Raw genomic sequence first — 230,686 nt, 5'->3', positions numbered from 1 at the left:
AGTGTAAACGGTTGTATTCGCGGAGCAACTCGCCACGCCATAGATCAGGCGGCGTTCTCCTCCTGGCGGCGCCAGCGGATGCCGGCATCGATGAAGGAGTCGATTTCTCCGTCGAAGACGGCATCGACGTTTCCGGTCTCGTAGTTGGTGCGCAGGTCCTTGACCATCTGATAAGGGTGCAGCACGTAGCTGCGCATCTGCGAGCCCCACGAGTTGCCGTCCGACTTCAAGGCGTTCATCTCGGCCTCGCGATCGAGGCGGGCCTTCTCCAACAACCGGGCCTGCAGGACGCGCAGCGCGGCAGCCTTGTTCTGAATCTGGCTCTTCTCGTTCTGGCAGCTGACGACCAGTCCGGTCGGCAGATGGGTGATGCGCACCGCAGAGTCGGTAGTGTTGACCGATTGGCCGCCTGGTCCGGAGCTGCGGAAGACGTCGACGCGGATGTCTGCTTCGGGGATGTCGATGTGGTCGGTTTCCTCCACCACCGGCAGGACCTCGACGCCCGCAAAGCTCGTCTGGCGACGTCCCTGGTTGTCGAACGGGCTGATCCGCACCAGCCGGTGGGTACCCTGTTCGACCGACAGTGTGCCGTACGCGTAGGGCGATTTCACGGTGAAGGTGGCCGACTTGATGCCGGCTTCTTCGGCGTAGCTGATGTCGTAGACCTCGGTCGAGTAGTCATGCCGCTCGGCCCAGCGTTCGTACATCCGAAGCAGCATGGACGCGAAGTCTGCCGCGTCCACGCCCCCGGCTTCGGAGCGGATGGTCACCAACGCATCTCGTTCGTCGTACTCGCCGCTCAGCAGCGTTCGCACCTCGAGTGCTTCGATCTCCGTCTTCAGTGCGCCGACCTCACGCTCGACCTCGGCGGACGAGTCCTTGTCGCCCTCCTCGGCGGCGAGTTCGAGGAGCACCTGTGCATCGTCCAGCCGCTGCCGCAGGCCTTCGACGCGTTCGACATCGGCCTGAAGCCTGGACAACCTGCTGGTTACTCGCTGCGCGTTCGCCTGGTCGTTCCACAGGTCGGGGGCGGCGGCTTCCTTCTCAAGCCTGGAGATCTCGTCCTTCTTCTTCGCGGGGTCGACAACGGCCTCGATCGACGTCAGCGACCGGTCGAGTTCATGGATGGTATCGGGGAGATCTGCAACTGCCACGAACCGAAAGTCTACCGTCTGCGCATAACCGCAACCAGTACACGATCTGGCCCACGTAAAAGTTCCAGGAGCACGTAGAAGGTGCGGGAGCACGTAGAAGGTGCGGGAGCTGGCGTATATCTCAAATGAGAATGTCCGCATAGCCCGTCAGGCTCTCAGACCACGTCGGCAAGGCGATCCGCGCCACCAGCACGAAAGGGTGCTGCAAGCCGAGTCACGCCTCGCAACGTGGTTCAATCCAGGAGGCCTCCTCCCGCACTCCTGCCGGGCTGCGGTCAGGCATCGACTGTTGTCATGCTTACGCTCCCCCGCTGCACGACTCGAACGAACTCCTGCGGTCGGGGTGGGATCGAACGTGAAACAATGGACGGTGCCGTCTCGATTGAGGAGAAAACCCGTGGGTGATATCAAGAATCAGTTGCGCAAGGATCTGACTACTGCGATGAAGCAGCGCGATGATTTCGCGAAGTCGACGATCCGGATGGCCCTGGCGGCAATTCAATACGCCGAGGTCGCCGGTGATGAAGCTCATGATCTGAGTGAAGCCGAGGAGATCAAGGTACTGACCAAGGAGCAGCACTCGCGCACGGAATCCGCCGAGACTTACGCCGCTGCGGGGCGTCCGGAACTCGCCGAGAAGGAGGCCGCCGAGGCAGAGTTCTTGGGACGCTATCTGCCCAAGCAACTCAGTGAGGCGGAACTGACCGCGATCGTGGACGCGCAGATGGCCGCTACCGAAGCCGAGCTTGGAGCGAAGCCAACCATGCGTCAGATGGGCAGCATCGTGAAGGCCGTCAATGAGAAGGTCGCGGGCCAGGCGGACGGCAAGACCGTCGCCACCCTGGTGAAGGCGCGCATCAACATCGGCTAGTATCTAGCGCGCGGGGCGCATAGCTCAGTTGGTTAGAGCAGCTGCCTTACAAGCAGCAGGTCGTTGGTTCGAGTCCGACTGCGCCCACCAAAATTGCTTTATTCGAACAACCGACATCGGCGGAGCTCTGTGCTCACGCCCGGCTACGGCCGGGCTCTGCAGACGCGAAAGAAGTCATTTCAAGATCTCATTCGCTCGCATCCGTTAAGCGACCTCGCGACGCAGCCTGGCAATTCATCATCAACTGTCGGCTCCCCGCTGCTCGCCCCGATCCTCTCACCAGGATCCCTCCGGATGACCTCGACGGTTGATCCGGAACAATTCCCGGCTTTGTGACGGCCATCTCGGACGGGCCGGAGGTCGGCACCTCTGCCCGTCGGCGCGGTAGGTGAGATTATTTTTCCAAAAAACCTGTGCAAATTACTCGTCGGCGGCTTAAGGTGTGCTGATCGGTACCCAATCAGTACGGCTTCTTACCGCGAGACATCGTCGGTCGGCACGGAAGGTGGATCTGGCGTGAGCATCAACGGCAAGGGTCTCCAGCAGCCCTCGAAGGCAGAGATCGCGATCTCGAAGGCATGGGTTCAAGGTGTCGCCTTGGTACTGATCTTCGGGTTCTTCGTGATGGGAGTGCTGGCGTTCCGCACCTACAGCGACTCCATGCCACAACCGCGGCAGGTGGTGAGCTCCGACGGCGAGGTGGTCTTCACCGGTGACGACATCACCGCAGGCCAAGAGATCTTTCTACGGCGTGGCCTCCAGCAGTTCGGCTCCATCGTCGGTCACGGCGCCTACCTCGGGCCCGACTACACCGCCGAGTATCTGCGCACGTCGAGTGAACATGTGCTCGCAGCACTGCGGGAACAAGGCGTGGCCGACCCGGCCGAAGCAGTCGTCGACATGATGCGCACCAACCGCTTCGACGAGACGACCGGCACCCTGGTATTCACCGAAGAGCAGATCAGTGCCTTCGAGGCGGCCGTGGAGTACTACGCGGAGTACTTCGGCGTCCCCACCACCGAACATGGGCTGATCCCGTCGGTGGTCACCGACCCACAGGAGATCCACGAGCTCACCAGCTTCTTCGCGTGGACGGCATGGGCGGCCGCGGCGGAGCGTCCGGGCCACAACTACTCATATACGAACAACTGGCCGGCCGAGCCGCGCGTCGACAATCGACCATCAGCAGACATCCTGGTCTGGTCCGCGATGTCCCTGATCGCCCTGCTTGCGGGCCTCGGTGCCCTGTTCGCGCTTTACGGCCGGTGGAGCAAGTCCATCGGCTGGCACGGCAGCGAAGCACCGACTCTTTCCTTCCTCCAGCCCGGTACCGTCGGAATCACCAAGACGCAGCGGGCCACAGCATGGTTCTTCTTCGTCGTCGCCCTGCTATTCCTGGGCCAGGCCCTCCTCGGAGCTGCGGTCGAGCACTACCGGGCCGACCTGTCCGGCTTCTTCGGCCTGGATCTCGCCCAACTCCTGCCGTACAACCTCGCCCGGACCTGGCACGTCCAACTCTCCTTGTTCTGGACGGCAGCGGCCTTCCTTGCCGCCGCACTCTTCCTGGCCCCGATCATCTCGGGCCGCGAACCGCGCCGACAGCATGTGCTGGCCTACGGTTTGCTCGGGGCGTTGGCGATAGTCGTCGGCGGCACTCTCGCCGGAACCGCGATCAGCACCTTCGGCCCCGACTGGGCCAAGGGATCCATCTTCTTCGACCAGCAGTGGGAATATCTCGACCTGCCACGGTTCTGGCAGATCCTGCTGGTCGTCGGGCTGTTCCTCTGGATTCTGATGATCTATCGCGCCATCCGATCGCGGCTGCGAACCGAATCCAAGTTCAGCATGCCGTGGCTGTTCCTGTACGCGGGGCTGGCAATCCCGGCCTTCTATGCCGTCGGCCTACTCGCCACGAACGACAGCCACCTCACCGTCGCCGAGTTCTGGCGGTTCTGGGTCGTCCATCTGTGGGTTGAGGACTTCCTCGAACTGTTCACCACGGTGATGGTCGCCTACATCTTCGTCATGCTCGGCGTGGTACGGCGCAAGATCGCGATCCAGATCATCTTCCTCGACGTCATCCTCTACTCGGTGGGTGGGGTCATCGGCACGATGCATCACCTGTACTTCTCCGGGACGCCGGTCGAGCACATGGCGCTGGGCGCGTTCTTCTCCGCGCTCGAGGTCATCCCACTGACCTTCCTCACGGTGGAGGCCTGGACCTTCCTGCAACTCGGATCGCGGCAGGAAGCCCACAGCAAGGCCCCGTTCCCGCACCGATGGGCGGTGATGTTCTTGGTGGCTGTCGGCTTCTGGAACTTCGTCGGGGCAGGCATCTTCGGCTTCCTGATCAATCTGCCGATCGTCTCGTACTATCAGATCGGGACCGCACTGACCGCCAATCACGCACACGGCGCAATGATGGGCGTCTACGGGATGCTCGCGGTAGGTCTCGCGCTGTTCGCCCTGAGGTACATCGTCCCGCCCGAGCGGTGGTCCGACCGCCTCGCCAAGTTCTCGTTCTGGTCACTGAACCTCGGCCTGGCCTGGATGGTGTTCGCAACGCTGCTGCCACTCGGCGTCCTGCAGCTGTGGCATTCGGTGAGCGAGGGATACTACGAAGCCCGCAGCCTCGGCTACATCGCCCAGCCAGGGAATGCCGTGCTGGAGTGGATGCGGCTACCCGGTGACGTGCTCCTCCTCCTCGGCGTCCTGCCGTTCCTGTGGCACGCCTGGCTCGGCGTCCGATACGGAATCAAGGCGACCGTCACCCGGATGGAACCCGAGACCCTGTTCGTCGAAGAACACCAGCAGGCCCGCCATGACCGCACCGGTGAGGCGAAGTCCTCATCCAGCGGCTATGCCTCGGATCGCCGGAGCGGGGCCAAGGAGGAACCGGCGCCATGAACAGCGTGGAAGTGATGGCTTGGCTGGCTGCCGGCTATGGCATTGTGCTCGTCCTCATCGCGTACGGCATCGACCTGCTTTCCCGGCGCGCTCACCTCACTCTGGAAGACACGCGGGCACCCGGGTTCAAGTATCACAAGGAGCATGACGCGTGGCTGTGTCCCGAGGACCAATGGCTGTGGGCGCAGTCCTTCGACCCACAGAACCGCGTCATGCGCTATCGGGGAAGCCCGAGCGTGTGCAACTCCTGCCCGGTCAAGGGCTCCTGCACCGACTCCGACGATGGCCGCGAGATGCGCCGTGAAGTGGACACCTGGCCCGCGTCGGAATCGGCACGATTCCACCGCGGTATCGCGTGCGCGGTCACGGTGCTGGCGGTGCTCTGGCCGCTGGTCACCGCCTTCAACGTGGACCATTGGAGCAGCCAGGCTCTGCTGCTGGCCGTAGCCCTGGTGAATGGTTTGATCTCGCTGCCGTTGTGGGCACACCTGCGTCGTACTCCGGCCGACCCTCATGGCGTCCTGCTGAAATCAGTGGACGAGAATGCCGAGGACCGGACGGCTGCAGCCATTGCTCTCGCGCGCCGCCGCACCACCTATGCCTCCGATCGAAGGGAACCTGAGCACCATGCCTAGTCAATTCATCGCTGCCATCGTGATCGGGGTTGTCCTCGTCCTCTTGGCGGTCGTGTCGTTGCGTATCGTGCGCGAGTATGAACGCGTGGTCGCATTCCGCCTGGGCCGGCTGCGCGGGGCACTCGGGCCGGGGATCGTGGTCGTGCTGCCCTTCCTGGACAAGATCGTGCGGGTGGATTTGCGCGTCGTGACGCTCACCATCCCCCCACAGGAAGTGATCACGCGCGACAACGTGACAGCTCGCGTCAATGCCGTCGTGATGTTCAAAGTCGCCGACCCGGTGCAATCGGTGATGTCGGTCGAAAACCACGCCGTCGCGACATCGCAGTTCGCCCAGACCACGCTCCGCTCCGTCGTGGGCCGCGCCGACCTGGATACCCTGCTCGCACACCGCACCGACCTCAATGAGGACCTGGCCCGATCGATCGCCCGGCAGACCGAATCCTGGGGCGTCGAAGTGTCTGTGGTGGAAATCAAGGACGTCGAGATCCCGGAGATCATGCAGCGCGCCATGGCCCGCGAGGCCGAGGCGGAACGGGAGCGCCGGGCCAAGGTGATCAGCGCACACGGTGAACTGCAGGCCTCCAAGGAGCTGCGGGACGCAGCGCTGACGCTCAGCGAGGCACCGTCATCGCTGCAGCTTCGCTACCTCCAGACCCTGCTGGAATTAGGGGCCGATCAGAACTCCACCGTTGTCTTCCCACTGCCGATGGACATTGTCGGACCGCTGGTGAAAGCAGCGGAGCAATTCAATACCCACCCTGCTACGGCAGCCGAGAACAAAGAGATGCCCGAGACCACGCCCGAGCAGCACAACTTGGCCGTGGTCGATGATCGCGCGGAAGGTCGATCCCGATGAGTGAAGAGAAAGCTCCGTCCGCGGCACCAGGACGACCGGTCCGGCTGATTCCGGCCCTGCCGGGCTTCTGGACGACCATGCTGGGCGTGGCAACCGCAGCCATCGCCCCCTTGTTCGGCTTCCTCATCGGCTCCATGGTGCGGGCGCCCGGCGATACGACGCTGAGTCCGATCTACTGGGGCCTGTTCATCGGCATTGTCATCGGCGGGGTGGGCGTCCTGGCCGCGGTAGTGGGAGGTCTCCGCCTCTGGCGGCACCTGCATGGCAACAAGGGTGGTGCGTCGTCATGAACGTGCCCGTCGAGGTAGCTGCCGTCCAGACCGCCAAAGCGCCGGCGTACCGATCGGACGGCGCCGCAGACCGATTCATGCGACGGCTGCTCCGGGTCCGGGAGCTGGACCGAAGCTCTGGTCTCGCCGCGCATCGCGCCTTCCGCATCTCGGTGCTCGTGTCCGGCGTCCGATGCCTGATCACCTACTTGCTCATACCTGTGCTGGTGCCGATCGTGGGCCTTGCCGGCTGGGTCGCGGCGCCGATCAGCCTCGCGCTCTGCGTGCTGGCCTTCGTCAACGGCATCGTCAGCGCCCGCCGGTTCTGGAAGTCGGACCATCGCGACCGGTGGCTGTATACCGCATTCATCACCGTCGTCTTTGTGATCCTGACCATCGCACTGGCAACAGATCTGGCTCGGCTGGGGGTGATGATATGAGCACGGACGCCGAATTCAACTCCGAAGGCGAGGAGACCCGTCCCAACGTCAACCCGCTGCAGGAAACCAGCCTGGAAGACGCACCACCACGAGAACTCGAAAGCGCGCTGCTGAGCGTGGCGCTGTTCGGCGGCCTCATCCTTTTCGGCATCGGCTGCATGGTGTTCGGATGGAACTGAGGAGCCGGAATCACTCGCTGGGACAGATCGTCTCCGCACTGCTCGAAGCAGGACTCGTCCTCGACTCATTCGAAGAGGACGGCCATGCCGCGTGGTGCCCATGGCCCGGCCTGATGGTTCACGATGATCGCGGATGGCGGCTGCGTGACGACCCCGATCGTGTGCCGTTGCAGTTCGTGCTGACCGCGCATCTCCCGAAGTAGTCCCGGATCAGTCCTCGTCCCGACCCACCCCGCGACTGCCACATCAGGAGGATTCTGCCAACTGCAACACGCGCTCGGGTGTGACGCCCATCAACGTTGCTACGTCCCGCACCAAGATCGCCCTTGCGAATACCCCGGTCGCAGTCTTTCTGTGTGTTGCATACTCACAACAGTTCGCCTATGCTCGAATTCGTGATCAGCAAGGGCCGGCACCCGAAGAATGCGATCAACAAGGTCCTCTACGAACTGAACGATGCTTGGTTCGAAGTCGTTGAAGTTCATAAGGGTCATCGCTGGGGCAAAGTCGTCTGCCGCGAATGCGGCATGACCGTCCCGATCTGGTCGACCCCACGCGTGCCCGAACACAATGCTGACGCCATCCGCCGTTTCATGCACAACCACAAACACTGAAAGGAGCCTGAGATGCCTCTGCAGGAATTTACGATCCACCTGGATCGCCAGCCGACCGACGATGAACTCGACCTGCTGTACGAGGTCGGCTTCGATGACTCGAGCCCTGAGATCGGCAACGGCCGCGCCATGATCCACGTGACGCGCGAGGCCGACAACCTTATCGATGCGATTCTCTCAGCGGTCGAGCAGATCCAAACCGCCGGGTTTCGGGCTACTGCCATTGAGGACGAGGATCTCGTCTCACTCAAGACGATCGCCGAACGTGTCGGACGAAGCTACGAGAGTGTTCGACTCCTTTCGACCGGCAAACGTGGGCCCGGGAGATTCCCTCCCTCACTGTCTGGTGACGGTTGGTCGATGTACTCGTGGGCAGCGGTCAGTACATGGTTCGCACAGCACTATGACACGGCGGCAGAAACCGATGAACGGGTACGTGTTCTCGCGGCCGCCGACCTACTCCTCCGCGCCCGCGCGCTCGTCCCCGATCTTGGGCCGCTCGCCAAGCTCGCCGCGTAGCCGATACTTTCCCAGGACAGGGCAAGGACGCCGGCACTGCGGCGCCAGGAAGGCTCAACCAAGCTGGCGCAGAGGCGTCCAACCGTTGTGAGGCTCTCCGGCTCCAAGCCGACCAAAAGGGCAAGTTGGTTGCCAGCGGACGAAGTTCGGCAAGGGCGGCAACCAACAGCTGCCCGATGGCATCTCTCGCTATGATCGGCCCAGAAGCCGGTTGGGCTGATACCGGCTTCACGCCACAGCCGGTATGCCGACGGTGATCGGCATCAGCCAGAAGAGGTTCCATGCCAACCTTTCCGTACACTTCGCGCCAGGAAGCTCTCAAGCAGACCTTTGCCCAGCTGCGCAAGAGTGCCCCGGCAAGGATCAACGCCGGCTATCTGCGCCAGTTCGATATCGCCACCGCAAATGAGACCTACATCCTCTCGATCCTCAGATTCCTCGGCATCATCGACGACCACGGGTCCCGACGCAACAGTGAAAGTCGTTATCTGTCGGGATCCGAGGAGGTATTCGCGGTCGGACTTGAGAAAGCCGTACGGGCCGCATATTGGCAGCTGTTCGACGAGGTGAGCGATCCGTTCCCTGCAAATCGCGACAGTCTTATGCGGTGGTTTCGCCGAACGGACAAGACATCAGCCCTGGTGGGCCAGCGCCAAGCGACGACCTTCCTGACCCTTGCCGCGCTGGCGACGCCTTCTGAAACCGGCTCGGATCATGCCGATCGGCAACCGTCACCACATCGCGCGCCCCCAGCCGCCAAGCGGACGTCAAGTGCTCAGAGTTGCAGCGCGCCAGCGAAGCTGCAGATCTCTTCAACAACGCCCTCGGTGGCTCAAAGCGCGCCCACGCAGCCCGACGGCATTGGACGCGACGCCGGCTTATCGGTTCACATCGAGGTCAACCTCCCGGCGAACGGCGACGCAGCAACCTACGACGCGATATTCGCCAGCATCAAGAAACACCTGATGTCATAGTGCGCTCCGGCTGCCCGGTTCTTTGCCATCGAGCAGATCTTGCCGATTCGGGCATAAAAATGTGGTGGCGAGCCGCCTCATCAGAAACGACTCGCCACCACGTACTTCATGAACGGATCCAGAAACTCCCACTCGCGTCCAGCTCGATTGCCGTACGCCGAGTGCAGCCAAGATCCTCATTATTCAGTTATCCAGCGCTCGCGGCGCAGTCAGCAATCGTCGCGCGGCAGCCGGGCAGTCCGAATGGCCTTGAGGACCCTCCGCTCCCTTAGTTCTGGACGACAGGCTCCGACTCGGATTCGACCTCGCCGGCGACCTTGTTGCTGCCCTGGGTAACCTTCACCTTGCGCGGCTTGGCCTCCTCGGCGACCGGGATGGTCAGCGTCAGCACACCATCGGTGTACTCGGCGGTGATCTCAGCCAGGTTCAGGCCCTGTCCCAGCGTCAACTGACGTGCATACGAGCCGTAGCTGCGTTCGCGGCTCACCCAGCTGTGGTTTTCCTCATCGGTGTGGACATTCTCCTGCGTCCGCTCGGCACGAATGCTCAGGGTGCGGTCATCAACGTCGATGTCGATGCTGTCGGGGTTGACACCTGGCAGATCAACCTTCACGACGAATTGGTCACCATCACGGTAAAGATCCATGGGCATCGTGCGTGCCTCAGTAGCAGCAGTGCGCGCAAGCTGAGTGAATACACGATCCATGTCACGGAACGGATTGTAAGTAGTGCTCACGGTAACTCCTTCTATCTCTTGAGCGCCTCCACGGCGCTTACAGGAATCATAACGCGAGCGAGCTGCCACCTATTCCAGAGTTGAGCCGACTTCACTCAACTTTTTCGCCAGCCTCTGAATGCCAGCCTCTGACTGGTTGCGCGCCGACCTGGCACACGACGCTCGCTGAAAGTCTCGGCAGCCCGCCCCAAGCAAGTGCGCCCCTGTTGCAACAGCAGCAGACCGTCGTCGGGTGAGTGATGTGCACGCCCGCGAGCCATGTCTACCGATGGCGAGCGGATGAAGAAAAATCTGCCTGGAGGAAGGAGCCTGGGCCGATTAAATGTGTCAGCGCTGAGTGATCAGCGTCGCGCGCCCCGGGGACGCACGATCTTGCGCGCCTGCCAGTCAGGGCAAACCTCGATCACGCTGGTCTGTGCCAGGCCGGCGGCCTGCGCACCTTCATCGATATCGGCCGGATCGACGTAGCCCGGACGGCCGATCTTCGGCGTCATCAGGCAGATCCAACCCGTATCCGACAGATCTCGTAGTGCATCCACCAGATCGTCGGCGACATCGGCATCATCACGGTGCCATAGCAAGACCACATCAACGGCTTCGACGGCGTCCTCGATCAACTCGCCATCAATTGCGTCCATGATCTCATCGCGTAGATCCTGGTCAACGTCGTCGTCCCAACCGACTTCTTGAACAACCATTCCTTCGTGCAAGCCAAGCTGGTCGACACCATTTGATCCAGGCTGCTGAGCGGGTACCACCATTCCTCCACTTCACCACACAACTCCCAGGCACGCCAACCGGCGTGTGATACAAGATTGCCAGAGGTACAAGCGCGGCGCACACACGCCCGCAGCTCTTGCACGTTTCAGCCATTCACCGGGGCTTCTTACGCTCGAGCCGCCATCGTCTTCGCTGCCGCGCCTGATCAGCCAACGGTGTCCACGCCCCAACAAAACGCATACGAATATCGGTCCCTCCCGCGAATCCGAGAAAGATCGGCCACATCTGCGTCCGCGAAACACGTGTGGCGCGGACTCTGCTATCAGAGCCCGCGCCACACGTGCATTCTAACGGCCGAAACGACCGACTATGAATCCCCGCCGACCTCACCGGAGGCCCCGGCATTGACATTGTTCAGGTCGTAGCGATCGATCGCCTGCCGCACAACCTCACGTGGCAGCTCACCACGATCGGCCAGTGCCTGCAGCACTCGCACCACGATCGAGGGGCCATCGATCTTCAGGTGACGCCTGGCCGCTGCCCTGGTATCCGAGAAGCCGAACCCGTCGGCACCCAGCGGGTAGTAGTCGGTCGGCACCCAGGGACGGATCTGGTCCTGCACCGCACGCATGAAGTCGCTGACCGCCACCGCAGGTCCCTGATGTCCGGAGAGCTGCTGAGTCACGAACGGAACCCTGCGCTCGGCCTCCGGGTTGGCGAAAGCCTCCTCGTCGGCGGCCCGGCCGTCGCGAGCCAGCTCATTCCAGCTGGTCACCGACCAGACGTCGGATTCGACACCCCAGTCATTCTTCAACAGTTGCTGAGCCTCGAGAGCCCACGGCACCGCGACACCGGACGCCAACACCTGGGCACGCTTGTCGCCCTGGCTGCCTTCCGAGATCAGGTGGATGCCGCGACGGATGCCCTCGGCGTCCACATTCTCCGGCTCGGCCGGTTGCACCATCGGCTCGTTGTACACCGTCAGGTAGTACGAGATGTCCTCCGGCTGATCGCCGTACATACGGCGCAGGCCGTCCTCCACGATGTAGCTGATCTCATACCCATAAGCAGGGTCGTAGCTGACGATGCCCTCATTGGTCGAGGTCAGCATGTGCGAATGGCCATCCATATGCTGAGTGCCCTCACCGGTCAAGGTGGTCTTGCCCGCCGTCGCGCCGATGTAGAAGCCGCGCGTCAGCTGGTCGGCGGCCGCCCACCACATATCGGCCGTGCGCTGAATACCGAACATCGAATAGAAGATGTAGATCGGGATCATCGGCTGGCCGTGCGTGGCATAGCTGGTACCAGCTGCGGTGAAGGCCGCGGTGGCACCGGCCTCATTGATGCCGACGTGCATGATCTGCCCGTTGGTGGCCTCGCGATAGGCCAGCATCAGGTCGTTGTCGACCGGGGTGTACTGCTGGCCGTTCGCGTTGTAGATCTTGATCGTCGGGAAGAACGAGTCCATGCCGAAGGTACGGGCCTCGTCCGGGATGATCGGCACAATGAACGGTGCCACTCCCTTGTCACGCAGCAGATCCTTGAGCAGCCGGACGAAGGCCATCGTGGTGGCGACCTTCTGATGCCCGGAGCCCTTACGCGTCGACTTATAGACCTTCGCGTCGGGAAGCTGCAGCTTCTTACCGTGATTTCCGCGGCGCTCGGGCACGAACCCGCCGAGTTCTCGGCGCCGCTCCAGCAGATACTGGATCGCCGGGTTCTGCGAGCCGGGGTTAAAGTACGGCGGCTGATACGGATCGGCCTCCAGCACCTCGTCGGCTACCGGGATGTGGCAACGGTCGCGCAGGCCCTTGAGATCATCGATCGCCAGCTTCTTCATCTGGTGGGTCGCGTTGCGCCCCGCGAAATGGCTGCCGAGGAAGTAGCCCTTGATGGTGTGCGCCAGAATAACGGTCGGCGCACCGCTGAATTCGGTGGCCGCCTTGTAGGCGTTATAGATCTTCGTGTAATCGAGACCGCCACGGCGCAGCGCCCAGATCTGGTCGTCCGTCCAATCCGCGACCATCTCGGCGGTGCGCGGATCCTGGCCGAAGAAATGCTCGCGTACGTAGGCGCCATCGTTGGCCTTGAAGGTCTGATAGTCGCCGTCACGGGTGGTGTTCATCACATTGACGAGCGCGCCCTCGGTGTCATTTTCCAGCAGCGGATCCCAGTTGGCACCCCAGATCAGCTTGATGACGTTCCAGCCGGCTCCCCGGAAGAACGACTCCAATTCCTGGATGATCTTGCCGTTGCCGCGTACCGGGCCGTCCAGCCGCTGCAGATTGCAGTTGATCACGAAGGTGAGGTTGTCGAGGCCTTCGTTGGCGGCCAGCTGAAGGGCGCCGCGCGACTCGACCTCGTCCATCTCGCCGTCGCCGAGGAACGCCCAGACATGCTGGTTGCCGGTGTCCTTGATGCCGCGGTTGTCCAGATACTTATTGAAGGACGCCTGGTAGATCGCGTTGATCGGCCCGATGCCCATCGACACGGTCGGGAACTCCCAGAAGTCGGGCATCCGACGAGGGTGCGGGTAGCTCGGCAGGCCGCGTCCACCCATCGGGCGGCTGAACTCCTGACGGAAGCCATCCATGTCGTCCTCGCTCAGCCGGCCCTCGAGCAACGCACGGGCATACATGCCCGGCGAAGCGTGGCCCTGGAAGAAGACCTGGTCGCCGCCGCCCTCGGCGTCCTTACCGTGCCAGAAATGCATCAGGCCGACTTCATAGAGGGTCGCCGCCGACGCGTAGCTGGCGATGTGGCCGCCCACTCCCACGCCGGGACGCTGCTGGCGGTGCACCTGAATGGCTGCGTTCCAGCGCAGCATGTGGCGAACTTGCTGCTCAAGTTCGGGATCGCCCGGGTAGGCGACCTCTTTCGATTTCGGAATGGTGTTGACGTAGTCGGTCGACACCAGCGACGGCACTCCGATGTGCTGATCACGGGCTCGCTCGTTCAGCCGGAGCATGACGTAACGCGCCCGGTTGCGTCCACCTGATTCAATCAGCCCATCCAGCGACTCCAACCATTCATCGGTTTCGTCGACATCGGTGTCTGGAAGGTTGGTCGGCAGGCCATTGAGCAGAGGGCCGGGTTGCTCGCGAGGAATCACGCTGAGTCCTTTCAAATCACGACAGATGTCATTTCAACACCAGGATCGTTTTCAATCTTCCCCCGAATCGCGCTGTTTCGCCAGCGGTCCGCCAATTACCGGACGCAATACCCGCCCTTGTCAGCCATCAGAGAACAGCACGGCTGATGATTCGGCCGGTTGCCGAGCTTGGCAACAAATCCTCGGCGTCAGTGGCAGCCGCTAGAATCCCGGGCATACGCCCGCGGCGCTGCGATGCTCACGACGTGTCGCAAGCGGCGTGGTTCACGATCTCGAAAGGCAGCACATATGAAACTCCGTGAGGACGCCAAGTGGTCGATCGTCATCCCGACCAGCATGGGAATCCGTATCTGTCCTGAAGATGCCCAGCCTGTGCAGACCGCGAATCGCTTTACCATGCAGGTCACCTCGGCAGAGAGCAATGTCGGATCCATCTCCAGCTACCTCGGCGAGCCGGTCAAGATCCTCACCAACTTCGTGCAGGGCAGCCCGATCTCGATGATGATCAAATCAAACCTGGCGTCGCGGTTCATGGCTTTCGAAGGCCCCGATCTGCCGCAGGGCGGCGCTTGGGGATATCGCCATCAGTTCAACATCGCCGACTCCGGCTACGGCAACCGCGGCGCCCGGGTGTGGAATGACCGCGCCGGTGAGGTGGGCCTGCAGCTCGACGCCAAGGACTTCGACTTCGACCGCATCTTTGGCGACGAGGGCGCGAAGATCGTCCACATGTCAGGGCTGATCGCAGCGCTTTCCCCGAAGACCTTGCAGTTCTGCTTGGATGTCGCTCACGAGGCTAAGAAGCATGGCGCCGCGGTCAGCTTCGATCTGAACTTCCGCGCGTCCTTCTGGGCCGGACGCGAAGAAGAGTTGCGCGCGGGGTTCACCGAGATCGCCAACAACTGCTCGATCCTGATCGGCAACGAGGAGGACTTCCAGTTGGCTCTCGGCCTGGAGGGCCCCGATGCCGGCGGCAAGGGCATCGGCGCGAAGATCGAGGGCTTCAAGGCCATGATCAACACCGCCCACGAGAGGTTCCCGGGTGTCGAGGTGTTCGCGACCACGCTGCGTGAGGTCGTCAACGCCAACCATCACCTGTGGGGCGCGATCTTGTGGGCGGACGGCGAGTTCCACGTCGCCGAGCCGCGCGACATCGGCGTGCTCGACCGCATCGGCGGCGGCGATTCCACCGTGGGCGGCATCCTGTATGGCCTGCTCAAGGGCTGGGAGCCGGAGAAGTGTCTGCAGTTCGGCTGGGCGTCCGGTGCGATCACCACCACCTTCCTCACCGACTACGCGGTGCCTGCCGATGAGGAGCAGATCTGGTCGGTGTGGGAGGGCAACGCTCGCATCAAGCGCTGAGTTGTCCCGCTGATCGAATTGGGCTCCGATGGGTGTCGTACCCGCCGGAGCCCAGTTCTTTTCGGAAGGTCCTTGGGCCCCTCCGGAGTCAGGTCCTTGGCGGCGCGGCGCCGAGCGGTAGAGTGCGCGAACAACAAGTGTTCAGGAGGTCCGATGGCTGCAAAATCCTCGATCGGAGGGGCGCGGTCGTTCTTGCCTGCTGCCCGCACCCGGGCCGCCATCGCCAAACGGTTGGCCGCCCAGGCCGGCAGAATGAGCACGGCGGTCGTCAACGAAATGGAGATCCGGCACCCCTGGTACACCAACCTCAGCGCCGAAGAGCGCTCCTGGGTCTCCATGGTCGCCAACGAAGGCATCAACGGCTTCGTGGAATGGTTCGCCGATGACGACGCATCCGAACTCGATCCGGCGCGCATCTTCAACGTCGCACCCCGCTCGCTGACCCGCAAGATCAACCTGCACCAGACCGTCGATCTGATCCGCACCACCATCGACATCGTCGAAGAGCAGATCGGCAAGCTGATGCCGCGCGGTGACCGCGGCGTGCTGCAAACCGCCATCCTGCACTACTCACGCGAGATCGCCTTCGCCTCGGCGGAGGTCTATGCCCGGGCCGCCGAATCCAGGGGCAGCTGGGACGAGCGGATCGAAGCCCTCATCGTGGACGCGGTCGTGCGCGCCGACTCCAACGAAGACCTGTTGTCCAGGGCTTCTGCCTTGGGCTGGCACACTCAGGCCCCGGTGACGGTCGCGGTCGGCGCCGCTCCCGGCGATGACGACTTTGCGGAGTTGCGCAAAGCTGCCGAGCGCCTGGGGCTGGTTGCGATGGCGGCTTTGCACGGCGATCGACTCGTCGTGGTGCTCTCCCCCAGCTCACCGGACGCCGAGCCCGACGAACAGAGCACCCTCGACTGGCTCGCCAAGCTCGCCCCTCATTTCGGTGACGGCGCGATCGTCGTGGGTCCCCTGGTTGCCGGGCTGCATCGCGCCAGTGAGTCGGCACGTGCTGCTCTTTCGGGCGCACGATCAGCAAAGGCCTGGCCCGAGGGCCCCAGAATCCTCACGGCGCGCGATCTTCTGCCGGAGCGGGCCCTGGCGGGCAACGGCCAGGCTCGCCGTGAATTGGTCGAGACGGTGTTCAAGCCACTCGTCGCCGCCGGCGGCGATCTGCTCGAAACCTGCGTGAGTTTCCTCGACCAGGGCGGATCTGTCGAGGCGACCGCCCGGGCGCTGTTCGTCCACCCCAACACGGTGCGGTACAGGCTCAAACGCATCGCCGAAGTCACCAAGCACTCCCCCAGTGCCGCCCGGGACGCCTACGTCTTGCGGCTAGCGATCACTTTGGGCCGCCAACACTCCTGAGGTTCGGATGGCGCGGAATCCCCGGCTGGGTTGCCCGGTCCGGGTTTGTATCGGATTCATAGTTGCCGCGGCCACCACTCGGCGCAGTTTGTAGAGTACGGACAATGTCCGTGTAACAAATTAGTCACGCTGCACCGCACCGGTCGTCCTATCGAGAAGGCAGGATGAAGGGGTGCTTGTAATCGCAGCTCCGGGCCAGGGTGCCCAGACCCCCGGATTCTTGTCCGAATGGCTGAAGATCGACAGCTTTGCCGATCGGTTCGCCTGGCTTTCCGCAGCAGCCGACCTCGATCTGCCCCACTACGGCACGCAGGCCGACGCCGACACCATCCGCGACACCGCGGTCGCTCAACCGTTGCTGGTCGCTTCGGCGATCGCGATCGCACACGAGTTGTTTCCGCACTCCGAATATGGTTGCGGGTCCGCTGCCATGGTGGCCGGCCACTCCGTCGGCGAGATCGCCGCGGCCGCACTGAGCGGCGCGATCACTCCCGAAGCGGCGATGATCTTCGTCCGCGAGCGTGGGCAGGGCATGGCCGCCGCCTCTGCCGTGCTACCCACCGGCATGTCGGCAGTGATCGCAGGCAAGCCGGACGAAGTACTGGCAGCCATCGAAGCAGCCGGGCTGACCCCCGCGAACTTTAACGGCTCCGGACAGATCGTTGCGGCCGGCACCCTCGAACAACTCAAGGCTCTGGCCGAGAATGCTCCGGCACGTGCCCGCGTCATTCCGTTGCAGGTCGCGGGCGCCTTCCACACCGTTCATATGGCCCCCGCATCCAAGCGCCTCGAGCTGCTGGCGCGCTCGATCTCAACCTCACGTCCGGTGACCGAACTGGTGTCGAACCGCGATGGCCAGGTCGTTGCTTCCGGCGCCGAGTATCTGGAGCGGATGGTCGCGCAGGTCACTCACCCGGTGCGCTGGGATCTGTGCATGGACACGATGGCCACCGAAGGCGTCACCGGCCTGCTCGAACTGGCACCGGCCGGCACCTTGACGGGAATCGCCAAGCGCAACCTGAAAGGTGTCGAACTGTTCAATCTCAACACCCCCGACCAATTGAACGAGGCACGCGAGTTCTGCGCGCGCCACTCGGAAGCGAAGTGAGGACGATGAGTTCCCCCATCAAGGTCTCGCAAGGCGCGACATACTCCCGGATCCTCGCCGTGGCCGGCGCCCGCGGAAACCGGGTCGTCGACAATGCAGAGATGTGCACGATCATCGACTCGTCCGATGAATGGATTCAGCAGCGTACCGGCATCATCGAGCGTCGCTGGGTCGACGACGGCCAGAACGTGCTGAGCCTGGCAATCGCAGCGGCCCGAAAGGCGGTCGAGCGCTCCGGTGTTCCGGCCGAGCAGATCGACGGGGTGCTTGTTTCGTCAGTCTCGAACACCCGCCGCTTTCCGTCGTTGGCCACCCAGGTCGCCTCGGCCCTCGGCCTTCCCAATCCGGCTGCCGCCGACCTGTCGGCTGCCTGTGCAGGCTTTTGCTACGGCATCAGCCTCGCCGACTCGATGGTGCGCACCGGGTCGGCGCACCACGTGCTCGTCGTCGGTGTCGAGGTGCTGAGCAAACAAACCAACTACACCGACCGCTCCACCGCCTTCCTCTTCGGTGACGGAGCCGGCGCAGTTGTCATCGGCCCCTCCGATACCCCGGCCATCGGGCCCGCGGTCTGGGGATCGGAGATCAACACCGCAGAGATCATCCACTCGGACGACTTCGAGGCGGGTATCGCCGGCGGTTTCGAGCCGATGATTCACATGGACGGTCACTCGGTCTTCCGCTGGGCGACCTCCTACATCGTCGAGAAGACCGTCGAGGTTCTGGAGGCGTCCGGCCTGCGACCCGATCAGCTCGACGTCTTCATCCCGCACCAGGCGAACAACCGCATCACCGATGCCATGCTGCGTCGCCTCAAACTTCCCGAGAGCGTCGTGGTGAGCCGCGACATCAAGCACATGGGCAACGCATCCGCGGCGTCCATACCGATCGCGATGGACGCCTTGCTCGAATCGGGCGAGGCCAAGTCCGGCGACAACGCCCTGGTCATCGGCTTCGGCGCCGGGCTGGTCTTCGCCGGGCAGGTCGTCGTCCTCCCCTGACAGATCAATCCGGCAACGAGCAACCGAGTGTGCTCGAGGGGCTGAAGCCCAACGGGTTCAAGGCGCGAAGCGCCGAGCGTACCTAACAAATCCACCATCCAGGCCTATCGAAAGGACAACCACCATGGCCACCACCGAGGAAATCCGCACCCAGCTCGCCGACATCGTCAACGACGTCGCCGGCGTAGACCAGGCAGACGTGCAGCTTGAGAAGAACTTCGTGGACGACCTGGACGTCGACTCGCTGTCGATGGTCGAGATCATTTACGCCTGCGAAGAGGCCTTCAACATCTCGATCCCCGATGAGGACTCGAAGTCGTTGAAGACCGTCGGCGACGCCGTCTCGTACATCGAGAAGGCCCAGAACTGAGCACTCACCTTCTTTTTCACCCACTCGGGAGCCTCCTATGACAGACATCGTCATCACCGGATTCGGCGCCATCAGCCCTCTCGGCAACGATGCACCCAGCACCTGGCAAGCACTCCTTGCCGGACGCAGCGGCATTCGTCGTATCGAGGCTGACTGGGCCCAAGATCTGCCCGTGCAGATTGCGGGCCAGATAGACACCGACCTCACTCCATGGATCTCCCGGGTGGAATCCCGCCGCCTCGACCGCGTGAGCCAGCTGGCGCTGGTCGCGGCGCGCGAGGCGTGGGCGGACGCCGGATTCGGCCTGGGCAAGGACAACCAGACCGATCCGGAACGCCTCGGTGTTTCGGTTGGCAGCGGCATAGGCGGGCTGGTCACCACTCTTGCCCAGTGGGACATCCAGCGTGAAAAGGGCGTCCGGCGGGTGAGCCCGTTCACCGTGCCGATGCTGATGGCCAACGCCCCGGCGGCCCATGTGGGCCTGCTGGTCAATGCGAAGGCCGGTATCCATGCCCCGGTGTCGGCGTGTGCTTCTTCGAACGAAGCCATCGCGCTGGGCGCCAACATGTTGCGTCTGGACGAAGCGGACGTTGTTGTGGTGGGCGGCTCCGAGGCCGTCATCCACGCGATGCCCATTGCCGCTTTTGCGCAGATGCAGGCGCTCAGCCGCCGCAATGACGAGCCCGAACGGGCTTCGCGTCCGTGGGATGTGGACCGCGACGGATTCGTCATCGGCGAGGGCGCGGCCATGATGGTCATCGAAACCCTGGCCTCGGCCAAGGCACGTGGCGCCAAGATCTACGGCACGCTGGGTGGCTACGGCATCAGCGCCGACTCACACGACATCGTGCAGCCCGAGCCCACCGGCCACGGGCAGCTGTCGGCAATGAACAAGGCACTGCGCAACGCCGGTCTGGAGCCGAGCGACATCAAGCACGTCAACGCCCACGGCACCTCGACCCCGCAAGGCGATGTGACCGAAGCGAAGTCGATAGCGGAGGCGCTCGGTTCAGCGGTCGGCGATACGGTGGTGACCTCCACCAAGTCGATGACCGGGCACCTGCTGGGTGGCGCCGGAGCTCTGGAGACCTTCGCCACCGTGATGGCGCTGCACGAGCGCGTATCGCCGCCCACCATCAACCTCGACAACGAGGAGCCCGACCTCGAGATCCAGATCGCCGGCAACGTGAAGCGTGCGCTTCCCGCAACCGGCCCGCTGGCAGCCCTCAACAATTCGTTCGGTTTCGGTGGCCACAACGTGGCGCTGGCCGTGACCAACGACAACGTCACCGACTGAGCAGGTTCAATCGGACGATAAAGGTGGCTCGACCCGGGATCCCCGGCCGAGCCACCTTTTCATTTTGTTCAGCGTGTAATAGAGGCTGTTGCAGAATGCGCATTTGCCGTAGCCTGGCCCTGATATTCGGGCCCTGAAGTGCAGCCGCTTGGCGCATCTAGTTGTCGTGACTGGTTGTCGTGACCGGTCGAAACCGCAAAAGCTAGAGGTTCATCAGCGAACCGTTGCGTCACCTCCTGATCCGGTATCTGGCCGCGCTGTTATCGGTTAAGACGCCGCATCGTCATCAGTGAAGACGACGTGCTTCACCGACTGCATCTGACGGACTGGCATCGCGGCCACAAGTGAGGCAGAATCAATAAGTAAATCGAACATCGCGTTCCATCACCAGGTCGCTCGCACAGGCTGCAGGGGAAGGCACACCTGAAGCGAGAGGAGCCGGGATGGGAACCATGTCGCGTGGAGTCGTATTCGTGCACTCGGCGCCAGCCGCGCTGTGCCCGCACATCGAATGGGCGATCGGCGCGGTCGTCGGCATGCCTGTGAACCTGGAATGGATCGAACAGCCGGCAGAACCCGGGATGTTGCGCACCGAATATTCCTGGACAGGTCCGCAAGGCGCCTCAGCAGGTCTGGCGAGCGCGCTGCGCGCCTGCCAGCGCGTCCGGTTCGAGGTGACCGAGGACGCCACCCCCGCCGAGGAGGGGCAGCGCTATGCCTTCACCCCTGAGCTCGGTGTTTTTCACGCCGTCACGGGCCCGCACGGAGATATCCAGATCTCTGAACACAGGCTGCGGACAGCCATGGCCACGGCCGCTCACGGAGGCATCAGCCTGGAAGACACACTGAGCGAGTTGCTCGGCGAACCGTGGGATGACGAGCTCGAAGTCTTCCGCTATGCAGGCGAGGACACGCCGGTTCGTTGGCTGCACCGAGTGGGCTGAGCGGCGCTCTGGCGCGAGAAGGCCGCCTGAATAGATGACTCGGACTTCGGTTATGCAGACGAGAACGCGCAGGTTCGTTTGGGCCGCACCGAGTGGGCTGAGCGGCGCTACGGCGCGGGAAGCTCGTCCGGGTAGACGATCTGGATCTCGGTGATCGTTTTCGGAAAGTCTCTCCGGTTATTGGTGATGAAGCGCTCGGCACCGGAGACCACCGCAGCGGCGAGATGCGTGGCATCTGCCACCCGCAGCCCGTACGCAACTGCGAATGTCAAAGCCAATCGCGCGGTTGATTCATCGACCGGATAGAGATCGAGATGGCCGAGCAAGTCGGCGAGGATGCTCAGCTCGTCCGACTGAGGGTCACGACGCAGAGGCTTAGCCAGCACCTCGGTCAGCAGCAGCAAAGATCCACAACCAGCAGAATCGTCAGCGCATGCTTCGATAAGCCGCCGTACGCGCGTTCCCAGCACATGTCGTGGTGCCGCTGCATAGATGATCACGTCGGCATCGAAGGCAGTGAGGGCGGTCACTCCGCCGCGGCCCTGTCGGCATAAATGCCTTGAACCAATTCTTCTGCTCGCTCGGGACTGATCGATGCATCGCCTATAGGCCTCGTACGGGCCTGCGCGAGCATCTCGCCGATCTGATCGGCCTGTTTCCAGGCTTCTCGAGCGCGATGTCGGCTCGCGAATTCGGGGCTGACCAACACAGCGACCACTCGTCCATGACGTGTAATGGAAACCTCCTCACCGGCCTCCACCAAATCGAGCTGAGCGGGTAACGTCTGGCGGGCCACCGTTGCGCTGATCGTCGTCATGCGGCAATTGTACAGTAACGTACACATCTGTACGTAGGGTGAGACGTCCTACCGGACCGTCACTGACGGCCCGAGTTCTGTCGGGCTTTGCGCTAACTTGGGCCACATGAGCACCGCCGATCAGCAGCCGATCATTGCCCCTTATGGTTCGTGGAAATCACCCATCACCTTGGACGAGGTGATCGCCGGCGGTGCGTCCATCAGTGAATTGGTCGCAGATCAGGGCGCGCTCTACTGGCTCGAGTCGCTGCCCGACGAGAACGGACGCACCACGGTGATGCGGCTGGACATCACCCCAGCTGTCGGTGACACCGAGCAGCAGCCAGAAACCGGCCTGAATCACAACCGGGACTCAGCGACGCAACCGGCCGTCCTGGATTCGTCGACCCGGCCCCGGCAAAGGGACGATCACGGAGCTGCACCAGGAAGATGTGAGCAGCTGACCCCCGCCGCATCGGTGCGCTCCAGAGTCAACGAATACGGCGGCGGCGCCTATGACGTGCACGGCGGATATCTTGCCTGGTGCGATGACAATGACCAGATGGCGAAGCTGCGCTTTCCGGACGGCACCGTTACTGCCCTCACCAGAAGCGACGGCGACGTTCGCTACGGCGACCTGCGGGTCTATCCCGAGATCGCCGCGGTGCTGGCAGTTCGCGAGGACCACCGGGTTGTGGGCGACGCGAAGACCACCCTGGTCGCTCTGCATTGGCCGGACCCCGGCGCATTCGGGCCGGTGGACGATGATCCGGACGAGAACGACGTCCAAGGACAAGCTCCGATCAACCGGTCAGCTGAGACACCCGGAAGATCGGATGCAGCGGGCTTCGGGCCCCAACCGCACGCCGGCCCATCAGGCACGGTGTTCGCCGGTTCGGAAGCGAATCAACCGGTGCGCGAACACGTCCTCGCCCAGGGGGCCGACTTCTACGCCAACCCCGCATTGTCATCCCACGGGCGCCTGGCCTGGCTGGAATGGAATCAGCCCGCAATGCCGTGGGACTCCACCGAGCTCAAGGTCGCTCGTCTCGACGCCTCCGGCGATCAGTGGCGGCTCGACGGCATCCAACTGATCGCAGGCATCCCCGATGCGGGCCTCGACGGCATCGCCGTGCAGCACCCGCGCTGGAACGCCGATGGCAGCCTTATTTTCGCCAGTGATCTGAGCGGCCATTTCCAGCTTCATGAATGGTCCGAGGATCCGGCGCGCTGTGCCCAGGTGCGGCAACTGACCACCGGCCCGGCCGATCACGACCTGCCGATGTTCGTGCTCGGCAACCATGCCACCGCTGCGCTCGGCGACGACCAGGTGCTGACCTGGCGTTTGGACGACGGCCTGTGCCACCTGGAGATCGTCTCGCGCGCTGGTGAATCTGCCAGGAGGCTTGCGGGCGTTTCGGCAGTGGAATCGGTCGCCAGCTCGGGCGGCGCCGGATACGCGATCGTCCAACGTGCCAACGGGCATACCGCCCTGGTGCACGTCGAGCCTGACGGCTCGCTCGAGGTCGTGCATTCGGTCGGAGATCGGCCCGATCGCGCCGTCACGTCGATTGGACGCTCGCTGAGCTTCGATGGTCGGCAGGGCGCCGTCCAGGCCTGGTACTACCCGCCCACGAACGACGATTACCTGGGCCCGAAGGGCCGTCGTCCACCCGCCGTGCTGCGAGTACACGGCGGGCCCACCGCGATGGCAACCAACGGCTACTACCCCACCATCCAGTTCTGGACCTCACGCGGCATCGCCGTCATCGACGTCAACTATTCGGGGTCGGCAGGTTTCGGGCGCGACTGGCGCAACCGGCTGCGAAACAACTGGGGCGTGGCCGACGTGCAGGACTGCATCGACGCCGCCGACGCCGCCATCGACGCGGGGCTGATCGATCCCGGACGCATCGCCATCGCCGGTGGTTCGGCCGGAGGTTTCACCGCACTGCGCGCCCTGATGGACAGCGACCGGTTCGCCGCCGGCATCACCCGCTATGGTGTGACCGATCTGAAGGCCCTGGTGGGAGGCCACAAGTTCGAGGCGCGCTACCTGGATTCCCTGATCGGCCCGTGGCCCGACGACGAGGCCGTCTACGAGCGGCGCTCCCCCATCAACACGCTCGACCGCCTCAACAAGCCGATCCTGATCTTGCAGGGCACCGATGATCCGGTCGTTGCGTTGAGCCAATCGACGGCGCTCGCCGAGGCGGCCAGAAGCCGCAAACTGCCGATGGCCATCAGGATCTACGAAGGCGAGGGACATGGCTTCCGCGGCGCTGACGCGAAGCGCGACTCGCTGGCTGCCGAACTCAGTTTCCTCGCCCAGATCTTCGGGTTCACTCCCGCGGACGATCTGCCCGACCTGACGATCGAGAACCTGCGCTGAACTAGGGCCAGCGGGCGGCCAAGGAGATCACCCCGGCACCGGCGAGCACGCTCAGCAGCAGCGCATACATCGCGAACCGATCGGTGACCTCGACGAGTTCTTCGTCGTAGCCGATCGAGCTGGCGATGGTCTGATAGACCCCGCGCAGGTCGCCGATCGATTCGGCCGAATATTTCTTGCCCCCGGAGTTCTTCGCGATCTGCGACAACTCCGCATGATTCACCGGAACCGGGACGCGCACGCCTTCCTCGTAGACGTAGCCGCCGGCGGTGCCGTAGGCGATGGCATAGATCGGAACATTCTGTTCCTTCGCTTCGGTGGCGGCATCGGCGGAATCGCGTCCGATATTGGTGTAGCCGTCCGATAACAGCACGATCGCGCCGGGGGCCGGATCGTCCGGGTGGTCGGGGTCGGGCGGGGCGAGCTGCAGCGTGTCGAGCGAGGTGTAGATGGCTTCGCCGATCGCGGTGGCGGGTTCCAGCTCGATGGCATCGATGGCCGATTTCACGGCCGTGTGATCGGTTGTCGGGGCCGCAGCGATCTGTGCCGTGCCCGAAAACGTCACCAACGCGATGTTGAAGCTCGCCGGCACCATATCGACGAATTCCTTCGCCGCCGTCTGGGCCGCCTCGATCCGGCTCGGCGAGACATCCTCTGCCCTCATCGATCTCGAAATGTCGATCGCGACCACCACGGTGGCGCGCTCCCGGGGCACCTGGGTGATGTCTTGCGGCTGCGCATAGGCCAACACCAGTGAGGCCATCGCCAGCAGCGACGCCCCCACAGAAATGTGCCGCTTCAGTGCGGAGTCTTTCGGTATCACCAGATCCAACCGGGTCTTGCCGCGGCGCCTGGTGCCGGTTTGCAGTCTGCTCCCGACGATCAGGTAAAAGACCAATACCGCGGCCACCAGCAGCAAAAGCCACAGCCTGCCGGGATGCATGAACTCCAACATCGGTATCATCACGGCCACCTAGCTGCCATCGAGACTGCGCCCAGCGACGCGACGAAAGCAAACGCCAGTGCATATAACGCCCACCGCGCGGTCACTTCCTTCTTCACATCTTCATAGGTGACATCGGAGTTCATCTGATCGTAGGCGTCGTTCAGATCGCCGGCCGACTTCGCGTCCACCGCGGTTCCCCCGGACTCGCTCGCGATCGAACTCAGCAGCTCGGTGTCGGGGGCCACGTTGAAACGTTGCCCGTCGAGGTCCACATACCCGTTCATGGTGCCGAAGGCGATCGTATTGATCGGCACCTCTTGTTCTTTGGCGCTCGCGGCCGCCTGATTCGGATCCGTCTCGCCGCCGGTGTTGCCGCCATCCGAGAGCAGGATGATCATGCCCGGGGCGGGGTCTTCGCCCTCCTCGCCGGGTGCGTGCGCGATCGCGTCCAGACTCGCCACGATAGCGTCGCCGATGTTGGTGCCATCCTCAAGCTCGAGAGCATCGATGTAGCGAGTGATCGAACCACGGTCATTGGTGGGCTGCGCCAGCACCCTAGAGTTGCCGGAAACCGCGACCAGCGCCACGTTGTAGGACGCGGGAAGTTGCGCGATGAAATCCTTCGCGGCCTGTTTCGAAGCGTCCAGCCGGTCGGGATCGATGTCCGTCGCCTGCATCGACTGCGACAGATCAAGGGCCAGCACGATCGTCGCCCGTTCTCTGGGCACCTTCTCGGTGCCTGCCGGCCGCGCCCACGCGCCGCCGATGGCGACCAGCGAGCACAACGCCATCGCCACCGACACATGTCTGCGCCACTGGGACTGCCGGGGCAACACCGCACCGACGATGCCGGTCTGGGTATAGCGCATGCCGCGGTTGCGCTTCAGCCGGAGCAAGAAGATGTAGGCGATGATCAGCACCGGCAGAATCAGCAGCGCCCACAGGCGTCCCGGGTTGAAGAACTCCCACAACCAGACCTGGGTGGTGTCGCCGGTCACTTGCTCACCCCCTGCGGAGGCTGATGCAGCACGGCGGCGGTCTGCCGGTAGGTCAGCACGAAGCGTGCGATATCGGTCACCCAATCTCGGTCGGTTTGCAACTTGATATGCCCGACACCTGCGCGCCGCATCGCGGCGGCCGTCCGCTCTCGTTGGGCCGCCGATGCCCGGTCGATCACCTTGCGGGCCCTCGGATCAGAGGTATTGACGAACCGGGCGAAGTCGGTCTCCGGATCACGGATCAGCAGCTCGCCCACATCGGGAAACTCCATCTCACCGGCGTCGATGACCTCGACGCACAGCACCTGGTTGCGCACCGCGAGCCTGCGCAGCGGACGCTCCCAGCTCGGCGGGGCCTGGGGATCGAGTTCTTCGTCCCCCGGATCGAGGAAGTCGGACACCACGACCCGCATTCCGCGGCGGCGCTGCGTCCGGATCAATGCCTCGATGCCCTCCGGCAGGCCGAGCGTGGCCGGCTGATTGTCCTTTTCGATCGGGTCTTCCAGCAGCTTACCGAGCAAACCGTAGAGAGCTTGTCGTCCGGATCTCGCGGGAAAGCGCTTCACCGAATCGGAGTGCATTACCATGCCACCGAAGCGGTCGCCCATCTTCTGGCTGATGAATCCGAGGGTGGCGATGGCGGCGATGCCGAGGTCTCGTTTGGTCACGCCTGCAGTACCCCAGTTCATCGACGGGGTCGCGTCGAGCAGCGCCCAAACCTCGAGTTCGCGGTCAGCCATAGTGTCGCGCACGTGCGGCACGGTGGTGCGGGCAGTGACCGCCCAATCCATCCGGCGCACATCGTCTTGGCCCGGCACATACAGCCTGGCGTCGTTGAGATCGGAGCCCGGGCCCGGCAGCAGACCCAGGTGGTCGCCCTGCAAGAAGCCTTCGAGCCGGCGGACGACGGTCAGCTCCAAGCGGCGCAATGCGGCTTCCGGGGCGAGTTTGTTCAGCGGGACGGTCGGGCCGGTGGGTTCGCGCAGCACGCTGCCGGCCGCCCCCACATCGTGGCGTCCGTTGGCCTTGGTGGTCCCGGTCTTCGAGACGGTGAAATCAGGTCCGCTCATCTATCGCCCGAAGCTCACTCGTAGCTCGGCTGGTGACGGTGCTGGGTGCGGGCCTGAGCGCGCTGTTCCTGATTCCAGACCGGCGTCGGCGCGGGCACCATGGCAAGAATCCGCTCCACGACCTGCAAGGCAGAAATATTGTCGGCGATGGCGTCGAAGCTGAGTACCAGCCGGTGAGCCATCACGTCCTTGGCGATGGCCTGCACATCGGTCGGCAGCACGTAGTCGCGCCCATGGATCAGTGCGACGGCTCGCGATGCCGCGGTCAGGCCCAAGGTGGCGCGTGACGAGTTGCCGATCTGGATCACCCGTTCGAGGTCGGGCATGTTGAATTCGCCGGGGTTGCGGGTGGCCAGCACCAGCCGAACGATGTACTCGGCGACCAGGTTGTGCACGAAGACGTGCGAGGCCATGTTCTGCAGTTGGAAGGTGAGCCCCGGATTGAGGATCTGCCGGGGCACCGGGGCACTCACCGACATCCGGCGCAGAATCTCGAACTCCTCGTTGCCCTTCGGGTAGGGCACGTCGACCTTGAGCAGGAAGCGGTCGCGTTGCGCCTCGGGCAGCGGATAGACACCTTCGGATTCGACCGGGTTCTGGGTGGCGATCACGATGAACGGCTTCTTCATCGGGTAGGTCTGGCCGGCGATCGATACCTGCTTCTCGGCCATCAGTTCGAGCATTGCGGATTGAACCTTGGCGGGCGCGCGGTTGATCTCATCGGCCAGCACGAAGTTGGTGAAGACCGGGCCGAGCTCGATGTCGAAGGTTTCCTTGGACGCCTGATAGACGCGGGTGCCGACGATGTCCGAGGGCACCAGATCGGGGGTGAACTGAATGCGGGCGAAGGATCCGCCCACGACCGTGGCGAAGGTCCGCACGGCCAGCGTCTTCGCCGTGCCGGGGACGCCTTCCAGCAGGATGTGGCCTTGGGCCAGCAGCCCGGCCATCAACTGCTCGACCATGTGCTCCTGGCCGACGATGACTCGCTGTACTTCGGCGATCGCCTCCCCCACAGCCTTCGCGGCATCTTGGGTGGACAGCGGGGGCTGATTGCCTGGCGTGCTCGTCAACGTTCTCTCCTGTGGCTGAGTGGCCGCGTGGTGGGCGATCTCATCGAACCCGGGTCCGGGTTAAGCGTCCCTGCCACGATACCCCGCCCGAGACCAGGCCCGGGAGCGTGATCGGTTGAATGATGGTCCTTCACTTCGGGATAGCCCGTAAATGTGGTGAGATTGGCTCGATGTCCGATTCGCCAGTTGATCAACCCGGCAGCCCGTCGCCTGCACGCGGCCCGAACGCGTCTGCGTCCGCGCCCGGACCCGAGGCGCTGCAGGCCGTTCCGCTGCTGGTCAGCGATCCGCCGAAGATCGGCGACTTCTGGTTGGACGCCCGGCTCACCGGCCGCGAGTCCGGTGTGGTCTACCTCGCCCATGCCGATGATCAGCCCGAGGTGATGCTGATCGTGCTGGCCGAGGGCGCTTCCCGTGATCCTGCGGCACGTGACAGGTTGGCAGGCGAGGTCAATAAGCTGCATGCCGAATCGGTTGCGGCTCGCGGCGGCGACGGGCAGGACGGCGGCCGTCTCGGATACAAGTACCGTAGTGAGGCCGATGATCCGGTTTCTCCGGAGGATTCCCCGATTGCGCCGTGGGTGGCGCTGTTCTACGACGGCTCGACAGATGCGAGGGCCGAAGCCGATCGGTTGCTGCGTTCGGTCGACCTGTCGAGCACCCCGGAGTTGGGTAGCCCCGCCGGCCCCGACTATCGCTTGCACTGGCTGGACGACTCGCGTCCGGGAGCCTGGCGGGTCTGGCCCGCCGTGTGGCCGGGCCGCCACGACCGTACCGGCTGGGTTCCGTTGGCGGTGTCCTGGTCGTTGACGATTCTCTTGTGTGGGCTGGCACTGCTGATCGCGGTGCTGCTCTTCCAGAATTCTCCCCCCGAGTCACCGCAACCGCCGGTGCCGACCAACCAGAGTCAAAGTGCCTCCGGAGGCGGCTCGGGTTCTGATTCCGGCTCGCCGGAGGAATCTGGTTCGGAATCAGGATCGCCCGAAGAATCGGGTTCCGACTCGGGATCGCCTGAATCCAGCGGTTCGGACGCCAGCGGCGGCGAGAGCTCTCCGGGTGAGGATGGCTCCCCCAGCAAGGAACCGTCGATGGGCACCGGTGGTGAGGGATCGGCTACCGATACCCAGCCCCCGACTTCGGCGAATACCAGGCTTTGATCAGCGCCATGAATCCGTTCGGTCTCAATGCTCCCCTCGTCACCGGCGTTCAGCAAGAGCCGTGTCCTCCGGCTGGGTCCTTGGCGACCGATTGGCTCGGCGGCCTCCTCGTCGCCGGTGTTCGGCCGGGCGTGAGGCGGACAGGATCGGCGGCCTGCACTCCATGAATCCGTTCGATCTGATCGCCACCGATTTGGACGGCACATTTCTCGATGACGCCAAGCGGATTCCCGAGATGAACGCGCACGCGATTCAGGTGGCTGCCGCTCGTGGCATACCGACGGTCTTCGCGTCCGGTCGTCCGTTGCGCTGGTTCGGGGTCTTGGACGACCTGACTGCGGGGCTGGGCTGGGCGATAGCCGCCAACGGTGCCGTTACCTTCGACCTGGCTTCCGGACAGGTGGCGCACGTTCGTCCGATGGACCCCGAGGCGACGCTGCGGGCCGCACTGCTGCTCCGTGAGCGGGTACCCGATGCGGTCTTCGCGGCCGAATACCTGACGGATTGGGGAACCGAACCCGACTTCGCAAGCTTTACCCGCGAGATCGATGCCGACTTCCAAGCTCCACTTGAGGCGTTGCTGGCACGAGGGCCGATCGTCAAGCTGCTCGTGGTCGATCCGCGCACCCGCACCGATGAGCTGGCCGCCATCGCCACTCCGCTGATGGCAGACCACCTGACCGTGACCTTCAGCTACATCTCCGAGGTCGGCATGCTGGAGATGTCGGCACCGGGGGTCAGTAAGGCGCTCGCGCTACGCGAGCTGCTTGCCGATCTACGGCTTGCGCCCGAGCGGATGCTCGCCTTCGGCGACATGCCCAACGACCTGCAGATGCTCGATCTGGCCGGCCTCGGCTACGTGATGGAGACCTGTCACCCGGCGATGCTGGACGCGGGCTTCCCCATCGCCGGCGATAACAACTCGGGTGGGGTCGGACGCACGATTCTGCGCCTGCTGGGTGAGCAGTAAAGAAGGTGCCCGCCGCCCTGTTGCTGGACGACGGGCATTCCTTGAACTGACCTACAGCATCCTGGTCATCTGCTGTTCTCGGTTTTGGGATGGTCGTGCCTGCCCGGAAGCAAACCTCTGTTTTCGGTTTGCGCCGGCAACCATCACCATCCTTCACCAGACAAAGTAGCGGCTGCAGTCAAGATTCAGCTGATTCCGGATAGGGGCGGTCGTGGTTGCCGGAAAGCAAGCGTCTGTTTTCGGTTTGCGTCGGCAACCATCACAGCCCTTCACCAAGTTCAGCGGATGTCGAAACGATCCAGATCCATCACCTTTGCCCAGGCGGCGACGAAATCGCGGACGAATTTCTCGGCCGCGTCGTCCGAGGCATAGACCTCGGCGACCGCGCGCAGTTCGGAGTTCGAGCCGAAGACCAGGTCGGCGCGGGTGCCAGTGAACCTGCGCTCACCGGTGGCGTCGTCAATGGCCTCGAACGCGTACGAGCCCGGGTCGAGTGGTTTCCAGGTGAGTGTCATGTCCAGCAGATTCACGAAGAAGTCATTCGTCAACGCACCCGGACGATCGGTGAGCACACCGTAGTCGGAGCCGTCCCAGTTGGTGCTGAGCACCCGCAAACCACCGATCAGCACGGTCATCTGCGGAGCAGACAGCGTCAGCAGATTGGCCCGATCGACCAGCAGGAACTCGGCCTGCTTGCTCATCGCGCGACGGCTCTGATAGTTGCGGAAACCATCGGCCCACGGCTCCAAGTAGCCGAACGATTCGACATCGGTCTGCTCCTGGGTGGAATCGGTGCGGCCCGGAGTGAACGGCACCTGAATGTCGTAGCCGGCCGCCTTCGCGGCCTGCTCCACCCCGACATTGCCGGCCAGCACCACCAGATCGGCGAATGACACCTGCTTGCCACCGGAGGCCTGAGCATTGAAGTCGGCCTGAATGCCTTCCAGCACGCCGATGACCTTGTTCAGCTGCTCGGGATTATTGACCTCCCAGCTGCGCTGCGGCTCGAGACGGATGCGTCCGCCGTTCGCGCCACCACGCTTGTCGGAGCCGCGGAATGAGGACGCCGCAGCCCACGCCGTCGACACCAGCTCGCTCACCGAGAGGCCGGAACCGGCGATCTGCTGCTTGAGCTGTGCGACGTCGGCAGCGTCGATCAGCTCGTAGCCGCGAGCCGGTATCGGATCTTGCCAGATCAGGTCCTCGTCGGGCACGTCGGCGCCGAGGTAGCGCGACTTCGGGCCCATATCGCGGTGGGTCAGCTTGAACCAGCCGCGACGGTAAGCCTCGGTGAAGGCTGCCTGATCGTCCTTGAAACGCCGGGAGATCTTCTCGTAGGTCGGGTCGACTCGCAGCGACAAATCGGTGGTGAGCATGCGCGGCTCCCGGCGTCCATCACCTTGGGCCATCGGCACCATGTCGGAGCCCGCACCGTCTTTCGGACGCCAGTGGTAGTGGCCGCCCTCACCGGTGGTGAGCTCCCATTCGTAGGCGAACAGAATGTGGAAAAACTCGTTGTCCCAGCGAGTCGGGTGATAGGTCCAGGTCACTTCGAGGCCCGAGGTGATGGCGTCGTTACCGCTGCCTTCGCCGTAGTCATTCGACCATCCCAGGCCCATTTTCTCCAGGGGCGCGCCTTCGGGGTTCGCGGCGACATGCTCACCATCAGGGGCAGCACCGTGGGTCTTGCCGAAGGTGTGGCCTCCGGCGATCAGCGCGACGGTCTCTTCGTCGTTCATGCCCATCCGGGCGAAGGTCTCGCGGATGTCGATCGCTGCCTTCACCGGGTCGGGCTCGCCTTCCGGGCCTTCCGGGTTGACGTAGATGAGGCCCATGGTGGTCGCACCGAGCGGCTTCTCCAGGTCGCGTTCGCCGGTGTAGCGCTCTTCGGTGCCCAGCCACGACTTCTCCGAGCCCCAGTAGACATCGTCGTCCGGCTCCCACGTTTCGGGACGACCGCCGCCGAAGCCGAAGACGGGCATGCCCATGTGCTGGTGGGCGACGTTTCCGGCCAGAATCATCAGGTCGCCCCACGACAGCGACTTGCCATACTTCTTCTTCACCGGCCACAGAATCCGGCGGGCCTTGTCGAGGCTGACGTTGTCGGGCCAGCTGTTCAGCGGGGCGAACCGCTGCTGGCCGGTGCCCGCTCCACCGCGTCCGTCGAACACGCGGTAGGTGCCGGCGGCATGCCAGGCCATCCGGATGATCAGCGGTCCGTAGTAGCCGAAGTCCGCGGGCCACCAGGGCTGCGAGTCGGAAAGCACGGCGTCGATGTCTTTCTTGACTTCTTCGAGATCGAGCGCCTCGAAGGCCTGTTTGTAGTCGAAGTCGGCCCCCTGCGGGTTCGCCACATCGGGGTTCTTGGCCAGGATCTTGAGGTTGAGCCGGTCGGGCCACCAATCCCGGTTCGTCGTGCCGTATTCGCCGCCGTGCTCGGGCTCATCGCCGCCACCGATGACGGGGCATGTCATCTCGTCGCTCAACTTTTGTCCTTCCGTGAGGTGTTGTTTTCAAAAATGCGCATAACGATCCTCACCGTAGTTGTGTTGAATGGCCGGGCAGTTCCGAATTCACCACCAGCGGAACGTTGAGGGCCATCGCCCCGCGGACGAGCTATGACCGGACCCAAGAATTGTGCCCCAAGCCGGCTTGAGGTGGACAGGGCCATATCACAGCATCCGCGCATGGACAGGGTGCTCGCCCTGGCATGGGCGAGAACCCTGTCGAAGACCATGAATTCGTGCGGATTCTTAAAGTCTCAATACCCGATGGAGACGCTGCCGTAGGTCGTATCGATGCTCCGCCGGACTTCTGAGGTTGCGCAACCTCTTATGCGGTCACCGGACCGACGGTCAGCAGCTTGATATCTTCGTTCTTGCAGCCGGCCGTTCCGGTGTACTCGGCGAAGACGGCTTCGGTTTGATCAGGCGGGTAGATACGGAAACCTTCGACAGGTTCCGCATCGCATTCATCCGGGTCGTAGGTGCCGAATTGGCCCACCTGTAACGCGGCGGAGGCCGACCCACCGGGGGCCAAGGTCACCGGTGCAGCTTGCTGGGATTCGTCGCGTTCGGCAGGAGCGCCGATCTGGGTCCCGTTGCCGCCCCCGACGAAGGAGACGCCGGGGAAGCCGTTCATCGTGCACTCGATGTCGGAGGTATTGGTCAGAGTGATGGTCATGCCGAAGGTGCCGGCGGCACCGCCGCCTTCCGCGGTCGCAGCGCTCGCGGTGAGCTGGCTGGCGGCACAGACGCCTTCAGGAGCAGGCTCCTGCCCCCCTGTCCCAGTCGGCTCAGCGCTTGGTGCCGGCGATTCGGTCTCACTGGGCATTGGCGAGGACGCCGATGGCGACACCGCGGTGGAGGACGCGGATGGGCTCGGTGAGGCGGAATCGCCCGTATCGGACGACGAACAACCCGCCGCTCCCAGCACCATAAGCGATGCCGCAGCGATGGAAAATCCTGTCTGCATCGTTTTTCTCATGGACCCACGTTACGACGCTGAAGCCGATATTTCTTCCGCGGCACGAAGCTCGACATAGCGGGCGTCATCGAACTTGTTGGTGGTTTCGGACATCATGAGCCTTAGACTCCGGGATCGATCTCCCACTGGCCGATGGATTCGAACTGACCTGTGCTGGCTTCAACGATCAGCACCGACGGGCCGGGATCAAGCGTGATGGACGCCGCAGCCGAGCTGCCACCGCTGATCGGTGCCTGATCGAGCAGCGTGGTCGAGGCGCCATCGGTGATCTGCCGCACGGTCACTTCGGTACCCACGCCGTCCGGCGGCACGCCGTCGCCGCCGCTGATCGTCCGCGTCTCTCCGAAGCCGCCGTAGATCATGCACCGTTCGCCCTCCCCCGCATTGCCGAGCCTGGCCACCCCCAGCTCGAGGCACTCAGAAATCGGCATCACAAGCACTTCGAAATGAACGAGCGTCGTGACGGATACCTTGGCCGCATTCTCCAAATCGGAGCCCGGCAATCCGAAGGTAAGCGGGCCATAGTCCAGCGCGTCCATCTGCGCCAGCTCCCGCCCCTGATCGTCCTTGATCGTCAACGTGAAATATGATCCGTCCGCCATCTGAGTGATCACACCGGCGTCAGGCAGATCGAATTCATAGTCTTGTTCGTCCTCGATCACGATGTCATCGAAACCGCCGTAGATGTCGTCAATCGCAGCTTTCAGAGCATCTTCCTCCAAGGGAGGAGTATGAGCCGGAGCAGACCCACCCGATCCGCAACCGCTCAGCCCGGTAGCGATCGCCAACCCAAAGGCCACCAAAACCGCCCTGAACCGCAACCTGTGAGATTTCTGCTGCGAGCGCATCAGTAGGGGCTCCTATCGAAAGGCTGTGACGTCACTGTCTACGGCCCAGCGTTTCACACCCATAATCCAGCGTCAACGCGCTTGTCACGCAACACTCGGGTCTCAGATCTTCTGTGAGTATTCGGGGTGTTCCTTGACCGGGATCATCACTATCAAGCCGAGAATCAGCACCGCCACGATGCCGAGAATGCCCCAGTACTGGGTGTTCTGCTGCCCAGTGATACGGGCTCCGAGCCAGATCGCGACACCGAACAGAGCCGGCGACAAGAACGAGACCACTCGTCCGGTCGTGGCATATAGACCGAAAACCTCACCCGATTTGCCTTCGGGAATCAGCCGCGCCAGGAAACTCCTGGACGCCGACTGAGCGGGCCCGACGAACATGCACATCACCAGACCGCCGACCCAAAACACCATCGGACCATGCGAATGCAGCACGAAGATCAGCGATCCGGTCACCGCGAGCACCGACAACGAGATCAGGATGACCCGCTTGGGGCCGAGCTTGTCGTCCAGCAGGCCAAGAGCGATCGTCGACAGCCCGGCGATGATATTGGCGGCGGCACCGAAGATCACCACATCGCCGCTACTGAACCCGAAAGTTCCAGCTGCGATCACCGCACCGAAAGCGAAGACGCCGGCCAACCCATCGCGGAACAGCGCCGATGCGGCGAGGAAGAACACCGTGTGGCGGCTGGCCTTCCACAACCGGAGAACGGTATTGCCAAGTTCAGAATATGAGGCCGCTACCGGACCCAGCCACGCCCAGATGAAGCGCGGCTTGCGGCCTGCGAATTTCTTCGCCGCCGGCATCGGTTTGCGGAGCGGCGCTGGGCGATCGTGAATATTCACGAAGGTTGGGATGGTGAACAGCAGCGTCCACAAACCGCAGACGATCATTGACACGCGAATATCCATGCCGTCGTCGCTGGTGATGCCGAACCAGCCGACATCGGGCTGAATGAGGCCGAAGTAGATCACCAGCAGCACCACGATGCCGCCGAGATAGCCCATCCCCCAGCCGAATCCCGACACCCGGCCGACGTTCGCTTGGCCCGCGACCTCGTCGAGCAGCGAGTTGTAGTTCACCCCGGCGATCTCGCTGACAATCGATCCCACCGCCAACAGGCCGAGGCCCAACCACAGATAGGACGGGTCGGGTTTCACGAAGAACAGTGCCGCCGAGATCAGCGCCAGCGACCAGGTGAGCCCTTTCAGCACCGTGACTGTTCGTCCGCTGCGGTCGGTCGTCTGCCCCAGCACAGGAGCAGCCAGCGCAACCATGAGGCCAGCGATCGTGGTCGACACCGAAAGCGCCTGCGAGGTGTGGTTGGTTTCCCCGAAGGCCGAGCCGGTGATGTAAACAGCGAAGACGAACGTGGTGATGACCGTGTTGAACGGCTGGGTGCCCCAATCCCACATCGCCCAGCTGATGATCTTCTTTTTGGAGACGCTCTTCGGCCGGCCCAGCGCCGTCGCGGGTTCCAATGATCCGCCTGCGGCGCTAGTCACTGCACTGCCACCTTCGCGTCAGCACAACGGAGCTTAACCAGGTAATCCCTGGCCACCACGCCGCTACGGGCCCGAAACGTGTGCTTGCGCGAACGGTCACGTGGATAGCAGGACCCGGCTTCGCTATTACGCGACTTGCCGGACCCACACGGCATCATCGCCTGACTGTCCGACTCGGCATCCTCACTACGTGGAGCACCGACGTGCTCTGGATGCCGCCTGGCGAGCGCCCGCCTCATGCGTCAATCCGTTCATCGTCGAGTTGGTAGGCGCCCTCGATGATGAACTCCTTGCGGGGCGCGACCTCGTTGCCCATCAGCATCTCGAAGGTGCGCTCGGCCTGCGCGGCGTCGTCCACCGTGAGCCTGCGCAGCAGTCTGCCGCGCGGGTTCATCGTGGTGTCGGCCAGCTGGTCGGCGTCCATCTCACCGAGGCCCTTGTAGCGCTGCGGCTCCTTGAAGGACTGGCCCTTCTTGGTGAGTTCGGCCAGCTTGCGCTGATATTCCGGGTCTGAATAGGTGTAAATGAACTTTTCCATGCCCCGCTTCGGATTGATCAGCTCGAAACGATGCAGCGGCGGCACCGCAGAGAACACCCTGCCGGCCTCGACCATCGGACGCATGTAGCGGAAGAACAAAGTTGCCAGCAGGCAGCGGATGTGTGCGCCATCGGAATCCGCGTCCGCCATGAAGATGATCTTGCCGTAGCGGGCCTGATCAAGGTCGAAGGTCTTGCCCGAACCTGCTCCCACCACCTGAATGATGGACGCACACTCCTGGTTCTTCAGCATGTCTGCCACGCTGGCCTTCTGCACGTTCAAGATCTTGCCGCGGATCGGCAACAGCGCCTGAAAATTGGAATTGCGAGCCCTGCTGGCCGTGCCCAATGCCGAATCGCCCTCGACGATGAACAATTCGGCGGAATCAACCGACGGCGAGTGGCAGTCCTTCAGCTTCGGGGGCATGCTCGCCGATTCGAGCGCGGTCTTGCGGCGCTGATTCTCCCGGTGCACGCGGGCGGCGACCCGGGCGCGGGAGGCATTGACCACCTTCTCCATCAGGGTGCGGGCCTGAGCGCGCTCATTGCCCTTGGTCGAGTTCAAGAAACTGCCGAGTTGCCGCTCGACTATCTGGGCCACCAGCCGGGCGACCGGCGGGGTACCCAGCGTCTCCTTGGTCTGCCCCTCGAACTGCGGCTCCGGCAACCGGACCGTGATGACCGCGGTCATACCTTCCAAGACGTCGTCCTTGGTGACGTCGTCGCCATTCTTCAGCAGCCGAGTGCCGTCGAGCCCGGCCAGAAATGCCTTGAGCAGGCCGCGCTCGAAGCCCTGCACATGAGTGCCACCCTTGGGTGTGGCGACGATGTTGACGAATGATCGTTCGGTGGTCTCGTAGCCGTTGCCCCAGCGCACCGCGATATCGACGAAGAGATCGCGGTCGACGTCGGTCGGGGTCATTGCCCCGTTGTCGTCAAGCATCGGCACGGTCTCGGTGAACGACGCATCGCCTTGAATACGCAGCACCTCAGTGACCGGCTGATCCTTGGCCAGATAGTCGGTGAATTCGGAGATGCCGCCATCATGCTTGAAGGTCTCGGAGTCGGTGAACTCGCCGCGTTCATCGGTGACCACCAGTTCGAGCCCCGGCACCAGAAAACTGGTCTGCCGAGCACGATCGAGCAGTTGGTTATAGGAAAGCTCTGCGCCCTTGAGGAAGATCTGCCGATCAGCCCAGTAACGCACCCGGGTCCCATTGACCTGGCGGCCGACCTTCGCGATCTTGCGCAGCCCATGTTCAGGCGTGAACGGCGCGTCCGGGCCTTCGCCGTCGAAGACACCGGGGATACCTCGGCGAAAACTCATCGCCCAGGTGACGCCGTTGCGGTCGACCTCGACATCGAGGCGGGAGCTCAGTGCGTTCACCACCGAGGCACCCACACCGTGCAGGCCACCTGCCACGTTGTAGTTGCCGGTGCCGAACTTACCGCCGGCATGCAGTTTGGTGTAGACCACCTCGACGCCGACCAGCCCCGTGCGAGGCTCGATGTCCACCGGAATGCCGCGTCCCCGATCGGCGACGAAAACCGAACCATCGGCATTCAGCTTGATCTCGATCGAAGTGCCGAATCCGGCGAGCGCTTCGTCCACCGAGTTGTCGATGATCTCCCACATGCAGTGCATCAGCCCGCGGGTGTCAGTCGAGCCGATGTACATGGCCGGACGCTTACGCACGGCCTCCAACCCTTCGAGGACGAGCAGGTTCTTCGCCTCGTAGTCCCGGCTGGGTGTCGCATTCGTTGGCTTGTTATTACTGCGTGGTGGCACGAACTGAAGAATACAGACGATTGAGCTGAGCGGACTGCAAGCTTGCTTGCGAGTCCCGAAGCGATTGAGTCTGTTGACGCAGGCCGTGCAAAACCTTCCACGATCCCGGCCCGGGCGGGTCAGCCATCGGCGTGTCATGGCTGACCTGACTCAATCGCGGAAGGTTTCGCACATCACAGCCGGACCACCGAAGCGGCCGGCCTTCATTGATCGCTGATGCCGTCATACCCGAATCGCCATGAACCCACGACTTGACTTGTGCTGGCGGCGAGTAGGCTTCAAGGCAAGGGAACAAAGTTCACGTCTTGCGTGTTAACCGAGCGACCGGAACGATCCCCGGATAGTGAGGAGACAAAATTGAACGCGACAGTCATGAGTGAAAAGCCGCTGACTGCAGCCGATCGTTGTGATCGCTGTGGTGCGCAGGCATACCTTCGCGTAACCCTCGCATCTGGTGGCGAATTGCTCTTCTGTGCACACCATGCACGAATGCATTCTGACAAGCTGAAGCAGGTTGCTCTTCAGATTCATGATGAGACCGACAGGCTCAGCTGATCTGACAGTACGTATTTCTGCGGTCCGGCTCCCAGAGCCGGGCCGCAGTTGTTTTGGAGAGGGCTTGCTTAGACTCAGCCGGATCATCCCAGAAATCTGTGGCACATCCATGGCTGACCGAAATCTGTTGGTGTCAACAACGTGAACGCCATCACCGTTACGAACCGGCGATACCGAAGAAAGGGCTGATCGTGAGTGAACAGCGGGCGCTGAACGCCTTACGTGAACTCGGTCTGGAGCAGACCATCACCCGGCACGGGCCGGTGAATTCGCTTGCGGAGGCCGCCGAAGCGCGTGGTATTGCGCCTGCGGACATCGTCAAGACCCTGGTCGTGCGCCGTGGCGAGGACGACTATCTGTTCGTGCTGGTGCCCGGGGACCGTACTTTCAGTTGGCCGAAGCTACGGGCACTGCTGGGCGTCCATCGGCTCTCCATGCCGGACGCCGCGACCGCGTTCGACGTCACCGGGTACGTTCGCGGCACCATCACCCCGTTCGGCGCCACCCACCCATGGCCGGTGATCGCCGATTCGTCGATTCAAGGCAAAAGAGTGTCCATGGGTTCGGGCGCACCGAATGTGGCGATCGAACTGGACGCCGACGCGATGATCACCGTGCTGAACGCGACCGTGGCCGATATCAGCGACTGATGATCTGTCACGATAGCCACCGAGTGCTTTTCGGCCTGTCGGTTGGCTGGTATCTGGTCGCCCGGCTTCCGGAATCGAGCCGCGCCGACAATCCTCCTGCGGCATGCGACCTCGTCGCCGCGATGACTCAGGCCGGTAAACGTTACGCCACGGATCGAAGCAAGCTATGAAATTGCCGAACGACGCCGTTGTCACCGCATTCGGACGCCAAGCCTTGTCGTTGATCGCCCAGGAACTCCGGGCACGGACGATCACTTCTTTGCTCGCCCCTGACTACTACTGCCCCACCATGGTGCTGCCTTTCACCTTGGAAGGCATCAGCGTCCGTTTCGTCGAGACCGACACGCATTGTCTGATGGTCCCGGCCGCGCTCCGATCGGCTCTGGCCCGGTCACCGCGCAGCGCGGTGCTGCATTGCGAAACCTTCGGCAACCAGGCCTCTGCTGCGCTCGCCGACGTGCTGCAATCCGGACGAGAGGCCGGCAGCACCCTCATCATCGACCGGACGCACAGCTGGCCGCACCCACTCAGCACCAAGGCCGACTACGTGACCGCGAGCCTGCGAAAGCTGCTTCCCGTGACGGACGGCGCATTCGTCACCGGACTGGGGCAAGCCACACTGGTGCCCAGTAGTAGTTCCGAGACGACCCGTGCCATCGCAGCGCGACGACGCTACCTGGATCGGCCGAGCATCGCGACCTTCGAGGACGCCGAGGACGCAGCCGACCAGGCGTGGGTTCCGGCGCCGCCGAGCACTGCGTCCATGCGGCTGGTCGATGGGCTGGATGAATGCGCTCTGTTCGCGAAGCGTCGCCACGTCATGCAACGACTCGCTCGCGCACTCGCCGCACATCAGATCCCCTGGCTGAAAATGCTCAACCCCCCAGCCTCCGGTTTGCTCGCTCTGCGGCATCACCACGCCGATCAGATCATGGACGACCTGGCCACCCATGGCGTCTTTCCGCCGGTCTATTGGGGAAAGCCCCGTCATCTTGCCCCTGGACATGGCTGGCGGACGGATATCTTCACGATTCCGCTCGACCACACCGTGGCGGGCCGCGAGGATCGCGTCGCGGATTGGATCTGCCGGGCGGCCACGGCAAATTGCCACGGCGAGATGGCAACACGAGGAATCATTACGCCGGCATAACCGTTGTGCTGCCGGACACCTTGAGAGGCGCGGCGGGCAACGTGGGCGAGGCAGCAATGGTCTCGACCGGCGGATGGCACTGCGCTCCCAAGGTCTAGCATGAGCAGTCGGCAAGCTGCTACCCGCGGCCCCAGAAGGATCGAGTAACTCACAGATGTGGTGCAGGCTATACATCGATTTCGCGCTGACCTTCAGCGCAGCTTGTTGCTGACCTCTTTTTCGTCGGTGCTGGCGCCGGAAGCGTCGTAGCTCACGCAAGCACCCGCTCAGCCGGCAACCACACGCCCGATTGGGCGCGTCCGTCGAGGACCTGTCAGACCGCCATCACCGTTGCGGACACCGGTTGGACGGGCAAAACGACAAGCCGGATGCGCCCGGATCTCGGCTTGGACGCCCCGCCGCTCGACCACCGACTTATCTCCATTCATCCACCAACCGGCCAGGCCCCACTCGACCGATCGCAAACCGATTGAGCGCACCCGGCCCACACCCAGGAGAAACATGTCCGTCGACACAGATCAACCAACAAAGCACAAGATCAAGGCGCCCTCGTTCGGCGTACAAGTCATCATCGGCCTGGTTATCGGCATCCTGCTCGGCGCATTCGCCCGCAGTGCCGAACTCGATTGGCTGACCGAGGTCCTCACCCAAGTCGGCAGCATCTTCGTCCAGCTGCTTCGCGTGGTCGTCGTCCCGCTGGTCTTCTTGGCCCTGGTGGTCAGCATCTCCCAGCTGCGCAAGGTTACCAATGCGGCGAAGCTCGCCGCACAGACCCTCGAGTGGTTCGCGATCACCGCATTCATCGCCGTGGTGATCGGTATCGGTATCGGCCTTTTGACCAATCCGGGCCAGGGCACCGGCATCGATATTTCGCAAGCCGAAGCCTCCTCCACCCAGGGTGGCTGGCTCGACTTCCTCAAGTCGATCGTTCCCGCCAACTTCCTCGGCATGAGCGTCAGCTCCACCGCCGAGGTCGCGGACGCAGAGGTCGCGGTGACCAGCTCGGTCAGCTTCAACGTGTTGCAGATCGTCGTGCTGGGCATCGCCGTCGGCGGTGCCGCCCTTGCTGCCGGCACGAAGGCCGAGCCCTTCCTCAGATTCTCCGAGTCGGCGCTGGAGATCTTTCAGAAACTGGTTTGGTGGATCATCCGCTTGGCACCGATCGGTTCGGCCGCTCTGATCGGCAAGGCCGTGGCCAGCTACGGCTGGGATCTGGTTCGTCCGCTCGCCGTCTTCACCGTTGACGTCTACGTCGGTTGCGCTCTGGTGATGTTCGCCGTCTATCCGGCGATCCTGAAGCTGAACGGGTTGAGCGTCAAGCGCTTCTTTGCCGGCGCGTGGGAGTCGATCACCTTGGCCTTCGTGTCGCGTTCTTCGGTGGGCACCCTGCCGGTCACGCAGCGCAACATGACCGAGAATCTCGGCGTGCCCAAGGAATACGCAGCCTTCGCCGCCCCGCTGGGCGCCACCACCAAGATGGACGGCTGCGCCGCCATTTACCCGGCGCTTGCCGCGATCACCGTCGCGCAGATGTTCGGCATCAACCTCTCGATCACCGACTATCTGTTGATCGTCTTTGTGGCCGTGGTCGGCTCGGCCGCGACCGCCGGCCTGACCGGCGCCGTCGTGATGCTGACCCTGACGCTGTCGACCTTGGGCCTTCCGCTGGAGGGCGTCGGGCTGCTGCTGGCCATCGACCCGATCCTCGACATGATGCGCACCGCCACCAACGTGGCCGGTCAGTCCCTGGTCACGGTCGTCGTCTCGAAGCGCAACGCGATCTTGAACCGCGACCGCTATGACGGCCCGAACCCGTCCACAGAATCGGACGCCGAGGCTCGGCCCGCGCGGGAACCTGCGACCGTCTGATCGGCGGGATTTTTCGGACTGACGTAAGAAGGGGCCACCATCGGAAATCCGGTGGTGGCCCCTTCCCTATGCCCGTGGCGTTCAGGATGTCTGCAGCGCTCAGATCACCAGAGATTGAGGACACTCGCCGTAGTGGACACTCGCGCTGATTTTCAGCCGCTCGCCGCAAGCAAGTTCACTGCTGTTGCAACGCAGGCGAACTAAGTTTGGGTGAGCGGAGTGCAGGAGGGGCGGGCGATACATGCGAACGGCGAGCATCCCCGGCCTGGCATGCCACCACCCGCGCATGCGAAAGGTGGGTGAAGTTGCCGGGAAGCAATCCTCTGTTTTCGGTTTGCGACGGCAACCTCACCCGCCCTCAAAGCTTTCGCGCTACGTCGAGAAGTGAACTGCTCGCTGACTCACTCCAGGTAGTCGCGCAGGATCTGCGAGCGCGACGGGTGGCGCAGCTTGCTCATCGTCTTCGACTCGATCTGGCGGATCCGCTCCCGGGTTACGCCGTAGACCTTGCCGATCTCGTCCAGGGTCTTGGGCTGGCCATCGGTCAGGCCGAAACGCATCGACACCACGCCGGCCTCGCGCTCGCTCAACGTGTCGAGCACATCGTGCAGCTGCTCCTGCAGCAGCGTGAAGTTCACCGCGTCCGCTGGGACGATCGCCTCGGAATCCTCGATCAGGTCACCGAACTCCGAATCGCCGTCCTCGCCCAGCGGGGTGTGCAGCGAGATCGGTTCGCGTCCGTACTTCTGCACTTCGACGACCTTCTCAGGGGTCATGTCGAGTTCTTTGGCGAGCTCTTCGGGCAACGGTTCGCGTCCGAGATCTTGCAGCATCTGGCGCTGTACCCTGGCCAGTTTGTTGATGACCTCGACCATGTGTACCGGAATGCGAATCGTGCGAGCCTGGTCGGCCATCGCACGGGTGATGGCCTGCTTGATCCACCAGGTCGCATAGGTCGAGAACTTGTAGCCCTTGGTGTAGTCGAACTTCTCGACCGCACGAATCAGACCCAGATTGCCCTCTTGGATCAGATCGAGAAAGAGCATGCCGCGGCCCGTGTAACGCTTCGCCAACGAGACGACCAACCGCAGGTTCGCTTCCAGCAGGTGATTCTTCGCGCGCCGGCCGTCTTCGGTGATCCACTCGTAATCGGAGTGGTCCTTGTCGGCCACGTCACCGGCATTGACGCGTTCTTCGGCAAAAAGGCCGGCCTCGATGCGCTTGGCGAGCTCGACCTCCTGAGCCGCGTTCAGCAGGGCAACCTTGCCGATCTGCTTGAGATAATCCTTCACCGGATCGGCGGTGGCACCCGCGGAGACGACCTGTTGCTCCGGCTCGTCGGCGTCGTCGGAGTCCGACAGACTGAAGCCCTCACCGTCGCCGACCAGCTCGGCTTCGTCCTTGGCCGCGGCCTTGTGATCGAACTTCGAGTCATCGACATCGTCGAGAGTGCGTTTCTTGCCACCGACGGTCAACACCAGATCGTCGCCGTCACGCTTGACCGTGACGTCGACGGTGCGACTCGCGACCTCCTCGACGGTGGGCTCCTTGGCCTTGGACGAGGACTTGGTCTTGCGCGCGGTGGATTTTTTGGCCCTGGTGGAGGGCTTCTTGGCTGCGGCAGCCGAAGAATTCGATGCTGCAGGCTTGGTGTCGGCGGCCGATTTGCGCGTCCGTGCGGCTGAAGTGCTCTCGGCAGTGGACGCATCGGCCCCTTGCTCGCTAGCCTTGGCCTTACGGGTGTGCTTTACCGGCGCAATAGCAGCCTGATCAGTGGTGGAAGTCACAAATGACCTTTCGGAAGCCGACTCAACTAATCTGGACGCATCCCCAAACCTCTCCCGTCAAGGAGCGCCTCTAGCTATACTGCCACGGCGGGCAAGTAATCCCCACCTTGGGTGTGCCCCCGCAGAACACCCTCGAGAGCACGTCGAGTACGACTTGGGTCGCAGTATGCCCCCACGGCGTCCCGTTTTCAAAGAAATTGTGCGATTGATGAAAGAAATCCACGGTTTCGTGCGTTACACCATTGGTCGACAGAAAGGCAGCCACCATGGATAGCAAGTCTCGTGTTCGGACCAACGATGGCATTGACGGCAAGGATTCGGTCGGACTGTACCTTGAGTCCATCGCCAAGACGCCTCTGCTGAACGCCGAAGAAGAGGTACATCTGGCTCGCCGGATCGAAGCTGGCCAGTTCGCCCGAGCCATCCTCGATGGTCGCGTGGAATCCGAAACCGACGCGACCGAGACCGAGCTTGAGCTCGTCGCCCAGGACGGCGACAAGGCGATGCAGCATTTCTTGCGCGCCAATCTTCGTTTGGTCGTATCCGTCGCCCGCAAGTACGGGCGCTCTCAGATGCCGCTTCTGGATCTGGTTCAGGAGGGCAATACCGGCCTGATCCGCGCGGTCGAGAAATTCGACTACGCCAAAGGCTTCAAGTTCTCGACCTACGCCACCTGGTGGGTACGTCAGGCGATCAGCCGTGGCATCGCCCAGCAGGGACGCATCGTCCGGCTGCCGGTGCATGTCGCCGAGCAGGTGAACCAGATTTCGGCGGTTCGCCGCAACCTGGAACGGACGCTCGGCCGCGACCCGGAGGTCAACGAGATCGCACGCGAGCTCGATGTGACCGAGGACAAGGTCGTTGATTTGATCCGCTACAGCCGCGAGCACGTCAGCCTGGACGCCCCGGTCGAGGAGGATGGCGACACCTCGCTCGGCGATCTGATCGCCCGCGAGACCTCCCCCGGGCCGGACGAGGTCGTGCTCAGCCAGGAAGACCGTGACCGCCTCGATGCTCTGCTGGAGGACCTCGACGAGCGTTCCGCTGATGTGGTGCGCCGCCGCTACGGTCTGCTGGATGGACGCCAGGCCAAGTTGTCGGATATCGGCCAGGTCTGGGGCATCACCGCGGAGCGGGTTCGCCAGATCGAGCGGGCCGCGCTGGTTGTGCTGCGTGAGAAAAGCGCGGTAGCGGTCGCCTAAGGCAGTCAGCTATGAATTCGGCTCCGGTCACCTTCGTGGTGGCCGGAGCCGAACTGCTTTTTGCGCATCTGTCAGCTGAGCATCTCGCGCGAGGTGACCTGGCGAATCAGGCCCTCCTGGGCGCAGGACGCGATCAGTTTGCCCTCTTGGAACAACCTGCCGTTCGAGAACCCCAGCGCCGCCGAGGCCGACGGCGAGAACATGTCGTAGAGCAGCCAGTCGTCCGCACGGAACGGACGATGGAACCACACCGCGTGATCGATCGAGGCGGTCTGCAACTCGTTCGACATGAAGACCACCGGATGCGGCACCGCCGACACGCTCAGCAAGGTCAGATCCGACAGATATGCGAGCACGGCTTGGTGAACGCGCGGATCGTCGGGCAACCGGTCCTGGGTGCGCACCCAGACCCGCATGCTGGCGACATGGCGTCCCGGCTTGATGATGCCGCCCGGCGACGAGTCCCCGGCGAAACGCACGTCGAGCGCGTCCCACTCGTGCCAGATCGAGTGCGCACCGAACCGCCGATCCATTTCATCGACCAGCCGCGGGCATTCCTCGGGCGTGGGCACGCTTTCCGGCATGGGATCGGCATGGTCCAGGCCCGGCTCCATTCGGTGGAAAGAAACCGATCCGGCGAAGATCTCCCGCTGCTGCTGCTTCGCTTCGACTCGCCTGGTGCTGAAGGTATTGCCGTCGCGCAGCGACTGCACGTCGAACCGGGTGTCGGTGCTGACCTCGCCCGGACGCAGGAAGTAGGCATGCAGCGAATGCGCCACCCTCTGCTCGGGCACGGTCTGGTAGGCGGCCGTCAGCGCCTGAGCGAGGATCTGTCCCCCATACGTGCGTTGCATGCGGGTGCGGGGATGAGCGGCAAGAAACGACGCCTGGCCGAAACGGCTCAGGTCGAGCAACTGCAATAGTTCGGCGGTATTAGCGGGCACTCGCCTACCCTGCCACATTCTCGGGCGCGATGCGCCGGTCAATATGGAATGTGATCGAGATAAGCCTCCGACGAACAACCAGCACGTCAGATGGCTTGCTTTTGCTCTGATCAACTACGGCCTGAATCACTATGGACGAGGTAGATGATCAGGCTCACCCCTTCTGTTGGCGACATGCCAGCGCATCGACAACAAGGAAGGCCTCAGAAGAACAGGTTCAGCCGTTCTTCTGAGGCCAACGACGTTGTCGAGCGGAGAGCCACGACTGCAACTCGCGCAGGTACTCGATCACCGAAACATCACCTGACGCGGGCTATCGGCAGGCTCTCGAGCTTGTTACGTAGCCTCGTCGCTCGAACCAGGTCGCTATGCGACCTCACTGCTCCTTGAGGTTGTCCTTCACCTGCTCGGCGGCCGCCCCTGCGGCGTCCTTGGCGTCGGCAGCAGCATCGCCGGCCGACTTCTTGGCATCGCTGACTGCATCGGAGACATTGTCCGCCGCGTCGGATGTGGCCCGCGCCGCATCAGACTTCGCGTCCAGGAATGCGGCCTTGAAGTCGTCGAACTTGCCGCCGAAATCCTTCTTGAGATCGTCGAACTTGTCGTCCAGGTCTGAGTCGTTGTACTTCTGCTTGACCGTATCGGCGACATCGCGATACTTGTCGCCCACCGACTGGGTGAAGCCACGGAACTTGTCGTCCAGATCCGACTCATCCACCTTGCTCTTCACGGCACCGGCGAAATCGTTGTAACGCTCGGAGACGTCGCTCTTGAAGGCGTCAAGCTTGACGTCCAGATCGGAATCCTTGTACTTCTGCTTGGCAGAATCCACGAACTCACCTACGCGGCCCTGTACGTCCTTTGCCAGGTTTTCCAGCCGGTCACCAAAATCCATCGTTGGTTCCTCTCGCTCATCGCCTTCCTCGGCCTGATCGGCCCGGAAAGCGCGTGGTCCATCCACGCGGTCTTTTGCGCTTCAACGCCGGGGGCACTCCGAAGAATTCCCGCAGGTAGCGCTGATTCGTGATCTCACCTTAATGCCAGCAGATCAGCACCGGAGCGGACACGGTAAAGATCGCACCCTGCTCGACTCGGCCAGATGGTCCGGAGCTCGCCGATTCGCACCCGCGGCACGCCGCTATCGAAGTGTCGGCCGATCGATCGGGGTAGCTTTGGACTGTCAGATCTTTTTCAACGATGGAGCTGATTGCCAGTGACCGAGACCATGAACTCTGCCAACCAGGACGCCGGCGGGCAGGTCATTCACCTGCCATCGAGCGGCCGGCGGATCCCGGTCTCGACCTACCGGCTGCAATTGGGTCCCGATCTGAGTTTCGATCAGGCTGCCGAGCAGCTCGACTACCTCGACGATCTGGGTGTCACCGATCTCTATCTCAGCCCGATCCTGCAGGCTGCTCCCGGCAGCACGCACGGCTATGACGTCGTCGACCACACAAAGATCAGTGACGTGATGGGTGGACGCGAAGGCTTCGAACGGCTGGCGAAGGCGGCACACGAGCGCCAGATGGGCGTGATCGTCGACGTGGTGCCCAACCACATGGGCGTGCCGACGCCGATCTATCACAACAAGGCCGTCTGGTCGGTGCTCAAGTACGGTTCGGCTTCGCCCTACGCCCGGTGGTTCGACGGCACGGACGACGGCGACGGCATCTTGATGCCCTTCCTCGGGGCACGCATCGGAACCGTGCTGGCAAATCATGAGATCTCTCTCGACACACAGGTCATTCCCGGTTTCGAGGACGAGGGTCCGCAGCCGGTGCTGAAATACTTCGACCACGTCTATCCGGTGCGCGCCGGCACCGAGAACCTACCCATCGAGATGTGCGTGGCCCAGCAGTTCTACCGGCTGGCCTACTGGAAGGTCGCGGCCGAGGAACTCAACTTTCGGCGCTTCTTCGATGTGGACACCTTGCTGGCGGTGCGGGTCGAAGACCCGGAGGTGTTCGACGCCACCCACGCCCTGCTGCTGGAGCTGTACAAGCAAGGCTGCATCGACGGATTCCGGATCGATCATCCCGATGGCTTGGCCGATCCGCGCGGTTACATGCGCAGGCTCTACACCGCCTCGGGCGGTGCCTGGATCACTGCGGAGAAGATCCTCGAGGCCGACGAGCAGATGCAGGACGATTGGCCGGTGGCCGGCACCACCGGCTACGACGCGTCCTGGCGGGTCGGGGCGCTGCACTGCGACCCGAATGGCTACGGCGAACTGGCAAGTGTCGCCCACACCATCACCGGCGACATTCCCGGTTCGTTGGAGGAGATCACCAGCACCGCCAAGCGGGAGATCACCACCACCTCGCTGTATGCGGAGGTGCACCGCATCGCATCGCTCGCCTATCAGATCTGCCGCGACGACATCATGCTGCGCGACCACACCCAGGGCTGGATAGCCCGCTGCCTGACCGAGCTGGTGATCGCGTTTCCGCACTACCGCGCCTACGTGGTGCCCGGCGAACCGGCGCCCGATGAAGCGGTCGAGTTGATCAACAACACGGCAGAGAAAGCCCGCCGCAATCTCGACCCGGAGCTGCACGACACCTTGGATCTGGTGGTCGACCTGGTGCTCGGACGCGAAGTCGGCTCCGAACAGCGCAGCCAGCAGGCACAACGCGACGAACTGGTCGTCCGATTCCAGCAGGTGTGCGGCGCCGTCACCGCGAAGGGCGTCGAGGACACGGCCTTCTACCGGTGGACGCATCTGGTCTCCCTCAACGAGGTCGGGGGTTCACCCGAAACCTGGGGCATGACGCCGGACGAGTTCCACCGCTGGTGTGCGCAGATGGCAACCGACTGGCCGGCTACGATGACCTGCGGCACCACCCACGACTCCAAGCGATCCGAGGACGTCCGGGCCCGCATGACCGTCATCTCGCAGTATGCCGGCGAGTGGCGAGCGTTGCTCACCACCTTGCACCCCTACGCGTCCGAGCTGGAGGGGCACACCGAAAACCTGCTCTGGCAAACTCTGGCAGGCACCTGGACCGACGCCGGGCCGATCGAAGCCGAGCGGCTGAGTGAATACATGATCAAGGCTTCCCGTGAGCAGAAACTGTGGACGTCGTGGACCAACCCCGATCAGGCCGGCGAAGAAATCCTGACCAGCACGATCGGTGATCTCTACGCCGACGACGACGTGATGGGCGCTTTCACCGACTGGTTCGAATTCACCCGCGAGGCCACCCGCGCCGCGATCCTTTCCCGCAAGGCCGTGCAGTTGACCTGTTTGGGGGTTGCCGACTGCTTCCAGTCGTGTGAGACCGTGCAGAATTACCTGGTGGACCCCGATAACAGGCACCCGGCGGACTATCCCGCGCTGCGTTTGATGGGCCGCGAACTGGCCGATCGTCCACCGGATAGCCTTGACGAGGAGAAATATCACATCACCCGCGCCATCCTGCGGCTGCGCAGGCGCCGCCCGCAGGTTTTCGTCGGCCCGCACGCCTCATATCGTCCGCTGCCCAGTTCGTCGGGGCACGTCACCAGCTATTCGCGTGGCGCGGGCGACGAAGTGCTGGTGGTGGCCAGCCGGCTCACCCGATCCGCCGACCAAGCCGATGATTACGCGGGCAACACCGTCGTGCTGCCCGAGGGGCAGTGGTTCGATGTGCTGACCGCCCAGGAATACGCGGGCGGGCCGGTCGAACTGACGACCTTGCTGCAGCGGTTCCCCTGCGCCGTCCTCGAGGAGGTTTCGGACGCCGAGCGCACCACGAGCATCCGGGCTGTGGGGCTGCCGGTGCATCGCGAGCAAGCGCCTCACCCGGTGGTCGCCGAGAACGAGGGTGGCTTCTTGGGCTGGCTCGCCAGACGATTCGGCAATCACGAAGAGAACCGCGGCCAGCAGCAAGCACCCAGCGATGGGACCTCGCTATGACCGGCGATCCGTCTGCTGATCGGCTGGTGCCCGTCCGGCTGTGGGCGCCGCTGGCGCATTCCGCCTTCGCGGTGGTGGGGGACGAGCGCCTGGCCATGCGGCCAGAAACCGGCGGCTATTGGACGATCTCGTTGCCCGCGGGCACCGACTACCTGCTGGCGATCGACGATCAACAGGCCCGGCCCGATCCGCGCAGCGCCTGGCAGCCCTATGGTGTCGATGGGCCGTCCCGGGTTTTCGACACTTCGGCCTTCGCCTGGAGCGACCCTGAATGGGCGGGCCACGATGTGATCGGCTCGGTCTTCTACGAACTACATGTGGGCACTTTCACCCCGCAGGGGACTCTCGATTCGGCCATCGACAAGCTGGATTATCTGAAGAAGCTGGGAATTCAGACGATCGAGTTGATGCCGGTCGTGCCGTTCCCCGGTGATCGTGGCTGGGGATACGACGGAGTCGATCTCTACGCCGTTCACCAGGCCTACGGCGGGCCAGAGGCATTGCAGCGTTTTGTGGACGCTGCGCACGCCCATGACCTGGCCGTCTGCCTGGATGTCGTCTACAACCACTTCGGTCCGGCAGGCAACTATGCGCCGGTCTTCGCGCCGTACTTCACCGACAAACACGACACCCCATGGGGTTCGGCGATCAACCTGGACGACGACCATGCCGATGGCGTGCGGGACTTCATCTGCGAGAACGCCATCCGCTGGCTGCGCGAGTTTCACATGGACGCGCTGCGGCTGGACGCGGTACATGCGCTGGCCGACGACTCACCGCAGCATATCCTCGCCGAACTGTCGGAACGGGTGGACGCCATCCGCGCGGGGCTCGGGCGTCCGGTGGCGTTGATCGCAGAATCCGACCTGAACCAGCCGACCATGATCGAGCCCCGCTCGGCAGGAGGGCTGGGCATCGACGCGCAATGGGCGGACGACGTGCACCACGCACTGCACTCGTACCTCACCGACGAGACCTTCGGCTACTACGTCGACTTCGGCCCGGCGTCGGTCTTGCGGCAGGCGTTGGAGCGTGTCTTCGTGCACGACGGGTCGTATTCGACATTCCGCGGCAAGAGGTGGGGGGCGCCGGTTCCGCCCGATATCGATCACCGGCGATTCGTCGCATTCACCCAGAACCATGATCAGGTGGGCAACCGCGGCATGGGTGATCGTCCGGACGTCAAGTTGCCTGCCGGCGCGGTCGCCGGCGGGGCGGCGTTGCTGTTGTTGTCGCCGTTCACTCCCCTGCTGTTTCAAGGGCAGGAGTGGGGCACCAAGCGTCCGTTCCAGTTCTTCACCGACCATGACGCCGAACTCGGCGAGGCGGTCACCGAAGGCCGGCTGTCAGAGTTCGAGGGCCACGACTGGGAGGCGATCTACGGACCGGACCCGAAGATCCCCGATCCACAGGCACTTTCGACCTTCGAGAACAGCAAGCTTGATTGGCCTGAGATCGACGACCCGGATCATGCCCGGATGCTCGCCTGGTATCGCAGACTGATCGAGCTGCGCCACGAGTTGTTCCCCACGGGTGGCGGACAGGTACAGGCCGATTTCGGCGATGACTGGTTCCGGATGGTTCACGGGCCGGTCACTGTCATCATCTGCCCCGGACCGCGCCCGGTCACTCTCGGGGAACCACGGGGCACGCTGGCCGCCCAATGGGGCGAGGTCCACGTCACCGACGAGACCGTCCAGCTACCCGCCCACTCGGTGGCTGTGCTGATCGATTGAACAACGCGGGTCACCAGGCTCTTCAGCGTGCAGTCGGCAATTCCTCCGATGCTTGTCGGCCCGGGCTTCAGGAGGCTGTCACGACGGGGTCGAGCACCGGGTAGCCGAGGATTTCCGCGACATGCCCCATCGTCTCGTCGTGAGTCACAACCGTGGCGTCCAGGCCGGTTCTGACTATTGAGGCCAGGTGGATCGCATCGAGGGTCTTGATGTGCGGGACGATCGCTTCGGCCTCCGCGAGCACGGCGTCATTGACCGGAATCATCTGCACATAATCAAGCAGGTCATCGCGCCGGGAGACCGGCAATCCCTCGCGCCGCAACACGCGGGTGATTTCGGTCTTCAGAAGCCTGGACGCAATGAGCTGCCGATCGGGATCCGCGTTCACTTCATCGATCCAGGCGGCGGCTTCGGGAGAATGCCCCAAGATGACCCGTACCGCAACCGACGAGTCGAGCAAATACCAGGTCACCACGCGCCGCGCATGTCATCGATGAGCTCGGCGATTGATGACGCGGTCGTCAGCTCATGCCTGGGAATGATGGCCAGTGAGGAGCGGCCGTGCCGCTTGGCCGGGATCAACTCGGCTTGCGAGTCGGCGGGCACGATCTTGCCGATCACCCGGCGGTGCCGGGTAATCACGTAGCTGGCACCAGCCGCAATGTCGTCGAGCATCGGAGTCGGATTCTGACGCAACTGCCCCACCGTGATGGCCTTCATGAGAACAGGATACCGGGCGCCACGTGAATTTATCTACATGTGTCTACATCTTCTGGATGGACTGGGTCTCGATTGTCTCGGCGGCTCTGTAAGGGCCTGACTTCTGGAGTGTCCCTCACCTCAGCTGATCAGCAGCTCGCCGCCGAGAGCCACCAGCGAGACAATGATGGTGGCGATCAGGCCCAGCAATACCGGACGCAGACCGACCTCGCGCATCGCCCTGATCTGGATGCCGAATCCCAGCGCCGCCATCGCCATCGCCAAGGTCGCGCTTTGCACGATCTTGATGGCGCCTGCCAGCCCGGCCGGCAGCGTGATGAAGGTGCCCAGCACCACCATCGCCAAGAACCCGAGCACAAAGCCCGGAATCAGCGCGGGCTTGTTGGCCGTGGCTGGCTTGGCCGTGGTCGACTGCGCGTTGGTCGGCCTCGCGTTGGCGGGTGCAGCAGCTGGGCCGCTCGTGGCATCGGCCGACGTGGCGTCCAGGCTGCCCGCCTCCGCTTGCGAGGCATCGTCGAGTGAAGCAGCCTGCGGTGCGGCGGACGGCTGGTCTTGGCGGGACGATTGGGTCGTGCGGCGGGCCAGCAGGCCGAGCACCGGCACCACGCCGGCGAGGCAGACGACCCTGGCCAGCTTGACCGGCACCGCGATCGCCAACGCGTCCGGCCCGATGGCCGCTGCGGCAGCCACCACCTGAGCGACCTCGTGAATGCTCGCCCCGGCCCAGGTCGCGGCCTGCGGAGTATCGAGACCGATCAGCCCGGCAAGCAGCGGCACCACCGGAATCGAGAGCGTGCCGAAGAGCACCACCAGCCCCAGGGCAGTGCCGGTTTCTTCCTCATCGGCACCCGAAACGTCCTTGGTGCCGGCCACGGCCGCCGCTCCGCAGATCGAGAACCCGCAGGCCACCAGCATGGTGAGTGATCTCGAGATCTTCATCACGCGTCCGATCAGCATCGTGGCGGTCACGCCGACGCTGACCACGACGACTACCAGCACCAGGCGCTGCCAGCCGAGGCCGGCCAGTGTGGCGAGCGAAATCTGCAGTCCCAGCAGCACGATGCCGGTGCGCAGCAGGTGCTTGGAGCTGAAGCTCAGTCCCGGACGCCAGCTCATCGGCACCTGACGCAGGTTGCCGATCAGCGCACCGAGCACGATGGCCACCAGCATGGTGCTGAGCAGCGGCTGAAGGCGGTTGATCAGCAGCGCGATGACGGTCACGACGGCTGTGACGATGAGACCGGGCAGCAGCTTCGTCCATCGCTGGATGGCTGCTGCCTGGCGAGATGGGGTGGACTCTTGTTCTTCGGTCGCGCTGCTCACCCATTCATGATGATCGTCCGATGCGCGGCGCGGAATGCCTGAATGGCTATCGCCGCCATATCATTTCGGCATGACTTGGCCCGATCTGGCGGCTCTCGAGCTCCTCATTCGTATCGATGAGCTGGGCAGTTTGTCTCAAGCTGCCACCGCTTGCGGCCTGGCTCAGCCCAATGCCACTCGCGTCATCGCCCGGCTCGAACGCCAGGTCGGCCAGCCGTTGGTGCTGCGCCGCAGCACGGGGTCGGCCCTCACCCCGACGGGCGCGCTGATCGCACACTGGGCCGAACCTCTGCTGCTCGCCGGCGCCGAGTTCACCTCGGCGATGAGCGCGCTGCATGATCACCGGACGCATGAGTTACATGTGATGGCCTCGCAAACCGTGGCCGAATGTTATGCGCCGGGCTGGCTCGCGAGATTTCGGACGCAATACCCGGGCACGAACGTCACAATGTCGGTGCACAATTCGTCCGACATCATGGACAAGCTCGAGGGCGGCGACGACAGACTGGGGCTCATCGAATCCCCCACCGTGCAGCCGGGCCTACGAGCGGTGCCGGTCGGCCACGATCAGCTCGTCTTGATCGTCTCACCGGCGCATCCATGGGCGAAACGCCATGCTCCCGTCGACCTGGAGCGGCTCGCCCGCACCGCCTTGGTCGTGCGCGAGCAAGGCTCGGGCACCAGGGATGTGCTCGACCGTGCCCTCGCCGGGCTGAATCCTGTTGCTCCGGTCGCCGTGGTCAGCAGCAATGCGGGCGTGCTGGGCAGCGTCATCGCCGGGGTCGCACCGGCCGTGACGAGCAAGAAGGCGGTGGCGTCCGCGCTGGCCGCCGGGCTGGTCAAGCAGGTCCGGGTGCGCGAGTCTGACCAGCTGAAACGCACTCTGCACGCGGTGTGGCCCACCGGGGTCAAGCTGCTCGGGCCCGCCGCCGATCTGCTCAATCTGATCCGGCTTCAGCAGTAGGGCGCACCAGTGCCGGCTCTTCCTTCGATAGGGAAGACGCAGCCGTTGGCAGCGGATCTCTCCCCCTACCGAGCCAACCACTTCGGCTCTCGACGCCTGCGGATTCTGCCTCTCAGCACCGTATCTCCGTACCTCAACGCATCCGGCTCAGCCCCGCGCGGCGGCGTGCTCGCGGGCTTGCTGCATCGCCTTGCGGATGCGTTTGGGTGACACTGTCACGACGGTGCCCAGACGCTGGGCCCAGGTTTGGACGCGCAACTCTTCGATCCAAAAACCGATGTCGTCGACTGTCTCCGGAAGTGGCCCGCTCGGCTGCTGGTTGCAGAGTTCGTCGTATTCGGCGAGCAGTTGGTCGATGGGCTCGGCGAGCCGGGCATCGCGTGTGGGATCGGTGGCGGCCTGCTGCATCCGGGCGATCATGGCCTTCAAGTAGGCGGGCAGCCGGTCATACCAGGGGTCACGGATGAAGCCGATGAATCCATCGAAGACCAGATTGTCGAGTTGTTCTGTGATCTCGCCGCCGATCATTGAGGATGCCAGCTGCGTCCGGACCTGGCGGGTCAATTCGCACACCTGGGCGGCGACAGCGGTGACCTGGCGCATCTGATCGGCCTGCTCCTGACGCACCTCCAATGCCAGCTTCTCGTAACCGGGTTGGTCGCGGATGGTAGCGGTATCGGTATGCCGAGCGGCGCACTGTTCGACCGCCTTCAGCCGGGCGTCCGCCAGCAATGCGGGCACATTCGCATACGGACTCGACGGCAGCGCCAGTTTCTCGGTCTGGGTGAGGTGCGAGACCGTCCAGCGGGTCGGGTCGGGGTTGGTGAGTACCAGCAGCCGCCGGATGGCTTTGCGATGACTCGCCTGCTGTTGGGTGGGGGTTTCGGCGATGATCTGCCCGACGGCCTGCCCCATGTCCTTCAGCGCCGGGTAGCCGATCGCCGTGATTCCGGAGCGTTTGATGCTGACTTTCGGTTGCAGTGTTCCGAACGTCCACGAGGTGGATTGCTCGACTTTGGGCGCCGCCTTGGTGAGGGTTTTCGAGACCTGGGCCGACAGTTCGTGGCGAAGCTCAGTCAGATCGCGGCTGAATCGGTCGGGCTTGCCGGGTACGCTCACCTGGAATCCCACCTGCAGGTGGGTGGGCACCTGATCGGGGGCCCAATCGTCGGGGTCAACCACCGCTCCGGTCAATGCACGGAGAGCGCGGCCCAGCTCGAGACAAAAAGGTCTCGAGTGGTCGGCATCGTGGGATTCCAGCCAGGCGAGCGCCTCCCGGGCATGATCGGGGGCCGGCACGAAATTCGTGCGGACGCGTTTGGGCAGATGCCGGATGAGTTCGGTGGCGAGCTCGGTTCGCAGCCCGGGCACCTGCCAGCTGAACGGCTCAGGGTCGAGCTGGTTGAGCTGTGCCAGCTTGACCGAGACGCTGGCGCCGTCTCGTCCTGCTCCCGGTTCGAAGACGTAGCTGACCGGAAGCTCCAGGCCGGCGATCTGCCACCTGTCAGGGAAGTCGTTGAACACCGAATCCCGGTCGTCCGCCTCGGTGAGCAGATCGAGGTCGAATTCCAGGAAGGACTTGTCCGGGTAGCTGCGCCACCACTTGTCGAAGGTTGCGGCAGACGTGATGTCGGAGGGCAGCCGGGAATCATAGAAGTCGAAGATCAGCTGGTCGTCGATCAGGATGCCCTGGCCTCGCACCCGGTCGGCGACCTCTTCGGCGTCGCGAAGCACCTGCCGGTTGTGCTGCAGGAACCGGTGGTCCAGAGTGTTCGAGCCCCTGGCGGCCATCTTCTTGTCGGAAGAGGATGCGACTCTTCCCTTCTTCCGGCCTGGGCTCGGAACCTCGGCGCTTGGTACCTCAACCCCGCCCCTGGTTCCGGCAGCGAAATTGCGCTTGGCGGTGTCGCGATTTGCACCGGCGTATTTGACGTCTCGCCCGCCGCCGCCTCGCGTCCCCGCCGCATCGCGCGGGTTCCACTGTTCTTCGACCAGGCCTGCCCGGATGAAGATCTGCCTGGCCTGCTGCTGATCGATGTGGGCGTAGTCGACCAGCCGTTCGGCGATGATCGGCACGCCCAGCAGCATGACCTTCTCATAAGCGACGACCGAATCCGAGTTGGACGACCAGTGCGGCTCCGAATAGCTGCGCTTCAGCAGGTGGGAGCCGACCTGCTCGATCCATTCGGGTTCGATTGCGGCGACCATGCGGGCCCACAGCCGGGTCGTTTCGACCAGTTCGACGGCCATCACCAACTGGGGTGGCTTTTTCGCCAGCGCAGATCCGGGCTGGATGGCGAATCTCGAGCCGCGTGTGCCCAGGAACTCGGTGACCGGACGCCGGCCCCGGGTCTTCGGGTTGCGCTCGGGAGGCGGCAGCTGCAGCCCGATGTGACTGATCAGACCGGCGAGCACCGCGGTCAGGATCTCCGGTGTGGCGGCCTCTGACTGGTTGCGCTGCAACCCGAGGTCTTTGCAGGCGAGTTTCAGCTGGGTGTGGATGTCTTGCCATTCGCGTACCCGCAAGTAGTTGAGGTATTCGTCGCGGCACAGTCTGCGGAATTGATTGCCGGAGAGTTCTTGGCGCCTGGCCTTCAGGTATCGCCATAGCCGGACGATGGCGATGATGTCTCCCCCGGCATCGGCTGCGACGCCCCCGGCGCCCGGCTGCGCGGCGGATTCTCCCCGAAGTCCCTGATAGCGGGCGGTCTTCGAAGTATGCGGGGTAAAGCGTGCCGGGCCCTGGTCACGCCCGCCTCCCTGTCGTCCGCTCGCGGAAAGTGAGTTCGCTCGTGTTCCAACAGAAGCGTTCTCACTTAACGCGAGCGGCTGGCCGGTGGACGCGGCAAGGGCGTCGTCCGAGAAGAAGCGGGCATGCAGCTGGTCGGCCTGTTCGCGTTTCTCGGACGGGCGTTCCCGAGGATCTTGGATCGCCAGGAAGGCCACGATCACCAGCACCTCGCGCAGGCAGCCTCGCTGGTCGGCTTCGATGAGCATTCGGCCGAGCCTGGGGTCGATCGGCAGTTCCGAGAGCTCGCGGCCCACCTTGGTGAGACGAACCGGCGCCTTCTGCTTCAGTGCGCCCAGCTCGGTAAGCAGCCGCAGACCGTCGGTGATCTGCGCCGCGTCGGGCGCCTCCACGAACGGGAACTTCGAGATGTCTCCCAGCCGGGCCTTGGCCATCTGCAAGATCACGGACGCCAGGTTGGTGCGCAGAATCTCCGGCTCGGTGAACTGCGGACGCGAGAGATAGTCGTCCTCGCTGTACAGCCGGATGGCGATGCCCGGCGCGACCCGGCCGCACCTGCCGGCCCGCTGGTTGGCCGACGCCTGCGAGATCGGCTCGATGGGCAGCCGCTGCACCTTGGTGCGGGCCGAATACCTGGAGATGCGCGCGGTCCCCGCGTCCACTACATAGCGGATGCCGGGCACCGTCAGAGAGGTCTCGGCGATGTTGGTCGCCAGCACGATCCTGCGTCCCGGATGAGAGGTGAAGATGCGGTGCTGTTCGGACGCGGAAAGCCGGGCGTGCAGCGGCACGATCTGAGTGTTCGGCCAGTTCTCGGCTTCAAGCGCGGTGAGGCCGTCACGGATCTCCCGCTCCCCCGAGCAGAAAACCAGAATGTCGCCCGGCCCCTCGCGCCGCAGCTCGGCACAGGCGCGGACGATGCCCTCGGGCTGCTCGATCCCGTCCTGATCCGGCTTATCGGGATCCGACAAGGGAAGATACCGCACCTCGACAGGGAAGCTGCGTCCGGAAACCTCCACCACCGGCGCATTGTCGAAGTGCTCGGAGAATCGGGCAGTGTCGATGGTGGCCGAGGTGATGATCACCCGCAGTTCGGGACGACGAGGCAGCAACTGTTTGAGGTAGCCGAGCAGGAAATCGATATTGAGGCTGCGCTCGTGAGCCTCGTCAATGATGATCGTGTCGTAGCGGCGAAGATCACGGTCGTGACCGATTTCGGCGAGCAGAATGCCGTCGGTCATCACCTTGACGCGAGTCTGCTTGCCCGCTTGCCGGGTGAATCTGACCTGGTAGCCGACCAGATCCCCCAGTTCGACGCCCATCTCCTGGGCGATGCGCTCGGCGACGCTGCGGGCCGCGATCCGGCGCGGCTGGGTGTGCCCGATATGTTCGCGCCCCGCCAGCAGGCAGATCTTCGGCAGCTGGGTGGTCTTGCCCGACCCGGTCTCGCCGGCCACCACCACAACCTGGTGCTCGCGGATCAACTGCGCGATCTCTTGCGTATGCGCACTGATCGGCAGGTCTGCGGGGAATTCGATGCGTGGACGCTCGGGTGCGGCGCCGGTTGATGTGCTGGTGGTCATTTCGCGGGCAAGTCTACGTTGTGGCTGGTTGCCGAGATTGAGACTGTTTCCGGATCCTGTCTGTCGCTAGCGTTCTTCCCTCTTGCTCGAAGTTTCATCTATCCGAGATAGTTACGTCCGCTGCCGGAAGTGGTTACGTCTGCTGCCGGGGTGGGTGGGGGTGCCGGCGCAAACCGAAAACAGAGGTTCGCCGCCTGGCACCCCCACCCGCCCCTTTCATGATTCCTTGATATTTGCAGACTTACAGATGCCCGCTCGTCCGGTCTGCGTACTACCTCCGTCTCTGCGTTGTCTTCGCTCCCCCGTCAGCATGAGAACCGGCGGTGGGAGCCATCTTCGGAAACGTAACCGGATACCTGCAGGCACAAGGGCGGTTGTGGTTGCCGGTAAGCAAACCTATGTTTTCGGTTTGCGAAGGCAACCACAACCGCCCTCCACCCGTCACCTAAATCTGGTCACGGAATGACGCACTCGCTACTTCAGGCCGAGGGCCTGCTGCTTGGCGGCATGACCGTCGGCGAAGGCCGCCCGGCGACGGGCCTCCTTGGCGCGCTGCTCATCGTCCGCGGCGATCAGCTGTTCTTGCTCGTCGAAATGGCCGAGCTGCCAACCGCGCACCTCGGGGATGTCCTCCAGGTACTCCACGATGTAGTCCTCGTGTCGGGCCAGTTGGGCCTCGCACCACTGGTACAGCTCGTGGCTTCCTTCGGGCTTCACCTTCGCGTTGTTGATGCAGTCCATCACCAGGTGATAGCGGTCGACCTCGTTGCGCACCACCATGTCGAACGGCGTGGTGGTGGTGCCGAGCTCATGGAAGCCGCGGGCTCGGAACCGGTCGGCGTCCGGACGGCCGTGCACCAGCTGGTGAATGGCGCCCGGGTACCCGTGGAAGGCGAAAACCACATCGATGTCGTCGGTGAAGGTCTCGGAGAACTCCTTGGCGCTCATGCCGTGCGGGTGATCGCGCTGGCGGTAGAGCGTCATCAGGTCGACGACATTCACGAAACGAACCTTGAGTTTGGGCAGCCGAGCTTTGAGAATCTCTGCGGCGGCGACCGCCTCCACGGTCACCACGTCGCCGGCCGACGCGAGCACGATGTCAGGGTTGGCGTGACCCAGCCCGTCGGTGCCGGCCCATTCCCAGATGCCGTAGCCCTTGGTGCAGTGCTCGACTGCTTCGTCCATCGACAGCCATTGCGGTTGCGGCTGCTTGTCCTGGACGATCAGGTTCACGTAGTTGCGCGACTTGAAGCAGTGATCGGCGACCTCGACCAGGCAGTTGGCGTCCGGCGGCAGGTAGATGCGCGCCACATCGCCACGCAGGTTGAGCACCACCTGCAACAATTCCGGCGACTGGTGCGAGAAGCCGTTGTGGTCGTTGCGCCAGCAGGTCGAGCTCAGCAGGATGTTGGTGCTGGGTACTTTGGCGCGCCATTCCAGATGATTCGATTCCTGCAACCACTTGGCCTGCTGCATGGTCATGGACGCGGACACCATGCCGAACGCCTCGTAGGACGCGAACATGCCGTGGCGTCCGGTCAGGGTGTAGCCGTCGAGCCAGCCGTGGCAGTTGTGCTCGGAAAGCACCTCCATCACCCGGCCCTGGTTGCCGATCTTCACATCGAAAACGTTCGTGTCCTCGATAAACGTGCGATCGGAGACCTCGAAGACGGCACCGAGCCGGTTCGAGTTGGTCTCGTCGGGGCAGAACAGCCGGAAGTTCGTCGGGTTCTTGGTGTAGATGTCGCGCATCAGTTCGCCGAGTTTATGGGTGGACTCCAGCCGCTCGGTCGCGCGGTTCTCGGGAGTCACCTCGACCGCATAATCGTGGAAGTCTGGCAGATCGAGGTCATCGGTCAGCCGGCCGCCGTTGGCATGCGGATTGGCGCTCATCCGCTTGTCACCTTCTGGATTGTTCGACTTCACCAGATCGCTGAGCGAGCCATCCGCGTTGAACAATTCGTCGATCTTGTACGAGCGCAGCCACTTTTCGAGGAGCCGTAGATGATCGGGGTTCTCCCGCACGCCCGACAGCGGCACCTGATGGGCACGCCAGGTGCCCTCGACGATGTTGCCGTCGACCTCGTGGGGGCCCGTCCAGCCCTTCGGCGAACGCAGGATGATCATCGGCCAGACCGGACGCTCGCCGTCCCAGTGACCGCTGCGGGCATCGTCCTGAATCTGCTTGATGCGCTCGTAGCAGTAGTTCAATGCCTCGGCGAAACGCACGTGCATCCACGGCAGATCGTCGCCTTCGACCCAGACCGGCTCGTAGCCGTGTCCGGTGAACAGCGCGGTGACTTCGTCCGGATCCTTGCGGGCCAGCACCGTGGGGCCTGCGATCTTGGCGCCATTGAGGTGCAGGATCGGCAGCACCGCACCATCGTGTTCGGGGTTGAGGAAGCTGATGCCCTTCCAGCCGCCCTCGAGCGGACCGGTTTCGGCCTCGCCGTCGCCGACCACCGCTGCCACCAGCAGATCGGGATTGTCGAAGGCCGCGCCGAAGGCGTGCGACAGCGCGTAGCCGAGCTCTCCGCCCTCATTGATCGATCCGGGAGTGGTCACCGACGCATGGCTCGGAATACCGCCAGGCGCGCTGAACTGACGGAACAGTGACCGCAATCCGTCGGCGTCCTGGGTGATCTTCGGGAAGACTTCGGTGTAGTAGCCCTCCAGATAAGAGGCCGCGACCAGAGCCGGGCCGCCGTGTCCGGGGCCCGCTATGTAGAGCACATCCTGATCGGTGTGGCGGATCAACCGGTTGAGGTGTGAGTAGATGAAGCTCAGCCCGGCACTGGTGCCCCAGTGGCCGAGGAGCCGTGGTTTGATGTCCTCCACGCTCAGTGAGCGCTTCAGTAGCGCGTTCTCTTGTAGGTAGATCTGGCCGACGATCAGATAGTTGGCGGCACGCCACCAGGCGTCCACCCGATCGACGTCATCACGAGTCAGAGCTGGAACCAAGGTCATGATCTTGAGGTTAGTAGGCCCTACCCCATGGGTTGAAGACTCTCATGAAATTGATTGCCAACCCATATGCGCTATCGGCGCCGCCGACCCGACCGGGTGGCCGGATCGCGCCAGTATTCGCCGGGAACAGACGAGATATCTGGTTGCCGCGATCCAAGCCCCCGCGCTCTTCCATGCCTGTATGACCACTGAGAACAGGTGTCGTGCATCACCTCCGAGACGGAAGGGCGGTCTAGATTCACGTAGTGCAGCCCACGAATCGAGGCCTGGTGCTACAGGTTCTACATTCGAGGACGTTCGCTACCAGCAATCATCAACGCCAGTCGGCAAGCAGATCCCGGGCGAACTCCACGAAGAAGTACTCGCCCCACTCGACCGACTCGTCCACACCGAGGTTCTTGCGCTCGTGGTAGGAGCCGTGCTTGAGGATGCCCTCCCACTCGGGCTCCAGCGCGAGGAACTCCGGTTCGGCGAGCCTCCGGAAGGTGGCGAGGGCCCTCTCGTGGTAGGCCTTTGCCTCGTCCTGGTCGTCGACGTAACGCGCGAGATGGAACAGGCCTTGAGCAGCGGCAACGGCACCGGACGACTCCCACCGACGCACCGGGTCGGGCTCCAGGAAATCGTTCGGCGGCACCGGATCGTCGTTGCTGGTGTGAGTCATCCAGTATTCGGCGTTGAGCCTGGCGGTGGCGAGGAAGTCCGGCTGCCCATCGAGCGCATAGCATTCGGTGAAACCGGCCAACGACCAAGCCAGGCCGCGATTCCAGGATGAGTCCTCGCGCCAGCCCTGGTGGGTGGTCATCCGCAGGAACTCTCCGGTTTCGACGTTCCATTGGCCCTCATGTCCGGCCGAACCGTCGCCGCGCACCAGGTGACGCCGGGTGGTGCGGGAATGAGCCCGGGCCCGGCGCAGCAGGTCCTCGTCGCCGGTCTCCAGCGCAGCCCAGAACACCAGGCCGATATTGCGCATAACGTCGATGAAGGTCGATTCCGGCGCGATGAACGACGGGATCATCTGGCAGGACTCCAAGAATCTGCCGCCGAGCGTCCGGCCTGCCGTGATGGCGACCTGCTTCGCGTCCTCGTCGCCGGTGAGTTCCCACTGCTGCTTGAAGCTGGTGGCGATCAGGAAGCCGTGGTCGTGGGTCTCAACGTCGAGTTCGCGGCCCCTGACCAGCTCCGTGTAGTGGGACGCGAGCTCTTTCCACTCCGGAGACTTGGTCTGCTCGTAGACCAGCCACATCTGACCTGGGGTGAAGCCCTCGCCCCAGTTCGTCCATTTCTCTTTGTCATGTACCCAGTGCCCGCCATCGGTGAAGATCGGCAGATAGTCGGGGTGGTTAGTGGCGAGATTACGCAGTTTGGTTTGTGCTACGTCGAAGACCAGGCGTGCGGCGTCGCGTGTCGTTTCGTCGATCGGCAAGGTGCGGAGCTGGGGAGTCCGGGCAGTTTTCCAGTACATCGTTGTCTCCTTTATCGGGATGCGGGATCGTCGAAGCTGCCGGTGAACTCCGGCGTCCTCTTGTTGCGGAAGGCGGTGACGCCTTCCATGAAGTCGTCGGTGGCAGAACTCGCGGCCGAACCGAGGGCCTCCAGTGTCAGCCTCACGCCCTCACCGGACTGGCCGTCGATGATCTGCTTGGTCATCTGCAAGGCGATGGGTGCGCGGCTGGCGACCTGATGCGCGATCTCGGTCGCCTTGGCGACAACCTCGGAGCGGTCGGCCACATCGGTGACCAGGCCCCAATCCAACGCCGTGGCGGCGTCGATCATCTTCGAGGTGAAGATCATCCGCTTGGCGCGCGCGACCCCGACGGTCTTCTGCAACCGGGCGGTGCCACCCCAACCGGGCAGTGTTCCGATGCCGAGCTCGGACAGTCCGACTTTGGCGTCGTTGGCCATCACCCGGATGTCGCAGGCCAACGCAAGCTCGAGACCGCCACCGAACGCGTTGCCGTCGATGGCGGCGATCGACGGCTGGCGAAGCCCGGCGAGCTTGTCGAACAGCGCGTGGCCGCGGCGGATCCACTGCGACCACATGCGGGTCGCCGACAGCTGGCTGAATGCCTTGATGTCAGCACCGGCAGAGAAGGCACGCTCCCCTGCTGTGGTGACCAGGACCACGCGGATGTCTTCGGAGTCGTCGATGGTGGCCAAGTGCGATTCGAGCTGTTCGACCATCGGGATGGTGAACGAGTTCAGCTTGTTCGGACGCGAGATATGGATCGTCGCGAGCGTTCCGTCGACGCTCAGCGTGATCTCGCCGTCCGGACGCACATCTTCTGGTTGTTTCTCAGTCATCAGTTTTCCTTTCCGGCAAGGACGATCGCACGGCGTGGCGCCCCGAGCTCAAGGCCCATCGGCTCGTCGGTAAAGATCCGGGCGTCCATCAGCAACAGGTCGTCGGCGACCGCCAGCGGGATGCCGGCTTTGGCGAGCACATCGCGTTCGAGGTCGACTCCTGGTGCGATCTCGACAACGGTGATCACTTGGTCGCGAAGTTCGAGGACGGCGCGCTCGGTGACGTAGAGCACCTGCTGGCCGCGCTGCGCACCCACCTGGCCCGACCAGGTGATCTGCGCCACCTCGGGCAGGAATTTCGCGATCGTGCCGTCGGTGACGATCTCCAGGCGTCCATCACCGAGCTTGACCTCTTTGCGTCCGGCGGTGAACTGGCCGGAGAACACGATTCTCTTGGCGTGCGCGGTGATGTCGGCGAACCCGCCGACTCCGGCGGTGACGTGGGTGGCCTTGCGCATCAGCGACACGTTGACGTCGCCGTGTCCAGAGACCTCCATGAAGCTGAGCAGCGCGATGTCGATGCCCCCGCCCTGCAGCAAGATGAACTGGTCGCTCGACGCGACGATCGCGTCCGGGTTGTAGGCGGCGCCGAATGCCTTGCCGGTGACCGGGAACCCGCCAACCGGGCCCTGCTCGATCACCCAGGTGACTTCGCCGTCGAGCCCTTCCTCCATCAGGATGCGGGGCACGTTGGCCGAGATTCCGAAACCGAGATTGGCGAGATCACCATGGTGCAATTCCATGGCGGCCCTGCGCGCGATCACCTTCGTGATGTCGAAGCCCACCCGGTCGATGTCATCGAGGGACTTGATCTCGGTGCCCGAGATCGCCGGGTCGAAGAAGATGCCACCGGCCTGTTGCTGATCGGGTGCGACCACGATGGCATCCACCAGGGCGCCGGGCACATGCACCTCACGCGGGTGATGTTTGGTGGCGATCGTCCGCTTCACCTGGGCGATGACGATGCCGCCGTTGTTGTGGGCCGCCATCGCGGCATCGAGGGTGCCGAGCACCGCTGCCTCGTCCTCGAAGGTGAGGTTGCCGGCCGGGTCGGCGGTCGTGGCGCGGATGATCGCCACGTCGATCGGGATCGCCGGCACATAGATCCATTCCCTGCCGTCGAGATTCTCGATCCGGGCCAGGTCGGGCGTGACATCGTTCATCTTGCCGCCCTCGATCCGGGGATCGAAATAGGTGCCGACTCCGACGTCCGTGAACACCCCGGGCTGCTTCGCCGCGGCCGCGCGGATCATCTCGTAGACGACTCCGGAGGGGAACATATAGGCCTGGCAACCGCCCGATTCCAGCAGCTCACGAGCGGCAGGCTTGGCCATCTTGGACGGCCCGGCCGGGTAGGAGCCCCCGATGATCCTGGCCAGCAGGCCCGGTTTGGCGAGATGGTCGACCCCGGCGATTCCGGCGGACATGTCACCCGAGTTGATGGCATGAATCGAGGTGATCCGGCTCGGCGAACCGGTCTGCTCGAACCGTTCTCCGATCGCGGCCAGGACCGCGTCCGGACAACCGATCGCCGATGCGGACGATACTGCGACGGTGGCTCCGTCGGGGATGAGCGCCGCTGCATCGGCAGCACTCAGAACAGGTGGACAACGCATCTGATGAACTCCTCAATCTTCAGGGATTTCGCAAGAGTCGAAATCTGCTAGTCGTGTTGCTGTGGGATGATTCCGCTGGGCGGCTGCGAGGCGCGGCCCTGCCGTACCGGCATTCGCGATTGACGTGCCTCCCGCGCCACGGTTTCTCTGATTTGCCTCGGCCGGTCTCATTGACCCGTTCCTTGGTTTTGGGCTTGCCTATCGTCAGCGGCTGGAGTCGCGTCTTTGCACCCGCACGATGCCCGGACGACAAGCGCGCTGGCCACGAAGATCCGTTCCGGATCCGCGTCCGGGTCAGCCAATCGCCGTAGCAAGAGTCGGGCCGCTTCTCGTCCGGCCGTCTCACCCGACGAGGCGACAGTGGTCAGGCTCGGATCACAATGACGTGCCTCGGCGACGTCGTCGAACCCGGTGGCCAGAAGGTCGTCAGGAACCTTCTTGCCCGCGTGCCGAGCTGCCTCCAGCGCACCGAATGCGATCTCGTCCGAATAGCAGATCAAGGCGTCGGCCCCGTCGGCGATCGCACGGGCCGCCGCCTCGCGGGCCTGCCCGCGAGTGGGCTCACACGGGTATTGCATTGGCGCCGCGATCCCGGCCTCGGCAAGCCCGCGAGTGACGCCCTCAAGCCGGGGTAGGTACGACGAGAAATGGGCCAAGCCGCCGACGAAGCTGAGCTGTTCTGCACCATGACGGAGCAGGTGCCGCGCGATCTGATAACCGCCGGAGGCATTGTCCGACGCGACGAAGTCTCGTCCAACTCCCGGCACTTCGCGCACCAGTTGGACGAGGGGGATCGCGCTATCGCCAAGGTCGTCCGGGCCCGATCCGTTGGCCGGCACCACCAGCACGCCATCGATCTTGCGTTCGGCGAGTGCGGTGATGAGCCGCAATTGCTGTGCCGGATCGTCATGGGTCACTCCGGCCAGCACCAGCACCCCGTCGGCCTCCAGCACCTCTTGGGCGCCCGTCACGAACTGGGTCAGATAGGGGTGGCTGAGCTCCGGAGCGACCAGCCCCACCACCCCACTGCGCGAACTGCGCAGCGATGCGGCCGACCGATCGTAGACGTAACCAAGCTCGCGCATCGATTCGCGGACGCGCTCGCGCGTCAGCTCGGCAACCAGTGGTGAATCCCGCTGGACCAAGGAGGCCGTGGCCCTGGACACGCCGGCATGTTCGGCAACATCCACCAATCTCACTCGGTGCATCGCACTCCCCACGGCATTGTCAGCTTGCGTTTAGATCGATCTAAGAGAAGAGCTTAGATCGATCTAAACGTTTCTGGCAAGTCCTCGTTTCAAAGCTGGATGGTCGGCCTTCGGCCTGCGGTCATGGGCGAATTCGACGACCACTCGCGGGTGGCGATCCGACCATGAGGATGATGAGAGATCATGAGCACAAGCAAAAGCGAGCCTTTCCGCCATCGCATCAATCCGTCACCTAATCGAGAAAGGTAGCGGCATAAATGTCTCCAATGACATGGCCTAGACCGTCGATAATGCCGATGCTCAAGCGACCTGGATTCTTTGGTCTCCAAATACGTAATCAACAGTCAGTTCGCCGCCGACGGCCTCAAGATAGCGACGGATGGTGCCTATCTTCGCGTTGTCGAGGTCACCGCTTTCGATCTTGGAGACCTGTCTCTGACCGACGCCGATGCGTTCGGCCAACTGGGCCTGCGTGAGACCGGCCTGCTCGCGAAGGTCACGAAGGCGGTAGGCGCGGACCTCCGCGAGCATGCGCTCCTTGTGTGCGTCGATTTCCGTGCGCTCTGCGGGGGTCATGGGGTGTTTCGCCAAATACTCCTCATAACTCAATGCCATCTCGATCACTCTCCTTTCGATCCGCGCAGGTGGTCGTCGAACAGGCCATCAGCCTCAGGAATCTTCTTCTTGTACCAGCGCTTCCAGTCCCCACTTTTGTCTCCGGCGATCAGCATGATGGCAGATCGCTCGGGGTCAAATGCGAACAGAATGCGTAACTCGGAGCGACCCGAAGAGCCCGGTCTGAGTTCCTTCATATTCTTGTGCCGGAACGCCGAGACAGTGTCTACTAAAGGTCGGCCAAGTTGAGGACCGAGGTCCCTCAGCAGCTCGATCGCAGCCATCACCTGCCTCCGGGAACCAGCGTCAAGTGAATCAAGCCAGACCTCGATCAGCTCGACATCCACGCTCCACATGTGAACAGTTTAGACCATACAAGTTCTATGAACAACGGTGCGAGTTGGTCAAAGGGGCCGCCTCGCGAACGCCGCCCGGCTGCTCCGGCTGGACGACCAAGCTGTCATCCGCCGGGACGCGGCCGCCGACCTCGTCGTCCTCGGCTCGGACCCGCGGGAAAACACCGGCAATATCGCCGACATCGAATCAGCCGAGATCGAGCGAGTTGAGCCTTAGCAGGGCGGCAACACGTCGACGCCCAGTGGCGCGCACAGGTCGATCAGCCACAGCACGTCCGGACCTTCGAAGATCCGCGCGAAGGAGAGATCCTGATCGATCGCGTCAGCGCAGCGGTCTCCGAAAAACACGTATGCCTTGGCGTCATTGCACTGACGCGACATCCAGACCACTCCGTCGAGCCCGGCTTTGTGTGCGGCTTCGGACCACAGAACCGTGGTGTCATAGGTTGAGGCGGGGCTGGCGGTGAGGTCGGCCGCGTCCGTCTTGAGCCGCCTGAGGCCAAGCCCATGGAACGTGGCCACCCGCAACCGCCGAGTCGTGCGAATCCGGGTCATCACCTTTGTGCTGTAGTCGTCGTATCCCAGGTACCCACCAGTGACGGGCACATCGTGCAATAGCGTTTCGGCAACAGCGGCCTCCTGAGTGGCGGCTGCGTACATCACTGGCACGATGGCGCCATCTGCATCGCTGAAGAACGCGAACCTGGAGCGGCCATATCCCGGATTGAACTCAGTGGACGCAAAACGGTTGCTGTGCACGCGGTACAGCAACTCCCCCGACTCCAGGACAGTGACCAGCGGGTCGAACGGGTTCGGTGGCGGACAGGTCACCACTCGACCGACCACGCTTCGGACGCCACATCCATCACTCGTTCCGGCGCGGAGCCGAGCAGTTCAACCGGCCGGGCACCCTTCAGATAGGTAGTCGGAGAACACAACCACTGAACCAGACCGGTCTCACTACGCTTGTGGCTTCTCGCCAGGGCGAGCAGATCTGCGATGACAGGCAGCGGCTGCCCATCGCTACCGAACTGAAACCCGGGAAACAGCGTGCGGCCACCACGTTCCAACCCCACGAGCCGTCCGGACTTGCGTAGTTGCGAGGCACGGTTGCGAGGCGTGCTGGACCGTGATCCCAGACGCATCCCCGCCTCATGTGAGGTCAGCAGACCAAACTCACCGTCGATGCGGTCATAGAGGTTGCGCTCGGCCTGGATCGACCGGGCCAGAGCAGGGCTGACCTGCATGTCAACGGAATCCAGCGCCTTCCCAACACTCGCGGCACCGTCACGGATGTGCTTGGCGCTGCGCTCAAGATCTGCCACCGTCGTCACAGCCATCACCTCCAACAACGTTTGATGCAGCTCATCATATCGCATCATCCGCATTGTCCAGGGCGATCCTGCCCGTGCGGTACCGCCCGGCGCAGGTCATCTCGGCAGCTCTGACTCCCACGCATGACCGTGCCCGTGGCCCGGAGGCATCTGGAGTGTCAACTGAGGGAACACGCGATGAGGGGCATCCGCCTGCTGGCGGATGCCCCTCATTGTTGATCGTGGTTGAGCGAGATCTTTGCTCTTCAATCGGCCGACTCACGGTCGCAGCGTCCATCAGAAGTCGGACGAGCCAGAGCTCGGGCTTGATCAAATCACGGGCGTGACCAGTGAGCCATCGGCAAGCCAGGATTTGATGTTCTCGATCACCAGGGACGACATCTCCTGCCTGGTCTCCCAGGTGGCGGTGCCGATATGCGGTGTCACCAGCACATTGTCGCGTCCGATCAATCCCGACGGCACGTTCGGTTCATCGGTCAACACGTCAAGCGCAGCGCCCCCGAGTCGTCCGGCGTCGAGAGCCTCGATCAGGGCCTCCTGATCGACCAGTGAACCCCGAGCGGTATTGATCAGCCTGCCTTCGGAGCCCAGCGCGTCCAGCACAGCGGCATCCACCAGATGATCGGTGTCGCTGCCACCGGGCGCCGAAATGATCAGGCTGTCAACAGCACCGGCCAGGTCGAGAATGGACTCGTGGTAGACGAAGCCGCTGTCTTCACGCTCCACCAGATCGCAGTAGTGCACCTCGACACCGAAACCCACGAGCCGGGTGGCGATGGCGCTGCCGATGCGTCCCAACCCGAAGATGCCGACCTTGGAGTGCGCGACCTTGTGCGTCCACTTATAGGGGCCATTCGACCAGCCACCCGACTCGGCGTACCGGCCGCAACCACGCAGGTCACGGGACAATGTGATGAGGAATCCGACCGCGAGGTCGGCCACATCGTCGGTCACCACGCCGGGAGTGTTGGAGACCTTGATGCCCCGCTTCGCTGCCGCGGCCAGATCGATGCCGTCGTAGCCGACGCCGAAGTTCGCAATGAGCTTCAGATTCGGCAACCGATCGATGAACTCGGCACTCACCTTGTCTTCGCCACTGCTCAGCAGGATCTCGAAGTCACCGGCGATCCGGGCGAACTCGGAATCGCTCAGCGCCCGCCAGTCGACCACCTCGAAATCGTCTGCCAGTCCGTCGGTCAACAAGAACGGCAGTTCGATGTGCTGCAGCAGTTTCGGTTTGACCTGGCCGTTCGTCGATTCGCGGACGACACCCGCCGAGCTCACGCCTTCTCCTCGATGGCGACCAACGGCTTCTTCACCAGGAACCCGTAGAAGGCCGCACCGAGCATCGCGATCACCGCGGCGATGTAGAAGGCCAAGGTATACGAACCGGTCTGGTCGGCGATGAAACCGGTCACCACCGGGGCAAGCGCACCACCGAAGTAGCCGCCGAAGTTCATGATGCCGCCGAACCGAGCGGCATGGGTGTCGGGAACCACGTCAGAGGTGAGCGCCCAGGATTGCGACTGGATGGCAGCCACCAGTGCGAGAGCGAAGCAGAGAACGATGATCGCGCCCACCAGGTTGTGCACATTCGGCACGACGAGCAGCAGCACACCGACCAGGACGCAGGCCACCATCAGCACCTGCTTCTTCGACTGCAACGGGGACTTGCGGCCCGACTGCGCCAAGACCATGGTGACCCGGCCACCGAAGATACCGCCGATGGCGCCGGCGATGTAGGGAATCGCGGCCACCCAACCGGTGGACGCGATCGAGACGCCGAGGGTGTCCTGCAGGAACAGTGGCAGGAAGGTGATGAAGATGTTCCAGATCCAGATCGAGGAGAAGAAGCCGAGCATCATGCCCCAGGTCTGCCGGTGCGCGAAGAAGGACAGCCAAGGGATGACCACCTCGGGATGATCGTCATCGGTGGCCGAATCGCGGCCGGTCAGGATGTGGCGGTACTCCTCGTCCGAAAGCCGCTTGTCGTTCTCGGGCGAGCGATAGAACACCCAGAAGCACAGCGCCAGCACCAAGCCGACGAGACCGACGATCAAGAACATCGCGCGCCACCCGAAAGTCAGCGACAGGGCGGTCAGCACGGGCGGTGCGATGGCGGACCCCCACTTGGAGCCGGAATCCCAGATACCGGTGGCAAATCCGCGCTCGGAGCGCGGGAACCACTCGGTGGTGATTTTGGAGCAGTTCGGCGAGTTCGGAGACTCTCCGATACCCAGCAAGAAGCGAAAGCTCAGGAAGTGCAGCATGTTGTGACCGGCAGCCATCAGCGAGGTGGCGATTGACCAAGCTCCCACCGCGATGGCGAAGACCCGCCTGGGCCCGAACTTGTCGATGATCCAGCCGGCCGGCAGCTGGCAGACGGCGTAGGTCCAGGAGAAGACCGTGCCCATCAGGCCGATGTCGGTCTTGTTGAGGCCGAGTTCTTCGATCATGTGCGGGGCCGCGATCGACACCGAGGAGCGGTCCATGTAGTTCAGAATCCCGGCGAACAACAGCCAAGCGAGAATCGTCCAGCGGACGCGTCCCATCTTCTTCTGGTCGTCGGTCTTTCGCGGCTCGTCCGGCTTCCCGGCTGAGACGACTGCGTCTGGCGACGTCATAGTCGTGTTCCCTTCACTTGTGAAGCATCGTCACCCGCCGCCACCCGCTTTGGACGCGAACCGGGTCCCCAGCCGTGAAGGCGCTGAAAATGCTGCTGCCGACAGGCCGCAAGCGATGCGGTGCCGGCGACCCGTGAACCGGGGCGGTCAACCGGCATGGTTGCCCGGAGCGGAACGAATCCTATAGTAAACATGATCCGGAGGGTTCGCTAGTTTTATTGCCGCCGTTGCTTCGGGCCTGCGTGATGCGCCGTGCAGCGCGGTTCGCGTTGATCCCACACGACGGGGCGACCGGGCTGACCTTCCAAGGAAACTCCGCTGGCCAGCAACAATGGGCCAGAACGAACGCACGCGGTTTAGGGGCACCGAGATCTACCGAGGAACAAGAAGTCAGATCTGCCCGCGTGGTTTCCGAGACCGGTCCGGTTTCGGCAGGGCGTCAGATGATATGTACCAACGCCGCCAACCCGGTCACCGCAGGTATCGATGCGAACGACGAGATGAAAATGACGTCGCGCGCAAGCTGCACTGATTCTTCGCCGCGCATCGCGAAAATGAAGACGTTTTGTGCGGTGGGCAGTGCCGCCATCACCGTGACCGCCAAGGTGACATCGGCGTCCAGCCCGAAGACGAACCGGGCGAGCGCGAAGGCCAGCAGCGGCTGGACGAGCACCTTGAGAACACTCACCGCCACCGTCTCGCCGGCGTTGCCCGATCCGGGTAGCGGCCCGGTGCGAAGCGAGATACCGAAGGCCATCAGCATCGCAGGGACCGCGATTCCGCCGACCAGATCGATCGTCGAGGTCACCAGCTCCGGCAGCTGGATGCCGGCGAGATTGACGACCAAACCGGCTGCCACCCCGATGGTCATCGGATTGCGCAGCGGCAAGGTCACGTTGCTCACCATGCTGGTTCGCTGACCGTGTTTCTTGGCGGTCAGCGCGTCGAGAATGCTCAACCCGACAGGTTGCAGGAAGACCACCTGAATGAGCAGGATCGGCGCCACCCAGCTGGTGTCCTTCAGCACGTAGGCGGCGATCGGCAGACCCATGTTGTTCGCGTTCACGTAGCAGGACGCGAAGCCTCCGATCACCTTGTGGCCCGCGCTTCGCCGCCACAGCGTCGAAGCCAAGATCAAATAGATGCCCAGGGTGATGAAAATCGCCAGCAGCGAGACAATGACGTTGAGTGAGAAGATGCGTTCCAGCTGGGCGGTGCGCAGGCTCCCGAAGAGCAGCGCGGGCAATCCGACCCAGAAAGATGTCTGAGAGAGCGCGCGCTGCCCGTTGGCGTCCAGCACTCTGAATTGGGCGAGCAGCCATCCGACGCCGATCACGAACCAGATGGTGAAAAAGCCCGACAGCACATCTCCCACGAACCTCTACCCTAGACCGGGTCATCCGTTGCACTTCCCCTGTGCTCACCGCACGAACGAGGCGTGGGCGAATCGGACGGACTCATTGCGAACCCCTCGCCTTACGGACGCTCCCGCGCATGTTCTCAGCGCCCAGGTAGGGTGAAACCCTGAGCCGACGCTGCATCCGAATACCGGCCGTGGCCGTCCGTTGGCCTGATTGGTCGATCGGATCGCAGCCACCACCCACGAAGCCATGGCTTTGGAATCGGACCGAATACGGGTGCCAGGCTGTGGCGTCGGGTTGCGAAATTGGCAAGGTCGGCCACAACAGACGAGACAACCGGTAGGGATGAGCGTGAATCCACTCGAATGGGATATGCCCAAGCTGCTGATCTATGCGACGCTGTTCTGCATCGTCTTCTCACGCGCCAGCGCCACCTACGCGCTGGGCCGCGGGCTGATCGCCGGGGCGTCCAGGGTCAAGGCAACCGCGAAAATGCAGGGCGAACGCTACCGGCAGGCCTGCCGACTGATCGCCCGCTACGGTGCCCCGGTCGTCTCGTTGTGTTTTCTGACGGTCGGATTCCAGACGATGGTGCTGCTTGCTTCTGGTGGCCTGCGAATGCCGCTGCGTAAGTTCTTGCCCGCGCTTGCCGCCGGGAGCATCATGTGGTCGGCGCTCTACGGGACGGTCGGCTTCGTCGGATTCCATGCTCTGCGCGTCGTCTGGGAGTTCTCTCCCCTGCTCTGCTCGCTTGTCTTGTGTGCGCTGGTCGCAGGGTTGACCGGTTATGTCTTGTACCGCCGGATTCGAAGCAGAGAAACTTCTGTGGGCGAGGCCGGTGATGCCAGGTCGGTGAACGAGCCCGTGATCAAGTGAGACTGAAGGAACAACTGTCTGCCAGTCCGGCAATCAGAATGGGGCTGTCGGTCTCCATCGCCACCGGGCTTTATGGCATCTCTTTTGGAGCATTGGCCGTGGCCGCAGGCCTCGACCGCTGGCAGACACAGATGTTGAGCGCACTGATGTTCACCGGAGGAAGCCAGTTCGCATTCGTCGGGAGCCTGCCGGGTGGCGGAATGTCTGCGCTCGTCGCCGCCAGTTTGCTCGGCATCCGCAACGCGGTCTACGGTGCGCAGCTGAATGCCTCCCTCGCCCCGCGTGGTCCCCTCAAGATGATCATGGCCCACCTCAGCATCGACGAGTCCTTCGCCACCGCGATGGCGTCGGACGACCAGGGCGAGCGTAGGCGGGGCTTCTGGACAGCGGGTCCCGGTGTGTGGCTGCTGTGGAATCTGTTCACTTTCGTCGGGGCCTGGGCCGGTGATGCGATGGGCGATCCGAAGATCTGGGGGCTGGATGGCGCAGCGGTAGCCGCCTTCCTCGGTCTGCTGTGGCCGAGACTGCGCAGCAAGGATGCGGCCGGTTTGGCTGTGATCTGTGCCGCGGCCACTGTTGTAGCTGTCCCATTTGCCCCGCCCGGAATCCCGCTGCTGGTCGCCGGAGTGGTGGCAGTCGTGGTGCAACTACGACACCGGGCCGAGGCCCGGCCTCCGGCCGAAAGCGGCGATCCCGGAGACGACATCGGGCGCATCGCAATCGACCGCTTCGTCGAGGACGACGCCCAGGACAGCGCGAGCGATTACCGGCGGCCTGGACCGGGGCCGGGCACCGACGACTCTGCGTCCTCGAGCAGCGAGGGAGATCATAGATGAGCCTCTGGGCTTGGATTCTGCTGGCGTGCGCGATCGCTTTCGCCACCAAACTCGTCGGCTATCTGCTGCCGTCAAGGTGGCTGGAGTCGCCTCGATTTCAGCGCGTCAGCAGCGCTCTGACGATCGGTCTGTTGGCTGCGCTGGTGGCCTCGAATACCTTCGCTTCCGGCCAGCAGCTTGCGATCGACTCCCGGCTGCTCGCGTTGATCGCCGCCGGAATCGCGCTGTGGAGAAAGCTCCCCTTCCTCGCGGTGGTCGTCATCGGAGCCGCGGCGGCGGCGCTCGGCAGGCTCGTCGGCCTCCCGTGAGCCCTCGGCGTCCATTTCAGAAAGATCGTGCACAACCCTGGTATCCCGCAACGGAGTGTGCAACCCTATATGCAGCACCGCGCAGCAGCCGGTGTTCTCCGGGAGAAAGGAGTTCGCATGGGGCTATTGGACGACATCAAGTCCGCCGCCGATCAACATGAGGATCAGGTGGAGCAAGCGATCGATAAGGCCGGCGACGCAGTCGACCAGGCCACCGACAGCAAGTTTGCCGGGAAAGTCGATCGGGCCCAGGAATTCCTCAAGGACAAGATCGGTCAACCGAACGCTCAGTGAGACAAAGATCTCCTGATGAGATTTCGGTGTTGGCGGTCGTAGCCGTCAAAGCCATTGAAATTACTGAACATTGAACAAGCTGGGAACCAGTCGGGACGATTGGCTCCCAGCTTCTTTTTGTCCGCAGCCGCTATCCGCCCATCGGCGCGTTCAGTGCCCCACATCGGTAGTTGCGCCGAGGATCTAACCGGTGAAGCCGCCGCGGCCGCGCCCAGCTGCAGCGGCCGGCGAGCCGGGTGGCGTTACAGGACCTTCGCGAAGAAATCGCGGGTTCGTGCCTGGGCGGGATGGTTGATGACCTGATCGGCCGAACCGCGCTCCACGATCAGCCCGTCGTCCATGAACACCACCTGATCGGCAACTTCTCTGGCGAATCCCACTTCGTGAGTCACCACGATCATCGTCATGCCGGTCTCGGCGAGCTCTTTCATCACTTGCAGCACCTCGCCCACCAATTCGGGATCGAGCGCCGAGGTTGGCTCGTCGAAGAGCATCAGATCGGGGTCCATGGCCAGTGCACGTGCAATGGCCACCCGCTGCTGCTGACCGCCGGATAGCTGAGACGGGTAGTGGTCGGCGCGGTCGGTCAGTCCGACTCGGGCAAGCTGCTCGCGGGCCAGTTGCCCGGCGTCCTGCTTGGAGAATTTCTTGACCTGCCGGGGCGCCTCCATGACGTTCTGCAGAGCAGTCATGTGCGGGAAGAGGTTGAACCGCTGAAAGACCATCCCGATACGAGAGCGCTGCCTGGCGATCTCGGCGTCCGGAAGTTTGTGCAAGATCGTGGCACCGTTCTTGCTGACCTCACGCAGGCCCATCAGCTCGCCGTTGACGTAGAGCCGGCCGGCGCTGATCTGCTCCATCTCGTTGATGCAACGAAGCATCGTCGATTTGCCCGAGCCCGACGGCCCCAGCAGCACGCAGACCTCGCCGCGTTGCACGCAAAGATCAATCCCTTTCAGCACATGTAGTTCGCCGAAGAACTTGTGGACATCTTGCGCGTCGATCATCGGGGTAGTCGTGCGTTCACTCATGGGGTCACATCCACGTTGGCTTGGTCGTTCACGGTGCCGGACGACAAGATCGCCTGCTGCCGCTTGGGCATGCCTCTCACCTTGTGACCCTGGCTGGACGCGCCGTCGAAACCCTTGCCGTAATAGGTCTCCAGCCGGTGCTGGCCGACCATCAGAATCGAGGTGATCACGAGATACCAGATCGCTGCCACGATCAACAGCGGCACCGGCAGGAAGTTCTTGTTGCCGATGGCATTCGTGACGAAGGTGATCTCCAGCATGAACGGCACCGCCAGCACCAGCGAGGTGGTCTTCAGCATGGAGATGGTCTCGTTGCCGGTCGGTGGCACGATGACCCGCATGGCCTGCGGAATGATGATCCTTCTGAGCACGGTGCTCTGTTTCATACCGAGCGCGGTGGCAGCCTCCCATTGTCCCTTGTCAACAGAGTTCAACCCGGAGCGGACGATCTCCGACAGGTAGGCGCCCTCGTTGAGGCCGAGCCCGAGGATGGCCGCGACGAAGGCGTTGACCAGATCTTGGGTGTTGAGGGAAAAGAACTCGGGGCCGAACGGCAGCCCGACGCTGATGCGCGGATAGAGCACCGCCAGCAGGCCCCAGAAGACCAGCTGGGTGTAAACGGGTGTGCCGCGGAAGAACCAGATATAGGCCCAGGCCACCCCCCGCAGGATCGGGTTGGTGCCCATCCGCATGATCGCGGTGGCCACCGCCAACACGATGCCGATGACCATCGCCGACACGGTCAGCAGCAGCGTCCATCCGATACCGGCGACCACCCGGGGGTCGAAGAGATACTGCGCGACGACTTCCCAGTGGTAGTTCGGATTCTCGGTCAGGCTGGAAATCAGCCCGAGGATCAAGAACACCACAATGATCGCGCAGATCCACACCCCGGGCCTCGGAACCGGTTTTGCCTGGATCAGGTCCGGTGTCCCAGACGCCGCACGGGTATCAGATGGCTGGCTCATGCTTACCTCTTACGCCTCCGGATTCAGTTCGGCGGTGGTCAGCGCGGCGTCCTCGGTGACACCCCAGTTGGCCAAGATGGCCTGCCAGGTGCCGTCGTCCATCAGCTGCTGCATGGCCTGCTGCATCGCCTCGGTCAACTGCTCGTCATCTTTGGAGACCACGATGCCTTGCGGGGCGGCATCCTGGATGCCGCCGGTGACCTCGAGCTGATCGTTGGTGAGTTTCACCGAGTAGTCGGCGACGGTCGAGTCGGCGAAGAACGCCTCGACCTTGCCACCGATCAGGTTCGTCGTCACATCCGACTGGACGCCATAGCTGAGCACGTCAATGGCTTCCTTGCCCGCGGCGGTGCAGTCGGTGGACATGGTGGCCAGCACCTCTTCCTGGTAGGTGCCGGTTTGCACGCCGATGGAGGCGCCGCACACGTCGTTCGGATCGAAGCCTTGCGGATTGCCCTTCTGCACGGCATATGAGGAGCCGACCATGATGTAGGAGATCATGTTGTAGTTCTCGGTGCGCTCGGGGGTGACGGTGAACGACGAGATGCCGATGTTGTACGTCGATCCGATCCCGGGCATCAGGTTGGCGAACTCTGCGGCGCTGACCTCGGTCTCGACTCCGAGTACCTTGCCGAGCGCCTTTCCGAGGTCGACGTCGTATCCGATGGCGGTCTGCAGGTCTTCGGCGCGGAATTCTGCAGGGGCGTAGTCGATTGCGGCGCCGATCGTCAGCTTGCCGGAGCTCGCGACATCCTCGGGAAGCAGGGCCGCGATGTCGTCCACCTTTTGAATGCTTGAGACGTCGTAGCTCAAATCGTTGTTCTCGGCGCTGGCCGAGCCCTCCGTGGTGGAGCCGCCTCCACCGCAGGCGGTGAGGGCGAGCGTGGCAACAATGCCAAGAGCGGCGATTCGGCGCATGGTATTTCCTCTCAGATGTGGGTGCGGCAATGATTCTAATGGCGTCCCGCTGGGTGAATTACACGCCCCGGTGTCAATTGGATGACAATTGCCTCACTGCACCACCTTGGCTGCCTTGTCGATCACGGACTGCGGGATCTCCACACCCATCCGCTCGGCTGCCTGCAGATTCAACGAGATCTCCAGATCCTGCGCGACCTGGGCCGGAATGTCCCCCGGCTTTCCGCCCTCGGACAGATATCTGGCTGCCATCTCACCGGTCTGGACGCCCTGCGCGTGGTAATCGACCGCCAGCGCCGCCATGGCACCCCGATCGATCGAATCCGGATCCGACACATAGAGCGGCACCTGGCGCTCCTCGGCCACCGCGACCAGCGCCTCGACTCCGGAAATGATGGTGTTGTCGGTGCCGACGAAGTAGGCGTCGACGCCATTGAGCGATTCGGCTCCCTGGCGCACTTCGGATGACGCCGTCACCGTCGATTCTTGGACGCTCAATCCCAGCGCAGGGGCGGCATCGGCCACCATCTGGGCCTGGATCTGCGAGTTCACCTCGCCCGAGGTATAGAGCAGACCGACACTTGCGGCGTCCGGGCTGACCTCTTTGATCAGGTTGAGCTGGTCGTCGATCGGCGGCAGGTCGGAGGTGCCCGTGATCAGGCCGCCGGGCGCGTCGAGTGAATCGATCAGGCCGGCCTCGACCGGGTCGGTGACTCCTGCGAAGAAGAGCGGAGTGTCGGGCAGCGCCTGGGCCAAGGTGATCGCTGTCGGCGTCGCAATGGCCACCACCAGGTCCTTGTCGGCGAAGCTGGAACCGATGTTGGTAAGCGTCACCTGGTCACCGGCGGCGTTCTTGAGGTCGTAGACGACATCCTCGCCCTCCTGGTATCCGGCGTCGGTCATGGCCTCGATGAAGCCGTCCCGCAAGGCATTGAGCGAAGGATGATCCACGATCTGCGCGATGCCGATCTGCAACGGCTGCTGGTCGGGCCCCTCGCCGGAGTCCGAGGACGACGAGCAGCCGGTCAATGCCAGCACGCCTGCCATCAGCAACCCGAATACACGCTTCATTGACCTATCCCACTTCCTGCCGGTTCGAGTGTTCCCGATGTAAGCCATGAGTTGAAAATCACCAACCCGACCCGCAGGGTCACTTTAGCGGACCCCGTCTGACGCAGAACTCCCCGGCAGTGCTTGCGGCCACTGCCGGGGAGTTCTCAGCTCGCAGGCTATTAGCTGCAGCCGGAGGTCGCGCCACACCCCTCGCAGACGTAGCAGCTGCCCGACGGACGCATCTTGGTGCCGCAGGTCAGGCAGAGCGGAGCGTCCACCTCCATGCCCGTGATGGCCTCCATCAGCTCGCTGGTGGTGTGCGGCCGGGCCTCGATCAGGCTGGGCTGCATCGGCCCACCGGCGTCGACCCGGACGTTGTCACCCGCGTCGTTCTTCAGCTGCTCGTAATCGGGCAGTTCACTCTCTTCCTCCTCGCTCAGGTAGCTGCCGGTCTCCACGTAGTGGGCACGCTCGGACGCGGTAAAGATGCCGAGCTCGGCCCGCTCGTCGAACGACAGGTAGTCGAGTGCGAGGCGGCGGAAGATGTAGTCCATAATCGACTGGGCGATCCGGATGTCCGGGTCGTCGGTCATCCCGGCCGGCTCGAACTTCAGGTTGGTGAACTTCTGCACGAAGCTCTCCAGCGGCACGCCGTATTGCAGGCCGATCGACACCGCGATCGAGAACGCGTCCATCACACCCGACAGTGTCGAGCCCTGCTTGCCGAGCTTGAGGAAAACCTCGCCCAGGTGGCCGTCCTCGTAGGCACCCGAGGTCATGTATCCCTCGGCGCCGGCCACCGTGAAACTGGTGGTACGGCCCGAGCGTGACTTCGGCAGGCGCTGACGGCGGGGCCGGTATTCGATGCGCACCTCGGGTTCGGCAGCGGTCTTGTTGGAGTCCGCCAGTTTCTGATCGCTGAGCGGCTGACCGACCTTGCAGTTGTCGCGGTAGACCGCGATTGCCTTCAGACCGAGCCGCCAGCCTTCCATGTAGACATCGGCGATGTCCTCGACGGTTGCCGACTCGGGCAGGTTCACGGTCTTGCTGATCGCCCCGGACAAGAAAGGCTGCACCGCTGCCATCATGCGCACGTGCCCCATCGGCTTGATGGCCCGCACGCCCATGGCGGTGTCGAAGACCTCGTAGTGCTCGGGCTTGAGCCCCGGGGCGTCCACCACATTGCCGTGCTCGCTGATGAAGGCGACGATCGCTTCGATCTGCTCATCGCCGTAGCCGAGATTGCGCAGCGCCTTCGGCACCGTGTTGTTCACGATCTGCATCGAGGATCCGCCGACCAGCTTCTTGAACTTGACCAGCGAGAAGTCCGGCTCGATGCCGGTGGTGTCGCAGTCCATCATGAAGCCGATGGTCCCGGTGGGCGCCAACAGGGACGCCTGGGCATTGCGGAAGCCGTTGCGCTCCCCCAGTTCGACAACCTGATCCCACTGCCGGCCCGCAGCACTGCGCAGACCCGCGTCGATCTCGTGCAAGGTACGCAGGTCATCGTTCGCGCTGCGGTGCTTGCGCATCACACGCTTGTGAGCGTCCGCATTGCGCGCATATCCGGCATACGTGCCGACCACGCCGGCCAGTTCGGCGCTGCGCCGGTAGGCGGCCGCGGTCATCAGCGAGGTGATCGCCGCGGCAAGTGAGCGTCCGCCCTCGGAGTCGTATCCTTTGCCGAGGGCCATCAGCAGCGCGCCGAGATTGGCGTAGCCGATGCCCAGCTGACGGTAGTCGCGGGTGGTCTTGGTGATGGCTTCGGTCGGGAAGTCGGCGAAGACGATCGAGATGTCCATCGCGGTGATGATCAGCTCGACGGCCTTGATGAACTTCTCGATATCGAAGGTGTCGTCGCCGCGCAGGAACTTCATCAGGTTGAGGCTCGCCAGGTTGCACGACGAGTTGTCGAGGCTCATGTACTCCGAGCACGGGTTGGACGCGGTGATGCGCCCGGACTCCGGGTTGGTGTGCCAATCGTTGATGGTGTCGTCGTACTGCAGGCCGGGATCGGCGCATTCCCAGGCAGCCTGGGCGATCTTGCCGAACAGTTCTCGCGCGTCCACTTCTTCCAGGACCTCGCCGGTCATCCGGCCGCGCAGACCGAACTTGGTTCCGTCGGTGACGGCCTGCATGAATTCGTCGCTGACCCGCACCGAGTTATTGGCGTTCTGGTATTGCACCGAGGTGATGTCTTTGCCGCCCAGATCCATGTCGAATCCGGCGTCACGCAGCGCGCGGATCTTGTTCTCCTCACGGGCCTTGGTCTCGACGAATTCCTCGATATCGGGGTGATCGACGTCGAGGACGACCATCTTCGCCGCCCGGCGGGTCGCGCCGCCCGACTTGATGGTCCCCGCCGAAGCGTCGGCGCCTCGCATGAAGCTGACCGGGCCGGACGCGGTGCCTCCCGAGGAGCGCAGCAGTTCTTTGGACGAACGGATCCGCGACAGGTTCAGGCCGGCGCCCGACCCGCCTTTGAAGATCATGCCTTCTTCGCGGTACCAGTTCAGGATCGACTCCATCGAGTCGTCGACCGAGAGGATGAAACAGGCGCTGACCTGCTGGGGCGCGTCGGTGCCGACATTGAACCAGACCGGGGAGTTGAAGCTGAAGTACTGGTTCAGCAGCAGCCAGGTCAGTTCTTCGCCGAAGATCTGGGCGTCGCGTTCGGTGGCGAAATAGCCGTTCTCCCACCCGGTCATCCGATACTTGTTCACCACCCGATCGATCAAGGTCTTGAGGCTGGCCTCACGCTTCGGGGTGCCCAGGGCACCGCGGAAGTACTTGGTGGTGACGATCGTGGAGGCGTTCAGGCTCCACGAGGTGGGAAACTCGACATCGCGCTGTTCGAAGACCACCTCGCCGGTCTTCCAGTTGGTCTGCACGACATCGCGCTTCTCCCAGGTGACCTCGTCATAGGGATGCACGCCCTCGGTGGTGAAGACCCGCTCGATCGTCAAACCACGTGCGTGCGCGGCCTCACGCGTGTCGTCATAGAGAGTGTCGGTCACAGCTGTCTCCTGTTACTGGTGGTTGTTCTTGTTGAAGCTTTTTGGTCCGGGCTCTCGGGAACCAGGTACCCAGGATCCGGAGCGGAGGTTCCGGTGCCGGTGGGCGCCGGGATCTATGAAATTTGTATTCATGTGAGGTCATCTGCCGGTGAACTCAGTTGTTGTCGGGTCTTGCCGGTGGTTCGCTGCTGCTGGACTTTGCCGTTGAGGTTCTGCCCGGGCGGTGCCACCGCGAACGGGCCTGTGCTGACGAAGTTCAGTGTGCCCCGACGGTCTGACATTTTTCTGTGGTCTGCCCGGCGGCATCCGTCTCGGGATCTGCTGATGTCGCGCCCTGCTGGTCGGCTTCACTCACCTCACGCATCTTGTCGATCTCGGTGACGAAATCCTCGACACTGTTGTAGTGCTTGTAGACCGAGGCGAATCTCAGGTAGGCGACCGCATCCAGTTCGCTGAGCGGACCGAGAATGGCGACGCCCACGTCTTCGGTCGGGACTTCCGCCTGACCGGACGCCCGAATGGCCTCCTCGACTCGCTGACCGAGTTTCGCCAGCTGCTCCTCGGTGACCGGACGACCGGTGCAGGCCTTGCGGACACCCGAGATCACTTTCTCACGATTGAACGGTTCGACTACTCCCGATTTCTTGACCACGACCAACTGGGTCTGCTCGATGGTGGTGAACCGTCTTCCGCACGCCTGGCACTGACGACGGCGCCTGATGCTGGTGCCGTCCTCGGAAACCCGGGAATCAAGCACCCGAGAGTCGCAATTGCGACAATATGGGCAGTGCACGTCGACTCCTCAACATCTCGGTAGCGTCTAGCTCTATAGATCTCTCGTTACCGGACAACCACAACTTGTGGGCAAATCACGCTCGGGTAACTACTAGATATGGACACAGTACACCGATCAGCCACTGGATCAAGTCACCGGCGCGTCGCCGCCGGCCGCGCAGATCCGGCTGATAGCCCGGCACTTCACCGGGCCCTCGGACCTCCCGATCCACCCCGTGTCACGCTGCAAAGCTCACCGATCAGGCCGGCGTCAACGGCCACAAATGACGCTGCATCGAGCGGCCAGTCACCTTGGATTTCAGTCATCTCGCCGCCCGCAAGGCGTCCCAGCCGGCCCGTGTTTAGCTTGCGGCGAACAGTCGCCGTGAAGGTCAACTCATGACGTTGCGGACGATCATGAACACCACCGCAATGAAGCCGACAAGCACATAGACCTTGTTCTGGGTGACCGGCCGAAAACGACCAGGCGGCCGCAAGCTCGGGCCTCCCAAAAGCTCGATCGTCCATGCCAGAGCAGCGAGCGCGAGCACTGGCACCGCAATCACAATCATCGCGTTATAACCCCAAGCCGCACGCACATCCGCGGTGAGCAAAGCCCCGGCGGCACGGGTCGCTCCGCACAATGGGCACTGAATACCGGTCCACGTCAACAGCGGACAGGGCAGGCCGATATCGAAGAACACATGCGCTACGGCGATCAGCAATCCCACCCCGGAAAACCCGAGCAGCGCGCTCAGGGCGCGGCCCGGCGAAAAGGCACGTGGCGCGGCGACGGCAGTTGGCATGTGCCCATTATCCGACCAGGAGACGCACGCTAAACCCTTGGGACGCATAGGATCATGGACGTTACGCAATCCGATTGGAGGCAGCTGTGAGCAACGAGTACTGGGGTCGCCCCACCGATGACCCTGGCCAAGATGCCGCAAATGGCGACGCAAACGGCCAGGCCACCCCGCAAACTCCGGCCGACCCACAACAACCTCAAGGCGAGCAGCCCGTCTATGGCGCTCCTGCCTACGAGCCCCCCGCTGCCGAGCAGCCGTCAGGCGAATCCTCGACTCCCGGCGGTGAAAACACGACCTCCGCCTCGTCTGCCCCTGAAGATCAGCCGGGCTACGGGCAGCAGCCCTATCAGACCGGCGGCGGTTACGGGCAGCCGGCGTCCGATTCGTCCTCGGACGCGCCGTCGTCCTACGGGCCATCAAGCGACAACTCATCCGCCCCGGCCTACAGGCAGCAGGACAATTCCGGCTTCGGTCAATCGCCCTACGGCCAGCCATCCGGGCCTGCCGAGCAGAATCAGTCCTCGTTCTACGGACAATCCGGCGACTCAGGATATGGACAGCAATCCTCCTATGGTCAGTCCGACTCGAGTTACGGCCAGTCCGGATCGGGATACGGGCAGTCGGGTTCACATTACGGTCAGTCTGACGCGGACGGCCAGGGACAGCCCTCGAACTATGGACAGTCGTCGAACTACGGCGAGCCTGCGGGCTACGGGCAGTCCAGCGAATCATCGGCTCAGCCACCGTACGGTGATCCGAACTCGTCAGGCTCGGGCAATTCTGCCGGCGACTACGGTCAGCAGTCGTTCTATGGCCAAGATTCATCCTCCGGTCAGCAACCCGGATACGGGCAGGACGCGAACTCCTCATCATCTGACCCCTACGGTCAGCAATCGAACTCCTCATCGTCTGACCCGTACGGCGGACAGGCCGGATATGGGCAGGACGCATCGTCATCGTCGAACCCGTACGGCCAGCAGCCCGGGTACGGACAATCTCAGCAGCCGTCGTCCGACCCCTATGGCCAGCAATCCGGATACGGGCAGTCCCAACAGCCGTCGTCCGACCCCTATGGAGGGGCCTCCGGCAACTATGGCCAGCCCACGGATTCCTATGCCCAGCCGAGCGATCCCTACGGCCAGCAAGGCGGCTATGGCCAGCCCACAGATCCGTACGCGCAGCAGGCCGGCGGCTACGGGCAGCCGACCTACGGCGGCAGTCTCTATGGGCCGGTAGGCGGCGCTGCGCCGCTGGCGTCGTGGGGCAAGCGAGCCCTTGGCGCGCTGATCGATTACGTGCTGCCCGGCATCGTCATCAGCATCATCGCCTCGTTCTTTACCGATTCCTACGGCGATATGTCGGCGGTCGGCACCATCATTTACTATGTGCTGGTCTTTGGCTGGCTCGGTTACAACATCGGCTATGTCGGCGGCAAGACGGGCGTCACCTGGGGACGCAAGATCGCCAAGACCCGGCTGGTCTCGGCCACCACGGGCCAGCCGATCGGTCCCGGCATGTCGCTGCTACGCTTCCTCGCGCACTTCGTCGACTCCCTCATCTGCTACGTCGGTTGGCTCTTCCCGCTGTGGGACGCCAAGCGTCAGACTCTCGCCGACAAGATGATCAGCACCGTCGTCGTCGACGAATCGATGACCGCACCGCAGCCGGGCCACTACGGTCAGCCCCAGCAGCCGTACGGTTACTGATCCGGTCACAGGTCCAGGACCTACACGCCGCATAGACCAATCGGAGGGGTGGATTCAGCTGAATCCACCCCTCCGATTATTCGTGTCACCTGACCACGCGCCATCCATCGGTTCCCGCGCCGCACATCGAACCCGACAAGGGTCAAAGCCCCGGCGGGCGAATTCTCCTCCCGCATCGGCCGAGAACCCACTTACGACCCATTCGCCGATTGGCCGTCAGGCTCGGCCGCCGGAATTCGCCTTCGCCATGCTCGACCCACCTCGTCGAACACAAACTGCACGATGACGTAAAACCCTCGGCCCTCAGACCAGGCCCAAGGCCAGGTACTGGGAAACAATCATCCACGCACCGAGCACGACCGCCAAGGCAAACCCGATCATCACCGCTGCCAGGCCACGATCGCTTAGAGTCAGACCGGCTCGCCCGGACGCCGGCTGTCGCTGCTCGGCTTCGCGCACGAGCGTGCGGGAAACCGGCGTAATCGAATACGGGGCACCGGCCAAAGGCCGGGCCGGCTGCCTCGGGCCAGACTCACGGGACGGCACATAGCGCATCTGTGCGCATGGACGGTCGCCATCGGCCACCAGCTTCAGGCGCCTCGGTCGGGTTGGTGAACCCGCGGCAAAACCGGCGCTGGCTTGACCATCTATCAGAACGCTCATCTTTCACTCTCCATTCGTCCGGCCATCCGCCGTAACCAATAGGATCGAATGCTTGTTCGACTCCGAGCCTAACAGCCCGGCTCTCATCGTTCAAGAGTTCGAATGACGATCTATTCGTCGCCTCAGTTGTCGCGAGCGAACAGCGACCCAGCAACCGCATCCACCCCGCGAAACCTCTTGGCGACTATCCAAACAGGACGCTCTGACATTTTCCGACACGCTCGAACAAATGTTTGAATCCGGCTCATTGATGTCTTAACGTTGTCTCATGATCACAGTGAGGCGTACACCCGCCGTCCCTCGCCGTGCCGGCCGGCCGTCGAAGGCCGACATCGCCCGCGACCTGGGAATCGACGATGTCAACAATCTGCGAGACCGTTCCGAAGACAGTCTGGGGCTGACTCCCAGACAGCGTCACATCTTGGCATTCATTCAGGAGACCGTGGAGGCCCGCAGCTATCCGCCGAGCATTCGCGAGATCGGGGAGGCAGTCGGGCTGACCAGCTCCTCCAGCGTTTCCCACCAGCTGAAGGTGCTCGAATCAAAGGGCTACCTCAAGCGCGACCCCAATCGTCCGCGCGCTCTCGAAGTGACCGCCCCGGCCACCGAAGACCCCGACGAGAACGAGACCCTGGAGGTCACCGAGCACTCCACCACGGCGGTTGCGGTGCCGCTGGTCGGCGCCATCGCGGCCGGAGCGCCGATCCTCGCCGAGGAGCACGTCGAAGATGTGTTGCCGCTGCCCCGCGATCTGGTCGGACAAGGCACGCTCTTCTCTTTGAGGGTGCGTGGTGATTCGATGATCAACGCGGCGATCTGTGACGGCGACCTTGTGATCGTCCGCCAGCAGCCGACGGCAGACAATGGCGACATCGTCGCCGCGCTGCTCGACGGCGAAGCCACGGTGAAGACCTTCCGGCGCACCCCGAAGCAGATCTGGCTGATGCCGCATAATCCGGCCTACGATCCGATCGACGGCAATAATGCCACCGTGCTGGGCAAGGTCGTGGCGGTGTTGCGGCGGATCTGAGCCTCGCAGCCGTACCTGTCGGGTTCACAGGTTGCCGGCCCATACCAGGACCGGCGCCCGAGAGCCTATTCGAAAATTCGTGTTGTCGGCCGGGCGGGTGAGCCCGGCGGCTATCGACGCCAACGGCAGTGGTCTGTCGAGCAGAGGTATCAGCGGTTCAATCGCTGTAATGCCTGCACCGCCACCTCGGAATCGGTGGTCGTCCAAAACGGCGGCAGCGATGCCTTCAAGAAACTGCCATAGCGTGCCTTGGCGAGCCTGGGATCAAGCACAGCCACCACTCCCCTGTCAGTGGACGAGCGGATCAAGCGTCCGGCACCTTGAGCGAGCAATAGCGCCGCGTGGCTTGCCGCCACCTGCATGAAGCCGTTCCCGCCGGCCTTGGTCACCGCCTGCTGCCTGGCCTGCATCAACGGATCATCCGGACGCGGGAACGGGATCTTGTCGATCACCACCAGCCGGCAGGCATCTCCGGGCACATCGATGCCTTGCCACAACGACATGGTGCCCACCAGCACCGAATGCTCGTCGGTGATAAAGGTGCGGGTGAGTTCGCTGAGATTCGCCTGGCCCTGGCACATCACTTTCAACGCCGGAAGGGCGTCTCGCAGATGATCGGCGGCCGCTTCGGCGGAGCGTTGAGAGGCGAACAGGCCCAGAGTCCGCCCGTCCGCGGCCCAGATCAATTCGGCGAGCTCGGTCAGCGCGGCCGAGCCGATGCCATCGCGTCCGGGGTTCGGCAGACTCGAGGCGATATACAAGATCCCCTGCTTGCGGTATTCGAACGGAGAACCGACATCGATGGCCCGCCAATTGCCTGCATCGCCGGCCTCGTCGGTGAGTTCGATACGATCGGCGCGCCGTAATCCCACGCTGCCGGCCGTCGACTCGAACGCTCCTCCGAGGGTCAAGGTCGCCGACGTGAGCACGGTCGAATGGTCTTCCAGCACCTTCTCGCGCATCAGCCCGGCCACCGACAGCGGAGCCACGTTGAGCTGGCGTCCGAAACGTTCATGCGCACTCAGGTAGACCACGTCGTACTCGTCCAGCTTCGCGATGCGTTCGGCTATCTCGAAGACCTCTTTCATCGCGGACGCCGCCTGCTGCTGTTCGGGCTCTGCTGCATCGCCCGAAGTGGGCGCCAAGCCGGACACCGCCCGGCGGCTGACCTCTCGCACCACAGCGGACGCCTGGATGGCCGGCGAATCAGGGTCGGTGATGCGCCCGGGCTCGACCTCGGCCAAGGCCTGCGTAAAGGTGTCGGCGACCTCGAGCAGTTCGGTCGCCAAATCATCGTCCAGCCAGCTGCCGGCGCGTTTGGCGGTTCGCTCGATGAGCTGCCCCGACAGCTCGCTGCTCGCCGCACCGGTCACGCGGCTCACCAGCTCATGGGCCTCGTCAACGATCACCGGCCCGAACTCCGGAAGCGCCGTCCCACCATGCATCGCGTTGATCGCCAGCAACGCATGGTTGGTGATCACCAGGTCGGCCTGCCGCGCCCTCGCGCGGGACTCTTCGACGAAGCACTCGGCCCCATACGGGCACGCATTCGCACCCAAGCATTCGCGCACCGGCACCGAGACCTGAGCCCACGACCTGGGCGAATGGCTGGGCGCATCGTCGCGATCGGCGAGGCCGCCGGACTTCGCCTGGTCATCCGCCCATTCGCGCAGTGCCACCACCTCGGCGCCGAGTGCCGAGGTGGCATCGGTTCCGGCTTCGTTGATGGCGCCGACGAGTTCGGCACCGCCGAGCAGGGAATCCTGTTCCCCACCCAGCTGGTCGCGGATCTTCAACAGACAGACGTAATTCGAGCGTCCCTTGACGATCTGGGTGCGGGGCTCGCGTCCCAGTACGGACGCCACGGCGCGCGCCGCCACCGGGATGTCCTTGTGAGCCAGCTGAGCCTGCAACGCCAACGTCGCGGTAGCCACCAGCGCAGTCTTCTTGGACTGCACCGCCCAGATCATCGACGGAATGAGGTAGCTGAGCGACTTGCCGGTGCCGGTGCCTGCCTGCGCCAACAGGTGCACCTCGTCGCCCAACGCATGCGCGACCTGAGAGGTCATCTCCTGCTGGCCCTGCCTGGTGGCCCCACCGAGAGCATGAACGGCGGCTTCGAGCGCCGCCAGTGATTTCTCCTCCAGATCGTCACTCACCGGTGGGCTCGCCGGTTCGCTCAAACGGTTCCAGCTGGGCCGCCAGATCCGGATAGACACGGGCGGTCAGCAACGTGCCGCCGGCCTGGTGCTCGAGATGATCCAGCTCCGCCTCGCGGTGGACGCGATCGACCAGGTCTCCGCGATCCCAGGGCACCAGCGCGGTCACCTTGGTCTGCGGAATCGGCAACCGGTCCTCGACGGCCGTCCGCAGGGCGTCCACGCCCTCACCTGTCCTGGCGGACACGGCGACAGCCCCCGGATAGCGGTTTTTCAGTACTGCGACCGTGTCGGGGTCGGCCCGGTCGATCTTGTTGATGACCAGCAGCTCGGGACGCTCGGCAGCGCCTATCTCGCCCAGCACCTTGTGCACGGCGTCCACCTGGCCGACCGGGTCCGGATCCGATCCGTCCACGACATGTACCAGCAGGTCGGCGTCGACCGTCTCTTCGAGGGTCGAACGAAAGGCTTCCACCAGGTCGGTGGGCAGATGCCGGACGAAGCCGACGGTATCGGTCAGCGTAAAGACCCGGCCATCGGAGGTGGTGGTGCGCCGGGTCGTCGGATCCAACGTGGCGAACAAAGCATTTTCGACCAGCACGCCGGCGTTGGTCAGCCGGTTCAGCAGGGAGGATTTGCCCGCATTGGTGTAGCCGACGATCGCCACCGACGGCACGCGATGCCGCTGCCGGTCGGCCCTTTTGATCGCCCGGGTGCTCTCCATGTCCTTCAGGTTGTGCCGCAAAATTGAGATGCGGTGGCCGATCCGGCGCCGGTCGGTTTCGATCTTGGTCTCGCCAGGTCCGCGTCCACCGATTCCGGCACCGCCCGAGGCACGGCCGCCGACCTGCCTGCTCAAATTGCCGCCCCACCCGCGCAACCGTTGCTTGAGGTAGTTCAGCTGGGCCAGCTCCACTTGGGCTTTGCCCTCCACGCTCTTGGCGTGCTGAGCGAAGATGTCGAGGATCAGAGCGGTGCGGTCGACGACCTTCACTCCGATACGGTCCTCCAGGGTACGCAACTGAGCCGGGCTCAGTTCACCGTCGCAGATCACCGTATCCGCGCCGGTTGCCTGGACGGCTTCGCGGACTTCTTCGACTTTTCCGCGTCCGACATAGGTTGCGGGGTCGGGTCGCGGCCGCCGCTGCACCAGGCCGTCCAAGACCTCGGAACCGGCGGTCTCGGCCAGGGCCTTCAACTCGAACATCGCATTGTCGGCATCTTGCTGGGTGCCGCTCGTCCACACGCTGACCAGCACCACTCTCTCCAGGCGCAGCCTACGGTATTCGACCTCGCTGACGTCTTCGAGTTCGGTGGACAGCCCGGCTATGCGCCGCAACGAGTGTCGCTGGGCGCGATCAAGTTCCCCCTCGGAAATGTCGTCGTCCGAGTAGTCGTCATTGAGTTCCGGCTCGTCCCACTCGGTGAGTTGATCATCCAGCTTGTCGTCGAACATCATCGGTTCTTCAGTCATCGTTCAGCCAGTCTAGCCCGCGGCAGAAAGTCGGACGCTCGTGCGAACGACCTTGCCAGCCGTCCGTTTCGTGCCGTTGAGCGTCGACTGCGAGATGGGGGCATCGGCCCGGCAGCATCGAGGAAGGCCGGCCCTGGTTCCGGATGCGCAGTCTCACGTATCTCGGCAGTAAATTCGACATTCATGGCGGCGGTGTTGATCTGCGCTTCCCGCATCACAAGAACGAGTTGGCAATCCTCACCATGCCCCGCGTCCCGGAAACCCGGCCGGCATGGCGCTCAGAAATCGGGCAGAATGACCCGGCCCTGAGCGACGACGACCGCCGGCCCGCTGAGATAGGCCTGCTCCGGGCTGATCTCGGCACGCAGAGGCCCGCCCGGCACGGTGACCGTCACCACTCCGGCCGGCTTTCCCTGGTTGCGCAGATGGCTCACCGCCGAGGCAATCACGCCGGTGCCGCACGACTGGGTCTCGCCCACGCCGCGTTCAAATACTCTCATCGCGACCTGGTCATCGGCGGCGGGCACGATGAATTCGATGTTTACCCCGCTTGGGTAAACCGCCGGGTCGAACGTGGGTGCGGTCAGGAGATCCAGGGCGCCCAGCTCGGCCCGATCGTCCAGGTGTACGACGGCGTGCGGATTGCCGACCTGCACGATGTCGGCCCGGTAACGCCTGTCTGCCGACTCGATCCAGGTCTGCTCGGCAGAGATGGTGGCGGTCCCCATGCTGACCTTGATCCGCCTGTCCGGGTAGGGCCAAGCCTCCCTGAGGCCGGCTCTGGTCGCGATCCGAATGGCATCGGTACCCAGCAGGCCCTCATCGAGCAGATACCGGACGAATAGCCGTAGCCCGTTGCCGCACATTTCTGCGACCGAACCGTCGGCGTTGCGGTAATCCATGAACCACAAGCCGGGATCGCCCTGCCATTCGGGGATGTGCTCGGCGCGCACCGCACGTAGCACGCCGTCGGCTCCGATGCCGCCTCGGCGGTCGCACAACCAACGCACTGTCCGGTCGTCGACCGGCATCATGTTCTCGCGATCGACGAGAATCACGAAGTCATTGCGTGTTGCATGACCCTTGGCGAAACTCAACGTCTGCATTAACACAGTGTGTCACCGCCCGGCGGCAAAACCGAGTTCATCCACGATCGTCTCAGCGAGCCCTGACCCCAGGGCGTCAAGCCAGCTGATTCTTGGATCGCGGGTGAACCAGCCGAGTTGCTTGCGCGCAAATCTCTTGGTGCCGGCGATGGTCTGTTCGCGGGCCTGGTCCTCGGTGATCTCACCGTCGAGATAGTCCAGCACCTGCTGATACCCCAGTCCCCTGGACGCCGTGACCCCGCTGCGCAGCCCCTGGGCCACCAGTCGCCTCACCTCGTCGACCAGGCCGGCCGCCCACATCTGGTCGACCCTCGCGGCGATGCGCGCGTCCATCTCGGATCGTTCGATCCGGAGCCCGAACTGGCGCACATCATCCAGCGCGTAGCTCGGCTCGGGCAGACGCGGCCGGAAGTCTCCGGTGAGTTCGATTACCTCCAGGGCACGCACGATACGGCGTCCGTTGCCGGGCAGGATGCTGGCGGCGGCCTCGGGCTGGCGCTCGGCCAGGATCCGGTGCAGAGCAGGTGCGCCGATCCGGTCGAGTTCGGCCTGCCACTTGGCGCGGATGGCCGGGTCGGTGCCCGGGAAATCGAAGTTGTCGACGATCGCCCTGATGTACAGGCTGCTTCCGCCGACCAGAATCGGGACGATGTCGCGGGCCCGCAACTCGCTGATCGCCTGGCGCGCCATGAGTTGAAACTCGGCGACCGAGGCGCTCTTCGTCACATCCATGATGTCGACGAGATGATGGCGGACCCGTGCGAGCTCGTCCGGGGTCGGCTTGGCGGTGCCGATGTTCATGCCGCGGTAGACCAGCATCGAATCGGCGTTCACTATTTCCGCCGGTTGCCCACGCGCCGCCAACAGTTCGGCGAGCCTGATCGCCAGGGACGATTTGCCGCTCGCGGTTGGCCCGATCAGCACGACCAGGGGAAGCCCGGTCATCCCGTCATCACCGGATGCCCGCAACGGTCGGCAGCCCGAGCCCCACTCCGGCCGGACGCGGGGTCTGCGCCGCCTGCCAGGCATCTCCCCCACGGGTCCGGCGCAGGTTGCGGATCGGCGCGTCGGCGACCAGGTGATGGGGTGCTGCATGGGTGATCTCGACCTCGGCGATGTCGCCCGGACGAGGCCTGAACGCGGGATCGTCCGGCATCGCAACGTGCACGAGCCTATTGTCCCGGGACCGTCCGCTCACTCGAGAAGTGCGCTCATCCTTGCGTCCCTCACCTGCGGCGAAGAGCACCTCGGCGGTGCTGCCGACCAGAGCCTTGTTCTCCTCCCAGGAGATCTGCTCGATCTCGGCGACCAGCCGCTCGTAGCGTTCCTGCACCACGTCGGCCGGCACCTGATCGGGCATGGTGGCGGCCGGGGTGCCGGGGCGGATCGAGTACTGGAAGGTGAACGCGGCGCTGAACCGGGCACGCCGCACGACCTCAAGCGTCTGCTCGAAATCCTCCTCGGTTTCGCCCGGGAAGCCCACGATGATGTCGGTGGTGATGGCGGCGTGCGGCATCGCGGAGCGAACATCGTCCAAGATGCGCAAGAAGCGGTCTTTGCGGTAGCTGCGCCGCATGGCTTTGAGCACCCGGTCGGAGCCGGACTGCAAGGGCATGTGCAGGCTCGGCATCACATTGTGGGTGGTGGCCATCGCTTCGATGACATCATTGGTGAACGACGCCGGATGCGGGCTGGTGAATCGGACGCGCTCCAGACCGTCGACCTCGCCGACGGAGCGCAGCAGCTGGGCGAACGCCGACCGGTCGCCGAACTCCACCCCGTAGGTGTTCACGTTCTGGCCGAGCAGGGTGATCTCCTGCACGCCTTCGGATACCAGCATTTCGATTTCCCGCAGGATCTCCCCAGGCCTGCGATCGGTCTCCTTGCCGCGCAGGCTCGGCACGATGCAGAACGTGCAGGTGTTGTTGCAGCCCACACTGATCGACACCCAGGCCGCGTAAGCGGAGTCGCGATGGGTCGGCAGGTTCGACGGGAAGGTCTGCAACGCCTCCTTGATCTCGACCTGCGCCTCGTCGGTGATCCGGGCACGCTCCAGCAAGACCGGCAACGAGCCCAGGTTGTTCGTCCCGAAGACCACGTCGACCCATGGCGCCTTGGTGGTGATCAGATCGCGGTCTTTTTGGGCCATGCAGCCGCCGACCGCGATCTGCATCCCGGGACGACCCCGTTTGATCTTGGCCATATGACCGAGGTTGCCGTAGAGCCGGTTGTCGGCGTTCTCCCTGACCGCACACGTGTTGAAGACCACCACATCGGCATCGGCCAGCTCACCTGAAGGCTCCGGGGCCGCCACCAGACCGGCGTGTTCGAGCAGGCCGGCGATGCGTTCGGAGTCGTGGACGTTCATCTGGCACCCGTAGGTGATGACCTGGTAGGTGCGCGGTGAGGACGATGTGAGCTGCGTAGTCATGGCGCATCTACTGTAATCGCCAATTGGCGTTCTGCCGATTTCATGCTTCGGCTCCTGAATCTCTCCCGGGCCGGCACGCAGACTCGACCTTTACACCTTCAAGCTTTCCACCTTGCCTTGTCTCTCCCAGGCCAGCACGCGGACTCGGCACATCAACCGGGCTTCTCGCTCCACTAATCAGCAATGGACCGCGTGTTTGACTCGGATGGCCACCGACGACCAATTGGTCAACCGGTTGATCAATTCTCGCCAATCGCCTATCCTGATTCCGGAACCGGATCAATCATTGGTGGCTTCTTCCGGATCATGCGGGCAGCACAGTGAGGTGGAGCGTTGAAGATCGGAATCGGCAGTTATGCCCTGTTCTGGGAATGGAACGAACGTGCACCCGAACCATTGGACATTCCCCAGATGCTGGACCGGGCCGCGCAGCTGGGCTGCGAGGTGTTCCAGATCTGCGACGATCCCCGAGTGCCGTATCTGAGCGCTGCAGAGCTCACCGCGATCAAAACCCAGGCCTCCAGCCTCGGTCTTGATCTGGAGCTGGGCACGCGCGGGACGAATCCGGCGCATCTTCGCGAGTTTGTCGCCAAGGCGCGATTGCTGGGCGCACGCACGTTGCGTTCGATGGTGCAACGCGTCGAGGTCGATGAGCGCGGGCTGGATGGTGTCGCCGGTGATCTCTCGGCGCTGATACCCGATCTTGATGGCGCCGACATCACACTCGCATTGGAAACCTATGAACAGGTCAGCACCGGTGAGCTCGTCGGTATCGTGTCGTCGGTGGACTCCCCGAGGGTCGGTATCTGTCTCGACCCGGCGAACTGTGTGTCGGCGCTCGAGAACCCGGCGGACGTCATTGAGTCGACTGCTCCGTTCGTCACCAACCTGCATGTCAAGGATTTCGCGTTCACCCGCAACGAGGGCTGGGTTGGCTTTCTCTACGCGGGAGCACGAATGGGTGCCGGTTTGCTCGACCTCGACGCCGAGCTGTCCGCGGTCTACACGGATGGGCGAGATCCGTCGGCGATCGTCGAACACTGGGTGCCCTGGCACGACACGATCGAGCAGACCATCGCCATCGAACGCGATTGGACGAACGCCTCCCTGACCGCCTTGCGCAAATGGCGCGATGATCACACCTACAAGGAGAAATAATGAACAACAAGGAGCTCAATCCACTGTTCGGCAAAAAGGTCGAACTTGATCCCGGCCTCACGATTGCCGTGGTCGGCGCCGCAGGCAAGATGGGCACCCGCGTCTCGAACAACCTCAACCTGACCGACGCGACCATCTACTACTGCGAAGCATCCGAAAAGGGCCAAGAGGCCGTGCGCGCGCTCGGGCGTGAGGTCTCCGACATCAACGATGTCGCAGATCGGTGTGATGTTGTGATCCTTGCGGTTCCCGATATCGCGCTGGGCCCGGTATCAAAGCAGGTCGTTCCGCTGATGCGTGCCGGATCGATCATGCTGACTCTTGATCCTGCCGCCGCCTACGCCGGATTGCTGACCCGCCGCGACGACGTGGCGATGGCGTGCGCGCACCCATGTCACCCGTCGGTGTTCCTGGAACGCAGCGGTGACCAGTGGAACGACACCTTCGGCGGCATCTCTGCCCCCCAGGAAGTCGTGGCCGCCTTCGAAAACGGTGACGACAAGCAGCAGGCCGTCGCCGAGCAGGTCATCAAGGCGCAGTACGCTCCGGTCATCGACGTGCACTGGGTCACCGTCAAGCAACTCGCTCAACTCGAACCCACCCTGGTCGAGACCACCGGCTGCATGATCGGACAATTCCTCAAAGATTCGATGGACTATGCCGTCAACGAGATCGGCATCCCCGAGGACGCCGTCAAAGCGATCTTCTACGGCCACATCTACATCGCCCTGACCAACGCCCTACGCGGCTCGAACCCGTTCTCCGACGCCTGCCTGCTGGCCATGGACTACGGCCGCCACGCCATCATCAACGACGATTGGAAGAAGATCTGGGACGACGCCGATCTCGACGTCGTACTGGCAAAAATGCTGCGCCTCGACAAGATCGAGCGCTGAGCTCCCGGTTTAATCCCGGCTGTCGGCGGGTTTGTTCAGAGCCTGCCGACGGCCGACCAAGCCGGCTCAGCGCAGTAGCCCTTCGGGACGGATACATCCGCAATTCGCCGCGTGATCACGGCATGCTCAAGCTCGTCTCGACCCTCGGCACGCTCATCGATTGCCGGCACCTTCACACCTGGTCTCGACTCTCGGCAAGTTCGTCGAGCGCTTGCCGCGCGGACGACCAGGCGAGTTCACCGGAATACCCCTTCCGCCCGAGCGCACCCGCAATTCGCCGCATGGCGACCGCACGGTCCAGCTCGTGCGCGCCACGCGCCTTGCGCCTGGCGAGTTCGAGCGCCGACGCGGTTTCGACGTCGTGATCGACCGATTCGACGGCATCGGCAATGACGTCGTCTTCGATGCCTTTACGGCGAAGCTCGGCGACCAAGGCTCTGCGCGACAACAGTCTGCCCGGCTGTCGTGTATCGACCCACTGCTCTGCGAAGGCGGAGTCATTGATCAGTCCGACCTCTTCGAGCCGGTTCAGTACCTGGGTGATGACAACATCTTTAGCCCCCTTGCGAGCCAGATACTGGGCGAGTTCCACCTTGCCGTAAGCTCGCCGGTCCAGGGCTTTGAGAGCCATCTCTCGCGTCACCGAATAAGCGTCGGCGTCCGCCGCCGATTGGTCTCCTTGCCCGTCCTCCGCCGGCGGTTCCTTGGCTCTCAGAAGTCGACCTCCCCCGTGACCGGATCGACACCTTCGGGCACTTCGTCATCGCTGGCCTCGCCCATGCCCATGGCATCACGAATCTTGGCGTCCAACTCATTGGCGATGTCGGGATTGGAGAGCAGGTAATTGCGGGCATTCTCCTTGCCCTGCCCGAGCTGGTCGTCGCCGTAGGTGTACCACGAGCCTGCCTTGCGGACGAGGCCCACATCGACGCCCATGTCGATCAGGCTGCCCTCTCGGGAGATTCCGTGACCGTACATGATGTCGAATTCGGCCTGCTTGAATGGCGGCGCGACCTTGTTCTTGACGACCTTCACACGGGTCCGGTTTCCGACGATCTCGTTGCCGTCCTTCAGCGATTCGATGCGGCGAATATCGAGGCGTACCGACGCATAGAATTTCAGTGCCCGCCCGCCGGTCGTGGTTTCCGGGCTGCCGAACATCACGCCGATCTTCTCGCGCAACTGATTGATGAAGATCGCGCTGGTATTGGCCCCTTGGAGGGCTCCGGTGATCTTGCGCAATGCCTGGCTCATCAGCCGCGCCTGCAGGCCGACGTGCGAGTCGCCCATCTCGCCTTCGATCTCGGCACGCGGGGTGAGCGCGGCGACAGAGTCGATGACGATCAGAGCCAATGCACCTGACCGGATCAGTGTGTCGGCGATCTCAAGGGCCTGCTCGCCGTTATCCGGCTGGCTGACCAGCAAGGCATCGGTGTCGACACCGAGCGCTGCCGCATAGGTCGGGTCCAGAGCGTGCTCGGCGTCGATGAAGGCACAGATGCCTCCTTCTGCCTGAGCGTTGGCGATGGCGTGCAGCGCTACCGTCGTCTTGCCACTGGATTCGGGACCATAGACCTCAATGACCCGGCCCCGGGGCAGCCCCCCGATGCCCAGCGCCACGTCGAGCGCGATCGACCCGGTCGGGATGACCTCGATCTGTGCGTGAGTCTGATCGCCCAGCCGCATGACCGAGCCTTTGCCGTGCTGCTTCTCGATTTGGGCGAGTGCTGCCTGGAGGGCCTTCTCGCGATCTGCAACAGCCATCTGCCTTATCCTCTCTGTACCAGGACGAACCTGGAAGTCTGGGTGGTTGACGTGTAGAGCACACTAGACCGGGCGTCCGACAATTTTTTCCGGCTTACCTCAGCTGTGGATAACTCCGCCACGTTCGTAACCTGCAACCAGGATAACCGAACGTGTGTTCGACGTAGGCATTGAATCGGCGTGTTGGTCAAAGTTTCTGTCCGAGGCCGGTCACCGCTCGCGCGCCGGCAACTCGTGGAACTCGGGAGTCTTGTGAGTCTCGGGAGACGGTCACCGCTCGCGTGCCGGCAGTTCCAACTGGCTCCAGATGGCCCGCCAGATCGTCTTGCAGGGCACACCGGCTGCGAGCGCCTCCGTCACCGTGCGTCCACCGAGGTCGGCGAGCACAACTTGCTCGGCCCACACGTGGGCATATCCGCTCCCCAACTGAGCAGTCAACCGCTGCCACAACTCGGCCTCTCGCATGGCCTCCACCGTACGGCTGCGGGCCAACTGTCCCCAACGCACGTCCAAGCTCGATCATTTTTGTCAGTGCGACCAGACACAATGGCTTTATGATCGAATCCGGCGCCGAGCAGGCCGAGCAGCTCGCGCGATTCAGTGCACCCACTCGCTCCTGGTTCACAAGCGCGTTCGAGGCGCCGACACCTGCCCAGATCGCGGCCTGGCACGCCATCAGCGCTGGCGAGCATGCTCTCGTCGTCGCCCCGACCGGCTCGGGCAAGACCCTCGCGGCGTTCCTGCACAGCCTCGACCGGCTCACCACGACGCCGGCCACCGATAAGGTGCGAGTGCTCTATATCTCGCCTTTGAAAGCACTTGCTGTCGACGTTGAGCGCAATCTTCGGGTGCCGCTACGGGGTATGCAGCAGGCCGCGCGGCGGCTCGGGCTACCGATCCCCGAGGTACGGGTCGCTGTACGTTCCGGAGACACTCCCGCGAGTCAGCGCCGTGGTCTGGTGGCCCATCCTCCCGACATTCTGATCACCACGCCGGAATCGCTGTTCTTGATGCTGTCCAGTTCAGCTGGGCAAACCCTCGATCAGGTCGAGACGGTCATCGTCGACGAAGTTCACGCCCTCGCGTCGACCAAGCGAGGTGCCCATCTGGCGCTCAGCTTGGAACGGCTGTCGTCCCCAGATCATGATCCGCAACGCATCGGGCTTTCGGCGACGGTCAACCCGGTGCAACAGGTGGCCGGGTTCCTGGCCGGCGATCGCCCGGTGAGCGTTGTCGAGCCTGCATCCGAAAAGGCCTGGCAGCTGAGTGTCGAGGTGCCGGTCGACGATATGACCGAACTGCACGCCAACGTCGGAGCGGCCGAAGGCGAGGCCGAGGGCACCGTGACCAATTCGATGTGGACCTGGATCACACCGCGAATCCTGGACCTCATCGAGCAGCATCATTCGACGATCTGCTTTGTCAACTCGCGCCGCACCGCCGAGCGGTTGACCGCCCAGCTCAACGAGTTGCACGCCATGCGCCAGGGTGAGCCCTTTGCCCGGTTCGAGCCACCGAATGAGGCCACGGCGCGGTCGGGTTCGAGCCCGGGATACGACGAATCGTGTCAGCTGCCGATCGTCGCTCGCGCCCATCACGGCTCGGTCAGCAAACAGCGCCGCCTCGAGATCGAGTCCGACCTCAAATCGGGGCGGCTGCCGTGCGTGGTGGCGACCTCGTCATTGGAGCTCGGCATCGATATGGGAGCTGTCGACCTGGTGATTCAGGCCCAGTCTCCGGGGTCGGTGGCGAGCGCCTTACAGCGCGTCGGGCGGGCCGGTCATGGCGTGGGGGCCGTCAGCCACGGAATATTCTTTCCCACCTCACGCGGTGACCTGCTGGAGTGTGCCGTCGTCGTCGATCGCATGAAGCGGGGGCTGATCGAACCTTTGCCACGGCTACGCAACCCGCTGGATGTGTTGGCCCAGCATCTGGTCTCGATCTGCTTGGTCTCTCCGCATACATCCGACGCCCTGTTCGGCCTGGCACGCCGAGCTGACCCGTTCCGGGAGCTTCCGCGTCCACTCTTCGACGCCGTCGTCGACATGTTGTGCGGACGCTACCCCAGCGAGCGGTTTGCGGAGTTGCGGCCCAGGCTGGCGCTGAATGCGTCCACCCGAGAGCTGATCGCCAGGCCGGGCGCCCGGCAATTGGTGACGACCAGCGGAGGAACCATCCCCGACCGGGGAAACTATCCGATCTACCTCGCGGGAAGCACCGACGAAGCCGGTGGCCGAGCCAATGCCGGACGCCGCGTGGGCGAGCTCGATGAGGAGATGGTCTACGAGTCGAGAGTGGGCGATGTCTTCACTCTCGGAACAACCAGTTGGCGCATCGAGGAGATCACGGTCAACCACATAGTGGTGAGCCCGGCCCCGGGCATGCCCGGACGCTTGCCTTTCTGGCATGGTGATTCGGCCGCCCGGCCGCTTGGCCTGGGTGTTGCGATGGGCGAGCTGGCGAACAGGCTCGCCACCGATCCCGGCGACTGCGCCGAGCTGCTCCCACACCGCGCAGGCCTGGATGGGTCGGCCACCACGAATTTGGTGCAGTACGTCCGGGATGAGTTGGCGGCGACCGGCGTCGTCCCCGATGATCACACCATTGTCGTGGAGCGGTTCCGCGACGAGTTGGGCGACTGGCGGGTCTGCGTGTTGAGCAACCTCGGCAACGCGATACTCGCGCCGCTGTCGATGCTGCTGCGTAACCATCTCCGGGAGCGTTACGGGGCCGAGCCCCAGATCATGTGTACCAATGACGGCATCGTGGCACGAGTACCCGATTCCGATGCCGCTCCACCGGGTGCGGAGCTTCTGACGGCTCTCGAGCTGACCAGGGTGCAGCAGATCGTTGAACAGGAGGTTGGCGCCTCCGCCCTTTTCAGCGCACGGTTCAGAGAATGCGCGGCACGCGCTCTGCTGCTTCCCAGACGCAACCCCGGCAAGCGTTCTCCGCTTTGGCAGCAACGCCAACGCGCCGCGCAACTGCTGCAGGTCGCGCGCGAGTACCCCGACTTTCCGATCACTCTTGAGGCGATGCGGGAATGCCTCAACGATGTCTTCGACATGCCCGGTTTGATGAGTGTGCTCGACGCCATCGCCGCACGCCGGACGCGGGTTGTGGGCGTCGAGACCGATCAGGCCTCTCCCTTCGCCCAGCAACTGCTCTTCGGTCTGACCGGCACCTTCATCTATGACGGCGACCGTCCGGTGCCCGAACGAAGGTTGGCGGCGCTGAGCCTCGATCCGACGATGCTGGATGAATTGCTCGGTTCGGATTCCGGTGGGGAGCTGTTCGATCCGGCGATCGCCGATCAACTCGAGGCCGAATTGCAGCGGCGCGCGCCCGGCTGGCAGGCAGATGATGCCGAGCAGTTGTGGGATCTGCTGCGCAGAATCGGGCCCTTGACCACCGAGGAGGTTGTCGCTCGTTGTTCACCGGGTTCTGCCGCGCCAGAGTGGCTCGACCAGCTTGAGGCCGAGGGGCGAACGGCCCATGTGCGTTTTGCCGATCGCCGAATGTGGCTGGTCAGTGACGATCTGCGCTGGCTAGGCAGTCGTGAACACGAGACCATTGAGCTTTCCGCGACCGGCCTCGAACGTCTCGCCGGGCGCTGGGCCCGCCATCACATCGTGACGCACCCCACAGATCTTGCCGACCGTTTTGGGCTCGGAGCCCAGCAAGCAGATCTTGCCTATGCCGCGCTGTTACGATCCGACGAGATCGCAACGGTGAAATCTGGCGACCCGGGCGCCGTGCCCGGCTACGTTCACCAGCAGGTGCGCGAAACCCTGAAACGCCGGACGCTGGCACAGCTGCGGCGCGGCGTCCAACCCGTGAGCCAGCAGACCTTCGCGCACTTTCTCACGAGCTGGCACGAGCTGGAGACGCCGGCCTCGGGCGTAGAGGCTCTGAGCGCTGCTATCGATCAGCTGGCGGGGGTTCCGGTTCCCGCGTCGATGCTGGAATCGGTCGTGTTGCCCGCCCGAGTCGCCGATTACCGGCCCGAGATACTCGACCGATTGCTGACAGATGGCACCGTCAGGTGGAGCGGATCAGGGCAGATTTCAGAACAGGACGGCTGGGTACAGTTGTGGCCGGGCGATGTCGGGCTGCCGGCGAGCGATGAACCGCTCAGTTCCGGGGCCGCCGCATTGCTGGGACGCCTGAGCAGCGGTGGCGCCTGGCGTGCTGCAGATCTGGCCGACGACCAGCTCACCGAAGCCGAGGCCGAGCGTCTGCTCTGGGAACTGGCCTGGGCCGGACGTATCGGTACCGATTCTTTCGCCGCCGTGCGGCAATGGTGTGGGCAGAAGACCGCGCGTCGGGTTCGCACGCCCCATCCCCGCAGGCGCATGCTGGTCCGCACGATTGTTGTTCCCACTCGTCCGGCGTCGGGGACGCGCTGGGCCGCGCTGCCACGCGGTGACCTCAGCACGCCCGATCAGCTCGTCCAAGATGTCGGGCTCCTACTCGGACGCCACGGCGTGCTAACCAAACCCGCGGCAGTCACCGAGACCCTGGTGCCCAGTTTCGCCCAGGCCTATCAGGTGTTATCGGCCCTCGAAGAGCGCGGCACGATTCGCCGGGGCTACTTCATCGACGGGTTGGGCGGCGCACAATTCGCGCTACCCGGTGCGGTCGACCGGCTGCGCGAGCTTCGGCCGGCTGATGATGCCGGCAAGAATGGGGTGCCGAATGCCGACCCGGCCCGCATGATCCTCTTGGCATCTTGTGATCCAGCGAACCCTTATGGTGCCGCGCTGGCGTGGCCGCATTTGGAGGGTCACCGCCCGAATCGCGGCGCCGGTTCCCTGGTGTTGCTGTCTTCGGGAGACCTGATCGCCTACCTGGAGCGCGGCGCCCACACCCTGATGGTCGCCAAGGACCCTGACGATCCGCTGGTCGATGAGGCCTTTCACTTGCTCGCGGTTACCGTCGATGCCGGCAGAATCGACGACATTACCATCGAACGACTCAATGGCAGATCCGCATTGGAAGTCCACGGCTTTCGTCCGGCTCTCACCCGTGCCGGCTTTGCGATGGTTCCTCAGGGGTTCCGGAAGAGGCGTAAGGGACCTAAGGTCTGAAAGCCCAAAAGAGGGACGACACCGCGTCCCCTTGGACAACGGTGCCGCCCCTCACGTCTATCGAGGAACCAGCTTGGTCAAGAACTCAGGCGGCCAACGCAGCCTGGCGCGAATCGGCCTGGCTGAAGCGCTCGGCCACCGAACCATAGATCTGCGAAAGCGGAACTCCCAGGGCCTCGCTAATGGATTGCAGCAATTCGCTCGAGGCTTCCTTTTGCCCGCGTTCGACCTCGGACAGGTATCCCAAGCTCACCCGCGCAGCAAGAGAGACCTCGCGCAACGTGCGTCCCTGACGCATGCGTTCCGAGCGAAGTACTTCACCAAGCAGTTCACGAGCTAATACAGCCATCGCGTAGCCTCCCCATACAGGCGCCCGTACGGGCGCAGACGAACACTTAACGCGGGGCACCCACCCGTTTATTCCGTCAAGAATTCAACTATCTTCGCGAGTTCCCAGCTCAGCTGTGCGCGGGCTCCCGCAGGCACTCGTTCAGCCACGACAATGCGTTCTCGATGGTCTGCTCGCGCACCTCCGCCCGGCTACCGGTCAGCCGCAGGAGCCGGGAGCGGACTCTGTCGTCCCATTTCGCAGACAACGCCAGCCCCAGCCAGACCGTGCCGGGATTCTCGCCATCCTCACCGTCCGGGCCGGCCACTCCGGTGCAGGACAGGCCGATGTCGGCGCGGCAATTCCAGGCCGCACCGATGGCCATTTCCTTGGCGGTGCGCTCGTTGATGACACCGTGCTCGGCGATAAAGCCCGCGTCCACCCCTGCCAGGCTCGACTTCAGATCGGACGCGTAGGTAATGAGCCCACCACGAAAAACCGCGGATGCGCCTGCCACCGAGGTAAGGGCAACCCCGATACCCCCGCCGGTCAACGATTCGCAGGTCGCGATCGTGCAGCGGCGGTTCAACAGCAGTTGGATGGTTCGGGCCGCGGTAGAGGGAGTCTGGTTCATGCCAGATGCTCGCCGTCATCCGGCAACTCTTCCGGAGCGTCGGGCAACTCGACCTCGTCGGCGACGCCCTTGGTGATGTCGACCGGGCCGCCAGCGGCCAGCGAAGCCTTGCGCAGCTTGTTCGCCTCGAAGAGGTAGTCGATTCCGGTGACCACGGTCAGCACGAAGGCGATCCACATCAGGGCCCACTTGATGACGTCGAACCAGAACCCGAGTTCCGGCAGCCACAGCAGGAAGGCGATCAACGCGAATGACTGGACCAGGGTCTTGAGCTTGCCGCCGCGGTTGGCGGCCATCACGCCGTATTTCAGAATCGCGAAACGCAGTGCGGTGATGCCCCACTCGCGCAACAAGATGATGATGGTCATCCACCAGGGCAGCTCACCTGCGATCGACAAGACCACGAAGGCCATGCCGGTCAGCGCCTTGTCGGCGATCGAATCCCAGATCTTGCCGAAATTGGTGACCAGATCGTATTTGCGGGCTATGTACCCATCGAGGCTGTCGGTGAGGATCGCGACCACGAAGATCGCCGTGGCCCACAGCCTGATTGGCTGGTCGTGCGCGTTGAGCAGGAAGACGACGACGAAGACCGGCACCAGCACCATGCGCAGAATCGTCAGCGCATTCGGCACGTTCCAGGTGAATCCCAGTAGTTTTTCGGGCTTGTCACCGCTGGCCTGGCTCATGCCTACTCCTCACCCGGCCCTGCATCGGGCCGCCGTCTCACTCTACTGGACGATCTGCGCCGTCAGGTCCACGCCGACGCTGTCTGTCACCACAGCGTCCACGAAATCGCCGACCTTGACCTGGTTCGTATCGGTGCCGATCAGCGTCGTGATGCCGTCGACTTCGGGCCCCTGGTGCGCTGCCCTGCCGATGGGCTGGCCGTCGTCGAATTCCTCGATCAGGATGCGCACGCGCTCGCCGATCCGGTCGGCGGCGCGCTGATTGCAGACCTCGTCGATCAGGCCGGCGATCAGCTCATGACGCTGATCAATGGTGTCTTCGTCGACCTGACCAGGCAGCGTCGCACCTTCGGTGCCCTCCTCCGGCGAATACGAGAAAACACCGGCCACGTCGAGCCTGGCCTGGCTGATGAAGTCGGCCAGCACCTCAACCTCCTCGTCGGTCTCGCCTGGGAATCCGACAATGAAATTGCTGCGGATTCCGGCCCTCGGTGCGAGGGTGCGCACGTTGTCGATAAGTGCGAGAAACTGCTCGGCGTCTCCGAAACGGCGCATTGCCCGCAGCAGCGGACCCGATGCGTGCTGAAACGACAAATCGAAGTAGGGCACTACATTCGGCAGTGAGGCGATCGCGGTCAGCATATCGGGGGTGATCTCGGCGGGTTGCAGGTAGCTGACTCTGATCCACTCCAGCCCGTCGACCACCGAGAGTTCGGTCAACAGGTTCGACAAGGCGCGAGGTGTGCCGAGATCCTTGCCGTAGGACGACGAGTTCTCGCTGACCAGCATCACTTCTTTGACGCCTTGGCCCGCGAGCCAATTGGCCTCGGCGACGATCTCGGAAGCCGGACGCGACAAGTAGGCGCCGCGAAACGATGGGATCGCGCAGAACGCGCACCTGCGGTCGCAGCCCGAGGCGATCTTTAACGGTGCGAACGGGCCACCATGCAGCCGCTTGCGCAAGACAGGCGGGCCGGAAGCCGGACGACGATCCGACGCCCGCAGCAGGTCGTCGTCCACGATCTCACCGTGCCCCGGCACCGCCAGCGGCGCCCGGGCATCGTGCACGGCCTGCTGGCGGGCGACCGGCATCAACGGCAGGAGCGTCCTGCGGTCTTTGGGCTGATGCGAGTCGACATGCCCGCCGGCCAGAATGGTGCGCAGTTTGGCGGCGATCTGCGGGTAGGAGTCGAAGCCCAGCACGGCATCCGCCTCGGGCAGCGCATCGGCCAACTCGGTGCCGTAGCGCTCGGCCATGCAGCCGACTGCGACCACGGCCTGCGCCTTGCCGGTCTGCTTCTGATCGGCGGCGGCAAGCACGGTGTCGATCGAATCCTTCTTGGCCTGTTCGATGAAGCCGCAGGTGTTCACCATGATGACCTCGGCCTGGTCAGGCTCATCGACCAACCGGAATCCTTCTGCGTCCAATCGGGCGGCGAGTTCCTCGGAGTCAACGTCGTTGCGTGAGCAACCGAGGCTCACCAAATGGACAGCAGTTGTCATGATCCGTTGGCCAAGTTGGCCAGCACCTCATCCAAATCGTCGGGCTTGACGAGAACCTCGCGTGGCTTGCTGCCCTCGGACGGGCCGACCACTCCGCGATTCTCCAGGATGTCCATGATACGTCCGGCCTTCGCGAAGCCGACCCTGAGCTTTCGCTGCAGCATCGAGGTGGAGCCCAACTGAAGCTCGATGATGTGCCGTGCGGCGTCCAAAACCAGTTCCAGATCGTCGCCGATATCCTCGGCGACCTTGGGCGCGGATTCGGCGGGCGCCTGCACGTCGTCGCGGTATTGCGGAGTCAGCTGATCCTTCACATAGTCGGCGACCTCGCGGATCTCGGATTCGCTGACCCACGAGCCCTGCACGCGCATCGGTTTGGACGCGCCCATCGGCAGGAACAATCCGTCGCCTTGCCCGACCAACTTCTCGGCACCGGGCTGGTCGAGGATGACCCGGGAGTCGGTCATCGAGCTGGTGGCGAAGGCGAGCCGGCTGGGCACGTTCGCCTTGATCAGGCCGGTGACCACGTCGATCGAGGGACGCTGGGTCGCCAGCACCAGGTGAATACCGGCGGCGCGTGCCAGCTGTGTGATGCGGACGATCGAGTCCTCCACGTCGCGGGGCGCCACCATCATCAGGTCGGCCAGCTCGTCGACCACCACCAGCAGGTAGGGGTAGGGCGCGAGCACCCGCTCGCTGCCGGGCGGCAGCTGCACCTGCCCGGCGCGCACCGCCTTGTTGAAGTCGTCAATGTGGCGGAATCCGAAGGCGGCCAGGTCGTCGTAGCGCTGGTCCATCTCGCGCACCACCCATTGCAGTGCGTCCGCGGCCTTCTTCGGGCTGGTGATGATCGGCGTGACAAGGTGGGGAATGCCCTCGTACTGGTTCAGTTCGACCCGCTTCGGGTCGACCAGCATCATCCGCACCTCGTCGGGGGTGGCTCGGATCATCACCGAGGTGATCAGCGAGTTCACGAAGCTCGACTTGCCCGAACCGGTGGCGCCGGCGACCAGCAGGTGCGGCATCTTGGCGACGTTCGCGATAACGTAGCCGCCCTCGACGTCCTTGCCCAGCCCGACCACCAGCGGATGGTGGTCGTTGCGGGCCTTCTGGCTGCTCAGCACGTCGCCGAGCGAGACGATTTCCTTGTCGCGGTTCGGGATCTCGATGCCGATGGCCGAGCGTCCGGGAATCGGGCTGAGGATGCGCACGTCTGCCGAGCCGACTGCATAGGCGATGTTCTTGGATAGCCCGGTGACCTTCTCGACCTTGACGCCGTTGCCGACCTCGACCTGATAGCGGGTCACGGTCGGGCCCCGGGTGTATCCGGTGACGCGGGCGTCGATGTCGAATTCGGCGAAGACGTCGGATAGCCTGCCGACGATCGCATCGGAGGCCTCGGTGCGTGCCTTCGGAATCGTGCCGGCCTTCAGCATGCTCGGGTCGGGCAGGGTGTAGACGATGTCGCCGGACAAGGCGAGTTGTTCGGAGCGTTGCGGTGCGGCGGTGTGTGGCGGTGGCTCCAATTCGGTGGACGCCGGAGCAGGCTCGCCGGGCGCCAGACCTGCGGTGACCTTGTCCTTCTTCTTCGCCGTGCCCGGCAGTGGGTGCTGCTCGGGTGCGGCGAACTCGCCGGTCTCCTGGTGAGCCAGAGCCTCTTCGGCGCTGCCAGGTTCGATGGCGGCCGGCTCGTCTACGCGGGTGGACGCCGCTCGACGCAGTTTGGCCGAGGGTTCGCGATCCAGCTTGGTCGAGGGTTCGCGGTCACCGACGATGGGCGTGTCGTAGGCTTCGTCGACTCCGTAGTGCAGTTTCTCGGCGGCCGCTTCACGGCCCTGCTCGAAACGCTCGGCGAACCAGCCCAATCCGCGCTGGGCGAGGGCCACCCACTCATACAGTGGGCGTCCGATGATGATGATCAGGCCGAACAGCCCGATCAGCGACAGCACGAAAGCGGCCAGCCACAGCGGCATCAGCTGGGTCATCATCGACGAGGCGATGTAGCCGACGACTCCCCCGAAGTTTCGCAGCAACTCCATGTCGGAGGGGGCCGGCAGCGGCTGGTGGGCCAGATTGACGACGCCCTGAACACCGAATCCCAGAATGGTCCAGCCGACCAGTTGGCGCCCGGCGGGGCCGTTGGCCTCGGGATTGCGCAGCGTCCGCAGGCTCATCAGTGCCAACAGCACGGGCAGCGCATAGGAGCTCAGGCCGATGACCGTTGAGGTTCCGGTGCGGATCCAGGACCCCAGCGGCCCGGGAATCTCGATCCAGAACGAGGCGGCGACGATGACCGCCAGGCAGAACAGTCCCAGCCCCACACCATCGCGGCGCAACGCCTGGTCGGTTTCGCGAACCTCACCGAAGCTGCGGGCGAGACTGCCCAGCCCGCGCGCGGTGCCGCGCCAAATGCCCGAGGCCATCTTGGCCACTGGATTGCGCGGGGTCGGTTGAGTCTTCGTCCGGCTCCGTGAGCTGGACGATGCTTTCTTTGAGCTTCCGGACGCGCGCGAACTCGCTCTGGCCGACCCGCTGCTGGAGCGGGACGATGTTGAACGAGACCGCGCCGGGGAAGACGCGCTGGTCGCCATGTGGGCAGATTACCGCAGACCCGTCACCGCACCCAGGATTCCCACGCCGGGAAGCACCACCAACGATCAGCCTCGCGCTCTTCATCGAGTGGTTGTCATTGTCGTCGCCAGTCGAAAAATAGGCCCAATTCCCGGCGAACCATAACCCGCTGAGACGAGATCCCGGAACTGGTGATGCAGATCGGCCAGCCGTGTTCCTCTTCCCTGGGCTGTTGTCGTTGTCGCCGTTCGCGCAAAAGATAAGCTCACTTCCCGACAACCACAACCGCCCTCGTGTCTGGGTTTAGCTGGCATCCGAGACTGATGGTGCAAATCGAGTAGTTGTGTTTCTCTTCTCTGAACACAACTACGCTTCTTACGAGCGGAAGTGTGTCCAGCCCTGGTCGCCCTCCCACTGTTTCCCGTCCACCAGGACGCAGGGCCCGGCCTCCTCGTCGAGTTCATGTACGACGCCAATCACGTCCCAGTCTTCGGGAACGTCTCCCGGTTCGAAGGTGGCAGCCATCGCGTGGTCTTCGCCGCCGCCGAGCACGAAGCCGAGCGGGTCGGCATTCAGCGCGGACGCCACGGCCTGCACCGGATCGGCGATGGTGAAGCGCGACGAGTCGAGATCGATGGTTACCGAGCTGGCCTCGGCGATGTGTCCCAGATCGGCCAGCAGGCCGTCCGAGACGTCGAGCATCGCGGTGGCTCCGGCGTCGGCGGCCTGGCGTCCGGCACCGTAGGGAACGTGCGGCATCCGCTGCGCGTCCACGGCGGCTCGGGGCGAGCGGAATCCGCGAGCCAGGGCGGCGAGCCCGGCCGCGGCCCAGCCGAGGCGTCCGCGAACCGCAACCACATTGCCCGGCTTGGCTCCCGAACGCAGCACCGGTGTGCGTCCGCCGGTCTCTCCGATCACGGTGACGGAGATCGAGATGTCGCGCGCCGCGGTCATGTCGCCGCCCACCAGCGCGACCTCGCCCAATTCGGCCTCTTCGCGCACGCCGGTCATGAACTCTCTCACCCAGGTCACCGGCAGATCGGCGGGCAGCCCCAGGCTGATCACCATGGCGATCGGGGTGCCGCCCATGGCTTCGATGTCGGCGAGGTTGACGGCGACCGATTTGTGGCCGATGTCGGCTGCGCTCGACCAATTGCGCCTGAAGTGGACGCCCTCGATGAGCATGTCGGTGGTGGTCAGGGCCGAGCCGTTGATCAGATACGCCGCACAATCGTCGCCGGGCCCCAACGAAACGGCCGGTGGCAGGGAAAGATTCCGGGTAACGAGGTTGATCAAGGGAAATTCGCCGAGTTCACCGACGGTCTGCGGCTCGGCACTGCGCGAAGTCATGATCCCAAACTATCGAATCACGTTGTTCGGACGCGCCAGCGCTTGCTCGATCAGATCGGTGATCAGGTCGGTGTAGCTCAGCCCGCTGACCTGCCACAGGCTCGGGAACATCGACAGCTCGGTGAATCCGGGCATCGTATTGAGCTCGTTGATGAAAACATCGCCCGATGCGGTCACGAAGGTGTCGACCCTGGCCAGTCCCTCGACTTCCAAGGCCTCAAAACAACGGGCAGACAGCTCGCGCACCTGCTGCTCGACCGCAGCGGGTAGCTCGGCCGGAATCTTGAGATCGACCTGCCCCTCCGGAAGATACTTGGCATCGAAATCGTAGAAGGCAGACTCCGAGTGGACGACGATCTCGCCCGGATGCGAGGTCCGGATCTCGGCTTCGCCCGGCCTCGGCCCGAGAACCGCGCATTCGACCTCACGGGAATCGACGAAGCCCTCTTCAACGATCACCTTCGGGTCGAAGCCCCGCGCGCTCTCGATCGCCGGTGCGAGATCGGCGGGGTCGGTGACCCTGGTGATGCCCACTGAGGAGCCACCACGGGCCGGCTTCACATAGACCGGGAGCGTCAAAGACGCTGCGATGCGATCGCAACAGCCCTGCCGATCCTGATCCCATTGACTCGTCCGCACGAGTTCGTAGGGGCCGATCGGGAGCCCGGCGTTGGCCAGCGAGACCTTCATCAGGTGCTTGTCCATGCCGATCGCGCTGGCCGCGACTCCCGAGCCGACATAGGGCAGGCCGAGCATCTCGAGCATGCCCTGCACGGTGCCGTCCTCGCCGTAGGCGCCGTGCAGCAGCACCAATGCGACATCGACTTCGGCCGGATCATCAGATCCGTCGCAGTTCATCAATCGGACGCCGTCGGATTCGCGCACCAGGCTTGCCGCCGGCAGGTGATCGTCAAGGGACGGCAGAGTGCGTCCCTCGGCGCGAAGCCGGGTGATCTCGTCCAGGCTCATCCGGTGCCAAATGCCGGATGGCGAGATGCCGACGCCGTACACCTCGAACCGGTCGGTGTCGATCGCCTTGGCCACCCCCGCCGCGGTGAGACATGAGATCTGGTGTTCGGTGCTCTGGCCGCCGAAAATCAGGGCCACCCGGGTACGGTCTGCTGGCATCGTCTTCCTTCCCCAAAAACTGGGTTCACACTACAACCATGGACCCGAACCTCAGCTGATGGCCTCCGGTCGAGGGACGCGCTGATCGCGCCTGGGCAGCCAGCGGTCTGCGGGGGCCTTCGCTCCGCGGGCGAGTTCTGCCTGGGTGGTGATCGCGTCCATGATGTGTACGGTTGCGTCGCGCACTGCTCGCCTTCGGTCGGGATCGGCGTCGTATTCGCTGAGATCGATCTTGGGCCCGCACACCATCGTGACGGGCGAGCGCCGTAGCCTCATAGGCCTGATATTGCGGGGAGGCACTGCCAGATTGGCGCCCCACTGCCCGACCGGTATCACTGGTGCCCCGGTGCGAAGCGCGAGCCTGGCGGCGCCGGTGTGGGGAGCCATCGGCCACTCGTCCGGGTCGAAGGTGATGGTGCCCTCGGGGTAGATCACCACGAGCTGCCCGTCGAGGAGAGCCGCCTCGGCCGCTATCAGCGCATCCCCGGCGTGCAAGCTGCCGCGATAGACCGGAATCTGTTCGGCTGCGCGCAGCAGTCGCCCGAGAAGCTTCATGTCGAAAAGATTCGCCCGGGCCAGATAGTGCGGCCATCTGCCGCTGTAGGCAAGAAACTCACCGAGCAGCACCGGGTCGAGCGAGCTGATGTGATTCGCAACGACGATCGCGGGGCCCGTGACGGGCAAGTTCTCGCCACCTCGCCAATCCGGCTTCTTCGTCACCAGGCGAAGCAAGCGGTGAATCGCCGGGACGAGAGTGCGAAACGTACGATTCGTCGGCTCGAAATTCACCCGGCCGAGCTCGCCCCGATACAACCGCTTTCGAGATCTCGCCGGCTCTGATGAATTCACCGGACCATCATGCCCACCATCGGCGCCCGAGCGCACATCCGGTCAGCTGGCGACCTTCGCCGGCAGCGTCTTTGGCTTGAAGCTCGGACGCTTCGCCTCGTAGGCGGCGATATCGTCCTCATGCAGGAGCGTGGCGGCAATGTCGTCCAAGCCCTCGAGCAACCTATTGGCGGTGTAGTCGTCAATGCTGAAGGTATACCGGTCGTCGCCCGCCGTGATGGTGCGGCTCGGCAGGTCGACGGTTACCTCGGCTCCCGGGTTGGCTTCGGCATATGCCCAAAGCTTCTCGACGATCGACTGGTCGACGGTCGCGATCAGCAGGCCGGCCTTGCCGGAGTTGCCGCGGAAGATGTCACCGAAACGCGATCCGATGACGACCTTGAAGCCGTAGTTCTGCAACGCCCACACGGCGTGCTCGCGAGACGATCCGGTGCCGAAATCGGGGCCCGCGACCAACACGGACGCCTTCTCGTAGGCCGGCTGGTTCAAGACGAACTCGGGATCTTTGCGCCAGGCCGCGAACAGCCCGTCCTCGAATCCGGTGCGGGTGATGCGCTTCAGGTAGACGGCCGGAATGATCTGGTCGGTGTCGACATTGCTGCGCCGCAACGGCGCCACGATGCCGGTATGGCTACTGAACTTATCCATCTGCTTCGTCCTTCTCAGAGATCCGACGGGGCGGCCAGGTGACCGGTGACCGCTGTCGCGGCGGCAACGGCCGGGCTCACCAGGTGAGTCCTGCCGCCCTTGCCCTGGCGTCCCTCGAAATTGCGGTTGCTGGTGGACGCGGAGCGCTCGCCGGGCACCAGCTGGTCGGGGTTCATCCCCAGGCACATCGAGCAGCCCGCCTCACGCCATTCGGCACCGGCCTCGGTAAAGATCTGGTCGAGGCCCTCGGCCATGGCCTGCTCGCGCACGCGGGCCGAGCCCGGCACGACGAGCATCCGGACGCCGTCGGCGACCTTGTGGCCCTTGATGATGCCGGCGGCAAGCCGCAGGTCTTCGATGCGGCCATTGGTGCAGCTGCCCAAGAAGACCGTGTCCACGCGGATGCCACGCATCGGAGTGCCCGCAGCCAGCCCCATGTATTCCAAGGCACGCTGCGCCGAGGTCTTCGCCACTTCATCGGCGAAATCGTCGGGGCTGGGCACGCTGGCGTCCAGGCCGACACCTTGACCGGGGTTAGTTCCCCAGGTGACGAAGGGGGTCAGTTTGGTGGCGTCGATGACGACCTCGGTGTCGAAGACTGCATCGTCGTCGGTGCGCAGTGTCTTCCAGTACTCGACCGCCGCGTCCCACTCGGCGCCCTCCGGAGCGTGCGGACGGCCCTTCAGGTAAGCGAAAGTGGTCTCGTCGGGAGCGATCATGCCCGCCTTGGCGCCCCACTCGATCGACATATTGCAGATCGTCATGCGGCCTTCCATCGACAGATCGCGGATGGTGGAGCCGCGGTATTCGGCGATGTATCCCTGACCGCCGCCGGTGCCGACCTTCGAGATCAGCGCCAGCACGATGTCCTTGGCGGTGACATCGGGCGGCAATTCACCTTCGACGGTTACCGCCATGGTCTTCGGCCTGGCCTGCATCAGCGTCTGGGTGGCGAGCACGTGCTCGACTTCTGAGGTGCCGATACCGAAGGCCAAGGCACCGAAAGCGCCGTGAGTGGAGGTGTGCGAGTCGCCGCAGACGATCGTCATACCGGGCTGAGTGATGCCCAGCTGCGGGCCGATGATGTGGACGACGCCCTGATCGCGGTCCCCCAGTGAGTGGATGCGGATGCCGAATTCTGTCGCGTTCTTGCGCAGAGTATCGACCTGGGTGCGGCTGACGATGTCGGCGATCGGTTTCCGGATGTCAACCGTGGGAGTGTTGTGATCCTCTGTGGCAATGGTGAGCTCAGGACGACGCACTTGGCGTCCTGCCAGCCGAAGGCCCTCAAATGCCTGCGGACTAGTAACTTCGTGACACAATTGCAGATCGATGTAGAGCAGGTCGGGTTCGCCGGCAGCAGAGCGTACGACGTGATCGTCCCAAACCTTTTCGCTCAGAGTTCTTCCCATGCGTCCATCATGACATTGCCGTTCAAATAATGAGATGTTAGTCTCAGATTATGGACGAATCCTCTGGAGTGGGTGTGCTCGACAAGGCGGCCATGGTGTTGGCCGCGCTGGAGCAAGGACCGATGACGCTGGCCGGTCTCGTTCAGTCGACGGGTCTCGCCCGTCCCACCGCTCACCGGCTGGCAGTCGCGCTCGAGCACCATCGGCTGGTTGGCCGCGACCTGCAGGGACGTTTCGTGCTCGGGCCCAGGCTGGCCGAGCTCGCCGCCTCGGCAGGCGAGGATCGGCTGCTGTCGACTGCCGGGCCGATCTTGGCCAGGCTGCGCGATATCACCGGTGAGTCTGCCCAGCTTTATCGCAAGCAGGGAGAGATTCGGGTATGCGTGGCGTCGGCCGACCGGCCCACCGGGTTGCGTGACTCGATTCCGGTCGGCAGCCAGCTCTCGATGGGTGCCGGCTCGGCCGCTCAGGTCTTGCTCGCCTGGGAAGAGCCCGAACGGCTGCAGCGCGGACTGCTGAACGCGACCTTCTCCGCCGTGGGATTGACCGGCGTCAGGCGACGCGGCTGGGCCCAGTCGGTGGCCGAACGCGAACCGGGTGTCGCCTCGGTGAGTGCCCCGGTGCGCTCCCCCGGCGGCAAGGTAATTGCCGCCGTGTCGGTTTCCGGGCCGATCGAACGTCTGAGCCGCCAGCCCGGCAGGCTGCACGCCCCCGCGGTGATGGCCGCCGCCGACCGGTTGAGCGAAGTGTTGCGCCGCACCGGCGGCGAGGAGTGATGCGGCAGCTGCCGATTTGGATCTTGGCTTGTGTTATGCGGCAAGCCGTCAGCTATTTCGGCAGTTAATAGACTGCGCGGTCTAAGTGCTTCGAAACGCAGTTCGGGCCGAGTCTGCAGGTTGACCTGCGGCCCGGCCCGATGCCTACGCGCATCAGCCCTCAGTTCTCTTCGGGACGCTCCTCGATGAACTTCTGGACGATCGCAGTGTCCTCGGCGCCCCAGCCGGCGTCCACCACACCCTGGAAGGCGTCCAACAGGCGGTCGCCCTGAACGGTCGGAGTACCGGTGCGATTGGCCTCGTCGAGGTAAGCCTTGAGATCCTTGATCCAGAACGATGCAGCGCCCGAGACCGTGTAGTCCTTGTTGATATAGCGGGGCGCCTTGTCGGCCATGATCTTGCTGGTCGAGTAGCCACCGAGCATCAGATCGAAGAGCTTCTGGACGTCGAGCCCGGCACGCTCGGCAACAACGGCGGCCTCGGCGTTCGCGACGATGCTGGCCGCGCCGATCAGCTGGTTGCAGGCCTTGGCGACCTCACCGGCCCCGGTCGGCCCCAGATGTGCGGGATTCCCGGTGAGCTTCAAGTAGGGCAGGGCCTTGGCAACCAGATCGTCCGGGCCGCCGACCATGATCGACAGCGTGCCTGCGACCGCACCGACCTCACCACCGGAAACCGGGGCATCGATGACGCGCGCCAGGCCCTTGGTCGAGCTCTGCACCTCGACATCGAGCTGGCGAACCGCGTCCGGGGAGACGGTCGAGCAGACCACCAGCAAAATTTCCTTCGAGATGCCCGCCAGCAAGCCGTTGTCGCCCGCCAACACTGATTTGACCTGCGGCACATCGGGAACCATGAAGAAGACGACGTCGGCCTTGCCGGCAAGTTCCTTCGCGGAGTCGGCCCACACTGCTCCCGCGTCCAAGAGGTCCTTGACCCGGTCGGCGCTGAGGTCGTTCAGCACGAGAGTGTCGCCTTCGGGCAGTCGGTCGAGCATGTGCCCGGCCATGCGCTTGCCCATTGTTCCCAGTCCGATGAATCCGACAGTCGTCATCAATTCCTCCTTGAAAGGCGTGCGGTACGTGGCTCATCGTAGGGCATGGCACCACGCACACATATAGGATCAAGCAACCCTGGCAACTCGGACCTATCTCGATGTCGGCTACCCCGTTGACGACCGGCTCGACCGACGCGATGGATGGGGCGCGAACGATCGAGCTTGAAGACTCTTGTGCCCAAAATGTGTTCAAACGGCCCTAGCGGGCGTCCTAGACAGCAAAAGACCCTAGCCAATATCGCTTTGACTAGGGTCTTCATCTGGTGGTCCAAATCTCAATCGGCGCGGCAGAGAAAGCAAGCTTTCTCCGCTCTCGCCTCAATCGTTTGTCCGGTTTCAAACTTCAATCGCCTCGGGAATGAGAGCAAGCTCTCACTCCTCTCGGCTCAATCGCTTGTAGCCCCGAGCGGATTCGAACCGCCGTTACAGCCTTGAGAGGGCCGCGTGCTAGGCCACTACACTACGGGGCCAGGACGATATTCAGTTTTGTTGCCGGACCTTTGGCTTGGTCCGGCCGCCAACATGGTTGGTATCAACCGTGCTGGTTGGGGTACCAGGACTCGAACCTGGACTGACGGAACCAGAATCCGGCGGGCTGCCAATTACCCCATACCCCACTGCTGTGCCCTGCGGCGCAACGACAGCTAAACTTACACGACCGTCATTCAGCTGCGCAAATCACGGTGCACCTGCTTGCCCCGGCGTTTTGGTCGCCACTCGCATCTTGCGTCCGATCAGCCAGGCGACCAGTGCAACAAGCGCGTAGGCCAGTACATTCCAGCCCGTGGTTTGCCAGGTCGACACCTGAATCGAGCGGATCTCGGCGAGATTCCCGGCCGCTGCCGCGTACCCGAACGCGAACACGTTGTTGACCGCATGCGCGGCGATCGACGCCTCCAGACCACCGGTCAACACCACCAACGCACCGGCCAGCAACCCGAACGCGAGCCGGTCGGCGAGCAGCGGCAGATTCTGGCTGCCATGCAGCGCCGCGAAGATGACCGCCGAGATCGCCACCGCCAGCCACGGACTCTTGCTCACCGTTCCGCAGACCTGCAGCAGATAGCCGCGGAACAAGAACTCCTCGCCCGCCGCCTGCAAGGGGGCGGTCAGCCCGATCGCCAGCAGCCACCACCAGACGTGGTCGTCCGGCGACCAGGTGGGGAGATCGTCCAGATGAGAAACCCAGTAGACCGCGTTCAGCAGCACGACCGAGGCCAGTGCACATGCCGCCGTGTAGCGCCAGCGGAAGCCCGGCTGCACGGAGCACAGCCAGCGGGGATGCCTTCCGTGCACGTAGCGCATGATCCACATGCACAACACGATGAGGGTGGCGATCGCGAGATGAGTGGCCACCAGGCCGTCGATCATCTCGAATTGCAGCGCGGAGGCTCGATAGTCAGCAAAGCTTCCGGGCAGGCCCCGGATCAGCCAGAAGAGTCCCAGCAGCAGCCACGCGATGCCCGGCAGCAAGATCGAATAACCGGCAAGTGACAACAACAGCCCGCCCAAGCCCCTGATGGCTCCCTCGGTGATCGGAGTCATCCGCAGCAGCGCAGCGTAGTTCAGCCCCTTGCCGGGGTCGGTCAGCTTGGATGTGTCGCCGCCCCACAGGAATCCCTTCACCTGGCAGCCGCGCCGTCAGCGCTCTCCTGGTCGTCCTCCACATCGTCGAGGACCGGGTTCGTCAGAGTGCCGACACCGTCGATCTCGACGCTGACCCGCTGACCGGCCACCAGCGGGCCGACTCCGGCAGGGGTGCCGGTGAGCAGCACGTCGCCGGGCAGCAGCGTGGTGAATGCCGAGACGTAAGCGATCAATTCCGGAATCGAGTAGACCATCTGGCGGGTGTTCGCGTCCTGTTTGACCTCACCATCGACGCTGGTCACCAGGGACAGGTCGGCGGCTTCGTCCAGGCCGAGGTGGGTGACGATCCACGGGCCGAGCGGGCAGAAGGTGTCGAACCCCTTCGCCCTGGTCCACTGACCGTCGCTGTGCTGCAGGTCGCGGGCGGTGACGTCGTTGGCGACGGTGTACCCGAAGATGACTTCGGCGGCTCGCTCGACTGGCACTTTGCGGCAGAAGCGTCCGATCACCACGGCGAGCTCACCCTCGTAGTGCACGTTTTGGCTGAGTTTCGGACGAATGATCGGGTCGTCCGGGCCAATGACCGCCGTGTTCGGTTTCATGAAGATCAACGGTTCGGACGGCACCTCACCACCGAATTCCGTCGCGTGGGCCGCATAGTTCTTGCCGACCGCCAGCACCTTGCTGCGCGGAATCACCGGAGCCAGCAGCCGGGCGTCGGTCAGGTCGATCCGCTCGCCGGTGTAATTGACCGGGCCGGCCAGCGGGTCACCGTCGATCACCGCGATCGAATCCGGAAATTGGCCTTCGTCGGCCTCCAACTCGACCAGTCCAAAACGGGGATCTGCACCGGCAACGGTGAATCGGGCTATGCGCATAACCGCAGTCTAACGGGACGCCTTCCGAGTGCCGACTTCACACCGAACTCGCCTGGCCCACCGAAGAGGTTCAGCATCCGAGGAATGGACCCTGAGGTGGCGGCTTCTGCTCGTCGCTTCACCGCTCGACGAGGGCAGATGCCCAATCCAGGGAGCGACGAACAGCGGCAATCCTCAAGATCCCTCAGTAGCCCTTCACCAGCCCGTAGACGTAGGCATCGGCCAGGGCCTCCCAGGAGGCCTCGATCACGTTGGTTCCGACCCCGACCGTGGTCCAGCCGTGAGTGCCGTCGGTGGTGTCGATGAGCACCCGAACCGTCGCGTCGGTGCCGCGTCCTTCATCGAGAATCCGGACGCGGTAGTCGACCAGTTCGAAGTCCGCGACCTGGGGGTAGGCGGGCGTCAACGCCTTGACGATGCCTTGGCCCAGCGCGTTGACCGGACCGTTGCCTTCACCGATCACCAGCTGGCGTTGCCCCTTGGCGATCAGCTTCACCGTGGCCTCCGAGGACTCGTAATCCTGGCCCTCGTCGACGTTCTCTCCGGTCAGCACCCGCCAGCTGATCAGTTCGAACGGATCGTCCAACTGGCCGGTCAGCTGGCGCACCAGCAACTCGAAGGAGGCGTCCGCGGCCTCATAGGAGTAGCCCTCGGCCTCACGCTGCTTGACCAGATCGGTGACCTTCCCGGCCAGGTCGCGGTCGGCCATCTCGAGGCCGAGCTGGCCGAGCTTCAATTGCACGCTGGCGCGTCCGGACATGTTGCTGATCAGCATGCGCATGTCGTTGCCGACCAGCTCGGGCCGGGTGTGCTGATAGAGGTCTTCATTCACCTTGATGGCACTGGCGTGCAGCCCTGCCTTGTGCGCGAAGGACGAGTATCCGACATAGGGCTGACGGGTGACGTGGGGCTGGTTCGCGATATCGGCGATGGCATGACTGGTGTGGGTCAGCTCGGCCAATTGTGCGTCCGACAGCAGCGGCCAGCCATACTTCAACTGCAGGTCGGCGATCAGTGTCGTGAGGTCCATGTTTCCGGTGCGTTCGCCGTACCCGTTGATGGTCCCTTGCACATGCATCACACCGGCGTCCACCGCGGCGAGCGTGTTGGCGACCGCACAGCCGGAATCGTTGTGGCAATGCACGCCCAGGTCGACGCCGATGCTGGCGGTGGCCGAGACGATATCGCTCATCGCGGCCGGCAGCATTCCGCCGTTGGTGTCGCACAGCACGACGATCTCTGCGCCTGCCTCGGCTGCGGTGCGCACGACCTCGAGTGCGTAGCTGCGATTGGCCCAGAAGCCGTCGAAGAAGTGCTCGCAGTCGACGATCACCTTCTTGCCCAGCTCGGTGAGATACGAGACGGTGTCGTTGATCATCGCTAGGTTCTCGTCCAGCGTGGTGCGCAACGCTTCGGTCACATGCTCATCGTGTGACTTCGCCACCAAACAGATGTATTCGGTATCGGCCGCAACCAGGCCCGCCACCTGCGGGTCGGTGGCGGCTTTCTCCCCCGCCTTGCGGGTTGCGCCGAATGCCACCAGCCTCGCGTTCCTCAGCTGAAGTTCACTGTGGGCGCGTGCGAAGAACTCGGTGTCTGCCGGGTTGGCCCCTGGCCAGCCACCCTCGATGAAGGTGACGCCCAAGCCGTCCAGAATGCTGGCAATTCGGAGCTTGTCTTCGACAGATAACTGAATCCCCTCCTGTTGGGCACCATCGCGCAAGGTGGTGTCATACAGGTGGAAACGCTCCGGCATCACCGGCATTGCGGGCATGTGGCCTCCCTCGGACGAAACAGCGCGCCTCCAGACGCGCCGTCATCCATGGTTGCGGTCGCGCGAGGTGTGCCCAAGTCCGTCTCGTCGGTTGGACACCCACCGCGGGCCATCACAGGCAGTCTGGGTGGACCGGGCGGGCCGCCGTGATGGGCGAGGCCGACGACGTACGCGTGCCTGGGAGTGCTTCTCGCTTCGCTCGTCAACACACTTCAATCGCCTCGGAACCGCGAGCAAGCTCGCGTTCCTCGCCTCAATCGTCTGTACGCGGGAGGAGAGAACACGGCCAGCGTGGATACCCACGCCGGGCGTCAGCAGACCTGCTGCATCCAGCCGTGCTTGTCGGCAACCCGCCCGTATTGGATGTCGAGCAGGTGATTGCGCAGCGGGATGGTGTGGGTGGCCTTGTCGGTGTCGATCCGGTATTCGCCGTCCTCGTCCTTCAGCGAACCGATGGGCGTGATGACCGCCGCGGTACCGCAGGCGAACAGCTCGCGGATCTCACCCGAGGTGATGCCGCCGGTGACCTCGTCCACACTGATCGGACGCTCGACCGGCTTCAGTCCGAGATCGGGGGCGACGGTCAAGATCGAGTCACGGGTCACACCGGGCAGGATGTTGCCATTGAGTTCGGGGGTGACCAGCTCGTCGTCCTTGGTGATCATGAAGAAGTTCATGCCACCCAGTTCTTCGATCCAGCGCTTCTCGGCCGCGTCCACGAAGAGCACCTGGCTGCAGCCCTTGTCGTAGGCGAGTTCTTGGGGCAGTAAGGACGCCGCGTAGTTGCCGCCGCACTTGGCCGAACCGGTGCCGCCGGTGGCGACACGGCTGAAGTCACGGGAGATCCAGATGTCGACCGGGGCGACGCCGCCCGCGAAGTATGCGCCGACCGGGCTGGCGATCACCGTGTACAGCACCGAGTGCGCGGGGCGCACGCCGAGGAAGTTCTCCGCGGCCATCATGAACGGACGCAGATACAGGCTCTGCTCTTCCTCACCCGGAACCCACCGGGAGTCGAGAGCGGTCAACTGGCGCACACTGGTCACGAAGTCTTCGGGCGGCAGCACCGGAAGCGCCAGTCGGTGCGCCGAGTTCTCGAAACGCCTGGCGTTGGCGTCCGGGCGGAACAACCACACCGAGCCGTCGGCATGCCGGTATGCCTTCAGCCCTTCGAAGATCTCCTGCGCGTAGTGATAGACGGCGCTCGCCGGCTCCATCGATACCTGCGAGTATTCGGTGAGCCGGTCGTTGTGCCAGCCCGATTCCTCGCTCCAGTTCGCCAACGCCATGTGGTCGGTGAAGTACTGGCCGAATCCGGGATTCGCCCAAACACCCTGAATCACATCGTCGCCCAAGAAGCTCGGGTTCTCCGGAAGATCAAAAGACAGCGCCATGAGTTCCACAGTAGTGGCCATGGCGAGGTGATGGCCGGCAGGGGCACATCGTGGCCGGGTGCGGGTGAGATCACGCGGGCGGGCCGGGCGTCACCCGATAAAGTTCGGGCCATGACTGCTGAGACGCTTCGTCCGACCATCGCCGTTATTCCCGGGGACGGTATCGGCCCCGAGGTCGTGGCGGAGGCACTGAAGATGTTGAAGGCCGCGGCCGGCGAGCACACCTTCGAGTTCCGTCACTACGATCTGGGTGCCGACCACTGGTTGGCGACCGGCGAGGTGCTGAACGACGACACCCTGGCCGAGTTGGCCGAGGCACAGGCCATCATTCTCGGCGCGGTGGGCGCGGCACCCGGCAGCACCACGATCCCCAGTGGTCTGCTGGAGCGCGGTCTGCTTCTCAAGCTCCGGTTCGCCTTCGACCAGGACGTGAATCTGCGTCCGTCGAAGATGTATCCGGGCGTCACCACGCCGCTTTCGGACGCAGTGGTCGGCCAGGGGCTCGCCGATTTCGTGGTGGTTCGCGAAGGCACCGAAGGCCTGTACGCGGGCAACGGCGGCACCTTGCGTCAGGGCACCTCGGGCGAGGTCGCGACCGAGGTGAGCGTCAATACCGCGTTCGGTGTCGAACGGGTGGTGCGTTATGCCTTCGATCTGGCGATGCGGCGCAGGAAGCGTCTGACGATGGTGCACAAGCACAACGTGCTGGTGAATGCCGGCGGTCTATGGAAGCGGGTCTTCGCCGAGGTCGCCCGCGAGTACCCCGAGGTCACCACCGACTATCTGCATGTGGACGCGGCCACCATCCATCTGGTCACCAACCCGTCCAGATTCGATGTGCTGGTCACCGACAATCTCTTCGGCGACATCTTGACCGACGAGGCCGCCGCGATCACCGGCGGCATCGGACTGGCTCCGAGCGCAAACATCAACACCTCGCGCGCCTTCCCGTCGATGTTCGAGCCCGTGCACGGCTCGGCCCCCGACATCGCCGGCCAGGGCATCGCCGACCCGACTGCCGCCATCTCGTCGATGGCACTGCTGCTCGACCATCTGGGCGCCCATGAGGCCGCGGCGAAGATCGAGGACGCGGTGAGCGCCGACATCGCCGAGCGGGGCGACGCCAAGCGCTCCACCTCCGAAGTAGGGGACGCGATCGCCGCTCGCGTCCAGAAGTGATGCGAGATCCGCGGGATTTCGCCCTGCGCCGGTGTGCATCGAACGGTACCGGCTGGTGAAATAGCTGCCCGGGTACGATAGCTGATCAGATGGCGAATGGCCCTAGATGGCCGGCTATCAGGTATGTCACCGGCGTAAGCGTCAGGTCGCCTGCGAGATCAAACCCAAGGCACCTCAGCCCACGTTTTCGCCCGTCACGCTCGGCCAGGCATTCGGGACGCAGCCATTCAGGTAGATGCTCTGTTGTTGCATCACCGGCGAGGGTGATCCGTCGGTGGGGCAATTGACATGGTCGAAGCCGAGGTAATGGCCCACTTCGTGGTTGATCAGATAGGCCCGGTATTCGTCCAGCGGATACCCTTCCCAGGTGGGAGTTGCGTACCACCAGCGGTCGACGTTCGCGTAGACATGATCCTCGACCCGACAGCTCCATGCTCCGTCGGTGTCGAGGGCGCCGCACCCGGTGTCCGTGCTCTCGGGTGAGCCGAGGGTGATCACCAGGTCTGCGGTGGCCGGGTCGTCGATCAGGTGAAATGCAACCCCTTGATAGCCCACCCAGCCGTCGTCCGAATCCAGGATTTGCTGAATTTGGGCTGCAACATCATCGGCATCCAGGCCGGTGCTTGTCTCCACCTGCACGGCATAGTCGCGAACGTCGGGCTGGTCGGTTGATGGTGCAATGTCGATGGTGTTCGTGGTGTATTCGCCGCTTGCCGGTATTCCCGAGTGCGTCAATCCGTCGGCATCCACACTCGACGCCTCAGGAATGGCTCCGTCCTCGGACTGCCCGGCGCTTTCGTCACCGGACGCGACGACCGACCCTGGATCCTGAGCCTGAGCAGCCTGATCACCGGCGTCCGAACCACAACCGGCCAGCACGAGTACGGCCACCATCGATCCCGCTACGCGACGCCACCTCATGCTTCCCACGCTAACCCCCGATTTCATCGGGTCGCACCGAGGACTGCTGCGTGATCATGGTTCTCCAATAGCCATCCGGCAAAGAACTGCCGTCACGTGCCGCGTCCGAAAGCGTGGCTGCTGGCGTTGTCCGCCTGCCTCGCAGACGGGTTAATGGTCAGAATGTGTGTATTTGATCTTGGGTTTTCGGGGTGTGGCTTGCCCTGATGATGGGTTTGACATGCTCTGGGACACGGGTCACCGCCGTGGTACACAGCCCCGTGATGGCTGCATCTTCTCGCCGGTTGTTCTGCCATCCTGACGCATCGATTCCGTCCAGCACCCTTTGGTCTCTATCCTCGTTACCAGGAGCGCACCGAGTGGCGCTCGTGTGGACCTGCCATCGACAAGAAAGGTGCCTTCCATGGGCCTGATGGACAAACTCCGTGGCGAATTCGTCGACATCATCGAGTGGCTTGAGGATTCGCGCACGCTGCTGGCCTGGCGCTTCCCCCGCTACCAGAACGAAATCAAGCAAGGTGCCCAGCTGATCGTCCGAGAAGGCCAGATCGCGGTCTTCGTCTACCAGGGCCAGCTCGCCGACACCTTCGGCCCGGGCACCTACACCTTGAACACCCAGAACCTGCCGATCATGGCGACCCTGCAGGGCTGGAAGTACGGATTCAACAGCCCGTTCCGCTCCGAGGTGTACTTCGTCAACACTCGTCCGGTCACCGATCTGCGCTGGGGCACCCCGACCCCGATCACCCTGCGCGACCCCGACTTCGGCATGGTGCAGGTGCGGGCCAACGGCCTCGCCGTAGTGCGCGTCCAAGACCCCGTGGTCTTCCTGCGCACCGTCATCGGCACCGATTCGTCGGTGGATATCGATGAGGTCACCGAACTGATCCGCCGCGAGATCAGCCAGGCCCTGTCGGAGATCGTCCTGGGTACCCAGCTGGGCGCCATCGACCTGCAGTCGCGGCAGACCGAATTGTCCGGCAAGCTGCGCGACACCGTTGCCCTGCGGGTGGACGACGAGTTCGGCCTCGCGATCGACTCGATCACCATGAACGTCTCGCTGCCCGACGAGATCACCCAGGCCATGACCCGCGGCGTCGCCCAAGGCGTCGAAGAATCCGGACGCATCCGCCAGCTCGACGATCTCGACAAGTACCAACGGGTACGCCAGATCGACGCCATGAACTCAGCGGCCGGCAACCCGGGCGGCGGCGCAATGGGCGACATGATGGGCGCCGGCATGGGCGTGGTGCTGGGACAGCAGATGGCCAATCAGATGAATCAGCAGGGCCAGCCCCAGCAGACTCCTCCCCCGCTGCTGCAGGATTCGCAGACCTTCCATGTCGAGATCAACGGCTCGGCCGCCGGCCCCTACAACATGGGACAGATCCGCGAGATGGTCTCCAACGGCCAGCTGACCACCCACACTCTGGTGTGGAGCGCAGGGCTCGCCGGGTGGATGCCGGCCGGCCAGGTGCCCGCCCTGGTCAGCTTCTTCGCTGCCCCGCCGCCACTGCCCGGCCAGGCCGGCAGCCCGGTTCCGCCGCCCGTGCCGTCCGATTCGACGGACCATGCGTCCGGTGCCCAGAACGACTGAGCATTCATGACATCATCTTCATCGTGGACAGGGCCATCGGCGGAGGACACCGGCGGTGGCCCCGCGCCTGAGCAACGCAGCCGAGCGCTGCCGAACGAGAACAGCACACCCGGTGCGCCGGCCAGTGAATCGGTTCCCCCGCTGCCCACGCAATCCGGTACCGGTGCGCGCCCGCAGCAGGCCACGCAAGGCCGCCCGCCGACTCGGCAAACTCAATCCGCAGCCGCAGAGCACAATTCGCCACTGCCGGCGGCTTCGTCCGCGCCGCAGCCCAGGGACCCGGCGATCTTTCAGGTCACCGAACAGACCCGCACCTATCCCTGCCCGAATTGCGGCGGGGTGCTTGAATTCGAACCGCAGTCCCAGGGGCTGAAATGCCCCAACTGTGGCAGTGGCTTCCCGATCAGCCCTCAGGTCGCCGCTCCGGCCCGCATCGCCAAGAGGGAGCTCGGCCCGGCGATGGCCGAGCTGCAAACCTTGCAGGCCGACGCACGGACGAGTGTCTCGGGTGACAAGGAGGTCGTCTGCCAAAACTGCGGCGGGCACACAGTGTTCACCGGCACCCTCACCGCCTTGCGTTGCCCGTACTGCAACACCGCGATTCAACGAGACGACGTCCAGCAGGCGCCGACCCGGTTGCCCATCGACGGCATCCTGCCGCTGTGCATCAGCAGGCCGGACGCGCAGACCCGCATCGAGCAGTGGATAAACTCGCGCCGGTTCGCGCCGAACGCCTTCAAGAAGTACCGGCAACTGGGCAGCTTCTCCAGTATCTATCTGCCCTATTTCAGCTATGACGCGGCGACGACCACCTCGTACACCGGCATGCGTGGCATGCACCGCATCGAGACCTACCGGGATTCGCAGGGCAAGACTCAGACCCGCACCAGAACCGACTGGTATCCGGCCAGCGGCGTGGTGAGCAACAGATTCGAAGACGTCACCGGGCATGCCACCTACGGACTGGACGACAAAAAGATCACCGAGCTCGAGCCCTGGCCGATGGAATTTACCCACCCCTATTCACCGGAGTTCGTGGCGGGCCATCTGAGTCGCACCTATGACTGGGACGCGCAGCAGGTCTTCTACGAGCGCACCCAGCCGCGCATGGAGCAGGTCATCGACTCCACCATCCGCTCCGACATCGGTGGCAACGAGCAGCGCATCACCTCGCGCAACATCACCTGGCACACGGTGCAGTTCAATCAGCTGCTGTTGCCGATTTGGATGCTGACCGTGACCTTTCAGCAGAAACCGTTTCAGGTCAGCATCAACGGGGTCACCGGTGAGGTGCAGGGACGCCGCCCCTGGAGCGCGGTGAAGATTACGCTCGCGGTGATCGCAGCCCTGATCCTGATCGCGCTGATCTACTTCGGCTACGAGTATTTCTCCACGAGTTAGAAACCTCGCGGTCTCGTAACCGATCGTGCCGCCACTGCTTCTGGACGCAACGCCCTCGTCGTGACGGACGTCGATAGCAGCCAGTGCCGCAGACGCCGCGGCGCAGGTCACACTACGGCGTGCCGCCGCACGCTACGCCCGCCGCAGGCGGAATTTGCTAGGCAGACTGCGCGCCCGCGGCAACCATGGCATCCCGGACGATGACTCCGGCCTGTTTCTGGTCTTTGGCTTCGGAAAAGCCTTGCATCATCGCACGTGCATCGCCGGCAATCGACCCGATACTCGGCCCTGCTATCGCATCGGCGATGTCCCCGGGCCCGAAAGCGGTCTGATCGGTATAGGTACCGCCGATCCATAAGATGCGGCCAAGTTCGAGCTGGCTGGCCTGCAGATCCTTGATGGCGACTTGTTGCGCGTTGACGATTTCTTGGATCTGGGCCGGGGTGAACGCAGGGCTGTTGGTTGCTCCCATGGCTGCGATGAGCAGTTTGCCCGCAGGGGTGGTCAGCGTCAGCGCACCGGTTGCCTTGCCCAGTTTCACCTGCACCTGCTGGCTGGGACCGTCGTACATCACCGTGTCTGACGAGGCAATGGTGAGATGCCCCGGTGAAACCGTCACCACCACGGGAGTGCTTTTCGATGTCATCCACCGCGCGAAGTAGTACATGCCCGCCTTCATCGGTGCAGCCTGCAATGCAACCAGATCCCTTCAGCTGAGTTCGTTCCGGTATCCATTCCGTCGTCCACCGTATGCCTGTCCCGGGTCAAGAGATCTCGACACGGGCGGCAAAAGGTGAGGGGTGCGGTCCCCTCTCGGGAACTGCACCCCTCGTCCGGGTGTTTGAACGATCCGTGAGCGCCGGATCGAGTTGTCAGAGCTCGCCGCGGGCAGCCCCGGCGGTGCTCTTGTTCTCGGGCTGTTCGTCGTCAGCACCGAGGTACTTGCTGGACAGCTTGCCGAGGTCGATGCCTGCCGCGTCCTTCAGCAACTGGAAGGTCTGAGTGACGCCGTTGGTGACCTGCTTGGGCATCTGGCCCGCACCATCGGTCGAGATGACCGTCAGCTTGTCGATGTCTGCCATCGGCGCTGCCACCTTCTCGGCGATGTCGGGCAGCACCGAGACCAGCATCTCGATGACCGCGGCCTCGTTGTACCTGCCGTAGGCGTCGGCCTTCTTGTTCATCGCCTCGGCCTCGGCCTCGCCGGTGGCGAGGATTGCGGCTGCCTGCGCGTCTCCTTCGGCTCGGACGGCTTCGGCTTCGGCGACACGACGGGCCTTCTCGGCCTCGCCTCGCTTGGCGCCCTCGATGGCTTCGGCCTCGGCCAATGCACTACGGCGGGACTTCTCGCCGACACCGGTCAACCGTGCCTTCTCGGCTTCTGCCTCGGCCCGCGCGATCGCGGCAGCCTTGTCTGCTTCCGCCTGGAAGATGGCAGCGTTGCGGCGGCCTTCCGCGTCGGTCTCGACACGGTACCGGTCGGCGTCCGCGGGTTTGCGGATCTCGGTGTCGAGCTGGCGATCCTTCAAGGCCGCCTGCTTCACGGCGACCTTCTCTTGCTCGCTCAGGATTGCCTGGTCGCGGTCGGCCTGGGCCAGCGGTCCGGACGCGGCTGCCTGCGCATTGGCGGCATCGGTTTCCGACTTGATCTCGGCCTGCTTCAGCAACAGCTCACGCTCGCGGATCGCGATCAGCTGCTGCGCATTGATGCGGGCCTGCTCGGCTTCCTGCCGGGATTCGGCTTCGGCGACCGCTGCGTGCTGTTGTACCTTGGCGGCCTCAGGGCGTCCGAGATCTGACAGGTAGGTGCCGTCATCGGTGATGTCTTGAATCTGGAAGGTGTCGAGCACCAGCCCCTGCCCGGTCAGCGACGACTCGGATTCGTCCGCCACCCGTTGCGCGAATGCGGCACGATCACGGATGATCTGTTCGACACTGAGCGAACCGACGATCGACCGCAACGACCCGGCAAGAGTCTCTTGGGTGAAGCTTTCGATCTCATCTTGCTGGGTGAGGAAGCGCTGTGCACCGGCGCGGATGGAATCCTCGGTTCCGCCGACCTTCACCAGCGCGACACCGTCGAGGTTCAGTTTGATGCCTTGGCCGGAGACCGCGCCGCGGATCTGCACCATGATCCGTCTGCTCGACAGGTCCATGATGAACAGCCGCTGAATGAACGGAATGACGAATACGCCACCGCCCATGACGACCTTCTGCCCCGACAGATCCGACGAGATCTGCCCGGTCTCGGGATTGCGGACTTCTTTGCCTTTGCGTCCGGTGACGATGAAGGCCTCGTTGGGCCCGGCAACCTTGTATCGGCTCGCGACCAGCAAGCCGATCAACACCACCAGAATTACCAGCCCGATGATGGCTATGACGAGAGGTGAGATGGGCAATGCAGGCTCCTTTGCGTTGTTACGTGCCGGCTGTACGTTCGCTATTTATCTACGTGCTTGCCACTCACCCTACCGGCAGCGGGCCCATCGGACGACAGGTCAGATATCGAGGACGCCGGATCCGCCCGCGCTGCCCAGCGCGTCCACCGGGCGGACCTCGACGGAGGTCGCCGACAGCACACCGGAGATCCAGACTCGGGTGCCTGCGTCCAGGGCCACCGGGCCCTTGGCGTTCAGGGTGTGCGTGTGACCGCCGTATTGCAATCTGATCTGGCCGTAGCCGCCTTCGGGGATCGCGGTCAGCACCAGTGCCTCGGCTCCGATGAGGGACGCCGTGCTGGGCGCCACATCGCTGCCCTGGTTGCGGAACAAGCCGGTGAGCTTGCCGGCGCCCCAGCCGAGCAGCACGCCCACGACGACGCCTATCGCGATGGCGATGGCCATCTGGTGCCCGAAGAGTTCCAGCCCGATAGCGCCGCCGAAACCGAATCCGCCCAGCAGGCCGGCGATGCCCGCGGTGGAGAAGATGTCGGAATCGAGTGCGTCGAAGATCGGGACGCCGTCCAGTTCGAGGGCTCCCTCCAGCACATCGCCGACGAACAACGCGAGCAGCAGCAGTGCGATGCCGACCCCGCCGATAATCCAGAAGACCGTCATTGTTCACCCCGTTACTGTTCGTCGCGTGCTGCCATCCTATTGCCCTCGGTCTACGCCGCTTTGAGCACAGGGCTACCAGCGTCCCGACCGGGCGCCGCGCCACCAGCGATCGGCCATCATCCAACCAAGATGTGATCGCCCTTCCTACAAACCGCAGTCACTCGCCGTCAGGCAAGTTCGCTCGCCCTCATGCCCGATGACTCGCCCAAACTGAGTTCACTCGCATTGCGTTGCAACAGCAGCGGACTCAGTTACGGCAGAGCGTCTGAAAGCGCAGGCGAGCGCTGCCACCTTTTTTGATGCTCATGCCAGTGCCCCATCCTCGTCCGGAATAGAAACAACCGGCGGCGGCCTCCCATGAGGAAGACCGCCGTCGATCGGATTGATCCGTTGCCCGGGGCTCGATCAGCGAGCCGCAGTGCCCTCGGTGTAGTCGTCGTCCGAGTCCTTCAGCCAGCTGAACATCTTGCGCAGTTCCTTGCCGGTCGCCTCGATCGGGTGGCTGGCCTCGGCCTCACGGAGCTTCTTGAACTCGACCGCACCATTGTCCTGGTCGGCGATGAAGCGCTCGGCGAAGGCACCGGACTGGATGTCGTCCAGCACGGCCTTCATGTTCTCCTTGACGTGCGCGTCAATGACCCGCGGGCCCGACACGTAGTCGCCGTACTCGGCGGTGTCAGAGATCGACCAGCGCTGCTTCGAGATGCCGCCCTCGATCATCAGGTCGACGATCATCTTCATCTCGTGCAGGCACTCGAAGTAGGCCATCTCCGGCTGGTAGCCGGCCTCGGTCAGCGTCTCGAAACCGGCCTCGACCAGGTGCGACATGCCACCGCAGAGCACAGCCTGCTCACCGAACAGGTCGGTCTCGGTCTCTTCCTTGAAAGTGGTCTGGATGCCACCGGCGCGAAGCCCGCCGATGCCCCTCGCGTAGCTCTTGGTCAGATCCCAAGCCTTGCCGCTGGCATCCTGCTCGACGCAGACCAGCACCGGGACACCGCGCCCATCGGCGTATTCACGACGCACGATGTGACCGGGGCCCTTCGGGGCGACCATGCACACATCGACGCCCTCGGGTGCCTTGATGTAGCCGTAGCGGATGTTGAAGCCGTGCGCGAAGAACAGCGCATCGCCGGTCTTCAGGTTGGGCTCGATCGATTCGGCGTAGACGAAACGCTGCACCTGGTCGGGCACCAGGATCATGATGACGTCGGCCTCGGCCGCCGCCTGTGCCGGGGTGACGACACGCAACCCCTCGGCCTCGGCCTTTGCCCTGGACTTGCTGGTCTCCGGCAGGCCGACGCGCACATCGGCACCCGAATCGCGCAGGTTCAGCGCATGGGCGTGGCCCTGAGATCCGTAGCCGATGATGGCAACCGAACGCGACTGGATGATCGAAAGATCGGCGTCGTCGTCATAGAAGATTTCTGCCATGGGGATTCGTGCTCCTTCTGTTTGTTTCTTGATTTCAGCGCCCCACCTGCAGGGCAGGGCGGTTCTTCTCATTGATGGACTTGTTGCCGCGGCTCAATGCGACCTCGCCCGATTTCACCAATTCGATGATCCCATAGGGTTCGAGCATCGTGATCAACGCCGCCAGCTTGTCCGAGCTTCCGGTTGCCTCGACAGTCACCGATTCGAAGCTGACATCCACGGTCTTGCCGCGGAACAACCCGACGACGTCGAGCACCGCGCTGCGATTGCGCTCGTTGCAGTGCACTTTCACCAGGATCAATTCGCGGACGACCGAATTGGGTTCGAGTTCGATGACCTTGTAGATCTCGACCAGCTTGTTGAGCTGCTTCACCAACTGCTCGAGGACATTCGGGTCCTCCACCTCGGTCACCAGGGTGATTCTGGACAGGTCCTCGCGTTCGGTCGGGCCGACCGCTAGTGACTCGATGTTGAACCCGCGTCTGCTGAACAGGCTCGCCACGCGCGCCAGCACACCTGGTTGGTCGATCACCAGGACGCTCAGAGTGTGATTCGTCACAGCACTTCCTCCTGCCACGCCGGCGCCATGTCGCGGGCGATCTTGATGTCGTCATTGCTGGTGCCGGCCGCAACCATCGGCCAGACCATCGCTTCCTTGCTGCACACGAACTCGACTACAACCGGACGATCGTTGATGGCCATGGCCTGGTTGATCACGTCGTCGACCTCGTCCGGAGTGCTTGCTCTTAATCCGACGCAACCCATTGCCTCTGCCAGCAACGGAAAGTTGGGCACCGACGAACTCTGCAGATTGGTGTTGGAGTAGCGGCCCTCGTAGAACAACGTCTGCCACTGGCGGACCATGCCCAGCACGTTGTTGTTGATGATCGCGATCTTGACCGGGATGTTGTTGAGCGCGCAGGTCACCAGTTCCTGATTGGTCATCTGGAAGCATCCATCGCCATCGATGCCCCACACCACCTTGTCGGGCATCCCGACCTTGGCGCCCATCGCGGCCGGGACACAGTAGCCCATCGTCCCTGCCCCACCCGAGGTCAACCACTTGCCCGGCTTCGCGAACGGCAGGAAGTGGGCCGACCACATCTGATGCTGGCCGACCCCGGTCACGTAAATAGCATCATCCCCGGCGATATCGCCGATCCTCTTGATGACATATTGCGGGCTCAGGTACTCGTCTTCGCTTTCGGTCCAGCCGACCGGGTAGCGCTCTTTCAGGCCTTGCAGATAGCTGATCCACGGCTCGTAGCCGGGAATCTGCTCATGCCGCAACGCATCCACCAGACCGGAGAGGAAGACCTTCGCGTCGCCCACCACCGGCACATCGACGACCCTGTTCTTGCCGATCTCCGCCGGATCGATGTCAGCGTGAATGATCTTCGCCTCGGGTGCGAACGAATCGAGGTTACCGGTCACCCGGTCGTCGAAACGGGTGCCGATCGCGATCAACAGGTCGGCCTTCTGCAAGGCACCGACCGCCGAAACCGACCCGTGCATGCCCGGCATGCCCATGTGCAGCGGGTCGTCGTCCGGGAAGACACCGCGCGCCATCAAGGTGGTGACGATCGGAATGTCGGCGAGTTCGATCAGATCGGCCAGTTCTTGCCAGGCGCGCGCCTTGACCACGCCACCGCCGATGTAGAGCACCGGGCGCTTCGACTGGCAGATCAGCCTGGCGGCCTCTTTCACCTGCCGATTGTGCGGCTGGGTGTTGGGCTTGTAGCCGGGCAGCTTCAGCTCATCGTCATAATCGAACGGCGCGCTGCTGGCCAGCGCATCCTTGGAGATGTCGACCAGCACCGGGCCGGGACGCCCGGTCGAGGCAATGTGGAAGGCCGCCTTGATGGCCTCGGGAATGTCCTCGGTCTTCTTGATCAAGAAGTTGTGCTTGGTGACCGGCATCGTGATGCCGCGGATGTCGGCCTCTTGAAATGCATCGGTGCCGATGAACGCGGAATTGACCTGTCCGGTGATGGCGACGATCGGCACCGAGTCGAGGTTGGCGTCGGCGATCGCGGTCACCAGGTTGGTGGCTCCCGGGCCGGATGTGGCGATACAGACCCCGACCTTGCCGGTGGCCACGGCGTAGCCCTCGGCGGCATGTCCGGCGCCCTGCTCGTGGCGCACCAGGATGTGCCGGATGGACGAGTCGAAGAGAGGATCATAGGCGGGCAAAATGGCCCCGCCCGGAATACCGAAGGCTACTTCCACGCCGCAACGCTCCAAGGACGCGACGAGCGCCTGTGCCCCGGTCATGATCGGCAGATCGGCTGGCTTCTTAGCCATCGGCGTTTCCTTTCTGTGTGAAGACAGGCCCGTTGCAATAAAAAACCCCCGCTGCCGCGATGGCAGGCGAGGGAGCGCTTCGTCGGTGTTCGACGAAGCGCTAGTTAAGTACGAGACCCTGTCGGTTTTGCACGAGATTCATCATGGCACGGGTCGCCGATCGCCCCAAAAGTCATCTCGCTATGCGAACATGTGCCCGTTCGGACGAGGCAAGCTCCAGGTGCATTCGTTATCTCCGATGGCCGCTCAAGTCTTGGGTCGAGGGCTGTGGCGTGCAAGAACTTCCGCAATCATGCTGCTTCGCTCCGGCGTCACGCTCACGGTCGCGGTGCACAGACCGATCGAGGAAGAATCCGCACGCTCGTTTACGCGAGCCGGACCGGGAAACCTGCCTGGTCGAGGGCGTGCTTGACCTCGGCGACGGTGAGCACACCGAAGTGGAAGACGCTGGCCGCGAGCACCGCGTCGGCACCGGCACGGGCGGCAGCCACGAAGTGCTCGGCCTTGCCCGCGCCACCCGACGCGATCAGCGGCACATCGATGACTGTGCGGACGTCCTCGATCATCTCGAGGTCGAAGCCGTCGGTGGTGCCGTCGGCGTCCATCGAGTTGAGCAGCACCTCGCCCACGCCGCGGGCGCAGGCCTCCTTCACCCACTCGATGGCGTCCAGTCCGGCCGATGTGCGGCCGCCGTGGGTGGTCACGCCATAGCCAGAAGGCATGCCGGGTTCGCGCCGTGCGTCCAGGCTGAGCACCAGCACCTGATTGCCGAAGCGTCCGGTGATCTCGTCGATGACGCGGGGGCGGGCGATGGCGCCGGTGTTGATGCCTGCTTTGTCGGCGCCACAGCGCAGCAGGGCGTCCACATCGTCCGCGCTGCGCACTCCCCCGCCCACGGTCAGCGGAATGAACACGGTCTCGGCGCAGCGGGTGACGACCTCGCGGGTGGTCTCGCGTCCACTCGACGATGCGGAAATGTCGAGAAAAGTAATCTCATCGGCACCCTGTTCGTTGTAGCGGGCCGCCAATTCGACCGGGTCACCGGCGTCGCGAAGGTTCTGGAAGTTGACTCCCTTCACCACCCGGCCGTCGGTCACATCGAGACAGGGAATCACGCGAATCGCTACGGCCATGATCACAGGTTAGAGGATGCCCACCGGCTGATCACTCGTCGTCCGGGTCGGCGAAGTCGGCGATGTCGCGGCGCATCACATGCACCAGCTGCTGACAAGTTCCCGCCAGCTGACCTGCGCCGGGGGCCTTGGAGATCTGCCCGGCGAGGTCGATGACCTGCCGTACCCAGCGGACGAAGTCGCCGGCCGGCAATCCGCTCGCGTCCAATACCTCGGCCAGTCCGGCCCCCGATGCCCACTGATAGGCAGGCTCGGCAAAGCCGATATCGGGAGCCTCGGTGCGATCGACCCGGTTGTCGCGCTCCACCATGCCCAGATCACGCCAGATCCTGCGGACCTTCGACTGTGCCTGCTCGCTCGCCGAATCGGGCATCATATGCATCCGGCCCTGTTGGTCACCCCGCGACTCATAGACCAGGCTCGACAGCACAGCCGCCAGAGCTGGCACCTCCAGGCCGTCGAAGACGCCCTCGCGGATGCATTCGGTGACCAGCAGGTCGAGCTCGTTGTAGATGCGAGCCAGCATCGCGCCGCGCTCGGTCTGCCGGTCGCCGTCGAGATAGCCGAGCGAGTCCAGCACGCCGCAGATGCGGTCGAAGCGGTTCGCGATCGACTGGGCACGCGCCCGGGCTTTCGTCCGGGTGCGCTGATGACCCTGGCTCAACCTGAGTGCCTGTTCGGCGGCCCTGGCATGCTGCTCACGGTCCGGGCAGGAATGGCAGGGGTGAGCCCGCAGCTGGGCACGCAGATCGGCGATCTCGTTGGCCAACTCCGCGTCCGCCTTCGGACGCCCGGCCTTGGGCGGCCTGTCGCCCAAGGATTCGGCCCTGGCCTGCAGCGAATTCGCCAACTGCCTGCGGTCGGCAGCCGACCTGACGTCGAATTTCCTCGGCACCCGCACCCGGGAGGTCGCGGCCACCGGTTGGTTCACGTCGTGCTCGGCCAAGTCGACGATCTGGCGGCCTGCGGTCATCACCTTCGGCCAGGGCTGGTGTCCGCGGGCCGGCACGACGACTGCCGCCCAGCCCTGGTGTTTACCGGCAGGCACCCAGAACACGTCGCCCTGTTCGAGGGCCTGCAGCGAATCGATGATCTCGGTGCGATGGTCGCGTTTGCGTTCCCTGGCCACTTCGGATTCCAGTGCGCCGATGCGGTCACGCAGTTCCGCGTATTCGCGGAAGTCACCCCGGTCGCATTGCGCTTCGGCCCACAGCTGCTCCGCCCTGGTTTCGTCGCGGCCGGCCTGGCGAGCCAGCGCCACGACCTTCTTGTCCGTCTGGAACTGGGCGAAGCTTTGTTCGAGCAGTGCGCGGGCCCGGTTTCTGCCGACCGAACCCACCAGGTTGACTGCCATGTTGTAGGTCGGCGCGAAGCTCGACCTCAGCGGATAGGTGCGCCTGGACGCCAGCCCGGCAAGTGACCGAGGATCCATTCCTGGCTGCCAGAAGACGACCGCGTGACCCTCGACGTCGATGCCCCGGCGTCCGGCGCGTCCGGTGAGCTGGGTGTATTCACCAGGGGTCAGTTCGGCATGGGTCTCGCCGTTGTATTTGACGAGTTTCTCGACGACCACGGTGCGGGCGGGCATGTTGATGCCCAATGCCAGCGTCTCGGTGGCGAAAACCACCTTCACCAGACCCTGGACGAAACCCTCCTCGACGATCGCCTTGAACACCGGCAGCAGGCCCGCGTGGTGGGCGGCGATGCCCCTGCCCAGCGCCTTGATGAAGGTGTCCCAGTCGAGCGCGCGTTTGTCGGCCGCGGTCAGCGAGCCTGCATGCTTGTCGGCGATCCGCAGCAACTTCTCGCGTTCGGCCCGGTTGGTGAGGTTGATGTCGGAGCCGAGCAGCTGGCGGACAGCCTGGTCGCAGCCCTGCCTGCTGAAAATGAAGAAGATCGCGGGCAACAGATTTTGTTGATGCAATGCTTCCACGGCACCGTCCCTGCGGGGCGGACGAACCGTTGGTCCTCCGCTTGCCCGGTTCCGGGCCTCGATCTTTCCCCGGACGCGCCGGCCACGCATCCGCCTGGAGTCGTCGCGCATGGTGCGCGATTCCGCCTTGGCCAGCCGCAGCAATTCGGGGTTCACCTCGGGCCTCACCGACGATCCCGGCAGCGCGGTCGGCCCCTCGTCCGCGAACAGATCGTGGAGTTTGCGGCCGACCAGCACATGCTGGAACAGCGGCACGACCCGCCGCTCGCTGACCACGACGTCGACCCCGCCGCGCACCTCATCCAGCCATTCGCCGAACTCCTCGGCATTGCTGACGGTCGCCGACAAGGCGACCAGCTGCACCGATTCGGCCAGCCCGAGGATCACTTCTTCCCACACGGGCCCGCGGAATCGGTCGGCGAGATAATGCACCTCGTCCATCACCACATAGCTCAGCCCGCTCAGCGTGTGCGATCTGGCGTAAATCATGTTGCGCAGCACCTCAGTGGTCATCACCACGATCGGTGCTTCGGAGTTGAGCGAGGTGTCGCCGGTGAGCAGGCCGACGTTGTCGGCGCCGTGGCGGGCGACCAAGTCATGAAATTTCTGGTTGCTGAGCGCCTTGATCGGCGTGGTGTAGAAACATTTGGTGCCCTGCTTCAGGGCGAGCCAGCAAGCGAACTCGCCGACCACGGTCTTGCCCGACCCGGTCGGCGCAGCGACCAGCACCCCGCGGCCAGCGCTCAGCTTGCGGCAGGCGTCGGTCTGAAAGTCGTCGAAGGCAAAGGAGTAGCCGGCAGAGAATTCGGCGACCAGCTCGCTCGATGGGGCGTCCACATTATTCGTCATCGCCCACCACGATAGTCAACGCACCCGGTTCACAGCGGACCCGAAGCGGCGCCCGGCCCAGTTCTTCACCGTCGGCCATCGGAACCAGATCGTCTCCGTCGACGATGACCTCGCGGGCGCGACGCTGGGTGATGGCCGGGTGCTTGACGAAGCCGGTGCGGAACAGCAGCGGGAAGAGCCTGATCAAAGTCCATCGGCTGACCGGAGCGATCAGCATGATGTCGAGCAGGCCGTCGGTAACATCGGCTGCCGGGGTGAGATGGATGCCGCCGCCCACATATCCGGCGTTGCCCACCGCAGCGATGACTGCGCGGGTTTCCAGCCGTTCACCGTCGATGACCAGCCGGTAGTTGCGCGGACGAAGCTCCGCCATTTCGGCGAGCAGCGCCCAGGCGTACGACAGCGTCCCGAACCGCACCTTCATCTTGTTGACCCGGTGATTGACCATCGCGTCGTAGCCGGTCGACACGATGGACCCCACGTAACGCTGCGTGTCACCGCCCACGATGTCGCCGGTGACCAACGACAGGTCGATGAACTTGGTACGGCCGTTGATGATCGCCTGTACCGCGTCCATAGGTTTGCGTGGCATCCCCGCGCCATGGACGAAGTCGTCTCCGGTCCCCATCGGGATAACCGCCAGCCGCACAGGGCTGCCGGCACAAGCGTTCAGCCCGAGAGCGGCCATGCCGTCACCGCCGACCATCACCAGCACATCCGGACGACCGCCTTCGGCCGGTGGCGTCGAATCGGCGACGGCCCGATTCGCCTGGTTACGGGCATCTTCATACGAGGTGGCGCGGACGATGCGGATCTGCGAGTCCGGCAGGCCATTCCGCAGGGCTTTCTCGACCTTCGGCAACACGTGGATGGCCCGCGCCCGGCCTGCCTTCGGATTCACGACGAGTGTCACAACCTGTCGGCGGTGCGGGTCAGCAGCCATGGCAACGGACATTACCTTCTGGCGGAGTAGATTGGGCAGTCGTGGACCCCAAGACGAGCACGGTTACCACCGAAGCAGCGCCGGCCAGCACGCTGATACGCGGCCGACTTCTGGTGACCGACCTCGAAGTATTGACCGTCACCCCTACCAGCGCTGTGATCAGCTGGGTCACCCACGCCACCAAATACGGCCTCGCCATCCCCGAGCCGATAGCTGCGGGCACCGAGGTCATGATCGGCAAGGTCGGCGGGCCCATGCAGCTGGTGCACGACGACCCGACCCCTCGCGTCTATCACGTGGTCGAGATCAGCGGGCTCGAACCGGGTTGCACCTATCGGTTCCGGGCGTCATCCGACGGGCAGCTCGCGGCTGCCGCCTTGCGTCCGACCAAGACAGCCGGCTGCTGCGAACGCACCAGGCAGTTCACCACCTTGACGCTGCCGAAGGGCCGCTATCTCAGCACAATTGCCGTGGTCAACGACATCCACATCGGGGAACATCGGCAAGGCATCGTGTTGGGCGCACTGCCCACCTCGGTGCTGCCGCACGCCGATCAGGCCGACTACCCGCGCATCATGGCCGCCGCCGCACTGGACGAGTTGACGAGCAGGCACCAGCATCCGTTGCTGATCGCCAACGGCGACATCACCTACGACAATGCCCCCGAGCAGAACATCGTCGCCCGCGAACTGCTCGACGGCTACGGCCGCCAGAATCACGACTGGGTCGCGACCAGGGGCAATCACGATCATCCACGCCGCGACGACGATCCTTTCGGGGAGTACTTCGCCGGCTATCAGCAGACTCAGACCGTGACCGAGGCCAGTGGCTTGCGGGTGCTGGCGATGGATTCGACCCGCGGCTCGGGTGGCGGCTGGATCACTCCCGACCAGTACGAGCAGATCATGACCGAGCTGATCCACGAACCGGAGCGCCCGACGCTGGCCTGCACCCATCACCCGGTGACCACCGATGCCGCCTGGTCGTCCGCCTCAGGTCCCCAGTTCATGCTGCGCGGACGCGACAGGCTGCGGCTGCAACTGATCGAGCGCCAGGCTCCCGGTGTCTTCCTGCACCTGGCCGGGCACACTCACCGGATGCGGCGCAACCGGGCCGATCTCGGCGACACCAATGCGCACTACCTGGAGAACGCGGCCTGTGCCGCCTATCCGGGCGGCTTCACCTTGGTGCACCTGTTCGAGGGCGGCTATCTGGTGAACTTCTGGCGGCTGAGCGATCCGGAAGCGCTGCGCTGGATCTACCGCAGCCGCTGGCAGTCGCTGGGTATCGGCGCCCACCTGATGCTCGGCTCGACCGCCGACCGCAATCACCGGGTCGACGTTGACCTTTCCGGTCTTATCCCCAGTGGACGACCGGTTCCCGCCGAACTGGTCTGCTGAAGCCCCCAGCGGAACTGCCGCGGCGACACTGCGCTGCGCCTCGGAAAGTACTTCGGCACTACAGCGCAGTTCTGGCTCAATCTCCAAACACACTACGACCTTGAGCTCGCCGGAGATCGTCTGGCCGAACAGATCTATGCGATCACCCCGCTGCACGCCGCATGAGCCACGCGGGGCGATCGGTATCTGACCACCGTCGGCTACCGTTGGCGCATGGTCGACCCAGAACTTGTACGGCTGCGGCTACTGGCGCAGGGCCTGGCACGTCCCGCTGCCGCCGACCCACATGAAGCCGTCGGCGCACTCGGGGCAATGCAAGGCCAGGATTTGCCCGGGGTCATTTCGTCCATCGCTTTGCGGCTCTCCCCTTTGCCCGAAGATGACCGGGTTGCCCGGGTGCTCGCCGGCTTCAACGACGGGACGATCGTGCGCGGCTATCCGATGCGCGGCACCGTCTTCGCCGTGGGCGCAGACGATCTGGCGTGGATGACCGAATTGTGCGCCGATGGCCCCCTGAGGGCCCAGACCAAGCGCCGCTCGTTTCTTGGGCTCGACCAGGCTCAGATCGACCTGGCGCGGCAAGTTCTGGAGAATTCCGCGGCAGCCACACCGACAGGCATCAGCCGATCCGACCTCTTCGCGCTGTGGGATGCCGCCGGCATGAGCTCCGCGAAGGGCCGCGGATACCACGTGCTTTCTCATCTCGTCGCTCATCGTGTCGCCTGCTACGGCCCGTGGAACGGGCAGGACAACAACGTCGTGCTCGCCGAGACCTGGCTGCCGCGCGAGTCGACCTTGGCCGAACACTTCAACGACGACCGGATGGCTGCAATCGCCGCGATGCTGCTGCGCTACCTGACCGGCCATGGCCCCGCCACCCTGCGCGATTTCTGCTGGTGGACGAAGCTTTCACTGACCGCCGTCCGCAAGGCATTTTCGTTGATCGAAGACCAAGTAGAAACCGATCCATCGCTGGACGATCCTGCCGGGGAGGCGCGCTATTTCCGCCCTGGGCTGATCGACGATGCCGCAGCGCTCGGCGCCGAACTCGACACCACCTACCTGCTCCCCGGCTTCGACGAGCTCGTGCTGGGCTATCCCGACCGGCTCGTCCTCGTGCCCGAAACGCACCACGAACTCCTTGTGCCCGGCAACAACGGCATGTTCCAAAAGTGCATCGTGCGCAAGGGCACCGTCACCGGTACCTGGAAACGTGCCGGACGCCCCGGCAAACGTGTCCTGGAGATCAACGGATTCAAGCCTCTGCCCAAGGTTGCCCAGAACGAGGCCGAGCGCGCCTTCGATCGCTTCCCCCACCCATCAAGCTGAGCAACTATCTCAATGGGTGACCCAGTTACGCATATTCGTTGGCAGCCGATGGCTGCGGCCGTGACGGAGCGAGGCGAAAGTCAGCTCCGGAGTTGCGCCAGCAGCTGCAATTGAGCCAGGCTCACTACTCCTGCGCTGGAGGTGCGCAGCACACCATCGCCGAGGCTCACCAGTTGTGCGCCTTTGGACGCGAACAGTTCCAGTTCGTCGGGGGCGATGCCGCCTTCCGGCCCTACGATGACCACCATTTCACCGCCATCGACGGGAAGCTCGACTTGGGCGAGCGGCATGGTGGCGTCCTCATGGGCGACCAGCGCGAGGTCGGCCCGCTCGACGATCTCAGCGACCTGGGCACTGGACGCGTACCGCACGTCGGGGACCAGGAACCGCCTGGACTGCTTGGTCGACGCCTTGGCTACCGACCTCCACTTGGCAAGTCCCTTCTCGGACTTATCAGGCATGCCTGCCCGGGCGTCCCACCGCACCACCGATCTGGACGCCTGCCAGGCGATGATCGTGGATGCGCCGAGTTCGGTCAGAGATTCAACGGCGATCTCCGAACGGTCGCCCTTGGCGAGTGCCTGCACCATTGTCCATCTGAATCTCGGCTCGGGTGTGGCACGGATCTCCTCGACCCGCACCCGGACGCCCTGCTTGCTGACCGAGGTCACCGGCCCGCGGATCGCGTGCCCGGCGCCATCGGCCACCAGCAGATACTCGCCGATTCTGGTCCGTTTGACCACAGCCGCGTGGCGACCCTCATCATCGGTGACCTCGATAGACTCACCGATTCGCATGTCGTCAGATAGCTCAGCGAGGTACAACGGGTCAGTCATGATTCATGCCTTCCACGTATTCGGGGCGACCGCGGGCCTCCATCAGCGGGTAGTGAACCCACTGCCTGACCGCCGATCACACTTGCCAGCACTGCTCCCAATGCCCCGCGAGGGAGACTTACTGGAAGGCGTCTTTCAACCGGTTGAAGAATCCCTTTTCTTCCGACTTGCTCAGCACCTCGGGACTTCCCTCGCCGCGCATCTGGGCGAGTTGAGCGAGCAGCTCACGCTGCTCGGCGTCGAGCTTCGTCGGGGTCTGGACGAGCATGGTCACCCCGAGATCGCCGCGCGGGTTCTCGCCGCGGCGGTTCGCCCGCAAGCTCGGCACCCCGTGGCCCTTGATCGTCAGGCGGGTACCCGATTGGGTGCCGGGCGGCACATCGAGATGCACCTTGCGGTTCTCCTCGGGGCAGTCGGGCAGCTCGGACTCCAGGGTGTCGATGTCCATCTCGGTGCCGAGAGCCGCCAGCGACATCGGCAGCCTGATGACCATCTCCAGATTGTCGCGATCGCGGCGGAAGGTGTCGTGCGGCATGACCTGAATCTCGACATACAGGTCACCTGCGGGCCCCGCACCCGGCCCGATCTCGCCCTGGCCCTGCAGGTGCACGCGGTTTCCGGTGTCGACGCCGCCGGGGATCTTCACGTTGATCGTGCGCTGCTGAGACACCCGGCCATGGCCCGAGCACTCGGGGCACGGTTCGGGAATGATGTTGCCGAAGCCTTGACAGGCCGGGCAAGGCTGCGAGGTACGGATCTCGCCGAGAATCGAGCGTTGCGAGACGATAATCTCGCCACGGCCGTGACACTGAGTGCAGGTGACCGGATCGCGTCCGTCCTTCGATCCGGAACCGTTACAGGTCTCACAGATCAGATAGGTGTTGAAGGTGACCGGCTTCGTCACCCCGAATACGGCCTCGGGCAAAGTCAACTTGGTGCGCACCAGCTGATCTTGACCGCGACTCACCCGTGACTTCGGACCACGACCGCCTGGCGCCTGGCCGAACATCGCGCCGAAGAGGTCGCCGATGTCGAACCCGCCGCCGGCGGAGCTGAACCCGGAGAATCCGCCCATGCCGGCGAACGGGTCACCGCCGGAGGCTCCGTGACTCATCGGGTCGCCGCCGCGATCGAAGGCCGCTTTCTTGTTCGGGTCGCTGAGCACCTCGTAGGCCTCGTTGACCTGCTTGAACTTCTCTTCCGCGTCCGGATCGGTGGCCACGTCGGGATGCACCTTCATGGCCATCTTGCGGTAAGCCTTTTTGATCTGGTCGGCGGATGCGTCCCGGGAGACGCCCAGTACCTGGTAGTAGTCAGGGTTGCTCATCAGTTGTTCTCGTTCATCCTTCTGCCAGGAATCGTCCGACGTAGCGGGCGACGGCCCGCACGGCCGCAATTGTTGACGGGTAATCCATTGATGTCGGTCCGACGACTCCGAGCGACGCCCAGACCTCGTCGGAACCGTATTCGCTTGCCACCAGCGATGTGCTGTGCAGCGGCACGTACGGATTCTCCTGCCCGATCCGCACGGTCACATCGCCGGAGTGGTCGCCGACCGCGTCGTCCAATAGACGCAGCAGCACGACCTGCTCTTCCAGTGCATCCAGCACCGGGCCGATGGAACGTTCATGGGACGCGCCGTAGCGCATCAGGTTCGGCATTCCTGCCACGGCCACTTCGCTTGACGGATCGTTGGCCACCATGGCGTGCAGCGCGGCTGTGATGCGTCCGAACCGTTGCTGGTCGAAGCCTTCCGTCGCCTCGATCTCGGCCAGCGCGGCATCGGCCTGCTTCGGCTTCTTGCCCGCGATCGCCGCGTTCAGTTGGTCGCGCCATGTTTCCAACTCGTCTTCGGTATGGGCGTCGACCAGCACCGAATGCTGATCGATTCGTGCGGTCGAATCGATCAGGATCACCAGTACCCGGTCAGGGCTCAAGCTGATCACCTCGACGTGCCGCACCGTCGCCGCACTGGACACCGGGTATTGCACGATCGCGACCTGGCGGGTGAGCTGCGCGAGAAGGCGCACCGTTCGATGGACGATGTCGTCCACGTCGATTGCGCCGGCCAGGAATGTCGAGATTGCTCGCCGTTCCGCACCCGAGAGCGGCTTGACGGTCGCCAACCGGTCGACGAAAAGCCGGTACCCCTTGTCGGTGGGCACGCGTCCGGCGCTGGTATGCGGCTGAGCGAGATAGCCCTCCTCTTCGAGGACGGCCATGTCATTGCGGATGGTCGCCGGCGAGACACCGAGGCTGTGCCGGTCGACAAGCGCCTTGGAGCCGACGGGCTCACGGGTCGCGACGAAGTCTGCGACGATGGCGCCGAGCACTTTCAGCTTTCGGTCGTCCATCGTTCCCTCCCTCGCGCAGAACTGGCCTCGGCCTGACCCACAGGCTACTGGCACTCAGCAATTCCGAGTGCCAATATTACCCCGGACACCGAGTAACGCCAGCCGGAGCGTCCTTGCCGTCGCCGATTCACCAGCAGCAGACCTGAACGACCTTCGAATGCGCGCACCGGGGTGGCCCGCCACATCCCTACCTGAGCCAAGACACGTCCAAAAAATCACTGAGTGCGCTCATTCTTCGTCACTCATGGAATCGCCGCCGGCGAGCTCACTTATCGGCCGGCCCCCTCCAGCGTCCGGTCACATACTTGGCCACGCCGGGATTCGGCGCACAACAGATGGCCTCGGCGTTTCTGCTCGCGGGCCCGTAGGGCTGGCCGTCGACTTGGCTGATGACCCCGCCGAGCTCCGAAAGCATCAGTAAGCCGGGCAGGTGATCCCACGGCTTCGGATTGCGGTAGACGAAGAAGTCGGCGCCCCCGGTGAGCAGTTGAGGGTAGTCGAATCCGGCGCAGAAATTCGATCCGATGGGCTCCGCGAAACCGTCGGAGGAATCGAAGCACCGCCATACCTTCTTGGTGCCTCCGGCCCTGAGAGGTTGCATGGACGCGCCGCCGTCCTCGGCACCATCTGCTGAAGGCCGCGATGGTGCGGGGGTGGCGAGCCGCTCGCCGTTGCGAGTGACACCGGAGCCCTTTTCGGCCACGAACGCGTCCCCGCTCTCGGGGTGCAGAATCCACGAGCGAGTCACCTCGGTGCGCCTGATCTCGGCGATCATCACCGCGTAGTGCGGGTTTCCTCTCACGAAGTTCCCGGTGCCGTCGACGGGATCCACGGTGTATGCGATTTCCGCCGATCCCAGGCCGCCGGGAATGTTCGGGTCGGCGAAGGTGGCTTCCTCCCCCACGATCAGGCAGCCGGGGTTGCGGGCCACGAGTTCCTTCGTGAGCAAAGCCTCGGATTCGCGATCGGCCACGGTCACAAAATCACCAGGCGACTTTTCGTCGATCTGATCGGCGTGCAATGCCCGGAATCGTGGACGAATCACCTGCTCGGCGACCTCGACCATCAGCTGGAGCACTTCCTCGGTCCGCATAACAACCATTGCGCCTATCTTCTTCGTTCCGGTCATCTTCGTTCCGGTGAGTTCGGCCATGCTTGCCCGAACTCACCGATTCACTTCTTATGCCCATCATCATGACCTCGCCGCGCCGGCGAGGCCACGATGAATCGAACCTTGATTCCTCACATCACTCGGCCAGCGATGACGCGTCCAACCGGCCACGCCTGATTGGAGTCCGAAAACCCCGATAGCCGAACACCGGCGATTGATCGTTGGCAGCCGCAAGTACGGCTATCGACCACGGCTCAACCGTATAGCTACCCTCGATGACATCGCCCTGCGACGGTGGCCAACAATTACCTTGGGATTCTGCCCACGGGGCGGTGTCGATGAGCCGATGCCATTTCAGATCGCGTCTCTGGATCTCGGTCGGATCGGGCACCTTGAACACCGCCGACGATGTGTACATGTTGATCATCACCAGATAGTCGGTGCCGCCGACGCCGGCCCCGTTGATCAATACGGTCATCTGGCGGTCGGTGAGCCCTGGTTCACCCGACAGATCGGGCCGGTAGTAGAGGTAGCTGACGTTGTCCGAATCCAGCTTTCCCGATCCCCAGGTCTTTTGCCGCAACGTGACATCGAGTGCCCTGAGCCTGGCCGTGAACCTGGCGAACCGGAACATCGGATTGACGTCGGGCTCGGAATCGCACTCACCCACGACGTCGAAATAGGAGCCGACCTCCGGATCGTTGGGATCGACCGGAATCCTGGTCGGGGCGTTGGACGCAAGCTGGGCCCAGTTGTTCCACATCCCGATGGTGTTCAGGTTCCACGGATTGTTGTTCCCGTTCTGCGTCCGGCCGTATTCGTCGCCGCTGACCACCATCGGCACCCCGCGCGCGCACATCAGGCTCACCCAGTTGTTGCGCCAGCGGGTGCGCCGCAGCGCCTGATCGCCGCCCGAATCCCAGGAATTGTTCTGCGGGGATCCCCCATCGGATGGTCCGAAGGGATACTCCTGGTTGTTGTTGGGTTCGTTGAAACTCACCAGATCCATCATGGTGAAGCCGTCGTGAGCGGTCACGAAATTGATGGACTTCTGCGGCCCGGCGTTGTCGTTAAAATGCAGCCAGTCGCCGTTGAACAGTTCGATGAAGGCCCGAGTGTTGCCGTCACCCTTCAGGTAGTGGCGCACCGCGTCGCGGAATCGGCCGTTCCATTCGCCCCAGCCAGAGGGGAAGTTACCGACCTCATACCCCCACAGATCCCATGCTTCAGCGATGACCTCGATCTCTTGTTCGTTGGCCCAGTCGACGGCTTCACGTAGCAGTGGATGAGCATTGAAAAAGCGCCTCCTGCCGCCCCAATCGTCCTTGTCGGACGCGGCGGGGAAGCGTCCGAGAACCGTCGCGAGATCGAACCTGAATCCGTCGACGCCCATGTTGTCATGCCAGTAGATGAGCGAGTTCATCACGACATCGCACATGGCGCGGGTGGAGAAGTTCGTCTGATTGGACGACCCGGTGGCTCCGTCGACGATGAATCCGTCGGCGGTCAGATCGTAATAGTGCGTGGTGGCGAACCCGCCGAAGGTCGTGAAGGCAGCCGAATCGATGTCGTTGTCCCAGTTGCCGCCCTCGGCGGTGTGGTTGAAGACGACATCAAGATAGACCTCGATGTCGTGCTCATGAAAGGCCCGCACCATTTCCTTGAACTCGCGTGACGGGCCGCCGGGCGTTTTGTCGTGGGCGTAGTCCCGGTTCGGCGCGAAGAACCCGATGGTCTGATAACCCCAGAAATTGGTGGTGCCGTTCTGGTCGCCAACCTGATCGGAATCGGTTTCGTGCACCGGCAGCAGCTCGATGGTGGTGAAACCGAGGCCCTTGAGGTAGGGCGCCAGATAGGCGGCGCCGGCATAGGTGCCGCGCAACTCGTCCGGAATGTTGTGAACGTCTTCGAACGACTCCTCGCCCGAAAGGTAGTCGCCCAGCTTCACCGCGGACGGGTGCATCGTGAGGTTCTTCAGGTGTCCCTCATAGATCGTGACGTCTTGAGCCGGACGCCTGGGCGCATCTCCGGTCGACGTGTTGTCGCAGATCACCACACCTTTGGGCGCATAGCGTCCGGAATCGACGCTGCGGCGCGGCTTGCCGTGGTAGTCACCGCCACCAGTGGCGAAAACTCCCCTATCCTGGCCCATCTCGATGATCTTTGGGCTGCGCGGAACGTGGCTGATCTCGCGGGCGTAGGGGTCGAGCAGCACCTTGTTCGGGTTGAAGTGGTTGCCCTCCTCGTCGCGATCCGACTTGAATCCGGCGAGCGTGCCCGGACGCCACGTTTCGTCCACATCCCAGTTGCGGCCCCAGACTCGGTACGCATAAAGCCTGCCCGGCTCGACGCCTACCAGCTGGCTACGCCAGATACCGTCCTCCCCCTTGACCGTGTCGAACTGGTGAGTGGCGTCGGCACCCAGCGGCTTGTCGTAGAGCTCGATGACGACTCGGGTCGCTTTCGGTGCGTAGACCGCGAACGAGGTCATCGTGTTCTGCGGGTCATAGGTGGCGCCCAACGGCCAGCCGCCCAGCTCCCACATCTCGGGGGCAAATGCGGTCACCGATTCGTCTTGGGCCGGGGGAATGTATTCGTCTTCCGCATCGGCCTCGCCATCTGCGCCGGGGTTCGCGCCGGGATCCTCGTCATACAGCGCATCATCGTGCGCATCGTCCGGACCGCCTTCCCCGGCATCCGAATCCGGGGGGACGCTTACGTTCTGCTGATCCTTCGCGTCCTGAGCGTCTGCTTCTGGGGGTGCCGATGCGGTCTGTTGTGGCTCCTGCTCACTGGAGTTGGTCGACTCGGGCGAGGTATCAGTCATGACTTTGACCGTACCGCAAAGTTGCATTGCGGTGCGCCGAGAACACCTGACAAGCCGACCGCATCTACCGGCGAACTCCACCTGCAGCATGGGAGCAGCCGTCCGGCCTCCCGGATTCAGGATAGGCAGGGACTGCCCCGGTCATGCCGGGATCCGGCGATGCTCTCTCGGCGTCCGCCCTATCCGCATGGTCTCTTATCCGAACTATCCGGCAGACCGCTCATCCCCGAAGGCTCAGTCGGCGAGTCAGTAGATACCTCCTCCTGAGCGCATCCCAGGAGCATATGTTTCCTGAGTTGGTGTCGCGATATCCCAGGCAGTCTGGAGCGCCCGAAGTGGCCACAGCCGTGTCACCAATGCCTCACGTACCTTGCGGCGTTCACGGAACTTCAGCTCCGGAGCGATGTCGGAATCGAATCGCAGCAATGACACCAGCCCCGCAAGATAGGCTGGCCGACTCGGGCACCCTTGCGGATCGCCCAGCCCCTCCAACGCCAGTGATCGCGCCTCGAGCAGTGGCTGCTCCTCGCGGAATTCGTAATGCTTTCGCAGCAGCCTGGAAGCAGGGATCAAGTACAAGACCTGCTTGACGGTGAGATCGACCAACGCCTGATCCAGATACGTCGGGCCTGCACCCCTGATGATCGTGATTGCTTCACGATCCGACTGATCGGCCAGATCGTGCAGCATGGTGTCCAACAGTGAATCCTCTATTGGACGCGAATCACAGACCCGGGCCTTCCCGTTCACCAGGCGAACCCGCTCGTGCACACGAGCTCCGCCAGCACAGCGGTGGTCACGGCATGATCTGTGCGGCCACGCTTGCGCACCTCGCCGTCATATGAGCCGATCGACAGCATGGCCACCTGATGTGCAAGGTTCACCCACTCGTCCATGTACTGACCCTAACGGACGCGGGTGAGGCTCTACCCGAGTTCGTCGAGATGGTCTTGGGTGACGAAGTCGATCAGTTTCTCCATCTCACGGTTGAAATCGGGATCCAAGTCGCGGAAGGTGCGCACCTTGGAGAGCATCCACTGCCAGGCGTGCGCGATGTCAGTCTGGTCCTTGTGTGGCAGGCCGAGAGCGGTCAGCGTGCCCTTCTTGAAGTCGACATCACGCGGCACCTTGGGCCAGGCCTTGATACCGATCGTCTCGGGTTTGATGGCCTGCCAGATGTCGATGAACCGATGCCCGGTGATCTGGACTACATCCCCGTAGCCGCCGCGCGCCACCTGCTCGGCGATCCGGGTCTCCTTGGAGCCGGTCACCAGGTGGTCGACCAGGACGCCAAGCCTTCGTCCGGGCTCTGGCTGGAACTCGGCGACGATCGCCACCAGGTCGTCGATGCCACCCAGGTATTCGACGACCGCGCCGACGTGGCGCAGGTCGCCACCCCAGATCTTCTCGACCAGTTCGGCGTCGTGGCGTCCCTCGACGTAGATGCGGCTGGGCAGCGCCACCTTCGCGGGCCCATCGGGGGTCGCCCTGGCACCCGAGGCGGTATAGCGCTTGGTGGAGCCGGTGCGCGGCGGAATCCGCAGGGCGACCGGCTTACCTTCGAGCCAGAATCCCGGACCGACCGGAAAGCTGCGGCGCTTGCCCTTGCGGTCCTCCAGAATCACCAGACCGTTCTCCCAGCCCATGATCTCGCCGACGAATCCGGACGACGGGTCTTCGACGACCATGCCCAGTTGCATCGGCACGTCCTTGGTCTGCGGACGACGATTGCGCTGGGCCTTCGGGTCGAGCACGTCACGGCCATAACGATCATTGGTGAACCCCACCTGCGGAACGTTAGCGATTCGGACCGTTGATCAGGTGCGCGACGCGCTCTGTAGCACCTGAAGCACATGTGGGCGGGCTCCATCGCGACCTGATCCCGCTTGTAGACATGAGGATCCTCGTGACTTCGTGCGCCCGAAATCTGCTCGCGCGCCAGGTATATCTGGCGCATCTAGGGATTTCGGGCGCGGCTGTGTTGAAGCTGCGGCGGCTGGGCATGGAGCCTCAACCAGCACGGTCGGATCGGGCGCAGCAACGGAGTCGATCCTCGCGGTGGAATCACCCTAATCGAGCAGGTTGCGGATCACTGCGTCCGCCAGCAGGCGCCCCTGCAGAGTCAACCGGACGCGACCAGCGTCCAGCTTGACCAACTCGCGCTCCGCGATCCGAGGCAATCGGGCCTGTTCGGTCGGGGTCAACACGTCTATCGATAACCCATCAGCGAGCCGGAGTTCGAGCATCACCCGTTCGATTCGTCGGGTGTCGGCGTCCAATATCTCACGCGCCTGTGCGGGGCTGTGTCCTTCGGCGAGGGTGGCCGCATAGCGGCCTGGATGGCGCAGATTCCACCATCGGACGCCCCCGACATGCGAGTGCGCGCCCGGGCCTATCCCCCACCAGTTCGCGCCGGTCCAGTAGGCCATGTTGTGCCGGGCCCGGTGCGCGGAGTCCCGCGCCCAATTGCTGACCTCATAGTTCTGATACCCGGCGGCGGTCAGAGTGGCCTCGGCCATCAGGTAGTCGTCGGCCTGTTCATCGTCGTCCACCGGCTGGATCTCGCCATGCGCAACCTTGCGGGCCATCGCCGTACCGGGTTCGATGACCAACGCGTAAGCAGAGACGTGATCGGGATGCACGGAGCAAACCGCGTCCAAGCTGGTCTGCCAATCGGCAGGCTGCTCCCCCGGCGTGCCATAGATGAGGTCGAGGCTGATCTGATCGAACCCGGCCTGCCTGGCCAATCCGACGAGCTCCAAAGCGCGTCCGGGGGTATGCACACGGTCGAGAGTGGCCAGCACATGCGGGACGGCCGACTGCATACCGAGACTGATCCGGTTGATGCCACCTGCCAGCAACTCGTCCAACTCGGCAGGACCGATCGTCTCGGGGTTTGCCTCGGTGGTCACTTCGACGTCTGGCCGGAGACCGAACCGACCGGAGATATGGGCCAGCACACTCGTCAAATGAGATGGCCTCAATAGCGTCGGTGTGCCACCGCCGAAGAACACGGTGTCGACCGCGGGGGCGCGCTCGCCCAACACGCACGCAGCCATGTCGATCTCGGCGTGAACCGCGCGTAACCATGCGTCCGGGCCCGCATCTACGCCGAGTTGGTCAGCCGTGTAGGTGTTGAAATCGCAATACCCGCACCGCACCCGGCAAAACGGCACATGCACATAGAAGCTGAGCGGACGAACCGGCAATTCGGCCAGCGCGGACGCCGGGAGCGACCCGTCGGCAGGAGCCGGATCTCCAGGTGGCGGCGCAGAAGGCATATATCGAACTATGCCACCGCACCTGAAGCCACCCACGTCCACTATTAAACATTGGTTAGGCTACGCTTCTTTCATGAGCGAAACTCCACTCACCGAATCAGCCGTCGTCCTCGACATCAACACCGACCTTCCGGTCGTCCGCGAGTCGACCACCTCACGGGTCATCGTCAACAATCCCCTGTTGCGGGTGGTCGACTTCACCTTCGCACCGGGGCAGTTGCTCACCGAGCATGCCTCGCCGCGCGCAGTGGTGGTCACCCTCCTCGACGGAGAGATGACCTTCGAGGTGGAGGGCGAATCGCACACCATGCACGCCGGTGACGTTATCTATCTCGCTCCGGATGCGCGGCATGCACTCACGGCGATCACCGAATGCCGGATGCAATTGGTCATGGTCGACACCCAGCAGGCAAGGACAGATGGATGACCGACACCAGCTACACCGAAAACGCCGCCGGCCCAACCACTTCCGACGAGCACCGCGCGGCAGGCCACTGGCTGCTCGCCAAGATGGGCAAGAAGGTGCTGCGTCCGGGCGGCATCGAGCTGACCCGCAAGCTGCTCACCCAGCTGAATATCGGGACCGGCGACAAGGTTGTCGAATTGGGCCCGGGCATTGGCCGCACCGCCGAGATCGTTCTCGCCGGCAACTACGCCACCTACATCGGAGTCGACCCCAATCAGGACGCCCGCGCGCAGATCGCCAAGGTGCTCGCCGGCCATCACGATGCCTCGGTCGTCCAAGGTGATGCCCGCAACAACGGGCTGCCGGATGCGAGTGCCGATCTGGTGATCTCGGAGGCCATGCTCACCATGCAATCGGCTGCCGACAAGCAAAAGATCGCGGACGAGGTCTTCCGAACCCTGGCTCCGGGCGGACGCTGGGGTATGCACGAGATGTCCTTGCGTCCGGACGATGTCGACCAGTCGGTCGTCGACCAGATCTCGAAGGCGCTCTCCCGGACGATCAAGGTTGGTGCGCGTCCGCTCACCGCAGCCGATTGGACGAAGCTGGTCACCGACGCCGGTTTCGAGCTGGAGTGGCAGGGGCACAACTCGATGCGGCTGGTCGACCCAACCCGGATCATCGCGGACGAGGGCCTGCGCGGGGCACTGCGCTTCTTCAACAACGTGCGCCGCAATCCGGAAGCCCGCAAACGCATCCTCGCGATGCGGAAAGTCTTTCACGACAACCAGCAGAATCTGGGCGCGATCGCCCTGGTGGCACGCAAACCGGCGTGATCAGCGCTTGTCCTTGCCCGAGCCCTCCCCGGTGGACAGGGCCGCGACGAAGGCCTCCTGCGGCACCTCGACGCGCCCCACCGTCTTCATCCGCTTCTTGCCCTCTTTCTGCTTCTCCAGCAGCTTGCGCTTGCGGGTGATATCGCCGCCATAGCACTTGGCCAGCACGTCCTTGCGCATCGCGCGGATCGTCTCCCGGGCAATCACTCGGGCGCCGATCGCGGCCTGCACCGGCACCTCGAACTGCTGGCGCGGAATGAGCTCCTTCAGTTTGTGGGTCATCGCCACACCGTAGGCATAGGCCTTGTCCCTATGGACGATGGAGCTGAACGCGTCCACCGGTTCACCGTTCAGCAAGATGTCGACCTTGACCAGATCGGCGACCTGCGAGCCCGCCTCGTCGTAGTCGAGCGAGGCGTATCCCCTCGTCCGCGATTTCAGGGCATCGAAGAAGTCGAAAACGATCTCTGCGAGCGGCAACTGGTAATGCAGCTCGACCCTGTCCTCGGAGAGATAGTCGAGGCCCAGCTGCACCCCGCGGCGGACCTGGCACAACTCGATGATCGTACCGATGAATTCCGCAGGGGTCAGGATCGTGGCCTTGATCATCGGCTCATAGACCTCGGCGATCTTGCCCTCGGGAAACTCCGACGGGTTGGTCACCTCATGCTCGGTATGGTCCTCCATGACCACGCGGTAATTCACGTTCGGGGCGGTGCTGATCAGATCGAGATTGAACTCGCGTTCCAACCGTTCGCGAACGATCTCCATGTGCAGCAGGCCGAGGAATCCCACCCGGAATCCGAACCCTAGCGCAGCCGAGGTCTCCGGCTCATAAGTCAGCGCGGCATCGTTGAGCTGCAGCTTTTCGAGCGCCTCACGAAGCTCCGGGAAATCGTCGCCGTCGATCGGATAGATGCCGGCGAAGACCATCGGATTCGGGTTGCGGTAGCCGGCCAGCATCTCGGACGCCGGTTTGGCGGCCAACGTCACCGTGTCGCCGACCCTGGACTGCCGGACGTCCTTCACGCCGGTGATCAGGTAGCCGACCTCCCCCACCCTCAAGGCGGGTGACTTCACCGGCTCGGGCGAGATGACGCCCAGCTCGAGCACCTCATGGGTGGCGTTGGTCGACATCATCAAGATGCGGTCGCGATGCCTGATTTCGCCGTCGACCACCCTGATGTAGGTGACGACACCGCGATAGGCGTCGTAGACCGAGTCGAAGATCAGTGCCCGGGCCGGGTCGTCCGGTTCGCCTGCGGGCGGCGGCACCTGTGTCACGATCTGGTCGAGCAGTTCGGGCACTCCCTCGCCGGTCTTCGCGCTGACCTTGAGCACCTCATCGATGTCGCAGCCGATAATGGACGCCAGCTCGCGTGCGAATTTCTCGGGCTGCGCGCCGGGCAGGTCGATCTTGTTGAGCACCGGAATGATCTCCAGATCGTCCTCAAGAGCCAAGTAGAGATTGGCGAGGGTCTGAGCCTCAATGCCCTGGGCGGCGTCCACCAGCAACACGGCACCCTCGCAGGCCGCCAGCGAACGGCTCACCTCGTAGGTGAAGTCGACGTGACCGGGTGTGTCGATCATGTTCAGCACATAGTCATCACCGGCGGACGCCCACGGCATCCGCACGGCCTGCGACTTGATGGTGATGCCGCGTTCGCGTTCGATGTCCATCCGGTCGAGGTATTGGGCGCGCATCGCCCGTTCGTCCACGACTCCGGTGAGCTGCAGCATGCGATCGGCCAGCGTGGATTTGCCGTGATCGATGTGGGCAATGATGCTGAAGTTGCGGACGATGGCCGGGTCGGTCTGGCCGGGTGCAGGAACAGGCATTCACTTTCCAGTCGTGTTCATCTTTGGTCATGCGGACGCTGAAGCGCCGCGCTCCATACTCGCACGTGCGCGACCTGCGCCCAACTTTCCCGTCAGCGCCAGCGGCGCTTCCCGAATCCCGCAAGTCCGAGCAGTGTACCGATGCCGATCAGACCGGCTCCCGCAATGCGGGCGATGAGCCCGATCAGCCACCACCCATAGGCGTTGAGTAGCATGCCGCGAATGGAGTTGCCCATGAAAAAGTTCTCGGAGCGCAAGCTGTAGAGTTCGTTGATCTTGCGGGCGAGGTCGTATTCGGTCTCGGGGTCTTGCACCTCCATGCGCGCCAGCCCGCTGACCTCCCCGGGACCCATTTCCGGATGGTGGTCGCTGAGTTCGGCTTTCAGTTCTTTGTTGAGCTCGGCGGCAAGATCACCCACTCCGGCGTAAGTCGCCTTGTCCTCCGGGACGCCTGCCCGCTCTGCAGCCACCTTCATATGTGCCAAAACGTAGTTGTCGGCGTAGATGCGGGCCTGTGGGCCGTTGCGCAGTGTCGCTCCTGCATGCGGAGCGAGTATCTCGGCGTCCTCGGCAGTGATGAGCGCCGACGCCACTTCACGGTCGATCAGGTCTCCCGACGGCATCGTGATGTCTTCCGAGCCGAGTTGCTTGGCTACGAAACGGTGGGCGAATAACCCGCCGATTGTGGCTCCGACCCCGACGGCGGGCAAGACGACGCCGAATACGCGGCAAAGCGCCCGATAGACCGAATCCGCCATGGTGTCCTCCACATCATCCCCGATCGCCTCACCGCATTCTAAGGGTTGACCCGAGCCTGCCGACAGGCGCAGTCGGTATAACGGAGGAATAACCCGCATCAGGTTTGGCTGCTCGTGGGACGGTCTCGTCGTGGAGCGCCATGAGGCGAGCCGGGGACAGCCTGTTCTCGTTGCCCTCCGGTGTCATGGACCGAGTTCGATTCGTCCGATCGGATGGCTGACCCGAGTGAGGATGTGCCGGATGTCCGCCTGGCTCGCGGCTGCGCTGCGAGGCATCGGACGAGAGAATGGGGACGAGCCGGTAGGCCGGCTCGTCCCCATCGTTTTCGTGTTCGACCTATCTAATCGCAGCCGAGTCGAGCAACGCTCAGATGAGTCTTCTGAAGCCCTTAGGCGCTCGCGGTGTCGGTCTTCGCAGTCTTGTCTTTCAAGATGAAGCCGAAGGCACCCAGAGCGATTCCAATAACGATCAGCGCCCAGCCGGCGGCCTGTGCAATGGTGCCGACCAGCCACCAGCCATAGGCGTTGAGCAGCATGCCGCGCAGGGTATTGCCATCAAGGAAGGTATCCATGCGAAGTTCCTGCAAGGTGGCAGCCTGCTTGGCGTTTTCGTAGGTGGTGTTGGGATTGGCGATCTCTTCATCTGCCAGCGCCGCAATCTCGGCGTCGGACTTGTCCGCGTTCTCGGGAAGAGCCTTGAGTTCTTCCTGCAGGTCATTGGTGTACTGAGTGACCAGGCTGCCGATGGCGCTGTAGTTGGCCTGATCGTCGGGCACGCCAGCGGCCTTGGCGGCCGCGGCCATGTGCGCGTGGATGTAGTGGTTTGCGAAGGTTTCGGCTTGTGGGCCGGTGAGCATTTCCTGGCCAGCATACTTGCGCAGCGCGGCCGCATCGTCTTCGCTGATGCGCCCCGCCTTCAACTGACCATCGATGCTTTCATCGGTGGCCATCGTGATGTTCTGATCTGCGAGTTGCTCGCTCACATAACTGTGAGCGAAGTTGCCGCCGACGAGCGCGGCGATCCCTAACACCAGCAGAACGACCCCGACGATCTTCGAGAGAGTCTTGTAAACCTGAGTCGCCATTACGGTTCCTTTTATCTTGATGAATAGGTTGCCTGCGAGAGGGGAATCCTTGCGAGCGGGGCGGCCTCGCAAGCACTCAGCTCTCTTGAAGACAAGCTATTAATTGGTTGATAGTCATACAGTAAACTATTGAAAACGAACGCTTCTGCGGCCCCCCTGCTTTTTCTTACGACACCCTAAGTAGCAACTTTCTAGCCCGTCGGTCATACCCTCATGCCGCGCGCAGCGGCTCCCATCAACCGACGCGAGCCCAGGGTGGCACCAGTTTGGGGGCCACCGGGGCGCTGTGGTAGCGTAACCAGTCGCGCGTGCAATCAGGCGGCTGCTTGAGCATGCGTAACCCAGGTACACCAACGACTCAAAAGGGCTCACCAAGTGGCGAACATCAAGTCGCAGAAGAAGCGCATTCTCACCAACGCGAAGGCAACCGCTCGCAATAAGGCCGTGAAGTCGGCACTGCGCACGAACATCCGTAAGTTCCGCGAGGCTGCCGATGCCGGCGACGCCGAGAAGGCGCAGGAGTGTGCGAAGGTAGCGAACCGCGCGCTCGACAAGGCCGTGTCGAAGGGCGTCATCCACAAGAACCAGGCCGCCAATCGCAAATCTGCCATCGCTTCGCGTGCCGCGGCTCTCTGAGTTCTACTTTTCAGTTTTATAGGCGTTTCAGTAAGCGCCCTGACCCGACTGGGTGGTCAGGGCGCTTACTGTGTTGGTCGGGTCGATCGCCACAAAAGGCCGTGCCACACGAGTGCTGACGAAATCACCTTGCGTTTCCTGGTGCTTTTGGAATTCAACGTGCCTGGAGCTTCCTGGCCTGCTGCACGATAAGTAACAGTTGCTCGAGGGCGAACCCGGGATCGGCGGCGGCGCCCTTCACCTGTTCGTCGGTGTGAGCTACCGCCCGGATCGCAACCGATACTCCCCTGGACGACCAGTCGCGTGACAACTTCGACAGATCCCTGATCTTCCACGGTGGCACCCCGACCTGCCGGGCCAGATCGTTGTCCGGCATCCGTACGGAGCGTAATTCCAGGTATTTCCCCAGGCCTCGTAGTGAGTTCGCGAGTGCGCTGGTCACCAGTACCGGCGCAACGCCGGTGTCCAACGCCCAGCGCAGCTTCTCCAGCGCCGGGCCTGCGCGACCGGCCAAGGCATCGTCAGCCACAGCGAAACTTGTCACCTCGGCGCGGCCCGCAAAGTAGCGGCGCACCATCTCACCCGTCAGCTGTTCATTTTCGTAATCGGCGGCCAGTTGGCTGAGGGCGGCGGTCAATGACCGCAGGTCGGAGCCAACCGCGTCGATCAGATCTTGCGCAGCATGTGCGTCCATGCCCATGCGCAATCGACGAGCCTCCGAGGTGACGAACTCCGGCAGCTTCCACGACTTGACCGGGTCCGCTGCGATCCTGGTGACTTTTGCCTTCTTGAGCGCATCGATGAATCCCTTGCCTTTATTACCGCCACCGTGCACAAGCACCAGACAGAGCTCGGGATACGGGTGCAGCGCCGTCTGCTTCACCAAGGCCAATGCGTGGTCGGGGAGATTGGCAAGATCGGTGACCACAACGATGACCCAGGACGCGAACAGGCTGCCACCGATGAGGTCGGCGAAGCGTCCATCAGCCAATTCGGGGGCTGCGACCTGGGTCAACTCGGCGTCGGGATGCTCGCGCTGTGCCTGCGTCACGCGCGTTGTAACGGCACGTTCTGCCAGCAACGCCTCTGAACCCTGAATCAGCAGACTGCTGCCGAACACCGATGTTTGTGCCACCGTCCCATCGTGCCATCAGGTTGCGACATTTTTCTTGTTCCGATCGCTCATCGGTGTCGGACAAGCACGGCAACCCGTGGCAAGAAGAACCCGCCAGTGGTCGCTGATCAGCTCCCCCGTCTAGAGTCAGGGGCAAGTATCACGTGAGGAGACAGCATGACGATTGGGAAGTACTCCCTCGGCACCGGTGACCGTTTCGGCAAGGAAGGCGCTGCACAGGTCGCTGCATTCGAAAAGATCAAGGCGGACGGAGTCGATGTCGACATCGTCTGGAACAAGTCCAACCGCGAGCACACCATCATCGGTACTTCGCCTGCTGATCAGCGTAAGGCGGCCGATGACGCGATCGCCAAGACCGGCTGGAAGGGTCAGTACTTCGTTGATGCCGACCACATCAATATGACCAACGCCGATTGGTTCATTGATGTGTGCGATTTCTTCACCATCGATATCACCGATCTGATCGGCAAGGAGACGACCGAGGAGAACGCTGCCGCTTTCCTCGAGCGCACCAAGCCGCTGTTAGGTGAGCACAAGGTGCCCGGCCAGGACGCCCCGATCGTGGTCACCGAAGAGGTGCTCGAGAAGCTGGCTCATCGCTATCTCTATGGCCTGGAGGACGCCAAGCGCCTCTACGACCGTGTCGTGGAGAAGGGCGGCAACATCCGCCATGTCGAGCTGGCGATGGACGAGTCCCCCGAGCGTCAGGGCCCGGCCGATCTGCTGGTTATTTTGTCCGAGGTCGCCCATGAGCAGTTGCCCATCGACACCGTTGCCGTGAAGTTCGTCGGCCGGTTCAACAAGGGCGTCGACTACGACGGCGATGTGGACGAGTTCCTCGCCGAGTTCCGCGCCGATGTCGCCGTGATCCAGTACGCGATCGCCAAGTGGGGTCTGCACAAGAACCTGAAGCTGTCGGTACATACCGGCTCCGACAAGTTCTCGCTGTACCCGGGCATGGGCGCGATCGTCCGGGAGTTCGACACCGGTCTGCATCTGAAGACCGCGGGCACCACCTGGCTGGAGGAGCTCATCGGTTTGGCCGAGGGCGGCGGCGAGGGTTTGACAATTGCCAAGGAGATCTACCGCACTGCTTATGGCATGCAGGACGAGTTGGTAGGTCCCTATGCGGACGTCATCGACATCGATCCCGCTCAGTTGCCCAACCCCGACGAGGTCGACAGCTGGGATTCCAAGCAGTTCGCTGATGCCCTGCGTCATGATCAGTCGAACCCGGCTTACAACAAGAACCTGCGCCAGCTGCTGCATATCTCGTTCAAGCTGGCCGCCAAGATGGGTGACCGTTACCTCAATGCGTTGGACGAGCACCGTGAGCACGTTGAGCGCAACGTCACCGAGAACCTCTACGAGCGTCACCTGAAGCCGCTCTTCGAGGCCTGATCGGTCGTTATTCGATGTGAAAAGAGGGCGCTCCCGGGAAAACCCGGGGGCGCCCTCTTCGTCACTTTGCTACTTCACATTGCATGGGTTCGGCCGTTGAGGTTCGCGATCGCCGCACATTCAGCGGCAGCCTGCACAGTAGTGGGCTGTGTCCGTAGACCGTGGACGAATGGTGGATGGGGAGTCCCCTTCGCCGACCTTCTGACGCCCTCTGGAGTCGAGCAACACAGGTCCATGGGTCCGCCTACCGTGCGTCCGAAATCAGTCGCCCGCGAATTCCTCCGTGCTGCGCTCGGCCGCTGCCACCTTCTTGCGGCTGGCCAGTCCGATCATCAGGATGCCCGACAACCCCATGAAGCCACCGACAACGCACATCGGAACCATGTAGCCGCCGGTAGCGTCATGGAGCCATCCCGTGACGTAGCCGGCAGAGAAGCCGGCGAGGTTGCCGAAGGTGTTGATCAGCGCGACACCGGCGGCCGCAGCCGCGCCGGTGAGGAATTGAGTCGGCAGCGTCCAGAAGTTGGGCAGCGCGGCGAAGATCGAGCACGCGGTTACCGTCACGATCGCAACCGTGATCCACGGATGACTGCTCAACAACGCCAGCGGAACCGAAACTGCACCAGCGAAAGCCGGTATCGCGATATGCCAGGTCTTCAGTCCCTTCTTGAACACATTGTTCGACCAGAGATACAGCACCAGCGCCGCGAACACGTAGGGAATCGCGGTGACGAGCCCCTGCATAATCGGGGTGAAACCGTCGCCGAGACGTTCCTGGAAGCCGGAGACGATGGATGGCAGGAAGAACCCCAGCGCATAGAGCCCGTAAATAAACCCGAAGTAGAGAAGAGCCAGCACCCAGACCCGCGCGTTATTGAATGCCTTGCCCACCGATGCATGCTCGGAATGCTCGGTGTCGTTCGCCTCGGATTTGAGCTCTTTCACCAGCCATTCTTGTTCGTCCTCACTGAGCCAGTGGGCATCACGCGGACTGTTCTTCAGGTAGAAGGGCGCGATGATGCCGATCAGGATTGCCGGAACTCCGACGCCGAGGAACATCACTCGCCAACCTTCGAGGCCGAACAGTCCATGCAACTGAATGAGCGCCCCCGCGAGAGGAGCTCCGATCGCGGTCGTCAATGGTTGTGCGAGGTAGAACAGCGACAAGATTCTCGGACGGTACCTGGCGGGCACCCACATGCTCAAGAACAGGATCGCTCCTGGGAAGAAGCCTGCCTCTGCGACACCGAGCAAGAACCGCAGCCAATAGAGCCCGACATGCCCTTGCACCCAGGTGAACAGCAAGGCGACGATTCCCCAGCTGATCATGATCCGTGACAGCCAAACACGCGCACCGAACTTGTGCAGCGCAAGATTCGACGGGATCTCCAAGATGATGTATCCAATGAAGAAGACCCCGGACGCGAACCCGAACTGTGCTGCCGTCATGCCAAGGTCTTGGGTCATGCCGTTCGGACCGGCGAACCCGATCGCCGTGCGATCCAAATAGTTGATGAAGAACATCAGTGCCACGAACGGAACCAGACGTATCGACACCTTCCGAATGGCCGACCGCTCGACTGCTGACACCTCTTCCGAAGCCATGCTTCCTCCTGATCGATAGTTCCGCTTCCTCGCGGTAAAAACCACAGTGTTTCCGACGCGATCGTCGCACAACTTTGGTCAACCGGTCAACCGCCTGTCCAATTCTTGCCACACTGCGTGGTCACTTTGGCGGCAAGTTTCCTGAGGCCACGCATGTTTGAGCCCTTGCCGATCTCGACCAAGTGCCGGACGCTCTGCGGAAGGCAGACCGACGTGAGTTCGCGCAAGTTCGCTCCTGAGTTCATGACGATTCCACGGGTTGCCGAGCGCATCAGGGATCGCGCAGTCTGCTGCTAATCTCACGTCATGCCGTCGTTTCCGGAGAAGGATCCCGTAGCCGTTCACCTGCTGGACGAGTTGCCTCGACCGACTCCGGTGGCGGGCGTTGCAAGTCGTTTGCTTGAGTATCTGACAAGCGGCGATATACCGGTCGGCACGAAGCTGCCACCCGAGCGAGAGTTGGCAGCCAACCTCAAGGTCGGGCGTTCGGCCATCCGGGGGGCATTGGCCGCCTTGGAGGTGCTGGGGATCGTCGAGATCCGTCCGGGATCCGGCTCGTACTTGGCAGGCACGTCGTCCGAACTTCTTCCACAGACTCTTCGTTGGGGAGTGATACTCGGCTCCACCGAGACGAGCGAGCTCCTGCAGATCCGCTCGGAGTTGGAAGTGCTCGCCAGCCGACTCGCCGCTGAACAGATCCGTGACGCTGATATTGAGTTTTTGACGAAATGTGTGGAGGAGCAAGAGGCGTCCTTCGACAGCGTCGAGCGCTTCGTCGAGGGTGATCAGCATTTCCACGCACGCATAGCCAAGGTGGCGGGCAATCACCTGCTGGCAGATCTGCTTTCCACCTCGCGATCGCTACTGAGGATCTGGTTCGATCGCTCGGTCGAAGACCAGTCAGAAATGGTCTTGGCCGTGACCGAGCATCGGGCCGTCCTCACGGCTCTATCCATCGGCGAGGGCGCGCCGGCCGCCGAAGCGATGCGCACCCACATGGTGTCGGCGAACCGACGCCTCCAGACTCAGATCGGTTCCGAGCAGGCACAGTAATAAACCGGTCGGCGCCACCAGCCGTTATCCTGCTCCGCATATGCTTCGGTTCACGGGCCATACCGCCATCGGTGTCGCCAATGACGTCGTGATCATCACGGGTGAGGCCACGAGCACACAGGTCTCCCTGGTACGTGTTGGACTCTGCGCACACGAATCTCCTGAAGCACCTGGGGAACGAACGTCACAGGGCAACGCCGCCTCGCCAAGACGAAAGCCCCCGACAGCTCGGGGCTCAGGGCTCAGTGTTGGGTGACGACCTCGCGTCCGTCTGCAGAGACTGCGATGGCACCCTGCTCGTCGGTACGAAATACCTCGACGCCGGCGTGGTTCAGCATCGACAACGTCGAAGATGCCGGATGTCCGTACCCGTTGTTCTCGCCGACTTGGATCAGTGCGATACGGGCCTGGGTTGCCTCGATGAACTGCACATCTTGTTTGGACGAGCCATGATGAGGCACCACCAGCACATCTACTCGAAGGTCCGCGCCCGAGTCCAGTGCGGCCTGCTGGCCGGCGACCTCCAGGTCGCCCGTCACGAGAACCCGCATCTCACCGGTATCGATGATTCCGGTAACGGACGCGTCGTTCGCTCCCGAGTCCTCGCCTGCTGAGTCGTCCCCTGCCCGCTCGCCAACAGATTCACTGCCGGCACCGGGAGAAGGACCGTCGCCACCGGCGGCTACGGTCGTCCATGTCACTGAGCCGACCTCGATACGGTCACCGGGGTCGGTGCGGATCGGCTCTGGCAGGCCGGTCAGCGCGGATGGATCGGGACTATCCGAACCTACGAGCACCATATCGACCGGCAGTTCGCCCACCACCGAACTCAGGCCTCCCACATGATCGGCGTGCGAGTGCGTCAGCACCAACAGGCTTATCTCGCTCACCCCGACAGAGGACAGACATCCACGTAGCGCAGTCGGTTCCGGCCCGGTATCAACCAAAATTGCCTCCTTCGGCCCGGTACGGATGAGCTGGGCTCCGCCTTGCCCCACGTCACACGCCACCACCGCCCACTGCGCAGGCCAACCGGCTTGAGGAGGTGACCTGAATGCCCCGAGCACCATCAGGAATGCCACGCCGCAAGCCAACAATCTCTTCGCCAGTATCCGCGGCACGACCTGTTCGGCGATCACAACACATCCCACTCCCAACAGCGCCAGGGACGCGGGTGTGCTGCGCCAGGACCAGGCCGCTTCCGGCGCCGACGCCGTCACGCGGGCGATCAACACGATCGGCTGAACGCACCATCCCGCCGCCCAACCGATCAGAATCGCCAAACCTGGCCAAACCAGCGAAACCAGGCCCGCAGCCAATCCCAGAATCGTCACAGGTCCGACAAAGGGGCCGGCGAAGACGTTGGCGGCCAATCCCACGATGCTGACCTGACCCGACAAAGCGGTGACGATCGGCTGGGTTGCCAGTTGCGCGGCCAACGGCACAGCCAAGGACTCCGCCAGCCAGCCGGGCGCCCACCCACGCATCATCGTCTGCCACCGCCCGGCCCACCACAAGATGCCCGCGGTGGCGCCGACGGACAAGGCAAATCCCCACGATCGGGATAGCCATGGGTCAATCAGGACCAACACCAGAATTGCCAGGCTCAGCGCCCGCAGACCACGGGCCCGATCATGAGCCACACCGGTCGCGGCCATCGCGATCAGGCCCATCGCTGCCGCGCGCAGCACACTTGGCTCTGCCCTGCACACGATGATGAAGCAGAATGCGACCACGACACCCATACCGCGGAGCCACCAACCGCGCACCCCCAGCTGCCGCGCAACCCCCAAGCTGAAGGCAAGCATCAACGTTAGATTCGTGCCGCTGACCGCCGTCAAATGGGTGAGGCCCGTGGTCTTGAAATCATCTTTCACTTGCTGAGGAAGATTCGAGATATCGCCCACGACCAGCGAGGGAACCAGGCCTGCTTGTTCGGTCGGTGAGCGTGCCATGGCTTGACGCAGGCCCTCTCGGAAACGATTGGCAATCGCCGCCACAGTTCCCGGACCGGTGACAGCATCGATCTCGCTGCGCAGAACCAGCGTCGCAACCGAGCGTTCGGCTTCCTCTGGTGCCCGGCTCAAAGCGATGAAGGAAACCGTCGCACCGACCGGCTGATCGAGCAAAGCGGCTGCTTCTCCGCTGGCTCGCAGTTGAGCCGGCAGACTCCCCTGCCATTCCTCACCGTGCGCCACCACGCGATTGACGTTGAGCGGCAGCACCCCGGCAGCCGGACGAAAACCTGACGCCTGCCATTGCCGGGCATCTGATGTCACCTCTGCCGTGACCTCTACCAAGGCCTCATCACGAGCCCATTGGGCGGGCAACGACTCGTCCAACCCGGTGACCCACAAGCCGGCCACCATCCCCACACCTGTCACGGCAATTCCAACCGCAGATATCGTCCAGGCCCTTCTCAACAGTCCGATCGATCCGAAGACGATCCCCATGCCGATGGCCAGCCCGACCCATCGTCCACCCTGAACAGCGACGCCTGCCGCCGCCCACCCGCTCAAGGCCGGGATGAGCAGTCGTAGATCGACCGGGCGTGCTGGAAGCCGTGAAGCCCCGGGAGAGCCTTGACCTGGTTGGTCTGCCGCCGACGGGTCATTTTGACGCTGACCTTGGTCCCTTCGTTTCGAACGATGGCACTGGTCCCTTCGTTTCGGGGATAACCGGGTACGCCGGCGCGACGACGCCTCAGACGGTGACGAGCGGAGCAAGCCGTGCATAGGTCTTTGCACCAATGCCATCCACCTCCTGGAGCTCTTCGACCCTGGTGAAGTCGCCGTTCGCTGCTCGCCAATCCGCGATTCGCTGCGCCATCACCGGCCCCACCCCTGGCAGTGTCTCGAGCTCGGCGACACTGGCGGTATTCAGGTTGATGGCTGTGCCGGACGATCCCGATGCATCCGTGCCTCCGCTGCCGTCGGACGCCGTTCCAGCACCTTCGGCGCCGTCTTGGCCGGTACGTACCTCACCGCGGGGTTCCGCAGTGGTTCCGATGAGGATCTGTGCGCCGTCGGGAAGCTCATCGGCCAGGTTGAGTTCTGCGCAATCCGCGTCCTCGGTCAAGCCGCCTGCCGCCTGGATCGCATCCGCCACTCGCGCACCTTGCGGTACGGTGACCACGCCGGGCGCGCTCACCGCCCCCATGACATGGATGTGCAGCGGAACAGGTTCGGCCGATGGGCTCTCTTCGGCAGCCGGGGTGAGCGTCGGTGTGACGGTTGCGGATGCGGCTATCTCATGCCCTCTCGCGGCCATCAATCTGCTTCCGGTCAGCACCAGCGCCACAACAAGCAAGACCGCGAGCGCTCCGGCATGCGCACGCCCCAACCTGAGCAGCACAGCACCGGCGGCCTTCACCCGGTCCGGAACGCCGGGATCGGGTTCCGTGGCTGATCGGTTCAGTTCGCGCTGCCTGGTCACCTGATCCCGGGTTGTGACCAGGCCGGTATTTGCTGTCGCCTGCGGCCGACGGTTCGAGCCATATCGGTCTGCTTCATCATCCTCACCGGGCCAAGTCGGTTCCGAGGCGGTACCGGCTCCCGCAGGCCGTTGATCGCTCGTGACCAGCTCAGGTGATATCGGGCGCCAGGAGGAGGCTTCAAGCAGTAAATCGTCATCCTCAAGAGCAGCGATCTCATCCCTCAACGAAACATCTGCCCGCACCTCGTCCGACGTGCGTGGCCCGGAATCAAGCCCATCGTCTGCGGCAGCATGCTCAACTTGCATCCGCCTCGGCAGGCCAGGAGGACGCGCGTCACCCACGACGGCACGAAGCCGCCCGGATGCCAGTTGTGGATCGTTGCGCCGTATCACGCCCCAAAGATTGTTAAACCGAGCTCGGATCGTTCAAAAAAGTCCGTAGCTGTGGACAACTATGCCGGCTGAGTCCGTGTTGGAGTTGCCACCGGTTCTCGGCGAAAACAACAAGACACGCGCAGCACGAGGACGCGAAGCGCCGCCGTCGCGCAGGAGAACATTTCAGCGCGACCGAGGGGCTGCTGACAAGCCAATCGAGAGCTCAGCCCTTGGCCGGGACGATGCTCACCATCTTCGGCAGCTTGGTGATGACCTTCATGACATCGCGTCCGTCCAGGGCACGCTGTACATTCGCGTCCGCCAACGCCAGTTCGGTCGCTTCTGCTTCACTGATGCCGGGGCTGACATCAAGCTTGGCGCGCACCTTGCCCTGAACTTGGACGACCATGGTCACAGCGTCGGCAACAAGTAGTTCGGGCTGCGCTGTGGGCCACACCGAGTTGGCGATGGAGGGCGCCTCGCCCAGTAGCTCCCACATCTCCTCGGCGACATAGGGTGCGAACAAGCTCAATGCCTGTGCGGTGAACCGGACGGCCTCACGCACGGCCGGATCCGCTGCGCCGGCTCCCGTATCGATAGTTTTGCGAGTGGCGTTCACCAGCTCCATCACGCGGGCAATGGCGACGTTGAAGCGCCCCAGCCCGATCAGTTCTGTGATGTCGTGTATCGCCCTGTGAGTGGCCTGGCGAAGAGTCCTGTTACCGGACGCGTAGTCAGCGTCCTTCGGAGCTGCGACTTCGGTGGCAAGCCGGTGGGCGCGCTGCAGGAAGCGCAGCGAACTGGCCGGGGACACATCCGCCCAGTCGATATCGTCCTCGGGCGGCCCCGCGAATACCACGGTCAGCCGGACGGCGTCGACGCCGAACTGATCGATCTGCTTGCCGAGGTCCACACCATTGCCGAGCGATTTGCTCATTGCCTTGCCCTGGTTGATGACCTGGCCCTGGTTGAGCAGGCGTTGCATCGGCTCATCGAAATCGATCATGCCGAGATCGTGCAGCACCTTCGCGAAGAAGCGCATGTACAGCAGGTGCAAGATCGCGTGTTCGACGCCGCCGACATACTGCTGGATCGGCATCCAACGTTTCACGTCCTCGTCGCGGAACGGCCCATCGGCGTAGCCCGGGCTGCAATAACGGTAGAAGTACCAGGAGCTGTCGACGAAGGTGTCCATGGTGTCTGTGTCGCGCTGCGCGTCGCCACCGCACTTCGGGCAGGCAACGTTGCGCCATGCCGAGGCCGCCTCACCGGCGAGCGGCGACATGCCCTTGGGGGCGAGGTCGGCGCCGCGCAGATGCGGCAGCTCGATCGGCAGCTGTTCTTCGGGAACCGGCACCTCGCCGCAGTTCGGGCAATGGACGATCGGGATCGGGCAGCCCCAGAAGCGCTGGCGGCTGAGCAGCCAGTCGCGCAACCGGTAGGTGATGGTGGATTTGCCGGTACCGCGTGTTTCAAGGGCCTCGAGCGCGGCCGAGACTCCGGCCTGCTTGTCCTCCAGCCCGGTCAGCGGACCAGAGTTGACGTAGCGTCCATCACCTGCGGTGGCCACACCCGACGTGGCTGGGTCTTCCTCACCGGTGTCGATGACCATCCGCACCGGAAGGCCGAATTTGCGGGCGAAGTCGAGGTCGCGCTGGTCGTGAGCAGGCACGGCCATGATCGCGCCGGTACCGTAATCGCTCAGCACATAATCGGCGGCCCACATCGGGATCCGCTCGCCATTGACCGGGTTGATCGCATACCGGCCCAAGAAGACACCGGTCTTCTCGTGGGTGGTCGACTGGCGCTCGATCTCGGTCGACTTCTTCACCTGATCGTGGTACTCGTCGAACGCCGGACGCTGCTCGTCGGTCACCAATTCCGAAGCCAGCTCGGAGTCGGGGGCCACCACCATGAACGTTGCGCCGTAAAGCGTGTCGGGCCGTGTGGTGAACACGGTGATCGGCTCCTCGCGGCCCTCCACCGCGAAGTCGACCAGCGCGCCCTCGGAGCGTCCGATCCAGTTGCGCTGCATCGCCAGCACCCGGTCGGGCCAGCCTGATTCGAGCTGGCTCATGTCGTCGAGCAGCCGGTCGGCGTAGTCGGTGATCTTGAAGTACCACTGATTGAGTTTGCGCTTGGTCACCGGAGTGTGGCACCGCTCGCACAGCCCGTTGATAACCTGCTCATTGGCCAGCACGGTCTGATCGTGCGGGCACCAGTTGACGTAGGAATCCTTGCGGTAGGCCAGTCCACGCTCGAAGAACTTCAAGAAGAGCCACTGGGTCCAGTGGTAGTACTCGGCATCGCTGGTGTGCAGCTCGCGTGTCCAGTCGAGGCTCAGGCCATAGCGCTTGAACGAATTCTTCTGCGTCTCGATGTTCTCGTAGGTCCACTCCGCAGGATGCGTATTGTTCCTGATCGCGGCGTTCTCGGCGGGCAGGCCGAACGAATCCCAGCCGATCGGATGCAATACTTCGAAACCCTGCATGCGCCACAGTCTCGCCAGCACATCGCCCATCGCGTAGGCCTCGGCGTGACCCATGTGAAGGTCTCCGGAGGGATAGGGGAACATGTCGAGAACGTAACGTCTGGGCTTGTCAGTCTCATCGTGGGCGACGAAGGTCTGATCAGCCTCCCAGAATCGTTGCCATTTCTCCTGTGCTGCAGAAGCGTCATAGCCGATCTGATCGGACGCCTCGCTGGTCTGGCTCACCGTTCCCGTCTCCTTGCTCACTGTTCTGGCCGTGAAGGCAGTGCCTTAGTCTAGCCGATGGCGCTCCCGGCCCAGCGCAGCAGCTTATAGGACGGAAGATCGGCTCCGGGCGCCATTGCCCGCGTCGTCACGGCCTGTCGCACCAGCTCGCGGGATCTGCAACCCAGTCGATGTTCACTAGGTGCTTCATCCCAGCCAAGGCTCGCCTCAGAGGGCCGCGAATCGGCTTGGACGCCCAGCGGCTCGCAATCACTATGGAAGCATGTCCCTCACCCGCAGTACTCCCGAATCGACGCGTCTGGCCGGCAAACTGAACTGGCTGCGCGCGGGCGTGCTGGGCGCCAACGACGGCATCGTCTCGATCGCCGGTCTGCTGATGGGTTTCGCCGGCGCCCAAGCCAACTCGCGGGCCATTCTCGTCGCGGGACTAGCTGGTCTGGTCTCGGGCGCCTTGTCGATGGCCGGCGGCGAATACGTCTCGGTCAGTACACAGGCCGACACCGAAAAGGCCGCCTTGGACGCGCAAGCCAGGCAGCTGAGCTTGCATCCGGACGAAGAGTTGCGCATTCTGGCCGGCAGCTACCAAGATCGCGGGCTGTCCCCTTTGCTTGCGCAGCAAGTGGCTGACGAACTCACTCAGCACGATGCTTTGAGCGCGCATGCCGAGACCCGATTGGGTATTCATCCCGGCGAACTGACGAACCCGTGGGCCGCGGCCGCCTCGTCCTTCGTGGCATTCGCAATAGGCGCCCTCATTCCACTGGTATTGATGGTGCTCTCACCCGTCTCGCTGCGGGTCGGAGCAACCGTCGTCGGTGTCGAATTGGCGCTTGCGCTCACCGGCTACACAAGCGCAAGATTGGGCGGCGCTGCCCCGGGGCGCGCAATCATCAGGAACATGCTCGTCGCCACCGCGGCCATGGCGGCAACGTATCTGATCGGCGCTCTGCTGGCCGGCTAGCAACCTCTGAAGAACGATGCCGTGTGCCGCTCCGTCACCGTAGCGGGTCGGTCATTGCCGTAGCGGGTCCGGTCATTACCGCGGCGGGTCGTTTCCCAGGTCGGCGATCTGATCATGTTGCCGACCATTCGAGAAGCCACCGGCGTCGGCAGGCGTCTCGGAGCGCTCGTCATCTTCTTCCTCCCCGAAAAGGTCGATCCGCAATTGATCCCAGACCGATGGCGGCGCTGCCGCCGCGTTGATATCGGCGACCAGGCGCACCAGCGGATGATTCGGAGCGACCTTCTCAGCGCGCTCCACGCATACCACCTGTAAGGCACCGTTTCCGCTCACCCAGGCTGCCAAGCCGAGCAGGCCGAGGACCGGCGGTTGCGAATCACGAGGCGTGAGTCTCGCGACCACCTGCCAGAGGTCGACATGACGTTCGGCGTCGTGGCGGGTCAGCAGCGAGAGTGCCCGGTCGCGCGCCGTCGGATAATAGGCCATCGCGGCGAGCATGGCCGCATCGTCGCCGCTGACCTGGGCAGGGTCGGCCAGTCCTTCCCGGACGCGTTTCTCGAACGTCTCCTCTATCTGTACGAGGTCGAGATGGCAGATGGACGCTCGCGCATCCGCCATCCGATTGATGGCCGCACGGGCCGCCCAACCGCGTGGAGGACGGATCGATTCGTCCAGTTGCGCCCGTGATTCCAGCACCTGCATTCCGGCAAGCACGGCCCTGGCCGACACCGGAGACGCGCCCGTATCGATCAGGCGGCCTTCGGCGGGACAGCAGCCAGGCACCTTGCACGAAAGCGACCAATACCGCCCGCCGTTCACATAGATGGACTCCAGGACGTACTGCTCGCCGATGCCAGCCGTCATGTGCTCGATCAGCTGGGCGGCACGGCGACGGTCCGGGCTGTAACCCGCCAGAATCCACCCGGCCTCAGGGAACTGACGGCAGATCACGCCGAGCCGGGCGGCCAGCGCCGCCGGGGAGTCTCCCATTTCGATCGGGAACCTCACCGTGGTGATCAGCTTCCTATCGGCGAACACCATGCCGACCACCGAATCGGCCGGCTGAAATCCGAGCAGATAGGGAATCACGGCGACGATGTCGGCGTCGTTCTTGATTCTGACGGGAGCGTTCGTCTCACCCATACGGTCGGCCGCTCGCTGAGGATCGTTCGCCAACGCGGCGATACCATCCGGTTCTGTTCGTCTCATGCCCCAAAGATTGTTAAATGAGAACGAAATCGTTCAAAATCGTGCTCAGCTGTGGATAATTTGGCTGCCTTCGTGAGATCTGGGGCACCAAGTGGCAAGGGGTTACTCTGGAAGGCACCATGAGCACACCATCACAGTCGCCCAACAGCCCGGACCAGCGCGGCGGTTCGCAAGGACACTCGGCGTGGACTCAAAAGGAGAATTCCGCATGGAGCCAGGGCAATTCCGCCTGGCGACAAAACACCGGCTCGTGGAATCAGACCAACGCCGATACACGTCCAGGGGCCCCCTCGACCCAACCGCTGCCGCAGGACTCGACCCAACCGCTGCCGCAGGACTCGACCCGGCAGGCCTCGTCCCAGGAACCAGGGCGTCCAGCCGACACGCGAGAGCCTTCGATCTCGGTTCAGCAGTTCGCGCCGCGCCGCAACCGTTTGCTGCCGATACTGCTCGCAGTCGCCGCTGTTGTCGCGTTTCTGGGTTTGTGGTGGCTGGCCTCGCGTCCGGACTCTGATCCCGAGGAGGGCCCCGCTCCGACGCCGACCATCAGCAGGACGGCTCCCAGCGTTCCGCCCAGCGGAGAATTCGCGAACTCCACTCCGTTTGGTTCCAACGGCATGTCAGGCACCTTCACGGTGAACGATTCATCGTGGGATGGCTCGACACTGTCGGTGAACGTGACGGTGCAGCTTGATGCCGGACAGTTGAAGTATCGATTCTTGGCCATGGACATGGCTTCGGGAGATATCGATGTGATGACTGCCGGCCCGGGCTCTGACGGATTGTCCGAGGGAATCTTGACCGAGGGCGAATCGATCACCGGAGTCATTCAGATCGTCAAGGAACGCGGAGACACCCAGATAGTTCTGAGCCAAACCAGCGGAGACAACGTCACCATGCTCGCCGTGAAGGGCTGATACCACAGTTCGGCATCTCATCGCCGGTCCGTTCACGCGTCCGTTACCACGATGCTGCACACTTGGAGTGACCAGTGACAGCATCTCGATCGATGACCGCGATGATCCTGGCGACCCACCTGGAAGGAACCGCATGAGCTACGACATCAGCATCACCACGCCCGACGAATTGGCCGAGCTACCTCGTCCGCAGGCGTGGCTGTGCGATATGGACGGCGTGCTGATTCGCGAAAGCCTGATGCTGCCGGGTGCTGCCGAGTTCATCGCTGCGTTGGAGAAGTCCGGGACGCCATACTTGGTGCTGACGAACAACTCCATTTTCACCCGCCGTGACCTGTCGGCCAGACTAGCCGGCTCGGGACTCAATATTCCCGAAGACCGCATCTGGACCAGCGCCGTCGCCACCGCCGACTTCCTCGCCTCACAAAGCGAAGGCGGCAGCGCCTATGTGATCGGCGAGGCCGGTCTCACCACCGCCTTGCATCAGCAGGGGTTCGTCATGACCGACACGAGCCCGGAGTTCGTGGTGTTGGGCGAGACCCGCAATTACTCCTTCTCAGCCATCACTCAGGCCATCCGCTTGATTCAGGCAGGCGCCAAGTTCATCGCCACCAATCCCGATGTGTCGGGCCCCTCCCCCGAAGGAACCTTGCCCGCCACCGGCGCGGTGGCGGCGCTGATCACCAAGGCGACCAACCGCAAGCCGTACTTCGTCGGCAAGCCGAACCCGATCATGATCCGCGCCGGCCTGAACCGCATCGGCGCGCATTCCGAGACCACCGCTTTCGTCGGCGACCGGATGGACACCGACATGCGCTCCGGGTTGGAGGCCGGTCTTCAGACTCACCTGGTGCTATCGGGCTCCACGACACTGGACGAGGTGAACATGTATCCCTTCCGCCCGGTCGCCATTCACGAGGGAATCGGCGGGGTGCTCCCCCTCATCGCCTGACTGACGCCTCGTTTGAACCGACAGGCTGGAAGGTGTGTTGCGGGCGCAGCGACGACAACGGAATCACCAGCGGACGCCCGGTCGCCGGGTCGGTGCTGATCTGCGCCCGGATCTTGAAGACATCGGCCAGCAGGTCTTCGGTGAGGACCTCGCTGACTTCGCCGGTCGCCACGATCTTGCCGTCAGCCATCACGATCATGTGATCGGCATAGCGGGCAGCCAACATCAGATCGTGCAGCACCAGGACCATGGTCCGATGCTTGTCTTGATTGAGCTGCCGCACCAACTCCAGAACTTCGAGCTGGTTGGCGATGTCGAGATAGGTCGTGGGCTCGTCCAGCAGCATCGTCGGCGGATCCTGGGCCAACAGCAGGGCGATCCACACCCGCTGGCGCTGGCCACCCGAGAGTTCCTCCACCGGACGATCCGCCAGTTCGAGCACCCCGCATGCTTCGAGCGCATGACGCACGGCGGCCTCGTCGTCGTATGACCACTGCTGCAGCAGCTTTTGGTGTGGATACCGGCCACGCGCCGCCAGATCACCGACGGTGATGCCGTAGGGGGCGTGCGACTGCTGCGGTAAGAGCCCCAGCCTGCGCGCGAAGTCTTTGACACCCAGCGTGTTGACAGCCTTGCCATCGAGCATCACGGCCCCCTGTTTGGGGACCAGCAGACGCGACATCGCCCGTAGCAGAGTCGACTTTCCGCAGGCGTTGGGGCCCACGATGATGGTCACCTCGCCGTGCGGGATCTCGACGGTCAGGTCGTTCGACACCACTCTTTCGTCATAGGCCAGGGTCAGCCCCCGGCCGTGAATATGTGGTTCCACGCTCTCGCCCATGTCGTCCTTCCGGTGAGATTCAGATCTGCTTGCTCCGGGTGAGCAGCCACGCCAGATAGATGCCGCCGATCAGGCCGGTCACCTGGCCGATCGGCAGTGAGGTCACGGTGGGAATCGCATGGCTGCCCACATCGGCACCCAGCAACAGGCACGAACCCATCAGACCGGCAGGGACGATGCTGAGCCCCTTCGCGCCGGTGAGGCGTTTGGCGATCTGTGGCGCCGACAATGCGATGAACGCAATCGGGCCCACCGCAGCGGTCGCCAGGCCTGCCAGCGCAACCCCGCAGAAGATCAGCCAACGTCTGGTCGGCTCTGCACGGACCCCCAGCTGGCTGGCGATGTCGTCCCCCATCTCCAGCAACGTGGCACGGCGGGCCAACCAGATCGTCACCGGGACGACAACCAGAGTGCCGATCAACGCCGGCAGCACCTGCGGCCACTGGCGTCCCTCCAGCGAGCCTGCCACCCAGATATTGGCAGCAACGGCCTCCTCGACCTCGCCGCGCACCATCAGCAGGCTGTTGTACGAGCCGAGCAATGCGCCCATGCCCAGCCCGATGAGGACGAGCCGGTATCCGCCCGTGACGCCGCCCTTGAGGCTCAGCAGGTAGATGACCACGGCCGCACCCAGACCGCCGACGAGCGCGGCGAGCATGACCTGGACCGGGCCGGCATCGAATAGCACGATCTGGGTGATGGCCCCGGTTGCTGCTCCGGTGGTCAGTCCGATCACGTCGGGCGAGCCAAGCGCGTTGCCGGTGACGGACTGAAAGACCGCGCCGGAGATGCCCAGTGCCGCGCCCGCCGTCAGTGCTGCGGCGATACGGGGCAGCCGTAGCCCCATGGCGAGCACGTATTTCTTCTCGCCCTGTCCGAACGCGGCAGGCCAGACGTCCGCGAGCGGGATCGTCACCTTCCCCTGGTTGAGCCCGATGAAGGCGAAGACGAGCGCCAGCACCAGCAGAATTGCGGCGACGATGAGCGTCCGCGGGCGGATGAGTACCGAGAAACCCGGACGACGCAGCACATGCCCGCTGACGACCACGGACCGGTCGCCATGCGGCACGGTTTGGCCGGGGGTGGACGCGGACTGCCCAGCGGGGCCCGGAGTTTTCTCGAAGGTACGGGAGGATTCGCCGGAGTCCGTCGCGGGGCATTTTGGAGTGCCGGGCGAGTTATCGGCCGAAGCCGGGGAGCGGGTGATGCGATTCACAGTTGCGCCAGCTTCCTGTGCCGGACGATGCCGATGAAGACCGGCGCGCCGATGAAACCGATCATGATTCCCACGCTGATCTCGCCGCTTGAGACCACCAGGCGTCCGGCGACATCGGCCGCGAGCACCAGCGCGGCGGCAATCAGAGCGGACGCCGGAATGAGTTTACGGTGGTTCAGCCCGACGATCTGTCGTCCGAGGTGGGGAGCCGTCAGGCCGACAAAACTGATCGGGCCCACCGCCGCGGTGGTCGCGCCGCACATCAGCATCACCACCAGCGCCGACATCGTGAGCACCCGGCCGGGATGCGCGCCGAGCGACCGGCTGAGGTCGGCGCCCAGGGCACTCGCGTTCAGCGAATTGGCCAAGGCGATCGCGATCAGCAATCCGATCAGCACGGCGCCCCCGGTCGGCAGCAGCAGGTCGGGGCCTCGGCCCTCCAGCGAACCCACCGTCCAGCTGCGGAAACGATCGAAGACTTCCTCGTCGGAGTTGATGATGAGCATCCGGGTGCAGGCCAACAGGACCACGCTGAGAGCCGAGCCGGCCAGCACGAGTCTCACCGGGCCCGCACCCTGCCGGATGCCCCCGAGCAGATAGACCGCGACTCCGGCCAGACCGGCGCCGATGAAGCCGAATATCAGACCGGCGGTCAGCGCCTGAAAGCGGAAGATAGCAATGCCACAAGCCACGGCGAAGGTGGCTCCCGCGTTGACCCCGAGCAGGCCCGGCTCGGCCAGCGGGTTGCGGGTCAATGCCTGGATGACGACACCGGACGCCCCCAATGCCGCCCCGACGATCAACGCGATGATGGTTCGGGGAACGCGGATGTTGCGTACCAGGAGTTGCTGCGTGACCGACGGGTCGAAGTGAAAGTAGGCGTCCCAGACCTGGCCGAAGGTGATCGGAATCTCGCCGAGGATCACCGAGACGGGCATCAGACAGACGATGAGCACGGCCGCGATGACAAGCCACCCGGCACGGCCTCTGGGGGCGTGCCGGGCGGGGTTGTCGGCAGTGATTGTTCGGGACAACGGGTTACGCGTTTCCGAAGTTCTCCAGAATGCTGTCCACGATCTCGGTCGCGGAGTAATAGTCGATGCGGAACGAGTTCTTGCCGAGCCCGTAGACCTGGCCGTCGGCCACGCTCGGCACATTCGCCAGGCTCGCGTCCTCGAGGAATGCCTTCGCCCCCTCGTTGTCCTGGGAAAGGATGAAGGTGGTTTCGGCGGTCAACTCGGTCAGGTTCTCGTAGCTCGCCACCACGAAGTCGTTGCGCAGTCCGCCTTCTTGGGTGTGCCATTCGGGATTCGGGTCCTCGATGGTGAAGCCGAGTTCTTCGAGCAGTTGGGCGTGTGGGCCCACCTCGCGTCCGATCTGATTGTTCTGACCGGGACCGTTGTAGGAGATGATGTTTGCCGATCCTTCGGGAACGGTGATCTCGCCGGCGACCTCTTGCACATGTGCCTCGAAACCGGCGATGGTGGCCTCCGCCTGTTCGGTCATGCCGGCAGCGGCGGCCAGCTTGCCGGTGCTGTCCTGCCAGGTGCCGTCGCCATAGTCGACGACGATGGTCGGTGCGATCGCCTGCAAATCGGAGAGATTGTCTTCGAGCGAATCGGCTCCCGATGAGGACACCACGATGAGGTCGGGTTCGGCAGCGATTACGGATTCGATGTCGGGGCTGCCGGCTGCCCACAATGTTTCGACGCCCTTTTCTTCGGCCACACCGGCCCACTGGGCGAAGAAGGTGCCGTTGGCGGCTCCGGCAGAGGCAACCACGGGAGCGTCGAATGACAGCAAGCCGCCGGTCAGAGTGACCGAGGTCGAGACGATGCGCTCGGGTTGGGCGGGAATCTCCGTGGTGGAGCCGTCGTAGTTCTCGAATGTCAGCGGGAAGCCCGCCGCGCCCGACTGCTCGGTGGAGGCGCTGGCTTCATCGCCGGCATCGTCGCCGGACGAACCGCCGCATGCGGTCAGCATCAGCGAGCCGGCAACCAGCAAAGCGGCGCCGTAACGGGCAAAGCTGCGTGTCATAGAGGGAGTTCCTTTCAGGGACTCTGAAGCGGGACCGCCGGAAGGAGCCACCGATGCGCGCCGTCGTCCGGCGAGGTTCGGTGGACTCAAGCCAAACCAGTGGCCTGCCCAACGGGACCCGACATCTGCGGGACCAAGCTCACGTTAGCTTAGCCTGCCCTAAAGAGCCACCTCAACTCGTCCATTCTCGGGACGCGATGTCGCCCCGATAGGACGCCGTCCACGCAGCCTCTTACTTGAAACGGCTCAGTTGCGCGATCAACCCGATCGGAAGAGTCCTGCGCCACCAGACGATGTCGTGCCCGCCGCGCACCAGATCAACCGGGGTCTCGATCAGCTCGCCACGCGAGCGGAGAGCCTCCCGGGCATGCAGCACGTCCCCGGCAAGAGTGTTCTCCAACAACCCGCACTGCACCACGACGGGCGAACTCGCCCCGTCGGCGTCCGCGAACTCGGTGAACCAGCGGCCGGCCACCGGCTCCATGGGCGCATCGGTCGGCCACCACAAGGACGGGGACTGCGCGACTGCGCCCGCCACCGGTCCCCGGTGCCGTACGGCGCTGAGCATCGCGTACAGTCCTCCGAGGCTCGACCCTGCGATGATCCACGGTGCGTCCAAACTGCCTTCGACCACATCGGCGACCCGTTCGAGCAGCAGCTCCGACTCGTCCAGTTCGCACGCGTAGTCCAGCTGGCGATCGCCGGGGCCGCCCGAATGCAGCAGCACCAGCTGAACCGGCGGAATCTGACCGGCGTCGATCGCGTGGTTGAGCGATTCGATGAGGATGGTGTCGGCAAGCCAGACTTCCCCGTCGAGGACGAGCACAATCGGGGCGTCCGCGCCGGCCTGCGGATGCCGGAAGATGGTGACCGGAAGCTGGGACTCGCTGACCGGGCCCGTAATCGCATGATCGGTACGCTGCCACGCCTCGGCCGAGCTGACCGGTGGCACCGCAGGAGCCGCAGCCAGCGCAACGACGCTGTGCAGCTCGGGATGCAGCTTGTTGGGCAGATGATCGCGTGCCAGTGGGTCGGTGCGAATCGACTTCGAAAGGGACCGAAGCTGATGCGCGGTGAACGGCTCATGCAGAGGCGCGGTGGGCAACGGTTCGGGCGGCGTGATGAATTGGTAGCCGGCGATCCAATCGTTCGGCATCTCGACACTCAGGTAGGCGAGGTCGGTACTGTCGATCCGGCGCATCAGGGTGTCGGCAGGATCGAGGTGATCGGTGAGCCGGTTGGCGGCCAGATAGCACAGCTTTGCGCCAGGCCCGCGGTAGCAAAAGGTGACGATACTGCGTTCCGGGTGAGCGGCCGACGACTCGATCAAAGGGGTGCCGTCGGCAAGGCCGGTCCTCATGAATTCATCGACGAGTTCCGATTTCTGATCGCCCGGAATCTCGCTCAGCCCCTCTTCCAGGAGCCGGATCACCGGCGAGGTCGCCGTGGGCAACGGCCAAGGGCGGAAACTGTGCGGAGGGATCGTGCTCATCAACCGAAAGCGTTTGGCCTGTTCGTCCATGATCAGGAAGGTTATTCCGCACCCGTCCAGAACGCCAAGCCCCCTACCGAAGCCGTCGAGTCAGCAGGCATGCGCCTGCACCCGGCTTGCCCGGACCGGCTCCGGGCTCGGTGTCGACCCGCCGTCGTTCAGCGATGCTGTTCGGGATCGTCGTGGTGGGCGAACAGCCGCCGAGAAGTCAGATCGGCCCCGGTCAGCACTCCGCCACGCCCGAGCAGGCGTCCGCGTTCCCAATTCGACAGGCCGAGTTCGGGCTGGTTCAACGCATACTGCCCGTCGACCCAGCGGGTGAATCCATCGCCGACGAACGGGGCGTCCACCAAGGCACGGAAACGTTCATGAGCCGACGGATCCTCGGAGATCAAGGAGGCCACGAAGTGCGGGCTGAACTCATTGAACAATTCGGCCGCCCGATCGAGGTCGTCGACGACCGCGATGCTGATCTCGGGCGTGGCTTCCCATTCCCATTCGGCGCCAAGTTGGTCGAGCCGAATCCCGGTCGCACGTTTCTCGGTGACGGTTCCCTCGGCCCGCTGGACCCCGATGGCAGTGCTGAATGCGTCATCGGGCAGCCACTTCTCGCTACCGGACGCGATGTGCAAACGCGCCCGCCCTCCCCTGGCAGCCGCGGCATCGTCTGCCGCCTCCAACAGAGCCGGGACGAGATCGTCCGCACGGTCGGCGGCTATCACCACCACGTTCAAGGTGTTGCAGACCTTGCGATCGAGCGAATGCCGCACCGCGGCGGCGAACCTGGACGCGTCGGCGCCGGTGTCGGCAACCATCCAGGCGCCTCCGGTGCCGTGCGCCGACACCGGAATACCCGATTGCCTGGCCACGCTGGACAACTCGGTGACCGCCCGCCCTGAGCCGCGGACGACGGCCAGCGCGAGGCGCTTGTCGCTGAACAAGGCCCAGCCGGCCGAGCGCTCGCGAACTCCCACCAGTGAGATGGTGCCCTCGGGCAATCCTGCTTCTCGCAGGGCGGGGTTCAAGGAGGTGTCACAGATCGATTGAGCGGTGCTCAGTGCGTCCGATCCGATGCGCAGCACCGCTGTGTTTCCGGTGGCCAGCACGCCTGCCGCGTCCGCGAAGACATTGGGGCGTCCTTCGAAAACGAAACCGATGACTCCCAGCGGGGCAGCGACCGTACGCACCTTCCAGTCGCCGTGGTCGACGACGCCGAGCTCGGCAAGGTCACCAGCAGCCGGCTCACGGTCGACGAGATCGGCCCAGCCCTCAAGTCCGGCGATCATCTCGTTGCGGACCTTCTCATTGATCACCAGCCGGGTGGTCGATCGTCCGGCAGCCTTGGCGCGTTCCTCGTCTTGCTTGTTGGCCTCTGCGATCTTCGGCCAGGCAATCGCCAGGTTGCGCGCGAAAAGCCGATAGAAACTGCTGATCTTGTCGCGGCCGGTGGTGCGCAACCGGCCGAACGCGCTGAATGCAGCGTCCACCTGCTCGGTGACGGCGTGATGCACGCCCGAGGGGACATGTAACAAGGCCCCGGTGTCCTGCACGAAATAGAGGCTGTCCCCCGGTTGGAAGGCAGCAGCCAAGCCCGCATCGACCTGAGCGCATCGATCTCCGCCCAGCGGAATGATCATGCCCGGCTCCAATTTGTCGAGCTGATGGGTGGCGTTCATGGTCTCTCCTGTCGTCTACCGGCAACGAGCCAAGCCTAGACGAGCCCGTCTGATAGCCGACGCGATCGCCAACGGGCTCGAGGCGAGCCTGTTCCCGATCACCGCGACCTCTCGGCCCCGACTGCCGGCTCGCCGGCGTGGGGCCGCATCGTGCGCTCCGGTCACCGCGATCTCGCCCCCCCCCGACTGCCGGCACGTTTCATCGGGGACGTGCTCTGGGTAGCTATATTGCTCGTCAGACGGGCGGGCACCGAAAGGTCGGGCCAATCTCAGCCACCGACATGGTCCAGTACGTGAGACAGAATGGTCAGATAATGGACTCCGAAAAGAGGAGTTCACCAATGTCTGCAAGTATCCCGTCAATCCAGGCCGATGGCGTCAAACCATTGAATTCACCCGGCCGAGTGATCGCCGCGAGCTTGGTCGGAACCACCATCGAGTTCTATGACTTCTACGTCTATGCCACCGCCGCGGCGCTGGTCTTTCCGAAGCTGTTCTTCCCGACCGGCAACGACACCACCGCACTCATTGCGTCCTTCAGCGTTTTCGGCGCGGCCATGGTTGCCCGCCCCATCGGCGCCATCTTCTTCGGTCACCTCGGTGACAAGCGTGGACGCAAGACCACCTTGGTGCTCAGCCTGCTGACCATGGGTATTGCGACCTTCCTCATCGGTTTCCTGCCCACCTATCACAGCGCCGGATTGATTGCACCGATTCTCTTGCTCCTGCTGAGGCTGTGCCAAGGCTTCGCGCTCGGCGGCGAGTGGTCGGGCGCCGCCCTGGTGGCGACCGAGAATGCGCCCGAGGGCAAGCGCGCGTTGTACGGCACCTTCCCGCAGTTGGGCGCCCCGCTGGGCTTCATCATCGCTAACGGGCTTTTCCTGATCATCAACTTCGCACTGCCCCACCCTGATGGCCCGACGATGCAATCCGACGCTTTCCTGGCGTGGGGCTGGCGTATTCCGTTCGTCTTCTCCGCCGTGATGGTGATCATCGGCCTGTGGGTGCGGATGAAGCTGGTCGAGTCGCAGGCCTTTCGGCAGGCCGAGAAGAAGGGCGTCATCCGCAAGCTCCCTTTGAACGACACGTTCCGCTACCACTGGCGCGAACTCATTCTCGGTACCTTCATCATGCTGGCCACGTATGTGCTCTTCTACCTGATGACCACCTTCGCGCTGACCTTTGGCACCAAGGCGCAGGATGCCAGCCCGGCCGGTTTGGGCATCGGCTACACCTCGTTCGTCTTGATGCAGATCATCGGCGTGGTCTTCTTCGGCCTGTTCACACTGCTGGCCGGGCCTGCCGCCGACATGATGGGACGCCGCAAGCTGCTGATCGGCGTCACCATCACCATCATCGCCTTCGGTCTGTCCTTCCCGATCTGGACGACGCTGCGCGCCGACACCATGCTGACCGGAGGCCTCACCCAGGCGTTCCTGGTCATCGGCTTCACCTTGATGGGCACCACCTTCGGCCCGATGGGGGCACTGCTTCCCGAGCTCTTCCCGACGAACGTTCGCTACACCGGCTCGGCCATTGCCTACAACGTCTCCAGCATCTTGGGTGCGGCGCTCGCCCCGATCATCGCGGTCGCGCTGTGGACGAAGGCCGGTGGCAGCACCTGGATGGTGGGCGTGTATCTGTCCGTTGCGGCGGTGCTGACCCTGGTGTCACTGATCATCGTCCGTGAGACCAAGGACACCAACTACGATGCTGCCTCTGCAGACGACGAGAAGGCCGTCGAGTTCGAGAACGACGAACTGATCGGCACCGGCGTCTAGGTTTGGACGCAGTACTCACACAACAGCAAGGGGCCGGCACGGATACACATCCGTGCCGGCCCCTTGCTGTGTCGGCAGACATCTCACATCTCGCGGCCGCTTGATCGAATGATCGGCGCGTACGACGAATCAACACGAGATGGCGTCAGGGCGCGACGCATAGCTGAAGCGTCCGATCCAGAAAGGCACCGGCTCACAAGCGACCGTGGCACCGTCGTGCTTCGGAGTCCCTCACTCGCCCTGCGGTGGCAGCGCCTCGATCGCCGGATGGTCCTTGTCGACCGGGCCGAAGCGTGCGGCGCCGCCCGGCGACCCGATAGGTTCGAAGAACTCGGCGTTGATCTTCGTGTACTCGGCCCATTCGTCCGGTACGTCGTCCTCGAAGAAGATCGCCTCCACTGGACAGACCGGCTCGCAGGCACCGCAGTCCACGCACTCGTCCGGGTGAATGTAGAGCGTCCGAGGACCCTCGTAGATGCAGTCGACCGGGCACTCGTCCACACACGCGCGATCTTTAACATCGACGCAAGGCAGCGCAATCACATACGTCATGCCTCCACGTTAGGCGCGTTCGTGTGCTTTCCCCCAGATAGGACGCCCTAATTGCCTGTGACAGGTCAGGGCTTATGCTTGATATCGTTAGCCTAGATATCATGGAGGTAGTGATGGAACAGATCTTGATCCGCAACCTTCACCCCGGCACCAAAGCACGTCTGCGAGCACGGGCCGCACACAACAAGCGATCGATCGAGGCCGAGGCTCGCGACATCCTTTCCCGGTCCCTCGACGACGAACCCGTGACCATGGTCGATCTGCTCAGTACAGATGAAGGGATTGAAATAGAATTCGCTCCCGACCACCTCGGACTAACCGCGAGAGTGCCGGAGCTATGAGATATGTGCTCGATACGAATGTGGTGTCCGCGCTGCGAGTAAGAGGACGCAACCCCGAAGCCGAGACTTGGATTTCCACCATCCCAATCCCAGATCAGTTCGTCACGGCGCTCACTATCGCCGAAATCGAGCGTGGCGTTACGTCCAAAGAGCGAGCAGACCCCGCTCAGGGTGCGATCTTGCGGCGGTGGTTCGAGCGGCACGTATTGCCAGCTTTCGATGAGCGGATTCTTCCGTTCAACCTGGCCGCCGCACGCGTTCTCGGCGGCTACCGGGTGCCCGAGAACGCGCCACTTGACGATGCGCTCATCGCCGCCGTCGCAGAAGCCAACTCCATGACGATTGCCACGCGGAATCTCAGGCACTTCATACCGCTGGGAGTGCCATGCATCAGCCCGTGGGATCCGAGTTAGCAAGCGTCTCCTTCACGCAAGCACGTGACGATTCACGGGTGGTCGATCTCGGGAGGCATGCCTTCGGTCGTCCACTCTTGAGTCCAGTTGGCCGCCTCGTCGCGGGAAACCTTGCTGGTACCCAGATCGGCCGACAAGATCCATAGCGCATCGGCTTCCGATTCCCAGAACAATCCGGGGCCGTCGGCATCTCCATAGAGTTTCTCGCTACGCCATTGTTCGCGACCATTGTCATCGACGATCACCACGGCATAGGTCGCGTTCCCGTCTTCCATGAGCCGGGCAGCCACCTTGCCACTGGGAGCTTGTGTGGCACTGGCGGCCGGGCCAAGCCAGCTCGGCGCACGTGCTCGACCTCCGCAAGGCAAACACCACCACTCACTGCCGGTCACCAGCATTCTGGTATTCGCTACCTGGTTGGCAAGACCTGCGGCCGGCCTTTGCCTATCCTGCTCGGGCTGCTGGCCGTCACGGGTGAGCGCGCAGTTCGTCCTCGATCCAGGCCATGACAACTGCGACGAGATATTCCAGCTCCTCCGCAGCGAGTCCGCGGCCTTGCGGAATGCCATGCCATTTCTGGACGCAGCCGCGACAGCAGGTCGCCGTGGCGTGCTGCGCAATGAAGACCGGGTGTCCGCGCATGGGCGTTTGCTTGCCATCATTTCGTGGATATGCCGCGCCGATGCGTCCGCTCAACAAATCGCGGGCGTGCTGTTCGATGGTGGCACGGCCCTTCGCCCTGGCGTAGTCCACGTCCTTGGGTTTCAGATGAAACCTCGAACGAAACTCGGAGCGCCGCAGCCGCGCCAAGATGGCCTCGACTTGTTGCAGTTCATTTTCCGGACGATTGCGCATATCAGTATTCAAGTTACGCTCGACTTCTCCGCCCTTGACCCGCTTCCCGGTACATCGACCTCACCGAGTCTTGCCCGGCGGTCGTCTGGTGCCCGACGCTTCGGGTGCTCTTTGGACTATTCGGATTCATCATCGGCAACGGCATACGCGCCGCCAAACGATCCTGAGAACCTCACCGGGATGCTTACAGGGTGAGGAGATAACGGCGTGGCCGCGCGAAGCGGCTAATGTACCGCTTCGTGGCATTGACAGCTGGCGAACAATCACCGGGCACCTCACAGGTGGCAGACACCGTCCGGTTGCCCGTCCTCGTCTCCCTCATCATCGGTTCCTGTGTCGGCTCGGGCATCTTCGCGATGCCGCAGAATGTCGCCAACGTCGCCTCCCCCGGCGCCGCTGCCATCGGATGGGCCATTACCGGTGTCGGCATGCTCTGCATCGCGTTCGTCTTCCAATCGCTGGCGCTGCGCAAACCGCACCTCGACTCCGGGGTCTACAGCTACGTTCGGGCCGGGCTCGGCGACTTCGTGGGATTCGCGTCCGGCTGGGGATACTGGCTGGCCAGCATCATCGCCCAGGTCGGCTATGCCACCTTGTTCTTCAGTTCGTTGAGCTACTTCGTCCCGGTCTTCGACGGTAGTCATCCGATGCTGACCGCGGTCTTCGTGTCGCTGTTGAACTGGTGCATCTTCGCGGTGCTCAGGCGGGGCGTCCGGCAGGCGGCCATCTTGAATATCGTGACCACCATCGCCAAATTGCTGCCCATCGCGGCCTTTCTCGTGTTGGTGGCCTTCATCGGATTCCACACCGAGATCTTCACCGCCGATTTCTGGGGCCGTGCCGCAACCTTCGGCTCCGACGGGACGGGCACGGGAGCCTCGACGTCCAGCCTGTCCACTCAGGTCAAGGGCATCATGTTGTTCACCACCTGGGCGTTCATCGGCATCGAGGGTGCGTCCGCCTATTCGAGGCGCGCGAAGAGCAAACGGGACGTTTCACTGGCCACCTTGCTCGGCTATCTGTTGGTGTTCGTGCTGTTACTGCTCGTGACCTTCTTGTCCTACGGCGTAGCACCTCGCAGCGAGATCGCGGCGATGGGCGACAACTCGATGGCCGGGGTGCTCGAGTTGGTCGTCGGGCCATGGGGTGCTGCGCTGGTATCGGCCGGACTGTGCATCTCGGTGCTCGGCGCCTATGTGTCGTGGCAGATGCTCTGCGCCGAGCCGATCACTCTGATGGCGCAGGACGAGTTGCTGCCGGCAAGGCTCGGCTACGTCAATTCTCAGGGTGCCCCGGCAACCGCCCAGTCGTTGTCGGCCTGCGTCATCCAGCTGTTCGTCGTCATCTTCTTCGTCAACGAGGCGGCGTATACGACGATGGTGCAGCTGGCCACCTCGCTGTACCTGATTCCCTACCTGTTCGCGTCGCTCTATCTCTTCTTCCTGGCGACCAGGGGCTCGGGCATTCAGCATCCCGATGCGGGACGCAAGTTCAACCTGGACGGCCCCGATGTGCCGCGCCGGACGAACCTGTTTCACCTGATCATCTCAGCAATCGGCGTGGTCTACGCGTTGTGGTTGTTCTACGCCGCTGACCCGAAGTTCGTGCTGCTCGGTATGGTGCTGGTTGTCCCGGGCATGATCATCTACATCGTGACTCGTCGGCGTGCCGGTGGACGAGTTTTCAATCCGTTCGAATGGTTCATCGCCGCCATTGTCACTCTCGCTGCCATCATCGCGATTCTCCTGATGGTGCAGGGGTCGCTCACCTTGTGACTCCCGGGCTGTTGCCTTGGGCAGGCTGTTTCGATCAGCCTGACCCCACAGGGGCACCGCAGGAGGCGAAATCCGGCGGATTTGGGATTACCCTCGATTCATGGCTATCGCACGTACTCCGGTATTCGTCTACGACTGCCCTGATCCGCACGCATTGGCGGAGTTCTATCGGGGCCTGCTGGGCGGGACCATCGACGAAGAATCCGATGACCACTGGGTCGATCTGCTGGTGGACGCAGGGGGTTGCATTTCTTTTCAGCAGGTGGAGGACTACCGCGCGCCGAAGTGGCCCGGCCAAGAAGTGCCGCAACAGCTCCACCTCGACGTGGACGTCGACGATCTTGACCTGGCAGAAGCCGCCGTCTTGCAGTTGGGTGCCGTCAAACACGAGGTCCAGCCGAGCGAACGCGGATCGTTCCGGGTGTTTCTGGATCCGGCGGGTCACCCATTCTGTCTGTGTGAGGCCGCTAGCGAGAATTAGCCGACGGGTCGCGTAACAGCGATAAATCGGCGGATTCAGGATTCGGGATTAGGGATTAACCGGCCCGGGGCGTCCGGAGCCAGGTGCCTGATTCGGATCAACCGGATGAGGCCACGCATTCGGGTCGCCTTGCCCGTAGGGCCTCATCTGAGGTGCCATCGGAGGGACCGGATGAGGAGCATACGGCTGCTGAGCTTGCCATGGAGGCATCGGGCCTCGTGGCGGCTCTGCCCCGGGATGCGAATGGTGGGTCGAATTGACCACCCATATCAGGGCTCCCAGGCTGAGAGTTCCGACGATCACGTGCACCGGGATCGATGCGGCGGCGTCCCACACCGTGTGTAGGACGATCACGGCTATCCACGTACCGAAGGTCGCGAATGCGCCGAGCCCGTTACGGCGCCCGGACCGCCAATACCAGATCGCCGCGCACAGGATCCCTGTCCACGCAATGTGCCCGGCCGGGGCAAAAATGCCGCGCACCAGCAAGGTGGCATCCACGGCCCCCAGGCCCGCACCCTTTTCGAGCAGAGCGTTGAAGCCGTATCCCATCGTCTCGAGCACTGCGAATCCCGCTCCGGCCGCCACGCCGATCACCACACCGCCATGCGTCGTCCGCGGATAAGCGATCCTGAGGACGACAAGCGGAACGATGAGCTTCGCCGTCTCCTCGATGATGCCCACGAACAAGATCACGCCCTCGCCGACAGCTGCCGCTGCGATCGACTCGAAAACGCCTGCCAGCAGAATGCCTGTCACGCCTCCGGCCAGAACCGTCGCCACGATGATGCCACCCGGAGCGAGGTCACCATGGGGCCCGCGGGCGGCCCACAGCAATACCGCAAGCGGCACTGTGAGCGATCCGACCAGCAACAAGGCAGGGAAAAGATTGGAGTTCTGCGTGACGACGAGCACGATGAGGATCGCAATATAGGCGCCAACACCGCCGAGGAGGACGCTCAGCGGCAGGAACTTCTTCTGCCGAGGTGCTGGGATGGTTGGCTCAGTCATAGCCTTGATGCTAATCACGCTTCGATCCGAAGGAGTACATCGTGGTTAACCGGGCAGATATCAATGATTACGGTCTGATCGTGGTGGGCGCCGGCGCCGTCGGCGAGAACGTCGCCGACTATGCAACCAAGCAGGGCGTTCATACCGCCGTCGTCGAAGCCGACCTTGTCGGGGGCGAGTGTTCTTATTGGGCATGTATGCCGTCCAAGGCGCTGCTGCGCAGCGGCAATGTCATGCGCGCGGCAAGACGAGTCGGCGGCGCGCGCGAGGCGGTAACCCAAGGTCTCGATGTCGACGCGGTATTGGCCAGACGATCGTCCTTCACCTCCGGCTGGAAGGACGACGGCCAGGTCTCCTGGCTGGAGTCGGCCGGTATCACTTTGATCCGTGGACGTGCAACGCTGGCCGGACCTCACCAATTACGCGTGGGTGAGCGGATCTACCGCGCCGAAGCAATTGCGCTCGCGACCGGTTCGGTGCCCGTTCTTCCCGAGATTCCCGGTCTCGCCGAGGCTGCACCGTGGGGCACCCGCGAGGCCACCTCCGCCGATCATGTGCCGCCACGACTGATGATCATCGGTGGCGGTCCTGCCGCCATCGAAATGGCCTCGGCCTTTGCCTCGCTGCGCTCGCAGGTCACGTTATTTTCGCGCAGCGAACTGCTGCACCATGAGGAGCCCTTCGTGACCAAACTCGTCCTGGACGGGCTTGCCGGCCAGGGCGTCGACGTGCGCATCGGCGATCTGCCGCTCCGGATCGACCGTGACTCCGATGGGGTTGTCACTGCGCAGCTGTCGGGCGGCGGCACTCTGGTCGCCGACGAGATCCTGGTCGCCACCGGACGCCGCCCGAACACCGACGGCCTCGGACTCGAGACCATCGGGCTCTCCCCTGACGACAAGCTCGAGGTGGACGACACGATGCTCGTCCGCCGGACCGACTGGCTCTACGCCGTCGGCGATGTGAACGCACGCGCGCTGCTCACTCACCAAGGCAAGTACCAGGCTCGTGCTGCGGGCGAGGCGATCGCAGCCCGGGTGCAGCAGCATCCGGTCTCGGATGAGCCGTGGGGCTGGCATGTCGCGACTGCCGATCATCAGGCCGTGCCACATGTGGTTTTCTCGGATCCGGAGGTCGCCAGCGTCGGATTATCCGAACAGCAGGCACGCGATGCCGGGCTGAACGTGCGGGGCGTCGAATACGATCTCGGCCAGGTCGCGGGAGCTTCTCTTCAGGCCGACGGCTACACCGGACGCGCCAAGCTCGTCATTGACGAGGGCCGGCGCGTGGTGGTCGGGGCAACATTCGTCGGTCAGGACACCGCCGAGTTGCTGCATGCGGCAACCATTGCGATCGTCGGCGAAGTCACGATCGACCGGCTGTGGCATGCCGTACCGGCCTATCCGACCATCAGCGAAATCTGGCTGCGGCTGCTGGAGACCTACGGTCGCGCCTGACCGGGACGCCGTCCGGCCAGCACATATGCGGGCACCGCGACCGCTATCACGACCAGATGCATCGCCATCAGGCCGATGGCACCGGGCCAGTTGGTGCCCGGAATGAATTTCAGGACCCCGAGCGCGATATCGGGGATGAAGGACAGTACCCCGACTACCGGCACGAGCCAGCGGAGCACCTGGGCCGGCTGACTGGTATGTCGCTGTACGAGATACCAGCCCAACCAGCCGGCGAGAACTCCGATGAGGGTGAACGCGCCAAAGTTGAACAGGGCGAATGGCGGGAAGTTCGGATCGGCTCCGCCTGTGATGGCCAACCGGGCGACCAGCGAGTTCACCGCAACAGCCAGGATGATCGCGGCGGCCAGTGTGATGGTCACCCTTCCGGCCGAGAAGTGGACGGAACTGTGATCGAGAGTGTGTGCCTGAGTAGTCACGGGGATCACCTTCCTAGTTACGGAACTTCTGAGTCTCATATTAAAACGAAACTAGTGAGTTCCACAATGGGTTAGAATGAAGCTGTGAGTGAACAAGAAGCGGGGCCGGGGCGTCCACAAGACCCGGCCATCAAAGACGCGATCCTGCGCTCCACCCAAGACCTCCTGATCGCCCGCGGCGTGGCGGCGACAACAGTGGACGCGGTCGCGAAAGCGGCCGGTTCGGGAAAGGCGGCGGTCTACCGGCGCTGGAAGAGCAAGACCGAACTCATCGTTGCCGCCGTACAAGCGTTGTACGAACCGCCGAAGATCCCCGACACCGGAAACTTGCGCGACGACCTGCTCGCGTGTGCGCGCCATTACGCGGACGATGACCACCGCGCGCTTCTGGTTCTTGGCAGCGTGCTGAGCGAACTGGGGAACGACGACGAATTGGCACGCGCAGCCTACGAGTCGATCGGCTCACCACCCGCCAGAACACTTGAGGCCGTTCTCGGACGCTGGATCGACCGCGGCGTCATTCCCCGGGCGGCACCCACCGAACTCGTCAGCTCGGTGCTGCCGTCGATCGCGTTCACGAACGTCGTACTGCGCCGGCAGACATTCGACCTTGCCACCGCCGAGGCGATCGTCGACCACATCATGCTGCCCGCGTTGCTGAACGGCTGAGCGGGACGTCACCGAGAAGTATCACCCGGTCGATACCTTCGAGCGATTCGCTCGCGGCGACCCGGCACCTACGTTCACGCCATGGACATCCTCAACGATCTCATCCTTCAGGCCGCGGCGTCGCCCTGGCTACTGCTGGTCATGTTCGGGGTGGCGGTCATTGATGGCTTCTTCCCTCCCATTCCCAGTGAGACGGTGCTGGTCGCGGCAGCGGCTGCCGCGGTTTCCACCGGCGATCTCGGCACCATCGTCTGGCTGTGCGTGGTGGCGGCCATCGGTGCGGCGATCGGCGACAATGTCGCGTTCCGCATCGGTAAGTCGGTCGGCGTTGAGCGTTTCCGATGGACGAGAAGGCCCAAAGTCGCGGCAGCCGTCGCCCGTGCCCGGCGGTCACTGGAACGGCGAGGAGCGGCCTTCATCCTCGGCGGCCGATACATACCCGTGGGCCGCGTCGCAATCAACATGACCGCCGGCGCGATGGGCTATCCATGGGCCCGGTTCGCACCCATCAGCATCGTCGCCGGCGTAACCTGGGCGATCTACAGCACGCTGATCGGCGTGTTCGCCGGTCACTGGCTCGGCGGGCAGCCGCTGCTCAGCGCCGCGGTCGGGATCATGTTCGCCCTTGTCATCGGCTGGGTGATCGATCTCGTGGGGGCCGCCCGGCGGCACAATCGAGCGAACAAGCAGGCACAGCGCGATCATGAAGGTGCGCAACGAGCGGCCCTGCGGTCGGATTCGGACACACCCAGATCAGGTGAGCGGTCGGTGCGGAACCCGGCAATACTGGCACTATGACGAGGACGAAGCGCACCAAGAAGCCGCGCCGAGCCAAGCCCGCCAGGCACCCCAGGCATCTCAGGCGCCCCAAGCACCCCAGGCGCCCGCTGAACCGTCGCCGATTGCTGCTCGGCACGCTGGCCTTCGTGTGCGTTGTGCTGTACTCGATCCTCGCGCCCATCCACGTGGTGCTCTACGGCAGCACAGTTGCGGTCGCCCTGATATTCGGAGGCGCACTTTGCGGCGCTCCGCTGCTCGCACTGTTCTGGCCACGGATCGCGATCGTCGCGTTCTGCTCGGCTGCATTCGTCCTGCCGCTGACGGTCTCCGCGGCCCGGGACGACTATTGGCCCTGGCCGTGGTCGGTGCCGGCCATGATGGCATTCATGTGTCTGATCCTGGTGATCACCATCCGCCATGGCTGGCTTTATGGACTTGTCCCGTTGGCGGTGAGCATCATGGGCTCCCTTGCCGCACCGTTGATGTTCCCGGAGGCCGCCTCGCTGGAGGCCGCCGGTGCGGACCTGATCGTCACCGCCTCATTGTCCGGCGTCACATTCCTGGTGGGTGTGCTGATCGCAGCGCGCATGCGTGTCGGGCAAGAACTCGACAAAGAACGCGAGGTCTCCGCGACGGAGCAGTCCCGGCGGATGCTGGTAGAAGAGCGCAACCGCATCGCCCGGGAGCTACACGATGTCGTCGCGCACAGCATGTCGGTGATCCAGGTGCAGGCCTCCACGGCCCGCTACCGCATCGCCGACGTGCCCGATGACGCAGCGGCGGAATTCGACGAGATCGCCGCACTCGCCCGCAAATCACTGACCGAGATGCGCCGCCTGCTCGGTGTCCTCCGCACCGAGGACGAGTCCCCGCAGCTGACCCCGCAACAAGGCATGGCCGATATCCCGGCACTGGTGGAGAATACCCGTCACACCGGCGCGCGGGTCGAGTTAACTTTTGAACCGGGTTCCCAAGAGCTTGCGGCAAGCGTCCAGATCGCCGCCTATCGCATTGTGCAGGAGTCACTCAGCAATGCTCTGCGCCATGCGCCGGGTGCCCCGATCGAGGTCGAGTTGGGCGTCCGGGATCAGGCCGTGAGAATCCGCGTACACAACGAGCCCGCTGCCGGCACCACCATTACCGTGCCAGCAGCGGGTGCCGGGCACGGATTGCGCGGCATGCGGGAACGAGTCGCGCTGGTCGACGGCAGTCTCGCAGCCGGCCCCGATCCTGCGGGAGGATGGACCGTGACCGCGGTGCTTCCCTACAACGACACCAGCGAGGAGCGTCCATGACCATCAACGTGCTGATCGCGGACGATCAGCCGATCGTCCGGGCGGGTTTCGCCGCACTGCTGAACACTCATGAAGGAATCCGGGTGGTCGGCGAGGCGTCCACCGGCAAGGAAGCGATCCGGTTGGCGACACGGCTCGACCCGGATGTGATCTTCATGGATGTACGGATGCCGGAACTCGACGGAATCGCGGCGACGAAACACATTCTCGGGCCCAGGTATCCCGCGGCTCATGTGCCGCGAATCATCATGCTCACCACGTTCGACATTGACGACTACGTGTACGACGCCCTCCAGGCGGGAGCGAGCGGTTTCCTGCTGAAAGACGCCGCTCCCGAGGAGCTGGTCTATGCGGTACGCGTGGTCGCCGCAGGTGACGCCTTGCTCTCCCCGGGCATCACCCGGAAGATGATCTCCCAGTTCGCCGCGCAGAAGCCGCGTCAGACCCATTCCGCTGCTGTGCTGGCGAGCCTGACCGATCGGGAGCGCGAGGTGCTGGCGCTCATCAGCCAGGGACTTTCGAACAGCGAGATCGCCAAGAAGCTGTTCATCGCCGAGCAAACCGTCAAGACGCACGTCGGCAAACTGCTCGCCAAGATCGGGGCACGCGACCGCGTGCAAGCCGTGATCTTCGCCTACGACTCGGGACTGGCAGAACCTGCCTCCTGACCTCACCCCAAAGTAGGGGTCACAAAGAAACGTCCGGGTGAGGTACGCCCGGGTACCGCGTCCATAACCTCCTCACAGAAACACCGAGGAGGACAAATATGGCAAGAACCCAAGCACCCGAATCACATACGGCAATGCCTGCCTGCAGCAACCCGCAAAGGTAGCCGGCATGGCAGGTCTCATTCTTGGGCTGTGCATCGCGCTGATGGGTGCGCTCGTGCTGGCCGGAGGTTCGGAACTCCAATCGCGGGCCGTCCACACGGCACATGGCGAGTGGCGCGCGTTCATCAAGAGCCCCTCATGGATACTCGGTCTCATCCTGCTCGGGACGGCCGTCGCCACGAACTTCATCGCGCTTGCCCTTGCGCCCATCGCCGCCGTGCAGTCGATGAGCGTCGTCGCGCTCGCGGCCTCGGCACTGTTCGGCGTAGCCACCCGGCAGATCGCGGCGACACCCCGAGTGAGGCTGGCGATCGCCGCCTGCCTCGTCGGCGCCCTCGGCTTCATCGCGGTGGTCGCGACGCATCCGAGCAGGGTTTCCCATCCTGATCTCGACAGGCAGCTCATGGTCGTCCTGATCATCCAGGCGGCACTCGCCGCGGCCTGTCTCATCGTTGCGATCCTCGATCACGGCGACGGCGACAGGTGGACCCGGCTGGGCGGACTGGTCGTGGCCGCGATGGAGTTCAGTGCCATCACCGCCGTATTCAAGGTGCTGGTCGGGCTGGTGCTTCGAGACGGACTGATGGAGGTTCTCACCAGGCCGGCAAGCATCGTGGCCCTCGGGATGATCTCGCTCGGCGGGCTGGCCGCCGGCACCCGGCTGCAGTCCGCCCATACGGTGCTTCCGGCTCCGGCCGTGGTCGCCGGGCTCACCATCACCGACACGATCACCGCCGCGGCGCTGGGCACCGTCGTCCTCCGGGAACACACGCTGACCGAGACGGCCGTCGTCCTCATCCTGCTGTTCGGCTCTATCGCAATCGGCGGAGTCGTCGGCCTGAAGGACCTGCAGCGAACCCCCAACGACCCGAACGCCATTTACGAGCATCGGCACAGCCTTTGCAACGATCCCAGATAGGAATTCACACTCATGCATATTGCATTCTTCAGCGACCAGCATCCCGCGACACTCGGCGGCCTTCAGGTCTCCGTCGGACTCCAACGCGAGTTCCTCGAAGCGGCCGGCCACACCGTCACGATCTGCTCCCCGGACTCGAAGCGGAGACCATCGCCCGAGTATGCGCGCGAAAGCGACGTCAGCCTCAAGGCGACACAGGTGGGCGAGCACTCCTTCCGGCTCGCCGGCCGGCTCGCGGATCGGGCTGTGGACGCCGGGTTCATGCGCCGGGAGGCCGTCGACATCGTCCATATTCAGGCGGACGTGTGGGGAGCATGGAACGGCTACCGTTTCGCCCGCCGGCACGGGCTCCCGGTCGTGCACACGATGCACACCAACATCGAGATCGGCCTTCCCGCGGTCGTCCCCTTGCCTCGCGCGGCCTTCCGGTTGATGTATGCCGCACAGCAGCGATACATGCACACCTCCGTGCACAGCATGGCCGGCTATGTTCAGGCATTCGCCGAGGCCGCCGATACGCTCATCGTGCCCAGTTCGCATTTTGCCGAAAGGCTCCGGCGCTACGGGGTCGACCGTGAGCTACACGTGATTCCGACCGGGGTGGATGACCAGCTCGTCGACGCCACCTTGGCGCGGCCGCGAGTGCCGAGGAATCGTCCGCGCTTTTTGTGGGCCGGCCGAATCAGCGAGGAGAAACGCCTGGACGATGTGATCCGCGCGTTCGCCGCGTCCGGAATCGACGCCGACCTGCAGGTCTACGGATCGGGACCGGAGCTGAATCACTGCAAAACGCTGAGCGAGCATCTGGGCGTCGCGCACTTGGTGACGTTTCGCGGTGCCGTATCCCACGACGCGATCCTTGGGGCAATGAGGCAGGCAGACATGGTGATTCAAAGCTCACTCGGTTACGAGACCCAGGGCCTCACGGTGTATGAGGCGGTGTCGGTCGGCACGCCGGTGCTGGTCCGCGACCCTGATATTGCCGACGATCTGCCGCGGGCCTGGTGCCATCAGGTGGACGACGCCTCGGTCGAGGCACTCACGACGGCAATTCGGCGAGTTCCCCAGGTATTCAGGGCACAGACCCTGACCAGTCGTAGGCCACCCGAGACCCGCTTTCGTCAGAGCAGGCTCACCGCTCAGATCATCGACGTCTACGAAACCACGCTCGCCCGGCATGGGCGCTGGTTGGCCCATGACGATCGGAGGCTTCGTGTTGCCTGACAGTATCGTCACGGCTCGCCGATCACCCGACGCGACCGAATTCGTCGCCACCATCGATGGACGCCGCACTTCCGTCTTCTGCTACGGGGACGATTCGGCGCCGACGATCCTCGCGATCCACGGATTCCGCGGCACCCATTTCGGGCTCGAGCCGTTGGCCGCCAAGCTGGCGGCGCGGGGATATCGCGTGCTCGTCCCGGACCTGCCGGGTTGCGGAACATCGGAGCCGCTCGCGACACCTCACGATGTCGCGGGTTTCGGGCGCTGGCTCTGCGAACTGTCTGCGTCGCTCGGGTCTCCCGGGATTTTGCTCGGGCACTCGTTCGGATCGGTCGTCGTGAGCGCCGCCATTGCCCGGGGCATCGCTCACTCGGGTTCGGTGCTGGTGAACCCCATCGCCGCTCCCCCGTTGGACAATCCTCACCGGCTCGCGCTCGCCGCGGTTCGCGCCTATTACGGACTCGCAGACCGGCTCACCCCGGCCCTGTCCGCGGCGCTGCTCGGCAGCCGGAGCATTGCGGCCATCAACGGCCGGGCCATGGTCACCACCCGCGACCGCGAGCTGAAACGGTGGATCATCGGCGAGCACATCCGGCGTGCCCGCTGCTTCAGCGACCCGGCGGCGGTGCTCGAGACGTACCGGGCATCCGTGCAGAGCACGGTTCCCGATTTCGCGCAGAGCTACCGGGAGCCGGTTCTCGTCGTCGGCGGAGCGCTCGATCTGCTCAGCACGGTCGAGATGCAACGGTGCTTGGCCGATCAGCTGCCGAGAAGCAGTTTCTGGTTGATCACCGGTGTCGGGCACCTGATTCCCTATGAGGCGTGCGCGGCTGCCGCACAGCATTTTCAGCACTGGCAGCAGGCCACAATCTCGGCCGGCGCCCGTGATCGAGTCAGGTGATCGGTGCCCGGCCAGGCCCCAGCGCCGCGAAGGGATCGGTCACCTGGAACTTGTCGGCGGTGAATCGCCAGGTGCTCGGTGGACGCCCACCCCGCGCGCCCGATTCGGCATGCGTGCCGACCCGCTCGATCTGCCCGCGCCGACGCAGCACCCGGGACAGATTGGTGACATCGACGTCGTGGCCGAGCGCCGCCTCATAGATACCGCGCAGAGTCGCCATGGTGAACTCGGCAGGGGCCAGGGCAAATGCGATGTTCGTGTACGAGAACTTGCCGCGCAGCCGATCCAAGGCGCTCTCGACGACCCGGTGATGATCGAAGGCCATCTCGGGGAGGTCGGCTACGTCGATCCAGACCGCCTCCGGCACCAGCGGCTGTTCGTTGTCGCAGGGCACCAGGCCCAGGTAGGCGGTGGCGATCGTCCGCTCGAAAGGATCACGCTCCGGATCCGAGTAAGTGGCCAGCTGCTCGCGGTGTGCGAGCTCCGCCAGCCCGAGTTGGCCGGCCAGGTGCCGGCTCATCGCGTCTTCCATCGACTCGTCCACTTCGACCGGACCGCTGGGCAACGCAGGCTTGCCCGCAAAGGGCTCATGCTCACGGCTTCTGGCCAGCACCTGGAGTTTCGTGGTCGGCCCAGGATCGGCTCGAAGGACGACGGCGAGCACTTCGTGGCGGTACTTCGCCACACCGGCCTGATCTCGGAAAGGTGCCCTCTTCACGGAACGTATGTTACCGATCCAGCGTTCTCGGTTTATCGTCCGAAAGCCCACATTCCTTGAATCGGATAGTGAACCCGCTCGCGGTGTCGTTGTGAGAAAGATCCAGATGGAGGCGACACAGCACCGCAGCGATACAGCACAAACCGAGAGCCTGGCTATACGAGATCGACGAGGCGCCCGAGGGCAACGCGGCATTCACAAGTCGGTGAGCAAAAGGCTGGTTGACGAGAAGGCCGCATACCCTGGGAGGCATGTGCGGCCGATTCGCGTTGGATGCCAAGACCGATGACCTGGTTCGGGGCCTCTTCATACAGGAGCCTGCGCCCGAGGACTGGTGGCAGCAATGGCGAGGGTCCTACTCGATCGCACCCACCGACTCCGCGCCCATCGTCCGTGATCGCAGCGACGGCAGGACCCTCGAGCTCGTGCGGTGGGAGTGGCCGAAGCCTGCGTCCAGGCCGCGTGGCGCGCCGATCATCAACGCCCGGATGGAGAAGCTGGTTTCCGGGTTCTGGACGCCGGCGTTCACGGCGGCCCGCTGCGTCGTCCCGATGCGGGGGTATTACGAATGGACGGGCGAGAAGAACTTCAAGATTCCGCACTTCCTGCATGGGGACGACAAGATTCTCGCCGCCGCCGGGCTCACCTGGTCGATGGACCTCAAGGGCGAGCGCACCCGATGCTTCGTCGTCATCACCCGGCAGGCGCATGATGCACTCGGCGAGGTACACGACCGGATGCCTGCCTTCCTGACACCCGATGCCATGGACGCCTGGCTCGACCCGATCAAGCTCGACCAGCACGGACGACTCGAACTCCTCGGAACACTGGACGATTCATCGTCCACGATGGCGTCGACCATCAGACACCACATCGTCGACCGCCGGGTGAACAGCGTCCGCACGGTCGACCCGAATGACCCGACCCTCATCGAGCCCGCGGCGTAGGCGGTCCAATCAGTCAAAGCAGAAAAGACTCTCAAACCTCGGATCCGCCGATGTGCAAGCGCTAGATTCCGATCGAATAAAAGGTTCATGTGGTGTGCGCCACGGTAAAATATGTAGCTCGCTCCGGTCCACGTCCATACTGGCGAAGGAGCGTTGGTCACGCCGATGCAAGCTCGCGCACGATCGTCCCTTGCCGCCCCAGGTGAACCTCGATCACCCCAGCGCGTGCTAGACGCTCAAGCGTCTCCCAAGACGGGGTGACGTCACCTCGCTCCAACCTCGCGACCTGCGGCTGCTTCCATCCCATTTCGGCGGCGAAGGCCGTTTGCGTCAGGCCACACTCGGATCGGTACCGGACTACAGCGACACTCACTGCGCCTGCCAGCGCCAGCCTGTCCGCCTCCACGGCGTAGGCCCTATCCTTGGCAACACGCCCCTCTCGAACATCCTCATGCCTTCTCAGGTCTGACACTTTCATCAGTCACTCCTCCACCTCATCCAACCGTCGTTCCGCCAATCCACAAGCCTTCCTGAAACCCTTCACATCCGACTCAACTTCGGGCGCAAAGGCGCCGATAACCAGGACATTACCGATCTGTCGATACAAGGCTCGAGTGACGCTCCTGCCACCACGAGGCCTGAGTTCTCGAAGCCTCCGCGCGCCTCTCACCGCACTGCTGTGCGGATACGGGAGCTGCGGACCGGCGTTTGCCAGCTTGGCGATCGCATTGTCCACCGCGACTGCTTCTCGCGCATCCAGAGCTGAGTACTCTGTCTCAGCCTCCGGGTGCACCAGGACACCCCCACATGACGTGATTATAACAGGTGTGTTATCTGCAGGTCGAGAATTCCATCTCAGGTCTCGCGAGGACTCGTGTCGGCACGGCTCGACAGTGGTCGTCAGTGAAGGAGGGGCCACCGGCGCGCGGTGGCTGACGCCGACGGCAAGGCCGACGCGCAGTCGCAGACAAGCGCATTACTCTGATGCCGTAATCGTCATTTAACCAAGCGGCAATCGCCGCACACGAATCCTTTCGCTGTTCAGCGACACTATGGCTCCGGATCTCAGGTGATCGGAGATAGCTCCCAGATTCGCGGCCAAAACCTCGGCTATATCTGCCGCAGCGACCGCATTCGGAAGCCGCAGCAGAATCAACGAAGGCCGTGAAGTGTTCTGCCAGACAAGAAGATTAGTGAAGTCGGAGTCCTGGGAGACAACCACTAGTTCCTCACGACGCGCATATCCAAGAATCTCTTCGTCGGAAGCATCACGGAGACCCACATCCCGCACGTGCAATGACTGGATCCCAAAGCCGGCCAGATAGTCACAAATGCTCGGCGAGAGATTCTGATCGAGTAAAAGTTTCATGCGGTGTGGGCCAACGGCAAATATGTCTCCGCATCGAGTACGGCCGCTGCATATTCAAGCGAAGCGCGAATGTCTTCCGCCTCGAGGTCGGGATGCTCAGCGAGAATCTGCTCGGCCGGCATCCCTTGTGCAACCATTCGCACGATCGTCCGCACCGGGAATCGCATACCACGTATGGCCGGTTGGCCTCCCATGACGGCTGGGTCAATGGTGATTCTTTCGAACATACGACCTCCGGGACGGTAGCTGATGGCAGTCTCGCGTGTGGCAGGACTGGGATCTCTGCGTCACGCGCTGCCCGACTTTGCGCTTTGCGCAATTCTATGTGAACACCGAAGACCAGGACGCGTCGCGGATCCGGGCTAAGGTCGAGCTATGGGAGACGCCGATTCGGCTTCTGTTAGAGGCAACCTTGCGGACGCCGCATGAGGCATACAACGGTCGTGGTGATCGGGGCCGGGCAGGCGGGTCTTTCGGCCGGTTATCACCTGGAACGGCGCGGGTTCGGGTCCGCAGATGATGATTCAGCGGACCGCACCTTCGTGATATTGGACCAGAATCCTGCTCCCGGTGGCGCATGGCAGCATCGCTGGAAGTCACTGCGGATGGCGACGGTCAACGGCATCTTCGGCTTGCCGGGCTTCCCGACGCCTGAAATCGATCCCGATCAACCCAGCAAGGACGCGATACCCGCCTACTTCGCCGACTTCGAGCGGCGCAACCGGCTGCCGATCCTGCGCCCGGTGAGAGTCACATCTGTTACCCGCGCGGACGATGATCCCCGCGGCAAACTGATCGTCGAAACCGATCGAGGGCCTTGGCGCACCCGCGCATTCATCAACGCGACCGGCACGTGGAACAACCCTGTGTTACCCCACTACCCCGGCCAAAACACCTTCACAGGACGTCAGCTACATACCCGCGAGTACGTGTCTCTCGAGGAATTCGCGGGCCAGCGGGTGGCGATCGTCGGCGGCGGAATCTCGGCTATTCAGCAACTCGAGGAAATCTCGCGAGTGGCCACCACATTCTGGTTTACCCGCGAGGAACCGGTTTTTCGAGAGGGCCCGTTTCGTCCCGAAATCGAAGGACGCGAAGTCATCGCCAAGGCAACCAAGGCCGTCGAAGCCGGCGAACCGCCGGGCAGCATCGTGGCAAACACGGGATTGATGTGGTCGCCCTATGCGATCGCCGCTCAAGATCGCGGAGCGCTCGTCCGGCATCCGATGTTCGCCGCTATCGAGGCTGGCGGCGTACGCGAGGCGGATGGCTCATTCACACCGGTTGACGTCATCTTGTGGGCAACGGGATTCCGGCCCGATATCAGTCACCTTGATTCGCTGGGATTGAAGAACGAACGTGGCGGGATCCAGATGAAAGGCACCCAGGTCGCTGGGGAACCTCGCGTCCATCTGATCGGATACGGCCCCTCGCAATCAACCGTCGGGGCCAACCGGGCCGGACGCGATGCAGTCCGGACGCTCGTCCGCTACCTGGAGGCCTGAGCACAGGAGCCGGCGTGTCCTCGCGCGATACGCAAAGTATGAGCCGGGTTTCCAGATCGACGGCTGAGCACCTATCCGCACGGCGACTGGTCGGGCGCCCCCTCGGGGAATCGTCCATAGGTGACGATGTGACTGATGCTGAGCGCCTAGCCACACGGGGTTGAATCGAGTCGGACACTGACACATCGACGCAGTGTCCTTCGGTGGAACAACCCAATAGGGTCCGGCACCATCACGATGCCGGACCCCTTGTTCATGGCCTGAATCGACTACCTCGCGCCGGGGCCGCCAGCCATTCCGCCTCCCATGCCACCGCCCATCATCTGGTTGGTGAGCTCGCTCACCTGCTCTCCGTTGACGGTGACGGTTCCACCGTTGAGCGCGCCGGTGCCGTCGTAATCGAACGGCGACTGTGCGGTGATGTCGATGGTGCCGTCGTTGATCGTCAGGTCGCCGTTGCTGTCGATGGCGTCGGTGTCACCTTCACCCATCACGATGGTGAGGCTGCCGCCGTTGATGGTGACACTCAGTCCGCTCGTGATGATTGCCGAGGTCGAGGCGTTGATGCCGTCATCGGAGGCATTGAGGGTAATCGTGCCATCGTCGATAACGATGACCGGAGCCTCGATGCCCTCAACTGACTGGGTGATGTTGAGGGTGCCGCCGCCGATTGTGATCTGCTGCTCGGCTTTCACCGCGTCATCCCCGGTCGAGATGGTGATGTCGCCGCCGGTGATTGTGAGTTGTCCCATGCCCTGGTCGGTGTCGTTGCTGGATTTCATTCCGTCACCGGTCGCATCGATGGCTATGGTGCCACCGTTGATGGTCAGCGAGTCCGTGCCGCGGATTCCGTCGTCCACGCTGGTGACATTGATCGTGCCGGAGTCGATCGTCAGGTTGTCCTTGCCGACGATGCCATCCGCGAAATTCGCAGTGACGTTCAAGGTACCCGTTCCGCTGATAAACAGATCGTCGGACGAGTAGATGGCGCCGTCGATCTCTTCATCGCTGCGGGTCGCGGCGTCCGAGATCGTATTCGTGGTGCCATCGGCCAGTTCGATGGCGGTCAACTCGGCCTGATCGACCTGAATGGCGGCGCCGACGCTCGAATTGATCGTGGCATTCGACAAGATGATTCGCACGTCGCCGTCGGCGTTCACCGTCACCTGGCCCGTGGACGAGCCACTCAGCACATAGGTTCCCGTCTCTGTGATGGCCAGACCTTCATCGGTGAGCGTCACTTCGGTGGTCGGCAGCGCGCTCCAGTCCACGTCCGTGCTGTCCGTGGCGGCCGAGGTGGTCGTCGGTTCGGACGATGCATTGCTGGTGGTGGTTTCCGCCGTGGAGCCGGCTGCGGGACTCGCCGTGGACGAGGCGCTCTCGTCCGAGCCCACGGCTGTGCCGCAGCCCGTGAGCATCAGGATCGAGGCAATTAGTCCTGCGGCGATCTTGGTCGAGCGTCTCATCTGTGATCCTCCCATGGGCGTCCGCATGAGAGATAATCAACCGACTGACGCTGTGTGAACTCTGTGTGCCTGGTGTGCTCTTTGCATGAGACTGCGGCGCTTCAGTCATCTAGACGCAGGATCTCTCGTGGTGCTCTTCCTTGCATGCTCGAACTACCCACCGAATTCCGGGACGCTGCCACCGCGCGGGATCACGACACGTGCCGCGCATTGCGGGCGTTAGGCACAAAACCGCTGAAGCCACTGAAGAACGTAGTAATTTTGCTTGGGCAGCTCAGTTGCTGTCCTGCCGGAATACGGTGTCGACAGCGACCGCAGCGGCGATCACCAACGACCGCAACGAGCCTTCCAGTGGCCGGTGAATCTGCACGACGTAGTTGTCGGCCTTCGTGAACATTTCCTTGGCGAAACCGGCCCAGGTCCTGGTAATCCGGGCGATCTCAACGCCATCCGCATCCTGAATCCGGAAGTCCCACTCCTCGGTGTCTTCAAGTTGGATTGATCCCAAAATCTCATCGTTCGCCATCAGGCTGAACCGGACATAGCCAAGCTGCCCGATTTTCCTCTCCAGATTCACCGGGGAGAACCGGTCCATTAGACCCACTGCTCCCCGCACGATCCCACCGAGCATAGGCGTGTTCTCCTGCACAATCTCCCCGATCCGGGAGCCATCACCAGCCGAGACACTGAAGCTGGATTTGACGCTCTTCGCGGGGCGCACAAGCCTAAAGACCACCCGGTCGCCATGATCCAGAATCTCTAGCTTGCGAGCGCGGTTCCGCTCCGGTGTCACAGCCAGCGCCTTCCGCATGAGGTTTTCGCCGACTTGTCTGACCGCGCCGATCTGTAGGCCGTACTGGTCAAAGATCGAGTACTCCGCTTTGGCCTCGAACAGTTTGGGCTTTTGGTTGACCACCAGAATCGGCTCGGTGAACAGCGGACCCACGGGCGCCGAAATCTGTTGAGACTGTAGGCCGAGTGAAGCCACCTGCTCTTGCACCTTCAAGTTCATCGGCGCACCGGGAACAGGCGGGTCGGCGGCTCGCCGTCCCTGAGACATGACGTGCTCGGTCCATCTGTGCCCGTCCCACCACCGGAGCTCAAACCGGCGGAAAGGATCGGGATGCCACTGGCCCGCTGTCTGGCCTAACGGCACAAGCGTCGACGCTGTCCGATCTCGGTCGGATTGCCCTGACCGAGGGTCGTCGCGATTGAAGGTGGGCTCATAACCAAACCGATCCTGCGGGCCGGCAATTCCGCTCCCTCCGCGCATCGGCGCCGATCCGGGCTGGGTCCACTCCGGCCGTCCTGGTACAGCAGTTCCCGCAGTCATTTGTTCAGTCCAGCGGCTGCCGTCCCAGTACCGTTGAGTTCCATCCTTTTGCGGGTACCAACCTGCGGGCGCCGGTCCGGCCATGTGTACCTCTTTTGAGTCTGATATGAGTGCCGGATGCGTTCGACCACGCGTACCGGACGAGTAGTGCGGCTGATGGAATGCTAGCCGGATTCGTGTCCCTCTAGGCGGAGGGGCCAACGATGGATCTGGCGCCCGACGCCTGGGCGGTCGATTGGAGGCGAGCAATACACCCCGACCTGCGTCGGGTAGTAGCGCCTATCACACGCAACGAACGCGACCGGGCGAGATCAACAACGAGCATCGGCCGAGGCGTCTACTGGCTCGACCCCATGCACTTCACCACTGAACGGCGTCGTGATGACGGCATCCTCGAACGCGACTTCACAATCGCCGATGTGTCGACAGGTTCCTCGCTGCGGACTGGTGGCCCGTCCATTTCACCGTGAGCAGATCGTCATCTCTATGAGTCTGCAGGTCGCAGTCCAGTAAGGAGAGAACGATGTCAACCATTACCGCTCTTGAGAGCATCACCCTGGATGGCGTAATGCAAGCACCCGGTCGAGCCGACGAGGACACTCGACACGGATTCACCCAGGACGGCTGGAGCGCTGGCTGCGCTGAAGGCCCTTGATGGGTGTCGTCGTTCTTCGTAGCCACTATCGGGACTTGTATTCCCAGGCGTCGGTGAGCAGGTCGCGAACGAGTGCGGTGTCGGCATGAGAGAGGTCGACCTCGACGCAGGCCAGGCGTTTGCCCCAGAAGAACTCCGTGCAGACGTCACAGTGCTGGGCGGCGGCGGTGCGGATGCCGGGTTCGTCGAGCATGGCCCGTAACCGGTTCGGGGAAGGCAGGGTGGCGAAGATGCGGCCACCCACCCGAAAGGACGGGAAACCATGGTGATCCTGCTCGGTGGCACCCGGTAGCTCCAACGCCAATCCGCGGGCGGTGTCAGCGGAGACCATCAATCAGCCAGGGGGCTTTGGAAGTACCACGGATAACCTTCGGAGTCGCGGGCACCGTACTCGCGGACCCCGTAGACTGGCTGATCGGCGCCTCGACAATCTCGGCGCCCTGCTCGACGGCCTGGGTGTGATGAGCATCGACGGCGATCACGGCCATGCTGCTGACCACGCCCAGCTGGCGAGGCGATCCCGGTCAACTCGGCAAGCTGACCCACCCGCCATTCTCGGGTGTCACCTTCATCGCTGCCCGGCTCTGACTGCTGCATGTCCTCAACTCTAAAAGCGGACGTCACGTCCGTTTCAAGCCCACACCATCAAGATTCTTCGCGCTGGATCGCCCCGGTTCTGGTGGGGGTCTGATTCCCCGAGAGGATGATGGTCATGTCAACACCGAGGAAGTATCCGCAGGAGTTGCGCAAGCGGGCCATGCGGCTCGTGCAGGAGGCGCGGAAGGAGGACCCGGGTCTGTCGCCCAACGAAGCTATGACGCGGATCGGTCAGCGCATAGGTGTGAACGCCGATACCTTGCTGCGGACAGCACCACGAGTACGTACTATGGTACACACATCACTGATGAAGGGAAGAGAATGGACACCTCAGTGCAGGACCGGGCTGCCGCTCGCACCCAGAAGCTGCCGGGCGCGGAACTGACGCATCCCTTCGGGGAGGACTGGGAGGTATGGAAGGTCTGCGGCAAGGTGTTCATGTTGCAGACCCAGATCACCGGTGAGCCACTGGTGATCCTCAAGTCCACTCCCACGGATGCTCGGGTCTTGGAGCAGGCGCACGAGTCGATCACCCCCGGCTACCACATGAACAAGAAGCACTGGATCACTCTGACCCCCGGTGGCGACATCGACCCACGCTTCGTCGACGACCTCGTCACCGAGTCCTACCTCCTCGTTGTGGAGAACCTGCCCAAGAGCGAGAGGCCGGTCGACCCGGACACATTCGGCCAGCCCACGAACGGTAAGGCGAAGTGAGCACCTTGAGCGGGCAGCAGCTTCAACGCATCGCACGGCAGACTGCTGATTCTTTGCCCGAGGTGACATCCGGCTATCCCTTCACACCGCACTTGGCGGTGTACAAGGTCGCCGGGCATGTGTTTCTGATCGTCACAGAAGATCCTGACGAGCAGATCATCACGATCAAGACAGAGCCCGAGCATGCGGCCGCGCTGATCCGAGAACATGCATCGATCGAGCCTGGGCGCTATCTCGACAAACACCACTGGACGTCCATCGGAGCGGGAACCGGTATCACCGCGCCGCTGATCGACGATCTCGTGCGAGGGTCCTACGAGCTCGTCGTCGAGCAGATGAGCCGGTCCGACATCGACCGCATCCACAGGAAACTGGACGAGAAGTAGCGGCCCTTCTGGGCAAAGACCGAAAACCCAGAATGGTTGAAGGAAAGCTAGAGGAGGAAACTCATGAACTCAGGCGAAGCGTCATTGTTCGAGGTCGATGATGCCTCGCGTCCGCTCGCTGACCGCCTTCGTCCCCGCACGCTCGCGGAGGTCGTAGGGCAAGATCACCTGCTCGGCCCGGACGCACCCCTGGGCCGGATGGTGGCCCGGGGAGCCCTGGTTTCGAGCATCCTCTGGGGGCCTCCCGGCTGCGGGAAGACAACGATTGCCCGTCTCCTCGCGGATGCGACCGGGCTTGCCTTCGAACCGCTCTCCGCGACGTTCGCCGGGGTCGCCGACCTGCGAAAGGTGTTCACTAACGCGCAGAAGCGGCGTGAGGTCGGCCAGGGCACACTGCTGTTCGTGGACGAGGTGCACCGATTCAACCGGGCCCAGCAAGACTCCTTCCTCCCCTACGTGGAGGACGGCACGATCATCCTGATCGGCGCCACCACGGAGAACCCGAGCTTTGAACTCAACGGGGCGTTGCTGTCGCGCTGCCAAGTATTTGTGCTCAAACGCCTCGACGAGGACGCGCTCCTCACGCTCATCGACCGTGCCGAAACCCTCACAGGCCATACCTTGCCTCTGGACGCGGACGCCCGGCAGGCGCTCGTCGCGCTCGCCGACGGAGACGGCCGATACCTGCTGAATCTCGCCGAACAACTCCTCGCACTGCCCGTCGGAACCCAGCTGGACACGGCAGGGCTAGCAAAAGTAGTACAAAAGCGTGCGCCGTTATATGACAAGACGCAGGAGTCGCACTACAACCTCATCTCCGCTCTCCATAAGGCGATGCGTGGCTCCGACCCGGACGCGGCCCTGTACTGGCTGGCGAGGATGCTCGACGGCGGCGAAGATCCCCTCTACATCGCCCGCCGGCTGGTCCGGTTCGCAAACGAGGACATCGCCATGGCCGACCCGCAGGCCATCCACCAAGCCCTCGCCGCGTGGGACGTTTACGAGCGTCTCGGCTCCCCCGAAGGCGAACTCGCGATCGCTCAGGCGGTGGTCTACCTCGCCACCGCTCCGAAGTCGATCGCGGTATATCGTGGCCTGAACCGGGCCATGCGGGAAGCGAAGAACACCGGATCGCTGATGCCACCCGCACACATCCTCAACGCTCCCACCAGGCTGATGAAACAACTCGGCTACGGCAAGGGCTACGAGTACGACCCCGACACCCAAACCGGATTCTCCGGCGCGAACTACTTCCCCGATGGAGTGGAACGCACAGAGTTCTATGAACCGACCAGCAACGGGTACGAACGTGCCATCAGCGAACGCCTTGCCCACTGGCAAACCCTCCGCACACAACGAGCGCGACACTACGACCAGGCGCGCGGTACAACCCCGGCACCCCGAGGTGGGGACGGAGACGCAAAGTGACCCGCAAAGGCATCGCCAATGATCCCGAGCGCAAGGCTCGAATCACCCAAGCCGCGCTGGACCTCATCGCCGAGGGTGGAATCAAGGCAGCCACCCACAGAAAGATCGCTGCCGCCGCGGAGGTTCCACTCGGGTCAGTGACGTACCACTACACCTCGATGGACCATATTCTTGTCGAAGCGTTCACGTTGTTCGGCAATCAGCTCGATCCACGGTACGGAATTGCAGTCACATCAGCCCCCACACAAATGGATGCGAGGGACGTCCTCGTCGATGCCATCTGCGGGGAGCGTCGCGCCACACAGCGCGAACTTCGCCTGTTCCGTGAGATGTATGCCTACGGGTCGACCAGTCCTCGGGTACAGGACCTCGTGCGATCCTTTGAAGCGCGTTCGATCTCCGCCCTCAGCGTCCACTTCGCCGAGCCAGCAGCGCGCGCAATCGACGCCCTCGTCGAAGGATGGTGGATCTACCAATCATGGACGCCCGGCGGCCTTGACCCGCAGATGGTGCGCGACGCCATCGACGCGCTCGCGGACAAGTTCTCGATTAACGCGCCAACCGCACAGAACGCGGCGAACTAGCGCAAAACCGTGTCTCAGACTGAAACCACGTCGCACCTCTCCTAAACGCGGCGGCATCTTGGCGAAGTCTGCTGTAAGCGCAGCACCCATCCGGTTGATCGCCAAGACCTCCATGCGGGGGTCCCTGCAGAATCGCAGGGACTGGTTCCATGACACGCACAAGTTCAGCGACTGCTGGGCGGGCGCTTAACCGGGACCGCCCCGGCTGCTTGGTGCTTGGCGTGTTGTGAAGACGGACAAGGGGTTCCGCGCTCACCAGTCGGCGTAGGTAGTCGTATTCCGTATCGTCTAGATTGAGTGCCTTTGCGACGGCGTTGAGCACTTGGTCAGAGACGTTGCCGACGCAGCCTTGCTCAAGCCGCATGTAGTAATCGACGCTGACGCCAGCGAGCACCGCGACCTCTTCCCGGCGCAGGCCGGGTCGACGACGCGGAACCGCGGAGGCAGGCAAACCAACCTCCCACGGATCTATCGAGCGTCGCCTAGAAGTAAGAAAATCTCGCAGGTTACCGAGATCGGACATGCCACCCATTGTGCCGCACACCGTGGGCTGGTGGCGCCCCCAACCTAGCCCTCGGAGTCCTAGGTGGCCTGAGGCCAACCATATCCTTCCCCTCGCGACCTCGGCGATGTCTACGCCCGATGCGAACCCGATGAACGCCGTATCCTCAACCAAGCCCTCTTCGAACGCATCGAGATCGGCGACGAAGACCACGTTGACTACGTCCCCACAGATGCCGTCAGCGTGACGATTGCCCAGGCCAGGGCCATGCAGCCGCCCGATCTGGGCACAAAAACGAACTTGCCCCGTCCTTACACCTTGCACTCTCATCCCATCGGGCGATCCGGCGTCGTCGCAGGTCAGTAACCATTTCTCAGGAGCCCACCGAGCCATTGCCTACTCCGGTGCCGAGATTGACTGCCGCGATGCTGGACGAGGCAGAGCGCAGGTACGGCAACGGTGAGACACTGCGGGAGATCGCCTGTGACCTAGGCGTGAGTAGGCCGCGCCTTGCTGGGCGTCTGCGCGAGCGTGGGGTCACAATTCGTCGTCAGGCCCCATCGCCGCGGCAGGTGCTTGAGATGGCCCGCCGATACAAGCAAGGCGACTCGCTAGTCCAGGTCGGCGCGCGACTCGGGTTCAATGCGAGCACGGTGCGCACACACCTGCATCGCGCCGGGGTCTCCACGCGGGACACGCACGGGCGTTCCAAGCGATAGGGAAAAACCAGACCGCCCTACATCTGTCACGAAGTTTTCGAGTTCGTCGTATTAACCAGCAGCAAACACAATTTGCACCTACGCCAGTTTCTGCAATAAATACCCGTCGATAACATGAAGGGAATGCTCAACGTCTTCCAGCATCGAACTTAGTGTTTCAAGCGGCTCCGAAGTTGCAAAAATAATTTGCCGACTGGCACCCTCGCCGGACGCACGTCGCAGTAATGCTTTGAACGATAAATCTTTTGCGCTCTGTTGCTTTGGTTCATCGAATACAACGAGTCCCGGATGATTTGTGTCGAATTGTTCCCCGACCTCAAGCAAGCCGAGAAGATAAGCCCAGATCACGCGTACCGAATCCGATGCAGAAATATCCGCCTGAAGGTCGAAGTCATCTCGACGCGGCAGGTAATCATCATCACCTATCTGAACCATCTCATTACTAAAAGACCCAAAATCGTAAGCTCGCAACTGCTCAATAAACGAACGCTGTAGAGCCCGCAGCTTCTTCCGATCTAAGTCAGAGAGTTCATCCTTCGGCAACTCTTTCAGAGCCAACTTAACTGATGCAGCTTGCGCGGCGAGTCCTTCCAACTGAACCTGGAGTTCATCGAAGCGTTCAGCGACACTTTCGAGCTGCTGCAATCGGTCGCGAAGTTCAACGCGTTCGACCACGTCCTCGGCTGACAGGTTCCCAGGAGTCCCAGTGAGATCGTCCCGGAGAGCCTGTACCTGTAAGCTCAACGCGTCGCTTCGCTGTCGCAACGCGACCCATCGTTCACGTTTGGCAAGCGCCGCCTGTTCCGCGTCAGTCCGCATAGCGGTGAATAGATCAATCTGCTTCTTGATGTATTCGACACTTTCAGACGCGGTCATTGTCGGTACCTCGGTAGGTAGTAGAGAGGCCGGCAGGTGTTGGTGACACACAGGACAGTCGCTCGCCAACCGCTCTGTCACTGTTGACCCCAACGACTGCAGAATGACAATGTCCTGGTGCTGACGTAGGTCCTCGGTGAGCGATTCAATACGCTGAACGATCGACTGCACTTCGGTCTCGTCGCGAATAAGCTCCTCACGCAAAGCCAGATCCATCGCACGTACTCTCCGAGCCTCGTCGAGAGACTCAATAATCCGGGCCGACACGAACTCGTCACCATCTATACCCTCTGCCTCAGACGAATCGAGTCTCGCAAGTTCTGCAGTAGCGTTAGTGATGTACGTATCGAGTGATTGCCAAGCATCATTTCCAAGAGACACCGATACATCTGCGGGCCGTTTATCGTCGGGCCAGACGGTTTGCACCCGCTCTGGAAGCCCCGTGGCTTTAAGACCGCTTCCGCTCAGTGACTGTCCAAACGCAGACACCGCGACATGCCATTTGTTTCCCAGGTCGACTTCCTCCGCTCGCAGACGCTGGCGGGCCAGCTCGTGCTGGCCGACTTCTAGAGCAAGGAGGAATTCGACAGCACGCTTGCGCACCTCCGTAACACCGCTGAAAGCGGGCATCTGCGCTTGGATACCACCCCATCCTCGTCGTTGTTCAACGAACAACAACGGGAAGACTTGTTCCATGTAAAGCTGTGCTGTCCGACCCTCCCGTGCTGGCAGCTCGGGCATTGACCAGCCAATGAATGCAGCCAACCAAACATGGAAGCCTCTATCGTGAGAAGCTCCACCAGCTCGACCAACGTAGTAGTCATCAGCAGGCGTGTCAGAGCTAATATCGCCAAGTGCAGCATGCTGTACTCTTACAAGATTTGCCCCTACACTGTCGTCTACTACCCAGCGTGTAACAGTCGCGATTTCGCCGTCGAGACCCTCAATTTCTAGGGCTACATGAGAGGAGAGCACCGACGTTTCAGCTTTGGTCAAAGGATCATATATAAGGCGATCGCGCATTGCAGATGTGAGCGCACTGGTCGGCCGGGTAGTTATCATCCGTTCTAGGCCAAGGCAAAACAAAATACTTTGCACTGCGGTGGATTTGCCTCGTGAGTTCTCGGCACGCACGACCATTAGTCCATTACTAAACGGAATATCAGCACCGTAGAGACCTTGGCCGGTATGGACTCTCAGACGAAGGTGGCGAATTTTTAGAGTCATCGGGACCGCCATTCAAGTAGCCGCTCTATATCCTTGTTTGAGACTTTGCCGTTGACAACTGCCAACGCATCCACTTCACGTTCCAGCACGCCTGCTTCTCGAACTTCAAAGAGTGCCGCTCGTCCCGTTTCCGTCAGCTCAAACGGCCCAGAGTCAACACGCGAGAGTAAACCCAGCCCGACGGCAAGGTCGAGTGCACGATCGAGTGCTGGTTCAAAACGAACAAGCGGCATATCTAGAAGCCCGGTACCCACCTTGACGTTGGCTAACATTTCGATGCGCTTTGGGGATTGAAGAGCCCAGCTGAGGACGTGCATCGCTTTCAGCGTTGCCTTTCCTGCCCGACTCTTATCCACTATCAAGAGGCAGACCGCGATGCGACGTTCAGGACGAAAGTCTGGGGATATGGGGTCCGGGCGGGACGTGAAGTTCATGGGAGCATCGAGCCAGTCCAAAACCGCCTCGTCATCGGCAAACAGTTGTGAATTCTCAGTCACGGTGCCGCCTGAAACTCAAGGGGGCATCGCATCAACCATTCTCCAGCCTGACCGCGAGAGAGACGGTCCGCGTCTCCAGGCTTCAAACCTGCGACACAGGTTTGAAGTTGTTTGGAATAATCTTCCACAACCTGCATGACCCTGGCATGGGGCAGAGTAACCGCGAATCCGTTCTCGAATTCCAGAGATTCCTGCCTTAATCTCCTCTGAGCCTCTATCGCTTCTCGCGTCTGCGGTAGCGATCTCAATACTTCCATCATTTCTTCTTTAATAAGGAACCATCGAGTTAATGCATTGCGCATGACGTCGACGTTTGCGGCTGGATTGTAGCCCTGCAAAGTTTTCAGCTTCCTCGATAGTGTCGCCGTGAGATCTGGCTCACTCCCAACAAATATTTCGACTTGATCATCTGATACCGAGGGCTCCGGAAGGAGAACCTGAGCCGCAGCGTCACTCAACGCCGCTTGGTATTCTCCTTGATAATCCTTCGGTGTCTTAAGCGCTATAGAAAAGTTCGCCGAGATAAACGGTAGGCACCAGGACCGGATCTCCTGAGCGCGCTGGTTCGCGTATGCGACCAACTCAGTAGAATGATACTGGGGAACGATTAGGAAGTAGTGCTCGACAATAACGCCCGCGAGTAGTTTGAGGAGCTCGTCCTTGTTCTTCTTTAACTTAAGCGTGTCGCGATTAAGCTTGGTTCTCTGCTTGTCCGTGCGCGCTCTTAAGTTGAGCGAATCTTTGTCGGCATAACACTGATATACGATACCGTCAGTCGAGAAACCTTCGAGCCCCTTGTCGCCCCCTATATCAGCCGGAAAGTACCGCAACTTCTCTGGTGGGTACCGCCTCTGAAGCAGGCTCCAGACAAAAGCTTCAAAGTCGTCCCCGGAAGGCAGCGCGGGGATACCCAACAGCGGGTCGGACAAGGTCATGCCTCCACATCTCAGTCGACGCACGTGTCTGAGCCGTGGGCACCTGGGCTGCCCTTTGCAGTGGTTGACTCGTGCCACACAGTCAGCCGCTACAGGCTACTCCATCGCCAGCGCGGTAGGCGTCGGAAGGTCATTCCAGTGATCATCGGTCCGATGCCGTCTGCGTGCAGGGAGCGCGCTGCTTCCTCGCCCTGCGTCGAGCACCGCATCAGCAATCAAGGGCGTTCCAGTCATAGCTGCAGCATGCTGCAGCCCTGCTGCCATCCTGATCAGGAGCAGTGCCAGTCACCGAACGAAGCGATCGCGCCTACTCTCCGCTGGTCGGCACGACGTCGATCAGACCACTCATGACTGGACTTCTGCTGTGAGCAGGTCAGTTTTGGCGTGTGCTGCTGTGGTGGTGCTCCATTGTCGAGCTTCCTGGTGGCGGGCTCGGGCGAGCCAGATGAGGCTGGCGGGGCCGAGGGCGAGCATCTTGAAGGCATCCCAGATGCAGACAGCAGCGAGGACGTAGAGCCAGCCGGACCAGCCTTGGTCGATCAGTCCGGTGCAGGTGGCGGCGATCAGGAGGTATGGGACGGCGAGGAGCATCGCGAGGAGTCCGTACTTCATGCCGCGGCGGGTGCGGACCTTGCGGACGATGACGTTGCTGGGGCCGAAGCGTTGCAGGGCTCCGTGGCCTGCGGTGCTGATGGCGAGTCCGATGCGGAACATGGCGGTGTCCTCCTGTCGTTCTCGGCGGGCAGAGCACCTGTGGAGGACGTCCCAGGAGTCTCGTCCTGGTCGGTCGTGTCGTCGCGTCCGGCGACGGCGAAACGTTGAGAACCGCCTACTTCTACGGTAGCCCTTCTCCCGTCCTGGCGGAAGGGGCGTTCTCTGCATCTATATCGCGTACCTGCCTGGTATCGAGTTCGACAGGATGCGGGAGGTTGTCATGTCTGGTTTCGCAGATCAAGTACGCGGTGAGCGGGAGGCGCGGGTACTGCTGTCACTGCTGGCTCCCCCGGATGACCGGTTCACTGGGAGCATGCTCGCGCGGCTCGGTGGCGTGCAGACGATCGCCCTGCTGGACTCGGATGACCCGCATGATGCCGTGGATACGGCTCGGTTGGGTGTGTGGCGGGCCAGTCTGCGCCGTACCGCCGAGCACATGGATGTGTCGCGCGAGGTCGGGGCCCGTCTGGATGGGAAGTACACGACCCTGATCCCGGGCGATCAGGACTGGCCGACGGTGATGGACGATCTCGGGCCTCGCGCCCCCTACATTCTGTGGACGGAAGGTGCCGCCCGGTTGCTGAACTTCAGGCTCGACGACAAAGCGACCATCACCGGCGCCCGGGCTGCCAGTTCCTACGGGGTGAACGTAGCCCGGGAGCTGACAGACGAGCTTGCGCAAAATGGGCGCATCGTGATCGCAGGTGGCGCGTATGGGATCGAGGCTGAGGTGCACAGGCAGGCGCTCGCCCGGGACGGAGCAACGGTCGCAGTGCTGGCCGGCGGGATCGACCGGAACTATCCGCAGGGCAATGCCGACCTGCTCGACCGGGTGCGCCACGAAGGGGTCGTGGTTTCTGAGCAACCTCCGGGTGCCGTGCCGACGCGGGGAAGGTTCCTGGCCCGCAACCGTCTTCTCGCCGCTCTCTCCTCGGCCAGTGTTGTGGTCGAGCTGTCGGGGCAGTACCTGGACCGATCACGAGCGTGACGAGCACGGGCACGAACCTTCTGATCCAGGGTGGACAGGCACGGATGGTCACGAGCGCTCGCGATGTCGAAGCACTCATGGACCTCGTTGCCGACGCCCCTTCACCCTCGCCTGCACGATCGTTTCTCGGACCGGGGTGCGGCACGCTCGCAAACGCCAGGCCGTCAACCCGGCCGCGGCCTGTAGACCCCCGGCCGTCCTTTGTCATAGCCCAGGCCCGCGCCGCTGCGTTGTCCGGTTCCGTGGCTCCTGCTGACGGCGCTCGGGCCTGGTGAGGTGTTGCGCCTGTCGCAGTGCAGCGACAGCGCGGGTGGCGTCGATCTTCTGAACGTCATTGGATGGCTCCGGGCCCAGCGGCGCATCGGAGTCTATGCGATACCGGCCCCGGTACGCCATTGAGCCGCCTGCTTCTCCTCGGCAGGTTGGCTCCCCAGGTGCGCCGCACCACGGTTGCCGGTCAGTGAGCGCGGTGTCGAGCACGGCGGTGGTGCGCTGCTCAATGACTTCTTCCCGCTCGTCCAATGCCTGGCGCATGTCCTCCTGCATGGGGCCGGCGGCGTACGGGACAAGCCCCGCGATCAGCCGTGCTGGTCTCCGGGTGCGTCCCGATCCTGCGGGTCGGGTGGTGGCGCGTTCGACCCGGTGATGCAGGACGGAAGCAATGTCGTCGGCATCCGACAGATCACGAGCGGCGACCAGTCGCGGCAGCAGCGTGGCGTAGCGGTCGTGCTGCGCGGTCTGGGCGATGGATTCGTACTCGGCGGCGAGTTGGCCGATGTTGCCCCAGTATTCCTGCTCGGCGGTGGTGCTCTCGTGCGCGGACAGTTCCGCACCGACGTGGTGGAGGACACCATAGAGAACGGTGCGGGCGGTCGCGTCGGGGTTGTCGGAGGGGTGTGGGGCGACGTGGGCGTCGTCGGGATGCTTGGTGACGACATAGGCCATGTTGCTGTCTCTGCCGCGAGTCATCGCGACGTAGAAGTTCTCCCTCGTGGTCTGCTCGGTCACGAGCGTGTGCGCCGTATCGACGGTGATGCCCTGGGCTCGATGCCCGGTGATCGCATACCCCAGCTCGACCTGCTCGGCCACATACCCCGCTGGCAGCACGACCGCTGAGCCGCGCCCACCTGACTCGTCCGCGGGCTGAACAGTGAGCGTGCCGTCATCATGGACATCGAGGACGGTGTAACGGTCACCGTTACGCACCCACCCGCGACCATCACTGGTGCGCAGGTGCCGGTCGTTCCGACGCGTGATCACCACATCACCTGCCGCCACGCTCGTACCGTCGTGCAGGGCGGCCTCGGTGGCGCCGGTGATGGTGCCGTCGAGAATCAGATCCGCCCGCGCCCTCGCGTTCAACGCAGTGACCTGGTCACGGGACTCGGCGACCAGGATCGACGCGAGCCCGGCCTGGGAGTCGGTGCGCCAGGCGGTGTAGGCGGCATCGAGCATGACGTCGGCGTCCCCGTCGGTGATGCGGCCGTTCTCGGCGAGAGTGTCGATGGCGTCGGTGCGGCCGTGCCGCAGCTGCAATGACGTCGTCCGCTCCCAGTCGTGCGTGAACCGGTGGATGTCGACCAGCTCGGGGGCGTCGTCGCGGTCGTGGACGAGCATCCCGAACGCCCCGCCCGCGTCCACCGCCTGCAACTGCCCCCAGTCGCCCACCAGCAGCACCTTCGCTCCGGCATCCTCGGCAACAGCGGTGATCCGGTCGAGCGACGCAGTGCCGGCCAACGATGATTCGTCGATGATCACCAGCTGCCCACGTTGGAACCCGGCGCTGCCGGTCTGGTGAAGTTGCCACCACTTCGCCGTGTTGAACGTGGCGATGCCAAGGTCTTCCCCGAGCACCTGCGCGGCGGCCTCCGAAGGGGCCAACCCGACGACACTGCCGGGCTCGTGTTCGGTCTCCCACGCCCGTCGCAGCCCGGACATCGCCGTGGTCTTACCCGCACCGGCAGGGCCGACCAGCACATCCACCACCCGGCCGGACACGGCGATCCTTGTGAGGGCGTCGACCTGATCCTCGCCGAGCATGCGGCCTTTGGCATCCGGCTTTGCCGTGACCCGCTCCACCGTCGCGAGCCGGATCGTGGGCGCAGTGGTGGTGTGGGAGCGTTCCAGGAGGCGGTCTTCGGCGCGGAGGAGGTCTTCGGTGAAGAACACCGTCGATCCAGCGGGCCGGAACCGGGACGACCCATCCGCACGCTGGAACAGGACAGGGCTCGATGCGAGTTCGCCTGGCGTCAACCGCAAAGATGCGCGTTCGGCGGCGTCGGTGATGAGGGCGGTGACGGCTTCGCGGTCTTCCATCGACGCGAACCGGACACCCATGAGCTGCCGGGATGCCTCGGCATGCAGGTTCCACCGGCGCCACGTCGACCGCTTCTCACCCACCACCTCCACCACCGCCCGCCCCAGGTCGGTGACCGTGTCCAACGGGACGTCATCGGCACGGAGCAGTGTCGGGGCCTGATCGCGGCGGGTGTGGCGGATAGCCCACCCGGTCGCGTCCTCACCGAGCAGGCGGCCGGCGGTGTCACGCCACGTCTTCGTGAGGTCGGCCAGGGAGCGAACCTGCTTCTTCGGACGGGTTGACAGTGTCGCCTGCGCCCTGAGTTTCAGCACCGTCCGAGAGGACGGTTCCCGGCCGTGCTTGGTGCGGTAGCCGGCGATGAGGCGATCCTTCTCCGCCTCGATCTCCCGCGACCGAGACGAGAACGCACCGATCAGCTCCTCAGGCACCGGGGCCAGCTCCCACACCGGGTTCCGATCCCGACCTCGCTGCCGGGTCTCCCAGCCGAGGCCGAACAAGGCAGTGATCCGGTCGGCCAGGGCCGCGTTGTAGAACTCCGAGACCGCGACCGTCGCCGCGTGCATCGGACGGCCGGCAAGCGTCCGCCATTTTTCGTCTTGGACGGTGAAGACCTTGTTCGAGATGACCACATGTGTGTGCAGCTGCGGTCGCCAGCGCGGGAGTCGTAGTGATCGAACGCGGTCGCCATGACACCGGCGACATCGGCCTGCACGACCGCACCCTCCGGCCCCTCCGACCCCACCCGGGTGCTCGCCACCTCCCGCTCCATGAAATCCAGCACCTCGGCTACGGCGTCGTGGTGGGCGTCGGCGATCAACGCCTGCGTGCCGGCGTCGGCGACGCCCACAGCACCGACACCGACTTCGGTACCGAGAACGTGTAATCGAACCCCGCCACCGCACGCCGCGTCCCCTTCTGAGCTTCCTCTGCCTCGATCGCCTCGACCTGCGCGGCACGCTCCACCGGCCCCAGGGTCGGATCGAGGGCGGCGGTGCGTTTCTCGACCCGTTCCGCGACCGACGCGAACGTCCGGTACGCTCACCCAGCGGGTCGCCGGTGATCGGGTCGCGGCCCATCCCGACCAGCAACTGCAACTGCGTCTCCGACACCCGGCCACCCTGTTCAAGTTCCCCCTGCCCGAGCAGCTGAAGGCCGGAGCCGAGCCAGAAGCCGGGAGGTGTTCCCTCCTCCGAGTAGTACCTCGTCAACGGCGTCGACAGCGAACGGACGCCATCGCCGGCAGCGACGGTGCGCAGCAGATACTCATACCCGTCGCCCGCCGACATCACCCGCATCGAAACCGTCATGGTCAACACGTGGGCGACGCTGACACCATCTCGGGCGGTGCTTACGTCTCAACGGGGTCCTTCGTCACCGAGGGCATGGTCGTCGCGCCGTGCTCGATGCACACCCTGGCCGAGATCGCCACCGGGGTCTCGTCCTCGCTGGTGACCCGGGCGGCCGACGTCATCCTCAAGGAACGCCGCCCCCTGGTGCTGATGACCCGCGAGGCGCCACTGTCGCTGATCCACCTGCGCAACATGACGACGGTCACCGAGGCCGGAGCCACGGTGTTCCCACCGGCACCGGGCTTCTACTCGGGCCCGGCCACCATCGAGGACCTGGTGGATCACACGGTCGGCCGGGTGCTCGACCAGTTCGGCATCCACGCCGACGTGTACCCCCGCTGGACCGGTGGCACACGTCGGGTGCACCGGCAGCACCAGGGCGGCCAGGACGATGGGGGCCAGGATGGCTGAGCCCAGGATGGATAAACACTGCGTCGAGCCGCTTCCCGACGGTGACCTCCTACCTGACGAGCCATCACGTGATGCCACTGGCCACCGCGGCCAACGGCGAGCTGTGGACAGCCAACCTGTTCTACTGCTTCGACGAGGGCCGGATCCGGCTCCTCTTCTACACCAGCCCGGACACCCGGCACGGCCGGCTCCCTCTGGCCGAGCCAAGGGTGGCGGCGACCAGCAGCGCGACATCTCACGGTTGTCCGGCATCCAGCTCGAGGGCCGGGCGCTGATGCTGGCCGGGCCGGACGCCGAGAATGCGCGCAGGATCTTCGCCGAGCGCTTTCCCGACGTCGGGGCGAATCCTTCCCCGATCTGGGAGCTGCAACCCGAGAGTATCGCGCTGACCGACAACTCGATCAGTTTCGGCCATCGGGTGCACTGGCCTCGGTAGCCGCGGCGTCGAGGATCGCCGCGGCAGCGGTGTCGAAGCCGCGGTTGCGCGACCCATCGGACAGCCAGGCCATGTGCGGGGTGATCTCGATCGCGGCGACGTCGGCGGCGGGCTCGGCTCCCCAGTCCGGCGGCTCATTGGCCAGGACGTCGAGGACGGCCCCGCGCAGCTGCCGGACTCCACGGCCTGCCGCAGGGCGGCGGTGTCGACCAGCCCGCCCCTGCCGGTGTTGACGATCGCAGAGTCGGGCTTCATCTGTGCCAGCAGGTCGGAGTCCACGAGGTGGCGGGTCTGATCGGTGAGGGCCACATGGAGTGACAGGACGTCGGTCTGCCGGGCCACCTCCTCGATCGTGGGAAGACTGCTGACGTCGGCGGCCTCGGGATAACGCGAGACGTCGGAGCGGTTCCACACCACGACGCGCATGCCCAGCCCGACAAGCATCGGAACCATCCGGCGGGCGACCTCTCCGAAGCCGGCCAGACCGACGGTGGTCTCGGAGAGCATCCGCATATGGGTGCGCCCGACATCCCACGCGTGGGCCCGGGTGTCGGCGGTGGCGCGGGGCAGGTCCTTGGCCAGGGTGAGGATGGCGGTCAGCGCATACTCGGCCACCTCGTCGGCGTTGTAGCCCTTGGCATTGCCCACAGCGATGCCGCGGGCCCGGGCGGCGTCGACATCGATGTGGTCCTGACCCACCGAGGGTGTGGAGATGACGCGCAGGTCCGGGTAGCGGTCCATCGTGGCGGCGTCGATGGGCGAAGCCGGGGGCGCCATGATGCCCACCACGTCCAAGGGATCGACGAGACCCCCGTCGTCAAGGACATTCCCGCCCAGATCGACGAGGCGCAGCTCCGGGCGATGCTCGGCGAACCGGGGGGCGAGCCGGGGGGCGAGCCGGGGGAACTGCTCGACGGACATCGGATTGGGGAACAGCAGAACAACTCGTCGAATCGGCACCGGATCATCGTAGATCCCCCTGTCGGGCGCCCCCGATAACCGATCCGACAACGATCACCCTGCACCCATCATGATTCCGGATCGAGGCCGGCGTCATGAATGAGCAGGGCTGCCTGAACCCGGTTCGTGGTCCCCGTCTTGGCAAGAATGCTGGAGACGTGCGCTTTGACGGTCGGCACCCCCATATAGAGCCGCTGGGCGATGGCGGCATTGGAATCGCCCTGGGCCAGGCGCACAGCGACCTCCCGCTCCCGCGAGGTGAGGCGGTCCAGGCGGCTGCGGGCGCCCCGCCGGCCGGGATCCCCCACTCCACCTGAACCGCTGATTCCAAGGGCCTTGACGACGGCCCGCGTCACTCCCGGTGACAGCACCGAGTCCCCGGCGGCGACGGCGTGGACGGCGCGCACGATCTCAGCCGGCGGGCTGTCCTTGACGATATAGCCGGCCGCCCCGGCGGCCAGAGCACGCAGCACGAGCTCATCCTCGGCATAGGTCGTCAGGATGAGGACGTCGGTTGCGGCACCGCTGCCTGTGATCTTCCGGGTGGCCTCGATGCCGTCCAGCACGGGCATCCGCACATCCATCAGCACGACGTCGACGCCTCCCGCGCCGACGGCCTCCACGGCTGCCCGCCCGTCCCCGGCCTGCCCGACGACATGAAGGTCATCTCTGCCGCCCAGCATCAGCGACAGGCCGGAGCGCACCAACGCGTCGTCGTCCACCAGAAGCACCCGCACCGGCGTGTCAGTCATGATCGCTGCTCATCGGTCGCCTCCGAGGTAAGAGGTAGCTCCGCACAGACCCGGAATCCGCCTCCTGGTGCGGATCCGTACTCCAGTCTCCCGTGCAGGGCGGCCGCCCTTTCCGACAGACCGAGAAGTCCCACCCCGCCGCCCGACGGCGGCTCCTCCTGGCGTGGGGCCCGTTCATTCTCCACGAGGATGCTCAGGTGCAGGTCGTCACTCACGGCGAGCGCCACCCGGACGGGGGCGCCGGGAGCGTGCTTGCCCGCATTGGTGAGGCCCTCCTGGACAATCCGGTACGCCGCGATGCCGCACTGGGATCCGGCCCGGTCGAGATCCACTCCATCAGCGCTGAAGCTGACGTCGCCACCGGCATGGCGGACCCGATCGATGAGTCCGGCGACGTCGCGCAGCCGGGGGGCCGGTGCCCTGGCGGGATCCTCGGGCTCCTCCCGTAGCGCCCGGATCGCGGTGCGCAGCTCGTCGAGCCCGTCGTGCACGGTCTCGCGGATCACTCGGGCCGATGTGGCGATCTCCTCAGGCCGCGCATCAGGGCGCATCTCCAGTGCCCCGGCATGGATACCGAGCACCGCGAATCTGTAGGACAGGACGTCGTGCATGTCGCGGGCGATCCTGCGCCGCTCGGCGGCACGAGCCCGATCGACCGCCTCGACCCGCTCCTCATCGGCCCGGTCCAACCGCTCGACGAGCGTGGCGAGGAGCTGACGGCGGGCCCTCAGATACATTCCCCATCCGGTGAACGACAGCGTCAGCACGAGGGTGACGACGATCCACGGGGCCTTCGGCGTATCGGGGCTCCCGTACAGGGCGAGATTAGGCCAGGCCGCAAGCGAGAAGAGGACGGAGAGGCCGACAGCCTCCGGCGCCCGGCGGTATTCGGCGACGGTGAATACGGCCACCATGGCCAGACCGCTGATCAACGTGGTGAACGTCGACGCCACCAGAACATAGGCGGCGAAATACAGGGGAAATCGCCGTCGCCACCACAGGAGAGCAAATCCGAGGACAGCCAGTCCAGCGTCCATGACATTCAACGCCATCGGTTTCCGCGCGATACCGGGAAACAGCGATCCTGCGACCACGAGACCGAATACGAGCGCGAGGACCGTCATCACGACGTTGGAGGCCACGTCGCGGGCCCGCGACCGCACTACCGGGGGTTGCTCCATAGGGCGTCACGATACCGGCGCCGTCCAATCGATGAGCCCGGATCCACTGGTCCTCTCCACATCCCGTACCAAGGTATGAGTGAACGCATCCGAAAGTATGGGTGAACAAAGACTCATGACGAATTCACCTTCATTCTCGCCAAGGCCAGACTGTGACATATTCACAGTCAACGACAGGAGAGAAACCATGATTAGCAGCGCTGAATACGCGGGAGCCTATGCGACCGAGCTCGAGGCAGCGACCGCAGGTGACAGGACCGCAGGCGGGATCAGCCAGAAGGTACTGTTCCGCCACCGCGGAACCATCGAACTGACCCCCGACCAGCTGGTGCTGAACGACTGGTCCGTCGGCAGGCCCCTCCGGCTCCCCCGATCGGCGGTTCTGGGGATCACCCGCACCTACACCGATCTGTACGGGCGCTTCATCGGCGGCCTCCTGAACTCCGGGAAGCCCCTGATCGTGGACACGACCGAGGGTCGCCTCTACCTGCTCATCGACCACAGGGGATTCATGGAGACCAATCGGAACAAGGCCTGGGAAGAGGCCATCCGAGCATGGCTGGCCTGAGGTGTCGGGTTAACCCGTCCCCGGTTCACCGGACAGCCGCAATGGCAGGACGCCGCCCGGACGGTTGGCTTCAGGTATGAGCTCGTTCACCCCGCAGATCACCGTCGCACTGGCCATTCTGATGGCCGCGCTGGGCTCCTTCGGCCTGGCCGCCGGATCGGTGGTTCAGCACAGCTCGGTTCAGCACAGTTCCGTCCAGCACAGCTCGGTCGCCGTTGGCCGGTCCGACGAGGGCTTGATGTCCCTGCGTCAGCTCGCCGGCCTGCTGACCGACCGACGCTGGCTGGCGGGAATGGCGATCATCATCGCCGGAACCGCGCTCAACATCGCGGCGATCTTCCTGGCCCCGGTCTCGGTGGTCCAGCCGGTCGGGGTGCTGGCCGTCGTCTGGTCGGTGCTGCTGACCGCTCGCATCGACGGCGCACGTCCCCGTCCTCCTCGCACCCGAAAACTCGTCTGGGCCGCGATTCTCGTGACGATCGCCGGTCTGGCCGGATTCACCGCCCTGTCCGCGGCCACGCGGGCGCACCGCAGCCTCCGGATCTGGGCCATGCCGGCGTCGTCGCCGCGGCGTCCGGCGTCGTCGGCCTGACCTTGGCGGCGTCCCACCGGCTGGCCCGCCCCCGCGACAGAGCCCTGATGCTGGCCACCGCAGGGGCCCTCTTCTACGGCCTCACCGCAGCCTTGGTGAAGCTCGTCTCCGCCTGCTGACCGGCGGGCATGCGATCACCTCGGCCCCGGTGCTGCTCACCGCCGCGGCCATCGCCGGGGCCGCGGTGATCGGGGTGCTCATCGTCCAGCAGGCCTGCGCGGCCGGCCGGGCGGAGGTGACCGTCGGGGCCCTGACCACCATCGATCCGATCGTGGCGGTCGTCTTCGGGATGGTCGCCCTCGGCGAGGGCGCCAGTGCCGGGGCCCCGGTCATCGCGGGCATGGCCGTCTGCGGCGCGGTGGCGGCCCTCGGTGTCGCCGCTCTCTCACGGTTTCAGCCGCCCCACTCCCCCCGTCCACACTCCTCCGGAGGTTCCCATGATCACCCGTCCTCGTCACCATGACCTGTGCGTCGCAGTCGTCTCCGACTACTCCCTGGCCCATCTCGGCGGCGCCGAGAACGCCTACGCCGACCAGGTCCGAGCGCTGTCGGGAGTGGCCGACGTGCTGGCGGTCAGCCCGCCCAGCGGGCGACTCGAACGGCTCGGGGAGCACGACGGCGTCACCACGTTCCCGATCAGCGCCGCGCTCACCCTGCCCGGACTGGGCCTGCCGGTGATCCGCAACACCGAACGGCTGCGGGCCCGGCTGCGACAAGCGTTCAATGTCCGCAACGTCGACGTCGTCCACTCCGAGTTCGGGCTGGCGGCCGCCGCCATCGCGGTCGCAAAAGAGCTGGGCATCCCCACCGTCGAGACCGTGCACACCTTCTTCTGGCAGACCCGGGCGCCGGTGCAGACCCTCCTGGCGCACGCCGTACCGCGGTTCCATCGTGCCGTCACCGGCCTGGAGCCCACCGCTGACATCCTCGCGGAGCGCCGCGGCGACTCGGCGCTGCGCAACATGACGCTGACCCTGGCTCGCCGGGTCGACCGGGTGATCTCCCCCTCGGCCCACCAGGCTGTGAGGCTGCGGTGGGCAGGGTTGCCGAAGGTGGACGTCGTGCCCAACTCGGCTCCCGCGAATCCGGCTGCCGAGCCCCTGACAAGGGTCGCCGGGCCGCTGCGGGTGCTGTGGATCGGCCGCTTCACCCCCGAGAAGCGCGTCGTGGCGTTCGTCGAGGCTGCACTGAAGGCGCTGGACGCCGTCGGACCCGACAACCTCCGGGTGGACATGGTGGGCACCGGCCCGCAGTTCTGCCAGGTGGCGCGGATGGTCGACGAGCGGCCCGGAATCCATCTGGCGGGGGCCCTGCCGAATCACCTGATCCCGGCCCGCCTGAGGCGCAATCACGTCACGGTGCTGAGCTCGATCGGCTGGGACAACCAGCCGATGACGGTGGCCGAGTCCGTCACCGCGCTGCGCGGCGTCATCTGGTGCGACCCGGCCCTGGCTGAGGGCCTAGTCGCCACCAAGGGGCTGCCGGGGGCCGGGATGCCCGCCTTCGAGGACCAGGGCCCAGGGAAGCCGATCTCCGGACAGCCGGGCATCGATCTGGCGAGCATCCTCGCTGGGCTGGCGCTGTCCCCCGGGCCGGTGATCGAAGCCTCACGCCGCGCCATGAGCGCCCGCGACCTGTTCACCGCCGGTCACTTCACTTCATCTGTTCTGGACGTCTACCGCCGGGCCGGCGTCCGCGACTGCACTGACATCCGCAGCTGCGCTGATGCACCCATCACGAGCCCGACAGAACTGGAGAACGCATCATGAGGATCCTCATCGGAACCGACACCTACCCGCCTACCGTCAACGGCGCCGCGCAGTTCACCCGGAGTCTGGCCCGCGGCCTGGCGGCCCGCGGGCACCAGGTGCACCTGGCCTGCCCCTCCCCCGTCGGCACACCGGGTGAGCTGATCGACGACGCCGGCGTCGTCGTCCACCGCTTCCGCTCCTTCCGCTACGCCGGATACCGAGACTTCCCGGTGACCCGGCCGACCGGCATCCGTGCCGCGGCGGGAAGGCTCCTGGACGACGTCCGTCCCGACGCCGTCCACGTCCAGAGCGGCTTCTTCCTCGGTCGGGCACTGGTCGTCGAGGCCAGGCGCCGCGGCATCGGCATCGTGGCCACCAACCACCTCATGCCCGAGAACGTGCTCGACCATCTGCCCTGTCCCGAGATGCTGCGCCCGGCGGTCGCCAAGGCGCTGTGGCGCGACGTGAGGCGGGTCTACCTGCAGGCCGACGCCGTCACCTCGCCGACTCAGAAGGCGGTCGACCTCATGTACGCCGACACCGGGATCGACGGACTGGCGGTCTCCAACGGGGTCGATCTGGACCGCTACCGGCGGATCCCCCGGGTGATGTCCGGGGACCCGGTGGTGCTGTTCGTCGGCCGACTGGATCCGGAGAAGCATCTGGAGGACATCATCGCCGCGATGGCCCTGCTGCCCGATGACGTGCCGGGGCGCCTGGACACCGTCGGAGCCGGATCGGCACGTACCGAGTGGGAGCGACTGGCCGCCGACCTGGATCTGGGCCCCGACCGGGTGCGCTTCCTGGGCAAGGTGTCCGACGCCGAGCTGCTGAAGGCCTACGGCCGGGCGAGCGTGTTCGCCATGCCCGGCACCGCCGAACTGCAGTCCCTGGTGACCCTGGAGGCGATGGCCACCGGGATGCCGGTGGTGGCCGCCGACGCGATGGCCCTGCCCCATCTGGTGCACCACGGCGACAACGGGTTCCTCTACACCCCCGGTGACGCCACAGCCCTGGCCGGGCACCTGACCCAGCTGCTGAGCAACGCCGGGCTGCGCCACAGGATGGCCGAGGCGGGACGGCACATTGTGGAAGCGCACGGTTTCGCCCGCACTCTCGACACCTTCGAGTGGCTCTACGAGCAGGTCCGCCGCCCCACCCCGCGGGCCTCCCGGGTGGCGCGCCGCCAGATCACGGCGCTCACCGCCCTGTTCACCAAAACCACCATCGACGACGAGGAGAAGGTCACCATCGAGGCCGCCGAGCCCGTCGCCACGATCCTCGACACCGCCGCGAAAACGAAGAACGTCAACGCCCGAACCCCATCCCGCATTGAAGCGGGGCAAGGTTCGAACGTTGCCGATTATGTGGAGCATAGGGGATTTGAACCCCTGACCTCTTCCATGCCATGGAAGCGCGCTACCAACTGCGCCAATGCCCCAGATTTCTGGCATCACCACTCTCGCGGCGACCAGAGAAACACTAGCGCACCGCTTCAAGCCGCGCCAAATTCAGACAACGCGACACATCTCCCTCGGCCAATGCCGGTCACGGCACGATGGATAGTTGCGGCGATAACAACTTCGCGTTTGGCCGTCGCATCGGACAGGTACCCAGCGCGTGGTTTCACAGCCGGACGATCAGGCCCGGAGGCCGCGGACGCCGCCTGAGCCCCACCAGACTCGGGTCCGCTGATATAGCGAACACATGCAACTGCGGCAGCCGAAGCCATCACGCCCCGGCTACCCTGATGGCGTGAGCTTGCGCATTGAATCGCTATCGTCCGCAACCGCGATCGGGCTGATGGCAGGAGCCGCCGCAGACGCCGTCTTCGGGGATCCGAAGCGGCATCACCCGGTTGCCTGGTTCGGCAGTTGGGCGTTGTGGCTGGAGAAGCACCTGTACCAAGACTCGATCGGCCGCGGAGCACTGTTCACGGCGACCGCGCTTGCACCCGTAGCAGCCATTGGGCTCGCGGCCGACCGTCTCACTCGCAACCACCCGCTGGCGCGTGCGGCGCTCACCGCCACCGCAACCTGGGCGGTCCTCGGCGGGCACAACCTCGCTTCCGAAGGCGAGCAGATGGCCGACGATCTGGCGGACGACGATATTCCAGCAGCTCGGGACCGGCTCACCCACCTGTGCAGCCGCAACCCCGAAGACCTGGACGCTGCCGAACTGGCCAGAGGCACCGTCGAATCGCTCGCCGAGAACACCTCGGACGCCGTGGTCTGCTCACTGTTCTGGGGATCGGCCGCAGGAATTCTGGGGCTGCTGCTGCATCGGGCCATCAACACCTTGGACGCGATGGTTGGCTATCACAATCCGCGGTACGAGAACTTCGGCAAGGCCTCTGCGATCGTGGACGACGTGGCCGCCTATATTCCGGCCAGGCTGTCGGGTGCGATCTCCAGCGCATTGGCTCCCACCATCGGCGGCAGCGCGCCGAACGCGTGGCGGGTCATGATGCGCGATGCCCGCAACCACCCCAGCCCCAACGGCGGCTGGTGCGAGGCGGCCTGGGCGGGAGCCCTCGGCACCCACCTGGGTGGTGCGTCCGACTATCACGGACGCGTAGAGGAGCGTCCTGCGCTCGGCGATCCCGGTACCCCGGCGCCAGATGTACGGACGATCAGGCGGGCGTCCACACTTGTCAGCGCGGTCACAGCAGCGTCCGCAGGCATCGCCGCGACGATGACAATCGTGACCGGGCTGGTGACGAAAAGAAGAACTCGCTAGTCGCTGAGCAGGAGCCCCTCGGCTTGCTGGTTCCAGCTGACCAGCTTCCAATAGCCCTCGGTGCGGGCACCGAGCACCGTCCAGCCGCAGTTCGACATGCCCGCCAGGCTCGTGGAGGATTCGTAGTCCCAGCCGAGCACGCCTGCGGTTCCCATCCTGATCGCCAATCCGTGGCTGGCCACCACGACGGTCTGACCGGGGTGCTTCGCGGCGATCTCGCGCAAGGCCTCGGAGATACGCACTGCCACCTCGGTGCAGGTCTCCCCCGTCGGTGAGCGCCGCACGTCACGTCCCTCGGCGAGCCCGGCAACAAAGTCCGGGTTCTCGCGATAGATGTCGTCTGCGAGCATGCCTTCCCAGGAACCGACGTTGACCTCTTCGAGGCGGACATCGCTCGTGATGGGCAGGTCGACCCGACGGGCCAACGCCTCAGCAGTGACATGGGCCCGATGCAGCGGGGAGGCATAGATCGCGTCAATCGGCAGCTTCGACAAAGGCTCCGCAGCGATCTCGGCCTGCTTGAGCCCCACCTCGTTCAGCGGCACATCGAGCTGCCCCTGAAATCGATGTTCTACGTTGTAGGCGGTCTGCCCGTGCCGCCACAAGATGATGTGAGTGCGTGCGTCGGCCACTACGCGTCGCCCTCCGCATCCTCAGCCGGCTGATCGCGATGGCCGGTGGGTGACAGGACCTCTTCCAGGCCGTCGCGCTCGGCGAACGACTGCCGGGTCCCGGTGAACTCCTCGCCAGCGGCGAAGTCCTCGTCCGACACAGCGGAGCCTTGTTCATCGGTTGCCGAATCGGAACCGGAAGCAGACTCGTCGTCCGCCAGCTTGAGATCGACGACCGGGCAGTCCTTCCACAGCCGCTCCAGCGCATAGAGCTCACGTTCTTCGGTGTGCTGCACGTGCACCACGACATCGCCGTAGTCGAGCAGCACCCAGCGGTTCTCGGAGCCACCCTCCCTGCGAAGCGGACGCAGGTCTTCGGTGATGATCAGGTTGTCCTCGATCTCGTCGACGATCGCGCCCACCAATCGCTCGTTGTTCGCGCTCACGATCAAGAAGATGTCGGCAATGGCCAGCGGCTCCGACACATCGAACGCGACGATGTCGAGGCCTTTCTTGTCGTGGGCGGCCTGCGCGGCGACCCGGGCGATCTTGATGGCTTCTTCGGTAGCGCTCACATCACATCCAGACTGATCATGTGCTGATCTAGAAATCCTTGCTTACCAGTCGACATTATCGGCCTCCAGCGTTTCCCCCTCATTTGCCGGGGTATAGAGGCCGCGTTTGGCAACATATTGGACGACGCCATCCGGCACCAGATACCACAGCGGCAACCCCTCGCGCACCCTGTTGCGGCACTCGGTCGAGCTGATCGCCAGTGCCGGCACCTCCAACCTGGTCACCTTCTCGGCAGGCAGATGGCTGAGATCGCGGGCTCTCAGATCGACGCCGGGACGAGACACCCCGACGAAGTTGGCCAGATCGAAGAGCTCCTCTGCACCACGCCAGGTGAGAATCGAGCCCAAAGCATCAGCACCAGTGATGAAGGTCAGGTCGACATCTTCGCCGCGTTCGGACTTGAGCTCTTTGAGGGTGTCGACCGTGTAGGTGTTGCCCACCCGGTCGATATCGACCCTGGAGACACTGAACCTTGGGTTGGACGCTGTCGCGATCACCGTCATGAGATAGCGGTCTTCGCGATTGCTGACCTTTCGTCCGGCCTTTTGCCACGGAGTGCCGGTGGGCACGAACACGACTTCTTGCAGATCGAAGCGGGCAGCGACTTCGCTGGCCGCCACGAGGTGCCCATG

200 protein-coding genes, 4 tRNA genes and 5 pseudogenes (1 of these 209 only partly in view) are annotated in these 230,686 nt (G+C 63.7%); 82 read left to right on the top strand and 127 right to left on the bottom strand.

Translation table 11 applies throughout. The features are described from left to right. Window positions 1-44 precede the first annotated feature (44 nt). Window positions 45-1,154, bottom strand: coding sequence for a peptide chain release factor 2 (gene prfB / locus QQ658_RS05065; RefSeq protein WP_286026575.1), 1,110 nt, complete (start codon window positions 1,152-1,154; stop codon window positions 45-47). Between the two features lie 397 nt (window positions 1,155-1,551). On the opposite strand from prfB, the gene QQ658_RS05060 reads away from it, so the two are divergent. The 12 genes from QQ658_RS05060 (at window position 1,552) to QQ658_RS05005 (ending at window position 9,421) form a co-directional block, all read left to right on the top strand. Continuing rightward, on the top strand, window positions 1,552-2,025 hold the full coding sequence (locus tag QQ658_RS05060; RefSeq protein WP_286026574.1) for a GatB/YqeY domain-containing protein: 474 nt from the start codon (window positions 1,552-1,554) through the stop codon (window positions 2,023-2,025). A 13-nt stretch (window positions 2,026-2,038) separates the two neighbouring features. Continuing rightward, window positions 2,039-2,115: transfer RNA gene (locus tag QQ658_RS05055), tRNA-Val, on the top strand. Between the two features lie 426 nt (window positions 2,116-2,541). After that, entirely contained in the window at window positions 2,542-4,932 is a 2,391-nt protein-coding gene (locus QQ658_RS05050; protein WP_502928933.1) for a nitric-oxide reductase large subunit, read from the top strand. After that, entirely contained in the window at window positions 4,929-5,567 is a 639-nt protein-coding gene (locus QQ658_RS05045) for a hypothetical protein (RefSeq protein WP_286026573.1), read from the top strand. Before QQ658_RS05050 ends, QQ658_RS05045 begins: the two co-directional genes overlap by 4 nt. Beyond that, entirely contained in the window at window positions 5,560-6,426 is an 867-nt protein-coding gene (locus QQ658_RS05040) for an SPFH domain-containing protein (RefSeq protein WP_286027034.1), read from the top strand. Before QQ658_RS05045 ends, QQ658_RS05040 begins: the two co-directional genes overlap by 8 nt. Further along, on the top strand, window positions 6,423-6,716 hold the full coding sequence (locus tag QQ658_RS05035) for a hypothetical protein (protein WP_286026572.1): 294 nt from the start codon (window positions 6,423-6,425) through the stop codon (window positions 6,714-6,716). Before QQ658_RS05040 ends, QQ658_RS05035 begins: the two co-directional genes overlap by 4 nt. Further along, window positions 6,713-7,135: a hypothetical protein gene (locus QQ658_RS05030; protein WP_286026571.1), complete on the top strand. Its 423-nt coding sequence runs from the start codon at window positions 6,713-6,715 to the stop codon at window positions 7,133-7,135. Before QQ658_RS05035 ends, QQ658_RS05030 begins: the two co-directional genes overlap by 4 nt. Beyond that, on the top strand, window positions 7,132-7,314 hold the full coding sequence (locus QQ658_RS05025; protein ID WP_286026570.1) for a hypothetical protein: 183 nt from the start codon (window positions 7,132-7,134) through the stop codon (window positions 7,312-7,314). The genes QQ658_RS05030 and QQ658_RS05025 overlap by 4 nt, the downstream gene beginning before the upstream one ends. Then, a complete protein-coding gene (locus QQ658_RS05020; RefSeq protein ID WP_286026569.1) occupies window positions 7,305-7,517 on the top strand; it encodes a M24 family metallopeptidase in 213 nt (70 codons plus the stop codon). The genes QQ658_RS05025 and QQ658_RS05020 overlap by 10 nt, the downstream gene beginning before the upstream one ends. Before the next feature lie 180 nt (window positions 7,518-7,697). Next, a complete protein-coding gene (locus QQ658_RS05015) occupies window positions 7,698-7,928 on the top strand; it encodes a hypothetical protein (RefSeq protein WP_286026568.1) in 231 nt (76 codons plus the stop codon). Window positions 7,929-7,940: 12 nt separating this feature from the next. Then, window positions 7,941-8,447: a hypothetical protein gene (locus tag QQ658_RS05010; protein WP_286026567.1), complete on the top strand. Its 507-nt coding sequence runs from the start codon at window positions 7,941-7,943 to the stop codon at window positions 8,445-8,447. A 281-nt stretch (window positions 8,448-8,728) separates the two neighbouring features. After that, window positions 8,729-9,421 (top strand): DUF5343 domain-containing protein, encoded by a 693-nt coding sequence (locus tag QQ658_RS05005; RefSeq protein ID WP_286026566.1) that lies wholly within the window; start codon window positions 8,729-8,731, stop codon window positions 9,419-9,421. Between the two features lie 268 nt (window positions 9,422-9,689). Here the strand turns inward: QQ658_RS05005 and QQ658_RS05000 are convergent, their stop codons facing one another. From QQ658_RS05000 to aceE, 3 genes are all read right to left on the bottom strand, one after another. Then, complete coding sequence (locus tag QQ658_RS05000; protein WP_286026565.1) at window positions 9,690-10,157, bottom strand: Hsp20/alpha crystallin family protein; 468 nt, start codon at window positions 10,155-10,157, stop codon at window positions 9,690-9,692. Between the two features lie 341 nt (window positions 10,158-10,498). After that, window positions 10,499-10,918 carry a DUF3052 family protein gene (locus QQ658_RS04995; RefSeq protein ID WP_286026564.1) on the bottom strand — a complete coding sequence of 140 codons (420 nt, stop codon included), beginning with the start codon at window positions 10,916-10,918 and terminating at the stop codon, window positions 10,499-10,501. Between the two features lie 326 nt (window positions 10,919-11,244). After that, window positions 11,245-13,989 carry a pyruvate dehydrogenase (acetyl-transferring), homodimeric type gene (gene aceE, locus QQ658_RS04990; RefSeq protein ID WP_286026563.1) on the bottom strand — a complete coding sequence of 915 codons (2,745 nt, stop codon included), beginning with the start codon at window positions 13,987-13,989 and terminating at the stop codon, window positions 11,245-11,247. Between the two features lie 288 nt (window positions 13,990-14,277). Here aceE and QQ658_RS04985 point away from each other — a divergent pair, with 288 nt between their 5' ends. The 7 genes from QQ658_RS04985 to QQ658_RS04955 all read left to right on the top strand — a co-directional run bounded on the left by QQ658_RS04985 (window position 14,278) and on the right by QQ658_RS04955 (window position 21,433). Continuing rightward, a complete protein-coding gene (locus tag QQ658_RS04985) occupies window positions 14,278-15,351 on the top strand; it encodes a sugar kinase (protein ID WP_286026562.1) in 1,074 nt (357 codons plus the stop codon). A gap of 252 nt (window positions 15,352-15,603) precedes the next feature. Further along, window positions 15,604-16,713 (top strand): PucR family transcriptional regulator, encoded by a 1,110-nt coding sequence (locus tag QQ658_RS04980; RefSeq protein WP_502928950.1) that lies wholly within the window; start codon window positions 15,604-15,606, stop codon window positions 16,711-16,713. A 172-nt stretch (window positions 16,714-16,885) separates the two neighbouring features. Further along, window positions 16,886-17,821, top strand: a complete 936-nt coding sequence (locus QQ658_RS04975; RefSeq protein WP_286026560.1) for an ACP S-malonyltransferase — start codon at window positions 16,886-16,888, stop codon at window positions 17,819-17,821. Window positions 17,822-17,826: 5 nt separating this feature from the next. Next, window positions 17,827-18,822: a beta-ketoacyl-ACP synthase III gene (locus QQ658_RS04970; protein WP_286026559.1), complete on the top strand. Its 996-nt coding sequence runs from the start codon at window positions 17,827-17,829 to the stop codon at window positions 18,820-18,822. Window positions 18,823-18,946: 124 nt separating this feature from the next. Next, window positions 18,947-19,192 carry an acyl carrier protein gene (locus QQ658_RS04965; RefSeq protein WP_286026558.1) on the top strand — a complete coding sequence of 82 codons (246 nt, stop codon included), beginning with the start codon at window positions 18,947-18,949 and terminating at the stop codon, window positions 19,190-19,192. Window positions 19,193-19,229: 37 nt separating this feature from the next. Continuing rightward, on the top strand, window positions 19,230-20,489 hold the full coding sequence (locus QQ658_RS04960; RefSeq protein ID WP_286026557.1) for a beta-ketoacyl-[acyl-carrier-protein] synthase family protein: 1,260 nt from the start codon (window positions 19,230-19,232) through the stop codon (window positions 20,487-20,489). A 443-nt stretch (window positions 20,490-20,932) separates the two neighbouring features. Next, window positions 20,933-21,433 (top strand): DUF3145 domain-containing protein, encoded by a 501-nt coding sequence (locus QQ658_RS04955; protein ID WP_286026556.1) that lies wholly within the window; start codon window positions 20,933-20,935, stop codon window positions 21,431-21,433. A gap of 107 nt (window positions 21,434-21,540) precedes the next feature. Here QQ658_RS04955 and QQ658_RS04950 read toward each other — a convergent pair whose 3' ends face one another. Then, on the bottom strand, window positions 21,541-21,963 hold the full coding sequence (locus tag QQ658_RS04950; RefSeq protein WP_286026555.1) for a type II toxin-antitoxin system VapC family toxin: 423 nt from the start codon (window positions 21,961-21,963) through the stop codon (window positions 21,541-21,543). Next, the gene (locus tag QQ658_RS04945; protein ID WP_286026554.1) at window positions 21,960-22,250 is read right to left on the bottom strand and encodes a type II toxin-antitoxin system Phd/YefM family antitoxin; all 291 of its coding nucleotides are present in this window, start codon (window positions 22,248-22,250) and stop codon (window positions 21,960-21,962) included. The genes QQ658_RS04950 and QQ658_RS04945 overlap by 4 nt, the downstream gene beginning before the upstream one ends. A 106-nt stretch (window positions 22,251-22,356) precedes the next feature. Between QQ658_RS04945 and QQ658_RS04940 the strand changes: the two genes are divergently transcribed. Beyond that, the gene (locus tag QQ658_RS04940) at window positions 22,357-24,621 is read left to right on the top strand and encodes an alpha/beta hydrolase family protein (protein WP_286026553.1); all 2,265 of its coding nucleotides are present in this window, start codon (window positions 22,357-22,359) and stop codon (window positions 24,619-24,621) included. A gap of 1 nt (window position 24,622) precedes the next feature. Here QQ658_RS04940 and QQ658_RS04935 read toward each other — a convergent pair whose 3' ends face one another. From QQ658_RS04935 to QQ658_RS04920, 4 genes are read right to left on the bottom strand one after another with little or no spacing between them, the layout of a single operon-like run. Beyond that, complete coding sequence (locus tag QQ658_RS04935) at window positions 24,623-25,585, bottom strand: VWA domain-containing protein (protein ID WP_286026552.1); 963 nt, start codon at window positions 25,583-25,585, stop codon at window positions 24,623-24,625. Next, window positions 25,585-26,565, bottom strand: coding sequence for a VWA domain-containing protein (locus QQ658_RS04930; protein ID WP_286026551.1), 981 nt, complete (start codon window positions 26,563-26,565; stop codon window positions 25,585-25,587). The genes QQ658_RS04935 and QQ658_RS04930 overlap by 1 nt, the downstream gene beginning before the upstream one ends. Next, window positions 26,562-27,635, bottom strand: a complete 1,074-nt coding sequence (locus tag QQ658_RS04925; RefSeq protein ID WP_286026550.1) for a DUF58 domain-containing protein — start codon at window positions 27,633-27,635, stop codon at window positions 26,562-26,564. The genes QQ658_RS04930 and QQ658_RS04925 overlap by 4 nt, the downstream gene beginning before the upstream one ends. Before the next feature lie 14 nt (window positions 27,636-27,649). Beyond that, window positions 27,650-28,747 carry an AAA family ATPase gene (locus QQ658_RS04920; protein WP_502928949.1) on the bottom strand — a complete coding sequence of 366 codons (1,098 nt, stop codon included), beginning with the start codon at window positions 28,745-28,747 and terminating at the stop codon, window positions 27,650-27,652. A gap of 131 nt (window positions 28,748-28,878) precedes the next feature. Here QQ658_RS04920 and QQ658_RS04915 point away from each other — a divergent pair, with 131 nt between their 5' ends. After that, window positions 28,879-29,865, top strand: coding sequence for a hypothetical protein (locus QQ658_RS04915; protein WP_286026548.1), 987 nt, complete (start codon window positions 28,879-28,881; stop codon window positions 29,863-29,865). A gap of 163 nt (window positions 29,866-30,028) precedes the next feature. Further along, complete coding sequence (locus QQ658_RS04910) at window positions 30,029-30,835, top strand: HAD-IIB family hydrolase (protein WP_286026547.1); 807 nt, start codon at window positions 30,029-30,031, stop codon at window positions 30,833-30,835. Window positions 30,836-31,113: 278 nt separating this feature from the next. Here QQ658_RS04910 and katG read toward each other — a convergent pair whose 3' ends face one another. The 5 genes from katG to QQ658_RS04885 all read right to left on the bottom strand — a co-directional run bounded on the left by katG (window position 31,114) and on the right by QQ658_RS04885 (window position 39,007). Beyond that, window positions 31,114-33,309 carry a catalase/peroxidase HPI gene (gene katG / locus QQ658_RS04905; protein ID WP_286027033.1) on the bottom strand — a complete coding sequence of 732 codons (2,196 nt, stop codon included), beginning with the start codon at window positions 33,307-33,309 and terminating at the stop codon, window positions 31,114-31,116. A gap of 358 nt (window positions 33,310-33,667) precedes the next feature. After that, window positions 33,668-34,168 (bottom strand): DUF4232 domain-containing protein, encoded by a 501-nt coding sequence (locus QQ658_RS04900; protein ID WP_286027032.1) that lies wholly within the window; start codon window positions 34,166-34,168, stop codon window positions 33,668-33,670. A gap of 254 nt (window positions 34,169-34,422) precedes the next feature. Next, on the bottom strand, window positions 34,423-35,043 hold the full coding sequence (locus QQ658_RS04895) for a hypothetical protein (protein WP_286026546.1): 621 nt from the start codon (window positions 35,041-35,043) through the stop codon (window positions 34,423-34,425). 228 nt (window positions 35,044-35,271) lie between these two features. After that, on the bottom strand, window positions 35,272-36,591 hold the full coding sequence (locus QQ658_RS04890) for an MFS transporter (protein WP_286027031.1): 1,320 nt from the start codon (window positions 36,589-36,591) through the stop codon (window positions 35,272-35,274). 325 nt (window positions 36,592-36,916) lie between these two features. Continuing rightward, entirely contained in the window at window positions 36,917-39,007 is a 2,091-nt protein-coding gene (locus QQ658_RS04885) for a DNA gyrase/topoisomerase IV subunit B (RefSeq protein ID WP_286026545.1), read from the bottom strand. A gap of 372 nt (window positions 39,008-39,379) precedes the next feature. On the opposite strand from QQ658_RS04885, the gene QQ658_RS04880 reads away from it, so the two are divergent. The 4 genes from QQ658_RS04880 (at window position 39,380) to QQ658_RS04865 (ending at window position 43,231) form a co-directional block, all read left to right on the top strand. Further along, the gene (locus QQ658_RS04880) at window positions 39,380-39,562 is read left to right on the top strand and encodes a DUF7455 domain-containing protein (protein WP_286027030.1); all 183 of its coding nucleotides are present in this window, start codon (window positions 39,380-39,382) and stop codon (window positions 39,560-39,562) included. Between the two features lie 191 nt (window positions 39,563-39,753). After that, complete coding sequence (locus QQ658_RS04875; protein WP_286026544.1) at window positions 39,754-40,212, top strand: aminoacyl-tRNA deacylase; 459 nt, start codon at window positions 39,754-39,756, stop codon at window positions 40,210-40,212. Window positions 40,213-40,378: 166 nt separating this feature from the next. Next, complete coding sequence (locus QQ658_RS04870; RefSeq protein ID WP_286026543.1) at window positions 40,379-41,362, top strand: PLP-dependent aminotransferase family protein; 984 nt, start codon at window positions 40,379-40,381, stop codon at window positions 41,360-41,362. Window positions 41,363-41,863: 501 nt separating this feature from the next. Next, window positions 41,864-43,231, top strand: a complete 1,368-nt coding sequence (locus QQ658_RS04865; RefSeq protein WP_286026542.1) for a dicarboxylate/amino acid:cation symporter — start codon at window positions 41,864-41,866, stop codon at window positions 43,229-43,231. A gap of 401 nt (window positions 43,232-43,632) precedes the next feature. Here the strand turns inward: QQ658_RS04865 and QQ658_RS04860 are convergent, their stop codons facing one another. After that, entirely contained in the window at window positions 43,633-45,018 is a 1,386-nt protein-coding gene (locus QQ658_RS04860) for an RNA polymerase sigma factor (protein ID WP_286026541.1), read from the bottom strand. Between the two features lie 266 nt (window positions 45,019-45,284). Here QQ658_RS04860 and QQ658_RS04855 point away from each other — a divergent pair, with 266 nt between their 5' ends. Then, the gene (locus tag QQ658_RS04855) at window positions 45,285-46,220 is read left to right on the top strand and encodes a sigma-70 family RNA polymerase sigma factor (protein WP_286026540.1); all 936 of its coding nucleotides are present in this window, start codon (window positions 45,285-45,287) and stop codon (window positions 46,218-46,220) included. Between the two features lie 71 nt (window positions 46,221-46,291). Here QQ658_RS04855 and QQ658_RS04850 read toward each other — a convergent pair whose 3' ends face one another. After that, window positions 46,292-47,164: an acyl-CoA thioesterase gene (locus QQ658_RS04850; protein WP_286026539.1), complete on the bottom strand. Its 873-nt coding sequence runs from the start codon at window positions 47,162-47,164 to the stop codon at window positions 46,292-46,294. A 376-nt stretch (window positions 47,165-47,540) separates the two neighbouring features. After that, complete coding sequence (locus QQ658_RS04845; RefSeq protein WP_286026538.1) at window positions 47,541-48,059, bottom strand: hypothetical protein; 519 nt, start codon at window positions 48,057-48,059, stop codon at window positions 47,541-47,543. 318 nt (window positions 48,060-48,377) lie between these two features. On the opposite strand from QQ658_RS04845, the gene treY reads away from it, so the two are divergent. Together treY and treZ are read left to right on the top strand one after the other, a co-directional pair. Further along, window positions 48,378-51,062: a malto-oligosyltrehalose synthase gene (gene treY, locus QQ658_RS04840; RefSeq protein ID WP_286026537.1), complete on the top strand. Its 2,685-nt coding sequence runs from the start codon at window positions 48,378-48,380 to the stop codon at window positions 51,060-51,062. Continuing rightward, a complete protein-coding gene (gene treZ / locus QQ658_RS04835) occupies window positions 51,059-52,798 on the top strand; it encodes a malto-oligosyltrehalose trehalohydrolase (protein ID WP_286026536.1) in 1,740 nt (579 codons plus the stop codon). The genes treY and treZ overlap by 4 nt, the downstream gene beginning before the upstream one ends. Before the next feature lie 67 nt (window positions 52,799-52,865). Here treZ and QQ658_RS04830 read toward each other — a convergent pair whose 3' ends face one another. From QQ658_RS04830 to QQ658_RS04820, 3 genes are all read right to left on the bottom strand, one after another. Continuing rightward, on the bottom strand, window positions 52,866-53,273 hold the full coding sequence (locus tag QQ658_RS04830; RefSeq protein ID WP_286026535.1) for a type II toxin-antitoxin system VapC family toxin: 408 nt from the start codon (window positions 53,271-53,273) through the stop codon (window positions 52,866-52,868). Beyond that, entirely contained in the window at window positions 53,267-53,518 is a 252-nt protein-coding gene (locus QQ658_RS04825) for a type II toxin-antitoxin system Phd/YefM family antitoxin (protein ID WP_286026534.1), read from the bottom strand. Before QQ658_RS04825 ends, QQ658_RS04830 begins: the two co-directional genes overlap by 7 nt. A 120-nt stretch (window positions 53,519-53,638) precedes the next feature. Continuing rightward, the gene (locus tag QQ658_RS04820) at window positions 53,639-54,841 is read right to left on the bottom strand and encodes a YeiH family protein (RefSeq protein WP_286026533.1); all 1,203 of its coding nucleotides are present in this window, start codon (window positions 54,839-54,841) and stop codon (window positions 53,639-53,641) included. A gap of 70 nt (window positions 54,842-54,911) precedes the next feature. Here QQ658_RS04820 and QQ658_RS04815 point away from each other — a divergent pair, with 70 nt between their 5' ends. Further along, on the top strand, window positions 54,912-55,805 hold the full coding sequence (locus QQ658_RS04815; protein ID WP_286026532.1) for a LysR family transcriptional regulator: 894 nt from the start codon (window positions 54,912-54,914) through the stop codon (window positions 55,803-55,805). Window positions 55,806-55,952: 147 nt separating this feature from the next. Here QQ658_RS04815 and hrpA read toward each other — a convergent pair whose 3' ends face one another. The 8 genes from hrpA to QQ658_RS04775 all read right to left on the bottom strand — a co-directional run bounded on the left by hrpA (window position 55,953) and on the right by QQ658_RS04775 (window position 69,200). Then, window positions 55,953-60,137, bottom strand: coding sequence for an ATP-dependent RNA helicase HrpA (gene hrpA / locus QQ658_RS04810; protein ID WP_286026531.1), 4,185 nt, complete (start codon window positions 60,135-60,137; stop codon window positions 55,953-55,955). Window positions 60,138-60,611: 474 nt separating this feature from the next. After that, complete coding sequence (locus QQ658_RS04805; protein WP_286026530.1) at window positions 60,612-63,104, bottom strand: phosphoketolase family protein; 2,493 nt, start codon at window positions 63,102-63,104, stop codon at window positions 60,612-60,614. Window positions 63,105-63,417: 313 nt separating this feature from the next. Next, entirely contained in the window at window positions 63,418-64,566 is a 1,149-nt protein-coding gene (locus QQ658_RS04800; protein ID WP_286026529.1) for a glycoside hydrolase family protein, read from the bottom strand. A gap of 11 nt (window positions 64,567-64,577) precedes the next feature. Continuing rightward, entirely contained in the window at window positions 64,578-65,405 is an 828-nt protein-coding gene (locus QQ658_RS04795; protein WP_286026528.1) for an enoyl-CoA hydratase/isomerase family protein, read from the bottom strand. Continuing rightward, complete coding sequence (locus QQ658_RS04790) at window positions 65,405-67,021, bottom strand: acyl CoA:acetate/3-ketoacid CoA transferase (protein WP_286026527.1); 1,617 nt, start codon at window positions 67,019-67,021, stop codon at window positions 65,405-65,407. Before QQ658_RS04790 ends, QQ658_RS04795 begins: the two co-directional genes overlap by 1 nt. A 167-nt stretch (window positions 67,022-67,188) precedes the next feature. Further along, window positions 67,189-68,229, bottom strand: a complete 1,041-nt coding sequence (locus QQ658_RS04785) for a LacI family DNA-binding transcriptional regulator (protein WP_286026526.1) — start codon at window positions 68,227-68,229, stop codon at window positions 67,189-67,191. Between the two features lie 300 nt (window positions 68,230-68,529). Then, window positions 68,530-68,844, bottom strand: a complete 315-nt coding sequence (locus QQ658_RS04780; RefSeq protein ID WP_286027029.1) for a helix-turn-helix domain-containing protein — start codon at window positions 68,842-68,844, stop codon at window positions 68,530-68,532. Between the two features lie 5 nt (window positions 68,845-68,849). Next, window positions 68,850-69,200, bottom strand: coding sequence for a type II toxin-antitoxin system RelE/ParE family toxin (locus tag QQ658_RS04775; protein WP_286026525.1), 351 nt, complete (start codon window positions 69,198-69,200; stop codon window positions 68,850-68,852). Window positions 69,201-69,237: 37 nt separating this feature from the next. Here QQ658_RS04775 and QQ658_RS04770 point away from each other — a divergent pair, with 37 nt between their 5' ends. Further along, complete coding sequence (locus tag QQ658_RS04770; RefSeq protein ID WP_286026524.1) at window positions 69,238-69,417, top strand: hypothetical protein; 180 nt, start codon at window positions 69,238-69,240, stop codon at window positions 69,415-69,417. Here QQ658_RS04770 and QQ658_RS04765 read toward each other — a convergent pair. The 5 genes from QQ658_RS04765 to QQ658_RS04745 form a co-directional block, all read right to left on the bottom strand. Next, the gene (locus QQ658_RS04765; RefSeq protein WP_286026523.1) at window positions 69,414-70,046 is read right to left on the bottom strand and encodes an RES family NAD+ phosphorylase; all 633 of its coding nucleotides are present in this window, start codon (window positions 70,044-70,046) and stop codon (window positions 69,414-69,416) included. The two genes, QQ658_RS04770 and QQ658_RS04765, sit on opposite strands and share 4 nt — an antisense overlap. Next, entirely contained in the window at window positions 70,028-70,579 is a 552-nt protein-coding gene (locus QQ658_RS04760) for a hypothetical protein (RefSeq protein WP_286026522.1), read from the bottom strand. The genes QQ658_RS04765 and QQ658_RS04760 overlap by 19 nt, the downstream gene beginning before the upstream one ends. Window positions 70,580-70,843: 264 nt before the next feature. Continuing rightward, the gene (locus QQ658_RS04755; protein ID WP_286026521.1) at window positions 70,844-71,818 is read right to left on the bottom strand and encodes a 2-hydroxyacid dehydrogenase; all 975 of its coding nucleotides are present in this window, start codon (window positions 71,816-71,818) and stop codon (window positions 70,844-70,846) included. Further along, complete coding sequence (locus QQ658_RS04750; protein ID WP_286026520.1) at window positions 71,815-73,158, bottom strand: MFS transporter; 1,344 nt, start codon at window positions 73,156-73,158, stop codon at window positions 71,815-71,817. Before QQ658_RS04750 ends, QQ658_RS04755 begins: the two co-directional genes overlap by 4 nt. 439 nt (window positions 73,159-73,597) lie before the next feature. Beyond that, on the bottom strand, window positions 73,598-74,533 hold the full coding sequence (locus QQ658_RS04745; protein WP_286026519.1) for an AEC family transporter: 936 nt from the start codon (window positions 74,531-74,533) through the stop codon (window positions 73,598-73,600). A gap of 337 nt (window positions 74,534-74,870) precedes the next feature. Between QQ658_RS04745 and QQ658_RS04740 the strand changes: the two genes are divergently transcribed. The 4 genes from QQ658_RS04740 to QQ658_RS04725 all read left to right on the top strand — a co-directional run bounded on the left by QQ658_RS04740 (window position 74,871) and on the right by QQ658_RS04725 (window position 76,833). Beyond that, window positions 74,871-75,395, top strand: a complete 525-nt coding sequence (locus tag QQ658_RS04740) for a DedA family protein (RefSeq protein ID WP_286026518.1) — start codon at window positions 74,871-74,873, stop codon at window positions 75,393-75,395. Between the two features lie 38 nt (window positions 75,396-75,433). Further along, entirely contained in the window at window positions 75,434-76,231 is a 798-nt protein-coding gene (locus QQ658_RS04735) for an AzlC family ABC transporter permease (protein ID WP_286026517.1), read from the top strand. Further along, window positions 76,228-76,539, top strand: a complete 312-nt coding sequence (locus tag QQ658_RS04730; RefSeq protein WP_286026516.1) for an AzlD domain-containing protein — start codon at window positions 76,228-76,230, stop codon at window positions 76,537-76,539. Before QQ658_RS04735 ends, QQ658_RS04730 begins: the two co-directional genes overlap by 4 nt. Window positions 76,540-76,656: 117 nt before the next feature. Beyond that, on the top strand, window positions 76,657-76,833 hold the full coding sequence (locus QQ658_RS04725) for an antitoxin (protein ID WP_286026515.1): 177 nt from the start codon (window positions 76,657-76,659) through the stop codon (window positions 76,831-76,833). A gap of 242 nt (window positions 76,834-77,075) precedes the next feature. Here the strand turns inward: QQ658_RS04725 and QQ658_RS04720 are convergent, their stop codons facing one another. From QQ658_RS04720 to QQ658_RS04690, 7 genes are all read right to left on the bottom strand, one after another. Next, complete coding sequence (locus QQ658_RS04720; protein ID WP_502928948.1) at window positions 77,076-77,840, bottom strand: amino acid ABC transporter ATP-binding protein; 765 nt, start codon at window positions 77,838-77,840, stop codon at window positions 77,076-77,078. Between the two features lie 20 nt (window positions 77,841-77,860). After that, window positions 77,861-78,832, bottom strand: coding sequence for an amino acid ABC transporter permease (locus QQ658_RS04715; RefSeq protein ID WP_502928932.1), 972 nt, complete (start codon window positions 78,830-78,832; stop codon window positions 77,861-77,863). A gap of 9 nt (window positions 78,833-78,841) precedes the next feature. Continuing rightward, on the bottom strand, window positions 78,842-79,750 hold the full coding sequence (locus tag QQ658_RS04710; RefSeq protein ID WP_286026513.1) for an ABC transporter substrate-binding protein: 909 nt from the start codon (window positions 79,748-79,750) through the stop codon (window positions 78,842-78,844). A 93-nt stretch (window positions 79,751-79,843) separates the two neighbouring features. Next, on the bottom strand, window positions 79,844-80,821 hold the full coding sequence (locus QQ658_RS04705) for an ABC transporter substrate-binding protein (RefSeq protein WP_286026512.1): 978 nt from the start codon (window positions 80,819-80,821) through the stop codon (window positions 79,844-79,846). A gap of 161 nt (window positions 80,822-80,982) precedes the next feature. Further along, window positions 80,983-83,820 carry a vitamin B12-dependent ribonucleotide reductase gene (locus tag QQ658_RS04700; protein ID WP_286026511.1) on the bottom strand — a complete coding sequence of 946 codons (2,838 nt, stop codon included), beginning with the start codon at window positions 83,818-83,820 and terminating at the stop codon, window positions 80,983-80,985. Between the two features lie 256 nt (window positions 83,821-84,076). Continuing rightward, window positions 84,077-84,613 carry a transcriptional regulator NrdR gene (nrdR, locus tag QQ658_RS04695; RefSeq protein ID WP_286026510.1) on the bottom strand — a complete coding sequence of 179 codons (537 nt, stop codon included), beginning with the start codon at window positions 84,611-84,613 and terminating at the stop codon, window positions 84,077-84,079. Window positions 84,614-84,986: 373 nt separating this feature from the next. Further along, window positions 84,987-85,400 carry a DUF2752 domain-containing protein gene (locus QQ658_RS04690; RefSeq protein ID WP_286026509.1) on the bottom strand — a complete coding sequence of 138 codons (414 nt, stop codon included), beginning with the start codon at window positions 85,398-85,400 and terminating at the stop codon, window positions 84,987-84,989. 86 nt (window positions 85,401-85,486) lie between these two features. On the opposite strand from QQ658_RS04690, the gene QQ658_RS04685 reads away from it, so the two are divergent. After that, a complete protein-coding gene (locus QQ658_RS04685) occupies window positions 85,487-87,106 on the top strand; it encodes an RDD family protein (protein ID WP_286026508.1) in 1,620 nt (539 codons plus the stop codon). A 303-nt stretch (window positions 87,107-87,409) separates the two neighbouring features. Here the strand turns inward: QQ658_RS04685 and QQ658_RS04680 are convergent, their stop codons facing one another. Continuing rightward, window positions 87,410-87,769, bottom strand: coding sequence for a hypothetical protein (locus QQ658_RS04680; protein WP_286026507.1), 360 nt, complete (start codon window positions 87,767-87,769; stop codon window positions 87,410-87,412). Window positions 87,770-88,037: 268 nt separating this feature from the next. Here QQ658_RS04680 and lexA point away from each other — a divergent pair, with 268 nt between their 5' ends. Then, a complete protein-coding gene (gene lexA / locus QQ658_RS04675; protein ID WP_286026506.1) occupies window positions 88,038-88,799 on the top strand; it encodes a transcriptional repressor LexA in 762 nt (253 codons plus the stop codon). A 149-nt stretch (window positions 88,800-88,948) separates the two neighbouring features. On the opposite strand, the gene QQ658_RS04670 is transcribed toward lexA, so the two are convergent. Further along, window positions 88,949-90,868 (bottom strand): ATP-dependent DNA helicase, encoded by a 1,920-nt coding sequence (locus tag QQ658_RS04670; protein WP_502928947.1) that lies wholly within the window; start codon window positions 90,866-90,868, stop codon window positions 88,949-88,951. Between the two features lie 82 nt (window positions 90,869-90,950). After that, window positions 90,951-92,414, bottom strand: coding sequence for a GTPase HflX (gene hflX, locus QQ658_RS04665; RefSeq protein ID WP_502928946.1), 1,464 nt, complete (start codon window positions 92,412-92,414; stop codon window positions 90,951-90,953). Between the two features lie 104 nt (window positions 92,415-92,518). On the opposite strand from hflX, the pseudogene QQ658_RS15520 reads away from it, so the two are divergent. After that, window positions 92,519-92,665: pseudogene (locus tag QQ658_RS15520) on the top strand (cysteine--tRNA ligase); the annotation flags it as partial. A gap of 45 nt (window positions 92,666-92,710) precedes the next feature. On the opposite strand, the gene dapF reads toward QQ658_RS15520, so the two are convergent. The 3 genes from dapF to miaB are packed head-to-tail and all read right to left on the bottom strand — an operon-like array spanning window position 92,711 to window position 95,969. Beyond that, window positions 92,711-93,538, bottom strand: coding sequence for a diaminopimelate epimerase (gene dapF / locus QQ658_RS04655; RefSeq protein ID WP_286026503.1), 828 nt, complete (start codon window positions 93,536-93,538; stop codon window positions 92,711-92,713). A 12-nt stretch (window positions 93,539-93,550) separates the two neighbouring features. Continuing rightward, the gene (gene miaA / locus QQ658_RS04650; protein WP_286026502.1) at window positions 93,551-94,483 is read right to left on the bottom strand and encodes a tRNA (adenosine(37)-N6)-dimethylallyltransferase MiaA; all 933 of its coding nucleotides are present in this window, start codon (window positions 94,481-94,483) and stop codon (window positions 93,551-93,553) included. Between the two features lie 7 nt (window positions 94,484-94,490). After that, window positions 94,491-95,969, bottom strand: a complete 1,479-nt coding sequence (miaB, locus tag QQ658_RS04645) for a tRNA (N6-isopentenyl adenosine(37)-C2)-methylthiotransferase MiaB (protein ID WP_286026501.1) — start codon at window positions 95,967-95,969, stop codon at window positions 94,491-94,493. A gap of 333 nt (window positions 95,970-96,302) precedes the next feature. Here miaB and QQ658_RS04640 point away from each other — a divergent pair, with 333 nt between their 5' ends. Together QQ658_RS04640 and QQ658_RS04635 are read left to right on the top strand one after the other, a co-directional pair. Further along, the gene (locus QQ658_RS04640; protein ID WP_286026500.1) at window positions 96,303-97,127 is read left to right on the top strand and encodes a sugar phosphate isomerase/epimerase family protein; all 825 of its coding nucleotides are present in this window, start codon (window positions 96,303-96,305) and stop codon (window positions 97,125-97,127) included. Continuing rightward, window positions 97,127-98,023 (top strand): phosphogluconate dehydrogenase C-terminal domain-containing protein, encoded by an 897-nt coding sequence (locus QQ658_RS04635; RefSeq protein WP_286026499.1) that lies wholly within the window; start codon window positions 97,127-97,129, stop codon window positions 98,021-98,023. The genes QQ658_RS04640 and QQ658_RS04635 overlap by 1 nt, the downstream gene beginning before the upstream one ends. Before the next feature lie 172 nt (window positions 98,024-98,195). Here QQ658_RS04635 and QQ658_RS04630 read toward each other — a convergent pair whose 3' ends face one another. The 3 genes from QQ658_RS04630 to QQ658_RS04620 form a co-directional block, all read right to left on the bottom strand. Then, on the bottom strand, window positions 98,196-98,666 hold the full coding sequence (locus QQ658_RS04630; RefSeq protein WP_286026498.1) for a regulatory protein RecX: 471 nt from the start codon (window positions 98,664-98,666) through the stop codon (window positions 98,196-98,198). Window positions 98,667-98,734: 68 nt separating this feature from the next. After that, window positions 98,735-99,787, bottom strand: a complete 1,053-nt coding sequence (gene recA, locus QQ658_RS04625; RefSeq protein ID WP_286026497.1) for a recombinase RecA — start codon at window positions 99,785-99,787, stop codon at window positions 98,735-98,737. A 270-nt stretch (window positions 99,788-100,057) separates the two neighbouring features. Then, window positions 100,058-100,252, bottom strand: a complete 195-nt coding sequence (locus QQ658_RS04620) for a DUF3046 domain-containing protein (protein WP_286027028.1) — start codon at window positions 100,250-100,252, stop codon at window positions 100,058-100,060. An 89-nt stretch (window positions 100,253-100,341) separates the two neighbouring features. Between QQ658_RS04620 and QQ658_RS04615 the strand changes: the two genes are divergently transcribed. Continuing rightward, window positions 100,342-104,877, top strand: a complete 4,536-nt coding sequence (locus tag QQ658_RS04615) for a DEAD/DEAH box helicase (RefSeq protein WP_286026496.1) — start codon at window positions 100,342-100,344, stop codon at window positions 104,875-104,877. A gap of 85 nt (window positions 104,878-104,962) precedes the next feature. Here QQ658_RS04615 and QQ658_RS04610 read toward each other — a convergent pair whose 3' ends face one another. From QQ658_RS04610 to leuC, 10 genes are all read right to left on the bottom strand, one after another. Further along, window positions 104,963-105,226, bottom strand: a complete 264-nt coding sequence (locus QQ658_RS04610) for a helix-turn-helix domain-containing protein (protein WP_286026495.1) — start codon at window positions 105,224-105,226, stop codon at window positions 104,963-104,965. A gap of 109 nt (window positions 105,227-105,335) precedes the next feature. Further along, on the bottom strand, window positions 105,336-105,839 hold the full coding sequence (locus QQ658_RS04605) for a CinA family protein (RefSeq protein WP_286026494.1): 504 nt from the start codon (window positions 105,837-105,839) through the stop codon (window positions 105,336-105,338). Continuing rightward, window positions 105,836-106,528, bottom strand: coding sequence for a CDP-diacylglycerol--glycerol-3-phosphate 3-phosphatidyltransferase (gene pgsA / locus QQ658_RS04600; protein ID WP_286026493.1), 693 nt, complete (start codon window positions 106,526-106,528; stop codon window positions 105,836-105,838). The genes QQ658_RS04605 and pgsA overlap by 4 nt, the downstream gene beginning before the upstream one ends. A gap of 42 nt (window positions 106,529-106,570) precedes the next feature. Beyond that, a complete protein-coding gene (gene rimO / locus QQ658_RS04595; protein ID WP_286026492.1) occupies window positions 106,571-108,031 on the bottom strand; it encodes a 30S ribosomal protein S12 methylthiotransferase RimO in 1,461 nt (486 codons plus the stop codon). Then, entirely contained in the window at window positions 108,028-110,622 is a 2,595-nt protein-coding gene (locus tag QQ658_RS04590) for an FtsK/SpoIIIE family DNA translocase (RefSeq protein WP_286026491.1), read from the bottom strand. The genes rimO and QQ658_RS04590 overlap by 4 nt, the downstream gene beginning before the upstream one ends. A gap of 355 nt (window positions 110,623-110,977) precedes the next feature. Next, window positions 110,978-111,952 (bottom strand): thiamine-phosphate kinase, encoded by a 975-nt coding sequence (locus QQ658_RS04585; protein WP_286026490.1) that lies wholly within the window; start codon window positions 111,950-111,952, stop codon window positions 110,978-110,980. Window positions 111,953-111,961: 9 nt separating this feature from the next. Further along, on the bottom strand, window positions 111,962-113,080 hold the full coding sequence (locus QQ658_RS04580) for a D-alanine--D-alanine ligase family protein (RefSeq protein WP_286026489.1): 1,119 nt from the start codon (window positions 113,078-113,080) through the stop codon (window positions 111,962-111,964). Window positions 113,081-113,131: 51 nt separating this feature from the next. After that, window positions 113,132-113,800, bottom strand: coding sequence for a lysophospholipid acyltransferase family protein (locus QQ658_RS04575; RefSeq protein ID WP_286026488.1), 669 nt, complete (start codon window positions 113,798-113,800; stop codon window positions 113,132-113,134). A 171-nt stretch (window positions 113,801-113,971) separates the two neighbouring features. Continuing rightward, window positions 113,972-114,577, bottom strand: coding sequence for a 3-isopropylmalate dehydratase small subunit (leuD, locus tag QQ658_RS04570; protein WP_286026487.1), 606 nt, complete (start codon window positions 114,575-114,577; stop codon window positions 113,972-113,974). A gap of 14 nt (window positions 114,578-114,591) precedes the next feature. Further along, a complete protein-coding gene (gene leuC / locus QQ658_RS04565) occupies window positions 114,592-115,989 on the bottom strand; it encodes a 3-isopropylmalate dehydratase large subunit (protein WP_286026486.1) in 1,398 nt (465 codons plus the stop codon). A 50-nt stretch (window positions 115,990-116,039) separates the two neighbouring features. Here leuC and QQ658_RS04560 point away from each other — a divergent pair, with 50 nt between their 5' ends. Further along, window positions 116,040-116,765 (top strand): IclR family transcriptional regulator, encoded by a 726-nt coding sequence (locus tag QQ658_RS04560; RefSeq protein ID WP_286026485.1) that lies wholly within the window; start codon window positions 116,040-116,042, stop codon window positions 116,763-116,765. Window positions 116,766-116,925: 160 nt separating this feature from the next. Here QQ658_RS04560 and QQ658_RS04555 read toward each other — a convergent pair whose 3' ends face one another. The 7 genes from QQ658_RS04555 to QQ658_RS04525 all read right to left on the bottom strand — a co-directional run bounded on the left by QQ658_RS04555 (window position 116,926) and on the right by QQ658_RS04525 (window position 123,455). Further along, entirely contained in the window at window positions 116,926-117,819 is an 894-nt protein-coding gene (locus QQ658_RS04555; RefSeq protein ID WP_286026484.1) for an NAD(P)-dependent oxidoreductase, read from the bottom strand. A 400-nt stretch (window positions 117,820-118,219) separates the two neighbouring features. Beyond that, window positions 118,220-118,292, bottom strand: a tRNA-Glu gene (locus tag QQ658_RS04550). A gap of 72 nt (window positions 118,293-118,364) precedes the next feature. Beyond that, a tRNA-Gln gene (locus QQ658_RS04545) sits at window positions 118,365-118,439 on the bottom strand. Between the two features lie 61 nt (window positions 118,440-118,500). Next, window positions 118,501-119,448, bottom strand: a complete 948-nt coding sequence (locus tag QQ658_RS04540) for a CPBP family intramembrane glutamic endopeptidase (protein WP_286026483.1) — start codon at window positions 119,446-119,448, stop codon at window positions 118,501-118,503. Then, complete coding sequence (locus tag QQ658_RS04535) at window positions 119,445-120,287, bottom strand: fumarylacetoacetate hydrolase family protein (RefSeq protein WP_286026482.1); 843 nt, start codon at window positions 120,285-120,287, stop codon at window positions 119,445-119,447. The genes QQ658_RS04540 and QQ658_RS04535 overlap by 4 nt, the downstream gene beginning before the upstream one ends. A gap of 184 nt (window positions 120,288-120,471) precedes the next feature. Beyond that, window positions 120,472-122,061, bottom strand: coding sequence for a citramalate synthase (cimA, locus tag QQ658_RS04530; protein WP_286026481.1), 1,590 nt, complete (start codon window positions 122,059-122,061; stop codon window positions 120,472-120,474). 311 nt (window positions 122,062-122,372) lie between these two features. Then, window positions 122,373-123,455, bottom strand: coding sequence for a branched-chain amino acid aminotransferase (locus QQ658_RS04525; RefSeq protein WP_286027027.1), 1,083 nt, complete (start codon window positions 123,453-123,455; stop codon window positions 122,373-122,375). A gap of 111 nt (window positions 123,456-123,566) precedes the next feature. Between QQ658_RS04525 and QQ658_RS04520 the strand changes: the two genes are divergently transcribed. After that, window positions 123,567-124,634, top strand: coding sequence for a 3-isopropylmalate dehydrogenase (locus tag QQ658_RS04520; RefSeq protein ID WP_286026480.1), 1,068 nt, complete (start codon window positions 123,567-123,569; stop codon window positions 124,632-124,634). A 174-nt stretch (window positions 124,635-124,808) separates the two neighbouring features. Here the strand turns inward: QQ658_RS04520 and QQ658_RS04515 are convergent, their stop codons facing one another. Then, the gene (locus tag QQ658_RS04515) at window positions 124,809-125,555 is read right to left on the bottom strand and encodes a DUF3152 domain-containing protein (protein WP_286026479.1); all 747 of its coding nucleotides are present in this window, start codon (window positions 125,553-125,555) and stop codon (window positions 124,809-124,811) included. A 403-nt stretch (window positions 125,556-125,958) separates the two neighbouring features. Between QQ658_RS04515 and QQ658_RS04510 the strand changes: the two genes are divergently transcribed. Continuing rightward, window positions 125,959-127,152, top strand: coding sequence for an SPFH domain-containing protein (locus QQ658_RS04510; protein WP_286026478.1), 1,194 nt, complete (start codon window positions 125,959-125,961; stop codon window positions 127,150-127,152). Between the two features lie 6 nt (window positions 127,153-127,158). After that, a complete protein-coding gene (locus tag QQ658_RS04505; RefSeq protein ID WP_286026477.1) occupies window positions 127,159-128,553 on the top strand; it encodes a hypothetical protein in 1,395 nt (464 codons plus the stop codon). A gap of 157 nt (window positions 128,554-128,710) precedes the next feature. Here QQ658_RS04505 and QQ658_RS04500 read toward each other — a convergent pair whose 3' ends face one another. From QQ658_RS04500 to QQ658_RS04460, 9 genes are all read right to left on the bottom strand, one after another. Next, window positions 128,711-129,232, bottom strand: coding sequence for a hypothetical protein (locus QQ658_RS04500; protein ID WP_286026476.1), 522 nt, complete (start codon window positions 129,230-129,232; stop codon window positions 128,711-128,713). A gap of 193 nt (window positions 129,233-129,425) precedes the next feature. Continuing rightward, complete coding sequence (locus QQ658_RS04495) at window positions 129,426-130,952, bottom strand: flotillin family protein (RefSeq protein ID WP_286026475.1); 1,527 nt, start codon at window positions 130,950-130,952, stop codon at window positions 129,426-129,428. 99 nt (window positions 130,953-131,051) lie between these two features. Then, on the bottom strand, window positions 131,052-131,609 hold the full coding sequence (locus QQ658_RS04490; protein WP_286026474.1) for an NfeD C-terminal domain-containing protein: 558 nt from the start codon (window positions 131,607-131,609) through the stop codon (window positions 131,052-131,054). Between the two features lie 405 nt (window positions 131,610-132,014). Beyond that, entirely contained in the window at window positions 132,015-133,043 is a 1,029-nt protein-coding gene (gene ilvC, locus QQ658_RS04485) for a ketol-acid reductoisomerase (RefSeq protein WP_286026473.1), read from the bottom strand. 34 nt (window positions 133,044-133,077) lie between these two features. Further along, the gene (gene ilvN, locus QQ658_RS04480) at window positions 133,078-133,602 is read right to left on the bottom strand and encodes an acetolactate synthase small subunit (RefSeq protein ID WP_286026472.1); all 525 of its coding nucleotides are present in this window, start codon (window positions 133,600-133,602) and stop codon (window positions 133,078-133,080) included. Then, window positions 133,599-135,347 carry an acetolactate synthase large subunit gene (locus tag QQ658_RS04475; protein WP_286026471.1) on the bottom strand — a complete coding sequence of 583 codons (1,749 nt, stop codon included), beginning with the start codon at window positions 135,345-135,347 and terminating at the stop codon, window positions 133,599-133,601. Before QQ658_RS04475 ends, ilvN begins: the two co-directional genes overlap by 4 nt. Window positions 135,348-135,712: 365 nt before the next feature. After that, the gene (gene hisF / locus QQ658_RS04470; protein WP_286026470.1) at window positions 135,713-136,480 is read right to left on the bottom strand and encodes an imidazole glycerol phosphate synthase subunit HisF; all 768 of its coding nucleotides are present in this window, start codon (window positions 136,478-136,480) and stop codon (window positions 135,713-135,715) included. A gap of 31 nt (window positions 136,481-136,511) precedes the next feature. Beyond that, a complete protein-coding gene (locus QQ658_RS04465) occupies window positions 136,512-139,262 on the bottom strand; it encodes a DEAD/DEAH box helicase (RefSeq protein WP_286026469.1) in 2,751 nt (916 codons plus the stop codon). Beyond that, complete coding sequence (locus QQ658_RS04460; protein WP_286026468.1) at window positions 139,252-140,205, bottom strand: diacylglycerol/lipid kinase family protein; 954 nt, start codon at window positions 140,203-140,205, stop codon at window positions 139,252-139,254. Before QQ658_RS04460 ends, QQ658_RS04465 begins: the two co-directional genes overlap by 11 nt. A 41-nt stretch (window positions 140,206-140,246) precedes the next feature. Between QQ658_RS04460 and QQ658_RS04455 the strand changes: the two genes are divergently transcribed. Further along, a complete protein-coding gene (locus QQ658_RS04455) occupies window positions 140,247-141,605 on the top strand; it encodes a purple acid phosphatase family protein (RefSeq protein ID WP_286026467.1) in 1,359 nt (452 codons plus the stop codon). 213 nt (window positions 141,606-141,818) lie between these two features. Continuing rightward, the gene (locus QQ658_RS04450) at window positions 141,819-142,934 is read left to right on the top strand and encodes a winged helix DNA-binding domain-containing protein (protein ID WP_286026466.1); all 1,116 of its coding nucleotides are present in this window, start codon (window positions 141,819-141,821) and stop codon (window positions 142,932-142,934) included. Between the two features lie 80 nt (window positions 142,935-143,014). Here the strand turns inward: QQ658_RS04450 and QQ658_RS04445 are convergent, their stop codons facing one another. The 9 genes from QQ658_RS04445 to hemW all read right to left on the bottom strand — a co-directional run bounded on the left by QQ658_RS04445 (window position 143,015) and on the right by hemW (window position 153,343). Continuing rightward, a complete protein-coding gene (locus QQ658_RS04445; RefSeq protein ID WP_286026465.1) occupies window positions 143,015-143,770 on the bottom strand; it encodes a 16S rRNA (uracil(1498)-N(3))-methyltransferase in 756 nt (251 codons plus the stop codon). A 118-nt stretch (window positions 143,771-143,888) separates the two neighbouring features. Then, entirely contained in the window at window positions 143,889-145,097 is a 1,209-nt protein-coding gene (dnaJ, locus tag QQ658_RS04440) for a molecular chaperone DnaJ (RefSeq protein ID WP_286026464.1), read from the bottom strand. A 13-nt stretch (window positions 145,098-145,110) separates the two neighbouring features. After that, window positions 145,111-146,124, bottom strand: coding sequence for a heat-inducible transcriptional repressor HrcA (hrcA, locus tag QQ658_RS04435; protein WP_286026463.1), 1,014 nt, complete (start codon window positions 146,122-146,124; stop codon window positions 145,111-145,113). Window positions 146,125-146,389: 265 nt separating this feature from the next. Continuing rightward, window positions 146,390-147,226 carry an inositol monophosphatase family protein gene (locus QQ658_RS04430; RefSeq protein WP_286026462.1) on the bottom strand — a complete coding sequence of 279 codons (837 nt, stop codon included), beginning with the start codon at window positions 147,224-147,226 and terminating at the stop codon, window positions 146,390-146,392. Window positions 147,227-147,371: 145 nt separating this feature from the next. Next, the gene (locus QQ658_RS04425; protein WP_286026461.1) at window positions 147,372-150,062 is read right to left on the bottom strand and encodes an alpha-amylase family glycosyl hydrolase; all 2,691 of its coding nucleotides are present in this window, start codon (window positions 150,060-150,062) and stop codon (window positions 147,372-147,374) included. A 246-nt stretch (window positions 150,063-150,308) separates the two neighbouring features. Then, window positions 150,309-150,761, bottom strand: coding sequence for a hypothetical protein (locus QQ658_RS04420; RefSeq protein ID WP_286026460.1), 453 nt, complete (start codon window positions 150,759-150,761; stop codon window positions 150,309-150,311). Between the two features lie 47 nt (window positions 150,762-150,808). After that, window positions 150,809-150,958, bottom strand: coding sequence for a hypothetical protein (locus tag QQ658_RS04415; protein WP_286026459.1), 150 nt, complete (start codon window positions 150,956-150,958; stop codon window positions 150,809-150,811). A 30-nt stretch (window positions 150,959-150,988) separates the two neighbouring features. Then, entirely contained in the window at window positions 150,989-151,849 is an 861-nt protein-coding gene (locus QQ658_RS04410; RefSeq protein ID WP_286026458.1) for a DUF3097 domain-containing protein, read from the bottom strand. A gap of 282 nt (window positions 151,850-152,131) precedes the next feature. Next, window positions 152,132-153,343 (bottom strand): radical SAM family heme chaperone HemW, encoded by a 1,212-nt coding sequence (hemW, locus tag QQ658_RS04405; RefSeq protein WP_286026457.1) that lies wholly within the window; start codon window positions 153,341-153,343, stop codon window positions 152,132-152,134. Between the two features lie 73 nt (window positions 153,344-153,416). Here hemW and QQ658_RS04400 point away from each other — a divergent pair, with 73 nt between their 5' ends. Beyond that, window positions 153,417-153,770: a cupin domain-containing protein gene (locus QQ658_RS04400; RefSeq protein WP_286026456.1), complete on the top strand. Its 354-nt coding sequence runs from the start codon at window positions 153,417-153,419 to the stop codon at window positions 153,768-153,770. Then, window positions 153,767-154,585 carry a class I SAM-dependent methyltransferase gene (locus QQ658_RS04395; protein WP_286026455.1) on the top strand — a complete coding sequence of 273 codons (819 nt, stop codon included), beginning with the start codon at window positions 153,767-153,769 and terminating at the stop codon, window positions 154,583-154,585. Before QQ658_RS04400 ends, QQ658_RS04395 begins: the two co-directional genes overlap by 4 nt. Here QQ658_RS04395 and lepA read toward each other — a convergent pair whose 3' ends face one another. The 3 genes from lepA to QQ658_RS04380 all read right to left on the bottom strand — a co-directional run bounded on the left by lepA (window position 154,586) and on the right by QQ658_RS04380 (window position 158,267). Continuing rightward, a complete protein-coding gene (gene lepA, locus QQ658_RS04390) occupies window positions 154,586-156,424 on the bottom strand; it encodes a translation elongation factor 4 (RefSeq protein WP_286026454.1) in 1,839 nt (612 codons plus the stop codon). Between the two features lie 92 nt (window positions 156,425-156,516). Further along, on the bottom strand, window positions 156,517-157,182 hold the full coding sequence (locus QQ658_RS04385) for a hypothetical protein (RefSeq protein ID WP_286026453.1): 666 nt from the start codon (window positions 157,180-157,182) through the stop codon (window positions 156,517-156,519). A gap of 389 nt (window positions 157,183-157,571) precedes the next feature. Next, on the bottom strand, window positions 157,572-158,267 hold the full coding sequence (locus QQ658_RS04380; RefSeq protein ID WP_286026452.1) for a hypothetical protein: 696 nt from the start codon (window positions 158,265-158,267) through the stop codon (window positions 157,572-157,574). A gap of 375 nt (window positions 158,268-158,642) precedes the next feature. Between QQ658_RS04380 and rpsT the strand changes: the two genes are divergently transcribed. Further along, on the top strand, window positions 158,643-158,903 hold the full coding sequence (gene rpsT, locus QQ658_RS04375) for a 30S ribosomal protein S20 (protein WP_286026451.1): 261 nt from the start codon (window positions 158,643-158,645) through the stop codon (window positions 158,901-158,903). Between the two features lie 154 nt (window positions 158,904-159,057). On the opposite strand, the gene holA is transcribed toward rpsT, so the two are convergent. Then, complete coding sequence (holA, locus tag QQ658_RS04370) at window positions 159,058-160,038, bottom strand: DNA polymerase III subunit delta (protein WP_286026450.1); 981 nt, start codon at window positions 160,036-160,038, stop codon at window positions 159,058-159,060. Window positions 160,039-160,194: 156 nt separating this feature from the next. On the opposite strand from holA, the gene QQ658_RS04365 reads away from it, so the two are divergent. Beyond that, window positions 160,195-161,439: a tagaturonate epimerase family protein gene (locus QQ658_RS04365; RefSeq protein ID WP_286026449.1), complete on the top strand. Its 1,245-nt coding sequence runs from the start codon at window positions 160,195-160,197 to the stop codon at window positions 161,437-161,439. A 261-nt stretch (window positions 161,440-161,700) separates the two neighbouring features. Here the strand turns inward: QQ658_RS04365 and QQ658_RS04360 are convergent, their stop codons facing one another. Beyond that, window positions 161,701-163,044: an MFS transporter gene (locus QQ658_RS04360; RefSeq protein WP_286026448.1), complete on the bottom strand. Its 1,344-nt coding sequence runs from the start codon at window positions 163,042-163,044 to the stop codon at window positions 161,701-161,703. A 306-nt stretch (window positions 163,045-163,350) separates the two neighbouring features. Here QQ658_RS04360 and QQ658_RS04355 point away from each other — a divergent pair, with 306 nt between their 5' ends. Continuing rightward, window positions 163,351-164,097, top strand: a complete 747-nt coding sequence (locus QQ658_RS04355) for a FadR/GntR family transcriptional regulator (protein ID WP_286026447.1) — start codon at window positions 163,351-163,353, stop codon at window positions 164,095-164,097. A 242-nt stretch (window positions 164,098-164,339) separates the two neighbouring features. On the opposite strand, the gene QQ658_RS04350 is transcribed toward QQ658_RS04355, so the two are convergent. The 3 genes from QQ658_RS04350 to leuS all read right to left on the bottom strand — a co-directional run bounded on the left by QQ658_RS04350 (window position 164,340) and on the right by leuS (window position 170,623). Further along, window positions 164,340-166,616 carry a ComEC/Rec2 family competence protein gene (locus QQ658_RS04350; protein WP_286026446.1) on the bottom strand — a complete coding sequence of 759 codons (2,277 nt, stop codon included), beginning with the start codon at window positions 166,614-166,616 and terminating at the stop codon, window positions 164,340-164,342. Window positions 166,617-166,800: 184 nt separating this feature from the next. Continuing rightward, window positions 166,801-167,925: a helix-hairpin-helix domain-containing protein gene (locus tag QQ658_RS04345; protein WP_286026445.1), complete on the bottom strand. Its 1,125-nt coding sequence runs from the start codon at window positions 167,923-167,925 to the stop codon at window positions 166,801-166,803. A gap of 205 nt (window positions 167,926-168,130) precedes the next feature. After that, complete coding sequence (leuS, locus tag QQ658_RS04340; protein WP_286026444.1) at window positions 168,131-170,623, bottom strand: leucine--tRNA ligase; 2,493 nt, start codon at window positions 170,621-170,623, stop codon at window positions 168,131-168,133. A gap of 262 nt (window positions 170,624-170,885) precedes the next feature. Here leuS and QQ658_RS04335 point away from each other — a divergent pair, with 262 nt between their 5' ends. Next, window positions 170,886-171,584, top strand: a complete 699-nt coding sequence (locus QQ658_RS04335) for a VIT1/CCC1 transporter family protein (protein ID WP_286026443.1) — start codon at window positions 170,886-170,888, stop codon at window positions 171,582-171,584. 75 nt (window positions 171,585-171,659) lie between these two features. On the opposite strand, the gene QQ658_RS04330 is transcribed toward QQ658_RS04335, so the two are convergent. Then, complete coding sequence (locus QQ658_RS04330; RefSeq protein WP_286026442.1) at window positions 171,660-172,793, bottom strand: DUF4192 domain-containing protein; 1,134 nt, start codon at window positions 172,791-172,793, stop codon at window positions 171,660-171,662. Window positions 172,794-172,912: 119 nt separating this feature from the next. Here QQ658_RS04330 and QQ658_RS04325 point away from each other — a divergent pair, with 119 nt between their 5' ends. Both QQ658_RS04325 and QQ658_RS04320 read left to right on the top strand, forming a co-directional pair. Next, window positions 172,913-173,710 (top strand): hypothetical protein, encoded by a 798-nt coding sequence (locus QQ658_RS04325; RefSeq protein WP_286026441.1) that lies wholly within the window; start codon window positions 172,913-172,915, stop codon window positions 173,708-173,710. 133 nt (window positions 173,711-173,843) lie between these two features. Then, window positions 173,844-174,662 carry an HAD-IIA family hydrolase gene (locus QQ658_RS04320; protein WP_286026440.1) on the top strand — a complete coding sequence of 273 codons (819 nt, stop codon included), beginning with the start codon at window positions 173,844-173,846 and terminating at the stop codon, window positions 174,660-174,662. Here QQ658_RS04320 and QQ658_RS04315 read toward each other — a convergent pair. From QQ658_RS04315 to QQ658_RS04290, 6 genes are all read right to left on the bottom strand, one after another. After that, window positions 174,652-175,503 carry an ABC transporter ATP-binding protein gene (locus QQ658_RS04315; protein WP_286026439.1) on the bottom strand — a complete coding sequence of 284 codons (852 nt, stop codon included), beginning with the start codon at window positions 175,501-175,503 and terminating at the stop codon, window positions 174,652-174,654. The two genes, QQ658_RS04320 and QQ658_RS04315, sit on opposite strands and share 11 nt — an antisense overlap. 19 nt (window positions 175,504-175,522) lie before the next feature. Then, window positions 175,523-176,719, bottom strand: a complete 1,197-nt coding sequence (locus QQ658_RS04310) for a FecCD family ABC transporter permease (RefSeq protein WP_286026438.1) — start codon at window positions 176,717-176,719, stop codon at window positions 175,523-175,525. After that, on the bottom strand, window positions 176,716-177,753 hold the full coding sequence (locus tag QQ658_RS04305) for a FecCD family ABC transporter permease (protein WP_286026437.1): 1,038 nt from the start codon (window positions 177,751-177,753) through the stop codon (window positions 176,716-176,718). Before QQ658_RS04305 ends, QQ658_RS04310 begins: the two co-directional genes overlap by 4 nt. Window positions 177,754-177,757: 4 nt before the next feature. Further along, window positions 177,758-178,756, bottom strand: coding sequence for a Fe2+-enterobactin ABC transporter substrate-binding protein (gene fepB / locus QQ658_RS04300; RefSeq protein WP_286026436.1), 999 nt, complete (start codon window positions 178,754-178,756; stop codon window positions 177,758-177,760). Between the two features lie 232 nt (window positions 178,757-178,988). Then, on the bottom strand, window positions 178,989-180,278 hold the full coding sequence (locus QQ658_RS04295; protein ID WP_286026435.1) for an enterochelin esterase domain-containing protein: 1,290 nt from the start codon (window positions 180,276-180,278) through the stop codon (window positions 178,989-178,991). 128 nt (window positions 180,279-180,406) lie between these two features. After that, window positions 180,407-181,924, bottom strand: a complete 1,518-nt coding sequence (locus QQ658_RS04290; RefSeq protein ID WP_286026434.1) for an aldehyde dehydrogenase family protein — start codon at window positions 181,922-181,924, stop codon at window positions 180,407-180,409. A 341-nt stretch (window positions 181,925-182,265) separates the two neighbouring features. On the opposite strand from QQ658_RS04290, the gene QQ658_RS04285 reads away from it, so the two are divergent. Further along, window positions 182,266-183,705, top strand: coding sequence for an MFS transporter (locus QQ658_RS04285; RefSeq protein WP_286026433.1), 1,440 nt, complete (start codon window positions 182,266-182,268; stop codon window positions 183,703-183,705). A 231-nt stretch (window positions 183,706-183,936) separates the two neighbouring features. Here the strand turns inward: QQ658_RS04285 and fdxA are convergent, their stop codons facing one another. After that, entirely contained in the window at window positions 183,937-184,257 is a 321-nt protein-coding gene (gene fdxA / locus QQ658_RS04280; protein ID WP_286026432.1) for a ferredoxin, read from the bottom strand. A 101-nt stretch (window positions 184,258-184,358) separates the two neighbouring features. Here fdxA and QQ658_RS04275 point away from each other — a divergent pair, with 101 nt between their 5' ends. Beyond that, entirely contained in the window at window positions 184,359-184,598 is a 240-nt protein-coding gene (locus tag QQ658_RS04275) for a FitA-like ribbon-helix-helix domain-containing protein (protein WP_286026431.1), read from the top strand. Further along, window positions 184,595-185,011 carry a type II toxin-antitoxin system VapC family toxin gene (locus QQ658_RS04270; protein WP_286026430.1) on the top strand — a complete coding sequence of 139 codons (417 nt, stop codon included), beginning with the start codon at window positions 184,595-184,597 and terminating at the stop codon, window positions 185,009-185,011. Before QQ658_RS04275 ends, QQ658_RS04270 begins: the two co-directional genes overlap by 4 nt. A 32-nt stretch (window positions 185,012-185,043) precedes the next feature. Here the strand turns inward: QQ658_RS04270 and QQ658_RS04265 are convergent, their stop codons facing one another. After that, entirely contained in the window at window positions 185,044-185,286 is a 243-nt protein-coding gene (locus QQ658_RS04265; RefSeq protein WP_286026429.1) for a hypothetical protein, read from the bottom strand. A gap of 193 nt (window positions 185,287-185,479) precedes the next feature. Beyond that, window positions 185,480-185,866 carry a DUF4186 domain-containing protein gene (locus tag QQ658_RS04260; RefSeq protein ID WP_286026428.1) on the bottom strand — a complete coding sequence of 129 codons (387 nt, stop codon included), beginning with the start codon at window positions 185,864-185,866 and terminating at the stop codon, window positions 185,480-185,482. Window positions 185,867-186,105: 239 nt separating this feature from the next. Between QQ658_RS04260 and QQ658_RS04255 the strand changes: the two genes are divergently transcribed. Then, on the top strand, window positions 186,106-187,641 hold the full coding sequence (locus QQ658_RS04255; protein ID WP_286026427.1) for a basic amino acid/polyamine antiporter: 1,536 nt from the start codon (window positions 186,106-186,108) through the stop codon (window positions 187,639-187,641). A 100-nt stretch (window positions 187,642-187,741) separates the two neighbouring features. Continuing rightward, window positions 187,742-188,122 (top strand): VOC family protein, encoded by a 381-nt coding sequence (locus QQ658_RS04250; RefSeq protein ID WP_286026426.1) that lies wholly within the window; start codon window positions 187,742-187,744, stop codon window positions 188,120-188,122. A 48-nt stretch (window positions 188,123-188,170) separates the two neighbouring features. On the opposite strand, the gene QQ658_RS04245 is transcribed toward QQ658_RS04250, so the two are convergent. Then, entirely contained in the window at window positions 188,171-189,133 is a 963-nt protein-coding gene (locus tag QQ658_RS04245) for a PrsW family intramembrane metalloprotease (protein ID WP_286026425.1), read from the bottom strand. A 41-nt stretch (window positions 189,134-189,174) separates the two neighbouring features. On the opposite strand from QQ658_RS04245, the gene QQ658_RS04240 reads away from it, so the two are divergent. Beyond that, window positions 189,175-190,590, top strand: coding sequence for a dihydrolipoyl dehydrogenase family protein (locus QQ658_RS04240; protein ID WP_286026424.1), 1,416 nt, complete (start codon window positions 189,175-189,177; stop codon window positions 190,588-190,590). Here the strand turns inward: QQ658_RS04240 and QQ658_RS04235 are convergent. Further along, window positions 190,575-191,027, bottom strand: a complete 453-nt coding sequence (locus QQ658_RS04235; protein WP_286026423.1) for a DUF6069 family protein — start codon at window positions 191,025-191,027, stop codon at window positions 190,575-190,577. The genes QQ658_RS04240 and QQ658_RS04235 overlap by 16 nt on opposite strands. 84 nt (window positions 191,028-191,111) lie before the next feature. Here QQ658_RS04235 and QQ658_RS04230 point away from each other — a divergent pair, with 84 nt between their 5' ends. The 7 genes from QQ658_RS04230 (at window position 191,112) to QQ658_RS04200 (ending at window position 197,645) form a co-directional block, all read left to right on the top strand. Then, window positions 191,112-191,696 carry a TetR/AcrR family transcriptional regulator gene (locus QQ658_RS04230; protein WP_286026422.1) on the top strand — a complete coding sequence of 195 codons (585 nt, stop codon included), beginning with the start codon at window positions 191,112-191,114 and terminating at the stop codon, window positions 191,694-191,696. A gap of 81 nt (window positions 191,697-191,777) precedes the next feature. Further along, window positions 191,778-192,494, top strand: a complete 717-nt coding sequence (locus QQ658_RS04225) for a DedA family protein (RefSeq protein WP_286026421.1) — start codon at window positions 191,778-191,780, stop codon at window positions 192,492-192,494. Continuing rightward, a complete protein-coding gene (locus tag QQ658_RS04220; protein WP_286026420.1) occupies window positions 192,491-193,771 on the top strand; it encodes a sensor histidine kinase in 1,281 nt (426 codons plus the stop codon). The genes QQ658_RS04225 and QQ658_RS04220 overlap by 4 nt, the downstream gene beginning before the upstream one ends. Then, window positions 193,768-194,439: a response regulator gene (locus tag QQ658_RS04215; RefSeq protein WP_286026419.1), complete on the top strand. Its 672-nt coding sequence runs from the start codon at window positions 193,768-193,770 to the stop codon at window positions 194,437-194,439. The genes QQ658_RS04220 and QQ658_RS04215 overlap by 4 nt, the downstream gene beginning before the upstream one ends. A gap of 169 nt (window positions 194,440-194,608) precedes the next feature. Beyond that, window positions 194,609-195,520, top strand: coding sequence for a hypothetical protein (locus QQ658_RS04210; protein ID WP_286026418.1), 912 nt, complete (start codon window positions 194,609-194,611; stop codon window positions 195,518-195,520). A gap of 12 nt (window positions 195,521-195,532) precedes the next feature. Then, complete coding sequence (locus tag QQ658_RS04205) at window positions 195,533-196,744, top strand: glycosyltransferase (RefSeq protein WP_286026417.1); 1,212 nt, start codon at window positions 195,533-195,535, stop codon at window positions 196,742-196,744. After that, window positions 196,734-197,645, top strand: a complete 912-nt coding sequence (locus QQ658_RS04200; protein ID WP_286026416.1) for an alpha/beta fold hydrolase — start codon at window positions 196,734-196,736, stop codon at window positions 197,643-197,645. The genes QQ658_RS04205 and QQ658_RS04200 overlap by 11 nt, the downstream gene beginning before the upstream one ends. Here QQ658_RS04200 and QQ658_RS04195 read toward each other — a convergent pair. Continuing rightward, a complete protein-coding gene (locus QQ658_RS04195) occupies window positions 197,638-198,363 on the bottom strand; it encodes an NUDIX hydrolase (protein WP_286026415.1) in 726 nt (241 codons plus the stop codon). The genes QQ658_RS04200 and QQ658_RS04195 overlap by 8 nt on opposite strands. 251 nt (window positions 198,364-198,614) lie before the next feature. Between QQ658_RS04195 and QQ658_RS04190 the strand changes: the two genes are divergently transcribed. Further along, window positions 198,615-199,310: an SOS response-associated peptidase gene (locus QQ658_RS04190; protein WP_286026414.1), complete on the top strand. Its 696-nt coding sequence runs from the start codon at window positions 198,615-198,617 to the stop codon at window positions 199,308-199,310. 157 nt (window positions 199,311-199,467) lie between these two features. Here QQ658_RS04190 and QQ658_RS04185 read toward each other — a convergent pair whose 3' ends face one another. The 3 genes from QQ658_RS04185 to QQ658_RS04180 form a co-directional block, all read right to left on the bottom strand. Further along, window positions 199,468-199,788: a helix-turn-helix domain-containing protein gene (locus QQ658_RS04185; protein WP_286026413.1), complete on the bottom strand. Its 321-nt coding sequence runs from the start codon at window positions 199,786-199,788 to the stop codon at window positions 199,468-199,470. Window positions 199,789-200,310: 522 nt separating this feature from the next. Then, the gene (locus tag QQ658_RS15385) at window positions 200,311-200,679 is read right to left on the bottom strand and encodes a DUF5615 family PIN-like protein (RefSeq protein WP_353057945.1); all 369 of its coding nucleotides are present in this window, start codon (window positions 200,677-200,679) and stop codon (window positions 200,311-200,313) included. Further along, complete coding sequence (locus QQ658_RS04180) at window positions 200,676-200,906, bottom strand: DUF433 domain-containing protein (RefSeq protein WP_286026412.1); 231 nt, start codon at window positions 200,904-200,906, stop codon at window positions 200,676-200,678. Before QQ658_RS04180 ends, QQ658_RS15385 begins: the two co-directional genes overlap by 4 nt. 198 nt (window positions 200,907-201,104) lie before the next feature. Between QQ658_RS04180 and QQ658_RS04175 the strand changes: the two genes are divergently transcribed. Further along, window positions 201,105-202,184 (top strand): NAD(P)-binding domain-containing protein, encoded by a 1,080-nt coding sequence (locus QQ658_RS04175; RefSeq protein ID WP_286026411.1) that lies wholly within the window; start codon window positions 201,105-201,107, stop codon window positions 202,182-202,184. Between the two features lie 269 nt (window positions 202,185-202,453). On the opposite strand, the gene QQ658_RS04170 is transcribed toward QQ658_RS04175, so the two are convergent. The 3 genes from QQ658_RS04170 to QQ658_RS04160 all read right to left on the bottom strand — a co-directional run bounded on the left by QQ658_RS04170 (window position 202,454) and on the right by QQ658_RS04160 (window position 205,969). After that, window positions 202,454-203,650 (bottom strand): carbohydrate-binding domain-containing protein, encoded by a 1,197-nt coding sequence (locus QQ658_RS04170; protein WP_286026410.1) that lies wholly within the window; start codon window positions 203,648-203,650, stop codon window positions 202,454-202,456. A 274-nt stretch (window positions 203,651-203,924) separates the two neighbouring features. Beyond that, entirely contained in the window at window positions 203,925-205,067 is a 1,143-nt protein-coding gene (locus tag QQ658_RS15515; protein ID WP_502928931.1) for a phospholipid scramblase-related protein, read from the bottom strand. A 596-nt stretch (window positions 205,068-205,663) separates the two neighbouring features. Beyond that, on the bottom strand, window positions 205,664-205,969 hold the full coding sequence (locus QQ658_RS04160; protein ID WP_286026408.1) for an MmcQ/YjbR family DNA-binding protein: 306 nt from the start codon (window positions 205,967-205,969) through the stop codon (window positions 205,664-205,666). 587 nt (window positions 205,970-206,556) lie between these two features. On the opposite strand from QQ658_RS04160, the gene QQ658_RS04155 reads away from it, so the two are divergent. The 4 genes from QQ658_RS04155 (at window position 206,557) to QQ658_RS04140 (ending at window position 209,350) form a co-directional block, all read left to right on the top strand. Then, a complete protein-coding gene (locus tag QQ658_RS04155) occupies window positions 206,557-206,952 on the top strand; it encodes an MmcQ/YjbR family DNA-binding protein (protein WP_286026407.1) in 396 nt (131 codons plus the stop codon). Continuing rightward, window positions 206,949-207,338, top strand: a complete 390-nt coding sequence (locus tag QQ658_RS04150) for an MmcQ/YjbR family DNA-binding protein (RefSeq protein WP_286026406.1) — start codon at window positions 206,949-206,951, stop codon at window positions 207,336-207,338. Before QQ658_RS04155 ends, QQ658_RS04150 begins: the two co-directional genes overlap by 4 nt. 63 nt (window positions 207,339-207,401) lie before the next feature. After that, window positions 207,402-208,766 (top strand): replication-associated recombination protein A, encoded by a 1,365-nt coding sequence (locus tag QQ658_RS04145; protein WP_286026405.1) that lies wholly within the window; start codon window positions 207,402-207,404, stop codon window positions 208,764-208,766. Then, window positions 208,763-209,350: a TetR/AcrR family transcriptional regulator gene (locus tag QQ658_RS04140; RefSeq protein WP_286026404.1), complete on the top strand. Its 588-nt coding sequence runs from the start codon at window positions 208,763-208,765 to the stop codon at window positions 209,348-209,350. The genes QQ658_RS04145 and QQ658_RS04140 overlap by 4 nt, the downstream gene beginning before the upstream one ends. On the opposite strand, the gene QQ658_RS15375 is transcribed toward QQ658_RS04140, so the two are convergent. The 5 genes from QQ658_RS15375 to QQ658_RS04120 form a co-directional block, all read right to left on the bottom strand. Then, window positions 209,316-209,873, bottom strand: coding sequence for a helix-turn-helix domain-containing protein (locus QQ658_RS15375; protein ID WP_353057944.1), 558 nt, complete (start codon window positions 209,871-209,873; stop codon window positions 209,316-209,318). The genes QQ658_RS04140 and QQ658_RS15375 overlap by 35 nt on opposite strands. Window positions 209,874-210,649: 776 nt before the next feature. After that, complete coding sequence (locus QQ658_RS04135; RefSeq protein WP_286026403.1) at window positions 210,650-212,674, bottom strand: hypothetical protein; 2,025 nt, start codon at window positions 212,672-212,674, stop codon at window positions 210,650-210,652. Further along, entirely contained in the window at window positions 212,671-213,171 is a 501-nt protein-coding gene (locus tag QQ658_RS04130) for a hypothetical protein (RefSeq protein ID WP_286026402.1), read from the bottom strand. The genes QQ658_RS04135 and QQ658_RS04130 overlap by 4 nt, the downstream gene beginning before the upstream one ends. Further along, on the bottom strand, window positions 213,168-214,106 hold the full coding sequence (locus QQ658_RS04125) for a hypothetical protein (protein WP_286026401.1): 939 nt from the start codon (window positions 214,104-214,106) through the stop codon (window positions 213,168-213,170). Before QQ658_RS04125 ends, QQ658_RS04130 begins: the two co-directional genes overlap by 4 nt. A 345-nt stretch (window positions 214,107-214,451) precedes the next feature. Further along, window positions 214,452-214,820, bottom strand: coding sequence for a sulfate permease (locus QQ658_RS04120; protein WP_286026400.1), 369 nt, complete (start codon window positions 214,818-214,820; stop codon window positions 214,452-214,454). Window positions 214,821-215,040: 220 nt separating this feature from the next. On the opposite strand from QQ658_RS04120, the gene QQ658_RS04115 reads away from it, so the two are divergent. Next, on the top strand, window positions 215,041-215,808 hold the full coding sequence (locus tag QQ658_RS04115; RefSeq protein ID WP_286026399.1) for a DNA-processing protein DprA: 768 nt from the start codon (window positions 215,041-215,043) through the stop codon (window positions 215,806-215,808). Window positions 215,809-216,012: 204 nt separating this feature from the next. On the opposite strand, the pseudogene mobF reads toward QQ658_RS04115, so the two are convergent. Further along, a pseudogene (gene mobF, locus QQ658_RS15370) lies at window positions 216,013-219,025 on the bottom strand (MobF family relaxase). A gap of 188 nt (window positions 219,026-219,213) precedes the next feature. Further along, a pseudogene (locus QQ658_RS15355) lies at window positions 219,214-219,414 on the bottom strand (relaxase domain-containing protein); the annotation flags it as partial. A 30-nt stretch (window positions 219,415-219,444) separates the two neighbouring features. Here QQ658_RS15355 and QQ658_RS04100 point away from each other — a divergent pair. Beyond that, on the top strand, window positions 219,445-219,888 hold the full coding sequence (locus QQ658_RS04100; protein WP_286026398.1) for a UbiX family flavin prenyltransferase: 444 nt from the start codon (window positions 219,445-219,447) through the stop codon (window positions 219,886-219,888). 235 nt (window positions 219,889-220,123) lie between these two features. Here QQ658_RS04100 and QQ658_RS04095 read toward each other — a convergent pair whose 3' ends face one another. The 3 genes from QQ658_RS04095 to QQ658_RS04085 all read right to left on the bottom strand — a co-directional run bounded on the left by QQ658_RS04095 (window position 220,124) and on the right by QQ658_RS04085 (window position 223,217). Next, window positions 220,124-221,284 carry an NAD(P)-dependent oxidoreductase gene (locus tag QQ658_RS04095; RefSeq protein ID WP_286026397.1) on the bottom strand — a complete coding sequence of 387 codons (1,161 nt, stop codon included), beginning with the start codon at window positions 221,282-221,284 and terminating at the stop codon, window positions 220,124-220,126. Between the two features lie 68 nt (window positions 221,285-221,352). Then, window positions 221,353-222,036: a response regulator gene (locus QQ658_RS04090; RefSeq protein ID WP_286026396.1), complete on the bottom strand. Its 684-nt coding sequence runs from the start codon at window positions 222,034-222,036 to the stop codon at window positions 221,353-221,355. Then, complete coding sequence (locus QQ658_RS04085; RefSeq protein WP_286026395.1) at window positions 222,033-223,217, bottom strand: sensor histidine kinase; 1,185 nt, start codon at window positions 223,215-223,217, stop codon at window positions 222,033-222,035. The genes QQ658_RS04090 and QQ658_RS04085 overlap by 4 nt, the downstream gene beginning before the upstream one ends. Window positions 223,218-223,404: 187 nt before the next feature. Between QQ658_RS04085 and QQ658_RS04080 the strand changes: the two genes are divergently transcribed. The 5 genes and pseudogenes from QQ658_RS04080 to QQ658_RS04060 form a co-directional block, all read left to right on the top strand. Next, window positions 223,405-223,785: a hypothetical protein gene (locus tag QQ658_RS04080; protein ID WP_286026394.1), complete on the top strand. Its 381-nt coding sequence runs from the start codon at window positions 223,405-223,407 to the stop codon at window positions 223,783-223,785. A gap of 76 nt (window positions 223,786-223,861) precedes the next feature. After that, a complete protein-coding gene (locus QQ658_RS04075; protein WP_286026393.1) occupies window positions 223,862-224,377 on the top strand; it encodes a DMT family transporter in 516 nt (171 codons plus the stop codon). 148 nt (window positions 224,378-224,525) lie between these two features. Next, window positions 224,526-224,840: a hypothetical protein gene (locus QQ658_RS04070; protein WP_286026392.1), complete on the top strand. Its 315-nt coding sequence runs from the start codon at window positions 224,526-224,528 to the stop codon at window positions 224,838-224,840. Then, window positions 224,815-226,146: a glycosyltransferase family 4 protein gene (locus tag QQ658_RS04065; RefSeq protein ID WP_286026391.1), complete on the top strand. Its 1,332-nt coding sequence runs from the start codon at window positions 224,815-224,817 to the stop codon at window positions 226,144-226,146. Before QQ658_RS04070 ends, QQ658_RS04065 begins: the two co-directional genes overlap by 26 nt. Next, window positions 226,143-227,183: pseudogene (locus QQ658_RS04060) on the top strand (glycosyltransferase); the annotation flags it as partial. The gene QQ658_RS04065 and the pseudogene QQ658_RS04060, both read left to right, overlap by 4 nt. Before the next feature lie 313 nt (window positions 227,184-227,496). Here QQ658_RS04060 and QQ658_RS04055 read toward each other — a convergent pair. Then, a tRNA-Ala gene (locus tag QQ658_RS04055) sits at window positions 227,497-227,569 on the bottom strand. 314 nt (window positions 227,570-227,883) lie between these two features. On the opposite strand from QQ658_RS04055, the gene QQ658_RS04050 reads away from it, so the two are divergent. Next, entirely contained in the window at window positions 227,884-228,867 is a 984-nt protein-coding gene (locus QQ658_RS04050; RefSeq protein ID WP_286026390.1) for a cobalamin biosynthesis protein, read from the top strand. On the opposite strand, the gene QQ658_RS04045 is transcribed toward QQ658_RS04050, so the two are convergent. The 3 genes and pseudogenes from QQ658_RS04045 to nadD form a co-directional block, all read right to left on the bottom strand. Continuing rightward, the gene (locus QQ658_RS04045; protein WP_286026389.1) at window positions 228,864-229,499 is read right to left on the bottom strand and encodes a histidine phosphatase family protein; all 636 of its coding nucleotides are present in this window, start codon (window positions 229,497-229,499) and stop codon (window positions 228,864-228,866) included. The genes QQ658_RS04050 and QQ658_RS04045 overlap by 4 nt on opposite strands. Before the next feature lie 149 nt (window positions 229,500-229,648). Then, window positions 229,649-230,053: pseudogene (rsfS, locus tag QQ658_RS04040) on the bottom strand (ribosome silencing factor); the annotation flags it as partial. Between the two features lie 42 nt (window positions 230,054-230,095). Then, window positions 230,096-230,686 carry the 3' portion of a nicotinate-nucleotide adenylyltransferase gene (gene nadD / locus QQ658_RS04035; protein ID WP_286026388.1) on the bottom strand. Its footprint extends 117 nt past the window's final position, so the window shows 591 of its 708 coding nt (coding positions 118-708); its start codon lies beyond the right edge, outside the window — the gene reads right to left on this strand; it ends in the stop codon at window positions 230,096-230,098.

Source organism: Propionimicrobium sp. PCR01-08-3, from assembly GCF_030286045.1.
GTDB lineage: Bacteria > Actinomycetota > Actinomycetes > Propionibacteriales > Propionibacteriaceae > Brooklawnia.
Note: the sequence above shows the minus strand (reverse complement) of the source record. Positions and strands in the feature narration are given on the sequence as shown.

Bases quoted from the DNA above. Each gene is read 5' to 3' on its own strand.
- QQ658_RS04475 (WP_286026471.1), bottom strand. From the start codon at position 135,347: ATGGCTAAGAAGCCAGCCGATCTGCCGATCATGACCGGGGCACAGGCG.
- QQ658_RS04190 (WP_286026414.1), top strand. From the start codon at position 198,615: ATGTGCGGCCGATTCGCGTTGGATGCCAAGACCGATGACCTGGTTCGG.
- QQ658_RS05040 (WP_286027034.1), top strand. From the start codon at position 5,560: ATGCCTAGTCAATTCATCGCTGCCATCGTGATCGGGGTTGTCCTCGTC.
- QQ658_RS15385 (WP_353057945.1), bottom strand. From the start codon at position 200,679: ATGAAACTTTTACTCGATCAGAATCTCTCGCCGAGCATTTGTGACTAT.
- QQ658_RS05035 (WP_286026572.1), top strand. From the start codon at position 6,423: ATGAGTGAAGAGAAAGCTCCGTCCGCGGCACCAGGACGACCGGTCCGG.
- QQ658_RS04260 (WP_286026428.1), bottom strand. From the start codon at position 185,866: ATGCGCAATCGTCCGGAAAATGAACTGCAACAAGTCGAGGCCATCTTG.
- dnaJ (WP_286026464.1), bottom strand. From the start codon at position 145,097: ATGAGCAACCCTGACTACTACCAGGTACTGGGCGTCTCCCGGGACGCA.
- QQ658_RS04265 (WP_286026429.1), bottom strand. From the start codon at position 185,286: ATGGAAGACGGGAACGCGACCTATGCCGTGGTGATCGTCGATGACAAT.
- QQ658_RS04945 (WP_286026554.1), bottom strand. From the start codon at position 22,250: ATGACGACGATCAGCGCAACGGTGGCCCGCCAGACGTTACCCGCTCAG.
- QQ658_RS04985 (WP_286026562.1), top strand. From the start codon at position 14,278: ATGAAACTCCGTGAGGACGCCAAGTGGTCGATCGTCATCCCGACCAGC.
- QQ658_RS04285 (WP_286026433.1), top strand. From the start codon at position 182,266: ATGTCTGCAAGTATCCCGTCAATCCAGGCCGATGGCGTCAAACCATTG.
- QQ658_RS04865 (WP_286026542.1), top strand. From the start codon at position 41,864: ATGTCCGTCGACACAGATCAACCAACAAAGCACAAGATCAAGGCGCCC.
- QQ658_RS04605 (WP_286026494.1), bottom strand. From the start codon at position 105,839: ATGAACCAGACTCCCTCTACCGCGGCCCGAACCATCCAACTGCTGTTG.
- QQ658_RS04735 (WP_286026517.1), top strand. From the start codon at position 75,434: ATGGGGCTGTCGGTCTCCATCGCCACCGGGCTTTATGGCATCTCTTTT.
- QQ658_RS04365 (WP_286026449.1), top strand. From the start codon at position 160,195: ATGACGATTGGGAAGTACTCCCTCGGCACCGGTGACCGTTTCGGCAAG.
- QQ658_RS04760 (WP_286026522.1), bottom strand. From the start codon at position 70,579: ATGCGATATGATGAGCTGCATCAAACGTTGTTGGAGGTGATGGCTGTG.
- QQ658_RS04500 (WP_286026476.1), bottom strand. From the start codon at position 129,232: ATGAAGGCGGGCATGTACTACTTCGCGCGGTGGATGACATCGAAAAGC.
- miaB (WP_286026501.1), bottom strand. From the start codon at position 95,969: ATGACTACGCAGCTCACATCGTCCTCACCGCGCACCTACCAGGTCATC.
- hflX (WP_502928946.1), bottom strand. From the start codon at position 92,414: ATGTTCGACGACAAGCTGGATGATCAACTCACCGAGTGGGACGAGCCG.
- QQ658_RS04585 (WP_286026490.1), bottom strand. From the start codon at position 111,952: ATGACTTCGCGCAGTGCCGAGCCGCAGACCGTCGGTGAACTCGGCGAA.
- QQ658_RS04245 (WP_286026425.1), bottom strand. From the start codon at position 189,133: ATGACTGAGCCAACCATCCCAGCACCTCGGCAGAAGAAGTTCCTGCCG.
- QQ658_RS04690 (WP_286026509.1), bottom strand. From the start codon at position 85,400: ATGCCAACTGCCGTCGCCGCGCCACGTGCCTTTTCGCCGGGCCGCGCC.
- QQ658_RS04900 (WP_286027032.1), bottom strand. From the start codon at position 34,168: ATGCCCAGTGAGACCGAATCGCCGGCACCAAGCGCTGAGCCGACTGGG.
- QQ658_RS04085 (WP_286026395.1), bottom strand. From the start codon at position 223,217: ATGGAGCAACCCCCGGTAGTGCGGTCGCGGGCCCGCGACGTGGCCTCC.
- QQ658_RS05015 (WP_286026568.1), top strand. From the start codon at position 7,698: ATGCTCGAATTCGTGATCAGCAAGGGCCGGCACCCGAAGAATGCGATC.
- QQ658_RS04160 (WP_286026408.1), bottom strand. From the start codon at position 205,969: ATGGTCTCCGCTGACACCGCCCGCGGATTGGCGTTGGAGCTACCGGGT.
- QQ658_RS04710 (WP_286026513.1), bottom strand. From the start codon at position 79,750: ATGCGCCGAATCGCCGCTCTTGGCATTGTTGCCACGCTCGCCCTCACC.
- QQ658_RS04080 (WP_286026394.1), top strand. From the start codon at position 223,405: ATGATTAGCAGCGCTGAATACGCGGGAGCCTATGCGACCGAGCTCGAG.
- QQ658_RS04135 (WP_286026403.1), bottom strand. From the start codon at position 212,674: ATGACTCTAAAAATTCGCCACCTTCGTCTGAGAGTCCATACCGGCCAA.
- pgsA (WP_286026493.1), bottom strand. From the start codon at position 106,528: ATGAGCCAGGCCAGCGGTGACAAGCCCGAAAAACTACTGGGATTCACC.
- QQ658_RS04115 (WP_286026399.1), top strand. From the start codon at position 215,041: ATGTCTGGTTTCGCAGATCAAGTACGCGGTGAGCGGGAGGCGCGGGTA.
- QQ658_RS04915 (WP_286026548.1), top strand. From the start codon at position 28,879: ATGTCCGATTCGCCAGTTGATCAACCCGGCAGCCCGTCGCCTGCACGC.
- QQ658_RS04430 (WP_286026462.1), bottom strand. From the start codon at position 147,226: ATGGTTGTTATGCGGACCGAGGAAGTGCTCCAGCTGATGGTCGAGGTC.
- QQ658_RS04460 (WP_286026468.1), bottom strand. From the start codon at position 140,205: ATGGCTGCTGACCCGCACCGCCGACAGGTTGTGACACTCGTCGTGAAT.
- QQ658_RS04490 (WP_286026474.1), bottom strand. From the start codon at position 131,609: ATGACGGTCTTCTGGATTATCGGCGGGGTCGGCATCGCACTGCTGCTG.
- QQ658_RS04800 (WP_286026529.1), bottom strand. From the start codon at position 64,566: ATGTACTGGAAAACTGCCCGGACTCCCCAGCTCCGCACCTTGCCGATC.
- QQ658_RS04535 (WP_286026482.1), bottom strand. From the start codon at position 120,287: ATGCGCATAGCCCGATTCACCGTTGCCGGTGCAGATCCCCGTTTTGGA.
- QQ658_RS15515 (WP_502928931.1), bottom strand. From the start codon at position 205,067: ATGGCCGGACCGGCGCCCGCAGGTTGGTACCCGCAAAAGGATGGAACT.
- QQ658_RS04145 (WP_286026405.1), top strand. From the start codon at position 207,402: ATGAACTCAGGCGAAGCGTCATTGTTCGAGGTCGATGATGCCTCGCGT.
- QQ658_RS04275 (WP_286026431.1), top strand. From the start codon at position 184,359: ATGGAGGTAGTGATGGAACAGATCTTGATCCGCAACCTTCACCCCGGC.
- QQ658_RS04385 (WP_286026453.1), bottom strand. From the start codon at position 157,182: ATGGCGGATTCGGTCTATCGGGCGCTTTGCCGCGTATTCGGCGTCGTC.
- QQ658_RS04330 (WP_286026442.1), bottom strand. From the start codon at position 172,793: ATGAGACGAACAGAACCGGATGGTATCGCCGCGTTGGCGAACGATCCT.
- QQ658_RS04635 (WP_286026499.1), top strand. From the start codon at position 97,127: ATGAACAACAAGGAGCTCAATCCACTGTTCGGCAAAAAGGTCGAACTT.
- QQ658_RS04825 (WP_286026534.1), bottom strand. From the start codon at position 53,518: ATGAAGGCCATCACGGTGGGGCAGTTGCGTCAGAATCCGACTCCGATG.
- dapF (WP_286026503.1), bottom strand. From the start codon at position 93,538: ATGCAGACGTTGAGTTTCGCCAAGGGTCATGCAACACGCAATGACTTC.
- QQ658_RS04940 (WP_286026553.1), top strand. From the start codon at position 22,357: ATGAGCACCGCCGATCAGCAGCCGATCATTGCCCCTTATGGTTCGTGG.
- leuD (WP_286026487.1), bottom strand. From the start codon at position 114,577: ATGGATAAGTTCAGTAGCCATACCGGCATCGTGGCGCCGTTGCGGCGC.
- QQ658_RS04355 (WP_286026447.1), top strand. From the start codon at position 163,351: ATGCCGTCGTTTCCGGAGAAGGATCCCGTAGCCGTTCACCTGCTGGAC.
- QQ658_RS04815 (WP_286026532.1), top strand. From the start codon at position 54,912: ATGACTTGGCCCGATCTGGCGGCTCTCGAGCTCCTCATTCGTATCGAT.
- QQ658_RS05020 (WP_286026569.1), top strand. From the start codon at position 7,305: ATGGAACTGAGGAGCCGGAATCACTCGCTGGGACAGATCGTCTCCGCA.
- QQ658_RS04505 (WP_286026477.1), top strand. From the start codon at position 127,159: ATGACATCATCTTCATCGTGGACAGGGCCATCGGCGGAGGACACCGGC.
- rimO (WP_286026492.1), bottom strand. From the start codon at position 108,031: ATGACAACTGCTGTCCATTTGGTGAGCCTCGGTTGCTCACGCAACGAC.
- QQ658_RS04415 (WP_286026459.1), bottom strand. From the start codon at position 150,958: ATGGACGAGTGGGTGAACCTTGCACATCAGGTGGCCATGCTGTCGATC.
- QQ658_RS04780 (WP_286027029.1), bottom strand. From the start codon at position 68,844: ATGGCATTGAGTTATGAGGAGTATTTGGCGAAACACCCCATGACCCCC.
- QQ658_RS04855 (WP_286026540.1), top strand. From the start codon at position 45,285: ATGGATAGCAAGTCTCGTGTTCGGACCAACGATGGCATTGACGGCAAG.
- QQ658_RS04465 (WP_286026469.1), bottom strand. From the start codon at position 139,262: ATGACGAATAATGTGGACGCCCCATCGAGCGAGCTGGTCGCCGAATTC.
- QQ658_RS04965 (WP_286026558.1), top strand. From the start codon at position 18,947: ATGGCCACCACCGAGGAAATCCGCACCCAGCTCGCCGACATCGTCAAC.
- leuC (WP_286026486.1), bottom strand. From the start codon at position 115,989: ATGGGAAGAACTCTGAGCGAAAAGGTTTGGGACGATCACGTCGTACGC.
- QQ658_RS04935 (WP_286026552.1), bottom strand. From the start codon at position 25,585: ATGATACCGATGTTGGAGTTCATGCATCCCGGCAGGCTGTGGCTTTTG.
- QQ658_RS04795 (WP_286026528.1), bottom strand. From the start codon at position 65,405: ATGACTGAGAAACAACCAGAAGATGTGCGTCCGGACGGCGAGATCACG.
- hisF (WP_286026470.1), bottom strand. From the start codon at position 136,480: ATGGCCGTAGCGATTCGCGTGATTCCCTGTCTCGATGTGACCGACGGC.
- QQ658_RS04670 (WP_502928947.1), bottom strand. From the start codon at position 90,868: ATGACCTCTCAGGTCGCGCATGCGTTGGGCGACGAGGTGCACCTGTTG.
- QQ658_RS04870 (WP_286026543.1), top strand. From the start codon at position 40,379: ATGAAATTGCCGAACGACGCCGTTGTCACCGCATTCGGACGCCAAGCC.
- QQ658_RS04705 (WP_286026512.1), bottom strand. From the start codon at position 80,821: ATGAAGCGTGTATTCGGGTTGCTGATGGCAGGCGTGCTGGCATTGACC.
- QQ658_RS04525 (WP_286027027.1), bottom strand. From the start codon at position 123,455: ATGGCGCTGTCTTTTGATCTTCCGGAGAACCCGAGCTTCTTGGGCGAC.
- QQ658_RS04515 (WP_286026479.1), bottom strand. From the start codon at position 125,555: ATGAGGTGGCGTCGCGTAGCGGGATCGATGGTGGCCGTACTCGTGCTG.
- QQ658_RS04320 (WP_286026440.1), top strand. From the start codon at position 173,844: ATGAGCTACGACATCAGCATCACCACGCCCGACGAATTGGCCGAGCTA.
- QQ658_RS04620 (WP_286027028.1), bottom strand. From the start codon at position 100,252: ATGCGAGAGGCCGAGTTGTGGCAGCGGTTGACTGCTCAGTTGGGGAGC.
- QQ658_RS04065 (WP_286026391.1), top strand. From the start codon at position 224,815: ATGATCACCCGTCCTCGTCACCATGACCTGTGCGTCGCAGTCGTCTCC.
- hrcA (WP_286026463.1), bottom strand. From the start codon at position 146,124: ATGGACGACCGAAAGCTGAAAGTGCTCGGCGCCATCGTCGCAGACTTC.
- QQ658_RS04890 (WP_286027031.1), bottom strand. From the start codon at position 36,591: ATGTGGGATTGGGGCACCCAGCCGTTCAACACGGTCATCACCACGTTC.
- QQ658_RS04725 (WP_286026515.1), top strand. From the start codon at position 76,657: ATGGGGCTATTGGACGACATCAAGTCCGCCGCCGATCAACATGAGGAT.
- QQ658_RS04560 (WP_286026485.1), top strand. From the start codon at position 116,040: ATGGACGAATCCTCTGGAGTGGGTGTGCTCGACAAGGCGGCCATGGTG.
- katG (WP_286027033.1), bottom strand. From the start codon at position 33,309: ATGACATGCCCCGTCATCGGTGGCGGCGATGAGCCCGAGCACGGCGGC.
- QQ658_RS04960 (WP_286026557.1), top strand. From the start codon at position 19,230: ATGACAGACATCGTCATCACCGGATTCGGCGCCATCAGCCCTCTCGGC.
- QQ658_RS05030 (WP_286026571.1), top strand. From the start codon at position 6,713: ATGAACGTGCCCGTCGAGGTAGCTGCCGTCCAGACCGCCAAAGCGCCG.
- QQ658_RS04395 (WP_286026455.1), top strand. From the start codon at position 153,767: ATGACCGACACCAGCTACACCGAAAACGCCGCCGGCCCAACCACTTCC.
- QQ658_RS04910 (WP_286026547.1), top strand. From the start codon at position 30,029: ATGAATCCGTTCGATCTGATCGCCACCGATTTGGACGGCACATTTCTC.
- QQ658_RS04995 (WP_286026564.1), bottom strand. From the start codon at position 10,918: ATGGTGGTACCCGCTCAGCAGCCTGGATCAAATGGTGTCGACCAGCTT.
- QQ658_RS04180 (WP_286026412.1), bottom strand. From the start codon at position 200,906: ATGTTCGAAAGAATCACCATTGACCCAGCCGTCATGGGAGGCCAACCG.
- QQ658_RS04380 (WP_286026452.1), bottom strand. From the start codon at position 158,267: ATGGCGACTCAGGTTTACAAGACTCTCTCGAAGATCGTCGGGGTCGTT.
- QQ658_RS04250 (WP_286026426.1), top strand. From the start codon at position 187,742: ATGGCTATCGCACGTACTCCGGTATTCGTCTACGACTGCCCTGATCCG.
- QQ658_RS04450 (WP_286026466.1), top strand. From the start codon at position 141,819: ATGGTCGACCCAGAACTTGTACGGCTGCGGCTACTGGCGCAGGGCCTG.
- QQ658_RS04220 (WP_286026420.1), top strand. From the start codon at position 192,491: ATGACGAGGACGAAGCGCACCAAGAAGCCGCGCCGAGCCAAGCCCGCC.
- QQ658_RS04955 (WP_286026556.1), top strand. From the start codon at position 20,933: ATGGGAACCATGTCGCGTGGAGTCGTATTCGTGCACTCGGCGCCAGCC.
- QQ658_RS04155 (WP_286026407.1), top strand. From the start codon at position 206,557: ATGGACACCTCAGTGCAGGACCGGGCTGCCGCTCGCACCCAGAAGCTG.
- QQ658_RS04075 (WP_286026393.1), top strand. From the start codon at position 223,862: ATGAGCTCGTTCACCCCGCAGATCACCGTCGCACTGGCCATTCTGATG.
- QQ658_RS04175 (WP_286026411.1), top strand. From the start codon at position 201,105: ATGAGGCATACAACGGTCGTGGTGATCGGGGCCGGGCAGGCGGGTCTT.
- QQ658_RS04785 (WP_286026526.1), bottom strand. From the start codon at position 68,229: ATGCACCGAGTGAGATTGGTGGATGTTGCCGAACATGCCGGCGTGTCC.
- QQ658_RS04205 (WP_286026417.1), top strand. From the start codon at position 195,533: ATGCATATTGCATTCTTCAGCGACCAGCATCCCGCGACACTCGGCGGC.
- QQ658_RS05025 (WP_286026570.1), top strand. From the start codon at position 7,132: ATGAGCACGGACGCCGAATTCAACTCCGAAGGCGAGGAGACCCGTCCC.
- QQ658_RS04750 (WP_286026520.1), bottom strand. From the start codon at position 73,158: ATGACGTCGCCAGACGCAGTCGTCTCAGCCGGGAAGCCGGACGAGCCG.
- QQ658_RS04120 (WP_286026400.1), bottom strand. From the start codon at position 214,820: ATGTTCCGCATCGGACTCGCCATCAGCACCGCAGGCCACGGAGCCCTG.
- fdxA (WP_286026432.1), bottom strand. From the start codon at position 184,257: ATGACGTATGTGATTGCGCTGCCTTGCGTCGATGTTAAAGATCGCGCG.
- QQ658_RS04880 (WP_286027030.1), top strand. From the start codon at position 39,380: ATGAGTGAAAAGCCGCTGACTGCAGCCGATCGTTGTGATCGCTGTGGT.
- QQ658_RS04775 (WP_286026525.1), bottom strand. From the start codon at position 69,200: ATGTGGAGCGTGGATGTCGAGCTGATCGAGGTCTGGCTTGATTCACTT.
- QQ658_RS05010 (WP_286026567.1), top strand. From the start codon at position 7,941: ATGCCTCTGCAGGAATTTACGATCCACCTGGATCGCCAGCCGACCGAC.
- QQ658_RS04210 (WP_286026418.1), top strand. From the start codon at position 194,609: ATGGCAGGTCTCATTCTTGGGCTGTGCATCGCGCTGATGGGTGCGCTC.
- QQ658_RS04125 (WP_286026401.1), bottom strand. From the start codon at position 214,106: ATGACCTTGTCCGACCCGCTGTTGGGTATCCCCGCGCTGCCTTCCGGG.
- QQ658_RS04090 (WP_286026396.1), bottom strand. From the start codon at position 222,036: ATGACTGACACGCCGGTGCGGGTGCTTCTGGTGGACGACGACGCGTTG.
- ilvC (WP_286026473.1), bottom strand. From the start codon at position 133,043: ATGGCAGAAATCTTCTATGACGACGACGCCGATCTTTCGATCATCCAG.
- QQ658_RS04225 (WP_286026421.1), top strand. From the start codon at position 191,778: ATGGACATCCTCAACGATCTCATCCTTCAGGCCGCGGCGTCGCCCTGG.
- lexA (WP_286026506.1), top strand. From the start codon at position 88,038: ATGATCACAGTGAGGCGTACACCCGCCGTCCCTCGCCGTGCCGGCCGG.
- treZ (WP_286026536.1), top strand. From the start codon at position 51,059: ATGACCGGCGATCCGTCTGCTGATCGGCTGGTGCCCGTCCGGCTGTGG.
- QQ658_RS04360 (WP_286026448.1), bottom strand. From the start codon at position 163,044: ATGGCTTCGGAAGAGGTGTCAGCAGTCGAGCGGTCGGCCATTCGGAAG.
- QQ658_RS04315 (WP_286026439.1), bottom strand. From the start codon at position 175,503: ATGGGCGAGAGCGTGGAACCACATATTCACGGCCGGGGGCTGACCCTG.
- QQ658_RS04680 (WP_286026507.1), bottom strand. From the start codon at position 87,769: ATGAGCGTTCTGATAGATGGTCAAGCCAGCGCCGGTTTTGCCGCGGGT.
- cimA (WP_286026481.1), bottom strand. From the start codon at position 122,061: ATGCCCGCAATGCCGGTGATGCCGGAGCGTTTCCACCTGTATGACACC.
- QQ658_RS15375 (WP_353057944.1), bottom strand. From the start codon at position 209,873: ATGTCCGATCTCGGTAACCTGCGAGATTTTCTTACTTCTAGGCGACGC.
- QQ658_RS04720 (WP_502928948.1), bottom strand. From the start codon at position 77,840: ATGATCGACGCGCAAGATGTCCACAAGTTCTTCGGCGAACTACATGTG.
- hemW (WP_286026457.1), bottom strand. From the start codon at position 153,343: ATGCCTTCTGCGCCGCCACCTGGAGATCCGGCTCCTGCCGACGGGTCG.
- QQ658_RS04215 (WP_286026419.1), top strand. From the start codon at position 193,768: ATGACCATCAACGTGCTGATCGCGGACGATCAGCCGATCGTCCGGGCG.
- recA (WP_286026497.1), bottom strand. From the start codon at position 99,787: ATGGCTGTTGCAGATCGCGAGAAGGCCCTCCAGGCAGCACTCGCCCAA.
- QQ658_RS04295 (WP_286026435.1), bottom strand. From the start codon at position 180,278: ATGGACGAACAGGCCAAACGCTTTCGGTTGATGAGCACGATCCCTCCG.
- hrpA (WP_286026531.1), bottom strand. From the start codon at position 60,137: ATGACCACCAGCACATCAACCGGCGCCGCACCCGAGCGTCCACGCATC.
- QQ658_RS04270 (WP_286026430.1), top strand. From the start codon at position 184,595: ATGAGATATGTGCTCGATACGAATGTGGTGTCCGCGCTGCGAGTAAGA.
- QQ658_RS04590 (WP_286026491.1), bottom strand. From the start codon at position 110,622: ATGGCGACCAGCGCGTCTTCCCCGGCGCGGTCTCGTTCAACATCGTCC.
- QQ658_RS05005 (WP_286026566.1), top strand. From the start codon at position 8,729: ATGCCAACCTTTCCGTACACTTCGCGCCAGGAAGCTCTCAAGCAGACC.
- QQ658_RS04845 (WP_286026538.1), bottom strand. From the start codon at position 48,059: ATGGATTTTGGTGACCGGCTGGAAAACCTGGCAAAGGACGTACAGGGC.
- QQ658_RS04290 (WP_286026434.1), bottom strand. From the start codon at position 181,924: ATGAACGCCACCCATCAGCTCGACAAATTGGAGCCGGGCATGATCATT.
- QQ658_RS04790 (WP_286026527.1), bottom strand. From the start codon at position 67,021: ATGCGTTGTCCACCTGTTCTGAGTGCTGCCGATGCAGCGGCGCTCATC.
- QQ658_RS04805 (WP_286026530.1), bottom strand. From the start codon at position 63,104: ATGACCTTGGTTCCAGCTCTGACTCGTGATGACGTCGATCGGGTGGAC.
- QQ658_RS04970 (WP_286026559.1), top strand. From the start codon at position 17,827: ATGAGTTCCCCCATCAAGGTCTCGCAAGGCGCGACATACTCCCGGATC.
- QQ658_RS04400 (WP_286026456.1), top strand. From the start codon at position 153,417: ATGAGCGAAACTCCACTCACCGAATCAGCCGTCGTCCTCGACATCAAC.
- QQ658_RS04730 (WP_286026516.1), top strand. From the start codon at position 76,228: ATGAGCCTCTGGGCTTGGATTCTGCTGGCGTGCGCGATCGCTTTCGCC.
- QQ658_RS04335 (WP_286026443.1), top strand. From the start codon at position 170,886: ATGTCCCTCACCCGCAGTACTCCCGAATCGACGCGTCTGGCCGGCAAA.
- QQ658_RS04580 (WP_286026489.1), bottom strand. From the start codon at position 113,080: ATGCCAGCAGACCGTACCCGGGTGGCCCTGATTTTCGGCGGCCAGAGC.
- fepB (WP_286026436.1), bottom strand. From the start codon at position 178,756: ATGACACGCAGCTTTGCCCGTTACGGCGCCGCTTTGCTGGTTGCCGGC.
- QQ658_RS04185 (WP_286026413.1), bottom strand. From the start codon at position 199,788: ATGAAAGTGTCAGACCTGAGAAGGCATGAGGATGTTCGAGAGGGGCGT.
- QQ658_RS04510 (WP_286026478.1), top strand. From the start codon at position 125,959: ATGGGCCTGATGGACAAACTCCGTGGCGAATTCGTCGACATCATCGAG.
- QQ658_RS04170 (WP_286026410.1), bottom strand. From the start codon at position 203,650: ATGAGACGCTCGACCAAGATCGCCGCAGGACTAATTGCCTCGATCCTG.
- QQ658_RS04615 (WP_286026496.1), top strand. From the start codon at position 100,342: ATGATCGAATCCGGCGCCGAGCAGGCCGAGCAGCTCGCGCGATTCAGT.
- QQ658_RS04445 (WP_286026465.1), bottom strand. From the start codon at position 143,770: ATGACTGACCCGTTGTACCTCGCTGAGCTATCTGACGACATGCGAATC.
- QQ658_RS04715 (WP_502928932.1), bottom strand. From the start codon at position 78,832: ATGAGCCAGCCATCTGATACCCGTGCGGCGTCTGGGACACCGGACCTG.
- QQ658_RS04925 (WP_286026550.1), bottom strand. From the start codon at position 27,635: ATGAGCGGACCTGATTTCACCGTCTCGAAGACCGGGACCACCAAGGCC.
- lepA (WP_286026454.1), bottom strand. From the start codon at position 156,424: ATGCCTGTTCCTGCACCCGGCCAGACCGACCCGGCCATCGTCCGCAAC.
- QQ658_RS04425 (WP_286026461.1), bottom strand. From the start codon at position 150,062: ATGACTGATACCTCGCCCGAGTCGACCAACTCCAGTGAGCAGGAGCCA.
- QQ658_RS05045 (WP_286026573.1), top strand. From the start codon at position 4,929: ATGAACAGCGTGGAAGTGATGGCTTGGCTGGCTGCCGGCTATGGCATT.
- QQ658_RS04555 (WP_286026484.1), bottom strand. From the start codon at position 117,819: ATGACGACTGTCGGATTCATCGGACTGGGAACAATGGGCAAGCGCATG.
- QQ658_RS04520 (WP_286026480.1), top strand. From the start codon at position 123,567: ATGACTGCTGAGACGCTTCGTCCGACCATCGCCGTTATTCCCGGGGAC.
- QQ658_RS04610 (WP_286026495.1), bottom strand. From the start codon at position 105,226: ATGGCTGTATTAGCTCGTGAACTGCTTGGTGAAGTACTTCGCTCGGAA.
- QQ658_RS04325 (WP_286026441.1), top strand. From the start codon at position 172,913: ATGAGCACACCATCACAGTCGCCCAACAGCCCGGACCAGCGCGGCGGT.
- miaA (WP_286026502.1), bottom strand. From the start codon at position 94,483: ATGACCGGGCTTCCCCTGGTCGTGCTGATCGGGCCAACCGCGAGCGGC.
- QQ658_RS04980 (WP_502928950.1), top strand. From the start codon at position 15,604: ATGAGCACGGCGGTCGTCAACGAAATGGAGATCCGGCACCCCTGGTAC.